Origin of the sequence: uncultured Massilia sp. (assembly GCF_913773735.1) — a bacterium.
Lineage (GTDB): Bacteria > Pseudomonadota > Gammaproteobacteria > Burkholderiales > Burkholderiaceae_D > Telluria.
Genome location: NZ_CAJYEB010000035.1, coordinates 57,185 through 254,370 on the forward strand (window position 1 = coordinate 57,185; position 197,186 = coordinate 254,370).

Sequence of the window (197,186 nt, forward strand, 5' to 3'; positions counted from 1 at the left end):
TACCAGTTGCTGCCGTCCGGGATCGCCGTGCTGGGCGGCTGGGTGAAATAGGTGGACGAGGGCGCCGCGTCGGCGAGATCGTCCGCGTGGACCGTGACGGCGGCCAGGGCCAGCGCGCAAAACATCAGAGATTTCATAGGCATCTGTACGGCTGCCGTCTGTCGCCCGGAGGACCGGACCTGGACAGCCTGTCGTTCATGGATGGTCCGCCGTGGGCGACATGCCGGCATGGCAGAGGCGACATTGTAGCCCAAAGCGGACTCGGGAGCCCGCCCGCGCGCCGGATTTTCTTCACGCCCGACCGGGAAAAAGTTTCTGCAATTGTCAACTCCGCATTAATTGTGTTTGCAATGTTGCTCGGCAGGTGCCTAGAATGCCCGCTTTGCCGACATACCGGCGTGGATGTATAAGGAAGCAGATTGACCAGGGTAGTTATCGCCGACGACCACGAATTGATCCGCGAGGGGATCAAGAAGATCGTCAGGGCCTGCGCCGACCTAAAAATCGTCGGCGAAGCCTCGGACCTGAAACAGGCCATCGCACTCGTCGCCCAGGTCCGGCCCGACGTGGCGGTGCTCGACATCAGCCTGCCGGACTACGACGGCCTGGACGGCCTGGTCGAGTTGCGTCGCCATTTCCCGTCCCTGCGCGTGGTGATGCTCAGCATGCACCCGGAAGAGCGTTACGCGCTGGGGGCGCTGCGCGCGGGCGCGCTCGCCTACGTGTCCAAGGCGCGCGCCTCGACCGAGCTGGTGGATGCGGTGCGCGCGGCGGCCGTCGGCGATGGCTGGATCGGCCCGCGCGTGAGCCGCCTGCTGGACGACGAGACCCGCCCGGTGCTGCGCGCACCGCACCACAGCCTGACGCCGCGCGAAGCGGAGATCGTCGCGCTGATCGGCGCCGGCCTGCAGATCAAGCAGGTGGCGGCCGAACTGGGCATCAGCGTCAGTTCGGTCAACACGTATCGCGGGCGCATCTTCCGCAAGATGGGGCTGTCGACGAACGCGGCGCTGATCCGCTACGCGCTGCAGCACGGGCTGGCGGGATAATTGGTACAAATTGAGTTGTTTGTGAGCAACAATGTAAAACACCGGCTGTCGTTAAATATGCGACGCCCGCCGGGCGGCGCACGGGGGGCATGGCGCTGGGAGGACGAGGCGTCGCGCTACCCCCGAGTCCGTACGGAAAGTGCCGTAAATACACATTTCCGCGACACCTAGTTGCTTTTAGAATGTTATTGCAGAGTCATTTTCGGTATCATCGTAACAAGATTCCCGGCCGGGGTCGTGCGCTGTCCCGGCTGCCGACAGACAGACCATACACGACCTGAGCAGCGCAGCGTCGCCGCGCACCGGACATCGTCGCCGGCGCGTCGGCGGCGCAGCGCGACGACGATGACGACGACGCACGACAACGCTTCGCCCGCGCGCGCGGGCACGCCCGGCCCCGCGGCGGACATCCTGGTGGTGGAGGACAGCCCCACCCAGGCACAGCACCTCGTGCGCCTGCTGGCGCGCGAGCCCGGTTTCCGCGTGCGCGTCGCGGCCGACGGCGTCGCGGCGCTGGAAGCGATGCGCGCGGCACGGCCCGACCTGGTCCTGAGCGACATCGCCATGCCGCGCATGGACGGGTATGCGCTGTGCCGGGCGATCAAGGACGATCCGCGCCTGTCCGGCGTGCCGGTGGTGCTGCTGACGCGCCTGAGCACCCTGCAGGACATCGTGCGCAGCCTGGAGGCCGGCGCCGATGCCTTCCTGCGCAAGCCCTACGAGCCGGCCGAGCTGTTCGCCCGCGTGCACCGCTTGCTGGAGCAGGGGCCCGGCAGCGGCGACGAGCGCCCGCTCGAATTCCTGGCCAGCGAGCGCCGCCGCATCTACGAGCTGCTGGTCGCCACCCACGAGGATGCGTTGCGCCTGAACGAGGAGCTGGCCGAGCAGCAGGCCGGCCTGGAGCGCCTGTGCGGCTCGCTGGCCCTGCTGGGCAGCATCGCCGGTTCGCTCAACGAGGCGCTGTCGGAAACCGCGGTGGCCGACGCCGCGCTCGGCCAGCTGCTGCAGCTGGCCGCCCTCGACGGCGCGGCGCTCAGTACCGCCGGGCCCGGCGGCGCCTTGCGCCTGGTGGCCGCGCGCGGGGACATCGACGCCGCCGCGCTGTGCCCGCAGTGCGACGGCGGCGGCAACGGCACGCCCGGCGCAGAACGCCTGATGTGCCTCCCGCTGGTGGCGGGCGAGCGCCGCCTCGGCGTGCTGCACCTGCGTTCCTGCCCCGGCGGCCTGGGCGAGGGCGAGCGGCCGCTGCTCGACAACGTCGCCAAGCAGGTCGCCCTGGCGCTCGAACGCACCCGCCTGTACGCCCAGATGGAAGCGCTGGTGGTCGAACGCACCGAGGCCCTGCGCTCGGAGCGCAACCGCCTGTCGGCCGTCGTCGAGACGGCCGGCGCCCTGGTCTTCCTGACCGATGCCGAGGGGCGCATCGTGATGTTCAACCGCGCCTGCGAGGAAACCCTGGGCTGGCGCGCCGTCGACGCGATGGGGCGGCGCTGCTGGGACGTGGTGCGCTCGGCCGGCGATCCGGCGGCCGTGCGCGACAACTTCGACGCGCTGCTCGAAAACCGCCTGGTGCAGCCGGTGGCGGGGGAATGGGTCACGCGCGACGGCCAGGTGCGTTCGATCCTGTGGAACAGCACCGTGCTGCGGCGCGCCGACGGCAGCATCGACTACGTGCTCGGCACCGGCATCGACATCACCGAATTGCGCGGCGCCGAGGAGCGCCTGCGCTACGTCAGCAATTTCGACACGCTGACCGGCCTGCCCAACCGCCAGCTGCTGCGCGACCGCCTGCGCGAGATGCAGGCCGACGCGCGCGCCACCGGCCAGCCGCTGGGTTTCCTGCTGCTGCGCTTCGGGCGCATGGCGCTGATCCGCGAGACGCTGGGACTGCGCGCCGAACAGGCGCTGCTGCAGCAGGTGGCGGGCCGCCTGAAGGAGCTGTCGGGGATCGACGCCATCGGGCGCTTTTCCGAGAACGCGTTCGCCGTGGTGGCCCTGCGCGCTGACGCCGACGCCCTGGCCGCGCTGGCGCGCCGCCTGCTCGCCGTGCTGGGCGCGCCGTACGCCTACGACCAGGAAGAGCTGCACCTCGATCCGTGCGCCGGCATCGCCGTCTATCCGAACGACGGCATGGACTTCGACGTGCTGGCCAAGGGCGCCGAGGCGGCGCTGCGCCAGGCCGCCGACGGCGTCGGCCAGCGCTACGCCTTCTACCGGCCGGAACTGAACCGCGGCGCCAACGACCGCTTCCGCCTCGAGAGCGCGCTGCGCCGGGCGCTGGAGCGCCACGAACTGGAACTGCACTACCAACCCCAGGTCGAGCTGGCCAGCGGCACCATCGTCGGCGCCGAGGCGCTGCTGCGCTGGCGCAGCCCGGAACGCGGCCTGGTCTCGCCGGCCACCTTCATCACGCTGGCCGAGGAAACGGGCCTGATCCAGGAAATCGGCGAATGGACGCTGCGCGAGACCTGCGCCCGCCTGCGCGCCTGGCAGCACGCCGGCCTGCCGGTGGTGCCGGTCTCGGTGAACCTGTCGGCGCACCAGTTCTCGGACGAGATCGTCGGCACGGTGCGCCGCATCCTCGACGAGTACGCGATCGACCCGCGCCTGCTCGAACTGGAGCTGACCGAAAGCGCGTCGATGGCCAACGCCGGCAAGACCGTGGACCTGCTGGCCCAGCTCAAGGCGATGGGCATCCACCTGGCCATCGACGATTTCGGCACCGGCTACTCGAACCTGAACTACCTGAAGCGCTTCCCGGTCGACAAGCTCAAGCTCGACCAGTCCTTCGTGCGCGACATCCTGACCGACGGCGAGGACCTGGCGATCTCGCGCGCCGTGATCGCGATGGCGCACGGGCTGCGCCTGACGGTGGTGGCGGAAGGGGTGGAAAACCGCGGCCAGCGCGACGTGCTGGCCCAGCTGGGCTGCGACCTGGTGCAGGGCTGGCACTTCAGCCGCGCGGTGCCGGCCGACGACTTCGCGCGCCTGCTGGCCGCGGGCCGGATCGATCCCGGCGAGGAGTGAGACCACGGCGCCGCCCCGGCTCGCCGGGGCGGCGGGCCGTCAGGCGCCGACGTACACGATCTTGAACGTGAACAGCGCCGCGATCACCCAGATCACCGGCTTGACCTCGCGCGCCCGGCCGGTGGTGAGCTTGAGCGCCGCATAGGTGATGAAGCCGAACGCGATGCCTTCGGCGATCGAATAGGTGAACGGGATCACCAGTGCCGTGACGGCGGCCGGAATCGCCTCGGTGGTATCGTGCCAGGCGATGTCGCCCAGGTCGCGCAGCATCAGGCAGGCCACGAACAGCAGCGCCGGCGCGGTGGCGTAGGCCGGCACCACGCCCGCCAGCGGCGCGATGAACAGGCAGGCCAGGAACAGCGCGGCCACCGTCAGCGCCGTCAGGCCGGTGCGCCCGCCGGCCTGCACCCCGGCGGCGCTTTCGACGAAGGCCGTCGTGCTCGACGTGCCCAGCGCGGCGCCCGCGACGATGGCGGTGCTGTCGGCCAGCAGCGCGCGGTTGAGCCGGTCCATCTTGCCCTCGACCAGCAACCCGGCGCGGCTGGCCACGCCCATCAGGGTGCCGGTGGCGTCGAACAGCTCGACCAGGAAGAACACCAGGACCACGTTGAGGATGCCGACCGCGAGCGCGCCCGGGATGTCCAGCTGCGCGAAGGTCGGCGCGATCGACGGCGGCGCCGACACCAGGCCCTGGAAGCTGTTCCCGCCGAAGAAGAAACTCAGCACGGTGACGGCGACGATGCCGATCAGGATGGCGCCGCGCACGCGCAGGCGGTCGAGCGTGACGGTCAGGAGGAAGCCCGCGGCCGCCATGATCGCGCCCGGCTGGTGCAGGTCGCCGGTCTTGACCAGCGTGGGCGGGTTGGCGACGACGATGCCGGCGTTCTTCAGCGCGATCAGCGCGAGGAACATGCCCAGGCCCACGGTGATGGCCACGCGCAGCGAATGCGGGATGCCGTCGACGATCATCGCGCGCAGCCCGCATGCGGAGGCCAGGATGAACAGGCAGCCGGACAGGAACACGGCGCCCAGCGCCGCCTGCCAGGGCACGCCCATGCCGAGCACGACCGCGTAGGCGAAGTAGGCGTTCAGGCCCATGCCCGGCGCCATCGCGATCGGGTAGTTGGCGTACAGGCCCATCACCGCGCTGCCGAGCGCTGCCACCAGGCAGGTCGCCACGAACACGGCGTCCTTGGGCATGCCGGCGTCGCCGAGGATCGAGGGATTGACGAAGATGATGTAGGCCATCGTCAGGAAAGTGGTCAGGCCGGCCAGCACTTCGGTGCGCACGTCGCTGCCGCTTTCCCGCAGCTTGAAGAGTCGTTCGAGCATGGGATTCGCTTGCGTGGGGAGAATGGCCGAAGCATACCATCCGCGACCCGCCACGGACGAGCGCCGCCGGGGCATAATGCATGGTTTCGGGACGCTGCGGCCGACCGCGGCAGACGACGAGATACGGGAACACACATGGCGGAACGACACAGCGCGGCAGGACCCCTCATCCATGCGGTCGGCGAATGCATGATCGAGCTGCAGCGCGCCGGCGCCGGCACGCTGGACTACCGCTTCGGCGGCGACACCCTGAACGCCGCAGTCTACATGGCGCGCCTGCTCGACCCGGCGGTGGCGCGCGTGGCCTACGTCACCGGCCTGGGCGCCGACGGCATGTCCGACGAGATGCTGGCATCCTGGGAGGCGGAGGGCATCGTCACCGACTGCGTGCTGCGGCTGCCCGAGCGCCTGCCGGGCATGTACCTGATCGAGCTCGACGACGCCGGCGAACGGCGCTTCCACTACTGGCGCCGCGACGCCGCCGCGCGCCACTGGCCGGGCGCGCACGGGGCCGCGGGCGTGCTGGCGCGGCTGGAGACGGCGCACACCGTTTACCTGTCCGGCATCAGCCTGGCCATCCTGGCGCCGGCCGACCGCGCCCGGCTGCTGGAGACGCTGGCGCGCTGCCGCGCCAACGGCGGCCTGGTGGTCTTCGACAACAACTACCGCCCGCGCCTGTGGGAAGACGCCGCCACGGCCCGCGCCGCCTACGCGGCGGCGCTGCGCTGCGCCGGCATCGCGCTGCTGACGCTGGACGACGAGGCCGCCCTGTACGGCGACGCCGCGGACGATGCCGCCGCCGCGCTCGCGCGCACCCGCGCGCTGGGCGTGCCGGAGATCGTCGTCAAGCGCGGCGCCGCGCCCTGCCTGGTGTGGCACGACGGCGTGCTGCACGCCGTGCCGGCCGCGCCGGTCGCGCGCGTCGTCGACACGACCGCGGCCGGCGATTCGTTCGGCGCGGCCTACACGGCGGCGCGCCTGTCCGGGGCGGCGCCGGAAGCGGCCGCGCGCGCCGGGCACCGGCTGGCCGCGGCCGTCATCCAGGAAAAGGGCGCCATCATCGCGCGCGAGCGCATGCCGCCCCCGCTGGCTGCGGCGGGTAATTAGGGCGAAGGGCGCCCGATTTGCTACCATGGCGCCTTGACCACTCTTTCCGATCCAGCCATGCCGAAAAACAAGCGCCCCGTCCCCCGCAAGCCTGCGAAACAGGCGGAGGAGCCGGACCACGATGCGCTCGCCCAGAACCTGGTCGACCTCGCCCTCGAGATCGCCGAGCGCGAAGACCTGGACCCGACCACCCTGGCCGCGCGCGAACAGGACCTGACGACGCTGGTGCGCCGCCTGCTGCGCCGCGGGCACGACGAGGTGCTGCACGGCGCCGTCGAGCTGGGCCTGTACACCGGACCGGAGTGCGGCCAGTACCTGCGCGAGCGGGTCGAGGAGGAGGCCGCGACCCTCCTGGTGCGCGGCGACGGCGAGGCCGAGTTCGAGATCGACGCCTTCATGATCCCGCTGTTCGTGCACAGCACGGGCGGCCTGCGGCCGGACGAGGTGTTCGCCGACGACGACGCCTACGCGGCGCTGGTCGACAGCTTCCGGGCCGGCGGCCTGGCCAGCGCCGACACGCGCATCGTGCTGGTGCGCCACCTGTACGACCTAGACAGCGTCGACCGCGTGCGCTACAGCGAGCTGCAGGACATGCTGCGCGAGGCGGCGCACGTGCTGCGTTCGCGCAAGCTGGCCGGCGCCCCGGCCATCGAAGCCAGCATGCGCCCCTGGCGCGACGCCGGCTACGCGCCCGACGAGGACGCGATGCAGCTGCGCTTCCTGCTCGGCTTCGCCCTCAAGCGCGCCGACGACCCGTTCTACCGGGTGCCCGCGGACGAGCAGGAAGCCGAGGCCTACTTCGAGGCGCGCCTGGCGCGCTACCGCGTCTGGGCCGGCACCAACGCGGCGCTGCTGCAGCGCTGCCTGGCGCGCGACCCGGCCACGCTGGACCTGAACTTCCTGTACCAGGACCTGTTCTACGGCGCCAAACGCCAGGGCCTGGCCGAGCTGGCGATGCTGGCCACGCTGGCCGACGTCAACCTGCGCCTGGACGAGCAGGAGCGCACGCCGGAGCGCATCAAGGCGGTCGTCGCCCCGGTCGAGATCGGCGACGCGGCCTGGTTGCGCATCAACCTCTATCCACTCGATGGCGGCGCGCCGCTGGCCACCGTCGACAAGCCGCTGGAGATCGGCGACGACATCGAGGGCGAGCTGGAGGACCTGTGCGACGCGCTCGGCACGCTGGGACTGGACGGCGTGCTGCTGGCGCGCGGTTTCGACGACGCCGGCGAGCCGGTCGGCGCCGAACCCTACCTTAGCACCTGAGTTCGCGTCGATGCGGGCCGCACCGGCCCGCGCACGCTTGCGCACGCAAGAACGCATGATGAGTTTTCGTAGTGTTTATGCTTGTGTGAACGTAGGACGCAACTGACAAGATCACCGTTTTTGCCGAATTTCCCCGGTCATACGGGCAGATGACGTCCGTCTTTCCGTTTCTCGATAACAAAACCATAACGAGCGCAGGTAAATCTTACGAATTTTGCATGTTACGATTATCAGGCCCGGCCGCTGCGCCGCCCTGATGCCAAGCAGGGAGGCGGGTCGATCGGCGGGGCACGAATTCAGATCAACTAGAACGCCACGAAGGCGAAAGGAACTTGAACATGCCAACCCTGATCGTGTTTTGCCACCTGCGCTGGGACTTCGTTTTCCAGCGTCCCCAGCACCTGATGACGCGCCTGGCGGAACACTACCGGATCGTTCTGGTCGAAGAGCCGATCTACCACGAAGGGCAGGCACACCTGAAGCAACGCGAGGTCGCGCCGAACATCACCGTGTGCCAGCCGCACACCGCGATCCATGCCCCGGGCTTCCACGACGACCAGCTGCCGACCCTGCAGACGCTGCTGGCCGACCTGGTGCCGGCGGGCGAGAAGCCAGTCGTCTGGTTCTACACCCCGATGGCGCTGCCGCTGCTGCAGGCATTCGAACCGTCGCTGGTCATTTACGACTGCATGGACGAACTGGCCGCCTTCAAGAACGCGCCGAAACAGCTGCTGCAGCGCGAGAGCGCGCTGCTGAACATCGCCGACCTGTGCTTCACCGGCGGCCCGAGCCTGTACGAGTCCAAGCGCGAGCGCCACGCGAACGCCCACTGCTTCTCCAGCAGCGTCGACGCCAGGCACTTCCAGCAGGCCCAGGACCGCGGCAACAGCCATCCGGACCAGGCCCACGTGGCCCGTCCGCGCCTGGGCTTCTACGGCGTGATCGACGAGCGCTTCGACACGGAGCTGATCCGCCAGGTCGCCGCCGCCCGTCCGGAATGGCAGATCGTGCTGGTCGGCCCGGTCGTCAAGATCGATCCGAAGGACCTGCCGCAGGCCGCCAACATCCACTACATGGGCCAGCGCACCTACGACGAGCTGCCGCAGTTCCTGGCCGGCTGGGACGTCTGCCTGCTGCCGTTCGCGCTGAACGAGTCGACGAAGTTCATTTCGCCGACCAAGGTGCTGGAATACATGGCGGCCGAACTGCCGTCGGTGAGCACCCCGATCACCGACGTCAAGGTGCCGTACGGCGACGTGGTCGCCATCGCCGACACGCCGGAGAAGTTCATCGCCGCCTGCGAACGCATGCTGGCCATGAACGACGAACAAACGGCCGCGCTGAAGGACCGCATGCGCCAGATCGTGGCCAACACCTCGTGGGACAAGACGGCGCAGAAGATGCACCACCTGATCCAGACCACCGCCCCGGGCAACCGTGCCGAGCACCTGCTGCACCCGTCGCAGGACAGCACCGACCTGGCCGGCGTCGATGCCGACAACGTCGATGCGCTGCCGATCGCCGCCGTCGCGGCCGCCCGCGGCGCGGGCACGGACGGCATGGCGCAGCAAGCGGCCGGCTGATCGATCCGGATCGTCCGGCCAGCGGCCGGAGCACGGCGCCCCCGCGCAGGCGGGGGCGCCGTGCGCACGTTCCGGGTCCGCCCGCGTCATGCGGCCGCCGCCAGGCCCTGCGCCGTACCGCGGTGCGCCAGCGCCGACGCCAGCAAGCCCATTCCCAGTAACAGCATGGCCAGGATCTCGTGTCCCGCCGGCCAGCGCCCCTCCCACAAGAAACCGTACAGCAGCGCGAACAGCGTCTCGAACAGCACCAGCTGGCCGACCAGCGTCAGCGGCAGCAGGCGGCTGGCGCGGTTCCACAGCGCGTTGCCGGCCACCGAGCAGAGCAGCGCCATCGTCGATACCGCCGCCACGAAGCGCAGCCAGTCGCCGCCCGCATGGCGCGCCGGGGCGAAGGCGAACGCCGGCACGGCCAGCAGCAGGGCCAGCGCACCGGTCGCCACGCCGGTCAGCAAGCTCCATTCATGGGCCGACACATGGTGCAGGCGCGCCAGCCAGCGGCTGTTGCGCACCGCGTAGACGGTCCACGAGGCCAGCGCGCCGAGCGCGCACAGGAGGCCCAGCAGCGCATCCGACGGCGCGCCGGCGCGCAGGCCGTCCAGCGCCGGCCAGCCGATGCAGGCGATCCCGCCCACGCCGCACAGCAGCGATGGCCACAGGCGCCGCAACGGCACCGCGCCATGGTCGCGCGTGCCGGCGACGGTGATCGTCACCGGCAGCAGGCCGATCACCAGCGACGCCATCGCCACGCCGCCCAGTTGCACGGCGCCGGCCAGGCACAGGTAATACAGGATGTTGCCGGTCAGGCCGAGCCACGCCAGCGCGCGCCACTCGGCCCGTCCCAGCCTGGGCGCGAGGCGGCGCCAGGAGGGGGCCAGCAGCACCGCGGCGATCGCGCCATAGGCCAGGTAGCGGCCGGCCGTCAGCTGGGCCGGCGCGAAGCCGTCCGCCAAGGCGGGCATCAGGAACACCAGTCCCCACATCGCGCCGGCCAGCACACCGGTGGCCAGGCCCCACGAGCTTGTCTTCGATATCATGCGCTTCTCCCGAAAACCCGAGTATGGGAGACACGCGCGCGCCGGTCTTGTCCCTGGCTCGCGGATTCTTGGCCAAAACGCTCGCCGGCCGCGGGGCGGGCGCCGCGCCTTCGCTCAGGCGCGCGCCGCCCGCCCGTGCCGGCGCCGGTAGTCGGCCGGCGTGACGTCCAGCGTGCGGCGCATGGCCCGGGTCAGGGCGCTCTGGTCGGAAAAGCCGGCCCACTGGGCCAGCACGGCGACCGGCTCGTTGCCGGCCACGAGGCGGTCGCACACGCGTTCCAGGCGCAGCCGCAGCAGCCAGTCGTGCGGGGTGGTGTCGAGTTCGCTGCGGAACAGCGCGTGCAGGCGGCTCGGGCTCAGGCCGGCGCGGCGCGCCATCGACGCGGTATCCCAGGGGCCGCCGGGATCGGCCTCGACGCTGGCCAGCAGCGCCGCCAGGCGCGACGGCGCGCGGACGGCATCGAGGACGAGGGTATCGAGCAGCAGCGGCGTCCAGCCGGCCAGCAGCCTGGGCGTCGCGGCCTGGCGGCCGGCCAGCATGCCCATGCATTCGACCAGCTTGCGCGCCTCCGGCCCGAGCCGCAGGAAGGCCCGCTGGTGCAGGCGCGCAGCGACGTCGGGGTCGACGGCGGCCAGGTCGAGGTCGACGATGAGGTGGCGGTTGTGCGCGTGCGCGCATTGCGCGTGCCAGGCGCGCGGCGCGACGAAGGCGGCCTGCAGCGGATCGAGGCGCGCCTCGCGGCCTTCGATCTCGAGCGTCACGCTGCCGGCCAGCGGCAGCACCAGCTGGGCGAAGTCGTGGCGGTCCGATTCGCGGACCTGGCCATAGCTGCGGACGTGCAGGGCGAGCGGTAGGGAGTGCATGCGCGGCGGTGTGCGGGACGGACGGAAAGTGTAGCACCTATACCTGCGCCCCGTCCCGCCGGGCGGGTGGCCGGTCCCCGCGCCGGGAATGGTGGCCCGCAGACATGCCCGCGGGCCGGAGGAGGCAGGGGGAACGATCAGGCCAGCGGATCGATGGCGAACGCCGGCATGCGCGCGCCGCCCTTGGCCGCCTCGAGGAACTGGTCGGACGTGACCAGCGCCTCGTTGATGGTGACGTCCATGTCGAGGTAGCGGTAGGTGCCCAGGCGGCCGACGAAGGTGACGTTCGTCTCTTCCCTGGCCAGGTTCACGTATTTTTCCAGCTGGGCCTTCTCGCGCGCCTGGCGGATCGGGTAGTAGGGGGTATCGTTTTCCTCGCACTGGCGGCTGTATTCCATGTAGCAGATGGTGCGCTCGTGCTTTTCCCAGGGCGAGAAGTGCTTGTGCTCGGTGATGCGGGTGTAGGGCTTGGCGTCGTCGCAGTAGTTGACGACGGCATTGCCCTGGTAGTCGCCGCTATCGCGGAAGACCTCGAAGTCCAGCGTGCGGTAGGGCAGGCGGCCTTCGGCGTGCTTGAACCAGGCGTCGATCGGGCCGCTGTAGAACACGTGTTCGTAGTCGCCCTTGTTGGCGGGGTCGAAGCGCGTGTTCAGGTGCACGGTGATGCCCGGCACCTTGAGGATGTTCTCGACCAGCGCCGTGTAGCCGTCGGCCGGCATGCCCTGGTACTTGTGGTTGAAGTAGTTGTCGTCGTAGTTGAAGCGCACCGGCAGGCGCTTGAGGATGCTGGCCGGCAGTTCGCTCGGCTGCAGGCCCCACTGCTTGATGGTGTAGGTCTTGAAGAACGCTTCGTACAGGTCGCGGCCGACGAAGCGCAGCGCCTGCTCCTCGAAGGTCTGCGGATTCTCGATCGACTTGTCGGCGACCGACTCCAGGAAGGCCTGGGCCTCGGCGGGACGGAAGGTCTTGCCGAAGAAGTTGTTGATGGTCAGCAGGTTGATCGGCAGGGTGAACACGCGGCCGCCGGTGATGGCCTTGACGCGGTTGACGTAGGGCTTGAACTCGGCGAAGCGGTTGACGAATTCCCAGGCGCGTTCGTTATCGGTATGGAAGATATGCGGGCCGTAGACGTGGACCATCACATTCGTTTCCGGATCGCGTTCCGAATGGCAGTTGCCGGCGATGTGGGGGCGCGCTTCGAACACCTCGACGGTGTAGCCGGCATGCGCGAGCTGGTTGGCGATGACGGCGCCCGAGAATCCGGCGCCGACGATGGCGATATGCTTTTTCATTCGTTTGTCCTGGCTGAGTGGTTGTCCCTGCCGCAGCGGCTTGGTCGGGCGACGGCATCCATTCCACGATTCGCGCCACGCCCGGCGTTTCGGTGCATTTTTCTTGTGTAAAGACGATGAGACAAGCGGCCTCGAGCGTGTGGCGAATGTGAAATTAGTGCAAAAAATATATCATCGATCCCCTTTTTTGCTCCGCACAATTGGCGGCGATGCCAGGGCGACTTTTTCTGAACGCATCACGGAAAAGAAAAACCGCCGGCCGGGGCCAGCGGTTTTCCCTCTCGGACGGCCGTCGCGGCCGGCCGCAGCGCAGGACCGGCGACGGGTCAGCGCTTGTCGTCGTTCTTGTGGCTCTGGCGGCCGGCCGCGGCGTGCTGCTCCGGCGTGCCGCCCTGCGTGCCTTTGCCCTGCTGGCTGTTGCCCAGGTCCTGGCTCTGGTTGTTGCCCAGGTTCTGGCTCTGGTTGTTGCCGCTGTTCTGGCTCTGCGCATTGCCGCCGCCATGCGACGCGCGGCCGCCTTCCGCGGCGATCTCGCGCTGCTTCTGCGGGTCCATCGAGGCGAAGCCCTGGCCGCCCTTGTTGCCGCCCTGGCCGCTCTGGCTGTTCTGGCCCTGGTTGTTCAGGTTGTCGACGTTGTTGCCCTTGTTGCCACCCTGCTGGTTGTTCGATGCCATGATCGTATCTCCTTGCTAATGGATTGACAGGCCCCCGCCGGGCCGGCTCCGCATGACGCCGGTGCGGCAGGAAGTGGGACCATGGTAAAGGCCGCCCGATGCGTCGTGCATAGGACGCACCATGGTGGTGCCGTAGGAGGATTCTTGCGACCTCTCAGTGCACGGCGGTGCCCGACGGCGGTGCACCGTCGCGCCGCGCGTGGGCAAAGCTGGCCAGCGCCGGATCGTCCAGGCGCACGATCGACATCGGATGGGCGAACGCGATCTGCTCCTGCTGGAAGCGGCGGTAGATTTCCAGGAAGATGGCCTGCTGGGCGTCCATGTGCAGCCGGTAGTCGGGGCTGCGGAAGTGATACACCACCTCGAAATTCAGCGACCATTCGCCCCACTGGAACAGGTGCGCGCGCTCGAAGTCGACGTCCGGCTTGGTCGTGATCACCTCGCGGATGATCTGCGGGATCCGGCACAGCAATTCCTCGCTCGTGCCGTAGGCGATGCGCAGCACGAAGGCGACGCGGCGCGTCTGCATGCGCTTGTGGTTGTGGATCCGGCTCTTGAGCAGCTCGCCGTTGGAAAACACCACCTGCTCCCCGCCCAGGCCGCGCAGCCGCGTGGTCTTCAGGCCGATGTGCTCGACCGAGCCCAGCACGTCGCCGACGATGATGAAGTCGCCGACCTCGAACGGCTTGTCGAGCATGATCGAGAGCGAGGCGAACAGGTCGCCCAGGATGTTCTGCGTGGCCAGCGCGACGGCAACGCCGCCGATGCCCAGGCTGGCCACCAGCGTGGTGATGTTGATCCCGAAGTTATCCAGGATCATCAGCGTGACGATCGCCCACAATACCAGGCGCGAGATGAAACACAGCACGCTGCTCGACGCGCGCCGCTCGCCGTCCGTGGTGTGGCCGAAGCGGTACTGGTCGCGCCAGGCGCGCAGGCCGGTGTCGGCCCAGATCGCGGCCTGCAGAAGCAGGGCGGCGACGCCGATGCGCATCACCACGCGTTCCTGGCGCGCCGTCAGGTCGAGGAAGGTGCTGCCGAGGTAGCAGGCGAAGGCCAGGATGAAGACCAGGTAGGTGCGCGACAGCATCGCGCCGGCGAAGTCGTCCAGCAGCACCGACGTGGGCGAGGCGCGCGCGGCCAGGCGGCGCAGCACGAGGCCGCGCAGGAACAGGATCGCCAGCGTGGCGGCCACGCCGACGCCGATGGCGACGGCCCAGTCGTCGAGGGAATTCCTGAGCAAGGTGAAGTGACGGGCTTCGGACAGGTACGGCAACCGCATCGGCAGACTCCAGGCATGGAACGATCCGGCTAGTTTGGCCGTGGCTGGCTGACCAGTGCGCACAGTTGACTTGCGGAATGATGCATCATGCATGGCCGGCCGGCGGGAGACGGGCCCGGCGCCGGGCCGCCGGCGTCAGGGCGGGGCAGGCCCGGCCCCGGGGCGCGCGGCCGTCACGCGCGCCAGCACGGCCTCGATCGCCGCCACCGTCGCCGGCTTGGTCAGGTGCTCGTCGAATCCCGCCGCCGCCGTGCGCGCGCGGTCGGCGCTGCCGCCCCAGCCCGTCAGGGCGACCAGGCGCACGTCGTTCCAGGCCGGATCGCGCCGGATCGCCTGCGCGACGTCGTAGCCGCTCATGCCCGGCATGCCGATGTCCAGGAACACCACCTGCGGGCGCAGCCCGGCCAGCATGCGCAGCGCCTGGCGGCCGTCGCCGGCGACCGGCGCCTCGTGGCCCATCAGGCCCAGCAGGGCCGACAACGTCTCGGCGGCGTCGCGGTTGTCGTCCACCACCAGCACGCGCAGGCCGGCAGCCTGCGCGTGCGCGGGCGCGCCGGCGGGCGCCGGCGCCGGTGTGGGGCCGGCCAGCGGCAGGCGCACCGTGAACACGCTGCCCAGGTTGGGGCCGGCGCTGGCCGCCGCGATCGTGCCGCCGTGCAGCTCGACCAGGCTGCGCACCAGCGACAGCCCGATGCCCAGCCCACCCGGCACGCCCTGGCCGTGGTGCTGGGCGACCTGGGTGAACATCGTGAACACGTCCTCCAGCGCGTCGGCCGGGATGCCGATGCCGTTGTCGGACACGGCGATCAGGACCTGGTCGCCGTCGCGCTCGGCCGCCAGCACGATGGCGCCGCCGCGCGGCGTGTACTTCGCCGCATTGTTCAGCAGGTTGCTGACCACCTGGGTCAGGCGCGTGGCGTCGGCATGCAGGACCAGGGGTTCGGGCGGCGGGCGCACGTCCAGGCGGTGGCGGCCGGCTTCGATGAGCGGCATGCTGGTGTCGACGGCGGCGGCCAGCACCTCGCCCAGGTCGATCCAGGCCGGCTTGAGCGCCACCTGGCCGCGCGTGATGCGGGCCACGTCGAGCAGGTCGTCGACCAGGTGCACCAGCTGGTCGAGCTGGCGGTCCATGATGTCGTGCACGCGCGCCACGGCGGCGGCGTCGGCGCCGGCACGGCGCAGCAGTTGCAGGCCGTTGCGGATCGGCGCCAGCGGATTGCGCAGCTCGTGCGCCAGCGTGGCCAGGAATTCGTTCTTGCGGCGGTCCTGCTCGGCCAGGTCGTCGGCCAGGCGGCGCAGGGTCGTCTCGGCATGGCGCCGCTGCGTGATGTCGGTAAACAGCACCACCACCTTGCGGCTGCCGGCCGGGCCCACCCGCGCCGCGTACACGTCGTACCAGCGGTTCAGCTGCGCCGCCTCGTTGACGAAATGCGCGGCCTCGCCGGTTTCGGCGACGCGGCCGTAGGTATCGAACCAGTGCTGCTCGTGCAGCGGCGCCAGGCTGCGGATGGTCTTGCCGATCACGTCGCCCAGGCCGGTCTGGCCGGCGAACGCCGGGTTGTATTCCAGGAAGCGGTAGTCGCAGGGCCGGCCGCCGGCGTCGTACAGCATCTCGATCACGCACACGCCGATGTCGAGGCTGTCGAACAGGGTGCGGTAGCGTTCCTCGCTCGCGCGCAGCAGTTCCTCGGCCTGCTTCTGGACGGTGGCGTCGACGATCACGCCGCGCATCACCGCGCGGCCATGGCTGTCCTCGCGCCTCCCGCGGCCGAGCACCCAGCGCCAACCACCGTCCGCGGTGCGCAGGCGGAAGGTGGCCGCGTACGGACTGCCGCTGGCGATCGCGTCGCGCAGCAGGGCGGTCGTGGGCGCCACGTCGTCCGGGTGCATGGCCGCCAGGAAGGCGTCCATGGGCGCGTCGGCGCCGTGTTCCGGCCCCAGCCCGTACAGTTCCAGCATGCGGGCGTCGGCCGTCACCCGGCCGCTGGCCAGGTCGAGGGTCCAGACCGCGGTGGCGGCCAGCGCGATCGTCGCCTCCAGGCGCGCGCGCGTCTCTTCCAGCGCGGCCTGCGCCCGGCGCCGCTCGGCGGCATTCGTATGGGCATCCAGGAAGAAGCGCGCCTTGGCGCGCAGGATGGCGGGCGATACCGGCGCGTGCAGCACCGCGAGCGCGCCCGCTTCATAGATCGCCTCCAGGGCGAACGGGGGAGCGGGCGGGACCCCGTGCACGAGGATCGGCGTCTCGGGCAGCAGGGCGCGCAGGCGCCGCACGCCGTCGAACAGCGCCTCGGGGTCGCCCGCGTAGCCGGCCAGGACCAGCGCGAAACCCGGCGCGCTGCCCCGGTCGCTGCGCTGGTCGATGCCCGCCATGCCGCTGGACGGCGCGGCATACGCCAGGGCTTGCGCGAGGCTGCGGGCGCGCACCAGTTCGCAGCCCAGTTCCGCCGCCACGGCGCCGATGGCGGGATCCGCCACCGGGCGCTCGCACAGCAACAGCACGCGGCCCCGTTCGTGCAGGCTCATGGATGGCGCCGCGCGCGGCGGTTCGGTGTCGGGTCGTAGGGGCGTGGAAAGGCCGCGCCGGCGGCCGAGGGCATTGTGCGCATGCGTCGTTGTCGTTATCGCTACGGGTCCGAATGTAGGTGCAGCGGGCGTGAAAGTCAATCGCGCACGCCTGCTGGGCGCCGGTACCGGCGGATTGGCGCTAGGATGCAGCGGCATGCAGACAGGAGGAGACGACATGGAGGACGACAAGCAAGGCGCACCGGAAGGGGTCATCGACGTGGCGGCCGTGATGGGCGCGCTGTACGGCGACGGCATCGTCGCCTGCCGCGGCGCGTTCGTGCCGGAATGGGTGGCGCGCCTGAAGGAAGACATCGAGATGCTGTTCCGCGAGGCGCGCGCCCGTCCGGGCGGGGCGCTCGAGCGCGGCCCGCAGCGCTACTACGTGGAGGTGCATCCGGAACGCCTGCGCGGCTTCGCCGAGCTGGCCAGCCACCCGTGGGTGGTGGCGGTGTGCCGCGCGGTGCTGGGTCCGGACTACAAGATCGTCGAGGCGGGCTTCGACATCCCGTTCCCGGGCGCGATGCACCAGCCCTGGCACCGCGACTTCGCGGCGCCGCCCGAGACGCTGGTGGGCCGGCGCCTGAACTCGCTGGCCTTCAACATCACGACCGTCGACGTGACGGAAGAGATCGGCCCCTTCGAGATCGCGCCGGGCACGCAGTGGGACGACCTGGGCGACGGCGACCCGATGTTCCCGCCCCGGGCGCTGTACCCGCGCTACGAGGCGCGCGCCCAGCGCAAGCTGCCGCAGGTCGGCGACATCTCGGCGCGCTCGGCCCTGGCGATCCACCGCGGCACCGCGAACCGCAGCACGCAATCGCGGCCCGTGTTCGTGCTGGGCGTGGATGCGCCGGACGCGCGCAACGCGGAAAAGCACGACCTGCAGGTCACGCAGGCGTACTGGGACGGCCTGCCGGACGTGGTGCGCGCGCACCTGCGCTGCCGGATCGTGCCGGCGCTCGAGACGATCGAGCAGGCGCACACGATCGAGGGGTTGAGGATGGGGCTGGACGGGTGAGGCCAGCGGCCGCGGCGCGCCGCCAGCGGCGGGCGCGCGGCCCGGGCGGCGGCAGGACTATGCCTTGCCGGGATCCTGCGGCGCCTGGCCGATGCGCCGTGCCAGGTCGGACTGCTGGTCGGCGTTGACCTCCTCGGCCACGTCGTAGCGGCCGTCGGCCGCATCGTCGGCCGGCAGCAGGCCGCCGGAGCGCTGCTCCTGGCCTGCGGGCGCGCGCTGTTCGTTGCCGTCATTCCTGGGTTGTCCGGGTGTCGCCATGGTCGTCCTCCTTGTGGTTGCGGGTGGGGCCGATTATGGCCGCGACGCCAGGGCGCGGGCGCACGCTAGCGCGCGCCGTCCTTGCGCGCGCCGCGCGCCGGCAGGTTCTTTTCCAGGATCGCCCACAGGATCAACCCGTACGCCAGCAGGCGCACCAGGTAGTGCCAGGGCGAGTCCTCGTGCTCGTCGTAGGTGAGGGCGGTAACGATGCGGTGCACGCCCTCGATGCCGAACGACAGCGCGAAATACAGGAAGAAGCGGTCGCGCGCGGAGCGCCAGAAGCGCAGGAAGAACAGGGCGATGACGATCGAACCCATGGCGATCGCGCCGGTGATCAGGTTGGCCACGCTTACTCCTTTTCGTAGATCAGGCCGTACAGCAGCAGGAGCACCGACAGCAGGGCCGTGCCCTGGCGCACCGGCATCAGGTAGACGTCCGGGAAGACCACCTTGTCCAGCACCAGGAACACGTTGTTGACCGTCAGCGCGGCGAACGAGGCGCCGCTCCAGAACAGCAGGCGGTGCCGCGTGCGCCGGTAGCTGCCCAGCAGCAGCCAGGTGCAGGCGAGCGAGGTCAGGGCGCACAGCGCGTAAATCATGGCCGCCATCAGGACTCCTTGCGCCATTTGAAGGCGTCGGCGAACTGCTGGGCCTTGCGGTCCAGCGAGGAATGGATGATCAGGGTGACTTCGACCAGGTGGGTCGCGTACAGGTCGGCGAGGCGGTCGATGCGCGCGCGCAGGCCGTCGTCGGCCGGCCGGTAGCGGAAGCCGTCGGCGTCCGGCGCGTCGCAGCGCACGGCCATGCCGGCCAGGCACAGTTCGGCCAGCAGGCCGTCGGCGGTCTTTTCGCGCACGTACAGCCGGCGCGCCAGGGCGTCCCGGCGCCAGCATTGCGCCGGATCGGCGCGCATCAGCAACAGGGCTTCCAGGAAGGGCACTGAAGGAATACTGGTCAGCACGAAGCGCCGGATGTCCTCGGGGATGGAGGGGTTGTCCATTGCTGATCTATGTTGGCACGAATACAAAAACGTCGAAGGTGCGATTCTATTACATTCCACGCAGAAATCACCTGGATTGTTCTCAACCGTGCGCGGTATGGCGATCGACGATGTGCTATCGATGAGATCCATGACGAATCGCAAGACCCGGTCGGATACAATGGCGGCCCGTTTGATCCAACCGATTCATCATGCTTCGTCAAAAACTTTCTGTCGTCCTCCTGCTCGCAGGGTTGTTCGCGCTGGGCGGCTGCCATGGCGAATCCGCCCAGCCCCAGGGGGCACCGTCCCGCGCGCAATCGCAGGCGCATGCGCAACAGCAGTCGCAACCGCGGTCGGAACAGCATGGCCGCCAGGCGGCGCCGGCGCCGCAGTCCTGCGCCGACCATTACGTCGGCGGCGATGCGCCGCAGATCGTCAACCCCAAGCTGGCGGTTGCCACCAGGGAACTCTGCTTCAACGTGTTTTCGGTGATGCACTCGGGCGTCACGCGCACGCCGCTGTGGTCCGCCGAGCACCTGGACGCGGACAACCTCGCCGCCGCCCAGGAACTCAAGCGCGACGATTCCTTCCACGCCGAGCAGCGCCTGCCGGCGGCGCAGCGCGCCGAACTGTCGGACTATGCGCGCAGCGGCTTCGACCGCGGCCACCTGGCGCCGAACGCCGACATGCCCGACCGCGCCAGCCAGCGCGACAGCTTCAGCCTGGCCAACATCGTCCCGCAGAACGGCGAGAACAACCGCAACCTGTGGGCCGGCATCGAGGGCGCCGTGCGCGGCATGGCCAAGCGCGAGGGCGAACTGTACGTCGTCACCGGTCCGGCCTTCCTCGGCACCAACCTGCAGAAGGTGGGCAACGTCCTGGTGCCGACGCACCTGTACAAACTGGTGTACAGTCCGCGCCAGAAGGCGGGCGCCGCCTGGTTCGTGGAGAACCAGCCGGACGCGAAGGCGAACGTGGTGCCCATCCCGGAACTGGAGCGCATCGTCGGCATCAACCTGCTGCCGGCCCTGAGCGACGCCGAGAAGGAGCGCGTGCTGCGCCTGCCGACCATCCGCGAGCGCAAGAAGAAGCGCGCGCGCGACTGAGTGCCCACCGACTGACCGACCCCATCGAAAGGATCCGCGATGAATGCCCACAAGAGCGCGTTTGCTCCCTACGAGAACGAAGCCGACGTCGTCCAGGTCGGCGACCTGATGCTGGAAAACCGCCTCGACCGCATTACCGTGTCGGGCGACGTCGACCTGACCGCCGACCGCCGCGGCCTGGAGGCGGCGCGGCTGCTGCACGCGCTGCTGGGCCAGGTGGTCGCCAGCCTGGAAGCGAAGGACCTGCCGGAGCGCCTGCCGCCGCCGCAGGTCACGACGGTCGACAATCCCTTCGCCTGAGCGGCGTTTCCCGCACCGCCTCCCGGCCGCGCCGTCCGTGCGCGGCCGCACCCTCGCGCCGCCGCGGCGCCCGTTTCCTGCCGTGTTTCAGTCCCGCTTAAGTCCCGATCAAGTCCCGCTTCCACCCCGCGGCATGCATGAATTGGCGTGGGTCAATGGTGCGCGGGGCGCTGCCGCTTTCGAGTAATCTTGACAACTCTAGCGTCGTGAGCGGGAGCGGCGGAACGGCATTGCATCCGCGCCATTCCATCGCCCCACACGACGTTCGCACCGCGAGACCGGCGCCGACTCCGCTCCTGCGGATCGGCGCAAGCACGGTACGAGGCGCGCCACGCTGCCGGGATCCTGCCGCAAGGCGGGGCAGCGTGGGGCGCTTCGATGAAGCCGGCGACCGCTCGTCACAATGACAGTCATTGGAGGATAGATCATGCAACATACGCTTGTAGCGGTTTTCGACAACCGGAGCGACGCCCAGAGCGCCGTCGACGAACTGCTGGCCTCGGGCTACGCGCGCACGGACGTCAACCTGTCCAGCGCCGACCCGACCGGCCAGACCAATAGCGTCACCGGCGCCAGCGAGAACGTCGAGGGTGTCCACGAGGAGGGCATCGGCGCCTCGATCAAGCATTTCTTCACCAGCCTGTTCGGCTCGGACACCGACGAGCACGCGATGCGCTACTCGGACGCCGTCACGCGCGGCCACCACGTGGTCACGCTGACCACCCATTCCGAACCGGAAGTCGAACGCGCAGCCGACATCATCGAGCGCTTCGGCCCGGTCGACATCGACGAGCGCCACGACCTGAGCGGCCCGGCCAGCACGCTGGGCGCGGCCACGCTGGGCACCGGCACGATGGCCGGCGCGATGAGCGCGAACACGGCCGGCATGCAGCAGTCGACGTCGATGTCGGCGCAGTCGGCATCGATGCAGTCGCAGTCCGGCGCCCTGGCCGGTGCCGGCGGCCTGAACCAGAGCACCGTCGACCAGCGCGCATCCACCGCGCCGGGCGCGCTGCAGAACGCCCAGTCGGCCTCGATGCAGCGCGACGAGGACGACCTGCCGTATCCTGCCAAGCAGGACCTGAACGACGACGTCCCGCGCGGCACCACCTACCAGGAAACCATGGGCTCCTCGCAGGCGACCGGCCTGGGCAGCGGCGCGCTGCAGGGCACGGCGTCGATGCAGGGCTCGAACGACATGTCGCTGGGCGGCACGGTGCAGACCGGCAATGCGCAACGCGACACCGGCATGTCGGGTTCCGGCCTGTCGGGCTCGTCGCTGTCCGGCTCCTCGTTGTCCGGTTCGATGCAGCGCGATACCGGCGCCAGCCTGTCGCGCGAACGCGTGCGCGTCTACTCGCGCCCGATGGAGAGCACGGCCGTCGATGCGGGCGGGCTGCGCACTTCCGCACTGGACGACGACGACTTCCGCAAGGACTGGGACAGCAATTATTCCAGCCTGGGCGGCAGCTACGACGATTACGCGCCGGCCTACCGCTACGGCAGCGAAGCGCGCAGCAAGTATTCGGGCCGCGACTGGGACGACGTCGAGGCCAACCTGCGCAGCGACTGGGACAGCCGCTACGGCACCGCGGGCGAGCCGTCGACCTGGGAGAAATTCAAGGCCGCCGTGCGCCGCGGCTGGGACAAGATCACCCCGGACAGCGACGACGATGCCTACCGCAGCGACTGGGACCGCAACTATTCCAGCCTGGGCGGCGCCTACGACGACTATGCGCCGGCCTACCGTTACGGCAGCGAGGCGCGCAGCAAGTACGCCGGCCGCAGCTGGGACGATGCCGAGAGCGACCTGCGCAGCGACTGGGACAGCCGCTACGCCACGTCCGGCGAACCGTCGACCTGGGAAAAGTTCAAGGCCGCCGTGCGCCATGGCTGGGACAAGATCACCCCGGACATGGACGACGACGATTACTACCGCTCGCACTGGACCAGCACCTACGGCAGCAGCGGCGACACCTACAACGCCTACCAGCCGGCCTACCGCTACGGCAACGAGATGCGCCGCGACGCCAGGTACACGGGGCGCAACTGGAACGACGTCGAGTCCGACCTGCGCACCGACTGGGACACCCGCTACGCCAGCAACGGCGTGTCGACCTGGGAGAAATTCAAGGCCGCCGTGCGTCATGGCTGGGATCGCATGACCGCCTGATCCGGCGCGTCCGGCCAGCGGCTGCATGACGAAAAACGCCGGCGCTTGCCGGCGTTTTTCATGGGGGCGCGTCGCCCGCGCACCGACCGTGACGCGTCACGGAAAGTGTCCGAGGCGCGCATCTCGTGCGCACCTCGGGGCGCGCATCATTTCGCGAAGACGGCCGCCGCCGGCGTGATCCTGACGGCGTCCGGGCGGATGCCCAGCTTCATCGCGCCGATCGCCTTGTCCTCGTCCAGCAGTTCCTGCGGCTTGGTCGCGTCATACGCGATCGGCGAGAAGGCGTCGCTGACCAGCTTGTCCTTCAGGCCCGCCGCGTCCTTGGTGATGACCACCACCGACAGGTTCTGCGCCGACAGGTGGCGCTTGATGGCCGCGTTGACGTCGGCCACGGTCAGCTTCGCCAGACCGTCGCGCATCATCGCCGTGAATTCCGGCGTGCGATACCAGCGGGCGTCGAGGGCGTAGCCCAGCTGCTGGTCCTGCGAGGCCGTCATCACGAACACGTTCTTCATCAGGTAGTCGCGGGTGGACACGAACTGGGCCTCGGTCAGCCCGTTGTCGACCAGCTTGCCCAGTTCCGCCAGCGCCACGCGCAACGCGAAGTGCGCGTTCTGCGGCGCCACCGGACGGATCCAGACTTCGAACAGCTGCGACTTGCGGCCCAGGTTCGGGCTCGGGAAGAACTGGAACATCCCGCGTGGGAACGCCTCGATGTAGGCGTAGTCGCCGTAGTTCATGCCGCGCACCTCGCGGATGCGCTGGTACAGCAAAGCGCTGGAGGCGCGGTGCTCGCCGAGCCACGTCTTGGCCAGCCACAGCGCGGCGAAGTCCGGATGCGCGCGGTTGACGGCGATCGGCAGGCCGAACGAGATCGCGGTGGCGCGGGTATTTTTCTCGACGATCTCGATTTCCAGGCCCTGCGGCATGCGGCCCTTGGGCGCGGCGACCTGCGCCAGGCCGGGGCCCGCCGGCAGTGCCGCCAGGCGCGCCTTCAGCTGGGCGACCATCGCCGGACTGGCGTCGCCGGCGATGCCGGCGTGCAGCGCGCCCTGCGTGTACGCCTGGCGGTAGAAGGCGCGCACGTCGTTCAGCGTGATCGCGTCGATGCCGGCGAGCGTGCCCAGCACCGGATGGCCGTAGGGCGTGCCGGCGAACACGTTGGCCTGCAGGCGTTCCTTGCCCAGTTCCTCCTCGTTGTTGTCCTTCAGGTCGAGCGTCAGCGCATTGCGCTGCGCATCCTTCAGGCGGCGGAAGTCGTCCTCGCGAAAGCCCGGGTCCAGCAGCTGGGGCAGGGCGATGTCGAGGAACTGGTCCCAGTTGTCGCGGTGGATGGTGCCGGTGAAGGTCGTCATCTCCTTGTCGGTCTGCTCGCCGAAGCTGCCGGCCACGGGGAACAGCGCCTTCGTGACCTCGTCGTACTTGCGCTCGACGGAGCCGGCGCGCGCGACCATCGCGGCGGTCAGCGCGGCCAGGCCTTCCTTGCCGGCCGGGTCCTGGGCCGAGCCGACGTCGAACTGCAGCTTGAAGCGCACCTGCGGCAGCGCGGTCTTCTGCACCAGCACGTCGAAGCGGGCGTCGCCGGCCTGCGGCGCCAGCTCGGCCAGGCGCGGCAGCGTCTCGATGCCGGCGGGCAGGGCGGCGTTCGACAGGGTGGTGACGACCATGCCGTCGTCGACCAGGTACTTGCGCGCGGCGGCCTGCAGGTCGGCCGGGGTCAGGCTGTCGACCAGGCGGTAGTAGCGGTTCAGGGTGCCATAGGAACGCTGGAAGTGCACGTAGGACGCCAGCGTCTGGGCGATGGCGTCGGTGTTGTCGAGCGAGCGCACCAGGCTGTACTTCTCGTTGGCCTGGGCGTCGCGCAGCACCTGCTGGCCGACCGGGGTGTCGCGCAGCTTCGCCACCGTCTCGAGGATGGCGTTGCGCACGTACAGGGCGTCCTCCGGCTTCTTGACGCGGGCGCCGATGGTGACCAGGGTCGGATCGACGCGGTTCGGGCTGGAATCGAACAGCTGGTCGACCTTCTGCTCGTCCTGCACCAGGCGCTTGTACAACGGCGAGGTACGGCCGAACGACAGCGACAGCAGCATCGACAGCGCGGCCTGGTCCTTCTGCGTGTCCGAGAACGCCGGCGCGCGGAAGGCGACGGTCACCAGCGGCAGCGTCGGCGTCGGCCAGGGGACGTGGCGGTACTGCGCGCCCTTCGGCGCCGGCTCGGCCGGCACCTTGACGTCGTAGCTGCCGCGCTTCCAGCCGCTCCAGTACTTCTCGACGAGGGCGACGGCGTGCTTCGGGTCGACGTCGCCGGCGATGATGATGGTGGTGCGCTCCGGACGGTACCAGCGGTCGAAGAACACCTTCGAATAGGCGTACTGGTTGGGCATGTCCTCGATGTCCTTGAGGAAGCCCATCGTCGTGTGCTTGTAGGTATGGGTGCCGAAGGCGGCGTCGCGCTGCACCTCGAACAGCTTCTGCATCGGGTTCGCGCTGTTCTTGTTGTACTCGCCCAGCACGGCGCGCGACTCGGTCTTGAACGCGGCCTCGGCATAATCCAGGTGCTGGAAGCGGTCGGCTTCGACCTTCAGCACCGTCTCCAGGTCCTGCTTGGCAAAGGTCGTGTAGTAATTGGTGAGGTCGTCGCTGGTGTAGGCGTTCTGGCGCGCGCCGGCCTTGGTGATGATGTCCTGGTATTTCTCGGGCGGATAGGCCTTGGTGCCGCGGAACATCATGTGCTCGAAGAAGTGCGCGAAGCCGGACTTGCCCGGCTCGACTTCATTGCGCGAACCGGTCTGGACGGGGATGGTGACCGATACCAGGTTCGGGAAGCCGGTCGGCACCACGATCACCTTCAGGCCGTTGGGCAATTGCTTCTCGGTCGCCTTGAACGGCAGGACATCCGACGACGCCTGGGCCGGCGCCGCGGTGGCCACCGGCACGGCCATCGACAGGCAGGCCAGCGCAACGAGCTTGGACAAATGGGACACGCGAACTCCTTGAAAAAGTACTAAGCGCAACAGCTTAATAGATTCCCAAGGAAAAAAACAGCATCCCAACCACCAACCCCGGGGTCAGAGCTAGGACCGCCAACGCCGGGGTCAGAGCCGGGGTCAGAGCCGGGCTCTGACCCCGGTTTGTGGCAGCGCAAATGGCTGGGTCAGGCCGGTTCGGAGAGCGGCAGGCTGATGCGGTTGCGGCCCATGTGCTTGGCGCGGTAGAGGGCGGCGTCGGCGGTGGCGACCAGTTCGCTGGCGCTGTTGTCGTGGCTGGCGATGGCCGTGGCGGCGCCGATCGATACGGTCACGTTGACGCCCGGCGCGCAGCGGTTCGGCACCTGCAGCTGCTCGACGCGCAGGCGGATGCGCTCGGCGACGCTGGCGGCGCCCTTGAGCGACTGGTTCGGCAGGATCACCGCGAATTCCTCGCCGCCGTAGCGGGCCACCAGGTCGTTGGCGCGCATCTCGCCCGCGACGGCGCCGGCGATGCGTTTCAGGCATTCGTCGCCGCCCAGGTGGCCGTTGGCGTCGTTGTAGGCCTTGAAGTTGTCGACGTCGACCATCAGCAGCGACAGCGGCTGGTGCTGGCGCAGGGCGCGCGCCCACTCGGCGTGCAGGGTGTCGTCGAAGCAGCGGCGGTTGGCCAGGCCGGTCAGGCCGTCGCGCGTGGCCAGTTGCTCGAGCGCGATCTGGGCCAGCTTTTCTTCCGTCATGTCGCGCAGCGTCTCGATCACGGCCGCCAGCCGCCCGCTGCCGTCGAAGATGGGACTGGCATCGGCCGCCAGGTAGCGGCGCCGGCCCACGCGCGGCATGTCGCACCAGGTCTCCGCCGACAGGTGGTGGACCGGACCGTGGAGCGGGTGGATGCCGCCGGTCCCGCCGCTGGCGCCGTCCTCGACCAGCATATCGGCCAGCGTGGCGCGCTGTTCCTCGTAGAAGCTGCGCCAGTGCTCGCGCGTGCCGAGCACCTCGGTGGCCGGCACGCCGGTCAGGCGCTCGCAGGCCCGGTTCCAGATCATCACGCGCGCCTGCGCATCGAGCACGAAGACCGGGATGGCCAGCATTTCCATCAGCTGGTGGGCGAGCGCGCGTTCGGAAACCGGATCGGTGCCGTGCGCCGCGAGCACGCCCGGGAGCGCATCGGTGATGTCGACGAGACTGCTGGTCATGGCCTTCCTTCGTCTATCCGTTGGTGATGTGCCGGTAAGCAATGATTGCTGACAGGAACGGATTGTGCGATACGGCCACGGGTGCGCTATTGATTTTTAGCAAGAATACTTGGCCCACCGTCACCCCGACCGGGCGTCGCAGACGGCCTGCACGACGCGGTCGACGCGGGCGCACAACAGTTCCATCCGCGCCGCCAGCACCGGGTTGTCGTGGGCGTTGCAGCGTTGTAATTCGAGCAGGTCGGCGCGGATCAGCGCCAGTTCGGCGCCGGGCTCGTCGTCGCGGCGGGCGCCGAGCCGGTCCATCAGCAGGTCGGACTCGGCCAGCGCCAGGTCCGCGTGGCTGCGCGCCTGGTGTTCGCGGCAGCGCGCCAGTTCGACGCGCGCGACCCGGTCTTCGCGCAACACCCGCCAGGCGAGCAGGCCGCACAAGCCGCCCATCCCCAGCAGGAGCGCCACCGCCAGCTGCAGGCGCGCCGGCCACGCCGGCCAGCTGCCGGCGCGCGCGAGCGGCCAGCCGGCGCCGGCCAGGGCAGCGAGGCCGGCCAGGGCGGCGCATGCCGCCAGGGTAGAGAGCAGGATGAGTCGCATGGAAGGGTCTCCCTTCGTGGCTTCCGACGTCGGATTAGGAAAAGTCCTCAACGAGAAAGTAAGACTTTCCGACTGGAACAATCTTGCTAATCATCAATGACAATGCCGATGGCGAAAACCGGCCGCTCTTCTGCTACCGTGCCGGGTCGCGCTATAATGGAAGGTTGACGAGAGGCTTAACGTGACTTACAGCATCAAAGAGATCTTCTATACCCTGCAGGGCGAGGGCGCGCACGCCGGCCGGCCGGCCGTGTTCTGCCGCTTTGCCGGCTGCAACCTGTGGACCGGCCGCGAGGAAGACCGGGCCAGCGCCACCTGCACCTTCTGCGACACCGATTTCGTCGGCACCGACGGCGAGCGCGGCGGCAAGTTCAAGGATCCGGCCAGCCTGGCCGCCGAGATCGACAGCCTGTGGCCGGCCAGCCATCCGGCCAGCAAATACGTCGTGTTCACCGGCGGCGAGCCGCTGCTGCAGCTGGACGCGCCGCTGATCGACGCCATGCACGCCGCCGGCTTCACCATCGCGATCGAGACCAACGGCACGCTGCCGGTACCGAGCGGCGTCGACTGGATCTGCGTCAGCCCGAAAATGGGTTCGAAGCTGGTCGTCGCCGGGGGCAGCGAGATCAAGGTCGTGATCCCGCAGGCGAACCAGGACCTGGCCGCCTACGAACACCTCGATTTCGCGCATTTCTACGTGCAGCCGATGGATGGCCCGCTGGCCGCGTTCAATACCAAGCTGGCCATCGATACCTGCCGCGCCAACCCGAAGTGGAAGCTCAGCCTCCAGACCCATAAACTCCTCCAGATTCCCTGAAAGGCAAGCTTCATGCTGACCATCACCCGCAAGCTCGAATTCGATGCCGGCCACCGCATCCCCGACCACAAGAGCCAGTGCCGCAACCTGCACGGCCACCGCTACACGCTGGAAATCACGCTGACCGGCGACGTCATCGACGTCGAGGGCAATTCCGACAACGGCATGATCATGGACTTTTCCGACATCAAGGCGCTGGCCAAGGAATTCCTGGTCGACGTCTGGGATCATGCCTTCCTCGTGTACGAAAAGGACGACAAGGTGCGCGAGTTCCTGTCCAGCCTGCCTGGCCACAAGACCGTCGTGATCGACCGCATCCCGACCGTGGAGAACCTGGCGCAGGTCGCCTGGAACATCCTGAAGGCGGCCTACACCGACCGCTACGGCACCGGTCTGCGCCTGCAGAAGCTGGTCCTGCACGAAACCCCGAACTGCTGGGCAGAAATCACGGATGCCTGACGAGATCGCCGCCATCCCGGCATCCCCCCCGGATCCGGTCCCGACGCCGGACCCGGTGCCGGTCCCGGCCTATTCCGACGCCGATGCCGCCTGGATGGCCCTGGCCCTGGCCGAGGCGCGCAAGGCCTGGGCCGCCGGCGAGGTGCCGGTGGGCGCCGTCGTCGTCAAGGATGGCGAAGTGGTCGCGGCCGGCTTCAACCAGCCGATCGGGCGCCACGACCCGACCGCGCACGCCGAGATCGTCGCGCTGCGCGCGGCCGCCGACAGGCTGGGCAACTACCGGCTGCCCGGCTGCGAACTGTACGTGACGCTGGAGCCCTGCGCGATGTGCTCGGGCGCGATGATGCATGCGCGCCTGGCGCGCGTCGTCTACGCGGCGCCCGATCCCAAGACCGGCGTGTGCGGCTCGATCCTCGACCTGTTCGCGCTGGAGCAATTGAATCACCATACCGAGGTGGTCGGCGGCGTCCTCGCCGACGAGGCCGCCACGATGCTGCGCGGCTTCTTCGCCGAACGCCGCGCGGCGCGCAAGAAGCCGGCCCCGCAGGACTGAGCGGGCGGGGTGCGGGGCGGCGGCCACACGTTTCCTCCCGTCGCGCCCCCGAATTGTCGAAAATGGTATGCTGGTTTCCAGCAGCCGCCCCCACGCGGCCCGGAGACTTCCTTGGACCAACCGCAACCCATCCGGCATCCCGGCCTCATCCGGTCGACCCGGTGCCGCCGCCATGCCTAGCCTGAACGCCAACGGCATCCGCATCGCCTTCGATACCGCCGGCGATCCGAAAGCCGCACCCCTGTTGCTGATTTCCGGGCTGGGCCTGCAGCTGGGCGCCTGGCCGGACGACTTCGTCGACGGCCTCGTCGACCTCGGCTTCTACGTGATCCGCTTCGACAACCGCGATTGCGGCCTGTCCACCAAGTTCGAGCAGGCCGGCACGCCCAGCCTCGGCCTGGCCTGGCTCAAGCGCCTGCTGCGCCTGCCGCTCAAGCCGCCGTACCGGCTGGAAGACATGGCCGACGACGCGCTCGGCGTGCTGTCGGCGCTGGGCATCGCGCGCGCCCACGTGGTCGGCATCTCGATGGGCGGCATGATCGCCCAGCTGGTGGCGGCCAAGTATCCGGCGCGCGTGCTGAGCCTGACGTCGATGATGTCGAGCAGCGGCCGGCGCGGCCTGCCGGGCCCGTCGCCCGCGCTGCGCCGGGCGCTGCTGCAGCATCCGCGCAGCGCGGCCGACGTCGACGCCGCCATCGAGCACGCGGTGCGGACGTTCCAGATGCTGGCCAGCCCGTCCTACCCCACGCCGGACAAGGTACTGCGGCGGCGCGTCGCGCGCGCGATGCGGCGCAACTACTGCCCGGGCGGGGTGGCGCGCCAGCTGCTGGCCGTGGCGGCCAGCGGCGACCGCACCCCGCAGCTGCAGTCGATCACGGCGCCCACGCTCGTCGTGCACGGCGCGGCCGACCCGCTGGTGCCGCTGGCCTGCGGCGTCGACACGGCCCAGGCCGTTCCCGGCGCCCGCCTCGAAGTCATCGAGGGCATGGGCCACGACCTGCCGGGCCAGCTGCTCGAACGCCTGCTCGCCTTGATCGACGCCCATGCCCACGGTAAGATGGCGCCCGACTCGACACCAAGGCTCTTCGTCAAACAGTGATCACCTCCCAACTCGGCATCGCCGTCGTGGCGCCGGGCTCCTACGCGCCCGACCCCGACGCGGTCGGGCGCGGCATCGCCCGCCTCGCTTCCCAGGGCATCCTGGTCCACAACTATTACGAACACGAACGGCGCTTCCAGCGCTTCGGCGACACCGACGCCGGCCGCCTCGCGCAGCTCGAGGCGGCGGCCGCCGACCCGGACGTGCAGGTCGTGATGGCCCTGCGCGGCGCCTACGGCATGAGCCGCCTGCTGCCGCACATCGACTTCGACCGCATGGCCGCCAGCGGCAAGATCTTCGTCGGCTTTTCCGACGTGACCGCCTTCCACATGGCCCTGTACGCGCGGACCGGGGCGCAGAGCTATGCCGGGCCGATGTTCGCCGGCGACTTCGGCGCGCCCGAGCCCGTCGCGTTCACCCTCGACGATTTCCGGCGCTGCCTGGCCGGCCCCACGCACGCGGTGGCCGGGCAGGGCGCCGGCAACCCGGCGCTGGACGTGCAGGGCACCGTCTGGGGCGGCAACCTGGCCATGGTCGTGTCGCTGCTCGGCACCCCGTACTTCCCGCAGGTCGACGGCGGCATCCTGTTCCTGGAGGACATCGCCGAACACCCGTACCGCGTCGAGCGCATGCTGCTGCAACTGCTGCAGGCCGGCGTGCTGGCGCGCCAGCGGGCGGTCGTGCTGGGCGACTTCTCCGGCTACCGGCTGGGCGCGCACGACAATGGCTACGACTTCGCACAGATGCTCGCCTACCTGCGTGCGACGCTGCCCCTGCCCGTATTGACGGGCCTGGAATTCGGCCACGTCGCGCGCCGCGTGACGATCCCGTTCGGGGCGCAGGGGCGCCTGGTGGCCGACGGTGGCGCCTGGACGCTGACGCTGTCGGCCTATCCGACGGTACGCTGGGACCCGGGCCTGGCCGGCTGAGTCCACCGCGTCGTGCGCGGGGCCACCCCTGCCGGCGCGGCGACGCAGGATCGGTCCGCTATGTCGCGCCGGGCGCAGGGTGGTAAAATGCACGGTTAATCGAAAAACCACCCAAAAGGTTTCCTACAGTGCTCAGTACAGCCAATATCACGATGCAGTTCGGCGCCAAGCCGCTGTTCGAAAACATTTCCGTCAAGTTCGGCGACGGCAACCGCTACGGCCTGATCGGCGCGAACGGTTGCGGCAAGTCGACCTTCATGAAGATCCTCGGCGGCGACCTCGAGCCGTCGGGCGGCAACGTCAGCCTCGATCCGGGCGAACGCTTGGGTAAATTGCGCCAGGACCAGTTCGCGTACGAAGACGTGCGCGTGCTCGACGTCGTCATGATGGGCCACACCGAGCTGTGGAACGCGATCGCCGAGCGCGACGCGATCTACGCCAATCCGGACGCCACCGACGAGGACTACATGAAAGCGGCCGAGCTCGAAGGCAAGGTCGCCGAGTACGACGGCTACTCGGCCGAGGCGCGCGCCGGCGAACTGCTGCTGGGCCTGGGCATCGGCACCGACCTGCACCAGGGCGTGATGAGCGCCGTGGCGCCGGGCTGGAAGCTGCGCGTGCTGCTGGCGCAGGCGCTGTTCTCGGATCCGGACATCCTGCTGCTGGACGAGCCGACCAACAACCTGGACATCCATACGATTTCCTGGCTGGCGGACATGCTGAACCAGCGCAATTCGACGATGATCATCATCTCGCACGACCGCCACTTCCTGAACTCGGTCTGCACCCACGTGGCCGACATGGACTACGGCACGCTGAAGGTCTACCCGGGCAACTACGACGACTACATGGAAGCGTCGACCCAGGCACGCAACCAGCAGCTGGCCAACAATGCCAAGGCCAAGGAAAAGGTCGCCGAACTGCAGGACTTCGTGCGCCGCTTCTCGGCCAACAAGTCCAAGGCGCGCCAGGCGACGTCGCGCGCCAAGCAGATCGAGAAGATCAAGATCGAGGAATTCAAGCCGTCCTCGCGCGCCTATCCGTTCGTGCGCTTCGAAGGCGAGAAGAAGCTGCACCGCCTGGCCGTCGAGACCGAGGGCCTGTCGAAATCGTATGACCGCACGCTGTTCAAGGACTTCTCGATCATGATCGAGGCGGGCGAGCGCGTCGCGATCATCGGTGCCAACGGCGCCGGCAAGACCACGCTGCTGCGCTCGATCGGCAGCGGTCCGATCACCGGCCTGGACGCCGACACCGGCCGCGTGAAGTGGGCCGAGAACGCCAATCCGGGCTACATGCCGCAGGATCCGACCGAGGAATTCGCCACGGATGCCAACCTCACCGACTGGATGGGCCAGTGGACCAAGGAAGGCGACGACGACCAGGCCGTGCGCTCGATCCTGGGCCGCCTGCTGTTCGGCGGCGACGAGGTCAAGAAGTCGGTGCGCGTGCTGTCCGGCGGCGAGAAGGGCCGCATGATGTATGGCAAGCTGATGCTGGGCCGCCACAACGTGCTGCTGCTCGACGAGCCGACCAACCACATGGACATGGAATCGATCGAATCGCTGAACATCGCGCTGGACAAGTACGCCGGCACGCTGATCTTCGTCTCGCACGACCGCGAGTTCGTGTCCTCGCTGGCCACGCGCATCCTCGAAGTCAAGGAAGACCGCGTCGTCGACTTCCAGGGCAATTACGAGGACTACCTGAAGAGCCAGGGCCTCGAGTAATATGTCGTGACGCGTCACGGGTGAGCCGCGGTGCGCACGGGGGTGCGCACCCTACGCATCGTTGGTCGTAGGGTGGGCACCCCGTGCCCACCATGGCGCCGTCGAAACGCGTCCTCATGGAACCATCCAACACGGGAACGAGACGCCCCATGAACACCATCGCCCCCATCAAGACTTTCGAATACGACCGCCCGGTCGGCGGCGTCTGTTCGACCGCCGAAGCCTGGGCGCGCACCCCGTCGCCGCTCGAACTGGCCGAGAAGACCGCGCTGAAGGACCGCATCCGCCGCCTGCTCAAGGAACGCGGGGCGGTGCTGGTCGCCCACTACTACGTCGACGCCGACCTGCAGGACCTGGCCGAGGAAACCGGCGGCTGCGTGTCCGACTCGCTGGAGATGGCGCGCTTCGGCCGCGACCATCCGGCGCAGACGCTGGTCGTCGCCGGCGTGCGCTTCATGGGCGAGACCGCGAAGATCCTCAGCCCCGAAAAGACGATTTTGATGCCGGACCTGGACGCGACCTGCTCGCTCGACCTGGGTTGCCCGGCCGAGGAATTCGCCGCGTTCTGCGACCAGCATCCGGACCGCACCGTGGTCGTCTACGCCAACACCAGCGCGGCCGTGAAGGCGCGCGCCGACTGGATGGTGACCTCGTCGATCGGCCTGGACATCGTCAGGGAACTGCACGCGCAGGGCAAGAAGATCCTGTGGGCGCCGGACCGCCACCTGGGCTCGTACATCCAGAAGCAGACCGGCGCCGACATGCTGCTGTGGCAGGGCTCCTGCCTCGTGCACGACGAGTTCAAGGGCATCGAGCTGGACCTGCTGCGCGCCGAGTACCCGCACGCGAAAGTGCTGGTGCACCCGGAATCGCCGGCCAACGTGGTGGAGCAGGCCGACGTGGTCGGCTCGACCACGCAGTTGATCAATGCGGCCCAGACCATGGACGCCACCCACTTCATCGTCGCCACCGACAACGGTATCCTGCACAAGATGCGCATGGCCGCGCCGGGCAAGACGCTGATCGAGGCGCCCACCGCCGGCAACAGCGCCACCTGCAAGAGCTGTGCGCACTGCCCGTGGATGGCCATGAACGGCCTGCAGAACCTGGCCGCCGTGCTGGAAGCGACGGACGGCCGCAACGCCATCCACGTCGATCCGGAAACCGGCCGCCAGGCCAGGCGCGCGATCGACCGCATGCTCGATTTCGCCGCGGCGAAAAAGGCGAAGGCGCTGCCGACCGGCGCGCTGGAGAAGGAAACCACACTGTTTAAGGGAATCGGTCCGGCATGACGACCTTGCGCAATCCATTCGCCGCAGACGGCGCCCTCGAGGAGAAGCTGCAGGCCGCGTTCGAGCAGAACATCCTGGCCGCGCTGCTGGAAGACGTCGGCAGCGGCGACCTGACCGGCAAGCTGGTGCCGGAAGGCCCGCGCGCGCGCGCCCGCGTGATCGTGCGCGAACAGGCCGTGCTGTGCGGCGCGCCCTGGTTCGAGGGCGTGATGCTGGCGATCGACCAGGACATCGAGATCGACTGGCAGTACGCCGAGGGCGACGTGATGGCCGCCGACAGCGTCGTCTGCACCATCGAGGGGTCGCCGCGTTCGCTGCTGACGGCGGAACGCTCGGCGCTGAACTTCCTGCAGCTGCTGTCGGGCGTGGCCAGCAGCACCCGCACCTACGTCGACGTGGTGGCCGGCACCAACGCGCGCATCCTCGACACCCGCAAGACGCTGCCGGGCCTGCGCCAGGCGCAGAAATACGCGGTGCGCGTGGGCGGCGGCGCCAACCAGCGCATGGCGCTGTGGGACGGCATCCTGATCAAGGAAAACCACATCGCGGCGGCCGGCGGCATCACCGCCGCGCTGCGCGCCGCGCAGGCGCTGGACGCCGGCGTGACCGTGCAGGTGGAAGTCGAATCGCTCGCCGAACTGGAAGAAGCCCTGCAGGCGGGCGCGGTCTCGGTCCTGCTCGACAACTTCGATCTCGCCATGATGCGCGAGGCGGTGCGCATCAATGCCGGCCGCGCGCTGCTGGAGGCGTCCGGCGGCATCAATATGCAGACGGTGCGTGCGATCGCCGAGACGGGCGTGGACCGGATTTCGATCGGTAGCCTGACCAAGGATGTCCGGGCGATCGATTATTCGCTGCGGATCGTCGAGTAAGTTTTTTCGTGACGCATCACGTTTCCGGCGGCGTGCGATTTGCCGTGCGGCCCGCCCACGATGGTTGAACGCGTGGACGGGGAACCCGTCCACCCTACGTCGCCATTCGCTGCGGATCGTCGGATAACCGTTTTCGTGACGCATCACGCCTCCAACGGCGCGCGATTTGCCGTGCGGCCTACCTACGATGGTTGAACGCGTGGACGGGGGACCCGTCCACCCTACGTCGCCATTCGCTGCGGACCGTCGGATAAACTTTTCGTGATGCGTCACGGGTAGGGTGGACGGCTCTGCCGTCCACGCGTCCAACGGCGTGCGAATTGCCGTGCGGCCCGCCCACGATGATTGAACGCGTGGACGGGGAACCCGTCCACCCTACGTCCCGCTCTCGCTCGCCCGCGCCAGCGCTTCCGCCTTCGGGTCGCGCAGGTGGACGGGCTCTCCCACCTGCGCCGCGATCGCATCGATGGCCGCCATGACCTTGTCCGGATGCGCGTAATGCGTCATGTGGCCGACGCCCGGCTGCAACTGCAACTCGCTGGCTGGCAGGCGCTCGTGCAGGCGTTCCGAGTTGTGGCCGAAGTCGACCACGCGGTCCTGCGTGCCCGCCACGATCGTCGCCGGCACCTTCAGTTCCGGATAGCGCCTGGCCAGCGCCGCGGCGGCCGGCACCATCAGCGCCGTCTCGGCCGCCGCCGCGCGCAGCTGGCCGGGGCGCAGCGCCATCCACGGCGACAGGGCGCGAAAGCGCGTGTCCACCGGCAGCGGCGCGAACGCCTTCCTGGTCACCGGGCGCCACAGCATGCGCCCGACCAGCGGCGACACCGTGTAGCGCAGCACGTCGCCCACGACCGGGATCGCCGGGCCGGCCAGCAGCGGCGCGTCCAGGCGCATGCTCGGATAGTAGTAGCCGGACAGGAGCACGACGCCGCGCACGAAGTCCGGCACCTCCAGCGCCATCGACAGCGCCACCAGCGTGCCCCAGGAATGGCCGACGACGATCGCCGACTCGACGCCGAGCCGCTGCAGCGCGTGGTGCAGCAGGCGCGCCTGGGCCTGCGGGGTCCAGAGCGTGCCGCGCGGGCGCTCGCTGTAGCCGAAGCCGGGCCGGTCGAAGGCGATCGTCCGGTAGTGCGCCCCGGCCTTGTCGAGCAGGCCACTGTGTTCGAAGTCGTTGGCCAGTACCCCGTTCCCGTGCAGCAGGACCAGCGCCGGGCCGCTGCCCCGTTCGATGTAGTGCAGGCGCACGCCGTCGACGGTCACGAAGCGGCCCTGCGGCGGATTGTCGGCCTCGGCCTGCCGCGTCTTGGCCCGCACGTACAGGAACGAGGCCGCCAGGCCCAGGCCGGCGCCGAGCAGGCCGGCCTGCAGGCCGGACAGGCCGGTGCGCGCGGCGGCGCCCCGCATGGTATGCATAGTGCGCTTGATGTTGGTCACAGTATTCCCCCGTCGAGTTGAAATGTTGGCGTGTCTCCGCCCGTTCTCCGTTCCCCGGACAGCAGGGCCAGCGCGAGCGGCAGGATGCGCTCGGCCGTGTCCTCGATCTTGATGTCGAGCATGTCGTCGGCGCGCGTGCGGCCGAGGTTGATCGCGGCGATCGGCTTGCCCGCCGCCTGCGCCAGGCGGCAGAAGCGAAAGCCCGAGTAGACCATCAGCGAGGAGCCCACCACCAGCAGCGCGTCGGCCCGTTCCATGCGCTCCAGCGCGATCGCCGTGCGCGCGGGCGGCACGTTATCGCCGAAGAACACGACGTCCGGCATCAGCGGACCGCCGCAACAGGTGCAGAAGGGCAGGCGAAAGCGCGCCAGTTCGGCCGGCTCGACGGCGGCGTCGCCGTCCGGCAGCGGGGTCGCGCTCGCACCCGTCATGTGCGGGTTGTCGCGTTCGAGCTGTTCCTGGATGAAGGCGCGCGGGAACAGCGCCGCGCACGCCAGGCAGACCACCCTGTGGATGTTCCCGTGCAGTTCCAGCACGGTGTGGCTGCCAGCCTGGCCGTGCAGGCCGTCGACGTTCTGCGTCAGCACCGAGCCGAGCCGCCCGATCGCCTCGATGCCGGCCAGCGCCACATGCCCCGCGTTCGGCCGCGCGCGCGCCAGCACCGGCCAGCCGACCATGCTGCGGGCCCAGTAGCGCCGCTGGACGGCTTCGGACTTGCGGAAGTCCGGCCCGTGGATCGGTGGTCGGCCGCGCCGGTTGCCGTCGCGGTCGCGGTAGTCGGGGATGCCCGAGCCGGTGGAAAGGCCGGCGCCCGTCAGGACCAGGGCGCGCGGGTGGTGATCGAGGAATGCCGCGATCGCCGCGGCATGGTCGTGGTGCATCTCTGCTTCCGCCATCGTGTCCGTCCCTTTCTGCAGGGATCGTACCATCCCCGATGCCGTCACGAAAACACGATTCCGGCCGCCATCATGGCGGCCGGGACGGGAAGCGTCAGCGCCGCCGCGGCGTCAGCACGCTGGGCAGTGCCTTGGGCAGCGTGTCCGGGTAGTCGCGCGAATAATGCAGGCCGCGGCTCTCGTGGCGCGACAGGGCGCTGCGCACGATCAGGTGCGCCACCTCGACCAGGTTGCGCAGCTCCAGCAGGTCGTTGGTGACGCGGAAGTTGCGGTAGTACTCGTCGATCTCTTCCTTGAGCAGCTTGATGCGGTGCTGGGCGCGCTCCAGGCGCTTGGTCGTGCGCACGATGCCGACGTAGTTCCACATGAAGCGGCGCAGCTCGTCCCAGTTGTGGGCGATGACGACCTCCTCGTCGGCGTTGGTGACGCGGCTCTCGTCCCAGCACGGCAGGTCCGGCACCTCGACCGCCGGCGCCGTCGCGATGAAGCCGGCGCAGGCGCGGCCCACCACCAGGCATTCCAGCAGCGAGTTGCTGGCCAGGCGGTTGGCGCCGTGCAGGCCCGTGCAGGCCGTCTCGCCCACCGCGTACAGGCCGGCGATGTCGGTGCGCCCGGCCAGGTCGGTCACCACGCCGCCGCAGGTGAAGTGCACCGCCGGCACGACCGGGATCGGCTCCTTCGTGATGTCGATGCCCAGTTCCAGGCAGCGCGCGTAGATGGTCGGGAAGTGTTCCTGGATGAAGGCCGGGCTCTGGTGGCTGATGTCCAGGTGGACGTAGTCGAGGCCGCGCTTCTTCATCTCGAAGTCGATGGCGCGCGCCACCACGTCGCGCGGCGCCAGTTCGCCGCGCTCGTCGTGGGCCGGCATGAAGCGCGTGCCGGCGGCGGCGCCGGCTTCCGGCGGCAGCACGAGCTGGCCGCCTTCGCCGCGTACCGCCTCGCTGATCAGGAAGGACTTGGCATACGGGTGGTACAGGCAGGTCGGGTGGAACTGGATGAATTCCATGTTCGACACGCGGCAGCCGGCGCGCCAGGCCATCGCGATGCCGTCGCCGGTGGCCGTGTCGGGGTTGGTCGTGTACAGGTAGACCTTGCCGGCGCCGCCGGTGGCCAGCACCGTGTGCTCGGCCGCGAAGGTCAGGACCTTGCCGCTGCGTTCGTCCTGGACGTAGAGGCCGTGGCAGCGCTGCTGGCCGGCCGGCGAGCCCTTGGGGGCGAGCTTCTTCGACGTGATCACGTCGATCGCGCTATGGTGCTCGAACAGGCTGATGTTCGGATGCGCGCGCACCTTCTGTTCCAGCGTCACCTGCACGGCGTGGCCGGTGGCGTCGGCCGCGTGGATGATGCGGCGCTGGCTGTGCCCGCCCTCGCGGGTCAGGTGGAAGCCCAGCTCGGCGCTGGCATCGCGGGTAAAGGGCACGCCCTGTTCGATCAGCCATTCGATGGCTTCGCGGCCGTGTTCGACGATGTAGCGGGTCGCCGTCTCGTCGCACAGGCCGGCGCCGGCGACGAGGGTGTCGGCGATGTGCTGGTCGTGGCTGTCGCCGGAATCGAGCACGGCGGCGATGCCGCCCTGGGCCCAGTTGCTGGCGCCGTCGAGCAGCTCGCGCTTGGAGATGATGGCGACCTTGCGCGTCTGCGCCAGGTTCAGCGCGACCGACAGCCCGGCCAGGCCGCTGCCGACGATGACTACGTCAAAATTCATGGAGGTCTCTTGGGAGCGTTGTTGGTGTTGTACGAAGAGGCATCACTATAGACCATTTGGCCTGCCGTTGCCGTCGTGGCGGCGGGGAAACCCCGGTGCGATCGTTGCGGGAGTGAAATTTCCTGTCATCCACGAGCAGATCCTGAAATAATCTTTCAGGCCCGCGGCGGCGTGGTCGAGCGGGTGCAGGACGCGCGTCAGGACTCGCGCCGCAGGCCGCCGCCGCCACGCGCCAGCGCGTCGTAGACGGCGAGGTAGTCGCGCGCCATCGCCGGCATGCTGTGGTGGGCGATGACCTGGCTGCGCGCGCGGGCGCCGTGGCGCGCGGCCATTTCCGGGATGCGGCAGTAGTCGGCGATGGCCGCGGCCAGCAGCTCGGACGCGTGGCTGGGCAGCAGGATGCCGGTGAAGCCCGAATGGACGAGTTCCGCGTTGGTCCCGGTGGCGCTCGCCACGACGGGCAGCCCGCTGGCCATCGCCTGCAGGATCGCGTTCGCGCGGTCCTCGGACGGCGCCGGCAGCACGAACAGGTCCATCGCGCGCAGCAGTTGCGGCAGGTCGGCGCGCGCGCCCGGCAGCCAGGCGCGCGCCGCGGCGCCGGCGCGGTTCAGCATCGCCTGGCATTCGGCGCGCGCCGGCCCGTCGCCGACGATCAGCAAGCGCAGCCGCGCATGGGCCGGGTGCGGCGAGGCGATCAGGCGCAGGAACGCCTCGACCAGCGCGGCGTGCCCGGAGGCGTCGTCGAGGCGGCCGGCGCTGCCGACGACGAAGGCGCCGTCCTGCATGAAGCCGTTCGGCCCCACGGCCGCCGCCGGACCGAGGCGCGGGTGGAATTGCACGCTGTCGACGCCGTTGGCGATCTGCGACACGCGCGCCGGCTCGGCGCCGATGGCCTCGATCAGCCACTGCTCCAGCCCGCTGCTGGCGGCGATGAAATGGCCGATGAACGGACGCAGCAGGCGCCGCAGCAACTGGCCGCCGGATCCGCCCTTTGCCGGCGCCGCGGCGCCGTGCTCGGCATGCACGCGCAGGCGCACGCCGGCCAGCGTGGCGACGAGCTGGGCCGGCAGGCCGCCATGGTCGCGCGTATGGATCAGGTCGGGACGCAGGGCGCGCAGCGTCCGGAACAGGCGCAGGTAGAGCAGCGGGTCGCGCCCGTCGCGCCGGTGCAGGTGGACGATCTCGACCCCCTGCGCGCGCAATGGGCCCTGCCAGGCGCCGGGGTCGCGCAGGCAGACGATGGCGTGGCGGTAGCGCTGCGGCGGCAGGTGGCGGATCAGGTCGACGAGGCCGCCGTCCGGGGCGCTGCCGTCGAGCGCATCCACCAGGTGCACCACGAGGCGCGCCGGACCGCCGGGCGCCGCGCCCGGGGAGGCCATGGCCATGTCGGCGGGATCTTGCGCACCCATGGAGCGCTCCGGTCAGGCACGCGCGCGGCCCGGACTTCCGCCTGCGGGGCGGGTGCAGCGGCGCCGGGCGGTGGCGCCGGACAGGGGCGCGGCGCGCGGCCGTGCGCGTGACGTCGGCTGCGGCCTTGCATGGCGATCGGGGTGCCTCATTGGGTGCCTCATCGGGTGCCTCATCGGGCGGCTCCTGCTGGTTCCCTGCTGGTTGGCGAATTGGCGAATGGTGCGCCCCGCCGGCCCCGCGGGCGGGGACGCGCGGGCAAGCGGGGCGCAGCGGCAATTATATTGCGCTGCAACGCAGGCTTTTCCGGGCTCCGGGACATGGTTGACGCGCCTCAAAAGCGCATCGGTACGGCGCCGCACCGACGCCACGTCGCGGATCGCGGAGGATGCAGGCTTCGATGAAGATACGAGGATTTGCCATGACCATGCACGACACGAAGAACGTCGCCGAACTGGCGGCCAAGATCAAGGACGTACGCTTTCCGATGTTTACCTGGCAGGACGCGCACGGCCACCTGCTGAGCCAGCCCATGACCAAGGAGCACGTGGACGACGACGGCGGCATCTGGTTCTTCACCTCGACCATGACGTCGCTGTGGGACTGCATCGCCCACCGTCCGCAGGTCAACCTGGCGTTCGCCGACCCGGACGACAGCCTGTTCGTGTCGGTGAGCGGCACCGCCGAGCGCGTGGTCGACCGCGAGCGCATCCGCGCGATGTGGAATACCGGCGCCCAGGCCTGGTTCCCGGCCGGCCCGGACGACGAGCACGCGGTGCTGGTGCGCGTGGATCCGCACTCGGCGGAATACTGGGATTCGAACGACAGCAAGATGGTGCGCCTGTTCGCCATGGCCAAGGCGGCCGTGACCGGGACCACGCCGGACATGGACAGCGAGCACCGCACGCTCAAGCTGTAGTAGAGTACGCTCTTCTTCCGAGGAGCGCACATGACGATGGGGCAGGGCAGGAACCGATGACGACGCCGCTGGAACTGGCGGCCAACGCCTTCACCGCCCTGGCCATCGTGCTGGCCGGCCGCAACAACGTCCATACCTGGTGGACGGGGATCGTCGGCTGCACGCTGTTCGGCCTGCTGTTCGCCGACAGCCACCTGTACGCCGACGTGGTGCTGCAGGCCGTCTTCGTCGTCACCGGCGCGCTCGGCTGGTGGAAGTGGCTGCGCGGCGACCACGGCGAACCGCTGCCGATCACCCACGCCAGCGCGTCGAACCTGCTGTGGACCGTGCCGCTCGGGCTCGCGGCCACGGCGGCCTACGGCGCGCTGCTGCATGCCTGGACCCAGGCCTACGCGCCGTTCCTGGATTCCGCCGTGCTGGTGTTTTCCATCATCGGCCAGGTGCTCATGATGCAGCGCCGGGTCGAGAGCTGGGCGTTCTGGCTGCTCGTCAACACCATCGCCGTGCCGCTGTACTTCAGCCGCGGCCTGGTCCTGACGGCCGTGCTGTACGCGGGGTTCTGGATCAATGCGATCGTCTCCTGGCTGCACTGGCGCCGGCTGGCGCAGCGCCACGCGCAGGCCGCGGCGGCGCAGGCGGATGGACTGGCCACGTCGTCCTGAGCGGCAACGTGGCGCTGCCGCCCGGGAGGCGGCGGCACAATGGTTGCATCCGGTGAACCCTCACCGCCACGACCCAGGAGATCCCATGCCACCTTCCCAGTCCACCGCCACCGGCGGGCGCCCCATCGACACGATGCGCGCCTGCATCGAGGCCTGCCAGGCCTGCGCCGTCGCCTGCGACCACTGTTCCACCGCCTGCCTGCAGGAAGACGACGTCAAGGCGATGGCCCGCTGCATCGCGCTCGACATGGACTGCGCGCAGGTCTGCCGGACGGCCGCCGCGTACATGGCGCGCGGCAGCGCGTTCGCGTCCGACCTGTGCCGCCTGTGCGCCGACGTATGCGACGCCTGCGCCGACGAGTGCGGCAAGCACCCGATGGACCATTGCCAGGCCTGCGCGCAGGCGTGCCGCCGGTGCGCGGAGGCATGCCGCGGCATGGCCGGCGCGGCCTGAACGTGCGCCGGCCGTCACCGTGGCGCCTGCCCGGTGACGGCCGGCATTCCTGGCCTACCTGTCCCGGCCTGCCTGGCCTGCCTAGCCGCGCGGCGGCGCCAGGTCGTCCGGCGTCTGGTTGCCGCCCGTCTCGGGCGTGCCCAGGCCCGTCGACCCGGGGCTGGCCTGGCGGCTGCGCGTGTCCTGGTAGCCGCGCGCGATCGCCGTGGCGTCGGTGCCGGCCGCTTCCGCGTCGTCGGCCGCCTCGCCCTGGCCCTGGCGGTTGCCGGCCCCGACGTCCTGGCGCGACGCGCCGGTGACGGGCGCGACCTCGACGTCGCGCGGCTGGGTCAGCTGCGGACCGCCGCTGCCGCCCGTTTCCGTCATCGATTCGTGCGTCGGCGTGGCATCCTCGGCGCCGCTGGTGGCGTGGCCGAGGCCGACCTGGCCGCCCTGCGTGTACTGCTTGCCCATGTGCGTCTCCTCGTCGGTTGGGGAGGGGTCAGACCGGGATGTCCGAGGTGCCGCCGCCGATGCTGCCGAATTCCTGCAGCTGGTCGAGCGACAGGCGGCGTTCGTTCAACGCCTTCAGGATCGCCTGCAACTGCTCGGGATCGGGCTGGATGTAGATGATGCGCTGCTCGATGCCGTTGTCCCAGCAGCGGGTATAGGGCACGTCGGTCTCGGCCATGATCCTGGCGTCGAAGGTGCCGTCGTCCAGTTCGCCGAACAGCGTGATCTTCGTCGTGTCGGGGTTCGTGTTCTTGACGGTGATGCTCATGCATGGTCCTTTCGTTCGACTGGTAAGCGACGCGCGGGCGGCGTGCGCGCAAGTTGAATGCGCAGTGCACCCGGATCGCGCACGCGTCGCACGCGTTCCGCCCGCCGTCCGATTGTGGCGCAGCTCCGCCGGGTCCGCCAACACGGTACGCCGGCGCAACGCCGGCGGGCGGCGCGGCCGCGGTTGCCAGGACGGCGCCGGCGCGTGTACAGTGCGCGTACCCGGCCGGCGCGGGCCCGCCGGCGGTATCCGAGGATGTCCCGACCATGCGCCTGCACGACCTGATGCGCCGCGCCCCCACCATCCGCCGCTGGCTGGCGATGCTGCTGGCCGCCGTCATCGTGCCGGCGGCCGCGGCCGTGAGCGTGCTGTTCGTGCACTCCTACCAGCGCGAGCGCGCCGCCGCCGAGCGCGCCGCGCTGGACGTCGCGCGCGCGTTGATGCAGGCGATCGACCTGGAACTGGCCAGCGCCCAGGGTGCGCTGCAGGCGCTGGCGACCTCGCCCAACCTCGATCGCGGCGACCTGCGCGCCTTCTACGGCCAGGCCGTCGACGTGCTGCATTTCCGGCCCGGCAACATCCTGGTGCTGACCGACCGCCATCTCGACCAGCTCGTCAATACCCACGTACCGTACGGCGCGCCGCTGCCGCACCACGGCAACGCGGCGCTGCTGGACAAGGTGCTGCGCAATGCGCGCCCCACCGTCTCGGACCTGTACACCGGACCGACCGTGCGGCGCCTCCTGACCAGCGTCGACGTGCCGGTGCTGCGCGACGGCCGGGTCTCCTACGTGCTGTCGATGCAATACTTCGGCGAGCGGCTGGGCACGATCCTGGAGCGCCAGCGCATCCCGCCCGACGCCACCGCCACCATCTACGACAGCGGCGCGCGCATCGTGTGGCGCAGCCGCGGCACGACGCGCGACGTCGGCCGCGGCGCCCATGCGGCGCTGGCCGCCGGCCTGCTGCTGGAGGCCGAGGGCACCGTCGACGAGGCCGACCCCGACGGCAGGCCGCTGGTCACCGTGTTCAGCCGCTCCTCGGTATCGCGCTGGGCGGTCGCGATCGAACTGCGGCGCAGCGCGCTGAACGCGGGGCTGTGGCACTCGCTGGCCTGGATCGGCGCCGGTACGCTGGCCCTGTTCGCGCTGGGCCTGGCCCTGGTGCGCGCGATCGGCGCCCGCATCGAACGCTCGATCCGCGGCCTGGTGCGCCCGGCCATCGCGCTCGGCTACGGCGCGCCGGTCGCGTTGCCGCCCTTGCACCTGCGCGAAGCCAAGGACGTCGGCCATGCGCTGGTGCAGGCCGCGGCGCTGCTGCGCGAGCGCACTGCCCAGCGCGACGCCGCCGAGCGCGCCGAGCGGCAGTTGCGCGAGTCCAGCCGCGCGATCGAGCGCAGCGAAGCGTTCCTGCGCGGCGTCTTCGAGGAAAGTCCCGACGGGGTGCTGCTGGTGGACGCCGACTGCCGCCTGACGCGCGCCAATGCCCAGGCCGAGCAGTTGTTCGGCTACCCGCACGGCGCACTGGCCGGGCTGGCGATCGATACCCTGCTGGTCGACGCCGCGCAGCAGGCCCGGCCGGTATGCGACCGCGTGCGCGCGATCGCCCGGCGCACCGGCACCGACGGCATGACGGAACTGCTCGGCCAGCGCCGCGACGGCACGCGCTTCCCGGCCGACGCCATGGTCAGCCCCCTGCGCGAGCGGGCGCTGGTGATCCTGACCGTGCGCGACATGAGCGTCAGCAAGGAACGCGAAGTGGCGCTGCGGCGCGCGCTGGACGACAAGAACATCCTGCTCAAGGAGCTCTACCACCGCGTCAAGAACAACCTACAGCTCCTGATCAGCCTGTTCAACCTGCAGGTGCGCACGCTCGATGACGGCCGGGCGCGCCGCGCCCTCGAGGACGCCGGCGGACGCGTGCGCGCGATGGCGCTGGTGCACGAGCGGCTGTACCAGTCGCGCACGCTGTCCTCGATCGCACTGGACAGCTACGTGGGCGAACTGTGCGAACAGCTTGCGGGGACGGCCTCGGCACCGCAGCGGGGCGTCGCCGTCCGGGTCGAGGCGGCGCCGGCCGAGGTCGGGCTCGACGTGGCCGCGCCGCTGGGCCTGCTGCTCAACGAGCTCGTGTGGAACTGCCTGAATCACGCGTTCCCGGACGGGCGCGGCGGCAGCGTGCGCGTCCGCCTGGAACGCGAGGACGAGGGGACGATGCGGCTGACCGTGGCCGACGACGGCGTCGGCCTGCCCGCGACGCTGGACCGAACTTCGTCGCGCACCCTCGGTCTAAAACTCATCGCCGCCCTGAGCGAGCAATTGCACGCCCGCTTCACGCTGGACAATGCGCCCGACGGCCCCGGCGCCGTCGCCACGCTGGTCTTCCCGCTATCCTTTCCGCTACCCGGCGGCCATGGTCCGGCGGCCATGCCCGGCCGGCACGCCGCCCCCAAGCCGCCATGCCCGAATGAGATGATGTCGTGACGTCACTGCCAACCGCACCCGGATCCGCCATTGCCACCACCGCCGCTGCACCGACCCTGCTCGTCGTCGAGGACGAAGCCGTGGTCGCGCTGGACCTCGAGGCGCAGCTCGTCGAGATGGGCTACCGCGTCTGCGGCTGCGTCGACAATGGCGGCGACGCCATCGCCCGCACCCGCGCGGACCGGCCCGACCTGGTCCTGATGGACATCGTGCTCAAGGGCGACATGGACGGCATCGCCGCCGCCGCCGTGATCGGCCGCGAGCTGCACGTGCCGGTCCTGTTCCTGACGGCCTACAGCGACGACCAGACCGTGGCGCGCGCCGCCGCCACCTGGCCCTACGGCTACCTGACCAAGCCGTTCCAGAACCGCGAGCTGCGCGCCGTCATCGAAGTCGCGCTGCGCAAGGCCGAGGTCGAGCGCGCCGTGCGCAATTCCGAGCGCTGGCTGGCGTCGGTGCTGCGCGGGGTCGGCGACGCCGTCATCGCCACCGATGCCCTGGGGCGCGTCGGCCTGCTCAATCCCGCCGCCGAGAAGCTGCTGGGCGACGGCGCGCTGCAGGGCCGTCCCGCCACCGAGGTCGTGCGCCTGGAGGACGCGGCCCATGGCGACCGCGTGGCGCTGTCCGCCGCCGAGGGTACCGCGCACAGCGGCAGCGCGATGCTGGTCGCGCACGATGGCATCCGCGTACCGGTCGATTTCTCCGCCGGCCCGATCTGGGACGACCGCGAGCGCCTGGCCGGTACCGCCATCGTGCTGCACGACGTGCGCGAGCGCGTGGCCGCCGAATGGCGCCTGCTGCACAGCGAGCAGCGCTTTCGCAGCGCCTTCGACCACGCGCCGCTGGGCCTGGCGCTGGTCGGGCGCGACAACCGCTTCGTGCGGGTGAACCACGCGCTGTGCCGCCTGCTGGGCGCCGATGCCGACGCGCTGGTCGGCGCCGACCAGGCCGGGTTCGGCGAGGCCGCCGACAATGCCATCGAGCGCGAATACCAGCGCGACCTGCTGCGCGGGCGCAGCGAAACGATCCAGTACGAACGGCGCTACCGCGGCCGCGACGGGCGCGTGGTGTGGGCCCTGGTATCGGCCTCGCTGATGCCGGCCAACCACGAGCCGCAGCATTTCCTGGTCCAGATCAACGACGTCACCGAGCGCAAGCAGGTCGAACAGGAGCTGGAACGGCTGGCCCACCACGACGCCCTGACCGGCGTGGCCAACCGCACGCTCTTGAACGAGGAAGTCGAGCACGAGATCGCGGTGGCGCGGCGCCAGCGCACCCGGCTGGCCGTCATCTTCATCGACCTCGATTATTTCAAGCACATCAACGACAGTTTCGGCCACGAGGCCGGCGACGCCGTGCTCAAGGAAATCGCGGCGCGCCTGACGCGCACGGTGCGCGGCATCGACCTGGTCGGGCGCATGGGCGGCGACGAATTCGTCGTGGTGCTGTGCGGCGTGGCGGACGTGCGCGACGTGCTGGCCCTCGCCGACAAGCTGCGCCAGGAATGCGCCCGGCCGGTCGCCTACGACGGCCACGCGCTGCACCTGGCCGTCAGCATGGGCGTCAGCCTGTATCCCGAGGACGGCCAGGATTTCCGCACGCTGCTGCGCTTCGCCGACAGCGCGCTGTACCATGCGAAGAGCCAGGGCCGCAACAACGTGCAGTTCTACCGTCCCGAGCTCACCGAGCGCATGGAACTGCGCACGCGCCTGGGCGCCGGCCTGCGCACGGCGCTCGAGCGCCACGAGCTGGAACTGTACTACCAGCCGATCGTCGCCATCGACGGCGACCGCCCGGCGGCCGTGGAAGCGCTGATCCGCTGGAACCACCCCGACATCGGCCTGCTGGGGCCGGACGTGTTCCTGCCGGTGCTCGAAGAAGCCGCGATGGGCGAGACGATCGGGGCCTGGACGCTGGTCGAGGCCTGCCGCCAGGCGGCGCACTGGAACGGCGCCGGGGCCGATCCGCTGCGCGTCGCCGTCAACGTCACCGCGGCGCTGTTCGGATCGGGCAAGCTGGTCGCGGCCGTCGAGGAGGCGCTGCGCCGCTCCGGCCTGCCCAGCGCGCTGCTGTGCATCGAGATCACGGAGCAGCACCAGCTGGAAGACTGCGAGGAAACCCGCATCACCCTGGCCGCCCTCAAGGCGCTGGGCGTGCTGGTGGCCATCGACGACTTCGGCACCGGCTACTCCTCGCTCAGCTACATCAGCCACCTGCGGCCGGACGAGCTGAAGATCGACAAGTCGCTGATCTCGATGGTCGACACCGATGCCGGCCGCGCCGGCCTGGTGGTGGCCGCGCTGGCGATGGCGCGCAGCCTGCACCTCAAGGTCATCTCGGAAGGCGTCGAGACCGAAGCCGAACTGGCCTTCCTGCGCGAGCACGGCTGCGACATGGCGCAGGGCTACCTGTATGCACGCCCCAGCCCGGCGGCCGAGTTCGAGGCCTGGCTGGCGGCGCGGGGCGCGGCGCGCGCCATGCCGGGACCCATGCCGGCGGGTCCGGCCTGAGATGCCGCCGACCTTGCATCCCCACGTCGCCCCCGCGCGGGCCCGGGAGATGATGACAGGATGGGAAAATGGCCTATGCAGCGCGGAGGTCGATCTGTCGTGCGGCTGCGCACGGCTACGGATGCTATCCGGGGCGGGTAGATGCTATACTGTACATAAACACAGTCATCGACCAGCATTGACCGACCCGCCATGCCGAACTTCCTCCCCATCGACCTCGGTCCCGCGTCGCCCGAACAGATCGTCACCGGGGAGAGCGCCCGCCTCGGCGTCACCATGTACCGCACCGCGGACGACCCCATCACCGAGGCCGCCACCGACATCGAGCTGGCCCGCGAATACATCGCGCATGGCGAGCTGAGCGCCAAGTCGATCCAGAACACGCAGAAGGAGCTGTACCGCTTCCTCACCTGGTGCCGCGAGGAGGCCGGCAAGACCTTGGCCCAGTTGAACGTCGCCGACCTCAACGACTACAAGGAATTCCTGCGCGATCCGCCGCCCGCATGGGTGTCGCGCACCAAGTGGCCGCGCAGCGATCCGCGCTACCGGCCGTTTTCCGGTCCGCTGTCCGACCCCAGCCGGCGCCAGGCGCTGATCGCCGTGAAGGGCCTGATGGGCTTCGCCGAGCAGACCGGCTACCTGCGCCGCAACCCGGGCGCGCTGGTGCGCAACGTCCGCACGCCCTCGGCCAGCCGGATCACCCGCTACCTGACCCAGGACGCGATCGGGCTGGCGCTGGAGACCGTGTCGGCGCGGCCGGCGGATACCCCGGCGGCGCTGCGGCGGCGCGCGCGCGACCGCTTCCTGCTGGTGGCGTTCGCCCACACCGGCGCGCGCCTGAGCGAAATCGTCGGCGCCGCCATGGGCGCCATCTATACCGAGGGCGACGGCCGCTGGTGGATCGACGTGCTCGGCAAAGGCAGCAAGCCGCGCCGCCTGCCGGTGCCGCCGGACATGCTGGAAGCCTTCCAGGCCTACCGCCAGGCGTTCGGCCTGCCGCCGCAGGCCGGCCGTACCGACCGCATGCCGCTGGTCCTGTCCAGCCGCAGTCGCGAACCCGCGCGCATCACCGACGAAGCGGCGTCCGAGGCCATCAAGGCGCTGTTCGCCGATGCCGCCGGCGCCGCCGCCGCGCGCGGCGATGCCGACACGGCCGCCACGCTGCGCCAGGCATCGGCGCATTGGCTGCGCCACAGCATGCTGACCAACCATGCCAACAACGGCGTGCAGCTCAAGACCCTGCAGGACACGGCGGGACACGCCAGCATCGCCACCACCGCCGCCTACCTGCACAAGACCGACCACGAGCGCTACGACGAAATCATTGCCTCGGTCAACGGACGCGGCATCCTGTAGCCGCCGGCATCCTTCCGCGCGGATACGTCAGTGCGGATACGTCAGTGCGCGAGCAGCAGCGGAATGCGCGCATCGGCCAGCACCGTGCGGCTGGCCCCGCCCAGGCAGATCTCGCGCAGGCGTCCATGGCCGTAGCAGCCCATCACCAGCAGGTTGCAGCCGCGCTCGGCGGCCAGGACCAGTAACTGGCGCCCCGGCGTGGCCTCGGCCGGGCGGGCGACGGCGGCGGCCGCCACGCCGTGGTGGCCGAGGTAGCCGAGCAGGTCGCCCTGCTCGCGACGGCAGCGCGGTGCGTCCATGTCGCCGGCCGTGAGCGTGGCCACCGTCACCGAACGCGCGCGCTGCAGCAGCGGGATGGCCGCGCCGGCGGCAGCGGAGGCCTCCTTGCTGCCATCCCAGGCCAGCAGCACGTGGGACGGCGCCGGGGGCGGATCGTTGTTCGGCAACACCAGCACCGGCCGGGCGCTGTTCAAGATCACGTAGTCCGGGACACGCACGGCCATGTCCGTCATCGATTCGTCGGGATCGTCCTGGCTGCAGACGACGACGTCGACGAAGCGCGCCATCGACGCCAGGCCGTCGTCGGCCTGGTCGCACACGAGGCGCGCCGCGTGACTAACGCCGGCCTCGGCGGCGATGTCCTCGAAGCGCCGCTGCGCCTCTTGCGCGTGCGCGACCAGCGGTTCGTAGTGGCTCGCGGACAGCGTTCCCGGCAGCGAATCGTAGCCGTGCGGGAACACGGCGCCGGGAATGCCGGTCATCGCGGCGCCGACCAGGTGGGCGCCGTGGGTGCGCGCCAGGCCGGCCGCATGGCGGATGCGCGCCGGCGCATGGCGGGAAAGGTCGACGTGGACGAGGATGCTCTTGAGTGTCATGGCGGCACCGCTGCGAAGGCGAGGGGCGGGCAGGCAACTCGTCCAGTTTCCGCGCCGCGCGGATCGAGGCTTTGATGAAGGTCAACCGTCACCGGACGACGCGCATGCCTGCGCAGCCCGGGCACGACATCCCGGCTCAATGCCGTCGCGCCACTTCCAGGCCCAGCAGCATCAGCGCGCCGGCGCCGGCGGCAAGGCCGAACCAGGCGGGCGGCGGCGCGGCGAACTGCAGCAGCCCGGCGGCGGCCGGCAGGTATACGGTGGCCGCCAGCACGGCCAGCGCGCCGGCCGCGATCGCCAGGAACACCGGATTGTCCACCGCCAGCGCGCCGGCCGCACCGCCGCGCTGGCGGTGCGCGAGCAGCAGGCCGAGATTGCACAACAACATGGCCGCGAAGCCCGTCGCCCGCGCCTGGGCCTCGGGCAGGGCGGACAGGGCCAGCAGGTACGTGGCGGCGACCAGCAGCGCCGCCCAGGCGCCGCGCAGCAGGGCGTGCGCCAGCGGCGCGGCGCCGAGCAGGGCTTCGCCGCGCGGCCGCGGCGGACGCCGCATCAGGTCGGATTCTTCCGGCTCGTTCTCGAAGGCCAGCGTGCAGGCCGGATCGATCACCAGTTCCAGGAACACGATGTGCAGCGGATGCAGCAGGACCGGCCAGCCCGCCAGCGGCGGCAGCAGGGCCAGCGCCGCGATCGGGACGTGCACGGCGGCGACGTAGCTCATCGACTTGCGCATGTTGCCGAAGATGCGGCGGCCCGCGCGCAGGGCCAGCACCAGGGAAGCGAAGCGATCGTCCAGCAGCGTCAGCTCGGCCGCCTCGCGCGCCACGTCCGTGCCGCGCCGCCCCATGGCGACCCCGACGTCGGCGGCGCGCAGGGCGGGCGCGTCGTTCACGCCGTCGCCCGTCATCGCCACCACCGCCCCGCGGCTTTGCAGCGCGCGCACGATGTCCAGCTTCTGGCCCGGCACGATGCGCGCGCAGACGCTGATGCCGTCCAGCCGCGCCGCCAGTTCGGCGGCGCTGCAGCGCGGGATGTCGGCGCCGGTGACGACGCCACCGGTGGCCAGGCCGGCCTGGCGCGCGATGGCGCAGGCGGTTTCCGGATGGTCCCCGGTCACCATCAGCACGCGCACCCCGGCGCGCCGGCAGTCGGCGACGGCCTCCGGGATGTCGGCGCGCAGCGGATCGGCCAGGGCCACCAGGCCCAGCAGGCGGTAGCGCAGCTGCGCCGGATCGTCCGGCAGCGGCGGGACGACCGCGCGCGTCTCGGCCACGGCCAGCACCCGCAAGCCCGCGCGCCCCATGGCCGCGGCCGCGGCGAGCGCTGCTGCGCCATCGCTTGCGGACGCAGGGGCATCGCACAGGGCGACGATCGTCTCGGGCGCGCCCTTGGCCGCGGCCACCAGCGAACCCGGCTCGCGGCGCACCCGCACCAGGGCGGGCCGGGCGGCCGTCAGGCCGTACTCGCGCACCACGGGCGCTTCCTGCGCGCCCGCCCGTTGCGGCGCAGCGGCATCGCGCAGGCGCGCCGCGGCCTCGACCAGCGCGCGGTCGACCGGGTCGACCGACGCCGGACGGCTGGCGTGCACGGCGGCCTCCAGCAGCTGCCGCAGGGGCTGGGGCAACCGCGCAAGCGTGCCGTCCTCGAGGTCGTGGGCCACGCCATCGCACCACAAGCGGCGCAGCGCCATCCGGTTCTCGGTCAGCGTGCCGGTCTTGTCGACGCACAGCACCGAGGTCGAGCCCAGGATCTCGATCGCCGCCAGCCGGCGCGTCAGGACCTGGCAGCGGGCCAGGCGCCAGGCGCCGATCGCCGGAAAGACGACCAGGATGGCCGGAAACTCGGCCGGCAGGACGGACATCGCCAGGGCGACGCCGGCCAGCAGCGCCTGCAGCCAGCCTTCGCCGCGCCACACCAGCAACAGCACCAGCAGCAGGCTGACCGCCAGCCCGAGGAAGGCGACACGGCGCGCCAGCGTGCGGGTTTCGCGCTGGAGCCGGCCCTGCGGCGGACGGATGCGCCCCAGCGCGGCGCCGATCCGTCCCAGTTGGCTGCGCGCGCCGGTCGCATGCACCCGGGCGATGCCTTCGCCCTGGACCACCAGGGTGCCCGAATACACCCAGGGCTGGCCGTCGCCGCCGGGCGCCGGCGGCGCGCCGGCCGCGCCTCCCGCCCGCTTGGCGACGGCGACCGATTCCCCCGTCAGCAAGGATTCGTCGACGGCCAGGCCGCTCGCTTCCAGCACCAGGGCGTCGGCCGGCACCCGGTCGCCCTCGGCCAGCAGCAACAGGTCGCCCCGCACCAGGCCGGAGGCCGCGATGCGCTGGCGGCGCCCGTCGCGCACGACGTCGGCGGACGGCGCGCTCAGGTCGCGCAGCGCCGCGAGGGCACGTTCGGTACGCCCCTCCTGGTACAGGGTCAGGCCCACCATCAGGAGGACCATCAGCAGCAGGAACACGCTCTCCTGCGGTTCGCCCAGCAGCAGATAGAGCAGGGCGGCGCCGACCAGCAGCAGGAACATCGGCTCGCGCGCGGCCTCGGCCAGGATGCGGGGCCAGCCGCGCCGGCTGCGGTCGGGCAGGGCGTTGGGACCGTCCGCGGCCAGCCGGCGCGCCGCCTCGTCCCCCGACAGGCCGTCATGCGGCGGGTCGGCCCCGGCGAGGCCGGCTTCGCTCATGGCGCCAGCACGTAGCTGCCGGGCGCATCGGCGATGCCCACTGCCGGCGTGGCCGGCACCAGCGGTCCGGCGCGGCGCGCGAGCCAGCTCTCCCAGGCCGGCCACCAGCTGCCTTCGCGCTGCACGGCGTCGCGCCGCCAGCTCTCCGGATCGACATAGGGCATGTCCACGCTGTGCGTGGCGATCTGGTAGCTGCGCCCGGGCGTGCCCGGCGGCGACACGACGCCGGCATTGTGCCCGCCCGACGTCAGCAGGAACGTCACTTCGGTATCCGTCAGGGGCAGGATCTTGTACACCGACCGCCAGGGTGCGACATGATCGGTCAGCGTCCCCACGGCAAAGATCGGGATGTGCACGTCGGTCAGCGACACCGGCCGCCCGTCGACCAGGTAGCGCGCGCTGGCCAGGCTGTTGCGCAGGAAAAGCTTGCGCAGGTAGTCCGAATGCATGCGGTAGGGCATGCGGGTGGCGTCGGCGTTCCACGACGCCAGGTCGTTCACGCGGTCCGGCAGGTCGAGCAGGTAGTGGCGCAGGCGCCGCGACCAGATCAGGTCGTTCGAACGGAGCAGCTGGAAGGTGCCGGCCATCTGGCGCGTGTCGAGGTAACCCTGCTGCCACATGGTGGCCTCGAGGAAGCTGACCTCGCTGTTGTCGATGAACAGCGACAGCTCGCCCGGCTCCGTGAAATCGACCTGGCCTGCCAGCAGCGTCATGCTGGCGAGCCGCTCGTCGCCGTCGCGCGCCATCGCCGCCGCCGCGATCGCCAGTAGCGTGCCGCCGAGACAGTACCCACAGGCATTCAACTGGCGCGCGCCGGTCTGCTCGACCACCTTGCCGATGGCGGCCATGACGCCGAGGCGACGGTAGTCTTCCAGCGAGAGGTCGCGGTCGTCGGCCTGCGGATTCTTCCAGGAGAGGATGTACACCGTGTGGCCGTGTTCGACGAGATAGCGCACCAGCGAGTTCTGCGGCGACAGGTCGAGGATATAGTATTTCATGATCCAGGCCGGGACGATCAGCAGCGGGGTCTCGTGCACCGACGGCGTCGCCGCGTCGTAGCGCAGCAGCTCCATCAGCCGGTTCGCCATCACGACCTTGCCGGGCGTGACGGCCACGTCGCGCCCGGGACGGCAGGCGACCGCCGGCCCGGTCCCGGTGAGCCCGTTGCGCAGGTCGGCGGCGGCGCGCAGCATGCCGTTGAACAGGTTGCGCCCGCCGCTGACGAGGGTGGCCTGCAGCACGACGGGATTGGCCGCGATGAAATTCGACGGCGCCACCGAATCGAGCAACTGCCGGGCCACGAACGTCACCACGTCCGTATGGTGCGGCGACACGCCGCGCACCCCGCTGGTGGCACGGTGCCACCACTGCTGGATCAGCAGGAAGCCCTGGCTGACCAGGTTGTACGGCCAGCCGTGCCAGGCAGGATCGGCGAAGCGCTTGTCCTGGGCCAGCGGCTGGAGCGGTTCGGCCGGGCTGCCGTGGACCGCGCTGGCGCCGTACTGCAGCCAGCGCTGCAGGCTCGCGACGGCTTGCAAGCCCAGCTCGATCTGGTTGTCGGGCGACAGCAGCAGGTGGCTGGCCCAGTCCTGCCAGGCTGCGGCGAGCGCGGCCGGCGAGACGTAGCCAGTGAGCCGCCCGAGCCAGGCGTTGAGGACGAGGTCGGCCGACGCATGCTCGACGCTGGCCTCGGGATAGGGCGTATGGCGGCCGCCTTGCCACGTGCTGCCTTCGCGGCGCTGCTCGCTTGCGGGAACCTGCTGCAACGGATAAGCCATGCTGTACTCCCTTCATTGGCGACGCGCCCGGACGCGCGCCGGTTCCCGCCCGCCGCAACCGGCGGCTCGCGGCGTCGCCCCGTGCCCGCACCGCATCCGCGCGTGTCCGCAGGCATCCATGATCGGTCCGGTCCGCCGCCTGCCGCGTCAGTGGGCGATCAGCAGCGGCACCGGCACCCGTTCCAGCAGTTCGCGCGTGACGCCGCCGAGGATCCATTCGCGGTAGCGGCTGTGTCCGTACGCGCCGGTCACCATCAGGCCGGCGCCGCCGCGCCGCGCCAGTGCCACCAGCGCCTCGCCGACGGTGCCGCGCGTGCGTTCGACCTCGACCTCGACCCGGACGCCGTGGCGCGCGAGATAGAGCGCGATGTCGGCGCCGGGTTCCTCGCCGTGCAGCTCGGACAGGATGTCGGGATTCACCAGGGCCAGCGTGACGCCGGTCGCGCGCTGCAGCAACGGGAGCGCGGCATCGATCGCGCGGATCGCCTGGATGCTGCCATCCCAGCCGACGACGACCTTGCCCGGCAGCGGCTGGTCGAGGTATCCCTGCGGCACCACCAGCACCGGGCGCGCGCCGCGCAGGGCCACGTACTCGGGCAGGCGGCGCACGCGCGGCGGCAGCAGGAGGCCGGAACTCCCGCCATCGCCGGCCGCGGGGGCGGCGTCCTGGCTGACCACGACGAGGTCGGCGTAGCGCGACTGCAGCAGCAGCGCGTAGCGGGCATCGTCCTCGACCAGGCGCGCCTCGACCGACGCGATGCCCAGGCGCGCCGCCTGCGCGCGAAAGCCGTCGAGACGCGCGGTCGCGGCGTCGCGCAGGCCACGGAAATCGGCGCCGGGATCCGGCACCGGCGCGCCGATCGAGCCGGTGAGCAGCGCATAGTCGAACCAGGTGATGCCGGTGGCGGCGCTGCCCACCAGGTGCGCCCCGTGCGCGTCGCACAGCCGCGCGGCGACGGCCAGGCGGCTTTCCTGGTCGGGGCCGCCATCGATATGGACCACGATCGTCTTGTAGTCGTGCATTGGCAATCCTTTCGTGCGCCGGGAGGCGGGAATCAGGAGTCGAGAATCGGGAATCGATATGGCTGTGACCCCGGCGGGAGTCGGACGTGCGCCCTGGATGCCGGAATGTTGGCCGCGCTCAAATGCCGCTGCACTTACGGGAATGTTCCGGCTTGGCGGTGGACCAAGCTTTCGCGGGGCGCGATTTCGCGCCTCCGTCATTTGTCATCCGTCATCCGTCACCACGGGAGGAGCGATGCACGCACTCGTTTATCGCGGGCCGGGCCGGCGCGCGCTGGAAGACAAGCCGCCGCCGGCCATCGCGCAGCCCGGCGACGCCATCGTGCGCCTGACCCGCACGACGATCTGCGGCACCGACCTGCACATCCTGAAGGGCGACGTGCCGACCTGCCAGCCCGGCACCACGCTGGGCCACGAAGGCGTCGGCATCGTCGATGCGGTGGGTAGCGCGGTCACTGGCTTCCGGCCCGGTGACCGGGTGCTCATCGCCTGCATCAGCGCATGCGGCCGCTGCGAGTATTGCCGCAGGGGCATGTATTCGCACTGCCTCGACGGGGGCTGGATCCTCGGCAACCGCATCGACGGCACCCAGGCCGGCTACGTGCGCATCCCGCATGCGGACTTCAGCCTGCACCATATTCCGGACGGCGCCGACGAGGACGCGCTGGTCATGCTGAGCGATATCCTGCCCACCGGCTACGAGTGCGGCGTCCTTAACGGCAAGGTGCAGCCGGGCAGCGCCGTGGCGGTGGTCGGTTCCGGCCCGATCGGGCTGTCGGCGCTGATGACGGCGCAGTTCTATGCGCCGGCCACCCTGGTCGCGATCGATCCGGACAGCCGCCGCCTCGAACTCGCCCTGCGGTTCGGCGCCACGCACGCGCTGGCGCCCGGACCCGACACGGCGGAGCAGGTCAGGGCGCTCACCGGCGGGCGCGGCGCCGACACGGTGATCGAGGCGGTAGGGGTCCCGGCCAGCTTCGCACTGTGCCAGGACCTCGTGGCCCCGGGCGGCAACATCGCCAACGTCGGCGTCCATGGCAGCAAGGTCGACCTGCACCTGGAACGGCTGTGGTCGCACAACATCGCCATCACGACGCGCCTCGTCGACACCGTCACCATCCCACAACTGCTGAAGGCGGTCACGGCCGGCAGGATCGACGCCGCACGCTTCGTCACGCACCGCTTTCCGCTGGAACAGATCGACGAGGCCTACCGGACCTTTGCGGCGGCGGGGGAGAGTGGCGCGGTCAAGGTCATCATCCAGGTCAGCGATTGACACGACGTGCCTGGCGTCGGCGCTGCCGCAGCTATCAGGGGCGGGGATGCACACGGTGCAAGGCAGGCGGGCCACCGATCGCCGTGGCGAGTGGAATGCGGTGCAGGGTGCTTGGGCATGGGGACCGGTGACGCGATGCGCCAGGTGCACACGGGTCGCTCGACGGGCAGGACCGATCCCGGGTGCCGGCGCCAACGCGACTGGGGAACGGCGCGAGCGCGGGTACGGCGTGTCCCGGCGGCTCATGACGGATTCATGCCGGCAATGGGATCCGGGGAGGAAGAGCCAGGTGACCGGCTGGTGGCGGTGCCGCGCACATGGCGCCTGGGGGATCATTGTCGGGGTTGCGACCAATGCATTCGCCGATATGGCGAACTCGACATTGATCGAACTCCACACTATTCGAACTCGACATTATTAAGCGTATTGTCGAGTTGAGCCGGTATGCGTACGAAGGTCCACTGCGAACAGGGAACCCTGCTGGTACAGTGGACGTATCGGCGTCGAGGTCCGGGCCAGGAACAAGACGAAGCCGTTCAATGCCATGCCGAGCCCCGCCGCACGTCCATTCGCACTCTATCAACGGTTGGGTCGCTGCGCAAGACGTGAATGCCTGCCGGAAGTGGCACCTTCGCGACGCTCGGCGGGCAGGCCTGTGCCATCGGCCAGCGATGCCCCCGCGATCCCGCCACGGCCACCGGGGACGGACATCCCGGCATGCGGCGCAGCTGGACGCGCCTTTGGCATCCCGACGCCAGCAAGCCGGCGGCTCCTTGCCGCGCACCCGATGCTTGTGGACCGGTTGCAGGTGGACCGGTTGCTGGTGGACCGGTTGAAGGACATGGGCAACGTTGGAAAGACGACCCCGCACGGCCGGCAGCGAGGATGCCACCACCGCAAGCGCCCGTAGCGCCCATGCTCGTTGCCGCAACGGCGTGCCGGCTTGCCTCCGGTCCTCGCTAACCGGCCATGCGAACGGATCGGCGCGCAATCGATCCCGTCCATCTCCGTTGGCGGACGACGAGGTCCCCACGGGCGGCGGCTCGCAGTCGAGGCCTGCGCATGCACGGCGGCGCCTGCGCGAACCCCGGACGCGCCTGTCCGAGCACGGATGCGCACTGCGATGAACACGCGTCGCGCAATGCGGCGGCGTCGCCGAGCGACTGCGTCCTGTTCCGTCGGCCGCATCCGTGTGCCGTTGCGATCCGACACGGTCCGGTGCAGGTCGGAGGAGCAGGACGGCGCACAGCCCGTCGATATCCCGTGAACCGACGTGAGCGACGATGGCCCGGGACGACGGCACCTCGGGACAGTACCGGGAATCGACGGTCGCACGGACCGCTCGGGTCCAGCCAGGACAAGCACGCGACCTGGCAGAGAAAGCGGGTAGACCGGCCTCCACGGCTGTCTACCGACCATATCCATTTACCTTATTTGACATAATATAGATTATGCGAATATTGAGTCATTGCGCCTGAGCCGTGGATTCATCCGTGACGCGTCACAGCGCTCGGACCTCAACATATGTCCATCCGCGACATAAGATCCGGTGCAAGATAAGCGGTCTTGGCGTTGTCGACTGCGATCGCGGCGTCTGCCTGAAGTGTGGTTACCGACTCCAGGGAATTCGACTGAGCTGTCCTCTGCAGGGTCGCCACCAGGTCGCCAGCTGCCGTCCGTAACTCGTCTGGATGCCGATCACTTCCCGCGACCGCGCACGCCATGCCCGCTGTACGTCAAGCTCGCGTCGACGAGGCCTCCGAATAGTCACGGCGAGCGATCTGCGATTGTCCTCCTTGCGGCCGTGCTGGATCGCCGCGAGCAGTTCGACGTTCTCGACTTCCTGCCAGCAGTTCGTCCAGTGACGGAACCGCGCTCCACGCGATTGCTGATGCCAGCGAATCGGGCACCGTGGTGTCGTGCTGCCTGCCGACCCCTCCAGCTTGCGCCGCGTGCACGCAAGCGCGTGGCCGCTTCCTTCGGGCGCCCGTCTGCGCCGCTTGGTTCGCCCTCCATCGCGAGCACATCGTCCCACCCGGTCCGCGTCGATGTCGACGGGACGCATCCGGGCATCCGGGCGTCGCGCTTTCCAAGCGTTTCCGTCGCGATAGGCGAACGGCACCGACAGCCGAGCGCACGCGGGTCTTGCGCGATGCGCGAGACAAACCGCGTGCGTTCGATGCGGAGGTGGTGTAGTCTTTTTCTTAGCCGCCCTCTTCCTACTTTCCGAAGAAAGACGGAACTAAGCCTGCCCCAGTCCGTCTTATGGTCAGTGAATCTTTCATGTGAAGAGCGAGCAGAATATGGAAACCCTGAAGGCAGGCACTCCGGCCCCGGAGTTCGAACTCAATTCCACGCCAGACCAGCGCGTCAAACTCTCGGACTTTCGCGGACAGCGCGTGATCCTCGCGTTCTATCCGGCCGACTGGAGCCCCGTCTGTGGCGACCAGCTGGCACTCTACAACGAACTGCGCGACGAGTTCGCCAAACACAACGCCGTTTGCATTGGCATTTCGGTCGACGGCGCCTGGTGCCACGCTGCCTTTCGCGAGCAGCGCGGCTACAAGCTTGCACTCTTGTCCGACTTCGAACCGAAGGGCGCCGTTGCGCGCCAGTACAAGGCGTACCGCGACAAGGACGGCGTGAGCGAACGGGCCTTGTTCGTCCTCGACGAAGAAGGCGTTGTCCGCTGGACGCACGTTTCGCCGATCGGCATCAATCCTGGTGCCGACGGTATCCTCGAAGCGCTGGAACAAATGGATGGGAGCACATCATGAGCTTGGCGAAACCGGTCGATCAAACCGACCACGTCACAGGACCGGCGGATGCGCCGGTGATGCTGGTCGAGTATGGCGATTTCCAGTGTCCGTACTGCAGGGCGGCGCACTTCTATCTGAAGAACGTGCTGGCGACGATGGGCGACGAGGTACTGTTCGTCTTCCGCCACATGCCGCTGACGCAGGTGCATCCGATGGCGCAACCGGCGGCCGAAGCGGCGGAGGCGGCAGGCGCGCAAGGCAAGTTCTGGCCCATGCACGACGCGATCTACGAGCACCAGGACGCGCTCAGCCCTGCGCTGTTGACGCGGCTCGCGCAACGCCTCGGGCTCGACATGCAGCGTTTCACCGACGACCTGCAGTCCCACCGCTTCCTGCCCAAGGTCCGGGGCGATTTCATGAGCGCCGTGCGCAGCGGCGCGGCGGGCACGCCGAGCTTCTTCATCAACGGCGAGCCGTATGAAGGCGGCTTCGACGACGAGTCGCTGATCGAGGCGCTTCGCTTCGCCGCCCGGATGCGCGGCGCACCCGCCACGCGCTCGCACCACACGCCTCGACCCAGGGCGCACTGACCGGAACCCGCCAGGCGCGGCGCCAAGGCTGCCGCGTCGTCGCCCACACCGCTCCCCGACCGGAAATTTTCACGCGCCCTGTCATTGAAAGGCACCTGCCGCTGGCTGCCCGATCGGCAACGCGCGGGCGCCATGACGTGTGCGCCAACGCCTTTCGCCGGTGCCTGACGGACGCGGGCTCGACACTGCAAAGGGCCCTGCGCCCGCATGCCCTGCTCGGCTCTTGTCCGTCGAATCCATACCGTTCACACGGAACCGGGCCGTGCGAGATTCGGCCCGCGACCATGGGCCGGATACCACCCCTACCCTTGGCCGGGTGCGCGAACGCGCAGATACATGAAGCTTCGCTTGCGTGACGACTGCCCCGGCGTCGGCATACATGTTCGCACGGGGCGACGGCACGTCAAGGCTGGATGACGATGCGGTCCTCGACCTTCCTGACGCCTGGTGCCTGCCACGCCGCACGTTCGGCCTGTTCGCGCTCGAACCACGAATGCACGGTTCCCTTCAGGACCACTTCGCCATCGCTGGCCTCGACCTGGATTCTATGTGCGTCCACCTCGGCGCTACGCAGGAACGCTGCTTCGATCTTGCGTTTGATTTCCTGAGCCGCGACCTTCGGCGCAATCTTGATCGCGTTGATCACGCCCTTGGCGCCCTTGACGCTCCGTACCGATATCTCGGCCTTTTCTTTCTGGTAGTTCCACTCCGCCTCGCCGTCCAGCGTGATCCAGCCATCCCTGACGACCACCTTGAAGTTCTGGCAGGAATAGGGAAGCTGCGATTGCAGCGCCTGCACCGCATCGCGCGCGATGTCCGGATCCGGGCGCTGGTCGATGCTCGGCAGGCGAACCTCCAGGTCGTTCGCGACGCCAACGCCCCCCTGCACCCGCTTCACATCCTTTTCGACTTCGAACTTCTGCAGATAGCTCGGGATGAATCCTGCCAGGGTGACGACGCCGTCCTTGGCGGTCACCGCAATGTTCGTCGCATCGATGTCGGGGTCCCATCGCAATTCTTCCTCGACATCCCGTTTGATTTCGTCGTCTGTTTTCATCACATCTCCACATGTTCCTTCATTCCAGAATTGGCGACGCGCTGTGTTGCTCGCCATCGTGCATGCGCCACTCAGCATGACGCCGGCGCTGCGCATGAAGAAGCAGCATCGGTAACCACAGAGGCCGCGCAAGCAATTGCTTATCTCCTTCGCATAAAGTTTGGCGTAGGTCAAAGCGCAGTCGATTTTCAATCGTGGCCCCCATCGTCCCGCCTATAGTTGGACGCACCACGGCTAACCAGGAGGGTAGCGCCATGAAACGTATACTTGCAGTCTCAGCGATGTCAGTAGTATCTCTCTGCCTTGGCGTTGCATCGGCTGCGGCTCCGGCGCAGTCCAACGCGCAAGCCCCCGCGGCACCGGTCGCCGGCAGGGCACCCCTGGGCGTCACCGTGATCGAGATGGAAGCCATCGTCGTCGGCTGGAGCGCCAAGCGCGACCTGATCGGCAAGACAGTGGTCAATGACAAGAGCGACAAGATCGGCAAGATCGACGACCTGATCATCGCGCCGAGCAAGGACGGCACGCCGGCGGCAACGTTCGCGATCGTCGGCGTGGGCGGCTTCCTGGGGATCGGGAAACGGGACGTGGCCATCCCTACCACGCAACTGAAGCTCCATCAGAAGCAGTTGACCCTGCCCGGCGCGACGAAGGAAGCGCTCAAGGCCTTGCCGCCGTTTGTCTACCAGGACAAGTAAACAGCAAACCGCACCGCCCTTTCGGCGCGGGCCGGGCCGGGGCGCGCCCGCGCCGATGGACGAGGTGAGGACATGGCAGACCTGCTGACACCGAACCGGACGGCCAAGCCGAGCGATGGCAAGGGCTACCGGCGCATGTTCGTGGAACATCGCCTGACGGTCGGCGTGTTCTTCCCGATCGAGGCGTTCTCCGGAGACCAGCCGACGATGCTCGGCCAGGAGCGCCTTGCGCGCCGCGCCGAGGCGCTCGGCTACGCCGCACTCTGGTGCCGCGACGTGCCGCTGCGCGACCCCAGCTTCGGCGACCTGGGCCAGGTGTACGACCCATGGGTGTACCTGGGTTGGATCGCGGCCCAGACCGAGGAGATCGCGCTGGCGACCGGCGCGCTCGTCCTCACCCTGCGCCATCCCCTGCATATCGCCAAGGGCGTCGCCTCGGTCGACCGGCTATCAGGCAACCGCCTGGTCCTCGGCGTGGCTTCCGGAGACCGGCCGGTCGAGTTTCCGAGCTTCGGCGTCGACTTCGAAGAGCGCTACGCCCTGTTCCGCGAGAACCTGCGCGTCGTGCGCACGGTCCTCGCCGAGGAATTCCCGCAACTCCAATCGCCCTACGGCACGCTGGATGGCAGAGCGGACCTGGTGCCCAAGCCGATCACTGCCGTGCCCATGCTCGTCACCGGGCACAGCGGGCAGTCGCTGGACTGGATCGCCAGACATGCCGACGGGTGGATCACTTACCCGCGCGGCCTGCAACGCCAGGCGGAGGTCGCGGCGCAGTGGCGGGCCGCGGTGGATGCGGCGACGCCCGGCGTCTTCAAGCCGTTCGTGCAATCGCTCTACATCGATCTGAGCGACGATCCCGACGCGGCGCCGACGGCGATCCACCTGGGCTTTCGCGCTGGCCGGCATTTCGTCCTGCGCCTGTTCGAGGCGTTGCGCTCGATCGGCGTCAACCACGTCATCCTGAACTTCAAGTACGGCGCGCGTAACGCCGGCGACGTACTCGAAGAGATCGGCCAGGAAGTCCTGCCGCGTCTGCAGGCGCATCAAGGAGATGGCGAGTAAGGCAGCCTGATGGGATCGCGCAGCCGGATGATCTGGCGCACGTCGTCGGCGTCGATCACCTCCATGCTCGCCAACCCGGCCGGCTCCTGCTCGATGTAGATGTCGCGCGGGTGCCGGATCAGGTGGTCGAGCCCCTCCAGCAGCACCTCCAGCAAGTCGTTCTTGGGATCGTAGGTGATGCCCAGCAGCGGCACCCACTTGGCTTCGGGCTGGACGCCGATATCCAGGGACGCGACCTCGATCTCGGTCTGCTTGCCCACCACGATCTTGGACATGTGGTCGAAGTACGATTGCCACACCCCTTTGTCGAGTTTGACTGTAGCCATAGGTTTACCTCCATTTGTTGCTGTTGACAGCGCTTGCTGTCGACAGAGCTGCTGTTGACGAAGCACCGGCACTGCTTACCCGGCGCGCTGTAAACCACTATCGGGCCGGAAGATTCCCGGCCATGGAACGCAGGCAAGGGTTCTCGCTTAGACCCCATTGCACGCGCCAGATTCGCTGCGCGCGCGACGGTCGACCGACCGACGTGGCGCGCGCGGCAGGCAGCGCCTGGCGCCCAATCGTGCGCCGTGCGCTCGCCGGATTCTTTGCTACTATCCGCTGGTACGCGAGGCAGGCAAGCCAAACAATCGGCGAAGCGATACGCGCAGCGAATCAGCCTGGAAGGCCGGGTGCAGGTCCACCACGAGACCACATGTACGACACCAAATATTTCGACGCCAATCGCCGTGCCACCTGGCTCGAGCTGTTCTTCGACCTGATTTTCGTGGTGACCATCGGCGACGTCACGCACGTGCTGGGCCACACGCACGCGGGGCATCTGGAACCGTTCCAGTTCTGGAAATTCGTCCTGATTTTCGTCCCGCTGTGGTGGGTCTGGGCCAGCCACACGATGTACGCCAACCGTTTCGATGCGGACGACCGCAAGCACCGGCTAGCCACCCTCGTGATCATGTTCCTGCTGATTGTCATCTCGGGCCTGATCGACCAGCGCTTCCTGACCAGCTTCGATGTCATCGTCGTCTGCTACGCCGGGTCGAAGTACATCATCGGCGCCATGTACTTCGTGTCGAAATACCGCCACAAGGAAAGCCTGGAGCTCACGACGACCGTGGGCTGGGTGATCGTCATCGGCAGCAGCATCAGCCTCGCCGCGGTCCTGTTCCCGCCGCCGCAGCGCTACGTCGTGTTTTACCTGGGAATACTGTTCGACCTGGCGGCATTCATCTTTTTCCTGCCCCGTGTCCTCCACGCGATCCCGGTGCACACGGAGCACCTGATCGAGCGCGTGGGACTTCTCACGATCATCATCCTGGGAGAGTCCGTCGCCAGCCTGTCCACGGGACTGGCCGACATCAGCTGGACCATGGAGAAGCTGCTGACGGCCGCCACCGGCTTCGTGCTGATATCGGCGATCTGGTGGGTCTACTTCAACAGTTTTCACCTGCTCACCGAGCAGAAGCTCACGACCGGCCACTCGGTCCTGTATTCGCACCTGTTCGTCTTCATCGGCCTGTCGATCCTCGCCAGCCTGATCCGGCACGCGATCCTCGACGACATGGCCGTCTTCGACTTCCGCATGCTGTCCGTGATCGGCGCCGTCTGCTTTTTCATCGGCAAGCAGTACGGCTATTTCATGGAGCGTCCCGAACTGCGCACGCGGCTGGTCGTCAATACCCTGGTCGTCTTCACCCTGTGCGGCTTCGCCGTCCTCCTGCCCCGGACCAGCTACATCCTGCTCGGCCTCACCATCGCGGTGATTTGCTATGCCGTCCTGAGCCTGACGTACCTGAACGTCCCGCCGGCAGACCATGCCCGCAACGGTAAGCGCGCGCATCCCTGAGCGGTCCTCGGCTTGCCGAGGGGACGTCATTGCGTTCACTTCGCCCGCCGCTTCACCGCGTATCCGTATTGCACCGGCCACCCAGCCCGAAAACGGCGTGGTGGTGCGCACGGACGGCAGGCCGCTGCGCTATCCGGACGGCCGGCCGGTGCTGTTCGCCGCCGACAGCATCGCGCTCTCGTCCGATGGCGCGTGGTTGTACTGGAAGCCGCTCACCGGCACGACCCTGTACCGCATCCGGACCGCGGCGCTCGAATGCGGCGGCCCGGCCGGTCATGACCTCGGCAGCCAGGTCCAGCCCTATGGCCGGGTCGGGCCCACGGACGGCCTGTGGATCGCGCGCGGTACCGACACCTTGTACGTCAGCGCCATCGAGGACAATGCCGTCAAGGCGCGCAACCTGTCCGAGGGGCCGGCCGGCGACCTGCGCACGGTGGCGCAGGACCCGCGGCTGCGCTGGCCCGACACCTTCAGCGAAGGACCGGACGGCGCGCTCTACGTGACCAGCTCGCGCATCCAGGATTCGGCCTTCTTCCGCCGCGATGCGCCGCCGGCCCTGCCGACCCGGCTGTGGCGCCTGCCGCGGCCACGCGACTGACACCCGCCCGGGGGGGCGCATCCTGATGTTCAGGAAGAGACAGGATGCGTCCCGCAACCGGCCGGCCATGCGCTCGATGAGCTCGATACGGTGAATCGTCCGACGCTCATTCCTCTCCCGGCCGCAGGAGCCGCGACGCCACCATCGCCGGCGCGCCCGGTGCCGTCCATGTTGCCGTGAACAGCGCCTCGACGAAGGGAAAGACGCTCGCGTCCCGATAGCGCCCGCACGCGTGGGCCCTGGCCTGGGACTCGCCGACGAAGGCCGGCAGCGCGCGCTCGCCAGCCTTGGCGCAGGCTTCCGGATAGTGCGTTTCCAGGTGCGCGAGCAGCCTCTTTTCCTGGGATTCCCGCGCGCCGTCCTCGAACGCGGCGAATTGCCCGGCGCGCACGATCAACATGCGCGCCTCCGTCCGAACCCGTCATGGCTTGTACTCGTCATCGTCATCGAAAGCCTCCATGTCTTCCTCTTCGATCTCCCGGTCGAACCGCTCGTCGAGTTCGACGAGCATCTGCTCGGTCTCGATGGTCTTCGGCTCGCTCTTCGTCTTCGACTCGCCTCCCGTCGTCACGCTGCGCTGGGCCGGTCGATCCCGGATCCCCAGGCTGCGCACGATCTCCTCGTCGCGGGCCGCGCGCTGGCGCTCGATCGCGTCTTCCAGGAGAAGGGTCTGCCAGGCATGCTCGGCGGGCGCATCCTTTGGGCAGGCGGTAACGACCAGGTCTTCCGGTTGCTCCTGCTCGTACGTGATCTCTTCGGCGATGTCGGCCTGGAGGCAGCAATGCCGCGTGAGCCGCCAGCGCGCCAGCTCGCGGTCCCAGTAGCCGACATAGAAAATGTGCTTGCGGACCATCGAATGCTCGATCCGCAGGACGATCGTGCCCAGCGTGCTCTCGTCCCCCGCTACCCGTCCCTGGCCCTGCTGGATCTCGTCGTGCGGCGTGATGTGATTGCGCCGGTAGACACAGCGGGTCAAGTAGAAGTTCTGCATGCGCTCGCCACCGGCCAGGGCGTCGAGCGGCTCCTGCCGGGGGTGGAGGAACTTGTCGTGGATCCCGCAGGAGATGAACGCACTAGTGGGGTCCAGGAGCTCGACGAACGCCGGCGTCGTCGAATGGTGGCTGCCGTGGTGGCTGACCTTCATGCCGCACAGATGGTCGACGCCGAAGTACCCGTCGATGGCGGCGCCCACCGCTCCCTCCAGGTCGTTCGCCGGGACGCCGGGCGCGTCGCCGCCGAGATAGTAGGAGAAGCTGCCGAAACGCAAGAGGAAGCACAGCGAGCGCGCGTTTTCCCGGTCGGCGTGCAACGGCTGCACGTATCTCCCCCCGATCACATGGCCGTTGGCGGAGATGCAGGTGAGGGTCAGGACAGGCGCATTGCCCGGGATGCCGACCTGGACCAGATTCTTCCCGATCATCCATGTGGGGCCTTTCCCTGCGCAGATCCGCCGTTTGCGGGCCGGCCCCGCGAGGAGTTCCTTCAATTCCTCCACTTCGTCGTCGAAAAGACGATCCTCCTCGAGGTCCGTCTGCGACAGGCTCGAGGTGAAGCTCGTCAGCTGGTCCACGTCCTCCGGGTCGCCCCGGTCGAAGATGAGGGTCTTCTGGCAGAGCGTCGATTCCTTGAGGAGCGCCAGGGCGCCGCGGAAGTGGTCCTTGTCGTAATGGGTGATGGCCAGGACGTCCAGGTTGACGATGCCCTGGCGCTGCATGTACGCATGGATCAGCGGCGCCTGGTTGGCATCGGCAGCGTCGATCAGCGTCGTGTGCACGATGCGGCGGCGGTCACGGACGACGATCAGCGTGGCGTCGCCCTGTCCGATGTCAAGGTGGTGGATTTCCAGCGTCAGGTTGTCGATATGCGGCGATGGCACGTTGCCCGTGTCCAGGCCGATGTCGATGTCCACGTTCTGGTCCGGCTCGAAGACCGCCGCGTCGAAGTGGTTGCCGCCGTTGATGTAGACGTTCACCGTGCGGGGGGCGTTGCCGGTCAGCTCGTGCAGGTTGGCCGCGGTGTAGAAGTCGACCGCCATCCCATAGTGCCGCCGCACGAGGCTGGCCGTGAACGCCGCATCGCCCCAGATGGTGTAGCCGAAGTATCCCGCGTGACGCAGCCAGTCCGGCAGGCGCTCCATCTTCATCGCTTCGATGTCGGCGACGCTGTATTGCATCCACACGACGAATGCCGCCAGCGGACAGCCGCCGCCGTTGCCGTGGTCCGCGCCCGGCCCGGCGTGGTGCCAGTCACGCAGCGACGTGGCCTGCGGGGTGGTGGCGTCCTGGACGACCGCCAGCGCGCCGACGTCGCTGGACGACAGGACCAGCTCGGTCAGCGTCCGCAAATCGTTGTAGGGAGGCTTGAACAGCAGCCTGGCCGCCTCGGCGGCCAGCGCGCGGCGCACGTCGCGCGCCGCAACGACGCTGTGCGGGGGGTGGCCGAGGAAGCAGGCCACCACATGGAAGAAGCAGTCGCCCGCGCCCGGGACCTTCACGACACGCTGCGCCACCGCTTCCCCTCCCTCCCCATGACAATCCACGACGCCATCGCAGGCCCCTTCCTGCCTGGCCAGGACGCCGGCACCGATCCGGATGCGTGCGGCAAGTCATGAAGCGACGTCCGTGGCAGCGACATCCTTGGCAGCGACATCCGAGCAGTCCGGGGCGCGGACGACAGCGCGGGCATGCGCCCGCATGTCGGTGCCGTCGCCGCGACCATGCCGTCGGCCAGGCCCGGCCGGGCCGCCTCCCCGGCGACATGCCGGACCTTACCCGTACGCCGCCTCCATCAACGCGCTGGCCAGCTCGCCCAGGCGGCGATGGTCGTCGCTGCCGTTGTTGAAGACGACGACGCTCATGCCGTCGTCCAGCACGCGCCGCGCCACCAGGCGGAAACCGCCGTTGGCCCCGTCTTCCCAGGCGGCTTCGCGCGCCTTGCCGGCGATCGTCTCGACCCGGGTCCGGCCGCCCAGCGCGTAATGCTGTTCCGGCATGACGACCCGCATCAGGGTAGCGCGCGAGGCCGGCGCCAGGATGTCGCCGCCGAGCACGCCGTCCATCAGGCGCAGCATGTCCGGCGCGCTGCTGTAGAAACCGCCCGCCATCGCCAGGTACGCCGGCACCGCGCTGACCCTGCGCTGCCAGGGCGGCGCCATGCCCGCGTAGGCCACGGCCATGCCCGGCACGGCGCTGGACTCGCCGTGGAAGATGCCGCTGTCGCGCAGCCCCAGCGGCTGCACCAGCCAGGCGGCGACGCAGTCGCGATAGGCGCGGCCGCTCGCGCGCTCCACGATCGCCTTCACGATCAGCCAGTTCGCGTGCGAGTAGTCCCAGGCGCTGCCGGGAGCGAAGCGCAGGTCGCCGCTGGCGTAACGGCGCACGGCCTCCATCTGGTCCAGTTCGACGAAGGCGATTTGCGGGTCGGCCTTGCGCGCCGCCGCGATCTCGTTCGGCACGCCGCTGGCGTGGCTCAGCAGGTGGCGCAGCGTCAGCCGGGCGCCGGTGTCGGCGCGGTAGTCGGGCAGGTAGTCAAGGATCGCGGCGTCAAGCGCGAGCTTGCCCAGGTCGACCAGCTTGAGCACGACCATCGCCGCGATCCACTTGGAGACGGATCCGGTCTCGAAGCGGGTTTCCAGCCGCATCGGCACGCGCTGGTCCAGGTCGGCCAGGCCCAGCGCCCTGCTGAACAGGACCTGGCCACCGCGCCCGGCCAGCACCGTGCCGTTAAAATCGGGAAAGGCGCCGAGCGCCGCGTCGAAGCGCGCCCGCGCACCGGCCGCGAAGGCGCGGGTGGCGGGCTGCAGCGCCGCGGCGGCGGCGAGGGCGAGACAGTGGCGACGGTGCATGGCTTGACGTGGCGATGGCGACCGGACGATTCTAACCACTTCGGCACCGCGGCGATATCCCGACTGTTGTCATATTGCATCTGTGCAACCCGCGCGCCGGCATGTACCATTGCTCCTCACGACGCGAACGACGACTGGAAAGGCACGCCGCATGGGCATCATCAATACCGAAGTGGAATTCACCCTGCCGATCGGCTACCGCGACGCGGACGGCACCCTGCACCGGCAGGGCGTCATGCGCCTGGCGACGGCCGGCGACGAAATCCTGCCGCTCAGGGATCACAGGGTGCAGGCCAACCCGGCCTACCTGACGATCATCGTGCTGTCGCGCGTGATCGTGCGCCTCGGCAGCCTCGACATGGTCAATACCCGGGTCATCGAGGAGCTGTTTTCCGCCGATTTCGCCTACCTGCAGGCGCTGTACAACCGCATCAACCAGGTCGATGGCGGCGACGACGGCGCGCCGGCCGACAAGGCCGTCCCGCCGCGCCGCTGAGCACGCCGTCACGCGTCCCATCACATCGATCCACCTGTCTTACCGAAAACCACCATGAACCACGCTCTCTTTCGCCGCACGTCGGCCCTCGCCCTGCTCGCCGCCGCCTGCGCCGCACCCGCCTATGCCGACAGCGTCGCCTCGTCCGCCTCCAGCGCCGGCTCGGCCTCGTCGGGCAGTATTTCCGACTCGATCGGCGGCTCCAGCAACAGTTCCAATGGCGACCGCCGCGTCGCCGCCGGCGACTACCGCGTGATCGACGTCGCGCGCGCGCCGGCCCGCGCCGACACCACCCGCATGACGCTGCGCGCCGTCGCCGATGCCGGCACCGGCCAGCTGCGCGAATTCCACGTCGACGTCCCCGATCGCGCGCTGGCCCGGCGCCAGGTCCAGGCCGGCGAGCTCGTGCACGTCAACGCGCGCGCCTACGGCTACGAATTCGCCTATGGCGACACGCGCCAGTCCTTCTTCCTGGCGCTGCAGGACGACTGGTACCGCGAACTGGGTTCGCGCAAGGTCGCCATTTGAGCCTGGCGCGGCGGGTCCTGCGCGCCGCCGCCTGCGCGCTGGCCCTCGGCCTGGGCGCCGACGCCCGGGCCGGCATCCCGGTCCTGTGCGAGCGCCACGTGGAGATCGACGCGGCCGACCAGGACCGGGCGCTGCGCTTTGCCGGCGCCATCAAGGAAGTCCTGGAACGTTCCGGCGCGACGGTCGCGCTGGCGGCGCGTGCCGGGCTCGACCTGAGCCGCTTCGGCCTGCTGTACTCGCACGCCGGCATCGCGCTGCGCGACAATCCCGACGGCCGCTGGGCCGTGCGCCAACTGTATTACGCCTGCGACGAGTCGCGCCCGCGCCTGTTCGACCAGGGCGTGGCCGGCTTCGCGCTGGGCGCCGACACGCCCGGCCGCGGCCACGTCGCGCTGGTGTTCCCCACGGCGGACGATGCGGCGGCGCTGGAGCGCGCGGCCCTCGACAAGTCCCTGGCGCTGTCCCTGCTGGGTGGACGCTACAGCGCCAACGCCTATGCCTTCGGCACGCGCTTCCAGAACTGCAACCAGTGGGTGGCGGAATTGATGGCGAGCGCCTGGGGCGGCCTCGGCGGTGCCGGCGGCGACGCGCGCGTCCGGGCGCAATCCTGGCTGCGCACGGTCGGGTATGCGACGGAACCGGTGAGGATACCGTCGCACTGGATGGTGTTCGCCGGCCAGTTCGTGCCGCTCGTGCACATCGTGGACCATCCGGTCGAGGACTTGCAGGCGCTGGCGCTGCACGTCAGCGTGCCGGACACGCTCGCGGCCCTGGTGCGCGCGCGCACGCCGCAGGCGCGGCGCGTCGAACTGTGCCATGACCGCGAGCGCATCGTCGTGCACCATGGCTGGGAGCCGCTCGGTCCGGCATGCACGCCCTTGCCGGGCGACGAGGTGATCGCGTTCGGCTCCTAGCTTGCCGTTCGCGTCACGACAAGGCGACGTGCCTACATGCTCGGCTTGTCGTCCGCGAGCGAGCCGATCGGCTTGTCGTGCTCGGCCGGTGCGCCGGCCTTCGACGCGCCGGCTTCCCCGCCGGACGCCGACCCGCTGACGCCGGACTGGCTGTTGCGCACCGTGTCGGCGGCGCTGCCGCGGCTCGTCTGCGCGGCGCCGGCGGGGCCGACGTTGCTTTCGGGCGCGGACTGGAGGAAGCCGCCGTCGCGGCCGCTGCCGGTATGGATGCCGGTCACGGCGCTGCCCTGCGCCTGCTGGCGGCTGGCCTGGCTGTCCTGCTGCCGGCTGTCCTGCTGCTTGCCTTGTCGTTCATCCTGCTGACGCTTTTCCATCGTGGCCTCCTGGCGTGATTGCTCATGCCTCGATGGTAACGTTCCTTGCGCGGCCGCCAATAGGAGGACGGAGCGGGAAGCTGTAGGTCACGGACCACGCGGCCGGCCGGCGGGATGCCCCGCGCCTGGCCGTGCCTTCAGGCAGGCACAGCCGCGCCGCGCAACACGCCCAGCACGGCGTCCAGCCGCGCCACCTCGTAGGTCGGCACGGCCTCCGACGCATTTGCCAGCCCGCCCGGATTGAACCAGCAGCTCTCGATGCCGAAGCGGTTCGCGCCGAGGATGTCGGCGTCGAGCCGGTCGCCGACGATGACGATCTCGGCCCGGGTGCAGGCGCGCGCCATCCCGACGGCGTACGCGAAGAAGCGCACGTCCGGCTTGGCGAAGCCGCAGGCTTCCGACGTGGCGACGAAGGAGACGTGGGCCTGCAGGCCCGAGCTGGCGATGCGCCGCTGCTGGATGTGCTCGACGCCGTTGGTGATGATCCCGACCTCGCCCACCGCGGCGAGCGCCGCGCACAGGGCCGGCGCGCCGTCGACCAGCACGACCGAGTGCGCCAGCGCGTCCAGGTACAGCGCGCTGGCGGCCTGCGCGTCCAGGTCCAGGCCATGGTCGGCGAAGGTCTTGCGAAACCGCTCGACCTTGAGGAAGTCCTTGCTCACGGCGCCCAGCTCGAAATGTCGCCAGAGCGCCGTATTGATGACCTGGTAATGGCCGAACAGGGCGTCGACGTCGCCCTCGACGCCCAGCGCCGCGAGGGTGCGCCGGAACGACAGGCTTTCCGACGCGCGAAAGTCCAGCAGCGTGTCGTCGAGGTCGAACAGGAAGAGTTTGTGCTTCATTTTATGCAATGGAAAATGCCCGACACTGTTGCATCCTAGCACGCCGATGCCGCTTTGCCGCAGTATTTCCGGATGGCACATATATCGCTGGGGCATAATATCCAGTTCCATCCCGCTGTCCAGCCCTTGCGCGAGTCCGTCTTGATCCCGACACCGAAAACCGTCCGTTCCGCCGCCCCGATCGTCCTCCTGTCCCTCGTCGCCTCCCTGCTGCACGGCTGCGGCGGCGACGCCGACCTGCCGCCGGCTGGCGCCACCGCGCCGCGCCTCGCGGCACAGGTCGGACAGGTCGGGCAACCCGCCGCCGGCACCGTCCGGCTCGGCGACGCGCCGACCGTCGCCGACGCGGCGCGCGCCGCGGCCGCCGCCCGGGGCACCGAGCATTCGCGCGCGGCGGACGGCGCCAGCCTGGCCATCGACACCCAGGACCGCGAAGCCGTGCGCCTGTTCTACAACCACGTCTACGTGCAACCGGCGGTGCCGATGGAATGGACCGGCGACTACGCGAGCGGCCGCGCCGGCAGCGTGGGCGCGGCCTGGCAGGCGGCGACCAGCCTGCGCCTGAACTGGTACCGGGCGATGGCCGGCGTACCGGCGGCGACCACGATCTCCCCGGTCTTCAGCGCCAAGGACCAGGAAGCGGCGTTGCTGATGAGCGTGAACGGCCAGCTGTCGCACAGTCCGCCGGCGAGCTGGAAGTTCTACACGGCCACGGCGGCGGAAGCCGCGGGGTCGTCCAACCTCGCGCTCGGGGCCACCGGCGCCCAGGCGATCGAGTCCTACATCTCGGACTACGGCGACAACAACGGCCCGGTGGGCCACCGCCGCTGGATCTTCTATCCGCAGACGCGCGTGTTCGGCAGCGGCGACGTGCCGCCCGCCCAGTCGAACGGTTCCAGCCTGTGGGGCGCGAACGCCCTGTGGGTCTTCGACGGCAACTACGGCGCGGCGCGGCCGCGCGTGCGCGACGACTTCGTGGCCTGGCCGGCGCGCGGCTATGCGCCGTATCCGGTGGTGTTCGGGCGCTGGTCGCTGTCGTATCCGGACGCCGATTTCAGCCAGGCCACGGTGAGCGTGACGCGCGACGGCGCGCCGGTCGCCGCGACGGTCGAGACCCGCAGCACCGGCTTCGGCGAGAACACCATCGTCTGGCAGGTCGCCGGCATCCCCCGCGACGGCCGCCACGCGCGCCCGGCCGCCGACGTGCGCTACCACGTCACGGTGGCGGGGACGACCGTGGCCGGCGCGGCGCGCCGCTTCGAGTACGACGTGGTGGTGTTCGATCCGGTCGTCGAAACGCCGGGCGCCGCGCGCGCGCAGGTCAGCGCCCCGGCCATGGTCGATGCCGGCGCGACCTACACCGCGCAGGTGACCCAGGTGCCGGGCGCCACCGGCTACGCCCTGCTGTCCTACCGCCGCACCCCGCTGGCGGCGCTGGCACCGTCCGACTACAGTGCGGCCGGCTGGAGCCTCGGCGCCAACGCCTCGGGCGGCACCTTCGCCTCCGGCGCCGTGCACCTGTACATGGACAATAGCGCGACGGCCAGCCCGCAGGTGGCCACGCTGAACCGCAAGCTGCTGGTCGACGCCGGCGGCGGCGCGCTGTCGCTCACGCGCGCGCTCGGCTATGCGACGCCGACGCAGGTATTCCGCGTCCAGGTGTCGAAGGACGACGGCGCCAGCTGGTCCGACGTCTACAGCGAGGCCGGCAAGGACACGCCGGTGGCGGCAGGCACGCTGTCGATGTCGCTGAACGCCTACGCCGGCCGGGTCGTGCGCCTGCGCCTGCTGGTCGAGGATACCGTCAGCCGCTACACCGGCGAAGAATCCGGCTGGACCGTGCGCGACCTCGCCTTCAGCGGCGTCAGCGAACTGGGCGACGAGCGCGTGGAGCGCAATGCGAGCGGCACGTTCGTATTGGCCGCCGGCCAGGCCGGCAACGTCGTGCTGGTGCCACGCGTCCAGTACCAGGGCCTGTACGACGGCGACGGCGGCGCACCCGCCTACGTGGCCGTGGACGGCGCCGTGCTGCACGGCCCGCGCAACTGGTACACGCTGTCCCGCGCGAACGGCGTACTGACCATCGCCGACAACGTGGGCACGGACGGCGTGCAGACGGTGCGCAATCCGTACCGGCTGGACTTCACCGACGTCTCGCTGGCGTTCGACGTGGACGGCAACGCGGGCAAGGCCTACCGCCTGTACCGCGCGGCGCTGGGCCGCCAACCCGACCTGGCGGGCCTGGGCTTCTGGATCGCCGCGCTGGACGGCGGGGTGACGCTCGACGCGATGACGGACGGCTTCGCCACCTCCGCGGAATTCCAGACGCTATATCTCGGCAAGAGCAACGAACAGCTGGTGGACGCGCTGTACCGCAACCTCCTGGGCCGTGAACCCGACCCGGCCGGCGCGGCCTTCTGGGTGCGCCAGCTGGCCAGCGGCCAGCCGCTGCGGGCGCTCCTGGTCGCCATCAGTGAAAGCGCCGAGAACCGCGAACGCACCGCCGGCGAAACGGCCCTGGGCATCCTGTTTACCCGCGCCAGGTAAGGTCCGCAACCAGCGCGGCGCGGCGGCGCCCCGTCAGGTCCGCGCTCCCATCCCGAACCCGCCCGCCGGCTCGCCCGTCAGCGCCGGCGCGGCCGGCTCGCGCTGCAGCACCAGCCGGTCCAGCAGGCCGGCCAGGATGCCGCCGAGCAGCGGCGCCAGCCAGAACGCCCACAACTGCGCCAGTGCCCAGCCGCCGACGAACAGCGCCGGCCCGGTGCTGCGCGCGGGATTCACCGACGTGTTGGTGACCGGGATGCCGACCAGGTGCACGAGCGTCAGCGCCAGCCCGATCGCCAGTCCGGAAAAGCCGACCGGCGCGCGCGCATGGGTGGCGCCCAGGATCACCAGCACGAACATGAAGGTCAGCACCGTTTCCAGCAGCAGCGCCGCGCCCAGCGCATAGCCGCCCGGCGAGTGGCTGCCGTAGCCGTTGGCGGCGAAGCCGGCCTGGGCGTCGAACTCCGGGCGCCCGCTCGCCACCAGCCAGAGCACGGCGGCGGCGGCGATCGCGCCGGCCACCTGCGCGACCACATAGGGCGCCAGGTATTTCCCCGGGAAGCGCCCGCCGGCCCACAGGCCGAACGACACGGCCGGATTGAAGTGGCCGCCGGAAAGCGGGCCGAAGGCATACGCCGCCGTCAGCAGGCTCAGGCCGAAGGCCAGCGCGACGCCGGCGAAGCCGATGCCGGTGCCGGGAAAGGTGGCGGCGAGGACGGCGCTGCCGCAGCCGCCCAGCACCAGCCAGAACGTGCCGAGGAACTCGGCGAGGAATCGCGTCGACATGGTTTGCCTCCAGTACGCCAGGGTGGATGGTCAGGGATGCGCGCGCCGTTCGCCGCGGCGCGGCTGCTGGGTGCGCGGGCCGCGCGGACGGCTGGCCGTGGCGGCCGGCGCCGCCCGGGCCGCCTGCGCCGGCACCGGCGCCGCCTGCGGCACCACCGCCGTGACGCGCGCCTGCTTCAGGCGCCAGCCGGCGCCGGAATCCGGCACTTCGGCCAGTTCGGTCTGTCCTTCGATGCGCACCGGGCGCCCGGCCACCTCGGCGCCGGCGCTGCGCCAGCGCACCAGCGCCTGCGGCGACTCCGGCCGGTCGGGCGCGATCCCGTAGATGGTGGCGCCCTCGACCACCAGCGCCGCCCCGCTTCCCGCGCCGGCGCCCGGCACGGCGATGTCCGGTCCCAGGCCCGCGCTGGTGCCGCAGGCGCAGCCCAGCGTGCCGGCCAGGTCGCCGCACAGCTGCGCAAGGCGGCTGCGCAGGCCGAGGTAGCGCTGGGCCTGCAGCCGGCCGTGGCGGTACAGCGCGGCGCGCAACCGTGGATCGCGGTCCAGCTTGGAGTTGGCGCCCAGCGCCACGCCGGCCGCCGCCTCGACGGCGCTGCCGTCCATGATGATGCGGTCGACCTGCACCTGGCGGTCGCCGCGCGCCGCGGCGGGCGTGGCGTCGCCGTTCAGCCGGACGCCGTGGCGCGCCCCGCCGCCAGCGGTGTCCGCGGCCTCGTCCATGCGGCGGTTGATCGCCTCGACGAAGCCGAGTTCCTGGTTCAGCGCCAGGTTGCCCGCCAGGGCGTTGCGCAAGTCCCAGATCTCGCCGCCGGACAAGGCGATCCGGCGCCCCGGCCCGCCGGCATGCGGCGCTTCCGCCTTGGCCTCGACGGGATTGATCTGCACGACCCAGATCTCGTCCGGCTTCTTGCTCTCGTCCAGCACGCCGGACAGGAAATTCTTGATCGGCGGGTTCTGCGAGAACAGGCCGTCCCACAACACCAGCTGGCGCGGCGCCAGGGTAGCGTCGTCCAGCGCCATCAGCTCGCGCGCCCGGAACAGCCAGGGCACGGCCGCCGAGGCCAGCACGGCGTCGAGCGAGATGCCGCCGTCCGCCGGCGCGCGCTCGGAACTGAAGGCGACGAATTCGCCCTGGTGCAGCTCGACCGCGCCGACCAGCAGGTGCGGGATGTGGCGCGTGACGCGCTGCACGGCGCGCGCCAGGCCCGCCAGGGCGGCGTGCTCGAAGCGCAGCGCGGGCGCACGCCAGCGCGCGAACGCGGCGCGCAGCAGCGCATCGTCGTCGAGGCCGATCTGGTCCATGCGCGCGGCCAGCGCGGCGGCGGCGTCCAGCCGGGCGGCGATGCGGCCCTCGATGGCGGCGCGCGCGTCGACATGCCCCTGGCGGCACGGCGCCTCCGGCGGATAGAGCGCGGCCTGCAGGTCGCTGCGCATCCAGCGCCGCACCTCCAGCGGGATGCTGGCGAATTCGCCCAGCAGGCCGACCAGCTGCCAGTCGACGCCCGGGCGCAGCAGCCCGGGCAGGTCGAAGAACGCCGGCCGCATCCACGGATTGTCGCGGCCCAGCGCGTTCGCCAGCAGCGGCCAGGCGGACGTGTTCAGCAGTTCCATCCAGGCCATCGGGAAGGCGTAGGGACTGGTCTTGATGTCCAGGCCCCAGGCGCCCGCCAGGTCGGCCATGGCGCGGCACGCCCGGTTGACCTGCCCCTCGGTCCACTTCAGCGCCGCGTTGCCGGACCAGAACGCGTCCAGGCGCCGCTCGGCGTCGCCGGCGCCCCCGGTGATGAAACCGTACCAGCCCAGCAGCGCGCTGATCGCCCCGCCCGAGGTGCCGCTGACGGCCACCAGCGCCGGCACGTCCGCGCCGGGCAGGCGCAGGTCGTCGTCGGCCTCGCGCGCCACCCGCAGGTTGTCCAGTTCGCCCAGCAGCACGGGCAGTACGCGACCCGTGTACGCGGCGTGGCTGCCGCCGCCCTGGCAGGCGATCGCGATATCCCTTACCGCCATGATGCCCCCCGTCGTCCCACGTCCCTGTCGCCGTATCCGGCATGTGCTTAGGCCCTGGCGCGGCACGCCCGGTTCCGCGGTGAGCCGGCTTGCCGGCGGTTTTTTTCCGCATGGGCCCGGGACCATCTTGCTTATTTGTAATGCGTCACGAATAATGCGTGCTCGACCATTACCGGAACCGGCATGAAGCAGACCGAAGACCAGCGCACCATCGAACTTCCCCTCGAGGCGGCGCCGAAGAAACGCGGACGCCCGAAAAAGGCCGACGCACTGAGCGACGCGGAACGCGCGCGGCGCTACCGGGCGCGCCAGAAGATGCTGCCGAAGGACGAATGGAACTACGAGCAGGTCACCGCCACCGCGCGCGCCGAGATCGCCCGCCTGCTGGCCGATGCCGGCGGCCGCCCGGCCGGCGAGGCGGAATTGATGGCGCAATGGGCCTATGGGATGTTCCTGCTGTGGGACCGGGTCACGGCGCAGTGCCAGCGCGCGGCCGACCGGCGCGAACTGCAGGCGCTGGTATCCGCCTGAGGCACGCCTGGGCCGCACCGGGCCACACAACGTACGCCATCGTCACATCCGTCAGATTTTTGCCGGAATCTGCATGTTTAGCGCGACGATCTCGGGCGCGATTTGCTTGTTTAGCTCAGCCAGGACAACTCGCGCGGCGTGGGCGCCGCGAGCTTGACACGTGTCCTTACAGCGGATATCGTTCCGCAAACATTTCCACACGGAAACAAAAAAAAGAACGACCGTACCATCGGCGCAGCGGTTGCACTACCGTGCGCCATGCCGAACTCGTCTTTAGAAAAATGCTGCAGGAAATGAATTGCCCTGCCCGGCGCCGACCCGACGCCGGACGGGGCTGTCGTCGTGCCTGGCCGGGCACGACGACGTTGATGTTTCCGGCCTGAATACTGCCGTCATCGCGGCATTTATTTGCCTTAATGACATGATGAATATCATATGAGCAATCATGTTATCCGGAAGATAAATGCAGGTCAAGCAGTTTGCGGGCTGGAAACGAAATTCGGGCAAAAGCCGATGTATCCACCATCTCGAGAGGGAGAAAACCATGCCTGAACGGCATCCAAGCAAACATCAACCCACCGGCGGCGCCCCCATACGACAGGTTCCCCTCGCCCTCGTCGCCTCCTTGTCCGCGCTGCTGGCGGCTTGCGGCCCCGGCGGCGACGCCACGTCCGGCGGCACCATGGCGCGCACCGCGGCCATGGTCACGACGGCGCAGGCCGTGCTGACCCCGGTGAACGCCGTGGCCAGCTCGGCGGAACGGGGCGACCTGTCGGCCGCGGCGGCGATCGACCACGACGACAACACGCGCTGGGGCAGCGGCTTCTCGGACGACCAGTTCCTGACGCTCGACTTCGGGGAATCGAAGCCGATCAACCGGGTCCGTATCGCCTGGGAAAACGCCCACGCCACCCAGTACCTGCTGCAGGTGTCGGACGACAACGCCCACTGGACGACGATCAGAACCGTCAACGACAGCGCCGGCGGCGTCGAGGACTTCGGCGGCCTTAACGCGCAGGGCCGCTACCTGCGCATGCAGGGCGTCAAGCGCTCGACCCAGTACGGCTACTCGATCTTCGAGATCCAGGCCTTCTCGGGCGGCGACGCGCCCCAGCAGCCTTCCCAGCCGACGCCGCCGCAGGTCGACCTGGGCAAGCCGGGCGTGACCGTCAAGCCGGTCGCCGCGTTCTCGTCGGGCGACGAGAACGGCGGCCTGGCGGCGTCGATGGCGATCGACGGCAAGCCGAACACGCGCTGGGCCAGCCGCGCCGAGGACGGCGCCTGGATCACCTTCGACTTCGGCGCCAAGACCCCTGTCGGCTACATGAAGCTGGTCTGGGAAAACGCCTACGGCAAGGAATACCTGCTGCGCACCTCGGACGACGGCCAGACCTGGTCGCAGCTGCGCTACGTCAGCGGCGCCAGGGGCGGCACCGAGGAGCTGTTCAACTTGAACGCCAACGCCCGCTACGTCCAGCTGCAGGGCGTGGCGCGCGCCACCCAGTACGGCTACTCGCTGTTCGAGGTGGAGTTCAAGACGCCGGGCAGCGACAACACGCTGGTCGGCAATGCCACCTCCGCGCTGAAGTACCCGGCCGACGGCAGCGCCCTCGCCCCGTTGCCGGCGGCGGCGAATCCGATCGAGACGCTGCAGTTCACGCTCCCGGACGGCACCCTGGTGACGCGCTTCGGCGCCCGCGCCATGGCCCGCCACGGGCGCGAGCGCGGCGAGGAATGGAACGAGGTCGGCTACGGCCCCAACGAGACCATCGACCCGGTCACCGGCCTGCCGCGCGACAACGGCCCCGGCAACTACCTGACCTTCGTGCCGCAGTACTTCAAGAACCGCACCTGGGGCATCGAGATCATCGACAACAGCCGCGTGCCGGGTGTGACCAGGCCGACGCTGACGTACAACCAGTACACCATCGTCGACTTCCTGCCGGGCCAGGTGGCGTTCTTCCGCGCCTTCGACCGCCCCGGCGTGACCGGCTACGGCTGGATGAACCCGGGCAAGCTGGTGGACGACAAGGTCACGATCTGCCCGCCGACCCCGTACCCGGCGGCCGGCCGGCTGAACACGCCGAACGGCATCAACGGCGCCTGCACGCTGCAGCACACGCAGTATCCGGGCCACGGCGGCCTGGGCGCCGACGGCCTGCCCAACGGTACCGACGTCAAGGCGCGTCCGCTGGTGGTGGGCGACGTCATCGAAGTGGCCCCGTCGATGTTCGGCACCGTCGAGGGCATGGCGGCCAAGGGCGACAACGGCGGCATCCGCTACTACGGCCCGGAATGGGTCTACGTAGTCGGCAGCGGCCTGCGCCCGTGGTACGGCGTGCAGCCGCGCCTGAACTCGGTGCCGCTGCCCGACGCGACGCTGTCCGGCGGCCAGGGATCGGTGTCCTATAACTACTCGGACAACGGCCTGTTCATGTTCCAGCAGCCGCACAACCACGCGGGCATGCAGAACATGCAGCGCTTCGTCGAGGGCCGCCGCCTGGTGCACACCAACTTCACCACCGGCGACCACAACGAGCCGGGCAACGACCGCTACCTGGCGGCCGTCGGCATGCAGGGCGGCCGCTTCAACCAGTCGGCCTGCATCGGCTGCCACGTCAACAACGGCCGCAGCCCGGCCCCGGCCGCCGTCAACCAGCGCCTGGACGCGATGGCGATCCGCGTGGCGGCGCTCGACGCCAATGGCGCGCAGGTCCCGCACCCGCTGTACGGCACCGCCGTCCAGATGAATGCGGCGGCCATCGCCGGCAATGCCCAGAACTGGGGCAACGGCGTCCGCCTGGGCAGCTTCGAGACCCGCACCGTCAAGCTGGCCGACGGCACCGCCGTCGAGCTGCGCAAGCCGGTGGTGGCCTTCGAGGGCGCGACGCCGGCGGCGGTCTCGCTGCGCTCGGCCCAGCCGATGATCGGCACCGGCCTGCTCGAAGCGGTGCCGGAAGCCGACATCCTGGCGCGCGTGCGCACCGCCCCGGACGCCGATGGCGTCAAGGGCACGGCGCAGTACGTGTACGACCCGGAGACCGGCGCCGTGCGCCTGGGCCGCTTCGGCTGGAAGGCCGGCAAGGCGACGCTGCGCCACCAGTCGGCCGAGGCGCTGCTGCTGGACATGGGCGTGACCTCGCCGATCTACCCGAACCGCGCCTGCAACAACGGCCCGGCCGCCTGCGCCGCCGGCGGCGCCCAGGCCGGCATTTCCGAGGCCGACCTGCAGTCGATCGCGAACTACCTGGCCCTGCTGGCCGTCCCGGCCCAGCGCAGCCTGGCGTCCGGCTTCCCGAAAGGCGTGGCGCCGATCGAGGAAATGGACGTCAACCCGGCCGCCGTGGCCATGGGCGCGAAGCTGTTCCAGGGCATGCGCTGCACGGCCTGCCACGTCGCCGAGATGAAGACCGGCAATGGCCACCTGTTCGCGGAACTGCGCAACCAGACCATCCGTCCGTACTCGGACCTGCTGCTGCACGAGATGGGCACGGGCCTGGCGGACCGGTTCGCCGAAGGCCAGGCCAAGGGCAGCATGTGGCGCACGTCGCCGCTGTGGGGCATCGGCTATACCGAGAAGGTGATGGGCACGGCGGGCCGCGTCGGCTACCTGCACGACGGCCGCGCGCGCAACCTGACCGAGGCGATCCTGTGGCACGGCGGCGAGGCGGAGAAGTCGCGCCAGCGCTTCGAGAACCTGTCGAAGGCGGACCGCGACGCGCTGATGGCGTTCCTGCGCTCGCTGTAAGCGCGCGGTAGCGTACAACGCCGAGGCGGCACGGTGGGCACACCGTGCCGCCTTTTTCGTGACGCGCCACGACAACGTCGCCCCGGCGCAGGCCGGGGCCCAATGCTGCGGACGTTTCCACTGCGCGTAACAATCGGGTCCCGGCCTGCGCCGGGACGACGGGACGCATCAGACCTTCGACACCACCCCGTCCTCGACGACGGTCACGCTCCCCCCGCGCAGCCACCAGAACAGCATGGCCATCATGAAGGGGCCGACGAACAGCCCCAGCACGCCGATGGTCGACACGCCGCCCAGCAAGCCGAACAGCACCGCCAGGAACGGCAGGTCGACCCGGTGCCCGATCAGCTTGGGACGGATGAACTTGTCGACCATGAACAGCTCGATGGCGCCCCAGCTGAACAGCCCGAGCGCGGCGCCGGCATGGCCCTGGCCCAGCAGCAGGATCGACACGGTGGTGAACGACAGCGGCGCGCCGCCCGGAATCAGCGCCAGGTAACCGGTGATGACGGCCAGCAGCACCGGCGCCGGCGCCCCGGCGATCGCGTAGGCCGCGCCCAGCACGATGCCTTCCAGCAGCGCGATCGAGCACAGGCCCAGCGCCGTGCCGCGCACCGACAGCGGCAGCAGGCGCCGCACGACCGGGTAATGCATCGGCATCAGGCGCATGCCGGCGCTGTCGGCGTAGCGCACGACGGCCGGGCCGTGCAGGTACAGCACGAACAGCGTCAACAGCGTCAGGAACAGGTACAGGGCATTCGCGAGGATGGTCGAGCCCCAGGCGCGCAGCGTGCCGGTCAGGTGCGGCAGGAAGTCGCCGACCGTGGTCTGGATCAGCGTGCGCAGCCCGCCCGGCACGGCCAGGTGCTGGTTCCACCACTTCAGGGCCGGCTCGGCCAGCATCTGCGGCAGGCCGACCAGCCAGCCCGGCGGCGGCACCCCGCCCTGGTTGACCTGGGCGAACATGCGCTCGATGCCGGCCAGCTCATGACCCAGCGCATTCACCAGCAGCAACGACGGTCCCACGAAGCACGCCACCAGCAGGAACAGCAGGCACGCCGCGCTGCCCATCGGCGGCCAGCCGCGTTCGAGCAGGCGCCGGTGCAGCGGCCAGGTGATCACGGCCAGCAGGCCGGCCCAGGCGAGCGCACCCAGGAAGTGTTGGAGGAGGAAGGCCAGCGCGATGGCGAACAGCACCGGCGGCAGCATGGAACGGTACGGCATGTGGATCCCGAAATGACGGCGGCAGGCAGGATTGACTTGCCGACATGAAAGAATAAACCGGGGATGCCGTATGGACAACCGCAGTTTTTGTGAGGATGACTTCGAAATTTCCTGCGCGGTGGCGATCCCGTGACGCGTCACGCCGCGCCGGGCGTGGCGGCCGGCACGGCGCCATCGGGCGCCAGGCCGGCGGGATAGGTGTAGCAGACGAAGTTCTCGCCGCGCGCGAACGCCAGCAGCGTCATGCCGGCCCGGTCGGCCAGTTGCACCGCGGCCAGCGTCGGCGCCGACATGCCGACCAGGGCGGACACGCCGGCCAGGCTAGCCTTCTGCGCCATCTCGAAGCTGACCCGGCTGGTGATGAGCAGGAAGCCGGCGCGCGGGTCGGCCTTGGCGCGCGCCATCGCGCCGATCACCTTGTCGAGGGCGTTGTGGCGGCCGACGTCCTCGCGCACGACGCGCAGCGCGCCGTCCATGCCGCACCAGGCGGCCGCGTGCGCGGCGCCGGTGCGGCGCGTCAGGTGCTGCTCGGCGCCGATGGCGGCCAGCGCGCGGCGCACGCCGGCGGCATGGAAGCCGGCCGCGGGCGGCAGCTGGGGCAAGGGACGGCAGACCTGGTCGAGGCTGTCGACGCCGCACAGGCCGCAGCCGGTGCGCCCGGCCAGCGTGCGGCGCCGCTCCTTGAGCGCCATGAAGGCGGAACTGGCGATCTCGAGCTGGACGGCGACGCCCTGCGGCCCGGTCTCGACGTCGATGCCGTAGCATTCGCCGGCATGGCCCAGGATGCCCTCGCTGAGCGAAAAGCCCAGCGCGAACTCTTCCAGGTCGGCCGGCGTGGCCATCATCACCGCATGCGATATCCCGTTATACACGAGGGCGACGGGGACCTCGTCGACGATCGTGTCCTCGACCTCGGCCGCCGACCCGCCGCGCATGCGCAGGACGCGCCGGGTCGCGGCAGTCGGCGGCAAACCGGTTTCGGGAGTACCATGCGAGGCGGGAGGGGTTGGCAGGTTCGTCAATTTTCAAAATCCCGGGCGCCGGACGGCGCCGCAGCGTGTTGTGGAAACTACGTATTTTCGGCAAAGAAGGAAACGTCGCGACAATTTTAGCATTCATCAAATAGGGACGGAGTGTTACACTCCAGGAGCAATAGTTTCCCGTTAGAAGGACATATTCATGAACCAAATGTCAAGGCGCCAGTTCCTTAAGGTAACTGGTGCAACCATCGCCGGCTCGAGCCTGGCGGTGCTTGGCTTTGCTCCGGCAACGGCCCTGGCCGAAGTCCGGCAGTACAAGCTGGCCCGCACGACCGAGACGCGCAATACCTGCCCCTACTGCTCCGTCGGTTGCGGCATCCTGATGTACGGCCTGGGCGACGGCGCCAAGAACGCGGCCGCATCGATCATCCACATCGAGGGCGACCCGGACCACCCGGTCAACCGCGGCACGCTGTGCCCGAAAGGCGCTTCGCTGGTGGACTTCATCCACAGCCCGAGCCGCCTGACGGAACCGAAGGTGCGCAAGCCCGGCAGCAACGAATGGACCCCGATTTCCTGGGACCAGGCGCTGGACCGCATCGCCAAGCTGATGAAGGAAGACCGCGACGCGAACTTCATCGAGAAGACGGAAGACGGCAAGACCGTCAACCGATGGCTGACCACCGGCATGCTGGCCGCTTCCGCGGCGAGCAACGAAGTCGGTTACCTCACGCACAAGACGATCCGCAGTCTGGGGATGCTCGCATTCGATAACCAGGCGCGTGTCTGACACGGTCCGACGGTGGCAGGTCTTGCCCCGACGTTTGGCCGTGGAGCGATGACGAATCACTGGGTCGACATCAAGAATGCCGATGTGATCCTCGTCATGGGCGGCAATGCCGCCGAAGCCCACCCCTGCGGTTTCAAATGGGTCACCGAAGCGAAGGCACATAACAAGGCCAAGCTGATCGTGGTCGATCCACGTTTTACCCGTACCGCGTCCGTCGCCGACTACTATGTCCCGACGCGTACCGGCACGGACATCGTATTCCTGGGCGCGATCGCGAACTACCTGATCACGAACGACAAGATCCAGCACGAATACGTCGCCAACTACACCGACATGTCCTTCATCGTGCGCGAGGATTTCGCGTTCGACGACGGCATCTTCTCGGGCTACGACGCCAAGGCCGGCAAGTACGCCGACAAGTCGAGCTGGAACTACGAGATGGGCGAGGACGGCTTCGCCAAGGTCGATCCGACCATGCAGCATCCGCGTTGCGTCTACCAGCTGTTCAAGGCGCACTATGCGCGCTACACGCCGGAGATGGTGCAGCGCGTGTGCGGCGTGGCGCCGGAACAGTTCCAGAAGGTCGCCGAGGCGCTGGCCTCGACCGCCTCCCCGGGACGCGCCGGCACCATCCTGTACGCGCTGGGCTGGACCCACCACTCGACCGGTGCGCAGACCCTGCGCATGGGCGCGCTGGTGCAGCTGCTGCTGGGTAACATCGGCATCGCCGGCGGCGGCATGAACGCGCTGCGCGGCCACTCGAACATCCAGGGCCTGACCGACCTCGGCCTGATGTCGAACCTGCTGCCGGGCTACATGACGCTGCCGTTCGAGGCCGAACAGGACTTCGACGGCTTCATCGCGGCGCGCGCGCCGAAGGCGCTGCGTCCGAACCAGCTGAGCTACTGGAGCAACTACAAGAAGTTCCACGTCTCGTTCATGAAGACCTGGTGGGGCGACGCCGCCAAGGCCGAGAACAACTGGGCCTTCGACTACCTGCCGAAGCTGGACAAGCCGTACGACCTGCTGCAGGCCATCGAGCTGATGCATAACGGCAAGATGACCGGCTATATCTGCCAGGGCTTCAACGTGCTGGCCTCGTCGCCGAACAAGCAGAAGACGCTGGAAGCGCTGGCCAAGCTGAAGTGGCTGGTCATCATGGATCCGCTGGAAACGGAAACGGCCGAGTTCTGGAAGCCGCACGGCGAATTCAACGCCGTCGATCCGGCCAAGATCCAGACCGAGGTGTTCAGCCTGCCGACGTCCTGCTTCGCCGAGGAACGCGGTTCGCTGGTGAGCTCCTCGCGCGTGCTGCAGTGGCACTGGCAGGGCGCCGAGCCGCCGGGCAAGGCCAAGAGCGACCTGGAAATCATGTCGGGCATCTTCCTGCGCATGAAGAAGCTGTACCAGACGGAAGGCGGCAAGTTCCCGGACCCGATCCTGAACCTGACCTGGCCGTACGCGCAACCGTACAGCCCGCAGCCGGAAGAACTCGCGATGGAGTTCAACGGCAAGGCGCTGGCCGACGTGACGGATCCGAAGGACCCGACCAAGGTGCTGGTCAAGAAGGGCGAGCAGCTGCCGAGCTTCGCGATGCTACGCGACGACGGCACGACCACGTCGGGCTGCTGGATCTTCGCCGGTTCCTGGACCCAGGCGGGCAACCAGATGGGACGCCGCGACAACAGCGACCCGACCGGCATCGGCAACACGCTGAACTGGGCCTGGGCCTGGCCGGCGAACCGCCGCGTGCTGTACAACCGCGCCTCCGCCGACACCAAGGGCAAGCCGTTCGACATCAAGCGCAAGCTGGTGGCCTGGAACGGCACCAGCTGGAGCGGTCCGGACGTCCCCGACTTCAAGCTGGACGAGGATCCGGCGAACGGCATGAACCCGTTCATCATGAATGCCGAAGGGGTGGCGCGTTTCTTCGCCCGCGGCATGATGAACGAGGGACCGTTCCCCGAGCACTACGAGCCGTTCGAGAACCCGCTGGGCTACAACCCGATGCATCCGAAGAACAAGCTGGCGACGTCGAACCCGGGCGCGCGCGTGTTCCCGGGCGACCGCGCCCAGTTCGGCACGCACGAGGAGTTCCCGGTGGTGGCGACGACCTACCGCCTGACCGAGCACTTCCACTTCTGGACCAAGCATGCCCGCCTGAACGCGATCATCCAGCCGGAGCAGTTCGTGGAAATCGGCGAGGCGCTGGCCAAGCAGATCGGCGTGTCGACCGGCCAGACCGTGAAGGTCAGCAGCAAGCGCGGCCACATCGTGGCCAAGGCGGTGGTGACCAAGCGGATCCGGGCGCTGAAAATCGAAGGCAAGGAAACCCATACCGTGGGCATTCCGCTGCACTTCGGCTTCAAGGGCCTGACCAAGCCGGGCTACCTCACCAATACCCTGACCCCGGTGGTGGGCGACGGCAACTCGCAAACGCCTGAATTCAAGTCCTTCATGGTGAAGGTCGAGAAGGCTTAAGGACGGCGGAGATATTTATATGGCACTTCAATCTTTGGATATCAAGCGGGTTTCCGCAACTACCGTCCAGCCGCCCAGCGTCCGCGCGCCCGTCGAGGGCACGGTCGCCAAGCTGATCGACGTCTCGAAATGCATCGGCTGCAAGGCCTGCCAGACGGCGTGCATGGAATGGAACGACACGCGCGACGACGTCGGCTTCAACGCCGGCGTCTACGACAACCCGCTCGACCTGTCGCCCAAGTCGTGGACCGTGATGCGCTTCACGGAGCACGAGAAGGACGACGGCAACCTCGAGTGGCTGATCCGCAAGGACGGCTGCATGCACTGCGAGGAACCGGGCTGCCTGAAGGCCTGCCCGTCGCCCGGCGCGATCGTGCAGTACACCAACGGCATCGTCGACTTCCACCAGGAGAACTGCATCGGTTGCGGCTATTGCGTGACCGGCTGCCCGTTCAACATCCCGCGCATCTCGAAGGAAGACAACCGCGCCTACAAGTGCACCCTGTGCTCGGACCGCGTGGCCGTCGGCCAGGAACCGGCCTGCGTCAAGACCTGCCCGACCGGCGCCATCGTGTTCGGCTCGAAGGAGGACATGAAGGCCCACGCGGCGGAGCGGATCGAGGACCTGAAGGAACGCGGCTACGACAAGGCCGGCCTGTACGACCCGGCCGGCGTCGGCGGCACGCACGTCATGTACGTGCTGCACCACGCCGACCGTCCGGCCCTGTACCACGACCTGGCCCGCGATCCGTCCATCAGCCCGATGGTCGGCCTGTGGAAGGGCGTCACCAAGCCGCTGGCCCTGCTGGGCATGGCGGCCGCGGCGATCGGCGGCTGGTTCCACTACACCCGTGTCGGTCCGAACGAGGTCAGCAAGGACGAGGAGGCCGAGGCATTGCACGAGGCGCGCAAGCTGAAGGGAGAACAGCATGAAGCATGATAAAGACGGTCACCCGCTCATCCAGCGTTATACGCCGAACGAGCGCAGCAACCACTGGATCACGGCGATCACGTTCGTCCTGCTGGCTTTGTCCGGCCTGGCCATGTTCCACCCGGCCATGGCCTGGCTGGCCGCGCTGTTCGGCGGCGGCCAGTGGACCCGCATCCTGCACCCGTTCTTCGGCATCGTGATGTTCGTCTCGTTCGCGATCCTGGTGGTGCGCTTCTGGGGCCACAACAAGTTCGAACCGGGCGACCGCGAGTGGCTCAGCCGTCCGGGCGACGTGCTGGCCGGCCGCGAAGAGGTGCTGCCGCCGGTGGGCAAGTACAACGCCGGCCAGAAGGTGCTGTTCTTCGTGCTGGTGATCGCGATGATCGCGCTGCTGCTGTCGGGCATCGTGATCTGGCGCGAGTACTTCTCGCACCTGTTCCCGATCGGCCTGCGCCGCTTCTCGTCACTGCTGCACGCGTTCTTCGCCTTCGTCATCATCATGGCGATCATCGTGCACATCTATGCCGGCCTGTGGGTCAAGGGCTCGGTGGGCGCGATGACGCGCGGCTTCGTCACCTACGGCTGGGCGCGCAAGCACCATCCGCGCTGGTTCCAGGCCGTGATGCGCAAGGGCGCCGACAAGGCGGGTCGCTGACACCGTCCCTGCCCCCTCACTGACACACCGAGGCGCATTGATTTACAATGGGCCGGGTTCGCCGAGGCGATCCCGGCCTTTTTTCATTCGTAGAGAACTATCTTGGTACAACGTCTGCTCCAACCTGGCGAGATCGAATCGCTCGACCACACGTCCATCCCGCGCCTGCTGCTGCCGCACCCGGCCTCCCTGTACGCCGCCCGCGCCGCGCGCCTGCGCGCGCTGGCCGCCGGCAACGTCCAGGGCATCCCGGTCGACGACGCGCTGCGCGGCTATCTGGCGCTGATGGCCTGCGTCGCCGACGCCCAGCAGGCCGTGGTGGACGCCATCGGCCGCGACGGCGTGCCGCTGCCGGACGACGCGTCGCTGCGCCTGGCGCACGACCACAACATGCCGCCGCTGCCGGCCACCGGCAGCCGCCCGGCCGCCTGGCGCGACGTGTTCGCGCGCCTGCTGGCCGCGCTGGGCGCGGCCGACGCGGCGCCGCCGCAGCTGGCCGCCGCGCTCGAGACGCTGCGCGCCACCCCGGACGCCGAGCTGGAAGGCATCGCCGACGCCATCCTGGGCAGCTTCGACGAAGGCGCCGACCCGCTGCGCGCGCCGTTCGTCGCGGCCGCGCTGCAGGTGACCTGGAGCGTCATGGCCGCGCAGCTGGACCCGGCCTGGGCCCAGCCGCTCGTCACCGGCACCCTGTGCCCGGTGTGCGGCGCGCAGCCGGTCGCCAGCGTGGTGCGCATCGGCGGCCAGTCGCAGGGCTACCGCTACCTGCACTGCAGCTGCTGCGAATCCGAATGGCACATGGTGCGCGTGAAGTGCTCGCACTGCGAAGCCAACGGCAAGATCGCCTACCAGGGCCTGGTCGGCAAGGACGCCGACCCGGTCGCGGAAAACAAGGCCGCCGCCGCCGAGGGCAAGACGCTGGCCAAGGCCAACGACCCGACCAAGGTCGCGCGCGCCGAGACCTGCGACGACTGCGGCACCTACCGCAAGATCTTCAACCAGGAACACGACTACCACGTCGAGCCCGTCGCCGACGACCTGGCCAGCATGATGCTGGACGTGCTGGTCGCCGAGGCCGGCTATGCGCGCGCCAGCGGCAATCCGCTGCTGTGGCTGAAGGAAGGCGAAGGCGCATGAGCCCGAGCATGCGCGAGATGCCGGCACCGCACGTGCGCCTGCCCGCCGTGCACCTGCTGCTGGACGACGCCGGCTGCGCGCCGCTGCTGGCGCGCCATGGCCGCGAACAGGTCGTGGCGCACCTGCGCGCCGTGCTGGACGCGCTGCGCGCGCGCCTGCTGGCCGGGCAGGCGCCCGACGTGGCGCCGGCCGCCATCCTGGCCCAGCTGGACGCGCGCCTGGCCGCCGCCAACGCCTCCAAGCTGCGCCCGGTCTACAACCTCACCGGCACCGTGCTGCATACCAACCTGGGCCGGGCGCTGCTGCCCGACGCCGCCGTGCAGGCGGTCGTCGAGGCCCTGCAGTGGCCGATGAACCTGGAATGGGACATCGAGACCGGCGCGCGCGGCGACCGCGACAACCTGGTCGAGGAACAGCTGCGCGCGCTGACCGGCGCCGAGGCCGTCACCATCGTCAACAACAACGCGGCCGCCGTGCTGCTGATGCTCAATGCGCTGGCGAGCGATCGCGAGGTGATCGTGTCGCGCGGCGAGCTGGTCGAGATCGGCGGCGCCTTCCGCATCCCGGACATCATGTCCCGCGCCGGCGCCCAGCTGCGCGAAGTGGGCACCACCAACCGCACGCACCTGAAGGACTACGCCGAGTTCGCCGGCGAGCGGACGGCGCTGCTGATGAAGGTCCACGCCAGCAACTACGCGATCACCGGTTTCACCAAGGAAGTGTCGGTGGCCGAGCTGGCGCCACTGGCGCGCGAGCGCGGCATCCCGCTGGCCGTGGACCTGGGCAGCGGCACGCTGGTCGACCTGGAACGCTGGGGCCTGCCGCACGAGACCACCGTCAGGGAAACCATCGCCGCCGGCGCCGACCTGGTCACCTTCAGCGGCGACAAGCTGCTGGGCGGCCCGCAGTGCGGCGTGATCGCTGGCCGCAAGGATCTCATCGCCGCCATCAAGAAGAACCCGCTCAAGCGCGCGCTGCGCGTCTCCAAGCTGACCCTGGCGGCGCTGGAGCCGGTGCTGAACCTGTACCGCGCGCCCGACCTGCTGCCCCAGCGCCTGACCACGCTGCGCCTGCTGACCCGACCCGCGCACGCGATGCGGGCGGCGGCCGAGGCCCTGTGCGCGCCGCTGCAGGACGCGCTGGGCGCGAGCTACGTCGTCGCCGCCGCGCCGATGGCGAGCCAGATCGGCAGCGGCGCCCTGCCGGTCGACCGCCTGCCGAGCCACGGCCTGGCGATCCGCCCGGCGCCGGGCACGCGCGGCAATCCGCTGGGCGTGCTGGAACGCCGGCTGCGCGCGCTGCCGCGCCCGGTGATCGGCCGCATCGCCGACGACACGCTGTGGCTCGACCTGCGCTGCCTGGAAGACGACCAGCGCGACGCGTTCCAGGCCCAGTTCGCGCACCTGCAAGGCGGCGGCGCGGCATGATCGTCGGTACCGCAGGACACATCGACCACGGCAAGACCACGCTGACGCGCGCGCTGACCGGCGTCGACACCGACCGCCTGAAGGAAGAAAAGGCGCGCGGCATCTCGATCGAACTCGGCTACGCCTACCTGCCGCTGGCGGACGGCGCCGTGCTGGGCGTGATCGACGTGCCGGGCCACGAGAAATTCATCCGCACGATGGCCTCCGGCGTCACCGGCATCGACGTCGCGCTGCTGGTGGTCGCCGCCGACGACGGCATCATGCCGCAGACGCTGGAACACCTGGCCATCCTCGACCTGCTGGGCGTGCGGCGCGGCGTGGTCGCGCTGACCAAGACCGACCGCGCCGAGCGCGCCCGCATCGACGCGGTGGCGGGCGCCGTCCGCGCCCTGCTGGACGGCACGCCATTGCGCGGCGCGCCCGTGTTCGAGACGGCCGCCGCCGTGCCGGGCGATCCCGGCACCGCCGCCCTGCTGGCGCACCTGCAGGATCTCGCGCGCGCACTGCCGGCGCGCCACGAAGACCGCCTGTTCCGGCTGGGCGTGGACCGCGTGTTCACGCTGTCCGGCCAGGGCACGGTGGTGACGGGCACCGCACTGGCGGGGCGCGTCGCCGTCGGCGACACGGTGACGCTGGCGCCCTCGGGCCGCCAGGCGCGCGTGCGCGCGATCCACGCCCAGAACCGCGCCGCCGGGCACGGCACGGCCGGCCAGCGCCTGGCGCTGAACCTGGCGGGGGTGGCCAAGGAAGACGTCGCACGCGGCAGCTGGGTGGTCGAACCGCGCATGGCCGCCTGCTCGGAGCGCGTCGACGCCGACGTCTCGCTGCTGGCGGACGCCGGCACGCTGAAGGCGTGGACGCCGGTGCACGTGCACCTGGGCGCGGCGCACCTGACGGCGCACGCGGTGCCGCTCGACGGCGATACCCTGCAGCCGGGCGGGCGGGCCCGCGTGCAACTGGTGTTCGACGCGCCCCTGCACGCGGTGCCGGGCGACCGCTTCGTGCTGCGCAACGCCCAGGCCACCCAGACCATCGGCGGCGGCGTCGTGCTGGACGCCTTCGGCGCCGCGCGCAAGCGCCGCAGCGCCGCGCGCCTGGCCTGGCTCGATGCGCTGGCCGCCTTCGTGGAGCACGGCGACGCTGGCGCCATCCTGGCCGCCAGCCCGGCCGGCCTGGCCGCCTCGGAGCTGGTGCGGCTGGCGCAGCGGCCGCTCGACGCGCTGCGCCTGGACGCGGACGTCGTGCGCCTGCCGCTGGCGGGCGGGGACGCGCTCCTGATCGCTCCGGCGATGCTCGCGCCGCTGCAGGCGCGCGTGCTGGCCGGCCTGGCCGACTACCACGCGCGCCATCCGGACGAAGCCGGACCGGAACTGTGGCGCCTGAAGCGCATCGTGGCGCCGGACGCGGGCGACGCCCTGTGGAGCGGCCTGACGGAACGCCTGCTGGGCGCCGGCACGATCGCGCGCACCGGTCACCACCTGCACCTGCCGGGCCACAGCGTGGCGCTGGGCGAGGCCGAGCTGCGCGCCGCCGCCCTGCTGCTGCCGGTGCTCGAAGCGGGACGCTTCGATCCGCCCTGGGTGCGCGACCTGGCGCGCGCGTTCGCGATGCCGGAGGAGGCGGTGCGCGCGCTGCTGCGCAAGCTGGCGCGCGCGGGACAGGTGAGCCAGGTCGTCCACGACCTGTTCTACCACCCGGCGCCGCTGGCGGAACTGGCGGGCATCGTCGCCACGCTGCCGGACGCGGAAGCGGCGACGTTCCGCGACGCCACCGGCCTGGGACGCAAGCGCGCCATCCAGATCCTGGAGTTTTTCGACCGCGTCGGCTATACTCGCCGCGTCCGCAACAGCCACCTGGTGCGCCCGAACGTCAGCTGGCGCTAGCGGAGGGGTCAGCGGAGGGGTCAGAGCCCGGCTCACCCGGTTAGGCTCTGGCCAGGGGTCAGAGCCCGGTTCACCCGGGTGGGCTCTGGCCAGGGGTCAGAGCCCGGTTCACCCGGGTGGGCTCTGACCCCGGTGTTCAGCCGAGACGCCAACACAACGTTGGCAAAACATGGAAGGCATTCTCATCCGGTGATGGGGCCGGGCTTCAAACCCGGTGGGGGGCGTCAGCCGCTCTCCTGTAAGTTCGACTCTTTCTGCCTTCCGCCCTCCCCCTTCACTTCTTGGCCGCCGACTGGTCCAGCGCGTGGCGCTCGACGTCGTTCATCTGCGCCTCGGACGGATCGACCTGCATGGCTTCCTTGGTCTCGTTGCCGGCCGCCGCCTTCGAGATGTCCGGATCCGGCTTGAGCTGCGCCTTCACGCCGCCGGCCGCCTCGCCCTTGGTCGCGGGCGCGTCCTTGCTGCCGTGGTGCTTGGCGCCCTTGTCGACCTTGTGCGGCTTGTTGGCCTTGGCGTCGCGCTGCCCCTTGCCGGGATGGCGCGCATCCTGCCGGTCGGCCGTGGCGGTCCGCCCCGGCGTGGCCTCGGTGCCGGGCTTGCTGTCGGCCTGCCCCTGCGGCGGGTTCGCCATGTTCGGCACCGAATGGCTCTGGGCCAGCGCCGCCGGCGCCCCCAGGGCGGCCGCCAGCATGGCGGCCGCCGCGATCGTCGTCTTGATCATGATGCTCCTCCTTATGCGCCCTTGAGCGCCTCGATGTCCTTCGGTTCCGCGACCGGCACGCCGTTGCGCTCCGCGCGGAAGCGCTTCGACATCGCGTACACGTCCCTGCGCACGCGCATGATCGAGCCCAGCGGCCGGTGCGCGGCCAGCGCGTGCCAGGGATTGAACTGCATGCCTTCGTCGATGCGCTTGGCGCGCTCTTGCGTCCAGGCCGGCTGCGGCGGCACGCGCAGGCGCGCCACCGTCACGTAGGGACTCAGGTCTTCCGGCCACTCGACCGACGCATCCTCGAGCGGCATCTTGTCGATGTCGGTGCACAGCTGCACGCGCAGCTCCCATTCGCCGCCCTGGCCGGCGAAGTGCGCGACGACGGCGTCGCGCAAGCCATCCGGGCGGTCCTTCAGGTCCACCGGCGCGTCCTTCAGCGCCACCAGTGCCGGCGCTACAGGCGCCACCTGCACCTTGGCCATGTAGGGACCGTACAGGATCGGCACCTGGCTGTAATACGTCTCGCCCAGCGGATGCGTCTCGGGATGGCCGCCCATCGCCTTGAGCGTCGCGCTTTCGCCGCCCACCGCCTCGATCGCCTTCTCGGTGCCGCGCGCGACGGCCGAGAACAGGCGCTTCAGATTCGGCGCCTTGTCGGTGGTGGCGGCCAGCAGCTTGGCGCTGCCGGCGAATTTCCTGGCCGTGGGCGCATTGAACACCGGGCCGTTCACCATCACGAAGTCCTGCGTCGCGTCGCCCTCGCTGCCCGCCACGCGCGGCCCCGCCACACCGACCACCTTCAGGCCCATGCCGCGCGGGGTCGACACGTCGTCCGGCAGGATGTCGCCCGGCGTGGTGGACAGGCGCAGCACCGCCGGATACGTGCCCGGCTGCGCGAACAGGCCCTGCGCGTAGGCCGGCGCCAGGCCGTCCAGCACCGTCAGCTCGCCCACCAGCAGGCCATGGGTCTTGGCGTGCACGCTGCGGATCGCATGGCCGGAATCCTCGAAGGTCTTCACGGAGATCTGGTGCATCGTGTCGCGCAGGTCGGCGTTGGTCTGGACTTCGTCCTCTTCCGGCACTTCGTACGCGGCCTGGTAGGGCAGCGGATGGATCGTCGTGGGGGCGTTCATGGCATGCGGTTCCTGTCCTGTTGTCGAATGCCGACCATCATGACCCCGTGCGGCGCGGCCTTCTGTGCTGCGCCGCACGCAAAATCGACAAATTTTCGGGTGTGAAATGCCGAACAGACGGCGGGGCCTCCATTGGGGAAGCTGGGGCACCCGAAGACATGGCGGAACCGATCATGAGCAAACAAGGCAATCGCAACGAACCCACGATCCCGGCCGGCGGCTGGGGTTCCCTCAAGGAAGTCGGCACCGTCCTGCTGCAGCAGCACGTGCCGCTCGAAGGCGGCGCCCTGCTGCTCAAGCAGAACAAGACGGACGGCTTCATGTGCACCAGCTGCGCCTGGGCCAAGCCGGCGCATCCGCACCCGGCCGAGTTCTGCGAGAGCGGCGCCAAGGCCACCGCCTGGGAAATCACCAGCAAGCGCGTCGATCCGGGCTTCTTCGCCCGCCACACGCTGCAGGAGCTGGAAACCTGGCACGACCACGAACTGGAGAACGCCGGCCGCCTCACCGCGCCGATGCGCTGGGACCCCGCCACCGACCGCTACGTCGAGGTGGCCTGGGACGCGGCCTTCGCCGCGATCGGCGCGCGCCTGCAGCAGATGGATCCGAAGAAGGTCGTGTTCTACAGCTCGGGCCGCGCCTCGCTGGAAACCTCGTACATGTACGCGCTGCTGGCGCGCATGTACGGCAACAACAACCTGCCCGACAGTTCCAATATGTGCCACGAGAGCACCTCGGTGGCGCTGCCGAAGTCGATCGGCGTGGCGGTCGGCACCGTGCTGCTGGAAGACTTCGAACGCACCGACTGCATCTTCTTCTTCGGCCAGAACGTGGGCGTGAACAGCCCGCGCATGCTGCACCAGCTGCAGGAAGCGCGCAAGCGCGGCGTGCCCATCGTCACCTTCAATCCGCTGCGCGAACGCGGCCTGGTCAGCTTCGTCAACCCGCAATCGCCGGGCGAGATGCTCAGCGGCCACGAGACGGCCATCAGCACCCAGTACCACCAGGTCAAGGCCGGCGGCGACACCGCGGCCATCATGGGCATCTGCAAGGCCGTGATCGCGGCCGACGACGCTGCCGTGGCGCGCGGCGGCGCGCGCGTGGTCGACGCCGCCTTCATCGCCGAGCACACCCACGGCTTCGAGGCGTTCGCCGACGCCGTGCGCGCCAGCGACTGGGACGAGATCGAGCGCGAATCCGGCCTGCCGCGCGCCCGACTGGAAGAGGCCGCGGCCGACTACATGCGGTCCAGGGCCTGCATGGCCGTCTACGGCATGGGCCTGACCCAGCACCGCAACGGCGTGCAGAACGTGCAGATGGTGGTCAACCTGCTGCTGCTGCGCGGGAACATCGGCAAGCCGGGCGCCGGCATCTGCCCGGTACGCGGCCACTCCAACGTGCAGGGCCAGCGCACTGTCGGCATCACCGAAAAGCCGGAACTGGCGCCGCTCGACAAGCTCGCGCAGCAGTACGGTTTCACGCCGCCGCGCGACAAGGGCATGAACACGGTCGAGGCCTGCGAGGCGATCCGCGCCAGGAACGTGGAAGCGCTGGTGAGCCTGGGCGGCAACCTGGTGCGCGCCGTGCCCGACCACGGGCAGATGGAGCAGCCCTGGCGCGACATCCCGCTCACCGTGCACATCGCCACCAAGCTCAATCGCAGCCACCTGGTGCATGGCCGCGAGGCCTGGCTGCTGCCCTGCCTGGGCCGCATCGAGGTCGACCGCCAGGCCGGCGGCGAGCAGGCCGTGACGGTGGAGGATTCCACCTCCTGCATGCACGGCTCGCGCGGCCGCGCCGAGCCGGCCGCCGACACGCTGCTGTCCGAGCCGGCGATCGTGGCCGGCATCGCCCGGGCGCTGCTGCCGCCGAATCCGCGCCTGGACTGGGAGGCGTGGGTGGCCGACTACGGCCGCATCCGCGACGCCATGGGCGAGACCTATCCCGAGATCTTCCACGACTTCAATGCGCGCATGTGGACGCCGGGCGGCTTCCGCAAGCCCCTGCCGGCCGCCGAGCGGGTCTGGAAGACGCCCACCGGCAAGGCCAATTTCACGGTGCCCGACGGCCTCGTGGCCGATCCGGACATGCCGGCGCCGGCCGGTTCGCTACGCCTGTTCACGGTGCGCAGCGACGGCCAGTTCAACACGACGATCTACAGCCTGGAAGACCGCTTCCGCGGCACCGCCGACCGCGACGTGCTGTTCATGGCGCGCGCCGACATGGAGGCGCGCGGCCTGGCCGACGGCGACCTGGTGACCGCCAGCACGGCGGCCGACGACGGCGTGACGCGGCGCGTGGAAAACCTGCGGGTGATCGACTACCCGGTGCCGCCGGGCTGCGTGGCCGGCTATTTCCCGGAATGCAATCCCCTGATCCCGCTGTGGCACTACGCCAAGGACAGCAAGGTCCCGGCCGCCAAGGCGATCGACATCATGATCGAAAGGACGGGCAGCACCCGCGACCCGTCGAGGATGCACTGAGATGAACGAACCAAAGTATGCGCGCACCGCCACCGGCTTCCTGATGGTGCTGACCGAGGGCGACGACCTGTTCGCCGAACTGGCGCGGCTGGCGCGGGCCGAGGACGTCCCGTCGGCCAGCCTGACGGCCTTTGGCTTCGCCGGCAGCGTCACCTTCGGCTTCTTCGATTTCGAGAGACGCGACTACGACCCGGCCACCTTCCGGGATCGCGAGATGACCGGCATCGTCGGGACGCTGGCCTGGAAGGACGGCGAGCCCTCGCTGCATGCCCACGGCGTGGGCGGCGGCAAGGATTTCTCGGTGGTCGGCGGGCACCTGCTGGCGCTCACGGTGGGGAAAGGCTCGCTGGAGGTGACGCTGACGGTGCACGGGCAGCGGCTGGAGCGCAAGGAGGATCCGGCGATCGGGGCGAAGGTGCTGCGCCTGCCGGCGCCATGAACGACGGCAACGCGGCGCCGTAAACGACGGCAACGCGGCGCCGTAAACGACGTCGCCCCGGCGCAGGCCGGGGCCCAATTACTGCACGCGTCACGGAAATGCCTGCAGGACTGGGCCCCGGCCTGCGCCGGGGCGACGAGTGTCAAGCCGCCTGCCCCTCCAGGTGGCCGCGCAGCGTCGCCAGGAAGCGCGTCTTGTCGAACAGCGTGAGCACCTCGTCCCTGCCCCCGTCGACCGGCACCTCGAGCACCTCCCCGGCGTCGCGGCGCATGTCGTCCGGGCCGTTCACGCGCAGCAGCGCGGGCGACGGGCGGCGCTGGCTGTCGGACAGCGACAGGATGCTGTCGACGCGGTCCACGATCACGCCGTAGCGCTCGGTGCCGTGGTCCAGCACCAGCACGCGGCGCTCGGCCAGGGCGGTCGCATCCAGGTCTTCCCGGGGCGGCATGCCGTACATGCGGCGCAAATCGATCACGCAGATCATCTGCTGGCGCAGTTGCATCATGCCGTGCACGCAGTCCGGCATGCCCGGCGGGCGCGTCAGCGCGCCGTCGCAGGCGACGATCTCGCGCACCTGGCCGATGTCGGTGGCCCAGCCGGTGTCCAGCGTGAACGCCAGGTAGACCTGGCGCCGGCCGTGGCGCGCGCCCTCGCGGCCGGGCGCGGCATCCAGCTCGTGCTGGTACAGGCGGCGGTGGCCGGCGCAGATCTCGGCCACCTCGGCTTCCGAAAAGAGATGCGCGTGGTCCAGGAACAGCGCGTCGCCGCGCTCGGCGTCGGGCAGCATGCCGCGGAACATGGCGGCGCGGCGCGTGCCGAGCATCGGGATCGCCAGCACGTCGCTGTCGAAATAGGCGCGGATGTCGTCGACGGCGTCGACGAGCAGCCCCAGCAGCTCACCGCCGGCGCGCACGATCATCACGCGGCGCTCGTCGGCGCGCGCGTCCGGCGCCGGCGCGCACTGCAGCAGCGCGCCCAGGTCGACCACGCCGACGGCCGTGCCGCGCAGGTCGAACCAGCCCTTGCACAGCTTGCCCAGCATGACCGACGAGCGCAGCGCGGGCACGCGGATGATTTCCTGCACCGCGTCGATGGCCATGGCGAAGGCCATGCCGCCGGCGCGGAACGACAGCGCCTTGCGGCCCTGGGCGCGGCGCAGGAAGCGCAGGCGCTCGGCGTCGCGGGCGGCGCTCTGGGCCCGCACCTGGGGCACGTTGTCGATGCGGATCAGCGCATCCGCGTCGAGCAGCTGCACCAGGCGCGCGCCCTGCTCCAGCGTCAGCGCGCCGGACAGCACGCGGGCGGCGCCCTCGCGCCAGGCCAGCGCGCTGTGCTGCTCGGGGCGCACGCGCAGCACCTCGCCGGTGGCGTCGAACACCAGGCCGACCAGCACTTCCTCGTGCTCGAGGATGGCCACGCGCTGGTCCGGGCCGGCCGCCGGCGCGTCGGGATCGAACACGCGCGCCAGGTTGATCATCGGGATCGCGCTGCCGCGCAGCGTGAAGATGCCTTCCATGCAGGCCGGCGACAGCGGCAGGCGCACGATGCGCTCGGGCATGCCGACCACTTCGCGGATGCAGGCCGCGTCCAGCGCGAACTCCTGGCCGCCCAGGTGGAAGCTGCCGTACAGGCGGGTGCCGGCGGCGCGCGCCAGGGCGTCGGCCTTGGCGGCGCGCGCGGCCTGCGCTGCGGCCAGCGCCGCACGCACGGCGTCGCCGTCGCCGCCGGCCAGGGCCGCCACGGCCTGGGTCTCGAACAGTGCCGGCGCGTTCATGCGAGCGCTCCCTCGGCGATGCCGACGCGCACCACCGACCAGGTCTGGCTGTCGCAGTCGATCGACAGGCGCCGGCCGTGGCTGCCGCCGACGTCCTCGTACTCCACGTTCAGGCCGCGCGCCGCCAGTTGCGCGTGCGCGGCGGCGATGTTGCGGCGGCCGATGGCGGCCTCGCCGCCCGGCAGGTGCAGCATGCGCGCGCCACCGGCGACCACCACCTCGACCTCGGCGTAGTGCTCGCGGCGCACGCCCAGCGCCGCCAGCAGCGCGGGCACGGCCGCGCTGACGTAGCGGGCGCCGGCGCCGCCGATGCCCACGCCGTCCGGCAGGAAGCAGTGCGCCAGCCCGCAGCGGCCGCGCGCGCGCCAGACCATGCCGATGCCGACGCAGGAGCCGAGCAAGGCCGTCAGCACCTGGTCGCCCTCGGCGACCTCGAGCTGGCCGGTCCAGACGTGGCGGGTGTGGCCGGCGTCCGGACGGGCGCGCGGCATGTGGCGCGGGCGCGCGCCATGGGACGGCGTGGCGGCGCCGAGGGCGGGCGACGGCGGCAGGGACATCGGGTGGGCGTTCATTGCGGTTCTCCTGCGATGCGGTAGACGTGGGCCTGTTCGAATTCGAACGGCGTACGGATGCGGGTGATGGATTCCTGCTCGCCCAGCACCAGGCGCGCGCCCGGGCGCATGGCGGTGCGCACCTGGGCCAGGATGCGTTCCTGGTTCTGCTCGTCGAAGTAGATCAGGACGTTGCGCAGCAGGACCAGGTCGAAGTGCTCGCGCCGGGGCGGCGGCGCCAGCAGGTTGTGGGTGGCGAAGGCGACGTGCGCGCGCACCTCCGGCGCCACGGTCCAGCGCTCCGGGCCGCCGGCCAGGTAGCGCCGGAACAGCGCCGGGCGGGTCAGCGCGAAGCGCTCCACGGTGCGGCCGCGGTAGGTGGCGCCGCGCGCGGCGTCCAGCGCCTGGCTCGAGATGTCGGTGGCGCTGATGGTGAAGCGGAAATCGGGGTGCTGGCGCTGGAATTCCAGGCACAGCATGGCCATCGAGTAGGCTTCCTCCCCGGTGGCGGCGGCCGCCGACCAGATGCGCAGCGGCGCGCCGCCGTGGCCGGCATGCCAGTCGGCCAGGAATTCGTCGTTCAGGTACCACCAGACGGCCGGCGTGCGGAAGAACGCGCTGTCGTTGGTGGTGACGGAATCGATGAACGGGCCGACCTCCGGACCGCCGCGCCGCAGGTGCGCGATGTAGTCGTCGTAGGACGCCAGGCCCAGGGCGCGCATGCGCGGCAGCAGGCGTCCCTGCAACAGGACGCGCTTGTTTTCGTTCATGGCGATGCCGGTGTGCTGGCGCACCAGCGCGATCACGGCATCGAGGTGTTCGTCGCGCAGGTCCATGCGGCCCCCGTTCAGACCGCGAAGCGGCCGACGGTGCGGTTGAGCTGCTCGGCGTTCTCGTTCAGGCCTTCGGTCGAGCGCGCGATGCTGTCGCAGGAACCGGCCGAACGCTCGGTCTCCTGGGCGATGTAGGAGATCGCCACGCTGACTTCCTTGGCCGTCAGCGACTGCTCGTTGGCGCTGGCCGAGATGTCGGCGATCGCCAGCGAGGTCTTCTGCACGCCGGCGCTGATGCGGTCGAACGCCTCGCTGGCCTGGCGCGAGATCTCGCTGCCCTGCGACACGCGGCGCACCGATTCGTTGATCAGCTTGGAGATTTCCTTGGTCGCCTGCGACGAGCGCTCGGCCAGCTTGCGCACCTCGTCGGCCACGACCGAGAAGCCCAGGCCGTGCTCGCCGGCGCGCGCCGCCTCGATGGCGGCGTTGAACGCCAGCATATTGGTCTGGCTGGCGATCTCGCCGATCACCTTGACGATCTCGCCGATGTCTTCCGACGACTGGTTGATCATGCCCATCGCCTCGATCGACTTGGCGATCGCCTTGGCGCCCAGTTCGGCTTCGTTGTGGGTGGCCTGGGCCAGCGTGTTGGCGTCGTGGGTGCTGCGCGCGATGGTCTCGATCGAGGCGGTCAGGCCGTCGACCGAGGCGTTCATCTCCTCGACGGTGGCGCCCAGCGCCTGGGCGCTGGCGGCGACGGTATTCGAGCGCTCGGCGATGGTGCGCGAGGAATCGGACAGCTTGCCGGCGGCGCCGATCACGTCGCCGATCACGGTGCGCAGGTCGCCGACCATGGCCATCACGCCGCGCGCCAGCTGGTCGAGCGGCTCGTCGCCGGACAGCGCGACGGTGCCGGTCAGGTCGCCGCGCGAGGCGCGCGCCACCAGTTCCAGCAGCATCCCCACCTTGCGGTGTTCCGCTTCGCCGCGCGCCGCCGCCGCCTGCTCCAGGCGCACCTGCTCGGTGATGTCGGTGGCGAACTTGACGACCTTTACCGGCTTGCCGTTCAGGTCGAGGATCGGGTTGTAGGTCGCCTGGATCCACACGACCTTGCCGTTGTTGCCCAGGCGCTTGTAGCGACCGCTGTCGAACTCGCCGCGGTTGAGTTTTTGCCAGAAGCGGCGGTAGGCGGCGCTGGCCGCATACTCGTCTTCGCAGAACACGCGGTGGTGCTCGCCCCACACGTCTTCCAGCGAATAGTCGAGCAGCGCGAGGAAATTCTCGTTGGCGCTGATCAGGGTGCCATCCATGTCGAACTCGACGACGGCCTGGGCCTTGCGGATCGCCTCCACCAGTCCGGCGCACTCGACGGCGCGCTGGCGCTGCTCCGTGATGTCGGTGGCGAACTTGATCACCTTGACAACGTGGCCGGCGCCATCCACGACCGGGTTGTAGGACGCGTTGATCCAGATGTCGCGGCCGCCCTTGGCCAGGCGCTTGTATTCCGCGCGCTCGACCTTGCCGGCCGCCAGATCTTCCCAGAACAGTGCGTACTCGGGCGACGCCGCCACGTCGCGCTCGACGAACATCGCATGGTGGCGGCCGACGATTTCCTCGGCGCGGTAGCCGGTCAGGTTCAGGAAATTGTCGTTGGCGCGCAGGATGATGCCGTCGAGTCCGAACTCGATGATGGCCTGGGCGCGGTCGAGGGCCGCGTACGCGGCGCGCATTTCTTGCAGGTCTGCCTGGCTTTCCGGTGGGGTCATGTCCATGGTCGGTGTCGTCGATCCGATAAAAGTGAATGTCGAGGAAGCTACCGGACCGATGATGACCTAAAAGTTTCTTAATGTAAATTCAGCAGAAACAGAAAAAGCAAAAATTCGAAAATACGTTGCTGTAGGACAACACCTACAGTAAATATAGGGGCAGCGTGCCCCTGACCCGCCATCCCGCCCCCTGCGAATTCCCGCCGCCCGGCGCCCCGTATTCTCATCTTGTCCAGCCAGCAAACCCCGCGACGGACGTGGGGTGCATACGGCTCACTCGTTTCCTCCGCACAACACTAATCACGAAATTCGAAAGTTTCTTTACAGGAACTCAGTAGAAGTGATACCTTGCGTCTGTCTCGACAAATCCAGCAAATTCGAAACCCAGGCGGCAACGCCGATTTTTCCAACGGAGAGCCAAGAATGATCAACCGTATCCTGACCACCCTGCTGCTGTGGATGCTGGCGCTGGCCGGCGGCCACGCGCTCGCGGCCGACGGCGACCAGGTCGCCGTGACGCTGCGCGCCTTCCAGGTCGTCGCCAGCGGCAAGGACGTGCGCCTCGTCCCGACGACCCAGGCCCAGCCGGGCGACGTCATCGAATACCAGGTGACCTACCAGAACGCCGGCAAGGTGGTCGCCCGGCAAGTCAAGGCGACGCTGCCGGTACCCGAAGGCGGCATGGCCTACCTGGAAGGCAGCGCCGCCCCGGCCGGCCTGCAGGCCAGCCTCGACGGCGTCACCTTCGCGGTGCCGCCCCTGAAACGCGAGGTCGTCCGCAACGGCCGGCGCCAGCAGGAAACCGTGCCTCCCACTGAATACCGCTTCCTGCGCTGGGAACTGGGCGACCTCGGCGCCGGCCAGTCCGTCACCGTGAGTTCGCGCATGCGCCTGGGCGAACCCGGCAAGCGATCCTGAACTTTTTACCCTGTTTTTACCTTGATTTGACCGAGTTTTAGCGGAAGTTGTCCGCCCCATTAACAAACAAGAAAGGAATCCGACATGAAAACCCGCCTGACCGCCATCGCTTCGCTGCTGCTCGCCACCGGCGCCGCCCATGCCGGCACCGCCGCCGGCACCCAGATCAGCAATACCGCCACCGCGACGTATACCGACTCGACGTCGACGCAGCGCACCGCCACCTCGAACACCGTGGTCACCACCGTGCAGCAGGTCGCCGCCGTGACCCTGAGCGCCGGCTCGGCCAAGACGGCCGCCGCCAATACCACGGTCAGCTACGCCCACACCGTCACCAACACCGGCAACGGCGCCGACAGCTTCACCCTGTCGGCCCAGGAAAGCGGCGCATTCACGATGGCCGGCGTGCAGTTCTTCCTCGACGCCAACGGCGACGGCATCGCCGACAACGCCACCCCGATCACCAGCACCGGCAGCCTGGCGATCGGCGGCACCTTCAAGTTCGTCGCCGTCGCCACCCTGCCGGCCGGCGCCCAGACCAACGCCCAGCACACCCTGACGGTGAACGCGACCAGCGTCTTCAACAACACCGTGAAGGCCAGCGCCGCCGACACCACGACCGTCGGCACCGGCTCGAGCGTCGACATCACCGCCAACGCCGCGGGCAACAACGCCCTGGGCCACGGCGCCGGCGCCGAAGCCTCGGCGCAGGTCACCAACACCACCGCGCCGGGCACCCCGACCCGCTTCGTGCTGTACCTGAACAACAACGGCGGCAGCGCCGACACGTTCAACCTGAGCAGCAGCCTGGACAACAACACCTTCGGCACCGGCACCCTGCCGAACGGCTGGACCGTCGTGTTCCGCGACGTCAGCGGCGCCGTCATCACCAGCAGCACCGTCGCCGCCGGCGGCAGCAACCTGGTGTACGCCGACGTGACCCCGGCCGCGGGCGCCACCGCCGGCACCACCGACGTCTACTTCCGCGCGCTGTCCCCGACCTCGAACGTGAAGGACACGATCCACGACGCCGTCACCGTGGCCATCGGTGCGACCCAGGTCACGCTGGTCAAGACCCAGGCGATCGACGCGGCGTGCGACGGCACCGCCGACACCGCCTTCAGCACCGCGCCGATCGCCAGCGCGCTGCCGGGCGCCTGCATCCGCTACCAGATCACGGCGACCAACAACGGCACCACCGACGTCACGCAAGTGCAGATCAAGGACGACATCCCGGCGAACACCACCTACTACGGCGGCACCAACCCGGTCACCGCCACGCTGGGTTCGATCCTGACGGTACTGACCGGTCCGGTCACCAACCTGACCACCTCGGCCGTCACCCTGACCCCGGGCCAGTCGACCATGATGTCGTTCGGCGTGCGCATCAACCCGTAAGCGCCGCCGCGCACCCGCCGCGTCGCCCCGATCGCCGCCCCCGCCGGCGGCGGCGGGGCGGCTTTCGTCCCTTCACCCCGTCGCCGCCATGAAAAATCCGTTCATCCGCCTGCTTCTCGCCTGCCTGCTGGCCGCGCTCGCCCCGTTCGCGTCCGCCCAGATCAGCAACACGGCCAGCGTCACCTACGCCGATCCGGCCCGGGCCGACGCGTCGCTGCGGTCGAACACGGTGACGGCGGCCGTCCCGGCCGGCGCCATGGCCGACACCATCGAGTACTTCACCGGCGCGGACTTCCGCACCCGCGCGCGCGTCACGATGACCGGCATGCAGCTCTACGTGCAGGCCACCGCCTCGGCCTGCAACGCCGATCCGATGCGCGCCGAGACGGTCGTCATCAGCATCCAGTCCAGCCGTACCGGCGATACCCAGGGCTACCCGGCCACCGAGACCGGCCCGAACACCGGCATCTTCCGCATCGCCTCCCCGGCGGCGCGCACCACGGCCCCCTCGGCGGCGGCCACGGGCGCCGACGACGGCGCGGGCGGCAAGAAAGGCACGTCCGGCGCGGGCGCCGGCGCCACCAGCCAGGAAGGCGCCGTCGCCGCGATGGCCGACGACACGCTGGTCGCCTCCGTCGCCAGCTGCGGCAAGGGCTTGGTCACCACCTCGATCCTGGTCGACCCGCGCGGCATCGTGTTCGACAGCGCCACCGGCCTGCCGCTGGCCGGCGCCCGCGTCACCCTGATCGACGTCACCGGCGCCGGCAACGGCGGCATCGCCAACGGCGCGGCCGCGGTGTTCGACGTCGACGGCACCACCCCGTATCCGAGCACCGTCGTCAGCGCCAGCGACGGCAGCTACCGCTTCCCGCTGGTCGCGCCCAGCCTGTACAAGATCCAGGTCGTGGCGCCGACCAACTACACCTTCCCGTCCAGGGTCGAGCCGGGCAAGCTCCCGTCCGACCGCGACATCCACCTGTACGGCTCGTTCGGCGGCGAGTTCACCGTCAGCGTCGAGACCGGCGCCGTCAGCATCGACCTGCCGCTCGACCCGGTCCCCGGCATGCTCTACCTCGAGAAGATGGCGTCGCGCTCGACCGCCGAGATCGCCGACTTCGTCGACTACACGATCCGCGTGCACAATAGCGGCGACCAGGACCTCGGCGGCGTGGCCGTCGACGATGCGCTGCCGGCGGGCTTCCGCTACGAGCCGGGCACGCTGCGCCTGGACGGCGCCGTCCGTCCGGATCCGTCGGGCAGCGCCGGCAGGCTGCACGCCGACGTCGGCACCGTGCCGGCCGGCGGCGTGGCCGTGCTGCGCTACCGCGTGCGGATCGGCGCCGGCGCGCTGCAGGGCGACGGCATCAACCGCGCCGTCGCCAGCAGCCGCGCGCCGCTGGCCTTGGTCAGCAGCGTGGCCGCGGCCAAGGTCAAGGTCCTGCCGGGCGTCTTCAGCGAAAAAGGCTTCATCGTCGGCAGCGTGTTCGCCGACTGCGACGGCGACGGCCTGCGCGGCCCGCGCGAACCGGGCATCGCCGGCGTGCGCGTCTGGCTCGAGGACGGCAGCTGGTCGCAGACCGACGCCGAAGGCCGCTACAGCTTCGCCGACGTGCGTCCGCGCACCCATATCGCCAAGCTCGACGGCGCCACGCTGCCGGAAGGCGCCGAGCTGCAGGGCACGTCGCAGCGCAATGCCGGCGACCCGGGCAGCCTGTTCGTCGACCTCAAGGACGGCGAGCTGGCCAAGGCCGACTTCGCCGTCGCCGGCTGCAGCGCCGACCTGCGCGGCGCCATCGCGGCGCGCCGCCAGGCCGCCCGCGCCGCCCTGGAAGCGGCCGCGCGCCTGGCCGACCAGGCCGCCACGGCCGCCGCGCAGGCGTCGGCGCGCCAGCCGGCGCCCGCCGCCGCCGTCGCCCTCGACCAGCTCGACAACACCCTCGCCTTCGTCGGCCTGGAAGACGGCGCCGTGCTGGCCCAGGCCCAGGCGAACGTGCGCGTGAAAGGCACCGCCGGTTCGACCTTCACCCTGGCGGTGAACGGCGTCGACGTGCCGGACGGCCGCATCGGCCAGCGCAATACCGTCGCCAGCCGCCAGATGCAGAGCTGGGAATACGTCGGCGTCGCCCTCCAGCCGGGCCGCAACACCCTCGAACTGCGCCAGAAGGACCAGTTCGGCAACGCCCGCGGCAGCCGCAGCATCGCCGTGATGGCGCCGGGCGCCCTGGCGCGCATCCGCCTGGAACTGGAAAACCACCGCGTCGCCGCCGACGGCCGCGCGCTGGCCCTGCTGCACGTGCGCCTGGAGGACGCGCACGGCGTGCCGGTCGCCGAGCGCACCCCGCTGACGCTGGAAGCCGCCCGCGGCGCCTGGCTGCAGGCCGACCTCGACCCGCGCGAAGCGGGCCTGCAGGCCTTCGTCGAAGGCGGCAGCGCCGACTTCGCCCTGCGCGCCCCGCTGGAAGCCGGCGACGTGGTCGTGCGCGCCGCCAGCGGCACCGTGCAGGCGCAGGCCGAGCTGTCCTTCGTGCCGGACCTGCGCCCGCTGGTCGCCGCCGGCGTGGTCGATACCGCGATCGGCCTGAACCGGGTCAAGGGCAACGTCACCGATCCGGTACGCGCGTTCGACGGCTTCGAGGACGCGCTGCGCCACGTTTCGAACGGCAACACCGAGATCGGCGGCCGCGCCGCGATGTTCGCCAAGGGCAAGGTGGCCAAGGACACGCTGCTGACCCTGTCCTACGATTCCGACAAGGTGTCCGAACAGAAGCTGTTCCGCGACCTGGATCCGAACGCCTACTACCCGGCCTATGGCGACGACGCCCAGCGCGGCTTCGACGCCCAGTCGACCAGCCGCCTGTACCTGCGCGCCGACCACGACAAGTCCTGGGTCATGTACGGCGACATCACGCCGCCGGGCGCCACGCCGGCGCGCAACCTTGGCGCCTACAACCGCGCCCTGACCGGCCTGCGCCAGCACTACGAATCGGGCAACCTGCTCGTCGACGCGTTCGCCAGCCGCGACAGCAGCCGCCAGATGGTCGAGGAAATCGCCGCCAACGGCACCTCGGGCCCCTACAACACCGGCAGCGGCGTGATGGTCATCAACAGCGAGCGCATCGAGATCGTCGTGCGCGACCGCAACCAGACCGGCGTGATCCTGTCGCGCAAGGCGCAACAGCGCTACGTCGACTACGACATCGAGCCGCTGACCGGCCGCATCCTGTTCCGCGCCCCGGTCGCCAGCCTCGACGAATTCCTCAACCCGGTGTCGGTGCGCATCAGCTACGAGATCGACCAGGGCAGCCCGCGCTTCTGGACCGCCGGCGTCGCCGCGCAATACCGCGTCGGCAAGTTCGCCGAGATCGGCGGCGCCTACGTCGACGACCGCAACCCGGCCGCCCCGTCCACGCTGGCCAGCCTGAACGCCACCGTGCGTCCGGACGACAAGACCACGGTGATCGTCGAAGGCGCCCGCATGGACAGGGCCGGCATCGACGGCAACGCCGCCCGCTTCGAGGCGGTGCGCGTGGACGGCAAGCTGGAATCGCGCGTGTTCGGCGGCCGCGCCGACCTGAACTTCGACAACCCGTCGGCGAACCTGCCGCGCGGCCGCGTCGAGGCCGGCGCCCGCCTGCGCTGGCAGGCCACCGACAAGGTCGTCGTGGCCGGCGAAGCCCTGCACACCGAAGACCTCACCAGCGGCGCGCGCCGCGACGGCGTGCAGGTCTCGGCCGGCTATGCCTTCGGCAACGGCGTGCGCGTCGAAGCCGGCGTGCGCCGCGCCCACGAAACGGCCGGCGACGCCGCCACCGTGCTGGCCCAGCCGGACCTCACCAGCGTGCGCGCCAAGGTCGCGGCCCAGGTGCCGGGCCTGCCGCAGGCCGGCGTCTACGCCGAGGCCGAGCAGGACGTGCGCGACAGCGGCCGCCGCATGCTGGCCCTCGGCGGCGACTACCGCTTCGCCGGCGGCAGCCGCGTGTACGGCCGTCACGAACTGATCAGCAGCCTGGTCTCGAACTATGCGCTGAACGACGGCCAGCAACGCAACGCCACCGTGTTCGGCATCGATACCGACTACATGAAGGATGGCCGCATGTTCTCCGAATACCGTGCCCGCGGCGCCGACCTGGGCTTCGCCGGCGCCGGCGGCCGCCAGGCCGAAGCGGCCCTCGGCCTGCGCAACCTGTGGCAGATCGCCGACGGCGTGCGCGGCAGCACCAGCGTCGAGCGCGTGCGCGTGCTGTCCGGTTCGGCCGCCAACGAAGCCGTGGCCGTCGCCGGCGCGATCGAATACAGCCGCACCCCGGCGCTGCGCGCCAACGCGCGCCTGGAACTGCGCCATGCCCAGGACAGCGACAACGTGCTGTCCACGCTGGGCCTGGCGTACCGCCTGAGCGAGACCTGGAGCTTCCTCGGCAAGAACACCCTGGCCGCCAGCCGCAGCCGCGCCACCGATGCCATGCGCGTCAACGAACTGCTGCAGAGCGGCGTGGCCTACCGGGCGCTGGAAACGCTGGGCTGGAACGGCCTGGCCAAGTACGAATACAAGCTGGAGCGCGACGACGGCCTGGCCGCCATGAAGCGCGCCGTGCATACGGTCGCCGTCAACGCCAACTGGCAGCCGACCCGCGAGACCGTGTTCTCGGCCCGCTACGCCGCCAAGCACGCGCTGGACCGCTCCGCCGGCCTGCCCAACCGCGCCATCGGCCAGCTGGCCAGTGCCCGCGTCACGCACCAGCTCGGCGCGGACTGGGACGTGGGCGTGGTCGGCCAGGTGCTCGTCAGCGGCGCGCGTCGCGCCCGCCAGTTCGGCGCCGGCATCGAGGCGGGCTACCAGCTGCGCACCAATACCTGGGTCTCGGCCGGCTACAACGTGCTGGGCTTCCGCGAGCGCGACCTGGCCGAGGGCAACGCCACCGCCAAGGGCCTGTACGTCCGCCTGCGCATGAAGTTCGACGAGCGCACGCTGGAAAACCTGCTGTCCCCGAACGCCTCCCACTAATCGAGAACAGGACCGATCGCCATGACCTTCCTGCACCCACGCTTCGCCCGCCTGCTGCTGGCCCTCGCCCTGGCACTGGCCCTGGCATTGGGCGCCGCCACCTCCGCCCACGCCGCCTGCACCACCACCGGCGCCTGCGTCACCGCCGGCCCGCGCCTGGCCAGCGTCGACACCGGCAGGAGCGCCCTGCTCAACCCGCTGCTCGGCAGCCTGCTCGGCACCCAGCTGGCGGTCAACGCCGTCGACTGGAACGCGCTGGCCCAGGGCAACGTCAAGGCGCTGGGATTCCTCAACGCCCTGCAGGCGAGCGCCAACGTGTCGTCGCCGTCGCAGGCGCTGTCGAGCAACCTGACGCTGGCGCAGGTCACCGCCGCGCTGGGCGCCGCGGCCCAGGCCGAGGCCAACGTCGGCCTGGCGAGCGCGCTGCAGGCGCTGGCCTCGCAGCTGGGCGGCGCCGGCGCCACGGTGCGCGTGGGCGACCTGCTCAAGCTCACGGCCGACGCCTCCACGCTCGGTGCGAACACGATCAATTCGCTCGACATGCTGATGGGCCTGATCCAGCTGTACAACCACCGCAACGTGCTGTTCACGCCGACCCCGGTCGGCATCTCCGGCGGCCTGCTGGGCCAGGCCGGCCTCGTGAACAACCTGTCGCTGTACGCGCAGGTGATCGAGCCGCCCGTCTATACCTGCGGCCCGACCGGCTCCTCGTTCCATTCGGCGGCGATCCGCCTGAAGCTGAAGCTCGACCTGGTGACGCTGAGCCCGTCCGTCAAGCTGCTGACCGACCTCGGCCTGAGCGCCCAGGTCGCCATCGGCAAGCTCGACGTCTACCTGGAGGTCGCCCGCGGCGGCGGCACGCTGTCGGCGGTGGACGCCGTCAGCCGCGCCGTCACCCTGCAGGTGGCCCCGGGCGTGGCCAGCGCCTACATCGGCAGCATCGCCGACGGCGTCTTCTTCAACCGCACCCGCACCCTGAGCGCCGCGGACGTCGACTACGGCCAGATCGGCACCCTGGTGCTGGCCGGCGTCAACGTCGCGATCGAAGCCAGGAGCGCCGCGATCGGCCAGGCGCCGTTCGCCACCGGCGTGACGATGTCGGGCACCTTCCCCCAGACGCGCACGGTCGGCACCAGCGCCGTGTTCGTCGCCAACCTGGCCGACACCCTGGTCGGCAACCTGGCGATCCGCACCAGCGGCATCACGGCCATCGTCGGCGTCCTGCTGTCGGACACGGTGACGGCGGCGCTCAAGACCATCATCGTCGGCGCCGTGTCGCCCGTCATCCGCCCGGTGCTGTCGGGCGTGGCCGATCCGCTGCTCAAGCTGCTCGGCATCGGCCTCGGCGAGATCGTGGTCACCGTGGAGGGCATCTGCCAGGCCTGCGACGACTTCAAGCTGACCAAGACGGTCGACAAGGCCGATGCCTCGCCCGGGACCACGCTGACCTACACGATCGCATTCCAGAATTCCGGCTCCACGACATTGAACGATCTCAAGATCGTCGACGCCACGCCGGCCTATACCACCTATGCGGCCAGCGCCTGCGGCGCCCTGCCGGCCGGCCTGACGGGCTGCACGGTCGCGGCCAAGCCCGCCGCCGGCGCCGCCGGCACGATCGAATGGCGTTTCACGGGCACGCTGGCGCCGGGCGCGACCGGCAGCGTGACGGTCAGCGTCCAGGTGCAATAAGCGTCAGCGCGGAATCGAATAAATCGATATTTTCGATAAAAACGATAGATTGGTCTGTCAATTTTTGTTACGAAAAAAGCATTGAGCAATGTGCATAACATTGTCAACATGCAGCAATGAAAGCGGCAGCATGTGATAATTCGATAGAATTTGTCCCGTCTTTACAACTCCATGAGTTTTTGAAATTATTTTTGCGAAAAGCATGAGTACGGGGGACAAAAAGTGCTTAAAATAAACATTGCGAACATAATGTAGGGAGGGGATGTGATGAAGATTGAGATTCCCTCGCCACACGGCATCGGTAACAAACACCACGCAGGAATGCGGTAAGGGATGGGAACGATCGGCATGCCCCATCTAATAATGCTTGACAGCACCAACTGACCACGTAAAATCGGAAAATATGAAATTGCAAAGCAGCCAAAACGCGCGGGAGCAAAGCTACGACGCATCGGATTTCTGCTCCACCAAGGAGGCAGCGACGATGCTCGGCGTATCGCACCGTACCGTGCAGCTGTGGGTCGAGAACGGCGTGCTGCAGGCATGGAAGACGGCGGGCGGCCACCGGCGCATCGCGCTGGCTTCGGTCAACCGGCTGGTCGACCAGCGCAGCCACGCGATCCAGGCCCCGGCCGCCGGGCAGGCGGAACACGCCGGCAGGAAAGTGCTGCTCGTCGACGACGACTCCACCATGCTGCGCCTGTACGAGCTCGAAATGGCCGGCTGGGACCTGCCGCTCGAGGTCACGAAGGCCAGCAACGGCTTCGAGGCCCTGATCCGCATCGGCGAAACCCGGCCCGACCTCCTGATCAGCGACCTCAGCATGCCGGGCATGGACGGGTTCCGGATGATCCGCACGCTGCGCACCGACCAGTCTTATGCGAACATGGCGATCATCGTGATCAGCGGCCTCGATCGCGCGACGATCAAGTCGATGGGTTTGCCCGAAGATATCCCGGTGTTTTCCAAGCCGGTGCCGTTCGCGGAACTGCACCGTGCGGTCAACCAGGTCCTTCGTCCGGCGGCTTGAGCCATTTCGTTCAGTGAAAGCTTACGTCATGCCCTTAACGAGAGACCATGCCAGGAACACCCACGAACCCAGAAGAAGTGCATCGGCTGCAAGTCCTGAAGGAGCTCAATCTCCTCGATACGCCTCCTGAAGAGCGTTTCGACCGCATCACCCGGCTGGCCCGCCGCCTGTTCGACGCCCCCATCGTCCTGCTCGCGCTGATCGATGCCGACCGCCAGTGGTTCAAGTCCCGCATCGGCATCGACCTCGCCCAGGTCGAGCGTTCGGTGTCCTTCTGCGACCACACCATCCGCCAGGACGACGTGTTCGTCGTCGAGGACACCCTCGACGACGCGCGCTTCGCCGACAATCCCTTCGTGACCGGCGAGCCGGGCGTGCGCTTCTACGCGGGCTACCCGCTGGAGACGCCGGAAGGCCTGCGCGTGGGCAGCCTGTGCGTGATCGACCGCGTGCCGCGCCGCTTCGACGAGGAACAGCGCCAGCTACTGCGCGACGTCGGCCAGATCGCCGCCGACGAAGTGGCGGCCTTCGAACTGAACTGGGCCATGCAGCGCCAGCGCGACAGCGAGGCGGGCATGCGCGCGCTGCTCGAGCACATCCCCGAGGGCGTGCTGATGCTGGACGTGCCGGGCACGATCCTGTGGGTCAATCCCGCCGCCGAGCGCATCTTCGGCGCCGGCGCCGACGCGCTGGTCGGCAGGCCCGGCCCGTCGCTGCTGGCCGACGATCCGGAACGCCTGCGCGCACAGACCGGCCTGATCAACCTCACGCCCTACGAGAGCATCGGCCGGCGCGCCGACGGCAGCCTGTTCCCGGTCGAATTCACCGTCAACCGCCTGCTGCTGAGCGGGGAAAAACGCATGGTCGCGATCGTGCGCGACATCTCGCGCCGGCGCGCGGCCGACGAGCGCAACCGCGCCACCGACGCGCGCCGCCGCAAGTACTTCGCCACCGCCACGCACGAGCTGCGCACCCCGATGGCGAGCGTGCTCGGCTTTTCCGAGCTGCTGCTCAAGCGCGACTTCGACATCGCCACCGGACGCGAGCTGGTCGAGATCATCCACCGCCAGGCCAGCCGCCTGGTCGACCTGATCAACCAGCTGCTCGACCTGGCGCGCATCGAGGCCGGCGGCAAGGACGAGCTCGACATCCGCCCGCTGGGCGTGGCCGAGCTGATCGAGCAGACCCTGGCCGGCCTGTCGGGCCTGGGCGAGGCGCACCGCATCGCGGTCGACGTCGCGCCCGACCTGCCGACGCTGGCCGGCGACGCCCAGAAGCTGCAGCAGGCGCTGACCAACATCGTCAGCAATGCCATCAAGTATTCCGATCCGGACGCGCCGATCGCCGTCGGCGCCTACCTGGCCGCGCCGGGCCCGCAGCCGGCCGTGGGGATCCGCGTGCGCGACCGCGGCATCGGCATGACGCCCGAGCAGCAGGCGCAGATCTTCGACGCGTTCTACCGCGCCGACAAGGGTTCCAGCGTGCAGGGCAGCGGCCTCGGGATGACGATCTTCAAGGAGATCGTCGACCTCCACGGCGGCACCGTCGAGCTGCGCTCCACGCCGGGCGCCGGCACCGAAGTCACGATGATCCTGCCCGCGACCGGACGGTCCCATGGATGACGCCAAAAAAATACTCGTGATCGAGGACCAGGACGACCTGCGCCTCCTGATCCGCCTGACGCTCAAGCAGCTGGGGCGCGTGGTGGCCGCCGCCGACATGGACGGCGCGCTGGCGCTGGTGGCCAGCGAACGGCCCGACCTGGTCGTGCTGGACGTCTGGCTCGGCACCGAACTGTGCGGCCTGGACATCTGCCGCATCCTGAAGGCCGATGCGAACATGGGGGGCGTCAAGGTGCTGCTGCTGTCCGCCTGCGGCCAGCAGAGCGACGTCGAAGCCGGCCTCGCCGCGGGCGCGGACCGCTACGTGGTCAAGCCGTTCAGCCCCGACCTGCTGGTGCGGACCGCGCGCGAACTGCTGGACGCCTGAACGAGGCGCGGGCGGCCCACTTTAGTAGGAAGACTCTAGACCGTCCCGCACCGGCGGGGATCCGGCAAAATCCGCAACGGCGTCGCGTTGTTGCAGTTTAGAACTATAAATTTCCCCAAAGAATTACTTTGCGCGCGCACCCAAAGCGGCGAATCCCGTAATCGTCGGTGTTTCCGCTAACGGCGACGCCCGTCCGGACCTGCGCGCGCGCGATTGCCGCCGCCCCCGCGCCGGCCGATAATGCGCACTGGTCGATCGACGGGATGCGGACAATGAAGACATGGCGGTACGTGATGGCGGCAGCGATGGCGTTGCAGACGCTCGCGCCGGCGGCGCACGCCGCGCGCGCGTCGGCCACGTTCGACGTCACGTTCCGCGTGCAGGAATCCTGCGCGATCCGCACCGCGCCGCCCGCCGACGCCGCGGCCGGCCAGGCCCGCTCCGTTCCATCGGCCCGGGATGCCGAGGTGCGCTGCCAGTACCGCACGCCCTACCAGGTGCAGGACGGCGCCGCCGCCCCGACGTCTGCGACGGCGCCGCACCGCACCGAGCCCGCGCGCGACGCCGATGCGCCGGCGGCGCTGACGGTGTGGTTCTGAGCGCCGGCGCGCAGCGTCAGAAATACAGGGTCGCGGTCACCGTATCCGTGTAGTCGCCCGGCGACGGCGTCGCCTGCGGGCTGACCCGTCCATACACCGTGATCGCCTGCGCCGCGCCGGTGCCGGTGCCGCCCAGCGGCACCCCGCCGCCGCCGCCGCCGTCGCCCCACTGGCTGCCGTCGTAGCTGCTGGACAGCTGGTAGCCGACCGTCTCCCCGGTCGCCGCATTACGCATCCGGCGCGCCCCGCCGCTGCCGTAGTTGCCGGCGCTCAACGACACCTGGTAGGGCTTGCCGGCCGTGCACAGCACGCTCATCGTGGTGCTCGCGCGCACGGCGGCGTTCAAGACCTTCGACGTGCCGAACGACAGCTGGCCGACGCTGATCTGGCAGTCGTTGACGACGGTGGCGCGGGCCTGGAACGAGAAGGCCGCGCTGCTGCCGGTCGTGCACGACGGCGTGGCCAGGCCGCCGAACGCGTACTGGATCACGCCGCGGCCGCTGAAGTCGGCCACATAGGTGGTATCGGCGCCGCCGCTGGTCGGCACCGTCCTGATCGCGCTGCCGGGAATCTTGCCGTACACCTGCCAGCTCTTGCTGCCCGAACCGATGCCCAGCAGCCCGCCGCCGCTGAAGGAGAACTGGGCCGTGCCGGGCACCGCCGCCGAACCCCAGATGGCGGCCGCCGTATAACTGCTGTCGGTGTACAGGTTGAAGGGCAGCGTCGCGCTGCCGCTGCTCATCGTGCGCCAGGCGCCGCCGGCGCCGCCCAGCGACACGCACACGGACAGCGTCGGCAGCAGCGTGTTCGGCGACAGCACGGAAAAGCTGCAGGTCACGGTCAGCGTGCCGCTGGCATAGACGTCCGTCCCGGCGATCGGGTTGACGTTGCTGAACACCACATCGGTCATTGCCGCGCCGCAGGTGTCGGCGCGCGCCGCCGGCGGCGCCAGCAGCCACAGGGCCAGCAGGAGGGGAACGAGGAAGGCTGTCGTTTTCATGGTTTTTCCTTTGGATGACATACCAGCGGGCCGATCACCGGCAGCGCGCCGCCGGCGCCGGCGCCGGGCTCCGGCGCGACGTGCACGGTGCAGGCGCGCGCGCCCTCCCCCGCCGTCAGCGTGGTGCGCGCCGTCACGCCGTCGACGAACACCACGCCGTCGTAGCCGACCACGGTCGCCGTCCCGCCGTCGACGCGCACCGGCGTCCCCACCGGCAGCGGATTGCCGTCGGCGTCGTGCAGGATGACGCTGGCGGCGGCGTAGCGTTCCAGCGCGAAGCGCGCCAGCACGCCGGACGACTGGCGCGGCACCACGGCCTGGCGCACGCTGGGCACGCGCACGTCGGCCGGAAGCGCGCTGACGTCGATGGCGATCTCGTTGCTCGTGTACGGCATCAGGTCCGGCACCAGCAGGCGCCCGGCGCCGTCGGTCCGTCCGATCACGCGGTTTTCCTGCAGCACCGGCACGTCGGCCATGCCGGTCGCCACCAGCGCGAAGCCGCGCCCGACGTGGCGCGCGGGGAGGAAGGCGCCGTCCATCGCCACCAGCGCCCCGCTGGCGTCGATGGTGGTGGCGCGCGCCGTGCCCGCGCTCTGGGTGGTCATGCCGAGCTGGCCGGCGCTGCCCAGGTACAGCAGCTGGGCCTGGTCGTAGCGCTGGTCGCCGAAGCGGCCGGCCTGCACGTTCCAGCCGAAGCCGCCGCCGAAATCCGGCGCCGACGACGCCGTCGCGGCCGCCAGGCGCTGGCCGTTCTGGCTGCCGAACGTGGCGCTGCCCGCGGCGCGCTCGCCCAGCGGGATGCTGAGCGAGGCCTGCAGGCCGCGCGCGTCCGGGCGGCGCAGGTCGCGGTAGGCGCTGACCGTCAGGTGCATGCCCCAGGCCAGGTGGCTGGACAGCGACAGCGAGACGATGCGCGCGGCCGGTTCGCCGGCCACCTTGTAGTTGATCAGGCCGAAGCCGGCGCTGCGCCCGCCCGCCAGCGCCACGCTCAGGTTCAGGCGGTCGCTGGCGCGCACCGTGGGCGCGCCGGCGCCGGCGCCCAGGTCGCCGTAGCCGGCACTGGCGCGCTGGCGCTCGGCGTCGATGGCGAAGCGGGACGCGATGTACTGGTAGCCGATGGCGGCCTGGGCGCCGCGCAGGCGCCCGGCGCTGCCGGCCAGCGACGCGCTGGCGACGCCCGCCTGGCCCAGGCGCAGCAACAGGCCGGCGCCCAGGTTGGCCAGGCCCCCGCCGGCCTCGCCATGGCCTTCCAGCGTCAGCACGTCGCTGGCGCCGTGGCGCACGGAGGCGCTGGCCACCGGCGTGGGCGCGTACGAGAACGATGCGGCGCCGTAGGCCCGGCGCGGCGCGCCCAGTGCCACGGCGTAGTCGGTCAGGCCGGTCTCGAGCAGGCGGGTGTCGACGTACAGCGGCAGCGTCGCGCTGACCACGCGGCCCAGCGCATCCTCGGTGACCACCGTGGCCTGGCCGGCGCCGTTCAGGCCGGCGATGTCGCGCAGCTGGAACGGACCGCCGCCGACGTCGGCCTGGAACTGGCGGATGCCGTTCACGTACAGGCTGACGCTGCTGGGCACGACGGCCGAGCCGCCGTAGCTGGCCACCGGATAGGTCAGCAGGTCCGGACGCAGCCCGAAGTTGCGGCGCCACTGGACGCCGCCGATGCGCAGCGAGCGCGACCAGCTCAGCGACGCGGTGATGACGTCGCCGATCTCGAGCGTGCTGAGGGTGGCGGGGTCGGCACGGGTCCAGGTCGTGTCGTAGCGGACGTAGCCGCGGTCGGTGCCGCGCAGCACGGCGGCGCCGGTCGTGCTCAGGACACCGTAGCGGTCGAACCAGCGCAGCTCCGTCACCGCGTTCAGCGCCGTGCCGACGCCGCGCTGGGCATGCAGGCTGTAGTTCAGCAGCAGGCCGCGGCCGCCGTCGGCGGCGGGCGGCGCGCTGCGCGGCAAGGCGCGCGCGCGCAGTTCCTGCGGGCGCCGCAGCGCGTCGTCGAGCCGCAGGTCGAGGCGCTGGCGGCGCTCGTCGTAGGCATAGTGCAGGCCGGGAATGCCGTCGAGGTCGAACGCGTCCTGCCCGGCCACGCCGAACAGGGCGGCGTCCAGGCCCAGCTCGGCCAAATTGGCGACGCTGCTGCGCAGGCCGCGCGGCCCCTGGACGAACGGCAGGACGGCGCCCGTCTCCTCGCCGTTGAGGCTGACTTCGAGGTAGAGCTCCACCTGGGCGGGCGGCTGGGGAATGGCGTCCGGGGCCGCGGCGGGAGCGGCGGGAGCGGCGGGCGAATCGGGGGCGGCGGACGCGGCAGGTCCCGCCGCGCCATGCGCGGCGCAGGATGCCGCCAGCAGGAGGGCCGCCATCCAGCGTGCCCGGCGCCTCGGGAATCGCATCGCCCGGACGGCTCAGTCGCCGGCCGGCGCCAGCGGGAACGTCTGCTCGCGCGTATTCACCGTGGTGACGATGCCCGACTCGCCCTCGAGGAGCGCGGCCTTGTCCTGGGCCAGCTGCCATTCGCGCGTGCGGCCGGCCAGCGCATAGCCGAGCAGGCCCTTGCTGAGTTCGACCTCCCGGCCGGACGCGGTGCGCACCCGGGTGGCGCCCAGCTGGGCGTGCAGCGTGCCGGTGTTGGTGGCGCGCAGCGCCACGCCGCCGTTCCTGCGCACCAGCGTCCAGGCCAGCGCGGGCGCGGGTACCGCGCCGCCGACGCCGGCGGCCGGGGCGACGAACACGGGCACCGAGTATTGCAGTCGGATCGCCACGCCGCTGGCGGCGTCGCCGCGCGGGATCTCGTCGATCAGGATGCGGTAGCTGCGCTCGGCGCCGTCGGCGCCGGCGGCGCCCGGCCGGCGCACCAGGCGGATGGTCTGGGTGCTGCTGGCGGCCACTTCGATGATCGGCGGGCTGGCGACGACGTCGGTGGTCGGGGTCAGGACGTCGACGCCGTCCTTCTGGTCCCAGGCGTAGACGCGCACCTGGCCGTACAGCGGCGTGTCGCCGAAGTTCTGCAGGTTGATGCCGGCCGCGGCCTGGGCCGGCTGGAAGGCGATCGAGACGGGCGAGATCTGCAGGTTGGCGGCGCCGGCCGGGCCGGCCAGCGCCAGCAGCGCCGCCAGTGCGGCGGCGCCGGGCAAGCGCGACTGGAAGGCGCAGAGACGGCGCACGGTGGCTGGCATCGGGACGCGCATGGGAACGTGCATCAGAACGAAATCGTGGCGGTGACGGTGGACTTGTAGCTGTCCGGGGCCGGCGTGGACTGGACCGGGATTTCGCCGTACACGGTCAGCGTCTGCGCGTTGCCGTTTCCAATGCCCGACACCGTGTCCGTGCCCTGGGTATTGCCCCACAGGGTGGCGCCCGGGGCCTGGTACAGGTTGAACTTGACGGTGCCGGCGTTGGCGCCGGTACCGGCCATGTACCGGGTGGTGCCGCTCGAGCCGGCGCCGGTGCCGGCGTTCAGGCCGATGTTGTACGGCGTGGTATTGGTGCAGGTGACGTTGATGGTGGAGTTGGCCGACACGGCGGCGGTGATCACGCCCTGGTTCTGGCCGAAGTCCATGCCGTTGGCGCCGATCGTGCAGTCTGCGACAATCTTCATGCTGACGTCGAACGTCGCGATCTTGCTGGCCGCTTGGGCGCTGAAGGGGGCGGCCATGGCGCCGATCAAACCCAGGACGGCGAGGGACGACTTCGATTTCAACATGCTTGATTCTCCTTATGAATGTGCGCTGGTGTCTTGCTGTGAGACAACTATCGCAAAATCCGGAAAATACTGCAAATATGAAACATCTTCCAGGGGAGACAAAGCCTCTTCCAGATGCGAAATCTCGAAAAAACCGCTAAGATCGCTGCATCGCCACAACGCTACCGCGTCAACAAGCCATGCCCCACCTCCGGCACGCCATCCGCCTGCTGCTGATCGACCCGGACGAGCCGGTGCGCACGCGCCTCGCCGGCCTGCTGCGGCGTGCCGGCTACGGCGTCACCGGCGCCGCCGGCGGCGCGCAGGGCGTGCGCCTGGCCGTGCTGGACGAGCCGCACCTGATCGTCGCCGATATCCGGTTGCCGGACATGGACGGCTATGCCTGCTGCCGCCTGCTCAAGGCGGACCCGGCGACGGCGCCGATCCCCCTGATCCTGGTCGGCGCCGACACCGGACCGCGCGAACGGGTGGCCGGGCTCACGCTGGGCGCCGTCGACTTCCTCAGCGCGCCCTACGACGACGACGAATTGCTGGCGCGCATACGCGTGCACCTGGGGCTGGTGCCGCGCGCCGCGCCGCCCGGTCCGCTTCCGGTGCCGCCGTCGATCCCGACCCCGGCGCCGGGCGACCTCGACGCGCTGGTGGTGACGGCCGCGCGCCGCCTGATCGACGCCAATCTCGCCAACCTGCCGGCGCTGGCCGACATCGCGCGCGCGGCCGGCACCTACCGCGAACGCCTGAACGCCCTGTTCCGCGCGCGCCTCGGCAGCAGCGTATTCGACTACGTGCGCGAGCGACGCCACCTGCGCGCCGAACAGTTGCTGCGGGAAACGGAGATGGACGTCAACGACATCGCCCAGCTGGTGGGCTTCCAGAACGCACGCAATTTCTCAACGGCATTCAGGGAACGCCATGGCCTGGCGCCGGTGGCGTGGCGACGGCGCGAGCGCGGCGCGGCGGGTGGCATGGACTGACGGCGCGTGGTGGCCGATCGTTCGAGTGCGGCCGAAGCGGACAGCGCGGACCTGCCTGGGCTGGACGCCAGACGGTCTTCATGTTGCGCGCTGGGCAGATCGCTCAACTGCCAGAGTTGGCGCGCCCCTGATTCCTCAGGCAAGGGTGCTGAGGACGACGCAAAGGACTCGTCCGTGGCGAACCTTGCGGCGTGCCACGACAGGCCCTAGCGCCCCGCGTCGACGAGCGGCCCCCCGTCCGGCACGCCGGCCGGCGCCGCCTGCCCGTCCGGCAGGTCGACGTGGAAGCTGGTACCGCGGCCCTCCGCGCTGGTGAACGACAGGGTGCCGCCATGCTCCTCGACGATGCCCTTGCAGATCGACAGGCCGAGACCGCTGCCGCCGGCGCTGCCGGCCTGGGCGAAGCGCTGGAAGATGCGATCCCGGAAATGCGCCGGGATGCCGCTGCCGTGGTCGACGACCGACAGGCGGATGCCGTCGCCGTGGCTGCCGCGGTGGCGCCCGATGCGCACGGCCACGCGGCTGCCTTCCGGCGCAAACTTGATCGCGTTGGACAGCAGGTTCGTCAGCACCTGCAGCAGGCGGTCCCGGTCGACCTCGGCTTCCAGGCCGGCGCAGCCCGCCAGGCATTCGCGCTCCAGGACGATGCGGCGCGGCAGGGCGAAGCCTCGCATGGCCGAGATCGCTTCCTCGACCAGCGCCGCCAGGTCTTCGCGGCGCCGGTCCAGCTGCAGGCCGCCCGCCTCGATCTTCTGGATGTCCAGCATGTCGTTGACCAGCCGCACCAGGCGCTCGCAATGGCGGTGCGCGATGTCGGCCAGTTCCTGCGCTTCCGGTTCCAGCACCGCCACCGTGCCCTGGGCCAGCAGCGACAGCGACACGCGCATCGACGTCAGCGGCGTGCGCAGTTCATGCGAGGCGGTGGCGATGAACTCGTTCTTCATCTGCTCGACCTTTTTCCTCATGGAAATGTCATGCAAGAATACGCTGAAGAACGGCCGGCTGCCGTTGGCGACCAGCCCGACGGTCATCTCGATCGGGATCTCGTTGCCGTTGCGGTCGCTGACCACGCGCTCGACGCGCTTGCCCAGCAGGCCGAGTTCGCCGCTTTCGCGGAAACGCGCCAGCGACTTCTCGACGCTGTAGCGGAAACGCTCGGGCACGGTCAGCGCCACCGGCTTGCCGAGCGCCTCGCCGCGGCTCCAGCCGAACATGGCGCGCGCCTGGGTGTTCCAGTCGACGATGCGGCCGTCGAGGTCGACGCCGATGAAGGCCTCCTGGGCCGTGTCGATGATCGTGTGGATGCGCTGCTCGTTGGCCTGCACCTGGGCCAGCGCCTCGGCCAGTTCGTTGGTGCGCGCGTCGACGCGGCGCTCGAGCGTGGTGTTCAGCTGCTCGAGCTCGACCCGCTGGCGCACCAGGTCGGACACCAGGCCGTTGAGCGAGGCCGCCAGGTCGCGCACTTCCTCGTAGCTGCTGGCGCCGCCCTCGATCGGGCGGGTGCCGCCCGCGCGCAGGTCGTGCGCCGAACGCGCCAGGCGCTTGAGCGGGCCGGTGATCCAGCGCGCCAGGATGGCGCCGGCCACGGAGAACAGCAGCGCCAGGGCGATGCCGCTGGCCAGCGCGTAGTGGCGCAGCAGCGTGATCGGGACCAGCGCGGTATCGACCTTCTGGCGCACCACGACGCTCCAGCCCAGGCCGGGATATTCGCCATAGCCCTTCGAGCGGCTGATGCCGACGAGGTACCTGGTCCCGCCGGGCCAGGTCTGCTGGCGCCAGGTGGGGCGGCGCGGGTCGCCGACGGCCAGCAGCGCGTTCGGCAGCCGCTTGCCCTGTACCTCGGCAGGGCCGAGCAGCACGACCCCGGTGGCGCTGACGATCATCGCCTCGACCTGGCGGCTCGCCTCGAGCGGGGCGATGATGGATTCCTGCACGTCGCGCGCCCAGGCCCAGGACAGGTGGGCGCCGAGCACGCCCGCGACCTGCCCGTCCGGCCCGCGGTACGGGAAGGCGACGTCGACGAAGCGCATCGGTTCGTCGCCCTCCTCCTGCAATAGCTTGGCCAACAGCAATGCCTCATGGACGTCGCCGACGTGGTGGCCGCGCATCGCCTGGCTGAACCAGGGGCGCTGCGAGACGTCGGCGCCTTCCAGCAAGCCCTTGGCGGACACCCGGACCTTGCCGTCCAGGCCGGCCAGGCCCAGCCAGCCGTAGTAGCGGTAGCTGCTCAGGACGTCGGTAAGCATGGCGCGCCGCGTCGCGAGCGGGCGGGTGTCGTCGCCGAGCTCGGCGCGCCGGGCCAGCAGCCCGACCTCGCGGAAGCGCTCGTACATGCCACGGTCCAGCTTGTCGGACGTCTGCAGCGCGAGTTCGGCCAGGCCGCGGCCGATGGTTTCCTCGACGTGCTCGGTCGCCTTGTGCTCGACCACCTTCACGATCACGAAGGTGAGCACGATCGACAACAGCGAGAACGCCAGGGCCATGTAGCCGGCCAGGCCGCGGGGCAGTGGGAGGGCGGGTTTGAAGGGCATTCGTACAAATGCATCAGGGATATTTTGCCGCAGAGTAACACAGCAAAAGTGACCCGCACAGCAGCTTGCGACGATTTGATGCATTTACGAGACAAGTTATGCCGGTGACATTTCCTGTGCCTTTTGACGCCATGGGCGCCGGCGGATGGAACGGGACGACTTGGCAAGGAGGACGCTTCGTTGAGCACCGCGACCCGCAGCCCGCAGCGTCGACGGAAGTAGCCTCACATTTTGCGTGACGCGTCACGGACTGGTAGTTCGCCGTACGGGAAGGCAGGTCGGAGCGGCGCAATCCAGGCGGTTAAACGTTTTACTACGCGATCGTAACTAGCTTGGCGAGGGCCAGTAGCGGAAAATTGCGAACGCAATGAAAATTGCCGGCAATTTGATTGGGCTCGCAAGGAAAGCCAAGTCGCCGATGACAGGCGGACAAGAATTGCCTCTTTATAATAACCAAAGGAAATTATTGCCGCAACGCCAATCGACGCCGGCTCGCCGGCGCCACCGGCCCGGTGACATAAACCATTGATATGGCTATAATTTCCGCCTTCGTTTGCCAGGAATCCGCCATGTCCCTCCTCCCCCACGAGCTCGAACTGCTGTCGCCCGCCAAAACCGCCGAGATCGGCCGCGAGGCGATCCTGCACGGCGCCGACGCCGTCTACATCGGCGGCCCGGCCTTCGGGGCGCGCCACAATGCCAGCAATACCCTGGAAGACATCGGCGCCCTGGTCGACTTCGCGCACCGCTACCGCGCGCGCATCTTCGTGACGATGAACACGATCCTCCACGACGCCGAACTGGAAACGGCGCGCAAGCAGATCTGGCAGCTGTACGAGGCCGGCGTCGACGCGCTGATCATCCAGGACATGGGCCTGCTGGAGATGGACCTGCCGCCGATCCAGCTGCACGCCAGCACCCAGTGCGACATCCGCACGGCCGAGAAGGCGAAGTTCCTGGGCCAGGTCGGCTTTTCCCAGCTGGTGCTGGCACGCGAACTGACCGTCGAGCAGATCCGCAAGATCCGCGCCGAGGTCGACACGCCGCTCGAGTACTTCGTGCACGGCGCCCTGTGCGTGGCGTTTTCCGGCCAGTGCTACATTTCGCACGCCGACACCGGCCGCAGCGCCAACCGCGGCGACTGCTCCCAGGCCTGCCGCCTGCCCTACACGCTGTCGGACGGCCAGGGCCGCGTGGTCGCCTACGAAAAACACCTGCTGTCGATGAAGGACAACGACCAGAGCCGCAACCTGGAAGCGCTGGTCGACGCTGGCATCCGCTCGTTCAAGATCGAAGGCCGCTACAAGGACATGGGCTACGTGAAGAACATCACGGCGCACTACCGCCTGCTGCTCGACGCGCTGCTGGAACGCCGTCCGGAACTGGCGCGCGCCGCCAGCGGCCGCACCGAGATCCTGTTCACGCCGGACGTCGACAAGAACTTCCACCGCGGCCATACCGACTACTTCGCCCAGGGCCGCCAGCAGACCATCGGCGCCTTCGATTCGCCGAAATACGTCGGCGTCGAACTCGGCACCATCGTCCGCCTCGGCGGCGACAACTTCGACCTGGTCACCCAGGCGCCGATGGCCAACGGCGACGGCCTGAACTACATGCACAAGCGCGAGACGGTCGGCATCCAGGCCAATACCGTGCAGAAGCTGGGCGAGGACGCCGAGGGCCAGCGCTGGCGCGTGTTCCCCAACGAGCCGCTGTCGAGCCTGCCGGGCCTGAAGGTCGGCACGGTACTCAGCCGCAACCGCGACCACCAGTGGGAAGCGGCGCTGAACAAGAAATCGGCCGAGCGCCGCGTCGTCGTCGACCTGCTGCTGGAAGACGTGGACGGCGGCCTGCGCCTGACGGTCACCGACGAGGACGGCATCGCCACCACGACCGCCGCGGCCGTCGCGCTGCAGCCGGCCCAGCAGGCCGAACAGGCGCTGGCGGGCCTGCGCACCAGCCTGGGCAAGCTCGGCAACACGATGTTCGCTGCCCGCTCGGTGACACTGCAGCTGTCGCAGCCCTGGTTCGTGCCGTCCAGCGTCATCAACGGCCTGCGCCGCGACGCCGTCGCCGCCCAGGAAGCGGCGCGCCTGGCCGCATGGCAGCGTCCGCAGCGCGCGCGCGCCGCCGAGCCCGCCCCGCAGTATCCCGACACCCAGCTCAGCTACCTGGCCAACGTCTACAACGAGAAGGCCCGGGCGTTCTACACGAAGCACGGCGTGCAGCTGATCGCGGCCGCCTACGAGGCGCACGAGGAAGCCGGCGAGGTCTCGCTGATGATCACCAAGCATTGCCTGCGCTTCTCGTTCAACCTGTGCCCGAAGCAGGCCAAGGGCGTGCAGGGGGTGCAGGGCCAGGTGCGCGCCGAGCCGATGACGCTGGTCAGCGGCGACGAGCGCTACACGCTGCGCTTCGATTGCAAGCCCTGCGAGATGCACGTCGTCGGCGCGATGAAGCCGGGCATCCTGGCCTCGCCGCCGCCGTCGGCGATTCCCTACAGCCCCTTGGTGTTCCACCGCCAGCGCCCGCGCGCCTGAGGCGCCGCCCCCCGCCGGCGGCGCGACGGCTATAATCTTGCCTGGTTGAAAATCGACGGGGCGGCGTGGCCGCGCCCGTGGTCATTTCTGGAAAGGACACGATGAAACTTCCGCACCTCCTGCCGCTCGCGCTGGCCCTGCTGGGCAGCACGGGCGTCGCGCGCGCCGACGACGCCGCCATCCTGGGCTGCCGCAAGCTGGCCGACGCCGGCGCCCGCCTCGCCTGCTACGATGCCATTCCCGCCACCGCTGCCGTCGGCGGCATCGCCGCGGCCGCGCCGGCCGCCGCCCCTGTCCCCGCCGCTGCAGCCGCCGCAGCCGCGCCGGAACAGAGTTTCGGCCTCGAGAACGTGCGCCGGCCGGAAGCGCCGAAACGCATCGAGAGCACCCTCGCCGGCGATTTCGAAGGCTGGGGTCCGAATACCCGCTTCACGCTGGCAAACGGCCAGGTGTGGAAAGTGGTCGACGGCAGCTCGGAAACGCTGCCGCGCGTCAGCAAGCCGAAGGTGCGCATCGTGCGCAACCTCTTCGGGACGATGTTCATGGAATTCGACGGGATCAACAGCTCGCCCAAGGTCCGCCGCGTCCAGTAGGTCCGTTTCACACCCCCGCCTTTTTCGCACCGTGCCGGCGCCGCCACGTGGCGCCGGACATGCCGTCCAATCCACGCAATTTCCCTCTATTTGGGCGACGATTGTCGGTGTCCCGTAGCGGACGACACGAAATCGTTACTCAAGGCATAATGTTTCAACTTTTTCAATAAAGTTACAAAATTGCCAAGTGGCTAGAGAACGCCATCGTTTTTACGTTTAGTTACAATTACCATGTTTACAGTGCCGGTCGCGCCGCGGTCTGCCTGCGCACGCGCCGCCGGCTGCCTGCCCGATGGAGGATGGATGACTCAAAAACGCCTGCTGTGCATTGCCCCCCAGTCAACGGATACGACCGCCCTGCTGGGAGAGGCGATGCATGACTGGGATATCCGCTGCGTCTCGAGCCTCGGCGAAGCCGGGCGCGAGCTGCGCGGCAACCGCTACCTGGTCGGCCTGCTGGTGCACGATCGCGAACAGCAGCGGCCGGCCGACATCGACACCTTCCTGCGCCGCCACGGCGAGATGCAGTGGGTCGGCGTGTTCAGCCGGCGCGACCTCGAATTCGCGCCCTGCCGCGACCTGGTGGTGGAACACCTGTGCGACTACCACACGCTGCCGGTCGACCCGCTGCGCCTGTCGCACACGCTGGGCCATGCGCACGGCTGGGCCATGCTGCGCCGGCCACATGCACCCACGGCCGCCGGCGACTCGCCGCTGATCGGCAACTGCGACGCCATCGTGCGCCTGCGCGCCCAGGTGGAACGCGTGGCCAAGGTGGCGGCGCCGGTGCTGATCTGGGGCGAAAGCGGCAGCGGCAAGGAACTCACGGCGCAGGCCGTGCACGCGCAGTCGGACCGGGCGCACGGCCCGTTCGTGCCGATCAACTGCGGCGCCATCGCCCCGAGCCTGATCCACTCCGAGCTGTTCGGCTACGAACGCGGCGCCTTCACCGGCGCCACGCGCGGCAAGGCCGGCCTGATCGAATCCGCCGACGGCGGCACGCTGTTCCTGGACGAGATCGGCGACCTGCCCAAGGACCTGCAGGCCAACCTGCTGCGCTTCCTGCAGGAGAAGACGATCAACCGGCTGGGCAGCACGCGCCAGATCCGCGTCGACGTGCGCGTCATCGCGGCCTCGCACGTGCAGTTGCAGCAGGCCGTCGCCGCCGGCGACTTCCGCGAGGACTTGTACTACCGCCTGGCCGTGCTGCCGGTGACGGTGCCGCCGCTGCGCGAGCGGCGCGACGACCTGGTCACCCTGGCCGAGCATTTCTTCCACATGTACGCCAACGAGAAGTCGCCGCGCCTGAAGGGCTTTTCGAACCGCGCCATCGAGGCCATCCTGGAGCACGAGTGGCCCGGCAATGTGCGCGAGCTGATCAACCGCGTGCGGCGCGCGCTGGTGATGTCGGACGGCCGCCTGATCATGCCCGAGGACCTGGGCCTGTCCTTCGGCATCGCCCTGCCCCAGGCCGCGCTGGACGACACCCGCCTGCGCACCGAGCGCCGCGCCCTGCGCGAATGCCTGGACCGCAGCGGCCAGAACGTCAGCCGCGCCGCGCGCGACCTGGGCGTGTCGCGCACGACGATGTACCGGCTGCTCAGCAAGCACGGCATGCGGTCTACCTAGAAAACCGCAAGTGCGTTCAAAGGGTTGCATGTTCTCACATGCAACCCTTTTCTCGCTATCGTTTCATGCGAAGGAATCCGTCACGCAGCTCCCCGTTGCCGCCATGCAGACGCCAACGCCTTCAATACCAGTGCCCACCGCCGCGCATTCACGCCGTTTCAGACCATCGACACACTGCGCAATACCCACTCCTTGACCGAAATGACGCTGTATGGATGGGACGTCGAAGGGGGTCGATGCATCCAGCCATCCGACGGCAGCAGCACTTGATTGTGCAGTGGCATCTATATGAACCGCCATCGCGATGCCGAAAGCAGCATGCTTTAAAAGCATGAGCAAAGGGGTTCATTTCGACCCGCAAGAACGCCTTGGCCGGAAGATCTGGAAGACATGGGGCTGATATCATCGGTGCAGTCTTGTCGAGACCAAAATGCGTTGCTTCAAGCCGCTTGGTGAATGCGTCATGGCGCATGCCTTCGACCGCCAGCTCGCAGCCTTGCATGGCCTTTCTTATGAGGAAATATGCAAAATAAATTTCCTTTGAGCCGTAAAAATTCCCTCGCTTTTTTTGCATCCGGCGTCTTGCTTTTCCTTGCTTCCAACACACGAGGGAACGCCCAGGACATCCCGGGCAACGATGCGCGACGATACAAGGATGTCTGCGACGTCATCGAAAAACAGATTCAGATGGGCGTCTCCATTATTGAAGATAAGAACAGGGGAGAAAAAGCAAAATTCATAAAGAATTTCAATGCCGCGAAAATTTACCGGCTGGAGACCAAAGACATGGCAATTGAATACATCAAAACCGATGATGGTCGCACGCTGATCAATGAGATGAACGTCAACGTGAAATGGCTGGCGCATTCCGGACAGGTCGTCGCGGCCGTGGAAAGGCAATTACACATGCATCGTCCACTTCCGAGAGAATTCCATGCCGGATGCGATGCCTATAGCATATTAGTAACAAGCAAGGATGGAGACATCGCCGGCATGGAAATGTCTTCAAATTTTACCGATTGAATGCGCGGGAGGCAGGGTGAGGCTGAACGCGGCGCGGCGCCACGCCGCGCCGGTGCCGCCCCATCCCTTCCGCCCTGTCATCCCCCATTTGGCGAAAGGCTGGAACACTCTGGCACACAGGTGTCCAGCTGCAGGGTGCGTTGGCTAACCGAGTGCGACACACCTGTACCGGGAGTGAAACACTTTTTCAATAAATTCGGTAAATCGTGCCGGATTTTCTCTGACAAGCCCGTAGGACCATCCTGACAAAGTCAACAAAAACAAGGGCTTACCGAACTCTGCAGTAGTGCTGGCACCGATCGTGCAAAGGAGATAACGTCGGCGCAACAGCCGGCCATCAACCAACCATCAAACACCCAGAGGGGAACTCGAATGAACAAGACTTTGCTCGTGACTGCCATTACGCTTGCCTTCTCGCTGAGCGCACAAGCCGACGACTCCGTCGTTGCACGCGGCGGCAGCACGGTGGAGCAGACCACCACCCGTAACACGGACAGCGGCAACAACAACAGCACCAATACTGCGAACACCACCACCAACACGAGCACCAACAACCAGGCCGACTACAGCAACAACAGCACCAACACCGCGACCAACACCGCGACCGACAACAGCAACAGCAGCAGCGGCCGTAACACCACCAACAGCAACAACACCTCGACCGCGACCAGCACCGCGACCGACAACAGCAACAGCAGCAGCGGCCGCAACACCACCAACAGCAACAACACCGCCACGACCACGACCAACTCGACGGCGACCGACAACAGCAACAGCAGCAGCGGTCGCAACACCACCAACAGCAACAACACGGCGACCACGACCACGACGGCGACGGACAACTCGAGCGGCCGCAACGTCGACAACTCGAGCGGCCGCAACACGACGACCACGACCAGCACCGACAACCGCAACAACAGCGTCAACACCAACACCGCCACCACCAACACCGACAACTCGAGCGGCCGTAACACGGACAACTCGAGCGGCCGCAACACCACCAACACCGCGACCACGGCAAGCAACAACGCCACCAACAGCAACAACACCACGTCGACCGACAACTCGAGCGGCCGCAACACCGACAACTCGAGCGGCCGTAACGTCACCACGACGACCACCTCGACCGACAACAGCGACAACTCGAGCGGCCGCAACACCACGACCACCACGTCGAACGACAACAGCCAGCGCACCGCGACGACCAACACCGACAACTCGAGCGGCCGCAACGTGGCGACCACCACCACCACGACCAGCCGCGACAACGACAACAGCACCGGCAAGAACGCCAGCTCGGGCGAATCGTCGGCATCGGGCGTGGGCACCACCGCCGCCAACAACGGCGGCCAGGCCACCTCGAACTTCTCGAACGCCTTCAACACCTCGTCGGCCATCTCGCGCAGCAACCTGACCGGCTCGGTGTCGAACAACAACATCTCGGGCATCGGCAACGCCGCCTCGAACACCGGTAACGCCAACGGCGCCGCCGGCACCGCAGGCGCCGGCGCAGCCGGTACCGGCGGCGCGGTCGCCGCCACCGCCGGCAACGGCGCAACGGCCGGCGCCTCGAACGGCGCAGCCGGCGCGGCAGGCGGCTCGGCCACCAACGGCGGCGCCACCGCCGGCGCGGCATCGGTCGGTTCGGCCAACGCCGGCGCGGGCGGCGCAGGCGGCGCAACCGGCTCGCTGGCCAGCGGTGCCGGTGCATCGGGCGGCGCAGGCGGCGCCGGTGCCATGGGCGGCGCAGCCGGCTCGACCGGCGGCTTCGGCGGCGCGGCAGCAGCGGGCGGCGCAGCCTCGGGCGGCAACGGCGGCTCCACCGGCGCCCTGTCGGGCGGTAACGGCGGCGCGACCGGCGGTTCGTACGCCGGCACCGGCGGCGCAGGCGGCACCACCGGCGCCGCGACCGGCGGCTTCGGCGGCGCAGGCGCAGCGGGCGGTGCCGGCGGTGCCGGCGCAGCCGGCGGCCTGGGCGGCGCAGGCGGCGGCGCTGGCGGCGGCGGCTCGGCAGGCAATGCCGGCGCCTCGTCGACCGGCGGCGCAGCAGGCTCGTCGAACGTCTCGGGCGGCAGCTGGGCCACCACCGGCTCGGCCACCCCGTCGATGGGCACCGACACCGGCGCCGGCGGCACCAGCGGCGGCGCAGGCTCGGGCTCGGGCGCAGCCACCGGCGGCGCAGCGACCAGCGGCACCACCACCGCATCGGCCGGCACCACCAACGGCGGCATGGGCGGCGCAGGCGGAGCGGGTGCTGCCGGCGGCATGGGCGGCGCAGGCGCAGCCGGCGCGGCCGGCGGTGCAGGCGGTTCGGGCGCGGCAGCCTCGAACACCGCCGGCGCAGGCGCGGCAGGCGGCGCAGCCACCGGCGGCACCGGCGGCGCAGCGGCTTCGCTGGCAGGCACGGCCGGGAACGGCGCCTCGAACAGCGGCGGCGCAGGCGGTGCGGGCGGTGCGGGCGCGGCAGCGACCGCCACTGCCGGCACCGGCGGCAACGGCGCAGCGGGCGGCGCAGGCGGCTCGACCGGCATGGCCCAGGCCAACGCAGGTGCGGGCGCAGCGGGCGGCGCCGCCACCACCGGTTCGGCAACGACCGGCTCGGCATCGGTCGGTGACTCGTCGGCCGGCGCCGGCGGCGCAGGCGGTGCGGGCGGCTCCTCGACCGGCGGCAACGGCGGTTCGCTGGCCTCGATCACCGCTGGCTACGGCGTCGGCGGCATGGGCGGCGACGGCATGGGCGGCAATGGCGGTTCGAACTCGGTCAACGCCGGTTCGTTCAACATGTCCAACAGCATGAGCGGCGTGGGCGCGGGCGCAGCCGGCATCACCGTGGTGAGCCAGAACAGCGGCATCTCCTCCCTGGTGCAGCAGAGCGTGAACGTCCAGAGCAACATGTCGGTGGGCCAGTAATCGCCTCGGACTGCCGCGCCTGCGGGCGCGGCAGTTTTCCGTCGTCGCAATTCAGGGGTAGAACATGCACCGTTACGTTACTCAGAAATTCGTCGTCCGCGCCTGCAGCGTCGCTGCGCTCGCGGCGCTCGCATCGGCAGCCTGGGCCGGTTCGGACGAGACCGTCGACGCCCGCACGGCGGCCGCCCGGTCCCTGTTCACGCCCGCGCATGCGATCAGCGCCGCCGCGCCCGCCGCGCAGGGGCAGCCGGGGTCGGTCCCGGCCGCGGACGCCGCTTACCTCGAGCAGCAGCGTGGTGGCACGGACACCCACAACGACATGAAGCTGGACGGCAACGTGGCGAACAACAGCGCGACCAACGTCGTCACCGGATCGAACACCATCGATTCCGGTTCGTTCGCCAACATGTCCGGGATTCCGGTGGTCATCCAGAACAGCGGCGCCAACGTCCTGATCCAGAACGCCACCATCATCAACCTGCAGTTCAAATGAAACCACGCGCACTGATCCTGCTGTGCGCACTCCTGGGCTCCGCCGCCTCGGCGGCGGACCTGTCGCTCGCCGGCAATGCCCGCTACAACGTGCCCGTGCACAGCCTGAAGGAACTCCGCTTCATTTCCACGATCCGCCAGCAGTACGACTTCAGCTGCGGCTCCGCCGCGCTGGCCACCCTGCTGAGCAATCACTACGGTTATCCGATCAGCGAGACCACCGCTTTCCAGTCGATGTGGGAACACGGCGACCGCGCCAAGATCCGCAAGGAAGGCTTTTCGCTGCTCGACATGCAGAAATACCTGGCCACCATCGGCTTCAAGTCCGACGGTTTCCGCCAGCCGCTGCAAAAACTGATCGACGCCAAGCTGCCGGCCATCGTGCTGGTGTCCGAGAAGGGCTACAACCACTTCGTCGTGGTCAAGGGGGCCGACGACGGCCGCGTCCTGATCGGCGACCCGTCCACCGGCACGCGCGCGATGACGCAGCAGCACTTCGAAGAGATCTGGCCGACGCGGCTGCTGTTCGTGATCCACGAATCGCCGACCCGGCCCCAGTTCAACCTGACGTCGGACTGGCGCGCCGCGCCGCGCGCGCCGCTGGCCGACGCCGTCAGTCGCATGGGCTTCGACCTTTCCAGCCTGCCGAAGTTCGGCCCCGGCGACTTCTAACAGGAGACAGCATGCGCCTACCCATCCGGATCGCCTGCGCCCTCGCCGGCGCCGCGATCGCCTGCCAGGGCCTGGCGGAACCGCAGGACGACCCGTTCGCCAGCGCCAACGCGGTCGCGCCGGGCGACCTCGACGCCTACCGCGGCGGCTTCACCACCGACACCGGCCTCGCCGTTTCGCTGGGCCTGGAACGCATCGTGACCATCAACGGCAACGTCGCCGACACCAGCCGCATCGACTTCGGCGACCTGGGCAGCCTGGCCGCCGGCCGCACGCACCTGTCGGCCGACGCGGCCACCCAGTTGCGCATCATCCAGAACGGCGGCGGCGCCGTCGGCGTCGATTTCGGCCCCTCCGCGCTGGGCGGGACCGTGATCCAGAACAGTCTGAACAACCAGCTCATCAATAATGCGACTATCATTAACGCCAGCGTCGAGGCGCGCGGCATGCTGCAGACGATGAACTTCCAGAACACCCTGTCGAACGCCTTGAATACCGCCGTCAGCGGACGGTGACGAACCATACGGAGAACAACAATATGCGAAGAATTCCAGCGCTGTACAGCGTGATCGGCGCAAGCGTAGCGCTCGCTTGCATCCCGGCAGGCGCCCAGTCCGGCCCCGACCTGCTGGAGCAGCTGAAAATCATGCGACAACAGCTGGAAGACCAGCGCGCACGCGTCGACGAGCTCGAGCGGCAACTGCGCGCCAGCGGCGTGAGCAACGCCGCCCCCGCCAGTGCCGGCCAGCTCGAGCGGCTGCGCGGCACCGGCCCGGCGCCGGTCCAGGCGAGCGCGCCGGCGACCACGGCCGCGCAGGCCGCCCCGCTGGACAACCTGCGCGGCGCCGGCGGCGCGCCGCAGCAGGGCCTGCCGGCGCCGGTCACCGGCAGCAGCGACACGCCGGCCCAGCAACCGGTCGTCGCCAGCCAGGGCGGCCCGGTCGGTCGCGCCCCCGAGCCCGGCCAGGGTGCGCGCACGCCCGAAGTGGCGCCGATCTTCGAGACGCCCGGCGTGCTGACCCCGCGCAACCGCCTCGTGTTCGAACCCTCGGTGCAGTACGGCTATTCGTCCAGCAACCGCGTCGCGCTGGTGGGCTATACCGTGATCCCGGCACTGCTGATCGGCCTGCTGGACGTGCGCGAAGTCAAGCGTAACACGACCACCGGCGCCGCCACCTTCCGCTACGGCGTCAGCAACCGCTTCGAGGTCGAGGGCAAGATTCCCTACGTGTACCGCAGCGACTCCACGGTCAGCCGCGAGATCTTCACCGGCACCGCCGCCGAGCGCGCGTTCGAGACCAGCGGCAAGGGCATCGGCGACATCGAACTGGGCTGGCGTTACCAGCTCAACGACGGCGGCATCGAGAAGCCCTACTACATCGCCGGCCTGCGCTTCAAGTCGCGCACTGGCCGCGACCCGTTCGAGGTCGTCACCGACTGCCAGACGCGCTGCCTGGGCCAGAACGTCACCGGTACCGGCCTGCCGCTGGACCTGCCGACCGGTTCCGGCTTCTACTCGCTGCAGCCGAGCGTGACCTGGCTGATGCCGTCCGATCCGGCGATCTTCTTCGGCACCTTCAGCTACACCCACAACTTCAAGCGCGGCAACGTCTACCGCACCGTGCTGAACGGCGAGCGCGAACTGCTGGGCGAGATCAAGCCCGGCGACGTGTTCGGCTTCAACATCGGCATGGGCCTGGCGCTGAACGAACGCGCCTCGTTCTCGATCGGCTACGACCACAGCTCGGTCGGCCGCATGAAGCAGAACGGCCAGATCATCCCCGGCTCGGTGCGCCTGCAGCTCGGCACCCTGCTGCTGGGCGGTTCCTACCGCATCAACAACAAGCGCACGCTGAACATCTCGGTGGGCGCCGGCCTGACCCGCGACACGCCGGACGTGACGCTGATGCTGCGCATGCCGTTCGCGTTCTGACGCCGTCCACGCGACCGGAAAAACAAAAGGGCCACCCTGCGGTGGCCCTTCCTGCTTGCGCCGTCCATGCGGCCATCCACGCGTCCCGCGCCGGCCGCATCGGCCCGGCCGGACGCCCTGCCCGGCCTCAGAGGTAATAGATGGCCGCCGCCAGCGCGACGATCAGGCCGACCTTGGTGGCCTTGTAGGCGGTCTTGTTCCAGGCCTTGTAGCGGCGGCGGTACTGGCCCATCACGTGGGAAATGCGGAACAGCTTGCTGACCAGGCCGATCTGGTCGCCGCTCTCGTTGGGCGAGGCCGCGGCCGTCATCATCGTGCGGCCCAGCCAGCGGTTGACGGCCTGCATCCAGCGGAAGCGCATCGGGCGCTCGACGTCGCAGAACAGGATCACGCGGTCGCTGTCGCTGGTGTTCTCGGCCCAGTGCAGGTAGGTTTCGTCGAAGATGACGCCCTGGCCGTCGCGCCAGCTGTGGCGTTCGCCGTCGACCTCGATGAAGCAGCGGTCGTCGTTCGGCGTGGCCAGGCCCAGGTGGTAGCGGATCGAGCCGGCGAACGGATCGCGGTGCAGGTTCAGCTTGGCGCCGGGCGGCAGTTCGGCGAACATCGCCGCCTTGACCGACGGGATTCCCTGCAGCAGCGCGTAGGTGCGCGGGCACAGGCGCTCGGCCGACGGGTGGCTGGCGTCGTACCACTTCAGGTAGAAGCGCTTCCAGCCGGTCTTGAAGAAGGAATTGAAGCCGGCGTCGTTGTTTTCCTCGGACGCCTTGATCTTCTTGAGCTCGATGAGCCGGAGCGCTTCCTCGCGGATGACCGGCCAGTTCTGCTGCAGCACGTCGAGCTCGGGGAATTCGCGCACGGGCAGGTACGGGGTGCTGGGCACCCGCGAGAACAGGTGCATGAAGATGTTGATTGGCGCCATGAACGACGAATGGTCGAACAGCTGGCGCCCGATCGGCAGACGGACCTTACCCCGGAAGTGGATGTGCAGGATGGAAAGGATAAGAAAACCGACGATTGCCCACTTCATTGTGCCTCCGGCGACCCGCCGCACCGCGGCAACGGTCAAATTGATCGAGGCAGAGAGGATACCATACGCGCCGCACGGCCGTATGCCGGCCGCCCCGTCGCCGGGGCCGCCGGCATGGGTGCGGCGGTTTGTCGTGCGGGCGCTACGACGCATGACGCGCCGCAGCAAAAACGCCCGTCAATGCATCGACGAGGTCACGGCATAGCCCTTCTCGGACAGCTGGCCGCCCAGGTTCTCGATCGCGTAGTCCTCGATCCGTTCGGCATGGTCGTCGACTTCGACGGCGCGGGCCTCGACTTCCCAGTCGGTGTTGGTGGCTTCTTCGGGGATGTTGCGGGTCTCGGGGACGGCGAGGTAGGAGAATTTGCCGTCGTGTTCGGCTCGGCGATAGATGTCCAGGCGCATTGTCAACTCCTTTCAAGGCATGGCTGTCGAATGAAAGCCATCAGTGGACCCACGATAGGCGAATGGACTGCGCACGTCTGTTAATCGCCGCACACTGCCGCCGTCGATCAGCGCCCGCCCAGCACGCGCGCCGGCAGCATCACGATGGCGCGCAGCAGCTCGAACACGGCCTCGATGCCGATCCCGAGCAGCCGGAACGGCAGCAACAGCAGCCACACCAGCGGATACAGGACGAGCGCCAGCAGCGCGATCGGCCAGCACAGGAACAGCAGCAACAGCCAGAGCAGGAAACCCAGCATCGTCGACTCCTCGCACATGGAACACAGGAGCCGTCAATGTAGTGCGGCGCCGGGCGCCGGGCAATGCGGATGCGACGAAAGGTCGCGCCGTGGGATGAACGGGGCGAAACGGGGGATGGGCGGTGCGGGCGGGACCCGCCGGCGCGGGGCGCCGGCGGTGGGGCGGATCGGGGTGGAGCGGCGGGTCAGGCGCAGGCCGTCTCGGCCGGCACTCGCGCGTCGTCCTCGAAGCGGGCCACGAGCTCGGCGCGCATCGTCGCTTCCAGCGACGGGATCGAACCGCCCGCGCGGTAGGCGAACGAGACCTGCACGATGTCGCCGGCCTGCACGTCCAGCGGCTGCGCCAGCGGCAGCGCCATGTAGTGGTTCAGCCAGTCGATCGTGGTGCCGCGTTCCTCGACGATCGACAGCACGTTCTTGGTGATGAAGCGCAGCGCGTTCAGGCGGCCGCCCTTCTCGACCAGGAAGCGGCCTTCCCAGGCGATGTCCATGCCGACCGGCTGGTTGAAGTCGAGGATGGCGTACACGCCGGGCGCGGCCAGCTCGGTCGTGCCGGGATGGATCACGTTGGTCGGCTGGAACTGCACGATCGGTGCATGGAAGCCTTCGAAATCGTATTCCTGCTGCAGCGGCTGGGCCGCCATGATCACGGCTTCCGGCAGGAATACCGGCAGCGGGCCGCCGAAGCGGGCCAGGTAGCGGCGCTTGAACGACTCGATCATCTCGACCTGCTTCTCGCGCAGCATGCCGACGTGGATCATCTCGCAGATCACGACGTCGACCGGTTCCGGCGGCAGGTACTGGAAGGCGTCGGCGTGGATCACGTCGACGCGGTCGCCGTTCCGGTTCAGCGCCAGGAACTTGCGCGCCTCGCGCACCATGTCCGGGTTGAACTCGACGCAATAGACCTTGGACGCCTGCTGCGCCGCGAAGAACGACAGCACGCCGGTGCCGCCGCCCAGTTCCAGCACCCTGGCGCCCGGCTTGACGGCGTAGTGGATCGCCGCCTTGAAGCTGTGCATGCGGTTTTCGTCCATCAGCATATTGTGATGGTAGTGGACCGGGATGAATTGGCCGAGGTAGCAGCTCTCGATTTCGCGTTCGTTCAGCATGTTATTCCTTGTAGTGTGCCCTGCGATCTCGCCGGCGCCGTGGTTATGTTCACGGATAAATTATCTACAGGAAATAGCTAGAACGATGCGTGGAGGTAACGGGGGTTTACGGGTCAATTCCCCGCTTCGCCCCACCACGCGATTCAACGCAGCGCCGCGGCAATGCTCCGGTGATCGGCCCGCTCGGCGATCCGGGCGGCATCCAGGCCTTCGGCGTTCTTGCGGCGCCGGTCGGCGCCCTTCCCGGCCAGGAACACGGCGCATTCCTCGCGGCCTTCGCGCGCGGCCATCATCAGGGGCGTGTAGGCGCCGCTGGCCTTGGGTGACACGGCGTCGATGCGCGCCCCGCGCTGCAGGAGCAGCCCGGCGATGCCGACGTCGCCGGCCGCCGCGGCGTAGTGCAGCGGCGTCCAGCCTTCGCGGTTCACGGCTGCGCCCTTGGCCAGCAAGGCGTCGACGGCCGGGCGGTTGCCCTTGAACGCGGCCATCATGAGGGCCGTGTTGCCGTTCATGGCGGGGGCGTCGACGCGGATGCCCGGCGCCGCCAGCAGCACGTCCAGCACCTGCATCGACCCTTCGCGCACGGCCAGCACCAGCGCCGGTTCGCCGGCGCGGCTGGTGCCGTTCGGATCGACGCCGCGCCCGAGCAGCGACTTGACGGAACGCGCATCGTCCATCTCGACGGCGCGGAAGAAATCGACGGCGTCGTCGGCAACCGCAAGGGCAGCGACGCCGGACAGTGCATAGGTCGCGCCGGCGGCCGCCAGCGTGGCGAGGAAGGTGCGGCGTGTCGTCATGTCAGCTCCTGGCGGCCTTGAACAGGTCGAAGAAATTCGCGCTGGTGCGCTCGGCCACCTCGCGCAGCGGGATGTCCTTGAGCGTGGCGATGTATTCGGCCACGTGGGCCACGTAGCCCGGCTCGTTCATCTTGCCGCGGTAGGGCACCGGCGCCAGGTAGGGCGAATCCGTCTCGACCAGGATGCGCTCCAGCGGCAGCGCCCGCGCCACCGCCTGCAGGTCCCTGGCGCTCTTGAACGTGACGATGCCCGAGAACGAGATGTAGAAGCCCATCTCGATGGCGGCCTGCGCCACCTCGAGCGACTCGGTGAAGCAGTGCATCACGCCGGCGGCGCCGCCCTGGTCGGTGCCGGCGCCCTCTTCCCGCATGATGCGGATGGTGTCGGCGCTGGCCGACCGCGTGTGGATGATCAGCGGCTTGCCCGTAGCGCGCGAGGCGCGGATGTGGGTGCGGAAGCGCTCGCGCTGCCATTCGAGGTCGCCTTCCAGGCGGAAGTAGTCCAGGCCGGTCTCGCCGATGGCGACCACCTTCGGGTGGTCGGCCAGTTGCACCAGCTGCTCCACGGTGGGCTCGGGCGTGTCCTCGTAGTCGGGATGCACGCCGACCGAGGCGTAGATGTGCGGGTACTGCTCGGCCAGTGCGAGCACGCCGGGAAAGTCGGGCAGGTCGACCGACACGCACAGCGCATGCGTGACCTTGTTCTCGGCCATTTTTGCAAGCACGTCGGGCATGCGCGCGGCCAGCTCGGGGAAATTGATGTGGCAGTGGGAATCGATGTACATGCCGGCATTGTACGCGAGGCCGGAACATGGTGGGCACGCGGTGCCCGCCACGCCCGCCCGTCAGTCCACCCGCTTGCCCAGGATGACCAGGTCGCGCTCGACCCCGTCGAGGTTGGCCACGCGCGGGAAATGCGCCCAGGTATCGAAGCCGTACTTGCGGAACAGCGCCAGGCTCGGCGCATTGTGGCCGAAGATGAAGCCCAGCAGCGTATGCACGTTCACGTTCGGCGCGAACGCCATCGCCTGTTCCAGGCAGTAACGGCCGATGCCCTTGCCGCGCCAGCGCTCGGCGATGTAGATCGACAGCTCGGCGGTGCCGGCATAGGCCGGGCGGCCGTAGAAGTTGGAGTAGGACAGCCAGCCGATCACTTCCGGCTGCGCCGACCGGTCGTCGGCGGCGTGGATCACCCACAGCGGACGGCGCTCGGGCGCGTGGTCGTGGAACCAGGCTTCGCGCGAGGCGACCGTGACCGGCTCGGTGTCGGCCGTGACCTCGCGCGAGGCGATGGTGGAATTGTAGATGTCGACGATGGCGGGCAGGTCGTCGAGGCTGGCAAGGCGGTGTACGTAGGACGGCATGGTGGAACGGCGGTGGTGGGAATGTTTTTCGTGACGCGTCACGGCGTCGGCTACAGGGTATGCGTGGCGCGCGAGGAGCGCAGCGCGGCGCCCAGGATGTCCTCGATGCGCTGGCGGGCGCGCTGGCCGGTCTCGTCGGCCGGGAAGTGCACGCCGATGCCCTGCGCCTTGTTGTTGTTGGCGCCGGCCGGCGTGATCCACGCGACCTTGCCGGCGATCGGGTACTTGTTCGGGTCGTCCATCAGCGACAGGATCAGGTAGATCTCGTCGCCGATGCGGTATGGCTTGCTGGTCGGAACGAACATGCCGCCGTTCTTGAGGAACGGCATGTAGGCCGCGTACAGCGCCGCCTTTTCCTTGATGGCGAGCGACAGCACGGACGGGCGCGGCGGCTGGGCGGCGTTCGGGTCGGTGGGCAGGCCATTCATGGGCGTTCCTTTCGGGCTCAGTTGTGGGCGCAGTTATGGGTGTCGTTGCGGGCTCCGTTGCAGGCTCGGTTGCCGGCACGGTTGCCAGTCTTCCTACGGCATTTCCTGCGGATCCTTGTGCAGCGTGGCGTCAAGCGCAGCAGGCCGCATAGTCGAGCAGCATGTCTTCGACGAACAGCTTGGGCGACAGCGGATGGTCGGCGATCGCGCGGCGTTCGTTGGCCGACTTGATCGCGCGCATCAGGCCCGCCGTCGACACGCGCCCGGCCAGCGCCGCCAGCTCGCGCCGGTAACGGGGATAATACCGGATCGTGCCGGACAGCTTGTACGAAAACACATCATACAGCCACCGTTGCTGCCAGGCGACCAGCGCCGCCAGCGGCGCCTTGCTGAGCCGCTCGGCCGCGCGCAGCGCCGTGTCGACGGCGGGCAGGGCCAGCACCTGCAGCAGCGCGTCGAGTTCCTCGCGGCTGCCCGTCTCGGCCTGGGCCAGCGCCGCCAGCGGCGCGCCGCCCTGCTCGCGCAGCCAGCCGTCGGCATCCTGCACGCCCTGCTCTTGCAGCCAGGCCAGCGCCGCGGCGTGGTCCGGCAGGGCCAGCGCGAACTTGCGGCAGCGCGACAGGATCGTCGGGAGCAGGCGGTCCAGGCTGTTCGAGGCCAGCAGGAACACCGTGCCGGGCGGCGGCTCTTCCAGCGTCTTGAGCAGCGCGTTGGACGCCGGCATGTTCAGCGCCTCGGCCGGATACAGCACCACCACGCGCAGGCCCTGGCGGTGCGTCGAGATGTTCATGAAATCGGCCAGCGCGCGCACCTGCTCGATCTTGATGTCCTTCGAGGCGGTCTTCGACTTCGCCTTCTTGTCGTCGCCACCCGCCTCGTCGCCCTCGGCCGCCGGCGCCTCGTCCTCGAGCGCCTCGGGGCGCACGCGCCGGTAGTCGGGATGGTTGCCCTGGGCGAACCAGCCGCAGGACGCGCATTCGCCGCAGGCATGCCCGTCCGGGCGCACGTTCTCGCACAGCAGCGACTGCGCGAACGCCTCGATGAAATCGGCCTTGCCGATCCCGGCCGGGCCGTGGAACAGGAGGGCGTGCGGCAGGCGCGCGCGCATGGGCTGCAGTTGCGCCCACGCCTGCTGCTGCCAAGGATAGATCTTCACAACCATTTCTCCAGTGCGGCACGGAGGTCGGCGCGGACGTCGTCGATCGACCCGGTCGAATCGATCACCACGATCCGGCCGGGACACGCGGCGGCGCGGCGCAGGTATTCGGCGCGGCAGCGCCCGAAGAAGTCCGCTTCCTCCTGCTCGAACTTGTCCAGCGTGCGGGTGGCGTCCAGGCGCGCGCGCGCCACGTCCAGCGGCACGTCGAACAGGAGGGTCAGGTCGGGCTGCAGGTGCGGGTGCACCCATGCCTCCAGCGCGTCCAGGCGCGCGCGGTCCATGCCGCGTCCGCCGCCCTGGTAGGCGAAGCTGGCGTCGGTGAAGCGGTCCGACAGCACCCAGTCGCCGCGCGCGATGGCCGGCTCGATCACCTGCGCCAGGTGCTCGCGGCGGCTGGCGAACATCAGCAGCGCCTCGGTGTCGAGGTGCATGCGCTCGTGCAGCAGCAGGTCGCGCAGCTTCTCGCCCAGCGGCGTGCCGCCCGGCTCGCGGGTCGACACCACGGTCAGGCCGGCGCCCTCGAGCAGGGCCGTGACGTAGCCGATGTGGGTCGACTTGCCGGCGCCGTCGATACCCTCGAAGGTGATGAAGCGGCCGCGCGCGGCGCTCATTTCGGCACCCCGTTCGCGGCGCCGCCGGCCGCGCCGTTGCCGCCGCGCTGGTACTGGTTGACCGCGCGATTGTGTTCGTCCAGGTTTTCCGAGAAGTGGCTGGTGCCGTCGCCGCGCGAGACGAAGTACAGCGCCTCGGTCCTGGCCGGCGCCAGCGCGGCCGCCAGCGATTCCACGCCGGGCAGCGCGATCGGGGTCGGCGGCAGGCCGGCGCGCGTGTAGGTGTTGTACGGGGTGTCGGTCTCCAGGTCCTTCTTGCGGATCTTGCCCTGGTATTTGTCGCCCATGCCGTAGATGACGGTGGGATCGGTCTGCAGCAGCATGCCGGTGCGCAGGCGGTTCACGAACACGCCGGCGATCATCCCGCGCTCGTTCTTCTTGCCGGTTTCCTTCTCGATCAGCGACGCCATGATCAGCGCCTGGTAGGGCTCCGTGTACGGCAGGCCGGTCTCGCGCTTGTCCCAGGCGGCCTTGAGCCGCTTGACCATGGCCTCGTGCGCCTGCTTGTACACATCGAGGTCGCTGGTGCCCTTGGCGAACAGATAGGTATCCGGAAAGAACAGGCCCTCGGGCGCCTTGTAGTCGCTGGTGACCTTGGCCAGCAGTTCCTGGTCCGACAGCTTCGCGGTGTCGTGCTTCAGGTTGGGCGCAGCGTCGACGACCTGGCGCATCTGGCGGAAGGTCCAGCCTTCGATGACGGTCAGCGAGTCCTGGGCGAACTCGCCGCGCACCAGCTTGCTCAGCAGGCGCTGCGGCGAGGTGGACGGGTCGAGCTCGTAGCTGCCGGCCTTGAGGCGGCCGGCCTGGCCGGTGACGCGCGCGAGCATCCCGAACAGGAAGGGATTGACGGGAACGCCCGCCGACACCATCTGCTGGGCCGCGCTGCCGACGCCGCTGCCGGAAGCGATCGCGAAGGGAATCGCCGGGCCTTCCGTCGTGATGGGCCGGCTGGCCCACCACTGGAAACCGGCGACGGCCGCGACTGACACGATCGCGCCCGTGACGATGAGTTTTTTAATCAGTGCCATGTGGAGGAGAGGTTTTGCACCGTGCCCGGCGCGATTTTGTCGACAACTCTATAATGAGGCCGTAATCATAATGCCGTTAAAGCATAAATCGGAAACAAATTCGCGGAAATATTCGTAGACCATGAATGACTGGATCGCCTCCCTGGCGCCGCTCGGCGCCCGCTTCCACCCCGACCGGGCCGACGAGATCGAGGATTTCGGCCGCGTGCTGGACGCCGCCGACCTGGCCGGGGGCTTCGTCGCCACCGTCACCGACCTCGGCCTGATCGCGGTCGCCGGCGACGATGCCGCCGGCTTCCTGCACAACCAGCTGACCAACGACGTCGAGCACCTGGGCACCGCCGAGGCGCGCCTGGCCGGCTACTGCACGCCCAAGGGCCGCCTGCAGGCCACCTTCCTGATGTGGCGCGACCGCGAAGCCATCTTCCTGCAGCTGCCGCGCGCCATCCAGGCCCCGCTGCAGAAGCGGCTGACGATGTTCGTGCTGCGCGCCAAGGCGAAGCTGCGCGACGCCACCGGAGAACCGGAGCGCGTGGCCGTGCTGGGCCTGGGCGGCGAGCGCGCCGGCGCGGCCCTGCGCGGCGCCGGCATCGAGGCGCTGCCGGCCGCGCCGTACGCGCGCGTCGAGGGCGACTTCGGCACCGTGATCCGCCTGGCCGACGCGTTCGGCGCGCCGCGCTGGCTGTGGCTGACGTCGGCCGCGACGGCCGGCGCCGCCCTGCCCGCCCTGCGCGCCACGCTGGCCCTGGGCGGCAATGCGGCCTGGCAGCTGGCCGCCATCCACGCCGGCATCCCCCAGGTGACCCAGCCCACGCAGGAACAGTTCGTGCCGCAGATGGTCAACTACGAACTCGTCGGCGGCGTGAACTTCAAGAAGGGCTGCTATCCGGGCCAGGAGATCGTCGCGCGCAGCCAGTACCTGGGCAAGCTGAAACGCCGCATGGCCCTGGCCACGCTGGACGACGCCGCCGCGCGTCCCGGCGACGAGGTGTTCGCGGCCGGCGACCCGGACCAGCCCTGCGGCATGGTCGTCAACGCCGCGCCGAACGGCGCCGGCGGGGCCGACGTGCTGGTCGAGATCAAGCTGGCCGCGCTCGACGGCGAGGTGCGCCACGGTACGGCCGGCGGCACGCTGCTGCGTTTCGCGCCGCTGCCGTATGCGCTGGACGCCCCGGACGCGCCGGGCGGGACGGCGGCGTGAGCGCGGGCCGATGGCAACCGTCATGACGGACACGACCCGCCTTCCCGGCCGCTACGACCTGTACGTCTACTACAAGGTGCGCGCCGGCGCCGCCGCGGCGCTCGCGCCGCGCGTGCGCGCGCTGCAGGCGGCGCTGGCCGGCGACCACGGCGTGGCCTGCCAGCTCAAGCGCCGGCCGGAGACCCGCGACGGCCTGCAGACCTGGATGGAAATCTATCCGGACGTCGACGACGACTTTGCCGCCGCGCTCGACGCGGCGGCGGCGCGCGCGGATCTCGCGGCCCTGATCGAAGGACCGCGCCGCGCCGAAGTGTTTATGGACCTCATACCATGTGCCTGATCGTGTTCGCATGGCGCGTGATCCCGGGCATCCCGGCGGTCGTCGTCGCCAACCGGGATGAATTCTACGACCGCCCGGCCACCCCCGCCGCGCCATGGCCGGACGCGCCGAACATCGTGGCCGGCCGCGACCTGCAGGGCGGCGGCAGCTGGATGGGCGTGACGCGCGAGGGCCCGCGCGGTCCGAAGTTCGCGGCGCTGACGAATATCCGCGCGCCGGGCGACTTCCGCGCGGACGCGCCCACGCGCGGGGCCCTGGTCGCCGACTTCCTCAAGGGCGAGCTGGACGCCCCGGCCTACCTGGCGCGCATCGCGCCGACGGCCGGCGCCTACAATGGCTTCAACCTGATCCTGGGCGACCGCGACGGCCTGTACTGGTTCTCGAACCGCGCCGGCGACGACCCGCGCAACGGCCAGCCGCTGGCACCGGGCATCTATGGCGTGTCGAACGGCTTGCTGGACGCGCCCTGGCCGAAGGTGCTGCGCACCAAGGCGGCCTTCGCCAGCCTGCTGCTGCAGGGGGCGCCCGAGGAAGCCTATTTCGAGATGCTGGCCGACACCACGCGCGCGCCGGACATGCGCCTGCCCCACACCGGCGTGCCGATCGACCTGGAACGGCAGCTGTCCGCCGTCTGCATCGAGATCCCGGGCTACGGCACGCGCACGTCCACCGTCGTCAAGCTCTACGAGCAGGGCGAACCCGAACTGCACGAGCGCATCCTCCAGCCGCACGGGGCGATGGCCACGCAGGACGCGGCGGGCTGACCGGGCCTGCTCACCAAGTCTGTTCACCACATTCCGCGAAACCCGGGCAGCGCCGCGTAGGGATCGGGCGGCGCGGCGTCGCCGTCGGCGCCCGCCGGCGCCGGCGCGGTCCCGTGCACGTGGAACCGCCCGGCGCGGATCGCGTCGAAGGCCAGCTGCGCCATCTCGGTCGGACGCAGGCCGGCCTGCGCCAGCTCGCGCTCCAGCAGCGTCCGCGCCGCCTTCTGGCTGCGGGTCGGCGGGCCATCGTTGTCGAGGTCCTGCGGGCGGTGGCGCCAGGAGCGTGCGAAATCGGTCCGCATCCGTTCCGGCAGCAGCACCGACGCGCCGATCGGCGCGCCGGCCAGGCGCAGGTCGTGGTACAGCGTCTCGGACAGCGCCACCAGGCCGCGCTCGGCCACGTTGTACGCGCCCATCGCGGGCGCCACGGCCAGCCCGGCCGTCGATGCCGTGTTGACGATGTGACCTTCGTAGGCGGGATCGCGCGCGGCGCAGGCCAGCATCAGCGGCGTGAACAGGCGCACGCCATGGATCGCGCCCCACAGGTTCACGCCCAGCACCCATTCCCAGTCGGCTTCCGTGTGTTCCCACACCAGTCCGCCGGCGACGACGCCGGCATTGTTGAACACCAGGTGCACCGCGCCGAACCGGATCATGGCGGCATCCGCCAGTTCCTCCACGTGGGCGCACTTGCGCACGTCGCAGACCATCGACAGCACCTCGGCGCCGCCCGCCTGCAGGTCCGCCGTGGCGCGCTCCAGCGCGTCGCCGTCGATGTCGCCCAGCACCAGCTTCATGCCCAGCGATGCGGCGACATTCGCCAGTTCGCGCCCCAGGCCGTCGGCCGCGCCGGTGATGACGGCGATCCGTCCCTCGAAATGCTTCATCGTGTCCTCCCTGCCCCGGCGTGCGCGGCCGGCCGTGTCAGATCTCGTAGTCCATGCACTGGCGCGCCTCGCGGATCGCGCCGATGAACGGCACCAGCGCCTTGTGCGCCGGATGCTGGGCATAGGCGTCGAGCGCCGCCCTGTCGTCGAATTCCGAATACAGCACGACGTCGTAGGTGGCTTCCAGGCCCGGCTGGGCGATCACGACTTCGAAGGCATGCATGCCCGGGACGATGCCCTTGCATGCATCGAGGCGGCGTTTCATCTCGGCGGCATTGGCGGCCCGGTCGGCGCCTTCGGCGTGATCCTTCAGTTTCCACATGACGATGTGCTTGAGCATGGTGTTCCTTGTGTTGTGCTGGATGGGAATGACGGCAGTGTACTGCCTTAGCCTATTATAAGAGCGAGGAATCGCGCGTGCGGTCGGTGCGGGGCGACCCGTGCGCCTGGTGGCTGGGGTCGGGTTGGTTGGTCTTTTTTGTCGGTTAGTTGCATAATTATTCCGTGATCCGCGCGTCGTGTCATCCGCTCGATTACGTTCCCGCGCACGCTTGACGGTTGTCGTCGGTTAGTTGCAAGATGATGCCTCGATCCGACCTCGTCACGCCGCCATGACCACACCGCCTTCGCTGTCCGCCTGGGACGCCCGCCCCGCCGAGGAATTCGCCGACTTCGTCGTCACCGCCGCCTTCGTGGAGACGTCGAGCCGCCAGCGCGGCGCCGTCTCCCTGCCGATCTCGCCGGAATCCGCCGCCGTCTACCGTTTCATGTTCGGCAAGTTCGCCGCCTGGATGCTGGAGCGCGGCCTGCGCATGTCGACGGTGTCCTCGTCCGACTTGAAGGCCTTCGTCCTGCTGTCGACCCGCGGCAAGCGCGACCTGAACAGCAAGATCGCCTACCGCTACCTGCGCCTGCTCGAACGCGTGTTCGCCTACCTGGGGCGCGATCCGAATCCGGCGCGCCAGGCCATCGTCGCCTCCGATCGCGACCTGATGACGCAGGACGCGCCGATGACGGCCCTGGATGCCGGGCAGTTGCAGCGCTTCCTGGCCGCCCTGCCCGCCGCGCGCGCCGAGGAGCGCGCTTCCGGCGCCAACTGGAAGCGCCGGCGCGACCGCGCGATGCAGGTGGTGATGGCGCTGTCCGGGCTGCGCGTGGCGGAGGCGATCGGGCTGCTGGTCGACGAGGTCGGGCGCCAGGCCGACGTCGACGGTGCCATCGAACTGTCGATCACGCCCGAGGCCAAGCACCGCACCAGCTACGAGCACAGCGTGGTGCTGCCCGCGCTCGGCGTCGCCGAACTGTTCGACTGGCTGAAGGAGCGCGCCGACCTCGGCATCCCCGGCAGCCTGGCTTTCCCCGCCAACATGGACGGCGAGCCGCTGCACAAGGCCACCGTCTACCGCCAGGTGCGCGCCACCTTCCAGCGCGCCGGCATCCCCGCCGCGCACGCCGGCGGACGCACGCTGCGCAACACCTTCGCCTTCCAGCAACTACAGCAAGGCACGCCCCAGGACGCGCTGACGACGGCGCTGGGCCTGGCGCTGGAGCGCTCGACCGAAGCCTACCGGCACGCGCGCGTCCGCCCGGCACAGGAAGACGCCGGCGACGCCCCACAGGCGCCGCCCCCCGAGACACCGTGAACTCTAGAATTCGGGGTCAGACCCCGGTTTGATCGGCGTCAAAGCGACGTGGCCGGCGCGAGGCGCGGGGCGGTCGGTGGATGGCGGGAAGTCGAGAATTCGGGGTCAGACCCCGGTTTGATCGACGTCAAAGCGACGTGGCCGGCGCAAGGCGCTGGGCGGTCGGCGGATGGCGGGAAGTCGAGAATTCGGGCTCTGACCCCGGTTTGAGGTGGCGCAGAAGTGAGTGGTTTGGCGCTTGGGTTCATGCGCTGCGGATGCGTGTTGGCTCATCCGCATGGTTGTCAGTTTCGTGTCAGCTTGGCGCAAGCATCGCGTAAGGTTGGCGGTGCAGAGTCCCTGTCATAGCCGGTGTCAATATCGGCTATTCGGAAGAAATATAACCACATCCACGGAGACTACAATGGCTATCACACCCGGCATGGCAGCGGGCGGCGGCAAATCGGTGCCGTCCAGCGCTGGAATGACGAAGGAAGAGCGCAAGGTCATCTTCGCCTCGTCGCTAGGCACCGTCTTTGAATGGTATGACTTCTACCTGTACGGCTCGCTGGCAGCCGTGATCGCCAAGCAATTCTTCATCGGCGATCCGACCACCTCCTTCATCTTCGCCCTGCTCGCGTTCGCCGCCGGCTTCATCGTGCGGCCGTTCGGCGCGCTGGTGTTTGGGCGGCTGGGCGACATGATCGGCCGCAAGTACACCTTCCTCGTCACCATCCTGATCATGGGCGGCTCGACCTTCGTCGTCGGCCTGCTGCCCGGCTACGCGTCGATCGGCATCGCCGCGCCGATCATCCTCGTCACGCTGCGCATCCTGCAGGGCCTGGCCCTGGGCGGCGAGTACGGCGGCGCCGCCACCTACGTGGCCGAGCACGCGCCGGACGGCAAGCGCGGCTTCTTCACCTCCTGGATCCAGACCACCGCCACGCTGGGCCTGTTCCTGTCGCTGCTGGTCATCCTGGGCGTGCGCAGCTCGATGGATACCGAATCCTTCGACGCCTGGGGCTGGCGCATCCCGTTCCTCGTCTCCGTGCTGCTGCTGGCCATCTCGGTGTGGATCCGCATGTCGATGAACGAGTCGCCCGCCTTCGCCAAGATGAAGGCCGAGGGCAAGACCTCGAAGGCGCCGCTGTCGGAAGCCTTCCTGACCTGGAAGAACGGCAAGATCGCCCTGCTGGCCCTGGTCGGCATCGTGATGGGCCAGGCCGTCGTCTGGTACACGGGCCAGTTCTACGCGCTGTTCTTCCTCACGCAGACGCTGAAGATCGACAACGCCACCGCCAACATCCTGCTGGCGGTCGCGCTGGCCCTGGCCACGCCCTTCTTCATCGTCTTCGGCGCGCTGTCGGACCGGATCGGCCGCAAGTACATCATCCTGGGCGGCTGCCTGGTCGCGGCGCTGAGCTACATGCCGATCTTCAAGGGCATCACCCACTACGGCAACCCGGCCCTGGAAGCCGCCATCGCCAACTCGCCGGTCGTCGTGGTCGCCGATCCGGCCTCCTGCCACTTCCAGTTCAACGCCACCGGCACCAAGAAATTCCCGTCGTCCTGCGACATCGCCACCAGCCAGCTGACGGCGGCCTCGGTCAGCTACACGCGCCAGGACGCGCCCGCCGGCACCGTCGCCAGCATCAAGGTCGGCGACAAGGTCTACCCGTCGTTCAACGCGACCATGACGCCGGACGGCCTGAACTTCGACAAGGCCAGCAAGGACCGCGAGGCCGCGCTCAAGAAAGACCTGGGCGCCGCGCTGAAGGACGCCGGCTACCCGGCCAAGGCCGACACGGCCCAGATCAACAAGCCGATGCTGGTGCTGCTGCTGTTCGTGCTGGTGCTGTTCGTGACCATGGTCTACGGCCCGGTGGCGGCGATGCTGGTCGAGATGTTCCCGACCCGCATCCGCTACACCTCGATGTCCCTGCCCTACCACATCGGCAACGGCTGGTTCGGCGGCCTGCTGCCGACCACCTCGTTCGCGCTGGTGGCGGCCAACGGCGACATCTACTACGGCCTGTGGTATCCGATCGTGATCGCGCTGGCGACCGTGGTGATCGGCACGCTGTTCGTGCGCGAGACCAAGGACAACGATATCTACGCGGCGGATTGACGGCGCGCGCCGGCCTGGCGCGCAGGGGTCGGAGCCCGCTTGCCGTTCGCGGACTCCGACCCGGCGGTCGCCGCAGCCGCGCACCAGCCGCCGCCCCTGCCCGCGACCCGCGACCCGCTGCCCACCGCCCGCCGCCCGCCGCTCACTCGACTTCCCGCACCACCCCGACCGGCCCCTCCGCGGCGCCCCAGGCCCGCATCCGCCAGGCCGCCCACGCGGTCAGCAGCGCCCCGACCACCAGCACCAGCCGCGTATCGATGAGCGTCAGCACCGCGCCGGCCGCCGCCATCAGGATGTTCGCCAGGCAGAACGTCGTCGACAGCAGTCCCATCACCGCGCCCTGGCCGTGGCCGCCGAACCGGTCCGCCGCCCAGGTCTGCACGACCGCGTTGTAGAAGGCGTGCGGCAGGCTGAAGGCCATGATGCCCACCAGGCCGATCCACAACTTGCCCACGCCCAGCGAGCCGATGGCCAGCGCCACCGCGCAGGCCAGCCAGGCCGCGCGCCGCATCGGCGCGATCCGGCTGCCGCGGCCGGCGAACAGCGCGGCGAAGGTCATCAGGCCGCACATGCCGACGTTGACCAGGGCGATGGCGCGCGTGTCGTAGCGGCCGATCTCCACCAGCCACAGCGGATAGAACTCGTAGAACGCCGTGACGCCGCAGGTGTACGCCAGCTGCACGCCGAACAGCGCGCGCAGGCCGTCGTGGCGCAGCAGGTTGAAGGCGTGGCGCTCGCGCGCCACGTGCCACCACGACGGCCCCGCCGTGCGCGGCTGGCGTTCCAGCGCGATCCACACCAGCGCGGCGCCCAGCAGCAGCGCGCCGGCCGCGATGTAGAACGGCACGCCGACCCCGAAGGCGACCGTGAAGCCGGCCAGCAGCGGACCGACCAGCCAGCCCAGGTGCAGCGCGCCGTTCAGCCAGGACATCGCGTGGTTGCGGATCGGGCCCTGCAGGCGCTCGGCCAGCATCGCGCGCACGATGGCGCTCTGGCCCTCGAGCAGCCCGGTGCCGAAGCGCGCCAGCAGGAACAGCGGATACGACCGGCTCGTCAGCGCCCAGGCCGACAGCACGTGGCCGAGCGCGGCGCCGGCCGCCGTCAGCAGCAGCAGCGGGCGGCGCCCGTAGCGGTCCGACAGCGACCCGAGCACCGCGGTGCCGAGCAGCAGGCCGACGGGATTGACCATCAGCGCCACGGCGAACAGCAGCTTGGGCGGCAGCCCCATGAACCTGGTCAGGCCGTCCGGCGCGCCCTGCACGAACAGCGGCGGCAGGATCGGATAAGGCAGCGACGCGCCGGTGGTGGACAGGAGTCCGAGCAGGCAGGCGGTCGCGATCAGCAGGGCGTTCTTGGCGTTCGACATGACAAGTTTTAGGGGCTCAGGGTGGGCAGCGCTGCCCGGCCCACGGCGATGCGCATCAAGCGTCGAACCGCTTGCCCTGCGCCGCGAGCAGCGCCAGCAGCGGCGCCGGCCGCCACGCCTCGCCATGGTAGCCGCTCGCGAAGCGCTCGATCGCCGCCAGCACGGCCGGCAGGCCCACGGTGTCGGCGTGGAACATCGGCCCGCCACGAACCAGCGGGAACCCGTAGCCGGCCAGGTACACCATGTCGATGTCCGACGCCCGCAGCGCGATCCCCTCCTCCAGGATCCGGGCGCCCTCGTTCACCAGCGCGTACACGAGCCGCTCGACGATCTCCTCGTCCGCGATCGCGCGCCGCGCGATGCCCAGGTCGGCCGAATGGCGCACCACCATCTCGTCGACCAGGGCGGACGGCTGCGGCGTACGCTCGCCCGCGCGGTAGTCGTACCAGCCGGCGCCGGTCTTCTGGCCGAAGCGGCCCAGCTCGCACAACAGGTCCGCCGTGCGCGAATACGCCATGCCGGGCTGCTGGGCGGCGCGGCGCTTGCGGATCGCCCAGCCGATGTCGTTACCGGCCAGGTCGGCCATGCGGAACGGCCCCATCGCGAACCCGAACGCCTCGATGGCGCGGTCCACCTGGGCCGGCAGCGCGCCCTCGTCGAGCAGGAAGCCGGCCTGGCGCAGGTACTGCTCGATCATGCGGTTGCCGATGAAGCCGTCGCACACGCCGGCCACCACGCCCGTCTTCCTGAGCTTTTTCGCCAGCGCCAGCGCCGTCGCCAGCACGTCCGGCGCGGTCGCCGCGCCGCGCACGATCTCCAGCAGCTTCATCACGTTGGCGGGGCTGAAGAAATGCAGGCCGATCACGTCCTGCGGCCGCGCGGTGCACGCGGCGATGCGGTCCAGGTCCAGCGTCGACGTGTTCGACGCCAGGATCGCGCCCGGCTTCATCACGGCATCGAGCCGGCGGAACACCGACGCCTTCACCTCCATGTCCTCGAACACCGCCTCGACGACGAGGTCGGCGTGGGCGATGGCGGCCAGGTCCAGCGTGCCGCCGACCAGCGCCAGGCGCTGCTCCAGCTGCGCCGCCGTGATGCGGCCCCTGGCGAGCGCGCCCTCGTAGTTCCTGCGGACGGTCGCCAGGCCCTTGTCGAGGGCCGCCTGCGCCGTCTCCACCAGCGTGACCGGGATGCCGGCGTCGGCGAAGGCCGTCGCGATGCCGGCGCCCATCGTGCCGGCGCCGACGACGGCCGCCGCCGCCACCGGGCGCACCGGCGTATCTGCCGGCAGGCCGGGGACCTTGGCGGCCGCGCGCTCGGCAAAGAAGGCGTGGCGCAGCGCCTTCGACGCGGTCGTCGTCGTCAAGTGCAGGAAGCGTTCGCGCTCGAACTTCAGGCCGTCCTCGAACGGCATCTCGACCGCGGCGGCCACGGCCTCCACGCAGGCCGGCGGCGCCGGGAACGGTCCCGCCTCCTGCGCGACCCGCGCGCGCGCGGCGGCCAGGAAGGCGGCGGGATCGGGATGCGCGACGGCCAGGTCGCGCACCTGCGGCAGCGGACGGCGCGCGGCCACCGCCTCGGCGAAGGCGACGGCCCCCGCGACCGGGTCGCTGCCGGCCGGCAGCAGCGCGTCGAACAGCGGCGTGCCGGCCAGCTTTTCGGACGGCACCGGCTTGCCCGTGACGATCATGTCCAGCGCCGTCTCCAGTCCGAGCACGCGCGGCAGGCGCTGGGTGCCGCCGGCGCCCGGCAGCAGGCCCAGCTTGACTTCCGGCAGCGCGATCTGCGCGCCCGGCAGCGCCACGCGGTAGTGCGCCCCCAGCGCCAGTTCCAGGCCGCCGCCCATGCAGACGCCGTGGATCGCGGCCACGACGGGCTTGGGCGACGCTTCCACGGCGCGGATCAGGGTGTGCAGCGTCGGTTCGGCGAGCGCCTTGGGCGAATTGAATTCGCGGATGTCGGCGCCGCCCGAGAACGCCTTGCCGGCGCCGGTGATGACGATGGCGACGACACCGTCGTCGGCGGCGGCGCGGCGCAGGCCATCGACCGCGGCGCTGCGGGTCGCGAGGCCGAGGCCGTTGACCGGCGGGTTGTTCAGCGTGATGACGGCGACGCGGTCCTGGACGTGGTAGTCGGCGCTCATGGGTCTCCTTCGTTGTCGGTGTTGTTGACGGCAGCGGCAACTATAACCGACCAGCGAACGACCGCGTCGTTCCCGCGTCACGCAGCCGGCAAGCGATGCGCCTTGAACTGCTCGCGCAGGCGGTTCTTCTGAATCTTCCCGGTCGCCCCGGTCGGCAGCGCCTCGACGAACACGACGTCGTCCGGCATCCAGAAGCGCGCCACCTTCCCCTCGAAGAAGCGCAGCAGTTCCTCGCGTCCCAGCGCCATGCCGGGGCGCCGCTGCACCAGCAGCAGCGGGCGCTCGTCCCACTTCGGGTGGGACACGCCGATGCAGGCGGCCTGCAGCACGGCGGGATGCGCCATGGCGATGTTTTCCAGGTCGATCGAGCCGATCCACTCGCCGCCGGACTTGATGACGTCCTTGCTGCGGTCGGTCACCTGCATGAAGCCGTCGGCGTCGATGGTCGCCACGTCCCCGGTCGGGAACCAGCCGTCCTGCAGGATGTCGCCGCCCTCGTCGCGAAAGTAGCGCGCGGCGATCCACGGCCCCCTGACCAGCAGGTGCCCGGCCGTGCGCCCGTCCCAGGGCAGTTCGGCGCCGACGTCGTCGACGATCTTCATGTCGACGCCGAAGATCGCGTGGCCCTGCTTGCGCAGCAGCGCGCGCTGCTCGGCGGCCGGCAGGGTACGGTGGCGCGCCAGCAGGCCGCCGGTGGTGCCCAGCGGGGACATCTCGGTCATGCCCCAGCCGTGGATCACCTGCACGCCGAGGGTATCGATCAGCGTGTCCATCAGCGCCGGCGGACAGGCGGCGCCGCCGATCACGGTGCGCCGGAACGTGGAAAAGCGCAGTCCGCGTTCCACCACGTAGTCGACCAGGCCGCGCCAGACCGTGGGCACGCCGGCCGAGAAGGTCACGCCCTCGGCCTCGAACAGGTCGTACAGCGACTTGCCGTCCAGCGCCGCCCCCGGCAGCACCAGGCGCGCCCCGGTCAGCGGCGCCGAGTACGGCAGGCCCCAGGCGTTCACGTGGAACATCGGCACCACCGGCAACACCGTGTCGAGCGCGCCGACGTTCAGCACGTTCGGCAGCGCCGAGGCGTAGGCATGCAGCACGGTCGAGCGGTGCGAGTACAGCACGCCCTTCGGGTTGCCGGTGGTGCCGGACGTGTAGCACAGCGCGGCGGCGGCGTTCTCGTCGAATACCGGCCAGGCGTCCTCCCCGGTGGCGCCGTCGAGCAGGTCTTCGTAGCACAGCAGGTTGGGGATCGCCGCGCCGTCCGGCATGTGGGCGCGGTCGGTCATGAGCACGAAGGCCCTCACCTCCGGGCAGTGCGGCGCGATCGCCTCCACCAGCGCCAGGAAGGTGATGTCGAAGCACAGGATGCGGTCCTGCGCATGGTTCACGATGTAGGCGATCTGCTCCGGGTGCAGGCGCGGGTTGATCGTGTGCAGGACGGCACCCGAGCCGGACACGGCGTAATACAGTTCCAGGTGGCGGTAGCCGTTCCACGCCAGCGTGCCGACCCGCTCGCCCATCGCGACGCCGCGCCCGGCCAGCGCCCGCGCCATCCGGCGCGCGCGCCGCTCGCAGTCGCGCCAGGTGTAGCGGTGCAGCGTGTCCTGCAGGCCGGGTTCGACGGGGCGCGACACGATCTCGGTGGCACCGTAGTGGCGCGCGGCGAACTGCAGGATGCTGGAGATCGCCAGCGGCTGGTCCATCATCTGCCCCGCGAGCGGGCTGTGCGGATAGGTCTGCATCGTGACTCCTGGCGGCGCCGGCAAGGGCGAACGGCCCAGTGTCGGCCGCCCCGGGCGACGGCGTCAACGACATTCGATGCTGCGATGCACCACCGCGCGTCGCGCGGGACGCAAAGGTTACCGAATGTAACGCGCATGGGAACGCACGCGGGCGGCGCCATAGAATCCGCGCAGCTGGGGTAGAATCCCGACATTCTTGCAACCACCACGACTGGAACGACCATCACCGCTGCCGACGACCTGCCGTTCGACAACTCCTTCGCCGGATTGCCGCCCGCCTTCTACACGCACCTGCGCCCGACGCCCATGCCCGCGCCGTACTTCGTCGCGGGCAGCGCCAGCGCGGCGGCGCTGATCGGGCTGGAACTGGCCGACCTGGCCCGTCCCGACTTCGTCGCCGCCTTCACCGGCAACCAGGTCCCCGCGCGCGCGCGGCCGCTCGCGGCGGTGTACTCGGGCCACCAGTTCGGCAACTGGGCCGGCCAGCTGGGCGACGGCCGCGCCATCCTGCTGGGCGAGATCCGCACGGCGGCCGGGCCGATGGAGCTGCAACTGAAGGGCGCCGGCATGACGCCGTATTCGCGCATGGGCGACGGCCGCGCCGTGCTGCGCTCGTCGATCCGCGAATTCCTGTGCTCGGAGGGGATGGCCGCGCTGGGCATCCCGACGACGCGCGCGCTGATGGTGACCGGTTCGCCCCAGCGCGTGATGCGCGAGAACGTCGAGACCGCCGCCGTCGTCACCCGCATGGCCCCGAGCTTCGTGCGCTTCGGTTCCTTCGAACACTGGCACTACCGCAACAAGCCCGAAGAACTGAAGATCCTCGCCGACTACGTCATCGACCAGTTTTATCCGGAACTGGCCGACGCCGAAGCGCCCTATCTCGCGCTGCTGCGCGAGGTCACGGTGCGCACGGCGCGGCTGATCGCGCACTGGCAGGCGGTCGGCTTCATGCATGGCGTGATGAATACCGACAATATGTCGATCCTGGGGCTGACGCTCGACTACGGGCCGTTCGGCTTCATGGAAGCGTTCGACGTCGACCACATCTGCAACCACACCGACCAGGGCGGCCGCTATTCCTACGGCAACCAGGTGCCGGTCGGCCACTGGAACTGCTATGCGCTGGCGAACGCCCTGCTGCCGCTGATCCGCGACACCGACGCCGCGGAAGACGCGCTCGGGGTCTACGTCGACGCCTACGGCGACACCTTCGACGCCCTGCTGCACGCCAAGCTGGGACTGGCGAGCGCCCAGGAGGGCGACCGCGCGCTGTTCGACGACATGTTCGGCCTGATGCAGCGGAACCGCGTCGACTTCACGCTGTTCTTCCGCCGCCTGGGCGAGCTGCGGCGCGACGTGCCGGACCATGCGCGCGCAGCGGCCGACGCGCCGCTGCGCGACCTGTTCCTCGACCGCGCCGCCTTCGACGCCTGGGCCGTGCGCTACCGTGCGCGCCTGGCCCGGGAGGCGGCGGGCGACGACGAACGCCGCCTTGCCATGCACAAGGTCAACCCCAAATACATCCTGCGCAACTACCTGGCGCAGGTGGCGATCGAACGGGCGCAGCAGGGCGATTTCGCGGAAGTGCAGCGCCTGCTGGCCGTGCTCGAGAAGCCGTTCGACGAACAGCCGGAGCACGCATCCTATGCGGCCCTGCCGCCGGACTGGGCATCCCACCTCGAGGTGAGCTGCTCTTCCTGATCAATCAACGAGGCAAACGAGACACCATGACCGACAAAGTGACGAAGACCGACGCCGAATGGCGCGCCCAGCTCGACCCGATGGAATACCAGGTGACCCGCCACGCGGCCACCGAGCGCGCGTTCACCGGCAAGTTCTGGGACCACCACGAGCACGGCATCTACCACTGCGTGTGCTGCGACACCCCGCTGTTCGAGTCGGACGCCAAGTTCGACTCCGGCTGCGGCTGGCCCAGCTACTTCCGCGCGCTCGACCCGGACAACGTGATCGAGAAGGTGGACCGCAGCCACGGCATGGTGCGCACCGAGATCATCTGCGCCGTCTGCGACGCCCACCTGGGCCACGTGTTCCCGGACGGCCCGCCGCCGACCGGCCTGCGCTACTGCATCAACTCGGCCGCGCTGCGCTTCGAACCGGTCTGAGGGGCGTTTCATGAAACTGTTGTTCGACCTGTTCCCGGTCATACTGTTCTTCGCCGTCTACAAGATCGGCAACGGCAACCAGGAGGCCGCGCACGCGCTCGCCATGCAATATATGGGCGGCATCATCTCCGGCGGCCAGCTGGCGCCCGCGCAGTCGCCGATCATGCTGGCGACGGCGGTCGCCATCGTCGCCACCGTGCTGCAGATCCTGTACCTGCGCGCGCGCAAGCGCCCGATCGACGGCGCGCTGTGGCTGTCGCTGGGCGTCATCGTCGTGATGGGCGGCGCCACGATCTATTTCCACGACGAGAACTTCATCAAGTGGAAGCCCACCATCCTGTACTGGGCCTTCGCGGCGGCGCTGGTGATCGCGCAGTTCGGCTTCCGCCAGAACCTGATGCGCAAGCTGATGGAAAAGCAGATCCGCCTGCCCGACGCGGTCTGGGCACGCGTGGGCATCGCCTGGATGGCGTTCTTCGCCGTCATCGGCGTGTTGAACCTGGTCATGGCCTTCGTCGTGTTCAAGGGCGACACCAGCGCCTGGGTCAACTTCAAGGTCTTCGGCATCACCGGCATCTTCTTCGTGTTCTTCCTCGTGCAGGCCATGATGCTGTCGAAACACATGCAGGAGGAAGACGCTTGAGCGCCACCATGAACCCCACCACGAACGGCACCATGAACGACCCGCGCGACACCCGCGTCGAACGCATCCGCCAGGCCCTGCAGGGCGCGCTGGCCCCCACCCTCCTCGAGGTCGGCGACGACTCGCACCTGCACGCCGGCCATGCCGGCGCGGCCTCCGGCGGGGGCCATTACAGCGTGCGAATCGTCTCCGAACGCTTCGAGGGCCAGAGGCTCGTCATGCGCCATCGCCTGGTGTATGATGCCGTGCAAGCCATGATGCATACCGACATCCACGCGCTGGCGATCACCGCCATCGCCCCGTCGGAAGCGTCGGCTTGATGGTTTTCAGCAAGGCTTAAGGAATCGCGTCCCGAACTGGTCCAGAATCGCTGCGTACTACAAGAATTAATCCAATCTTCGTCCAAGCAACCCCCCTCACAGGAAATAACATGACTTTTAAGCCAGCACGGCTGCTGCTCGCCCTGATCGCTATCGCCGCATCTCCCGCATTCGCCCAGAACCTCGCCGTGGTGAACGGCAAGGCCATCCCGTCCTCGCGCGCCGACGCCATCGTCAAGCAGGTGGTCGCCCAGGGCCAGGGGACCGACAGCCCGCAGCTGCGCGATGCCATCAAGAAGGACCTGATCGCGCGCGAAGTGATGATGCAGGAAGCCCTCAAGCAGGGCTACGACAAGAATCCGGAAGTCAAGACGGCGCTGGAAAACGCACGCCAGACCATCGTGGTCAACGCGCTGGCCCGCGACTACATCACCAAGCACCCGGTGACCGACGCCGAGATCAAGGCCGAGTACGACCGCTTCACCAAGCAGACCGGCGACAAGGAATACCACGTGCGCCACATCCTGGTGGAGAACGAGGCCGACGCCAACGCCATCATCGCCAAGATCAAGGGCGGCGCCAAGTTCGAAGACCTGGCCAAGCAATCGAAGGACACCGGCACCGCCAACAATGGCGGCGACCTCGACTGGGCTACCCCGTCGTCCTTCCCGCCGGAATTCGCGGCCGGTTTCACCAGCCTGCAAAAAGGCCAGGTCACCGACAAGCCGGTCAAGACCCAGGTCGGCTACCACGTGATCAAGCTGGACGACGTCCGCGCGGCGAAACTCCCGACCCTGGATGAGGTCAAACCGCAGATTTCGGACGCCCTGTCCCAGCAGAAACTGGCGGCCTACCAGGAAGAAATGGTCAAAAAGGCAAAGGTGCAGTAAGATGCACCATCACCGGCGGACTCGCTGCCGCCGGTCCTCGTCGCGCTGGCGACTTTTCGTGTTTTAGATAGGATCGAATAAATGATTGTGAAGCCCGCCCGCCTGTTGTTGGCCATGACCGCGATGGTAGCCCTGCCGTCGTTCGCGCAAAACGTTGCGACGGTTAACGGCAAGCCCATCCCCGCGGCCAAGGTTGACCAGGTGGTCAAGCAGGTCGTCGCACAGGGCAAGGCACCCGATTCGCCGCAACTGCGCGAAGCCATCAAGAAAGACCTGATCGGCCGCGAAGTCCTGATCCAGGAAGCCGACAAGCAAGGCATCGGCACCCGCCCGGAAGTCAAGAGCGCCATCGACAACGCACGCCAGAGCATCATCATCAACGCGATGCTGGCCGACTACGTCAAGAAGAACCCGGTCAAGGATGCCGACATCAAGGCCGAGTACGACAAGTACAAGGCGCAGATGGGCGACAAGGAATACCACGCGCGCCACATCCTGGTCGGCACCGAAGACGAAGCCAAGCAGATCATCGCCAAGCTGAAGGGCGGCGCCAAGTTCGAGGAACTGGCCAAGCAGTCGAAGGATCCGGGTTCGGCCCCGAACGGCGGCGACCTGGACTGGGCCAGCCCGGCCTCGTTCGTGCCCGAGTTCTCGAAAGCCATGACCTCGCTGCAAAAAGGCGCGATCACCGAGACCCCGGTCAAGACCCAGTTCGGCTACCACGTCATCAAGCTGGAAGACGTGCGCGCCGCGAAGATCCCGCCGCTGGAAGAAGTCAAGCAGCAGATCGCCGAGCAACTGCAGCAGCGCAAGCTGGCCGCGTTCCGCGAAAGCCTGATGGCCAAGGCCAAGATCCAGTAATCCGGCTGGCATCGACAAAGCGCTCCGCACGGGGCGCTTTTTTTTGCGCTGCCATTCCGCCCGCCAGCGCCGGCGGCCGCGCATTTGGTTCGACCACACAACTATTCATGGAGGAGACGATGTCCTTGACCCCCACCCGCGGCGCGCTTGCCGCTTCCCTCGTTTGCGCCATGGCCTGCGCGCCCGCTGCCGCCACCGCGGCCGCCGCCACGCCCCCGGCCGCCCTGCCCCTCTACGCGGGCAAGCCGCTCGCCGGCGCCAGCGTGATGTTCGGCGACTTCGACGTGCAGAAGCGCCTGGACGGCGCCGCCGGCCGCATGGCCGAGGACCCGAAGCTGCCGAACGCCGTCGTCGAGGCGCGCCGCACGGGCAAGGCCGGTCACGACGACGCGCTTGGACTGTCCTGGAAGAATGCCTGGTTCTCCACGCTGCGCCTGGAAAGCGCCCCCCTCGACCTGCGCCCCTATCTGGCCACGGGCGTCGTCGCGTTCGACCTGAAGGTCAACGAGCTGGCGCACGGCGGGCTGGCGTTCCGCCTCGAATGCGGTGCCGGCTGCGAGCGCAAGGTCTCCTACGTGGCGCCGGCGCGCGCGGCCCAGGGCAAAGGCTGGCAGCGCCTGCGCTATGCGCTGTCGTGCTTCCACCGCGCGGGCGACGACTTCGGCGCCGTCACCCGCCCGTTCGCGCTCGACGGCACCGGGGCCGGCGACGTCGAGATCGCCAACATCCGCATCGAGGCCGGCGGCAAGCCGAACGCGTCCTGCCCCGACTACCGCACCGTGTCGGTCACGCCCGAACCGCTGGGCGAATCCTGGGCGCTGGACTGGTGGATGCCGCGCCACCAGGAGAAGCTGGCCGAGCTGGCGCGTCGCAGGAAAGCCGGCGAGCAGACGCAGCTGGTCTTCCTGGGCGACTCCATCACGCACAACTGGGAAGCGCAGAACGAAGCGCTGTGGAAGGAGTTCTACGGCAAGTACAACCCGCTGAACCTGGGTTACGGCGGCGACCGTACCGAGAACCTGCTGTGGCGCCTGCAGCATGGCGAGGTGGACGGCATCGCGCCGAAAGTGGCGGTGCTGATGATCGGCACCAACAACGCCGGCCACCGCCAGGAAGAACCGGCCGTCACGTTCGCCGGCATCCGGCGCGACGTCGAGGAACTGCAGAAGCGCCTGCCGCGCACGAAGATCCTGCTGCTGGCGATCTTCCCGCGCGGCGAGCACAAGGACGACGGCCTGCGCCGCCTCAACGAACAGGTGAATGCGATGCTGCCCGGGCTGGCCGACGGCGAGAAGGTCGTGTTCCTGGACATGAACCAGGCCTTCCTGGACGCCGACGGCACGCTGTCGAAGGACATCATGCCGGACCTGCTGCACCCCAACGCCCAGGGCTACCGCATCTGGCAGCGCACGATGGAGCCGACGCTGCAGCGCATGCTGCGCTGAACCGCCGCCGGCCTCCCGCCTCAGGCCGCCGCGCCGACCTTGCGCGCGCGGCGGCGCGCGCCGCCGGCCGCCAGGATGCCCAGGCCCAGCAGCGCCAGCGACCCCGGTTCCGGCACCTGGGCGACCGTGAAGCCCTGCTGCACGCGCCCGATGGTCGCGATGCCCGCCGCGCCGGTGACGTTGATTTCCTTGGTCACGAACAGGGTGTTGTAGGTCCCGTTGAGCGCGATGTCGAACAGTTCCAGCGACGGATCCTGGGTATCGCACACGAGCACCGAGCAGGACACGAACAGGGAGCCGACCACGTTGCCGAACGCATCGCGCACCGTCTCGCGGACCGACGCGATCGACAGGCCGGCGAAGGCGCCGTCGAAGCCGAGCGAGATCGCCGAGATCCCCGTCGCCGCACTGACCTGGAACGTCAGCGTGGCGGTGTCCATGCTGGCTGGGAAGGCGAAGAAGTTGCTGGTGATGTCGATGCCGGGCAGCGCGCCGTTCGTCGCCACCTGGATCTGGTTGCAGTTGTTCGGCTGCGACAGGACGCCGGTCTTGGTGATGCTGCAGGTGAAGTTATTGAACGACAGCCCATTGGTCGTCAGCGTCGACGCCGACGTGATCGGCACCGCTGCCGCCGGCGCGGCGACGAAGACGCCTGCCGTCAGCGCCGCGACGGCGAAGCCCAGGTTGCGAATGCTCTTGCGAACGTATGCCAGTTTCATGTCTCTTCCCTTCTTGTGTGGTGAACGAATCTGGAAGGCCACCTTGCTGAATACGGCGACCGTATTTACTGCAATCGGTATTGAGCATAAACAATGCCAGCTCAACTATTTCCATTCATTTCAATCACTTGGCGCATGAGCGGCCGGAAGAGACTAATTCACTGTCAAATTTTCAGACAAACCATTATTTACCACGCATGACAACCGGCGGGACATGACGACCGCCATGCCCCGCTCCGACCGCTCAGGCGCGTGCCGTGCGGCGGCGGGCGAAGCCCAGTCCGCCGAGACCGGCCAGCGCCAGCAGGATGCTGGACGGCTCGGGCACCTGGGTGGCGGTGTAGTCGAGCAGCAAGGAGGCGCCGGTCAGCTTGAGGTCGCCGTCGACCTTCAGGCTGACCAGCAACTGGTCGTCCTGCAGCAGCTTGTCGAGGATTTCCTTGCTGGACACCGTGCCGCTGATGGTGAACGTGCCGGTCCAGTCGGTCGTCACCGTCGTGGTGTGGGTCGTGGTGTTCGAATAGTAGTAGTCGCAGAAGAAGTAGCAGTCGCTGCCGTCGTAGACGCGCTTGCTGGCGTCGCTCGTCGCGGACGTGACCGACTGCGCCGTCGCACCGCTGCCCACGAGCAAGCCCGCCAGCGACAGCTGCACGCTTTCCCGTTCGCCGGTGCGCTGGATGGTCTGGTAGATGTCGACGTCGCGACCGTAGGTGACATTGAAGATACCGCTTTCTACGTAGTAGCCGGTGGACGTCGTCCTGTCGTGCTTCGGCTGGGACGTCGTCCAGGGGTCGCTGGGGTCGTCGCGGAACGTGAACGAGTACTTCAGGCTGTTGATCGTGTAGTCCGCCGGCAGGAACGCAGTGCCGCTGAACGTGGCGTTGTAGGTGCCCGTCGACAGCGCAGTGGCGATCGAGCCGTCCAGCGCGACCGGAGCGGCGATGGCCTGGTTGGACATTGCGCACACGGCGGCCAGCACTGCAGTACCCAGCAACTTCTTCATGACTTGTCTCTCCCCAATAAGTTAAATGACAACAACTACTTTGATATTTAGCAATAGCCGTGCCAGGAACATAAGTCTTTGTTCTTATTGGAAAATTATTTTTGCAAAGAAATTATTGTAAAGAAATTCGACATTCCTAATAACAAATTATTTTTGGAACCATTCATTGATACCGCGGCAGGTTGCGCCCGGTCGGCGATCCGCCGCCGCGAGCGGTTGGGCGGGCTTGCCGCGGCAAGCACAGCGAACGCATCGGACGGCACACAAAAAAAAGCGCACCCGAAGGTGCGCTCCCGTGCATCAGGCAGGCCGGATCAACCGACCCACTTGCGCGCATTCTGGAACATGCGCGCCCACGGCGACGCCTCGCCCCAGCCGTCCGGATGCCACGACATGTTGACGGTGCGCGCGACGCGCTCGGCGTGCGGCATCATTACCGTGAAGCGGCCGTCCGGCGTGGTCACGGCGGTCAGGCCCTGCGGCGAGCCGTTCGGGTTGAACGGGTAGGCCTCCGTGGCCTGGCCGCGGTTGTCGACGTAGCGCAGCGCCTTCACGACGCTGGCGAGGTCGCCGGTCTGCGAAAAGTCGGCGTAGCCCTCGCCGTGGGCGATCGCCAGCGGCGCGTGGGTGCCGGCCAGCTCCTGGAAGAAGATCGACGGCGAGTCCAGCACCTCGACCATGCCGAAGCGCGCCTCGAACTGTTCCGACTTGTTACGGGTGAACTTCGGCCAGGCGTCGGCACCGGGGATGATCGACTTCAGGTTGCTCATCATCTGGCAGCCGTTGCAGATGCCCAGGCCGAAGGTGTCGGCGCGGCCGAAGAAGCGCGCGAACGCTTCCTTCAGCTGCGCGTTGAACAGGATGGTCTTGGCCCAGCCCTCGCCCGCGCCCAGCACGTCGCCGTAGGAGAAACCGCCCACCGCGATCACGCCGTGGAAGTCGTCCAGCTTCGCGCGGCCGGCGATCAGGTCGCTCATGTGCACGTCGACCGCCCTGAAGCCGGCCTGGTGCAGCGACCATGCCGTCTCGACGTGCGAGTTCACGCCCTGCTCGCGCAGCACGGCCACGCCCGGACGCGAGCCGGCGGCGATGAACGGCGCGGCGACGTTCACGGTGGTGTCGTGCACCAGCTTCGGCGTCATGCCCGGATCGCTCTCGTCGTCCAGGCGCGCGTACTCCTGGTCCACGCAGGCGGGGTTGTCGCGCAGGCGCGCGATGCGCCAGCTGGTCTCGCTCCACAGGCGGTGCAGTTCGCTGCGGCGCACGTGGTAGATCACCTTGGCGTCGCGGGTGAACTCGACGACGCCGCGGTCGTTGGGCTTGCCGATGATGTGGCTGCAGGCGCCCAGGCCGAAGGAACGCAGCACGTCCATCACGGCGCGCTTGTCGTCGGCCCGCACCTGGATCACGGCGCCCAGTTCCTCGTTGAACAGCGCGCGCAGCGTCATCTCGTTGCGGCGCTCGCCGACCTGGGTGGCCCAGTTCTTGGCGTCGCCGTGATCGGAGGCGTGCTCGCCCTCCATCGCCAGGATGTCGAGGTTGACCGACACGCCGGCGCGGCCGGCGAAGGCCATCTCGCACAGCGTGGCGTACAGGCCGCCGTCCGAACGATCGTGGTAGGCCAGCAGCTGGCCGGCGGCGTTGAGCTGCTGGATCGCGGCGAAGAAGGCCTTCAGGTCGGCCGGCGCGTCGACGTCCGGGGTGTCGTTGCCGAGCTGCTGGGTCACCTGCGCCAGGCTTGATGCGCCCAGGCGGTTCTTGCCGCGGCCCAGGTCGACCAGGATCAGCGCGGTATCGCCCAGGTCGGTGCGCAGCTGCGGCGTGAGGGTCCTGCGCACGTCGGTGACGGGCGCGAAGGCCGAGACGATCAGCGACACCGGCGAGACCACGGCCTTGTTCTCGCCGTCCTCGTTCCAGGTGGTGCGCATCGACAGCGAATCCTTGCCGACCGGGATCGACACGCCCAGCGCCGGGCACAGTTCCATGCCCACGGCCTTCACGGTGTCGTACAGGGCGGCGTCCTGGCCCGGCTGGCCGCAGGCGGCCATCCAGTTGGCCGACAGCTTGATGTCCGAGATATCGGCGATCGCGCTTGCCGCGATGTTCGTGATCGCCTCGCCCACGGCCATGCGGCCCGAGGCGGCGGCGTCGATGACGGCGACCGGGGTGCGTTCGCCCATCGCCATCGCCTCGCCCTTGTAGCCCTCGAAGCTCAGCGTGGTGACGGCGCAGTCGGCCACCGGCACCTGCCACGGGCCGACCATCTGGTCGCGCACGGTCATCGCGCCGACGCTGCGGTCGCCGATGGTGATCAGGAAGGACTTGTCGGCGACGGTCGGCAGCAGCAGCACGCGGCGCGCCACGTCGGCGAGGTCCAGGCCGGTCACGTCCACCGGCCGGAAGGCGTGCGCGACGTGTTCGACGTTGCGGTGCATCTTGGGCGGCTTGCCCAGCAGGACGTCCATCGGCATGTCGACCGGCGCCGTGTCGGTCAGCCCGTCGACCAGGCGCAGCTGGCGTTCCTCGGTGGCCACGCCCACGGCCGCGAACGGGCAGCGCTCGCGCTCGCAGATGGCGGCGAAGCGGGCCAGGTCGCCCGGCGCGATCGCCAGCACGTAGCGTTCCTGCGATTCGTTCGACCAGATCTCCCGGGGCGACATGCCGCTTTCTTCCAGCGGCACCTTGCGCAGGTCGAAGGTGGCGCCGCGGCCGGCGTCGTTGGTGATTTCCGGGAAGGCGTTCGACAGGCCGCCCGCGCCCACGTCGTGGATCGAGATGATCGGGTTGCCCGCGCCCAGCTGCCAGCAGGCGTTGATCACTTCCTGGGCGCGCCGTTCCATTTCCGGATTGCCGCGCTGGACCGAGTCGAAGTCCAGGTCGGCCGTGTTGGTGCCGGTGGCCATCGAGGACGCGGCCGCGCCGGCCATGCCGATGCGCATGCCCGGACCGCCCAGCTGGATCAGCAGGCTGCCGGCCGGGATGTCGTTCTTGTGGGTGTGCTCGGCGGAGATGTTGCCGATGCCGCCCGCGATCATGATCGGCTTGTGGTAACCGTACACGGTGTCGGCGCCGATCGCGGTCCGGCCCACGTTCTGCTCGTAGGTGCGGAAGTAGCCACCCAGGTTCGGACGGCCGAATTCGTTGTTGAAGGCGGCGCCGCCCAACGGGCCGTCGACCATGATCTGCAGCGCCGAAGCGATGCGCTCCGGCTTGCCGTACACCTTGTCGGCGCCGGCCTTGCCCGCGTCGCTGACGTTGGCGGCGTTTTCCCACGGCTGGACGAAGCCCGGGATCATCAGGTTCGACACGGTGAAGCCGGTCAGGCCGGCCTTCGGCTTGGCGCCGCGGCCGGTCGCGCCCTCGTCGCGGATCTCGCCGCCGGCGCCCGTGGAGGCGCCCGGGAACGGCGAGATGGCGGTCGGGTGGTTGTGCGTCTCGACCTTCATCAGCGTGTGCGTGAGCTGGCTGACGGGCTGGTATTCCTGGCTGTCCGCCTGCGGGAAGAAGCGCACGGCCTCGGCGCCTTCCATGATGGCCGAGTTGTCGCTGTAGGCGACGATCGTGCCCTTCGGCTGCAGCTGGTGGGTGTTCTTGATCATCTGGAACAGCGAGCGTTCCTGGCGGACGCCGTCGATCGTCCATTCCGCATTGAAGATCTTGTGGCGGCAGTGTTCGCTGTTGGCCTGCGCGAACATCATCAGCTCGACGTCGGTCGGGTTGCGCCGCGCCTTGCCGAACGCGTCGAACAGGTAGTCGATCTCGTCCTCGGCCAGGGCCAGGCCCATCTCCACGTTCGCGTCCACCAGCGCCTGGCGGCCGCGGCCCACCACGTCGATGGCGGCCAGCGGGCGGCCTTCGAGGTCGGTGAACAGCGCCTGCGCTTCGTCGGCGCTGCGCAGCACGGTCTCGGTCATGCGGTCATGCAGCAGGCCGGCGACGGCCTCCAGCGCGGCGCTGTCCAGCTTCTTGGGCGCCTTGATGGCGGTGCCCAGGATGCCGCTCTTGAGCACGACCTTGAAGGCCACGCCGCGCTCGATGCGGTGGACGTGGGCCATGCCGCAGTTGTGCGCGATGTCGGTGGCCTTCGAGGCCCACGGCGAGATCGTGCCCACGCGCGGGATCACGAAGAACTCCTCGGTCACGCCCTCGTACTGCGTTTCCGGCACGGGCTCGCCATAGGTGAGCATGGCGGCCAGGCGTTCGGTGTCCGCGGTGGACAGCGGCGCGCCGGTATCGATGAAGTGGTAGTAGCGAGCGGACACGGCGGCGATCGTCGGGGCGACGGCTTGCAACTGGGTCAGGAGGCGTTGGCTACGGAAGGCGGAGAGGGCGTTGGAACCCGGCAGAATCAACATGGCTTTGTCAGTCCGTCGATGCAGCGTGGCTGCGGGTGAAAGATAGCCCGGTATTATACAGCCTCGGCCCCTCCCCCCGCAGGTGTAAATCCGGGCAAGTTTGCCCGAAACGCATGCCTCCCTCCGTGCAACGTTGCCAGGGCGGCAAGTCCGGGGTATCGTAGTGGCATCATTCGCGGCAGGATCCGCGGTAACATCGGGCGCTGGGACAGGACGACGACGATGCAAGACAACACGCAACAGAATAGCCAACTGCATAGCCAGCTGACGGTGCTGGTGGTCGACCCGAATCCCGGGATCCGCGCCAACCTGCAGAACATGCTCAACCAGTCGGGGGTCTCGCGCATCGAGTCCGCCGTCAACGCCAGCACGGCCGTCAAGCAGCTCGCGCGCAAGGGATACGACATCATCCTGTGCGAGTACGATCTCGGCGGCACGGGCGCCGGCGCCGGCCAGGACGGCCAGCAGCTGCTGGAAGACCTGCGCCACCACGGGCTGATCCCGCCCTGGGCCATCTTCATCATGCTGACGTCGGAAGCGGCCTACGGCAAGGTGGTCAGCGCGGCCGAGCTCACGCCCACCGACTACGTGCTCAAGCCCTTCACGGCCGGGGTGCTCAACGAGCGCATCCGCCGCGCGCTGGCGCGCCGCGCCGCCCTGCTGCCGGTCCACCAGCTGGCGGCGGCGGGCCAGGTGCGCGAGGCGATCCGCGCCTGCGCCGACGGCGCCGCGGCCCAGCCGCGCTACGCCCAGGACTTCGTCCGCCTGCGCGCCGAACTGCACGTGTCGATCCGCGAATACGCCCAGGCCGAGGCGCTGTACCTGCAGGTGCTGGCCGCCCATCCGCTGGGCTGGGCCCGGCTCGGCCTGGCGCGCGCGCTGCGCGCCCAGGGCCGCGTCGACGACGCGGTGGCGCGCCTGCAGGAGCTGGTGGCCGACAACCCGCGCCTGATGGCGGCCTACGACCTGCTGGCGCGCTGCCTGGAGGAGCGCGGCGACGCCGCCGCGGCCCAGAAGACGCTGGAAGACGCCGTCGCCATCTCGCCGTACATGGTGCGGCGCCTGCGCAAGCTGGGCGAGATCGCCCTGGAAACCGGCGACGCGGCCGCCGCCGAGCGTTCGCTGCGCCAGGTGGTGCAGCGCTCGCGCTATTCCGAGTTCCGCAATCCCGAGGACCACGTGCGCCTGGTCGAGGCGCTGGTGCGCAAGGGCGATCCGGCCGGCGCCGCCAACGTGGTGCGCGACCTCGAGCGCTCGCTGCGCGGCACGCCGGCGGCCGACGCCTGCATCGCCATCGCCGCCTCGCTGCTGCAGGATGCCGCCGGCAACCGCGGCGGCGCCGTGCAGGAACTCCGGTCGGCGCTGGGCGCGATGCGCGCCGGCGGCGAGCTGTCCTCGTCCATGCGCATCAGCCTCGCGCAATCGCTGGTCGAGCACCGGCTCGACCAGGAGGCGTCCGACGTCATGATGGGCGCGCTGGGCGGTGCCGGTGCCGCGAGCGGCGACGGCGGCGTGTCGGCCGCGCAGGCGCTGGACGTGTTCGTCAGGGCGGGCCGGCAGGACCTGGCCGACGGCATGGGCAAGCAGTTGCGCGCCCAGGCCCAGATCCTGCTCGGCGTGGCCGACGAGAAGCGCAACATGGGCGACGTGCGCGGCGCGGTGCAGACGCTGCTGGACGCGCTGCGCATGGCGCCGAACAACCTGCAGGTGATGATCGCGGTCGCCGGCGGCGTGCTGCGCCAGATCATGGAGATGGGCTGGGACGAGGCGCTGGCGACGCTGTCTGCCGAACAGCTGGACCACATCCGCACGCTCGATCCGGCGCACCCGCGCCTGCAGGCGCTCGATGCGGAGTTCGCGGCGGCCAAGCGCAAGTACGGGATCTCGACGTAGGGGCGTACCCGGCAGGGGTCGGCGCCCGGCAGGGGTCGGAGCCCGGCAGGGGTCGGAGCCCGGCAAGGGTCGGAGCCCGGCAAGGGTCGGAGCCCGGTGTCGCGGGTGGGCTCCGACCCCGGTTTGCCGCCTGCGGCTTCGACGACCTGCCTGGCTGTGCGAACATCGGGGTCGGAGCCCAACCGGGTGAACCGGGCTCCGACCCCTAGGGGCCCTACTCCCTCCCGTACCCGCCCCCGCCCGGCGTCTCGATCACGAACATGTCGCCCGCCGCCATCTCGACCTTGCCGATGTGGCCCAGCTCCTCGACGCTGCCATCCGCGCGCACGACCAGGTTGCGCCCGGCCGCGCCCGGCGCGCCGCCGGCCATGCCGAACGGCCCGTGGAGGCGGTTGTTCGACAGGATCGCCGCCGTCATCGGTTCCAGGAAGCGCAGCTTGCGCACGCCGCCGTTGCCCCCGCGCCAGCGGCCGGCGCCGCCCGAACCGGGGCGGATCGCATAGCTTTCCAGCCGCACCGGGAAGCGGAACTCCAGGATTTCCGGATCGGTCAGGCGCGAGTTCGTCATATTGGTCTGGACGACGTCGGTTCCGTCGTGGCCCTCGCCCGCGCCCGAGCCGCCGGAGATCGTCTCGTAGTACTGGTGGCGCGCGTTGCCGAACGTGAAGTTGTTCATGGTGCCCTGGCTGGCCGCCATCGTGCCGAGCGCGCCGTACAGCGCATTGGTGATGCAGGTCGAGGTCTCGACGTTGCCCGACACCACCGAGGCCGGATAGTCGGGATTGAGCATCGACCCCGGCGGGATGATCACGCGCAGGGGCTTGAGGCACCCGGCGTTGAGCGGGATATCGTCGTCCACCAGCGTGCGGAACACGTACAGCACCGCCGCCATGCACACGGCCGACGGCGCATTGAAATTGTTCGGCAGCTGGGCGGACGTGCCGGTGAAGTCGATCTCGGCGCTGCGCGCGGCGCGGTCGACGCGGATCGCCACCTCGATGCGCGCGCCGTTGTCGAGCCGCTCGACGAAGTGCCCGTCCTGCAGCGCGCCGATCACGCGGCGCACGGCTTCCTCGGCATTGTCCTGCACGTGCCCCATGTAGGCGCGCACGACGTCCAGGCCGAAGTGATCGACCATCCGGTGCAGCTCCTCGATGCCCTTCTGGTTGGCCGCCACCTGGGCGCGCAGGTCGGCCAGGTTCTGGTCCGGATTGCGCGCCGGCCAGCGTCCCGCGCCCAGCAGCGCGCGCGCCTCGGCCTCGCGCAGCACGCCGTCGGCGCCGTCGACCAGCTTGAAGTTGTCGATCAGGACGCCCTCCTGCGCGATGTGGGCCGAGTCCGGCGGCATCGATCCCGGCGTGGTGCCGCCGATGTCGGCGTGGTGGCCGCGCGAGCCCACGTAGAACAGGATCTCGGCGCCGGCCGCGTCGAACACCGGCGAGATCACCGTGACGTCCGGCAGGTGCGTGCCGCCGTGGTAGGGGTCGTTCAGCACGACCACGTCGCCGGCCCGCAAGCGGCCGGCGTTCGCCCGCATCACGCTCTTGATGCTCTCGCCCATCGAGCCCAGGTGCACCGGCATGTGCGGGGCGTTGGCCACCAGGTTGCCGGCGGCGTCGAAGATGGCGCAGCTGAAGTCCAGGCGCTCCTTGATGTTGACCGAGTAGGCCGTGTTCTGCAGGCGCAGTCCCATCTGCTCGGCGGCCGACATGAACAGGTTGTTGAACACCTCCAGCATCACCGGATCGACGCGGGTGCCGATCGCATGGCGCACCGGCAGCGCCAGCACGCGGCGCAGCACCAAGTGGCCGTGCGCAGTCACCGTCGCCTGCCAGCCCGGCTCCACCACCGTGGTCGCATTCGCCTCGGCGACGATGGCCGGCCCGTCCAGCACGTGGCCCGGCCCGATGTCGGCGCGGCGGTACACGGCCGTGTCGCGCCAGGCTCCGTCGCAGTACATCGGCACGGTCTCGCACGCACGCGCGGCGTCCGTGCGCGGCGCAGCGGCGGGTGGCTCGGACGGTGCCTCGGCGCGGCCCAGGGCCTCCACCGACAGCGCTTCGACCACCAGCGCCTTGCCCGGCATGAGGAAGGAAAAGCGGCGGCGGTAGGCCTGCTCGAACTGCGCCCGCATGGCGTCGTGGGTGTCGAAGGCCACGACCAGTGCCGAATCGGTGCCCTCGTAGCGCAGGTGCGCGCGGCGCAGCACCTCGATGCGCGCCGGCGCCACGCCCTGCGCCAGCAGCTGGGCGCGCGCGGCCTCGGCCAGTGCGTCGAGCTCCGCGGCCAGTTCGGCGCCGGACGCCTGCTCCAGGCGCCGCTCGACCGCCTTCTCGCGCAGCGCGCCCTGGTCGGCCAGGCCCATGCCGTAGGCCGACAACACGCCGGCCAGCGCGTGGACGAACACCGTCTTCATGCCGAGCGCGTCGGCCACCAGGCAGGCGTGCTGGCCGCCGGCGCCGCCGAAGCTGGTCAGCGCATAGTCGGTGACGTCGTGGCCACGCTGCACCGAGATCTGCTTGATCGCATTGGCCATATTGCCCACGGCGATGCGCAGGAAGCCGTCGGCGACCGCCTCCGGGGCGGGCGCCGCGGCCGCTTCGGTGGCGCCGGTGCCGGTGGCGGCGCCGATGCGCGCGGCCAGGGCTGCGAAGCCGGCGCGCACGGCGTCGGCGTCGAGCGGCTCGTCGCCGTCCGGACCGAACAGCCGCGGGAAGTGGCGCGGCTGGATCTTGCCGAGCATGACGTTGCAGTCGGTGACCGTCAGCGGGCCGCCGCGGCGGTAGCTGGCCGGGCCCGGGCTGGCGCCGGCGCTGTCCGGGCCGACGCGGTAGCGGCTGCCGTCGAAATGCAGGATCGACCCGCCGCCGGCCGCCACCGTGTGGATGCTCATCATCGGCGCGCGCATGCGCACGCCCGCCACCTGGGTCTCGAAGGCGCGTTCGAACTCGCCGGCGAAGTGCGACACGTCGGTGGAGGTGCCGCCCATGTCGAAGCCGATCACGCGCTCGAAGCCGGCCAGGCGGCTGGCGCGCACCATGCCGACGATGCCGCCGGCGGGGCCGGACAGGATGCTGTCCTTGCCCTGGAAGGCATGGGCGTCGGCGAGTGCGCCGCTGGACTGCATGAACTGCAGGTGCACGCCCGGCAGGTCGCGCGCCACCTGGTCGACGTAGCGGCGCAGGATCGGCGACAGGTAGGCGTCGACCACCGTCGTGTCGCCGCGCGCCACCAGCTTCATCAGCGGACTGACTTCGTGCGACACCGACACCTGGGTGAAGCCGATCGCGCGGGCGATGCGCGCCGTCGCCGCCTCGTGCGCAGGGTGGCGGTAGCCGTGCATGAACACGATGGCCAGCGCGCGCAGGCCGGCGTCGTACGCCGCCTGCAGGTGGCGCCGCACGCCGGCCTCGTCCAGCGGCACGACCACGTCGCCGTGGGCGCCCATGCGCTCGTCCACCTCGATCGTGCGCGCGTACAGCAGTTCCGGCAGCACGATGTGGCGGGCGAACAGGCGCGGCCGGTTCTGGTAGGCGATGCGCAGCGCGTCGCCGAAGCCGCGGGTGATCGCCAACCCCGTCGGCTCGCCCTTGCGTTCCAGCAGCGCGTTGGTCGCCACCGTCGTGCCCATCTTGACGGCCTCGATGGCGCCGGCGGGGAGCGCCGCGCCCTCGGCCAGCCCGAGCAGGTGGCGGATGCCGGCCACGGCGGCGTCGCGGTACCGCTCCGGATGCTCCGACAGGAGCTTGTGGGTCACGAGTGCGCCGTCGGGGCGGCGCGCCACGATGTCGGTGAAGGTGCCGCCGCGGTCGATCCAGAACTGCCAATCCATGCGTATCCCATCCAGAAGTGAGGCAAGAAGCGTATTCTAGTCGTGCGGCGCGAAAAATTTGCGAGAATGACCGGTCCGGCGCGCGCCCCCTTCGGAGTCACCATGGATACCCTGCTCTATACCGTCGCCCAGGTCCGCGCCATCGAGCGGGCGGCGGCGGGCCGGCTCGAACCCGGCGAATTGATGCGGCGCGCCGGCGAAGCGGCGTCGGCCTATGCGCTGGAACTGCTCGGCGGCCTGCCCACCGGCATCGTGCTGGTGCTGGCCGGTCCCGGCAACAACGGCGGCGACGCGCTCGAGGTCGCCGCCAACCTGGCCAACCTCGGCGCCCGGGTGGAGGTCGTGCACCTGCCCGGCGCCGCCCCGTCGTTCGAGACGCAGCGCGCGCTGGCGCGGGCCCAGGCCAGCCGCGCGCGCTTCGTGCCGGCTTTCACGGCCGGGCGCCAGCACTGCCTCGTCGTCGACGGCCTGTTCGGCATCGGCCTGGCACGCCCGCTGGCGGGCCGGGCCCGCGCGCTGGCCGGCCAAGTGTCGGGCATGGCCTGCGCGGTGCTGGCGCTGGACGTGCCCAGCGGCCTGGACGCCGACACCGGCGCCGTCGTCGGCCCGGATGGCGTCGCCGTGCGCGCCACGCACACGATCACCTTCCTGGGCAACAAGCCGGGCCTGCACACCGGCGACGGCTGCGACCATGCCGGCCGCGTGCACGTCGACCGCCTCGGCACCGAGGGATTGCACGACGAGACCGCGCAGGCGCGCCTGAACGGCACGCCGCTGTTCGGCCCGCTGCTGGCGCCGCGCCGGCGCAATACGCACAAGGGCAGCTTCGGCGACGTGGCCGTGCTGGGCGGCGCGCGCGGCATGGCCGGCGCGGCGATGCTGGCCACGCGCGCGGCGCTCTTCGCCGGCGCCGGGCGCGTGTTCGCGGCGGCGCTGGAGCCGGGCCTGGGCGTCGATCCGCTGCAGCCGGAGATCATGGTGCGCGACGCCGCCGGCTTCGCCTTCGCCGGCCGCACGGTGGTGGCCGGGCCCGGCCTGGGCGACTCCTCGGTGGCCGCCGGCCTGCTGGCCAGGGTCATCGACACGGACGGTCCGCTGCTGCTCGACGCCGACGCGCTGAACCTGGCCGCCGCCAGCGCCGACCTGCAGCAGCGCGTGCGCGGGCGCGCCGGCCCGGTCGTCGTCACGCCGCACCCGCTGGAGGCGGCGCGCCTGCTGGGCGTCACCGCCGCCATCGTGCAGGCCGACCGCCTCGAGCATGCGCGCGAGCTGGCCGCGCGGCTGGACGCGGTGGTGATCCTGAAGGGGGCCGGCAGCGTGGTCGCGCGGCCGGATGGCGAGGTGGCGCTCAATACCACCGGCAATCCGGGCCTGGCGAGCGGCGGCACCGGCGACGTGCTGGCCGGCCTGTGCGGCGCCCTGCTCGCCCAGGGCTGGCCCGCATGGGAAGCCGCGCTGGGCGGCGCCTGGCTGCACGGCGCCGCGGCCGACCGGCTGGTGGACGGCGGCATCGGCCCGATCGGGCTGACGGCGGGCGAGCTGCCGCGGGCGATCCGCGCGGAACTGAACGCGCTGGCGCAGCAGCGCGCGTCCTGAGCGCCGTGGGTGGGCGCGTGGCCGGCCTGGCTGGCGGCCGGCGTCGCGGCTAGCCCGGCACGCCGTGGCGGTCGACCAGGCGGCCGGCCGCGATGGTGAGCGTGCGGCCGCAGCGCGCCGCCATCGCCGGATCGTGCGTGACCAGCACGAGGGTCGAGCCGCGTTCGCGGTTCAGTTCGAACATCAGCTGCGTGACGGCCTCGCCGGTGGCGGCGTCGAGGCTGCCGGTCGGCTCGTCGGCGAACAGCAGCGGCGGCTCGGTGACGAAGGCGCGCGCCAGCGCCACGCGCTGCTGCTCGCCGCCGGACAGGTACTTGGGATAGTGATGCAGGCGGCCGGACAGCCCCACCCGGCCCAGCATCGCCTGCGCCTTGGCGCGCGCCTCGCCGTCGCCGCGCAGTTCGAGCGGCAGCATCACGTTTTCCAGCGCGCTCAGGTGCGCCAGCAGCTGGAACGACTGGAACACGAAGCCCAGCTTGGCCTTGCGGAAGGCGGCGCGGCCATCCTCGTCGAGGGCGAAGATGTCGGTGCCGTCCAGCAGCACCTTGCCGGTCGACGGCGTGTCCAGGCCGGCCAGCAGGCCGAGCAGCGTCGACTTGCCGGAGCCGGAGGCGCCGACGAGGGCGAGCGTCTCGGCCGGTTGCACGGTAAAATCCACCTCGTGCAGGATGGTGAGTTCGCCGCTGGCGTCCGCCACCCGCTTCGACAGGCCGATCACGTCGATCGCCGGCCTGCGACCGCCCGCCGCGGTCGATTCGTCTTTGGAAGCCTCGGGATTATCACGCATGCTGAATCGTTTCAAGTTCAAGAAGTGGGCGTTCGCGGCCGTTGCGCTGTACGCGCTCGCCGCCGCCGGAAGTGCCTATTCTGCACCAAAAACCGTACTGGTGGTGGGCGACAGCCTGTCGGCCGAATACGGCATCGCCCGCGGCAGCGGCTGGGTGGCCCTGCTGGAGCAGCGCCTGAAGGCGCAGAAGATCGACGCCCGCGTCGTCAACGCCAGCATCAGCGGCGAGACCACCAGCGGCGGCCGCACCCGCCTGCCGGCCCTGCTGCAGCAGCACAAGCCCAGCGTCGTCGTGCTCGAACTGGGCGCCAACGATGGCCTGCGCGGCCTGCCGGTGGCCGCGGCCCAGGACAACCTGCGCACGATGATCGGCCTGGCGCAGCAGAACAAGGCCCGCGTGCTGCTGGTCGGCATGCAGATGCCGCCCAACTACGGCCGCGCCTACACCGAGCGCTTTGCCGGCATGTACCGGCAGCTGGCGACGCAGTCGAAGGTCGCCCTCGTCCCCTTCATGCTGGACGGCGTGGCCCAGGACATGAGCAATTTCCAGGCCGATCGCATGCACCCGCTGGCGAACGCCCACCCCACCATCCTCGACAACATCTGGCCGCAGCTGGCCACCCTGATCAAGCAATAATGAAATATCCTGCAGTCCTGAACTTCGAGACCATCCTGCCGACCCTCGACGACTTCGACACCATCATCGACGCGCGCAGCGAATCCGAGTTCGCACTCGACCACCTGCCCGGCGCGATCAACTGCCCGGTGCTCGACGACGCCCAGCGCATCCTGGTCGGCACCACCTACAAGCAGGTCGGCGCCTTCGAGGCCAAGAAGCTGGGCGCGCCGCTGGTCGCCGCCAATATCGCGCGCCACATCGAGACGCGCTTCGCGGACAAGCCGAAGGACTGGAAGCCGCTCGTCTACTGCTGGCGCGGCGGCAACCGCAGCGGCTCGATGGCGTTGATCTTCGCCAAGATCGGCTGGCCGGTCGTGCAGCTCGAAGGCGGCTACAAGGACTTCCGCGCCTACGTGGCGGCCGACCTGGAGCGCGCGCCGGCGCTCGACCTGCGCGTGATCTGCGGCACCACCGGCAGCGGCAAGAGCCGCCTGCTCGAGACCCTGGCGTCGATCGGCGCCCAGGTGCTCGACCTGGAGCGCCTGGCGGCGCACCGCGGCTCCGTGCTGGGCCACCTGCCGGGCGAGCCGCAGCCGTCGCAGAAGGCCTTCGAGACGGCCGTCTGGGACCGCCTGCGCCGCTTCGATCCGGCGCGGCCGGTGTTCGTGGAATCCGAGAGCAAGAAGGTCGGCAACCTGCGCGTGCCGGGCGCGCTGATGGAACGCATGCGCGCCTCGCCCTGCATCGCGCTGCAGCTGTCGCAAGCGCGGCGCGTGGCGCTGCTGGTGGAGGATTACCAGCATTTCGTGCGCGACCCGTCGGCGCTCAACGCGCAGCTGGAACACCTGGTGCAGTTGCACGGGCGCGCCCGCATCGACGCCTGGCACGCGCTGGCAACGACCGGGCGGATGGCGGAACTGGTCGACCAGCTGCTGGTGGCGCACTACGATCCGGCCTACCTGAAATCGATCGACCGCAATTTCACGCAGTACCCGCAGGCCGAGGCGCTGGAGCTGGGCGGGATCGCGCCGGAAGACTTCCTGGCGGCGGCGCGGCATTTGCATCGCGGCTGACACGATGACGCCGTAGGGTGGACGGCTATGCCGTCCACGCGTCCAGCAACGTTTGCATCGATCAGCAGGCATCACGGCGCGCCGGTGCGTCGAACGCGTGGACGGCACAGCCGTCCACCCTACGGGACTCGGGGAGCGCACCATGACCGACCACGAAAAAAAAGCCCGGCCCGCTGACGCGGCCGGGCTTTTCGCTTGGGGCGCCGGGATTACTCCGCGCGGTTGCCCAGGTCCGCCGCCTTCGCGGTCACCTTGGCCTTGGCCTTCTGCTTGAGCGCCTCGATGTAGCCGTAGGTCTCGGCGCCGCCGACGGCGCGGCCGATCTGCTCGGCTTCCTGCTTGCGGCGCGCCTGGTCCGGCTGGGCCGGCTGGGTCACCTTGGCGATGCGGTACACGCCATAGCCCTGGCCCGGCACCTCGACGCCGACGTAGGCCGGCAGCTTGCTCGTGTCGGCCTTCAGCACGGCCAGCGCGGCGGTCTCGTTGAACGGCGGCTGCTTGGTGCGCGACACGACCTTCGCCTCGCCGAAGCCGGCGACGTCGCCGCCCCTGGCGGCGGCCAGCTTGGCTTCGCCGGCCTGCCTGGCCAGGCGCAGCGCCTCTTCCTGCGCGACCGCCTGGCGGATCTGCGCGTCGACCTCGGCCAGCGGACGCTTGCTCGCCGGCTTGAACTCGACGACGCGGCCGGCCACCAGGGTGCTCGGCGCGATCTCGACGGCTTCGGTATTGCGCTTGTTCTTGATCGCGTCGCTCGAGAAGATCGCCTTCAGGAACTTGTCGTTATTCACCGGCGAGGCGCCCAGCGCCGGGTTCGGCGTGCGGGTCAGGCCGTCAGCGACCTGGATCTGGAGGCCCAGCTTGTCGGCCACCGGCTTCAGGCTGTCGGCCTGCTCGTACACGGTGTTCGAGAAGGCCTCGGCCAGCTCGGTGTACTTGGCGGACAGCTTGGTCTTCTTCAGCTCGGCCACGATCTCCGGCTTGGCTTCGTCCAGCGACTTCTGCGTGGACGGGACGATCTTGGTGACCTTGATGATGTGGTAGCCGAATTCCGAACGCACCAGGTTGCTCGTCTCGCCTTCCTTGAGCGCATAGATCGCGTCCTCGACGGGCTTGACGAACACGCCCTTCTCGACCACGCCCAGGTCGCCGCCCAGCTCGGCCGAGCCGGGATCCTGCGACTGCGCCCTGGCGACCTTCGCGAAGTCGCCCGGGTTCTTGCGCACCTCGGCCAGCGCGGCTTCGGCCTTGGCCTTGGCGGCGGCATCGTCGGCCGGCTTGGCGTCGCGCGCCACGTTGAACAGGATGTGGCTGGCGCTGCGCTTTTCCGGCGTGGTGAAGCGGGCCTTGTTCTTGTTGTAGGCGTCGGCGACCTCGGCGTCGCTCACGCTCACCTGCTTTTCCACGGCGGCCGCATCGAACACGACGTATTCGGCCTTGACGGTTTCCGGCACCTGGAAGCGCGCGCCGTTCTTCTCGTAGTAGGCCTTGACCATGTCGTCGGTGACCTTGACCTGGGCGGCGTAGGCGGCGAGCGGGAACACGATCTCCTGGACTTCGCGCTCCTGGTCGTTGATGTCGGACAGGCGGTTCGAGACGGTGCGCGGCGCGAACGCGGTCTGGCTGATCGAGCCGGCCAGCTGCTGCACGGCCATGTCGTGGCGCATGCGCGCGTCGAACATCTCCGGGGTCATGCCCTGGGCGGCCAGCGCGGCCTTGTACTGGTCCATGTCGAAGCTGCCGTCGGCCTTGCGGAAGGCCTGGATGTCCAGGATCGCCTTCTGGATCGCGGCGTCGCCCACCGTCAGGTGGCTGCGCGCGACTTCGGCGTTGATGGCGCGCTCGGCCACCAGCTGGTCGAGGATCGCCTGCTTCGATTCCGGCGTGTCGAACAGCTTCTGGTCGAACTGCGCGCCCATCATCTGGCGGGCCTGGTCGATCTGGCGGCGCTGCGCCTCTTCCCATTCCTGCTGGGTGATCTTTTTCCCGTCCACGGTCGCCACGCCATTGTCGGCGCCGCGCTCCTGGTAGCTGCTCACGCCGACGAGGACGAAGGATGGCAGGATCAGCAGCAGCAACAGGAGTTGCATGAGGCGCTGGTGCTTGCGGATAAATTCAAACATGGTCAGCCATTCAAGGTTGAAAATGCGTTATTCAAAACCCTAAAAAAAAAGGCGAACTTTCGTTCGCCTCTCTTTCAGTATCTGGCGGAGCGGACGGGGCTCGAACCCGCGACCCCCGGCGTGACAGGCCGGTATTCTAACCAACTGAACTACCGCTCCAGATTCTTGTATTTCGCAATCCGACCAATCGTCGAAACTGGCTGGCGGAGCGGACGGGGCTCGAACCCGCGACCCCCGGCGTGACAGGCCGGTATTCTAACCAACTGAACTACCGCTCCACGAAATACTGCTACTGCGCGTTGCGCCTCAGCGCAACAGAGGCATTAGTTTACTGCATCTTTCAGGGCTTTACCAGCCTTAAATTTCGGGACCTTGGCGGCCTTGATCTTGATGGCTTCCTTGGTACGCGGATCGCGGCCGGTGCGCGCGGCGCGCTCGCCCACGCTGAAGGTGCCGAAGCCGACCAGGGTCACGCTGTCGTTGTTCTTCAGGGTCGTGGTCACGGCATCGATCATCGCGTCGAGGGCGCGCGCCGCGGATGCTTTGGTCAGGTCCGCGGACTTCGCGATTTCTTCGATCAGTTCAGTTTTGTTCACTCTTTTCCCTCGTTGTGCGTTCTGGAGGCGGTCCGCCATGCTTGGGGCAAAACCGCAAGCGCGTATTAGACAAGCCGCCCACGCTTTGTGTCAAGCCGACATCCTTCTGTGCGGCAACAAGATGGCGGAATTCCCTCACCGGCCCCACAAAAACAGCGTCCCCGCGCAGGCGGGGACCCGGGGTCCGCAACGTCTCGACGACGCCGCGGATCGGGTCCCCGCCCGCGCGGGGACGCGGCAGGCTCACGCGCTCAGTGCTTGACGACGCCGCCCTGGCCTTCGGTCGCGCCCGCCGGCGCCACCGGCACCTCGGGCACCTCGGCCAGCGCCATCGGCTCGCGTTCCAGCGCCACTTCCAGCACCTTCTCGATCCAGCGCACCGGCACGATCTCGAGCTTGTTCTTGACGTTGTCCGGGATCTCGGCCAGGTCCTTCACGTTCTGCTCGGGGATCAGGACGGTCTTGATGCCGCCGCGCTGCGCCGCCAGCAGCTTTTCCTTCAGGCCGCCGATCGGCAGCACTTCGCCGCGCAGCGTGATCTCGCCCGTCATGGCGACGTCGGCACGGACCGGGATGCCGGTGAACACCGACACCAGCGCCGTCGTCAGGCCGATGCCGGCGGACGGACCGTCCTTCGGCGTGGCGCCTTCCGGAAGGTGGATGTGGATGTCGGTCTTCTCGAACACCTCGTTCTTGATGCCCAGGCGCTGGGCACGCGAACGCACCACGGTGCGCGCCGCCTCGATCGACTCCTTCATCACGTCGCCCAGCGTGCCGGTACGGATGACGGCGCCCTTGCCCGGCACCTGCACGGCCTCGATGGTCAGCAGGTCGCCGCCCACCTCGGTCCACGCCAGGCCCGCCACCTGGCCGACCTGGTTCTGCTTCTCGGCCACGCCGAAGTCGTAGCGGCGCACGCCCAGGAACTTGTCCAGGTTCTTGGCCGACACGATCACGCGCTTGTTGTCCTTCTTCAGCAGCAGCATCTTGACGACCTTGCGGCAGATCTTCGAGATCTCGCGCTCGAGCGAACGCACGCCGGCTTCGCGGGTGTAGTAGCGGATGATGTCGCGGATCGCGCCCTCTTCCACCTTGATCTCGTCTTCCCGCAGGCCGTTCGCCTTGATCTGCTTCGGCAGCAGGTAGCGCTGCGCGATGCTGGTCTTCTCGTCCTCGGTATAGCCCGACAGGCGGATCACTTCCATCCGGTCCAGCAGGGCCGGCGGGATGTTGAACGAGTTCGACGTCGCCACGAACATCACGTCCGACAGGTCGAAGTCGACTTCGACGTAGTGGTCGCTGAACGTGTGGTTCTGCGCCGGGTCCAGCACCTCGAGCAGGGCCGAGGACGGATCGCCGCGGAAGTCCGCGCCCATCTTGTCGATCTCGTCGAGCAGGAACAGGGGATTGCGCACGCCGACCTTGGTCAGCGACTGCAGCACCTTGCCCGGCATCGAGCCGATGTAGGTGCGGCGGTGGCCGCGGATCTCGGCTTCGTCACGCACGCCGCCCAGGGCCATGCGCACGTACTTGCGGCCGGTCGCGCGGGCGATCGACTCGCCCAGCGAGGTCTTGCCGACGCCCGGAGGACCGACGAAGCACAGGATCGGCGCCTTCAGCTTGTCGACGCGCTGCTGCACCGCGAGGTACTCGAGGATGCGTTCCTTGATCTTGTCGAGGCCGTAGTGGTCGGCTTCCAGCACCTGCTGGGCCTTTTCCAGGTCGATCGTGACCTTGGATTTCTTTTTCCACGGCAGGCCGACCAGCGTGTCGATGTAGTTGCGCACGACGGTGGCTTCGGCCGACATCGGCGACATCATCTTGAGCTTCTTGATCTCGCCCATGGCCTTCTCGAGGGCTTCCTTCGGCATCTTGGCGGCGACGACCTTCTTCTCGAGTTCCTCGATGTCGGCGCCGTCCTCGCCCTCGCCCAGTTCCTTCTGGATCGCCTTGACCTGCTCGTTCAGGTAGTACTCGCGCTGCGACTTTTCCATCTGGCGCTTGACGCGGCCGCGGATGCGCTTCTCGACCTGCAGGATGTCCAGTTCGCCTTCCAGCTGGCCGAGCAGGTGCTCCAGGCGCTTGGCGACGTTGAAGATCTCCAGGATCACCTGCTTCTGCTCGAGCTTGAGCGGCAGGTGGGCGGCCACGGTGTCGGCCAGGCGGCCGGCGTCGTCGATGCCGGCCAGCGACGCCAGGATCTCGGGCGGGATTTTCTTGTTCAGTTTGACGTACTGGTCGAACTGCTGGACGATCGCGCGGCGCATCGCCTCGACTTCGGAATCGTCGCCGATTTCCGAATTGATCGGGGACAGGTCGGCCACGAAATGGCTCGGACCGTCGGTGATCTGGTTGATACGGGCACGCTGCGCGCCCTCGACCAGCACCTTCACGGTGCCGTCGGGCAGCTTCAGCATTTGCAGGATCGTGGCCACGCAGCCGATCTCGTAGATGTCGGCGGCGGACGGCTCGTCCTTCGCGGCGGCCTTCTGGGCCGCGAGCATGATGCTCTTGCCCTGTTCCATCGCGGCTTCGAGTGCCTTGATCGATTTCGGGCGGCCGACGAACAGCGGTATCACCATATGCGGAAACACCACCACGTCGCGCAAAGGCAGGAGGGGCAGCGTCATTTGCTCGGTCAATTTAGAAGTTGTCATGGCATACCTTATAGAAAGCGTGTTGACGATGTTGGGAGCACACCCTCAAAACACAAGACCGGCCGGATAAAAATTTTCTATAAGAAAAATATAAACTTATTCCGAATGATGCCGATCCAACAAAACACGTCATTCAAATAAAAAAAGCCACATCGCAACACTGGTCGCGAGTGGCTTTTCGAATGAAGCCTGGTGCTTTTGTTGAGATTGATTGTACCGCCTCAACCCAACCTGACAAGCGCTTTGTTGTGTGTGCGCCCGGAAATTTTAATTTTCGCCCGCGGCTTTTGCCGCATCGCTGTAAATCAGCAAAGGTTTCGCGCCATTCGTGATCGTATTTTCATCGATCACGACTTTCACGACATTCTGCTGGCTCGGCAATTCGTACATCACGTCGAGCAGCGCATGTTCCAGGATCGAACGCAGGCCGCGCGCGCCGGTCTTGCGCGCCAGCGCCTTCTTGGCGATGGCGTGCAGGGCGGCCGGACGGATTTCCAGCTCGGCGCCTTCCATGTCGAGCAGCTTCGAATACTGCTTGATCAGCGCGTTCTTGGGCTCGACCAGGATCTGGATCAGCGCATCCTCGGTCAGCTCCGCCAGCGTGGCGACGACCGGCAGGCGGCCGACCAGTTCGGGGATCAGGCCGAACTTGATCAGGTCTTCCGGTTCCGCTTCCAGCAGCACGTCGGAAATCGAGCGCTGCGACTGGCTCTTGACGCTGGCGCCGAAGCCGATGCCCGATTTCTCGGAGCGGTCCTGGATCACCTTGGCCAGGCCGTCGAAGGCGCCGCCGCAGATGAACAGGATGTTCGTGGTATCGATCTGCACGAAATCCTGGTTCGGGTGCTTGCGGCCGCCCTGCGGCGGCACCGAGGCCATGGTGCCCTCGATGAGCTTGAGCAGCGCCTGCTGCACGCCTTCGCCCGAGACGTCGCGCGTGATCGACGGGTTGTCGGACTTGCGCGAGATCTTGTCGATCTCGTCGATGTAGACGATGCCGCGCTGCGCCTTCTCGACTTCGTAGTTGCAGCTCTGCAGCAGCTTCTGGATGATGTTCTCGACGTCCTCGCCCACGTAGCCGGCCTCGGTCAGCGTGGTGGCGTCGGCGATCACGAACGGGACGTTCAGCATGCGCGCCAGGGTCTGGGCCAGCAGGGTCTTGCCGGAACCGGTCGGACCCACGAGCAGGATATTGCTCTTGGTCAGCTCGACCTCGTCCTTCTTGCCCATGTGCTTCAGGCGCTTGTAGTGGTTGTACACGGCCACCGACAGGATGCGCTTGGCGGTCTGCTGGCCGATCACGTACTGGTCGAGCAGTTCGGCGATCTCGTGCGGCGTCGGCAGGTCGGACTTGGCACCCGCCACCGACTCGACATTCGAGGTCTCGTCGCGGATGATGTCATTGCACAGGTCGATACATTCGTCGCAGATGAATACCGACGGTCCCGCGATGAGCTTCTTCACCTCGTGCTGGCTCTTGCCGCAGAACGAGCAGTACAGGAGTTTTTCGCCGCTGGAGGATTTTTTGTCTGACATGGGGCAGGTTTCAGTTGAATTGCTATGAATATAACGCTAATACGAGGATGCAACAAGTGCGCGCACCAGGTGCGCACCACGCCATGCTACCCGATTTGAAAACAAAACGCCCGCAACGCTGTCGCGCCCGGGCGTCTTGAACCAACATCTGGTCGGATGCTTAGCCGCGGTTCGTCAACACCTTGTCGATCAAACCGTATTCCACGGACTCTTCCGCCGACATGAAACGGTCGCGGTCGGTATCCTTGTGGATCTGCTCGATGGTCTGCCCGGTATTGTCGGCCATGATGCGGGCCAGGCGTTCGCGCAGGTACAGGATTTCCTTGGCCTGGATCTCGATGTCCGACGCCATGCCCTGCGATCCGCCGGACGGCTGGTGGATCATGACACGCGAATTCGGCAGCGAGAAACGCTTGCCCTTGGCGCCGGCGGCCAGCAGGAACGCGCCCATCGACGCGGCCAGGCCGGTGCACAGGGTCGACACGTCCGGCTTGATGAAGTTCATGGTGTCGAAGATGGCCAGGCCGGCCGACACGGAACCGCCCGGGGAGTTGATGTACAGCGAGATGTCCTTGTCCGGATTCTCGCTTTCCAGGAACAGCATCTGGGCCACGATGAGGTTGGCCATCTGGTCGTTGACAGGACCGACCAGGAAGATCACGCGCTCCTTCAGCAGGCGCGAGTAGATGTCGTAGGCACGCTCGCCGCGACCGCTTTGCTCGATCACCATCGGCACGAGGCCGAGGGCTTGGGTATCCAATGCCGGATTACGATTCATACCTGTCATTTTCCTTTTAACAAGAGTTAACGGAACCCGGCGCCGCCCGGAAGCGGCCCGGGTCCCTGGGAAGCTTACGCTTGCGCGGTGCTGCCCATCAGTTCGTCAAAGGCGATGTCCTTGGTCGTCACCTTTGCCTTGCCCAGCACATAGTTAACGACGTTTTCTTCCAATACAAGAGCTTCGATCTCGCCCAGGCGACGACGGTCGCTGTAGTAGTACTTCAGGACTTCCTTCGGATCTTCGTAGCTCTGCGCGAAGTCTTCGATCTGGGCCTTGACCTGCTCCGAGGTGGCCTGCAGGTTGTTGTCGGCGACCAGCTGCGACAGGATCAGGCCCAGGCGCACGCGGCGCTCGGCCTTGGTGGCGAACAGGTCGGCCGGGAACGGCAGGCTCTTGACGTCCATGCCGCGCTGGGCCATGTCCTGGCGGGTCTGCTCGGCCAGGCGCTGCGAGTCCTGCTCGACCATGACCTTCGGCACGTCCATCTCGGTGTGCTTGACCAGGGCGTCCATCACGGCTTCCTTGTTGCGGGCCTTGATGCGGGCGCCGACTTCGCGCTCCAGGTTGACCTTGATGTCGTCGCGCATCTTCTCGACGCTGCCGTCTTCGATGCCCAGCGACTTGGCGAACTCGGCGTCGACTTCCGGCAGGTGCGCCCACTCCAGGTTCTTCAGGGTGATGGTGAACTCGGCGGTCTTACCGGCCACGTCCTTGCCATGGTAGTCTTCCGGGAACGGCAGCGGGAAGGTCTTGCTCTCGCCCACTTTCAGGCCGACGGTCGCGGCTTCGAATTCCGGCAGCATGCGGCCTTCGCCCAGCACGAACGCGTAGTCGTCGGCCTTGCCGCCGGCGAATTCGACGCCGTCGATGGTGCCGACGAAGTCGACGGTCACGCGGTCGCCGTTGGCGGCCACGGCTTCGCCGCCGTCGCCGTGCTCGCCCGCCTCACCCTTGGTGTGGTAGTGGACGCGCTGCTTGCGCAGGATGTCGATGGTCTTGTCGATCTCGGCGTCCGACACGTCGGTCTTGACGGTCTCGACTTCGATGCCTTCCAGGGCCGGCAGCGCGACTTCCGGGTACACTTCGAAGGTGGCGTCGAAGGCCAGCATGCCCTCTTCCGCTTCCTGCTTCGGTTCGATTTTCGGCATGCCGGCCACGCGCAGCTGCGCTTCGTTGGCGGCATCGTTGAACGCCTGGCCGACCTTGTCGTTCAGGACGTCGGATTCGATCTGGTAGCCGTACTGGGCGGCGACCATCTTCAGCGGCACCTTGCCCGGACGGAAGCCCGGAGCGCGTGCGGTCTTGGCCTGCTTCTTGAGGCGCTTTTCAACTTCCGTACGAACGTCGCTCAGCGGAAAAGAGATCGTCAAGCGACGCTCGAGTTTACCCAGGTTTTCGACTGCAGTTGCCATTGTAAAAATCGTCCAAAAAAATAATTATTCGTGGTGCGAGGAGGGGGACTCGAACCCCCACACCATTGCTGGCGTCAGGACCTAAACCTGGTGCGTCTACCAATTTCGCCATCCTCGCTCAGGATGCTGCATATACCACAAAAACAAAGGGCGCCCGACAGTGAAACCGGCCGCCCTGCGCTGCGAGCTTGTTTAGGGGCTACAACTTCAACACGGTATTTTACTGGATTTTCTGACACGATTGGGCGATTTTTAATCCGTGCGCGCCGCCGGAACGCGGTTTATGGCCGCGTTTGCGCCGGCTCGGCCATTTTCTCGCGCAATTTCAAGGATTTAGGAAATAACCCGAAGACGTGCGGGGATATTCGGCGCCGGCGCCCAGGCCGTGCGGGAAGGCGGCAAATGGCCATGGACTTGCCGAAGCCATATAATCCCGGCATCTCGCTCAACACACCGACTCACGAGTCACTCGCCCAGGAAAGCACACGACACCGGATGGCCGTCGACCATTACGAAAACTTCCCCGTCGCCTCGGTCCTGCTGCCGCGCCGCCTGGTCCCGGCGGTCGAGGCGATCTACGCGTTCGCGCGCAGCGCCGACGACCTGGCCGACGAAGGCGACGCCGCGCCGGCCGAGCGCCTGGCCGCGCTGCGGGCCTACGAGGCGCAACTGGACGCCATCGCCGCCGGCCGCGCGCCCGCCGACCCGATGTTCGCGCGCCTGGCCGCCGTGCTGCGGCAGTACCGGCTGCCGCAGCAGCCGCTGCGCGACCTGCTCAGCGCGTTCCGCCAGGACGTCGTCACCACCCGCTATCCCGACTTTGCGTCGCTGCGCGACTACTGCCGGCGCTCGGCCAACCCGGTCGGCCGGCTGATGCTGGGCCTGTACGACGTCGGCGACGAGGCCAGCCTGCGCGAATCCGACGCCATCTGCACGGCGCTCCAGCTGATCAACTTCTGGCAGGACGTGGGGGTGGACATCGACAAGGGCCGCATCTACCTGCCGCAGGAAGACCTGGCGCGCTTCGGCGTGAGCGAGGACGCGGTCTTGCACGGCCGTACCGGCCCGGCATGGCGCGCGCTGATGGGCTTCGAGGTCGAGCGGGCGCGCGCCCTGATGCTGCAGGGCGCGCCGCTGGCGACCCGCCTCCCGGGGCGCGTCGGCTGGGAATTGCGGCTGGTCGTGCAGGGCGGCCTGCGCATCCTGGAAGCGATCGAGCGGGTACGCTACGACGTGTTCCGGCGCCGCCCCCAGCTCAAGCGCACCGACTGGATCGCGGTCGGCTGGCGCGCCATCCGCATGTGACGCAGGCGCGGCAAAACCGCCGGGCTGTCCCGCGAGGGGCGGCATCGGCTAAGATAGCGGCCTTGTGCCCGCGAAATTTGTAATTTTTTCTATGTCCCCCGACGAATACTGCCAGCAAAAGACCGTACAAAGCGGCTCGAGTTTCTACTACAGCTTCCTGTTCCTGCCGCCCGAGCGCCGGCGCGCGATCACGGCGCTGTACGCGTTCTGCCGGGAGGTCGACGACACCGTCGACGAGACCAGCGACGGCGCCGTCGCGCGCATCAAGCTGGCGTGGTGGCGCACCGAGCTGGCCGCCATGGTCAAGGGCGCGCCGACGCATCCGGTGACGCAGGCCCTGCTGCCGCACCTGCAGGCCTACGACCTCAAGGAGGCGCACCTGCAGGCCATCGTCGACGGCATGGAGATGGACCTGGACCAGTCGCGCTACCTCGACTATCCGGGCCTGCGCAAGTACTGCTGGCACGTGGCCGGCGTGGTCGGCATCCTGTCGGCCAGCATCTTCGGCGCCAGCGATCCGAAGACGCTGGAGTACGCGGAAAAGCTGGGCCTGGCCTTCCAGCTCACCAACATCATCCGCGACGTCGGCGAGGATGCGCGCAAGGGCCGGATCTACCTGCCCGTCAACGAGCTGCAGCAGTTCGGCGTGACCGCCGCCGACATCCTGAACGCGCGCCACGGCGAGAAGTTCGAGGCGCTGATGCGCTTCCAGGCCCGGCGCGCCCAGGCGACCTACGACGAAGCCTTCGCGCTGCTGCCGAAGGCCGACCGGCGCGCCCAGCGCCCGGGCCTGATGATGGCCGCGATCTACCGCACGCTGCTCGATGAGATCGAGCGCGACGGCTACCACGTGCTCACGCAAAAGATCTCGCTGACGCCGCTGCGCAAGCTGTGGCTGGCGTGGAAGACCTATGTCCGGAACTGAGGACGGCGCCGGCCGCCGCCGCGTCGCCGTCATCGGCGGCGGCTGGGCGGGCTGCGCCGCGGCGGTCGAACTGGCCGACGCCGGCTGCGCGGTGGTGCTGTACGAGGCCGCGCGCACGCTGGGCGGGCGCGCCCGCGCCGTGCAGCTCGACGGCCGCGCGCTGGACAACGGCCAGCACATCCTGCTGGGCGCCTACCGCGACACGCTGGCGCTGCTGCGCCGCGTCGGCGTCGACCCGCGCGCGGCCTTCCTGCGCCTGCCGCTGCAGATGCGCTACCCGCCCGCCAGCGGCTTGCTGGACTTCGTCGCGCCGCGCCTGCCGGCGCCGCTGCACATGCTCGCCGCCCTGCTGCGCGCGCGCGGCCTGGCGCGCGAGGACAAGCTGGCGCTGGCGCGCTTCACCACCAGCGCGCGCTGGATGGGCTGGCAGCTCCATCGCGATTGCAGCGTGAGCGAACTGCTGCAGCGCTTCGACCAGACGCCGCGCGTGCAGCGCCTGCTGTGGGCGCCGCTGTGCATCGCCGCCCTGAACACGCCGCCCGAGCGCGCCTCCGCCAAGGTCTTCCTGGCGGTGCTGCGCGACAGCCTGGGCGCGCGCCGCGCCGCCTCCGACATGCTGTTGCCGCGCCTGCCGCTCGACGCGCTGTTCCCCGACGCCGCGCGCGCCTGGCTGGAACGGCGCGGCGCGCACGTGGCGCTGGGCAGCCGGGTCCGGGACATCGCGCGCGTCGTCATGGAGGGCGGCATCGGCGGCGACATGGACCGCGCAGGCACGGACGGCGGCGGCGGCTGGTGCGTGACCGTCAACGGCGCCGACGCGCGCTTCGATGCCGTCGTGGTGGCCACCGCACCCTGGCAGGCCGCGGCGCTGGTGCGCGCACTGCCCGGCATGGCGCCGGTGGCGCAACAGCTCGACGCCTTCGCCTACGAACCCATTTCGACCGTCTACCTGCAGTACGCCGCCGGCACGCGCCTGCCGCTGCCGTTCTGCGCCCTGCTCGACGCGCCCGCCGAAGGCCTGTGGGGCCAGTTCGCCTTCGACCGCGGCCAGCTCGACGCCGGCCAGGACGGCCTGCTGGCCGTGGTCGTCAGCGCCGCCGGCGACGCCGCGGCGCTGCCCCGGGAGGCGCTGGCGGCGGCCGTCGCCGCCCAGCTGGCGGGCGTGTTCGGCATGCCCGCCCTGGCCGCGTCCGCCTGGAGCCGCGTCGTCACGGAAAAGCGCGCGACCTTCGCCTGCGCGCCCGGCCTGCAGCGCCCCGGCAATGCGACCGGCCTCGCCGGGCTGGCGCTGGCCGGCGACTACACGGCCGGCGCGTATCCGGCGACGCTGGAGTCCGCCGTGCGCAGCGGCGTCGCGGCGGCGCGCCAGGTCGCACGCCCGGGCGCGCCGGGAAGCCCCGCATGATGCCGCCGGCGCACTCCGGGCTGTCGCGCCCCAGGGCAGCCTGGCCCGCCAAATGCGCAGTCCGTCGCACGCCGGTGGCGTCCGGCGGATGCGCGCCGTACAGTGGCAGCATCGAACAACGTGTGTACGGAAATGCAAATGAACATGGCACTGGGCTTGCGCACCCTCGCACTGCTGGCCGTCGTGGCGCTGGCCACCGCCGCGCTGGTCCACCCGCGCCTGCTGCTCGGCCCGGACGCCGCCCCGCATCCGGCCCTGAACGCGCTGCCGTCGATCGGCAGGAACTGAGCGCGGGCGGACGCTGACCATGGGCAAACTGGACTACCTCGACGCGCTCAAGCGCGCCATGCTGGGCCTGGCGCCGGACGTCCAGGCCAGGACGCTGGCCTACTACGAACAACGCTTCGTCGACGGCGCCATCGCCGGCCGCAGCGAGGCGGACGTGGCGGCCGAGCTGGACGATCCGCGCAAGATCGCGATGACCTTGCGCGCCAGCGCGCACATGAACACGCTGGCCGAGCGCAAGCATCCGGCGCGCACGCTGCGCGTGCTGGTGTCCGCCGCCGGCCTGGCGATCTTCAACCTGTTCATGATCGTGCCGGCGATCGTCTACTCGGCGCTGCTGTTCGCGCTGTACGTGTGCGCGCTGTGCTTCTACCTGGCCGGCATCGCCACCACGGCCAGCGGCCTGGCCGGCGCCAACGAGCTCGTGCTCGACTGGCCGAGCCGCCTGGCGGCGCTGGACGAGGACGGCCATGGCGAGCGCCAGACCCGCATCGTCATCGGCGACCACGGCATCAACGTGCGCCAGGACCGTCCCCGCGGCGCGGCGCGCGCTGCCGCTGCGAGCGCGGGCGCCACCGCCGACGCGCATGCCGAGGGCGACGCCGCCGACGACGAACCGGCGCGCGACTCGCGCGTGCTGCGCGGCGCCGAGGCCGTGGCCGACAGCACGCTGCGCATCAGCACCGACATGGATGCCGAATCGCGCACCACGCAGACGCTGCTGGGCATCGCCATGGTGCTAGGCGGGATCGCGCTGTGCCTGGCCGCGCTGGTGGTGACGCGCTATACCTGGGTGGGCCTGAAGCGCTACCTGCAGATGAACCGTTCGCTGCTCAAGGGCAGCTGAGGAAGCCGCATGCGTTCCCTGTTGAAGATCGGCTTCGCCCTCCTGCTGATCGCGGTCCTGCTGATCGGCGTGTCCTACAGCATGCTGCGCGCCCAGGGCATCAGCGGCCCGTCCAGCCCCGGCAGCCGCCTGGTCGCCAGCGACAAGCGGCCGTTCTCCGGCGCCATCGCGGTGGACGCCAGCGGCCCGATCAACCTGACGCTGCGCCAGGGCCCGGTGCCGGCGCTGGAAGTGCGCGGCGAGCAGCGCCTGCTGGCCAACATCGATACCTCGGTCGACGGCGACACCCTGCACATCGGCCCCCGCGGCATCCTGCTGCGCCACCGCCAGCCGATCGAGGTCACGGTGACGATGCCGTCGCTGGAGCGCCTGAGCGTGAACGGCAGCGGAGAACAGGTCGTCAGCGGCTTCGCCGGCGAACGCATCGAACTGATGCTGGGCGGATCGGGACAGGTGCGCTTCAACGGCCGCTACCGCGAGATCCAGGCCACGATCCACGGCAGCGGCGCCATGGAAGTCACGGGCGGCAACAGCGACAAGGTGCAGGCCGAGATCCTCGGCTCGGGCCAGCTGACGCTGGTGGGCGCGGCGCGCGAACTGGACGCCACGACGCGCGGCTCCGGCGAACTCGACGCCCGCCACCTGCGCGCCGACGAGGCCCGCCTGGAGCACCAGGGCTCCGGCAGCAGCGCCCTGTACGCGCGCCGCACGGCGCACGTGGAGCTGGCGGGCAGCGGCGCCGTCACCGTCTACGGCAACCCGGACGAGCGCAGCGTGACGCGGCACGGCAGCGGCGGCGTGACCTTCCAGGATTGACGGCCGCGGGCGACGTTCGCGGCCCGGACGCTCGCCTCAACCGGCGCGCCCCATCCACGCCAGCGCGCCCTGCCCGGCCGCGCGCGCGCCGGCGAAGCACGCCGTCAGCAGGTAGCCCCCGGTCGGCGCCTCCCAGTCGACCATCTCGCCCGCCACGAACACCCCCGGCAGCGCCTTGACCATGCCGGCCGCGTCGAGCGCCTCGAAGCGCACCCCGCCCGCGCTGCTGATCGCCTCGTCGATCGGACGCGGGCGGCGCAGCACCAGCGGCAGCGCCTTGATGGCGCGCGCCAGCCGCACCGGATCGGCATGGGCTTCCTTCGACAGGCATTCGTGCAGCAGGCCGGACTTCACGCCCTTGATCCCGAGGCGGCTCTGCAGGTGGCTGGCCAGCGAACGGGGGCCGCGCGGGCGCGCCACCTCGTCCCGCACCCGGCCGGCGTCGTGGTCGGGCAGCAGGTCCAGGTGGACCATGGCCTGGCCGTCGCGCGCGATGCGCTCGCGGATCGGCGCCGCCAGCGCATACACCAGGCTGCCCTCGATGCCGGTCGCGGTGACCACGAACTGGCCCTTGCGCGACCACCTGCGGCCGTCGACGTCCTCCAGCGAGAGCGCCGCCGTCGCCAGCGGCGCGCCCGCGTGGCGCGCGGCGAAGTGCGCGCTCCAGTCGGCGTCGAAGCCGCAGTTGGCCGGCACCAGCGGGGCCACGTCGACGCCGCGCTGCGCCAGCAGCGGCGCCCAGGCGCCGTCCGAGCCGAGCCGCGCCCAGCTGGCGCCGCCCAGCGCCAGCACGGTCGCATCCGCGCGCTCGACGCGCTCGCCGTCCGGCGTCGCGAACACCAGGCCGCCGTCGCGCCAGCCCAGCCAGCGGTGGCGCATGTGCAAGCGCACGCCGGCCTCGCGCAGCCGGTGCAGCCAGGCGCGCAGCAGCGGCGCGGCCTTCATGTCGGTCGGGAACACGCGTCCGGACGTGCCGACGAAGGTCTCGATGCCGAGCGCGTGGATCCAGGCGCGCACCGCGTCCGGGCCGAACCCGGCCAGCCAGGCGCCCACCTCGGCGCGGCGCGCGCCGTAGCGGCCGACGAAATCGGCATAGGGCTCCGCATGCGTGATGTTCATGCCGCCCTTGCCGGCCAGCAGGAACTTGCGCCCCACGGAGGGCATCGCATCGTACAGGTCGACCGCGACGCCGCCCGCCGCCAGGACTTCGGCCGCCATCAGGCCGGCGGGTCCGCCGCCGACGACGATGGCGCGGCGGGTGGTATCAAGGGTCGAGGTCATGGCGTTGGCTGCGGTGGATGCGAAGGACGTGCATTGTAGTCGAGAAGGCCGCTCCTTTGCGATGTAAAGGGGCCTTGACATCGGCGCCGGTCCGTCCTACGATGTAAAGCATACTTTACATTCAACCCGGGAGGACGGCATGGAACAGCGTGGACGGCATGGTCAGCATGAGCGGCGGGTGGGCAAGGCCTATACGGTCGAACTGTGGACGGCGCTCGCCGTCTACGCGGTGCTGCTGGCGGCGTCGATCCGCTTCGGCCGGCCGCTGGAAGACGGCTGGCTGCGCACCGCGGTGCTGCTGGCGCCGATGCTCGGCTTCGCGCTGATGATCCGCGCCGTGGCGCGCCACGTGGCCCGCATCGACGAATACCAGCGCCGCCGCCTGCTCGAGTCGATCGGCCTGGCCTTCGCCATCTCCGCCGCGCTCACCTTCAGCTACGGCTTCCTGGAGACGGCCGGCTTCCCGCGCCTGTCGATGTTCACGGTCTGGATCGTCATGGCCGGCAGCCTCGCCCTCGTGACCCTGTTGCGCTGCCGCCCGGGCCGATGAGGAACCGGATCCGCGAACTGCGCGGCGCGCACGGCTGGAGCCAGGCCCACCTGGCCGAGCTGCTGGACGTGTCGCGCCAGACCGTCATCGCCATCGAGTCCGGCAGGTACGACCCGAGCCTGCCGCTCGCCTTCGCCATCGCACGCCTGTTCGGACAGGCCATCGAAACCATCTTTTTCCCCGACGAGGAGACCCCATGAACGTCCGCCGCATCACCACCGCCCTGCTGTGCGCCGCCGCCATCGGCGCCGCCGGCGCCGCCGTTGCCGCCCCCGCCGCGGACGCCCCCGCGCCGAACCGCTACGCCGCCGCCATCGCGCCGGCCGAGCGCTTCGAGATCGACGGCGTGCTGGTCGAGCGCCACGGCAGCCGCGGCCGCCCGCTGATCCTGGTGCCCGGCCTGGCCAGCGGCAGCTGGGTATGGCAGGACACGATCCGCGCCTTCGCCGCCGACCACGTGCTGTACGTGCTGACGCTGCCCGGCTTCGACGGCCGCCCGCCGGCCGGCCCGGCGCCGTTCGCCGGCGCCCGCGCCGCCATCGAGAAGCTGGTCGACCAGCGCCGCCTGGACAAGCCGGTGCTGGTCGGCCACAGCCTGGGCGGCATCCTGGGCTTCGCGCTGGCCGAGGAACGCCCGCAGGCGCTGGGCGGCCTGGTCAGCATCGATGGCCTGCCGGTGTTCCCCGGCACCGAGGACAGCACGCCGCAGCAGCGCGAACAGCAGGCGGCCGCGCTGCGCGCGCGCCTGGCCGGCGTCAGGCCGGAGCACTTCGCCCAGCAGCAGCAGGGCTATATGCGCACCATCGGCGTGCTCGACATGGACAAGGCCGACGCGCTCGCGCAGTTGACGGCGCGCAGCGACCCGGCTTCGGTCGGCCGCTACACGGCGGAAGTCCTGGCGCTCGACCTGCGCCCCGGCCTGAAGGACATCGCCGTGCCGGTGCTGGTGCTGGCGCCCTACTTCGACCTCGACAGCCAGCAGCAGAACGTCAGCCAGCTGGCCAAGACCGAGTACTACAGCGCCCTGGTCGAGGGTGTGCCGAACGTGCGCGTGGCGGCGATCGCGCCGGCGCGCCACTTCGCGATGTTCGACCAACCGGAGCAGGTCAACGCGGCGATCCGGGCCTTCCTGGGCGGCCTGTAGGCAGCGCGACGGGCGCCGGCTCGTCCGACGGCCGATTTTTCGTGACGCGACCGCCCGGTCGCGTTCTACATGGCGCTGTTCGCGTTAATTGTGTTTCCTGTCCACCCGCTTGCCGAACTGGACCGCTGCCCGCAAGAGCAGCGCCGGCGTCGTCAGCCGTTTGTCGTCCAGTATCCGCTGCCAGCCCGAGTAGTCGATCAGGTAACGGCTGGCCACGCCGCGAAAGCGCAGCAGCCAGGTCTTGAAACGGCTGTGCCAGCCGTTCACGTTCTGCAGGTGGATCGCGCCGCGCGTGCGGATGCCCGCCCGCAGGTTGACCGCCTCGTG

At 69.4% G+C, this 197,186-nt stretch carries 162 protein-coding genes, 4 tRNA genes and 2 pseudogenes (1 of these 168 cut by a window edge); 89 read left to right on the top strand and 79 right to left on the bottom strand.

Annotated features, from left to right (window positions below; all coding sequences use genetic code 11):
* Positions 1–137, bottom strand: the 5' end (the start) of a protein-coding gene (locus QZ749_RS17660; RefSeq protein WP_296949447.1) for a YdiY family protein. Its footprint begins 658 nt before the window's first position; the window shows 137 of its 795 coding nt (coding positions 1–137); its start codon is at positions 135–137; its stop codon lies beyond the left edge, outside the window.
* 282 nt (positions 138–419) lie between these two features.
* Between QZ749_RS17660 and QZ749_RS17665 the strand changes: the two genes are divergently transcribed.
* Together QZ749_RS17665 and QZ749_RS17670 are read left to right on the top strand one after the other, a co-directional pair.
* Positions 420–1,049: a response regulator transcription factor gene (locus QZ749_RS17665; RefSeq protein WP_296949449.1), complete on the top strand. Its 630-nt coding sequence runs from the start codon at positions 420–422 to the stop codon at positions 1,047–1,049.
* A 345-nt stretch (positions 1,050–1,394) separates the two neighbouring features.
* Positions 1,395–4,076 (top strand): EAL domain-containing protein, encoded by a 2,682-nt coding sequence (locus tag QZ749_RS17670; protein WP_296949452.1) that lies wholly within the window; start codon positions 1,395–1,397, stop codon positions 4,074–4,076.
* A 39-nt stretch (positions 4,077–4,115) separates the two neighbouring features.
* Here QZ749_RS17670 and QZ749_RS17675 read toward each other — a convergent pair whose 3' ends face one another.
* Positions 4,116–5,408 carry an NCS2 family permease gene (locus QZ749_RS17675; RefSeq protein ID WP_296949453.1) on the bottom strand — a complete coding sequence of 431 codons (1,293 nt, stop codon included), beginning with the start codon at positions 5,406–5,408 and terminating at the stop codon, positions 4,116–4,118.
* 135 nt (positions 5,409–5,543) lie between these two features.
* Here QZ749_RS17675 and QZ749_RS17680 point away from each other — a divergent pair, with 135 nt between their 5' ends.
* The 3 genes from QZ749_RS17680 (at position 5,544) to QZ749_RS17690 (ending at position 9,364) form a co-directional block, all read left to right on the top strand.
* Positions 5,544–6,515 (top strand): sugar kinase, encoded by a 972-nt coding sequence (locus tag QZ749_RS17680; RefSeq protein WP_296949455.1) that lies wholly within the window; start codon positions 5,544–5,546, stop codon positions 6,513–6,515.
* A gap of 57 nt (positions 6,516–6,572) precedes the next feature.
* On the top strand, positions 6,573–7,781 hold the full coding sequence (locus QZ749_RS17685; RefSeq protein ID WP_296949457.1) for a hypothetical protein: 1,209 nt from the start codon (positions 6,573–6,575) through the stop codon (positions 7,779–7,781).
* A gap of 338 nt (positions 7,782–8,119) precedes the next feature.
* On the top strand, positions 8,120–9,364 hold the full coding sequence (locus QZ749_RS17690) for a glycosyltransferase family 1 protein (RefSeq protein ID WP_296949459.1): 1,245 nt from the start codon (positions 8,120–8,122) through the stop codon (positions 9,362–9,364).
* Between the two features lie 86 nt (positions 9,365–9,450).
* Here QZ749_RS17690 and QZ749_RS17695 read toward each other — a convergent pair whose 3' ends face one another.
* From QZ749_RS17695 to QZ749_RS17720, 6 genes are all read right to left on the bottom strand, one after another.
* Entirely contained in the window at positions 9,451–10,398 is a 948-nt protein-coding gene (locus QZ749_RS17695; protein ID WP_296949461.1) for a DMT family transporter, read from the bottom strand.
* Positions 10,399–10,512: 114 nt separating this feature from the next.
* Positions 10,513–11,262 (bottom strand): AraC family transcriptional regulator, encoded by a 750-nt coding sequence (locus QZ749_RS17700; protein WP_296949463.1) that lies wholly within the window; start codon positions 11,260–11,262, stop codon positions 10,513–10,515.
* Positions 11,263–11,399: 137 nt separating this feature from the next.
* Entirely contained in the window at positions 11,400–12,554 is a 1,155-nt protein-coding gene (glf, locus tag QZ749_RS17705; protein WP_373896834.1) for a UDP-galactopyranose mutase, read from the bottom strand.
* A 326-nt stretch (positions 12,555–12,880) separates the two neighbouring features.
* Complete coding sequence (locus tag QZ749_RS17710; protein ID WP_296949464.1) at positions 12,881–13,228, bottom strand: KGG domain-containing protein; 348 nt, start codon at positions 13,226–13,228, stop codon at positions 12,881–12,883.
* 154 nt (positions 13,229–13,382) lie between these two features.
* The gene (locus QZ749_RS17715) at positions 13,383–14,510 is read right to left on the bottom strand and encodes a mechanosensitive ion channel family protein (protein WP_296949466.1); all 1,128 of its coding nucleotides are present in this window, start codon (positions 14,508–14,510) and stop codon (positions 13,383–13,385) included.
* Positions 14,511–14,645: 135 nt separating this feature from the next.
* On the bottom strand, positions 14,646–17,033 hold the full coding sequence (locus QZ749_RS17720; protein WP_296949468.1) for an ATP-binding protein: 2,388 nt from the start codon (positions 17,031–17,033) through the stop codon (positions 14,646–14,648).
* Between the two features lie 196 nt (positions 17,034–17,229).
* On the opposite strand from QZ749_RS17720, the gene QZ749_RS17725 reads away from it, so the two are divergent.
* The gene (locus tag QZ749_RS17725) at positions 17,230–18,093 is read left to right on the top strand and encodes a phytanoyl-CoA dioxygenase family protein (protein WP_296949470.1); all 864 of its coding nucleotides are present in this window, start codon (positions 17,230–17,232) and stop codon (positions 18,091–18,093) included.
* A gap of 57 nt (positions 18,094–18,150) precedes the next feature.
* On the opposite strand, the gene QZ749_RS17730 is transcribed toward QZ749_RS17725, so the two are convergent.
* From QZ749_RS17730 to QZ749_RS17745, 4 genes are all read right to left on the bottom strand, one after another.
* A complete protein-coding gene (locus QZ749_RS17730; RefSeq protein ID WP_296949471.1) occupies positions 18,151–18,351 on the bottom strand; it encodes a hypothetical protein in 201 nt (66 codons plus the stop codon).
* A gap of 65 nt (positions 18,352–18,416) precedes the next feature.
* Complete coding sequence (locus QZ749_RS17735; protein ID WP_296949473.1) at positions 18,417–18,698, bottom strand: DUF5985 family protein; 282 nt, start codon at positions 18,696–18,698, stop codon at positions 18,417–18,419.
* A gap of 2 nt (positions 18,699–18,700) precedes the next feature.
* Positions 18,701–18,958, bottom strand: coding sequence for a DUF5985 family protein (locus QZ749_RS17740; protein ID WP_296949475.1), 258 nt, complete (start codon positions 18,956–18,958; stop codon positions 18,701–18,703).
* The gene (locus tag QZ749_RS17745) at positions 18,958–19,350 is read right to left on the bottom strand and encodes a hypothetical protein (protein ID WP_296949477.1); all 393 of its coding nucleotides are present in this window, start codon (positions 19,348–19,350) and stop codon (positions 18,958–18,960) included. The genes QZ749_RS17740 and QZ749_RS17745 overlap by 1 nt, the downstream gene beginning before the upstream one ends.
* Before the next feature lie 191 nt (positions 19,351–19,541).
* On the opposite strand from QZ749_RS17745, the gene QZ749_RS17750 reads away from it, so the two are divergent.
* The 3 genes from QZ749_RS17750 (at position 19,542) to QZ749_RS17760 (ending at position 22,911) form a co-directional block, all read left to right on the top strand.
* Positions 19,542–20,438: a DNA/RNA non-specific endonuclease gene (locus QZ749_RS17750; protein ID WP_296949479.1), complete on the top strand. Its 897-nt coding sequence runs from the start codon at positions 19,542–19,544 to the stop codon at positions 20,436–20,438.
* Positions 20,439–20,477: 39 nt separating this feature from the next.
* Positions 20,478–20,738, top strand: coding sequence for a hypothetical protein (locus tag QZ749_RS17755; RefSeq protein WP_296949480.1), 261 nt, complete (start codon positions 20,478–20,480; stop codon positions 20,736–20,738).
* A 427-nt stretch (positions 20,739–21,165) separates the two neighbouring features.
* Positions 21,166–22,911: a general stress protein gene (locus QZ749_RS17760; RefSeq protein ID WP_296949482.1), complete on the top strand. Its 1,746-nt coding sequence runs from the start codon at positions 21,166–21,168 to the stop codon at positions 22,909–22,911.
* Between the two features lie 146 nt (positions 22,912–23,057).
* On the opposite strand, the gene QZ749_RS17765 is transcribed toward QZ749_RS17760, so the two are convergent.
* From QZ749_RS17765 to QZ749_RS17775, 3 genes are all read right to left on the bottom strand, one after another.
* Positions 23,058–25,895, bottom strand: coding sequence for a pitrilysin family protein (locus QZ749_RS17765; protein ID WP_296949483.1), 2,838 nt, complete (start codon positions 25,893–25,895; stop codon positions 23,058–23,060).
* Between the two features lie 170 nt (positions 25,896–26,065).
* Positions 26,066–26,974 carry a sensor domain-containing diguanylate cyclase gene (locus tag QZ749_RS17770; RefSeq protein ID WP_296949724.1) on the bottom strand — a complete coding sequence of 303 codons (909 nt, stop codon included), beginning with the start codon at positions 26,972–26,974 and terminating at the stop codon, positions 26,066–26,068.
* A 219-nt stretch (positions 26,975–27,193) separates the two neighbouring features.
* On the bottom strand, positions 27,194–27,664 hold the full coding sequence (locus QZ749_RS17775) for a hypothetical protein (protein ID WP_296949484.1): 471 nt from the start codon (positions 27,662–27,664) through the stop codon (positions 27,194–27,196).
* Positions 27,665–27,845: 181 nt separating this feature from the next.
* On the opposite strand from QZ749_RS17775, the gene queE reads away from it, so the two are divergent.
* The 8 genes from queE (at position 27,846) to nadC (ending at position 35,415) form a co-directional block, all read left to right on the top strand.
* Positions 27,846–28,481, top strand: coding sequence for a 7-carboxy-7-deazaguanine synthase (queE, locus tag QZ749_RS17780; RefSeq protein WP_296949485.1), 636 nt, complete (start codon positions 27,846–27,848; stop codon positions 28,479–28,481).
* 12 nt (positions 28,482–28,493) lie between these two features.
* Positions 28,494–28,940 carry a 6-carboxytetrahydropterin synthase QueD gene (gene queD, locus QZ749_RS17785; protein ID WP_296949488.1) on the top strand — a complete coding sequence of 149 codons (447 nt, stop codon included), beginning with the start codon at positions 28,494–28,496 and terminating at the stop codon, positions 28,938–28,940.
* Positions 28,941–29,034: 94 nt separating this feature from the next.
* Positions 29,035–29,493: a tRNA adenosine(34) deaminase TadA gene (tadA, locus tag QZ749_RS17790; RefSeq protein ID WP_296949726.1), complete on the top strand. Its 459-nt coding sequence runs from the start codon at positions 29,035–29,037 to the stop codon at positions 29,491–29,493.
* 172 nt (positions 29,494–29,665) lie between these two features.
* Complete coding sequence (locus QZ749_RS17795; protein WP_296949490.1) at positions 29,666–30,592, top strand: alpha/beta fold hydrolase; 927 nt, start codon at positions 29,666–29,668, stop codon at positions 30,590–30,592.
* The gene (gene ldcA, locus QZ749_RS17800) at positions 30,589–31,521 is read left to right on the top strand and encodes a muramoyltetrapeptide carboxypeptidase (RefSeq protein ID WP_296949492.1); all 933 of its coding nucleotides are present in this window, start codon (positions 30,589–30,591) and stop codon (positions 31,519–31,521) included. The genes QZ749_RS17795 and ldcA overlap by 4 nt, the downstream gene beginning before the upstream one ends.
* Positions 31,522–31,649: 128 nt before the next feature.
* Positions 31,650–33,251 (top strand): ABC-F family ATPase, encoded by a 1,602-nt coding sequence (locus QZ749_RS17805; protein ID WP_296949494.1) that lies wholly within the window; start codon positions 31,650–31,652, stop codon positions 33,249–33,251.
* Positions 33,252–33,400: 149 nt separating this feature from the next.
* Positions 33,401–34,543, top strand: coding sequence for a quinolinate synthase NadA (nadA, locus tag QZ749_RS17810; RefSeq protein WP_296949495.1), 1,143 nt, complete (start codon positions 33,401–33,403; stop codon positions 34,541–34,543).
* Complete coding sequence (nadC, locus tag QZ749_RS17815; protein ID WP_296949496.1) at positions 34,540–35,415, top strand: carboxylating nicotinate-nucleotide diphosphorylase; 876 nt, start codon at positions 34,540–34,542, stop codon at positions 35,413–35,415. Before nadA ends, nadC begins: the two co-directional genes overlap by 4 nt.
* A gap of 375 nt (positions 35,416–35,790) precedes the next feature.
* On the opposite strand, the gene QZ749_RS17820 is transcribed toward nadC, so the two are convergent.
* From QZ749_RS17820 to QZ749_RS17835, 4 genes are all read right to left on the bottom strand, one after another.
* Positions 35,791–36,831: an alpha/beta fold hydrolase gene (locus tag QZ749_RS17820; RefSeq protein ID WP_296949498.1), complete on the bottom strand. Its 1,041-nt coding sequence runs from the start codon at positions 36,829–36,831 to the stop codon at positions 35,791–35,793.
* A 17-nt stretch (positions 36,832–36,848) separates the two neighbouring features.
* A complete protein-coding gene (locus QZ749_RS17825; RefSeq protein ID WP_373896835.1) occupies positions 36,849–37,748 on the bottom strand; it encodes an NAD-dependent protein deacetylase in 900 nt (299 codons plus the stop codon).
* A 94-nt stretch (positions 37,749–37,842) separates the two neighbouring features.
* A complete protein-coding gene (gene nadB / locus QZ749_RS17830; RefSeq protein WP_296949501.1) occupies positions 37,843–39,453 on the bottom strand; it encodes an L-aspartate oxidase in 1,611 nt (536 codons plus the stop codon).
* A 197-nt stretch (positions 39,454–39,650) separates the two neighbouring features.
* On the bottom strand, positions 39,651–40,862 hold the full coding sequence (locus QZ749_RS17835; RefSeq protein WP_296949502.1) for a glycosyltransferase: 1,212 nt from the start codon (positions 40,860–40,862) through the stop codon (positions 39,651–39,653).
* A 419-nt stretch (positions 40,863–41,281) separates the two neighbouring features.
* On the opposite strand from QZ749_RS17835, the gene QZ749_RS17840 reads away from it, so the two are divergent.
* The 3 genes from QZ749_RS17840 to QZ749_RS17850 all read left to right on the top strand — a co-directional run bounded on the left by QZ749_RS17840 (position 41,282) and on the right by QZ749_RS17850 (position 42,895).
* Positions 41,282–41,779, top strand: a complete 498-nt coding sequence (locus QZ749_RS17840; RefSeq protein WP_296949503.1) for a pyridoxamine 5'-phosphate oxidase family protein — start codon at positions 41,282–41,284, stop codon at positions 41,777–41,779.
* 56 nt (positions 41,780–41,835) lie between these two features.
* Positions 41,836–42,441: a nicotinamide riboside transporter PnuC gene (pnuC, locus tag QZ749_RS17845; protein ID WP_296949505.1), complete on the top strand. Its 606-nt coding sequence runs from the start codon at positions 41,836–41,838 to the stop codon at positions 42,439–42,441.
* Between the two features lie 85 nt (positions 42,442–42,526).
* Positions 42,527–42,895 carry a four-helix bundle copper-binding protein gene (locus QZ749_RS17850; RefSeq protein ID WP_296949507.1) on the top strand — a complete coding sequence of 123 codons (369 nt, stop codon included), beginning with the start codon at positions 42,527–42,529 and terminating at the stop codon, positions 42,893–42,895.
* 81 nt (positions 42,896–42,976) lie between these two features.
* On the opposite strand, the gene QZ749_RS17855 is transcribed toward QZ749_RS17850, so the two are convergent.
* Both QZ749_RS17855 and QZ749_RS17860 read right to left on the bottom strand, forming a co-directional pair.
* Entirely contained in the window at positions 42,977–43,348 is a 372-nt protein-coding gene (locus QZ749_RS17855; RefSeq protein WP_296949509.1) for a hypothetical protein, read from the bottom strand.
* A gap of 28 nt (positions 43,349–43,376) precedes the next feature.
* Positions 43,377–43,655: a hypothetical protein gene (locus tag QZ749_RS17860; protein ID WP_296949511.1), complete on the bottom strand. Its 279-nt coding sequence runs from the start codon at positions 43,653–43,655 to the stop codon at positions 43,377–43,379.
* Between the two features lie 266 nt (positions 43,656–43,921).
* Between QZ749_RS17860 and QZ749_RS17865 the strand changes: the two genes are divergently transcribed.
* The 3 genes from QZ749_RS17865 to QZ749_RS17875 all read left to right on the top strand — a co-directional run bounded on the left by QZ749_RS17865 (position 43,922) and on the right by QZ749_RS17875 (position 50,004).
* The gene (locus QZ749_RS17865) at positions 43,922–46,138 is read left to right on the top strand and encodes a sensor histidine kinase (RefSeq protein ID WP_296949513.1); all 2,217 of its coding nucleotides are present in this window, start codon (positions 43,922–43,924) and stop codon (positions 46,136–46,138) included.
* Positions 46,135–48,648 carry an EAL domain-containing protein gene (locus tag QZ749_RS17870; RefSeq protein WP_296949517.1) on the top strand — a complete coding sequence of 838 codons (2,514 nt, stop codon included), beginning with the start codon at positions 46,135–46,137 and terminating at the stop codon, positions 48,646–48,648. Before QZ749_RS17865 ends, QZ749_RS17870 begins: the two co-directional genes overlap by 4 nt.
* Positions 48,649–48,840: 192 nt before the next feature.
* Positions 48,841–50,004, top strand: a complete 1,164-nt coding sequence (locus QZ749_RS17875) for a tyrosine-type recombinase/integrase (protein ID WP_296949520.1) — start codon at positions 48,841–48,843, stop codon at positions 50,002–50,004.
* Between the two features lie 41 nt (positions 50,005–50,045).
* Here the strand turns inward: QZ749_RS17875 and QZ749_RS17880 are convergent, their stop codons facing one another.
* From QZ749_RS17880 to QZ749_RS17895, 4 genes are all read right to left on the bottom strand, one after another.
* Positions 50,046–50,879, bottom strand: coding sequence for a universal stress protein (locus QZ749_RS17880; protein WP_296949521.1), 834 nt, complete (start codon positions 50,877–50,879; stop codon positions 50,046–50,048).
* A gap of 136 nt (positions 50,880–51,015) precedes the next feature.
* Entirely contained in the window at positions 51,016–53,556 is a 2,541-nt protein-coding gene (locus QZ749_RS17885) for a cation-translocating P-type ATPase (protein WP_296949522.1), read from the bottom strand.
* Positions 53,553–55,334, bottom strand: coding sequence for an alpha/beta hydrolase (locus QZ749_RS17890; protein WP_296949523.1), 1,782 nt, complete (start codon positions 55,332–55,334; stop codon positions 53,553–53,555). Before QZ749_RS17890 ends, QZ749_RS17885 begins: the two co-directional genes overlap by 4 nt.
* Before the next feature lie 147 nt (positions 55,335–55,481).
* Entirely contained in the window at positions 55,482–56,357 is an 876-nt protein-coding gene (locus QZ749_RS17895; RefSeq protein ID WP_296949524.1) for a universal stress protein, read from the bottom strand.
* A 235-nt stretch (positions 56,358–56,592) separates the two neighbouring features.
* Here QZ749_RS17895 and QZ749_RS17900 point away from each other — a divergent pair, with 235 nt between their 5' ends.
* From QZ749_RS17900 to QZ749_RS17910, 3 genes are all read left to right on the top strand, one after another.
* Positions 56,593–57,633, top strand: coding sequence for a zinc-dependent alcohol dehydrogenase family protein (locus QZ749_RS17900; protein ID WP_296949526.1), 1,041 nt, complete (start codon positions 56,593–56,595; stop codon positions 57,631–57,633).
* A 2,303-nt stretch (positions 57,634–59,936) separates the two neighbouring features.
* A complete protein-coding gene (locus QZ749_RS17905; protein WP_296949527.1) occupies positions 59,937–60,410 on the top strand; it encodes a redoxin domain-containing protein in 474 nt (157 codons plus the stop codon).
* Positions 60,407–60,982, top strand: coding sequence for a thioredoxin domain-containing protein (locus tag QZ749_RS17910; protein ID WP_296949529.1), 576 nt, complete (start codon positions 60,407–60,409; stop codon positions 60,980–60,982). The genes QZ749_RS17905 and QZ749_RS17910 overlap by 4 nt, the downstream gene beginning before the upstream one ends.
* Positions 60,983–61,385: 403 nt before the next feature.
* Here QZ749_RS17910 and QZ749_RS17915 read toward each other — a convergent pair whose 3' ends face one another.
* Positions 61,386–62,039, bottom strand: coding sequence for a BON domain-containing protein (locus tag QZ749_RS17915; protein WP_296949531.1), 654 nt, complete (start codon positions 62,037–62,039; stop codon positions 61,386–61,388).
* Between the two features lie 254 nt (positions 62,040–62,293).
* On the opposite strand from QZ749_RS17915, the gene QZ749_RS17920 reads away from it, so the two are divergent.
* Together QZ749_RS17920 and QZ749_RS17925 are read left to right on the top strand one after the other, a co-directional pair.
* Positions 62,294–62,737: a PRC-barrel domain-containing protein gene (locus QZ749_RS17920; RefSeq protein ID WP_296949532.1), complete on the top strand. Its 444-nt coding sequence runs from the start codon at positions 62,294–62,296 to the stop codon at positions 62,735–62,737.
* Positions 62,738–62,809: 72 nt separating this feature from the next.
* Positions 62,810–63,802: an LLM class oxidoreductase gene (locus QZ749_RS17925; RefSeq protein ID WP_296949533.1), complete on the top strand. Its 993-nt coding sequence runs from the start codon at positions 62,810–62,812 to the stop codon at positions 63,800–63,802.
* Here QZ749_RS17925 and QZ749_RS17930 read toward each other — a convergent pair.
* Positions 63,784–64,128: a DUF5335 domain-containing protein gene (locus tag QZ749_RS17930; protein WP_296949534.1), complete on the bottom strand. Its 345-nt coding sequence runs from the start codon at positions 64,126–64,128 to the stop codon at positions 63,784–63,786. The two genes, QZ749_RS17925 and QZ749_RS17930, sit on opposite strands and share 19 nt — an antisense overlap.
* Positions 64,129–64,499: 371 nt before the next feature.
* Between QZ749_RS17930 and QZ749_RS17935 the strand changes: the two genes are divergently transcribed.
* Complete coding sequence (locus QZ749_RS17935; RefSeq protein ID WP_296949535.1) at positions 64,500–65,648, top strand: low temperature requirement protein A; 1,149 nt, start codon at positions 64,500–64,502, stop codon at positions 65,646–65,648.
* Between the two features lie 97 nt (positions 65,649–65,745).
* Positions 65,746–66,246, top strand: coding sequence for an L-dopachrome tautomerase-related protein (locus QZ749_RS17940; protein WP_296949536.1), 501 nt, complete (start codon positions 65,746–65,748; stop codon positions 66,244–66,246).
* Between the two features lie 106 nt (positions 66,247–66,352).
* Here QZ749_RS17940 and QZ749_RS17945 read toward each other — a convergent pair whose 3' ends face one another.
* The 3 genes from QZ749_RS17945 to QZ749_RS17955 all read right to left on the bottom strand — a co-directional run bounded on the left by QZ749_RS17945 (position 66,353) and on the right by QZ749_RS17955 (position 70,090).
* Complete coding sequence (locus tag QZ749_RS17945) at positions 66,353–66,646, bottom strand: hypothetical protein (RefSeq protein ID WP_296949538.1); 294 nt, start codon at positions 66,644–66,646, stop codon at positions 66,353–66,355.
* Between the two features lie 21 nt (positions 66,647–66,667).
* Complete coding sequence (locus QZ749_RS17950; protein ID WP_296949540.1) at positions 66,668–68,755, bottom strand: ComEC/Rec2 family competence protein; 2,088 nt, start codon at positions 68,753–68,755, stop codon at positions 66,668–66,670.
* 258 nt (positions 68,756–69,013) lie between these two features.
* A complete protein-coding gene (locus QZ749_RS17955) occupies positions 69,014–70,090 on the bottom strand; it encodes a serine hydrolase (RefSeq protein ID WP_296949542.1) in 1,077 nt (358 codons plus the stop codon).
* 151 nt (positions 70,091–70,241) lie between these two features.
* On the opposite strand from QZ749_RS17955, the gene QZ749_RS17960 reads away from it, so the two are divergent.
* Genes QZ749_RS17960 through QZ749_RS17970 form a run of 3 tightly spaced genes read left to right on the top strand, consistent with a single transcriptional unit; the run spans position 70,242 to position 72,028 of the window.
* Positions 70,242–70,586: a hypothetical protein gene (locus QZ749_RS17960; protein ID WP_296949543.1), complete on the top strand. Its 345-nt coding sequence runs from the start codon at positions 70,242–70,244 to the stop codon at positions 70,584–70,586.
* A gap of 54 nt (positions 70,587–70,640) precedes the next feature.
* Positions 70,641–71,114: a hypothetical protein gene (locus tag QZ749_RS17965; RefSeq protein ID WP_296949544.1), complete on the top strand. Its 474-nt coding sequence runs from the start codon at positions 70,641–70,643 to the stop codon at positions 71,112–71,114.
* Positions 71,111–72,028, top strand: a complete 918-nt coding sequence (locus QZ749_RS17970) for a DUF2145 domain-containing protein (protein WP_296949546.1) — start codon at positions 71,111–71,113, stop codon at positions 72,026–72,028. The genes QZ749_RS17965 and QZ749_RS17970 overlap by 4 nt, the downstream gene beginning before the upstream one ends.
* A gap of 32 nt (positions 72,029–72,060) precedes the next feature.
* Here the strand turns inward: QZ749_RS17970 and QZ749_RS17975 are convergent, their stop codons facing one another.
* The gene (locus tag QZ749_RS17975; RefSeq protein ID WP_296949548.1) at positions 72,061–72,402 is read right to left on the bottom strand and encodes a hypothetical protein; all 342 of its coding nucleotides are present in this window, start codon (positions 72,400–72,402) and stop codon (positions 72,061–72,063) included.
* Positions 72,403–72,539: 137 nt separating this feature from the next.
* Positions 72,540–73,244 (bottom strand): YjjG family noncanonical pyrimidine nucleotidase, encoded by a 705-nt coding sequence (locus tag QZ749_RS17980; RefSeq protein ID WP_296949550.1) that lies wholly within the window; start codon positions 73,242–73,244, stop codon positions 72,540–72,542.
* 141 nt (positions 73,245–73,385) lie between these two features.
* Between QZ749_RS17980 and QZ749_RS17985 the strand changes: the two genes are divergently transcribed.
* Positions 73,386–75,791 (top strand): DUF4214 domain-containing protein, encoded by a 2,406-nt coding sequence (locus QZ749_RS17985; RefSeq protein ID WP_296949551.1) that lies wholly within the window; start codon positions 73,386–73,388, stop codon positions 75,789–75,791.
* Between the two features lie 33 nt (positions 75,792–75,824).
* Here QZ749_RS17985 and aqpZ read toward each other — a convergent pair whose 3' ends face one another.
* Together aqpZ and QZ749_RS17995 are read right to left on the bottom strand one after the other, a co-directional pair.
* Positions 75,825–76,574, bottom strand: coding sequence for an aquaporin Z (aqpZ, locus tag QZ749_RS17990; RefSeq protein ID WP_296949552.1), 750 nt, complete (start codon positions 76,572–76,574; stop codon positions 75,825–75,827).
* A 30-nt stretch (positions 76,575–76,604) separates the two neighbouring features.
* Positions 76,605–78,581 (bottom strand): hypothetical protein, encoded by a 1,977-nt coding sequence (locus QZ749_RS17995; protein WP_296949554.1) that lies wholly within the window; start codon positions 78,579–78,581, stop codon positions 76,605–76,607.
* A gap of 183 nt (positions 78,582–78,764) precedes the next feature.
* On the opposite strand from QZ749_RS17995, the gene QZ749_RS18000 reads away from it, so the two are divergent.
* Positions 78,765–79,112 (top strand): hypothetical protein, encoded by a 348-nt coding sequence (locus QZ749_RS18000; protein WP_296949556.1) that lies wholly within the window; start codon positions 78,765–78,767, stop codon positions 79,110–79,112.
* Between the two features lie 682 nt (positions 79,113–79,794).
* Positions 79,795–82,860 (top strand): di-heme oxidoredictase family protein, encoded by a 3,066-nt coding sequence (locus QZ749_RS18005; RefSeq protein ID WP_307726670.1) that lies wholly within the window; start codon positions 79,795–79,797, stop codon positions 82,858–82,860.
* A 168-nt stretch (positions 82,861–83,028) separates the two neighbouring features.
* Here the strand turns inward: QZ749_RS18005 and QZ749_RS18010 are convergent, their stop codons facing one another.
* Both QZ749_RS18010 and fdhD read right to left on the bottom strand, forming a co-directional pair.
* Complete coding sequence (locus tag QZ749_RS18010; protein WP_296949560.1) at positions 83,029–84,084, bottom strand: AI-2E family transporter; 1,056 nt, start codon at positions 84,082–84,084, stop codon at positions 83,029–83,031.
* Positions 84,085–84,221: 137 nt separating this feature from the next.
* Positions 84,222–85,055 carry a formate dehydrogenase accessory sulfurtransferase FdhD gene (fdhD, locus tag QZ749_RS18015; RefSeq protein WP_296949563.1) on the bottom strand — a complete coding sequence of 278 codons (834 nt, stop codon included), beginning with the start codon at positions 85,053–85,055 and terminating at the stop codon, positions 84,222–84,224.
* Between the two features lie 208 nt (positions 85,056–85,263).
* Here fdhD and fdnG point away from each other — a divergent pair, with 208 nt between their 5' ends.
* The 7 genes from fdnG to QZ749_RS18050 all read left to right on the top strand — a co-directional run bounded on the left by fdnG (position 85,264) and on the right by QZ749_RS18050 (position 94,632).
* Positions 85,264–88,335, top strand: a complete 3,072-nt coding sequence (gene fdnG, locus QZ749_RS18020) for a formate dehydrogenase-N subunit alpha (RefSeq protein ID WP_296949564.1) — start codon at positions 85,264–85,266, stop codon at positions 88,333–88,335.
* Between the two features lie 19 nt (positions 88,336–88,354).
* Positions 88,355–89,275: a formate dehydrogenase subunit beta gene (gene fdxH / locus QZ749_RS18025; protein WP_296949566.1), complete on the top strand. Its 921-nt coding sequence runs from the start codon at positions 88,355–88,357 to the stop codon at positions 89,273–89,275.
* Positions 89,265–89,921: a formate dehydrogenase subunit gamma gene (locus tag QZ749_RS18030; RefSeq protein ID WP_296949568.1), complete on the top strand. Its 657-nt coding sequence runs from the start codon at positions 89,265–89,267 to the stop codon at positions 89,919–89,921. Before fdxH ends, QZ749_RS18030 begins: the two co-directional genes overlap by 11 nt.
* A gap of 102 nt (positions 89,922–90,023) precedes the next feature.
* Positions 90,024–91,058: a formate dehydrogenase accessory protein FdhE gene (gene fdhE / locus QZ749_RS18035; RefSeq protein ID WP_296949570.1), complete on the top strand. Its 1,035-nt coding sequence runs from the start codon at positions 90,024–90,026 to the stop codon at positions 91,056–91,058.
* On the top strand, positions 91,055–92,485 hold the full coding sequence (gene selA, locus QZ749_RS18040; RefSeq protein WP_296949571.1) for an L-seryl-tRNA(Sec) selenium transferase: 1,431 nt from the start codon (positions 91,055–91,057) through the stop codon (positions 92,483–92,485). The genes fdhE and selA overlap by 4 nt, the downstream gene beginning before the upstream one ends.
* The gene (gene selB, locus QZ749_RS18045; RefSeq protein ID WP_296949573.1) at positions 92,482–94,368 is read left to right on the top strand and encodes a selenocysteine-specific translation elongation factor; all 1,887 of its coding nucleotides are present in this window, start codon (positions 92,482–92,484) and stop codon (positions 94,366–94,368) included. Before selA ends, selB begins: the two co-directional genes overlap by 4 nt.
* Positions 94,369–94,539: 171 nt before the next feature.
* Positions 94,540–94,632 (top strand) — tRNA-Sec (locus tag QZ749_RS18050).
* Between the two features lie 10 nt (positions 94,633–94,642).
* On the opposite strand, the gene QZ749_RS18055 is transcribed toward QZ749_RS18050, so the two are convergent.
* Positions 94,643–95,089: a hypothetical protein gene (locus QZ749_RS18055; protein ID WP_296949576.1), complete on the bottom strand. Its 447-nt coding sequence runs from the start codon at positions 95,087–95,089 to the stop codon at positions 94,643–94,645.
* 11 nt (positions 95,090–95,100) lie between these two features.
* Positions 95,101–96,210, bottom strand: a complete 1,110-nt coding sequence (locus tag QZ749_RS18060; RefSeq protein ID WP_296949578.1) for a catalase family protein — start codon at positions 96,208–96,210, stop codon at positions 95,101–95,103.
* Positions 96,211–96,383: 173 nt separating this feature from the next.
* Between QZ749_RS18060 and QZ749_RS18065 the strand changes: the two genes are divergently transcribed.
* On the top strand, positions 96,384–98,693 hold the full coding sequence (locus QZ749_RS18065; protein WP_296949579.1) for an FdhF/YdeP family oxidoreductase: 2,310 nt from the start codon (positions 96,384–96,386) through the stop codon (positions 98,691–98,693).
* 1 nt (position 98,694) lies between these two features.
* A complete protein-coding gene (locus QZ749_RS18070; protein WP_296949581.1) occupies positions 98,695–99,132 on the top strand; it encodes a PPC domain-containing DNA-binding protein in 438 nt (145 codons plus the stop codon).
* A gap of 142 nt (positions 99,133–99,274) precedes the next feature.
* Here QZ749_RS18070 and QZ749_RS18075 read toward each other — a convergent pair whose 3' ends face one another.
* The 4 genes from QZ749_RS18075 to QZ749_RS18090 are packed head-to-tail and all read right to left on the bottom strand — an operon-like array spanning position 99,275 to position 104,002.
* The gene (locus QZ749_RS18075; RefSeq protein ID WP_296949583.1) at positions 99,275–100,906 is read right to left on the bottom strand and encodes a chemotaxis protein CheW; all 1,632 of its coding nucleotides are present in this window, start codon (positions 100,904–100,906) and stop codon (positions 99,275–99,277) included.
* A complete protein-coding gene (locus QZ749_RS18080; RefSeq protein ID WP_296949585.1) occupies positions 100,903–101,478 on the bottom strand; it encodes a chemotaxis protein CheD in 576 nt (191 codons plus the stop codon). Before QZ749_RS18080 ends, QZ749_RS18075 begins: the two co-directional genes overlap by 4 nt.
* Positions 101,475–102,293, bottom strand: coding sequence for a protein-glutamate O-methyltransferase CheR (locus QZ749_RS18085; protein ID WP_296949587.1), 819 nt, complete (start codon positions 102,291–102,293; stop codon positions 101,475–101,477). The genes QZ749_RS18080 and QZ749_RS18085 overlap by 4 nt, the downstream gene beginning before the upstream one ends.
* 11 nt (positions 102,294–102,304) lie before the next feature.
* The gene (locus tag QZ749_RS18090) at positions 102,305–104,002 is read right to left on the bottom strand and encodes a PAS domain-containing methyl-accepting chemotaxis protein (protein ID WP_296949588.1); all 1,698 of its coding nucleotides are present in this window, start codon (positions 104,000–104,002) and stop codon (positions 102,305–102,307) included.
* A gap of 417 nt (positions 104,003–104,419) precedes the next feature.
* Between QZ749_RS18090 and QZ749_RS18095 the strand changes: the two genes are divergently transcribed.
* From QZ749_RS18095 to QZ749_RS18130, 8 genes are all read left to right on the top strand, one after another.
* Positions 104,420–104,914, top strand: coding sequence for a hypothetical protein (locus tag QZ749_RS18095; RefSeq protein WP_296949589.1), 495 nt, complete (start codon positions 104,420–104,422; stop codon positions 104,912–104,914).
* Positions 104,915–104,998: 84 nt separating this feature from the next.
* Positions 104,999–106,312: a hypothetical protein gene (locus tag QZ749_RS18100; protein WP_296949591.1), complete on the top strand. Its 1,314-nt coding sequence runs from the start codon at positions 104,999–105,001 to the stop codon at positions 106,310–106,312.
* 88 nt (positions 106,313–106,400) lie between these two features.
* Positions 106,401–111,314, top strand: coding sequence for a hypothetical protein (locus tag QZ749_RS18105; RefSeq protein WP_296949592.1), 4,914 nt, complete (start codon positions 106,401–106,403; stop codon positions 111,312–111,314).
* 21 nt (positions 111,315–111,335) lie between these two features.
* The gene (locus tag QZ749_RS18110) at positions 111,336–113,006 is read left to right on the top strand and encodes a hypothetical protein (protein WP_296949593.1); all 1,671 of its coding nucleotides are present in this window, start codon (positions 111,336–111,338) and stop codon (positions 113,004–113,006) included.
* A gap of 403 nt (positions 113,007–113,409) precedes the next feature.
* Positions 113,410–114,036, top strand: coding sequence for a response regulator (locus tag QZ749_RS18115; RefSeq protein WP_296949594.1), 627 nt, complete (start codon positions 113,410–113,412; stop codon positions 114,034–114,036).
* Between the two features lie 77 nt (positions 114,037–114,113).
* Positions 114,114–115,658 (top strand): ATP-binding protein, encoded by a 1,545-nt coding sequence (locus tag QZ749_RS18120; protein WP_296949595.1) that lies wholly within the window; start codon positions 114,114–114,116, stop codon positions 115,656–115,658.
* Positions 115,651–116,025, top strand: a complete 375-nt coding sequence (locus QZ749_RS18125) for a response regulator transcription factor (RefSeq protein ID WP_296949596.1) — start codon at positions 115,651–115,653, stop codon at positions 116,023–116,025. The genes QZ749_RS18120 and QZ749_RS18125 overlap by 8 nt, the downstream gene beginning before the upstream one ends.
* 272 nt (positions 116,026–116,297) lie before the next feature.
* On the top strand, positions 116,298–116,624 hold the full coding sequence (locus tag QZ749_RS18130; RefSeq protein WP_296949597.1) for a hypothetical protein: 327 nt from the start codon (positions 116,298–116,300) through the stop codon (positions 116,622–116,624).
* Positions 116,625–116,640: 16 nt separating this feature from the next.
* Here QZ749_RS18130 and QZ749_RS18135 read toward each other — a convergent pair whose 3' ends face one another.
* Genes QZ749_RS18135 through QZ749_RS18150 form a run of 4 tightly spaced genes read right to left on the bottom strand, consistent with a single transcriptional unit; the run spans position 116,641 to position 121,270 of the window.
* Entirely contained in the window at positions 116,641–117,624 is a 984-nt protein-coding gene (locus QZ749_RS18135) for a spore coat U domain-containing protein (RefSeq protein ID WP_296949599.1), read from the bottom strand.
* Positions 117,621–119,978, bottom strand: a complete 2,358-nt coding sequence (locus QZ749_RS18140) for a fimbria/pilus outer membrane usher protein (RefSeq protein ID WP_296949601.1) — start codon at positions 119,976–119,978, stop codon at positions 117,621–117,623. Before QZ749_RS18140 ends, QZ749_RS18135 begins: the two co-directional genes overlap by 4 nt.
* Positions 119,979–120,020: 42 nt before the next feature.
* Positions 120,021–120,815: a molecular chaperone gene (locus QZ749_RS18145; RefSeq protein ID WP_296949602.1), complete on the bottom strand. Its 795-nt coding sequence runs from the start codon at positions 120,813–120,815 to the stop codon at positions 120,021–120,023.
* Positions 120,815–121,270, bottom strand: coding sequence for a spore coat U domain-containing protein (locus tag QZ749_RS18150; protein WP_296949728.1), 456 nt, complete (start codon positions 121,268–121,270; stop codon positions 120,815–120,817). Before QZ749_RS18150 ends, QZ749_RS18145 begins: the two co-directional genes overlap by 1 nt.
* Positions 121,271–121,497: 227 nt before the next feature.
* Between QZ749_RS18150 and QZ749_RS18155 the strand changes: the two genes are divergently transcribed.
* On the top strand, positions 121,498–122,292 hold the full coding sequence (locus QZ749_RS18155) for a DNA-binding response regulator (RefSeq protein WP_296949604.1): 795 nt from the start codon (positions 121,498–121,500) through the stop codon (positions 122,290–122,292).
* A gap of 206 nt (positions 122,293–122,498) precedes the next feature.
* On the opposite strand, the gene QZ749_RS18160 is transcribed toward QZ749_RS18155, so the two are convergent.
* On the bottom strand, positions 122,499–124,823 hold the full coding sequence (locus tag QZ749_RS18160; protein WP_296949606.1) for a sensor histidine kinase: 2,325 nt from the start codon (positions 124,821–124,823) through the stop codon (positions 122,499–122,501).
* 569 nt (positions 124,824–125,392) lie between these two features.
* Here QZ749_RS18160 and QZ749_RS18165 point away from each other — a divergent pair.
* The 10 genes and pseudogenes from QZ749_RS18165 (at position 125,393) to QZ749_RS18210 (ending at position 136,615) form a co-directional block, all read left to right on the top strand.
* On the top strand, positions 125,393–127,363 hold the full coding sequence (locus tag QZ749_RS18165; protein WP_296949607.1) for a U32 family peptidase: 1,971 nt from the start codon (positions 125,393–125,395) through the stop codon (positions 127,361–127,363).
* Between the two features lie 101 nt (positions 127,364–127,464).
* Positions 127,465–127,956 (top strand): hypothetical protein, encoded by a 492-nt coding sequence (locus QZ749_RS18170; RefSeq protein ID WP_296949609.1) that lies wholly within the window; start codon positions 127,465–127,467, stop codon positions 127,954–127,956.
* A 303-nt stretch (positions 127,957–128,259) separates the two neighbouring features.
* Positions 128,260–129,585 carry a sigma-54 dependent transcriptional regulator gene (locus QZ749_RS18175; protein WP_296949610.1) on the top strand — a complete coding sequence of 442 codons (1,326 nt, stop codon included), beginning with the start codon at positions 128,260–128,262 and terminating at the stop codon, positions 129,583–129,585.
* A 364-nt stretch (positions 129,586–129,949) separates the two neighbouring features.
* A pseudogene (locus tag QZ749_RS18180) lies at positions 129,950–130,084 on the top strand (IS5/IS1182 family transposase); the annotation flags it as partial.
* Between the two features lie 23 nt (positions 130,085–130,107).
* Positions 130,108–130,608 carry a hypothetical protein gene (locus tag QZ749_RS18185; protein ID WP_296949612.1) on the top strand — a complete coding sequence of 167 codons (501 nt, stop codon included), beginning with the start codon at positions 130,108–130,110 and terminating at the stop codon, positions 130,606–130,608.
* A 372-nt stretch (positions 130,609–130,980) separates the two neighbouring features.
* Positions 130,981–133,518 (top strand): hypothetical protein, encoded by a 2,538-nt coding sequence (locus QZ749_RS18190; protein ID WP_296949614.1) that lies wholly within the window; start codon positions 130,981–130,983, stop codon positions 133,516–133,518.
* A 64-nt stretch (positions 133,519–133,582) separates the two neighbouring features.
* Positions 133,583–134,011: a hypothetical protein gene (locus tag QZ749_RS18195; protein WP_296949616.1), complete on the top strand. Its 429-nt coding sequence runs from the start codon at positions 133,583–133,585 to the stop codon at positions 134,009–134,011.
* Positions 134,008–134,682, top strand: coding sequence for a C39 family peptidase (locus QZ749_RS18200; protein ID WP_296949618.1), 675 nt, complete (start codon positions 134,008–134,010; stop codon positions 134,680–134,682). Before QZ749_RS18195 ends, QZ749_RS18200 begins: the two co-directional genes overlap by 4 nt.
* An 11-nt stretch (positions 134,683–134,693) precedes the next feature.
* Positions 134,694–135,197 (top strand): hypothetical protein, encoded by a 504-nt coding sequence (locus QZ749_RS18205; RefSeq protein ID WP_296949621.1) that lies wholly within the window; start codon positions 134,694–134,696, stop codon positions 135,195–135,197.
* Positions 135,198–135,220: 23 nt separating this feature from the next.
* On the top strand, positions 135,221–136,615 hold the full coding sequence (locus QZ749_RS18210; protein WP_296949622.1) for an acetate kinase: 1,395 nt from the start codon (positions 135,221–135,223) through the stop codon (positions 136,613–136,615).
* A 127-nt stretch (positions 136,616–136,742) separates the two neighbouring features.
* Here QZ749_RS18210 and lpxO read toward each other — a convergent pair whose 3' ends face one another.
* From lpxO to mltG, 11 genes are all read right to left on the bottom strand, one after another.
* The gene (gene lpxO, locus QZ749_RS18215; protein ID WP_296949623.1) at positions 136,743–137,642 is read right to left on the bottom strand and encodes a lipid A hydroxylase LpxO; all 900 of its coding nucleotides are present in this window, start codon (positions 137,640–137,642) and stop codon (positions 136,743–136,745) included.
* 177 nt (positions 137,643–137,819) lie between these two features.
* On the bottom strand, positions 137,820–138,047 hold the full coding sequence (locus QZ749_RS18220) for a DUF6139 family protein (protein WP_296949625.1): 228 nt from the start codon (positions 138,045–138,047) through the stop codon (positions 137,820–137,822).
* 107 nt (positions 138,048–138,154) lie between these two features.
* Positions 138,155–138,346, bottom strand: coding sequence for a hypothetical protein (locus QZ749_RS18225; protein WP_296949627.1), 192 nt, complete (start codon positions 138,344–138,346; stop codon positions 138,155–138,157).
* A gap of 185 nt (positions 138,347–138,531) precedes the next feature.
* Positions 138,532–139,458, bottom strand: coding sequence for a methyltransferase domain-containing protein (locus QZ749_RS18230; RefSeq protein WP_296949629.1), 927 nt, complete (start codon positions 139,456–139,458; stop codon positions 138,532–138,534).
* Between the two features lie 143 nt (positions 139,459–139,601).
* Complete coding sequence (locus QZ749_RS18235; RefSeq protein WP_296949631.1) at positions 139,602–140,255, bottom strand: ankyrin repeat domain-containing protein; 654 nt, start codon at positions 140,253–140,255, stop codon at positions 139,602–139,604.
* Position 140,256: 1 nt separating this feature from the next.
* Positions 140,257–141,039 (bottom strand): TatD family hydrolase, encoded by a 783-nt coding sequence (locus QZ749_RS18240; RefSeq protein WP_296949632.1) that lies wholly within the window; start codon positions 141,037–141,039, stop codon positions 140,257–140,259.
* A 60-nt stretch (positions 141,040–141,099) separates the two neighbouring features.
* Entirely contained in the window at positions 141,100–141,618 is a 519-nt protein-coding gene (locus QZ749_RS18245) for a GNAT family N-acetyltransferase (RefSeq protein ID WP_296949634.1), read from the bottom strand.
* A gap of 50 nt (positions 141,619–141,668) precedes the next feature.
* Positions 141,669–142,046: a PilZ domain-containing protein gene (locus QZ749_RS18250; RefSeq protein WP_296949637.1), complete on the bottom strand. Its 378-nt coding sequence runs from the start codon at positions 142,044–142,046 to the stop codon at positions 141,669–141,671.
* Positions 142,047–142,176: 130 nt separating this feature from the next.
* Positions 142,177–143,208 (bottom strand): DNA polymerase III subunit delta', encoded by a 1,032-nt coding sequence (locus QZ749_RS18255; RefSeq protein ID WP_296949639.1) that lies wholly within the window; start codon positions 143,206–143,208, stop codon positions 142,177–142,179.
* Positions 143,199–143,816, bottom strand: coding sequence for a dTMP kinase (gene tmk, locus QZ749_RS18260; protein WP_296949640.1), 618 nt, complete (start codon positions 143,814–143,816; stop codon positions 143,199–143,201). Before tmk ends, QZ749_RS18255 begins: the two co-directional genes overlap by 10 nt.
* Entirely contained in the window at positions 143,813–144,844 is a 1,032-nt protein-coding gene (gene mltG, locus QZ749_RS18265) for an endolytic transglycosylase MltG (RefSeq protein WP_296949642.1), read from the bottom strand. Before mltG ends, tmk begins: the two co-directional genes overlap by 4 nt.
* A 121-nt stretch (positions 144,845–144,965) precedes the next feature.
* Here mltG and QZ749_RS18270 point away from each other — a divergent pair, with 121 nt between their 5' ends.
* From QZ749_RS18270 to QZ749_RS18280, 3 genes are read left to right on the top strand one after another with little or no spacing between them, the layout of a single operon-like run.
* A complete protein-coding gene (locus QZ749_RS18270; RefSeq protein ID WP_296949644.1) occupies positions 144,966–146,045 on the top strand; it encodes a folate-binding protein YgfZ in 1,080 nt (359 codons plus the stop codon).
* A gap of 22 nt (positions 146,046–146,067) precedes the next feature.
* On the top strand, positions 146,068–146,385 hold the full coding sequence (locus QZ749_RS18275) for a DUF4936 family protein (protein WP_296949646.1): 318 nt from the start codon (positions 146,068–146,070) through the stop codon (positions 146,383–146,385).
* Entirely contained in the window at positions 146,376–147,149 is a 774-nt protein-coding gene (locus QZ749_RS18280) for an NRDE family protein (protein ID WP_296949648.1), read from the top strand. The genes QZ749_RS18275 and QZ749_RS18280 overlap by 10 nt, the downstream gene beginning before the upstream one ends.
* Positions 147,150–147,172: 23 nt before the next feature.
* Here the strand turns inward: QZ749_RS18280 and QZ749_RS18285 are convergent, their stop codons facing one another.
* On the bottom strand, positions 147,173–148,036 hold the full coding sequence (locus QZ749_RS18285) for an SDR family NAD(P)-dependent oxidoreductase (RefSeq protein ID WP_296949650.1): 864 nt from the start codon (positions 148,034–148,036) through the stop codon (positions 147,173–147,175).
* A 37-nt stretch (positions 148,037–148,073) separates the two neighbouring features.
* A complete protein-coding gene (locus QZ749_RS18290; RefSeq protein ID WP_296949652.1) occupies positions 148,074–148,376 on the bottom strand; it encodes a Dabb family protein in 303 nt (100 codons plus the stop codon).
* Positions 148,377–148,647: 271 nt separating this feature from the next.
* Between QZ749_RS18290 and xerC the strand changes: the two genes are divergently transcribed.
* Entirely contained in the window at positions 148,648–149,679 is a 1,032-nt protein-coding gene (gene xerC, locus QZ749_RS18295) for a tyrosine recombinase XerC (protein WP_296949654.1), read from the top strand.
* 403 nt (positions 149,680–150,082) lie between these two features.
* Positions 150,083–151,786 carry an MFS transporter gene (locus QZ749_RS18300; RefSeq protein ID WP_296949656.1) on the top strand — a complete coding sequence of 568 codons (1,704 nt, stop codon included), beginning with the start codon at positions 150,083–150,085 and terminating at the stop codon, positions 151,784–151,786.
* A 142-nt stretch (positions 151,787–151,928) separates the two neighbouring features.
* On the opposite strand, the gene QZ749_RS18305 is transcribed toward QZ749_RS18300, so the two are convergent.
* The 3 genes from QZ749_RS18305 to QZ749_RS18315 all read right to left on the bottom strand — a co-directional run bounded on the left by QZ749_RS18305 (position 151,929) and on the right by QZ749_RS18315 (position 157,037).
* Complete coding sequence (locus QZ749_RS18305) at positions 151,929–153,152, bottom strand: MFS transporter (protein ID WP_296949658.1); 1,224 nt, start codon at positions 153,150–153,152, stop codon at positions 151,929–151,931.
* A 55-nt stretch (positions 153,153–153,207) separates the two neighbouring features.
* On the bottom strand, positions 153,208–155,295 hold the full coding sequence (locus QZ749_RS18310; RefSeq protein WP_296949660.1) for a 3-hydroxyacyl-CoA dehydrogenase NAD-binding domain-containing protein: 2,088 nt from the start codon (positions 155,293–155,295) through the stop codon (positions 153,208–153,210).
* Positions 155,296–155,372: 77 nt separating this feature from the next.
* Positions 155,373–157,037 carry a 3-(methylthio)propionyl-CoA ligase gene (locus QZ749_RS18315; protein ID WP_296949662.1) on the bottom strand — a complete coding sequence of 555 codons (1,665 nt, stop codon included), beginning with the start codon at positions 157,035–157,037 and terminating at the stop codon, positions 155,373–155,375.
* A 240-nt stretch (positions 157,038–157,277) separates the two neighbouring features.
* Here QZ749_RS18315 and QZ749_RS18320 point away from each other — a divergent pair, with 240 nt between their 5' ends.
* The 7 genes from QZ749_RS18320 to QZ749_RS18350 all read left to right on the top strand — a co-directional run bounded on the left by QZ749_RS18320 (position 157,278) and on the right by QZ749_RS18350 (position 163,322).
* Positions 157,278–158,741 (top strand): YdiU family protein, encoded by a 1,464-nt coding sequence (locus tag QZ749_RS18320; RefSeq protein ID WP_296949730.1) that lies wholly within the window; start codon positions 157,278–157,280, stop codon positions 158,739–158,741.
* Between the two features lie 26 nt (positions 158,742–158,767).
* Positions 158,768–159,163 carry a peptide-methionine (R)-S-oxide reductase MsrB gene (msrB, locus tag QZ749_RS18325; protein ID WP_296949664.1) on the top strand — a complete coding sequence of 132 codons (396 nt, stop codon included), beginning with the start codon at positions 158,768–158,770 and terminating at the stop codon, positions 159,161–159,163.
* A gap of 10 nt (positions 159,164–159,173) precedes the next feature.
* A complete protein-coding gene (locus QZ749_RS18330; RefSeq protein WP_296949665.1) occupies positions 159,174–159,806 on the top strand; it encodes a septation protein A in 633 nt (210 codons plus the stop codon).
* Positions 159,807–159,814: 8 nt separating this feature from the next.
* A complete protein-coding gene (locus QZ749_RS18335; RefSeq protein ID WP_296949667.1) occupies positions 159,815–160,126 on the top strand; it encodes a BolA family transcriptional regulator in 312 nt (103 codons plus the stop codon).
* A gap of 110 nt (positions 160,127–160,236) precedes the next feature.
* Complete coding sequence (locus QZ749_RS18340; RefSeq protein ID WP_296949669.1) at positions 160,237–161,016, top strand: peptidyl-prolyl cis-trans isomerase; 780 nt, start codon at positions 160,237–160,239, stop codon at positions 161,014–161,016.
* An 81-nt stretch (positions 161,017–161,097) separates the two neighbouring features.
* Positions 161,098–161,877: a peptidylprolyl isomerase gene (locus tag QZ749_RS18345; protein ID WP_296949671.1), complete on the top strand. Its 780-nt coding sequence runs from the start codon at positions 161,098–161,100 to the stop codon at positions 161,875–161,877.
* Between the two features lie 119 nt (positions 161,878–161,996).
* Positions 161,997–163,322, top strand: a complete 1,326-nt coding sequence (locus QZ749_RS18350) for a GDSL-type esterase/lipase family protein (protein WP_296949672.1) — start codon at positions 161,997–161,999, stop codon at positions 163,320–163,322.
* A gap of 20 nt (positions 163,323–163,342) precedes the next feature.
* Here the strand turns inward: QZ749_RS18350 and QZ749_RS18355 are convergent, their stop codons facing one another.
* The 3 genes from QZ749_RS18355 to purL form a co-directional block, all read right to left on the bottom strand.
* The gene (locus QZ749_RS18355) at positions 163,343–164,041 is read right to left on the bottom strand and encodes a PEP-CTERM sorting domain-containing protein (RefSeq protein ID WP_296949673.1); all 699 of its coding nucleotides are present in this window, start codon (positions 164,039–164,041) and stop codon (positions 163,343–163,345) included.
* Positions 164,042–164,285: 244 nt separating this feature from the next.
* A complete protein-coding gene (locus QZ749_RS18360) occupies positions 164,286–165,044 on the bottom strand; it encodes a PEP-CTERM sorting domain-containing protein (RefSeq protein WP_296949674.1) in 759 nt (252 codons plus the stop codon).
* 314 nt (positions 165,045–165,358) lie between these two features.
* The gene (gene purL, locus QZ749_RS18365; protein ID WP_296949675.1) at positions 165,359–169,399 is read right to left on the bottom strand and encodes a phosphoribosylformylglycinamidine synthase; all 4,041 of its coding nucleotides are present in this window, start codon (positions 169,397–169,399) and stop codon (positions 165,359–165,361) included.
* Between the two features lie 222 nt (positions 169,400–169,621).
* On the opposite strand from purL, the gene QZ749_RS18370 reads away from it, so the two are divergent.
* Positions 169,622–171,292: a tetratricopeptide repeat-containing response regulator gene (locus QZ749_RS18370; RefSeq protein ID WP_296949677.1), complete on the top strand. Its 1,671-nt coding sequence runs from the start codon at positions 169,622–169,624 to the stop codon at positions 171,290–171,292.
* Between the two features lie 214 nt (positions 171,293–171,506).
* Here the strand turns inward: QZ749_RS18370 and QZ749_RS18375 are convergent, their stop codons facing one another.
* Positions 171,507–175,124, bottom strand: coding sequence for a hydantoinase B/oxoprolinase family protein (locus QZ749_RS18375; RefSeq protein ID WP_296949679.1), 3,618 nt, complete (start codon positions 175,122–175,124; stop codon positions 171,507–171,509).
* A gap of 102 nt (positions 175,125–175,226) precedes the next feature.
* On the opposite strand from QZ749_RS18375, the gene QZ749_RS18380 reads away from it, so the two are divergent.
* A complete protein-coding gene (locus tag QZ749_RS18380; RefSeq protein ID WP_296949681.1) occupies positions 175,227–176,720 on the top strand; it encodes an NAD(P)H-hydrate dehydratase in 1,494 nt (497 codons plus the stop codon).
* Between the two features lie 49 nt (positions 176,721–176,769).
* On the opposite strand, the gene QZ749_RS18385 is transcribed toward QZ749_RS18380, so the two are convergent.
* On the bottom strand, positions 176,770–177,507 hold the full coding sequence (locus tag QZ749_RS18385; RefSeq protein WP_296949682.1) for an ABC transporter ATP-binding protein: 738 nt from the start codon (positions 177,505–177,507) through the stop codon (positions 176,770–176,772).
* Between QZ749_RS18385 and QZ749_RS18390 the strand changes: the two genes are divergently transcribed.
* Together QZ749_RS18390 and mnmH are read left to right on the top strand one after the other, a co-directional pair.
* Positions 177,506–178,144, top strand: a complete 639-nt coding sequence (locus QZ749_RS18390; protein ID WP_296949684.1) for an arylesterase — start codon at positions 177,506–177,508, stop codon at positions 178,142–178,144. The genes QZ749_RS18385 and QZ749_RS18390 overlap by 2 nt on opposite strands.
* Complete coding sequence (gene mnmH, locus QZ749_RS18395; RefSeq protein WP_296949686.1) at positions 178,144–179,199, top strand: tRNA 2-selenouridine(34) synthase MnmH; 1,056 nt, start codon at positions 178,144–178,146, stop codon at positions 179,197–179,199. Before QZ749_RS18390 ends, mnmH begins: the two co-directional genes overlap by 1 nt.
* Before the next feature lie 209 nt (positions 179,200–179,408).
* On the opposite strand, the gene QZ749_RS18400 is transcribed toward mnmH, so the two are convergent.
* The 9 genes from QZ749_RS18400 to QZ749_RS18440 all read right to left on the bottom strand — a co-directional run bounded on the left by QZ749_RS18400 (position 179,409) and on the right by QZ749_RS18440 (position 188,419).
* On the bottom strand, positions 179,409–181,319 hold the full coding sequence (locus QZ749_RS18400; protein ID WP_296949687.1) for a SurA N-terminal domain-containing protein: 1,911 nt from the start codon (positions 181,317–181,319) through the stop codon (positions 179,409–179,411).
* Positions 181,320–181,401: 82 nt separating this feature from the next.
* Positions 181,402–181,478: transfer RNA gene (locus tag QZ749_RS18405), tRNA-Asp, on the bottom strand.
* A 42-nt stretch (positions 181,479–181,520) separates the two neighbouring features.
* Positions 181,521–181,597, bottom strand: a tRNA-Asp gene (locus QZ749_RS18410).
* A gap of 45 nt (positions 181,598–181,642) precedes the next feature.
* A complete protein-coding gene (locus QZ749_RS18415; RefSeq protein WP_296949688.1) occupies positions 181,643–181,954 on the bottom strand; it encodes an HU family DNA-binding protein in 312 nt (103 codons plus the stop codon).
* A 212-nt stretch (positions 181,955–182,166) separates the two neighbouring features.
* On the bottom strand, positions 182,167–184,572 hold the full coding sequence (gene lon / locus QZ749_RS18420; protein WP_296949690.1) for an endopeptidase La: 2,406 nt from the start codon (positions 184,570–184,572) through the stop codon (positions 182,167–182,169).
* 267 nt (positions 184,573–184,839) lie between these two features.
* Positions 184,840–186,108 carry an ATP-dependent Clp protease ATP-binding subunit ClpX gene (gene clpX, locus QZ749_RS18425; protein ID WP_296949692.1) on the bottom strand — a complete coding sequence of 423 codons (1,269 nt, stop codon included), beginning with the start codon at positions 186,106–186,108 and terminating at the stop codon, positions 184,840–184,842.
* A gap of 160 nt (positions 186,109–186,268) precedes the next feature.
* Positions 186,269–186,886: an ATP-dependent Clp endopeptidase proteolytic subunit ClpP gene (gene clpP / locus QZ749_RS18430; protein WP_373896836.1), complete on the bottom strand. Its 618-nt coding sequence runs from the start codon at positions 186,884–186,886 to the stop codon at positions 186,269–186,271.
* Positions 186,887–186,960: 74 nt separating this feature from the next.
* Positions 186,961–188,301, bottom strand: a complete 1,341-nt coding sequence (gene tig / locus QZ749_RS18435) for a trigger factor (RefSeq protein WP_296949695.1) — start codon at positions 188,299–188,301, stop codon at positions 186,961–186,963.
* 31 nt (positions 188,302–188,332) lie between these two features.
* Positions 188,333–188,419 (bottom strand) — tRNA-Leu (locus tag QZ749_RS18440).
* Between the two features lie 377 nt (positions 188,420–188,796).
* On the opposite strand from QZ749_RS18440, the gene hpnC reads away from it, so the two are divergent.
* The 6 genes from hpnC (at position 188,797) to QZ749_RS18470 (ending at position 193,884) form a co-directional block, all read left to right on the top strand.
* Positions 188,797–189,606: a squalene synthase HpnC gene (gene hpnC, locus QZ749_RS18445; protein WP_296949697.1), complete on the top strand. Its 810-nt coding sequence runs from the start codon at positions 188,797–188,799 to the stop codon at positions 189,604–189,606.
* Between the two features lie 91 nt (positions 189,607–189,697).
* Positions 189,698–190,531 carry a presqualene diphosphate synthase HpnD gene (gene hpnD, locus QZ749_RS18450; protein ID WP_296949699.1) on the top strand — a complete coding sequence of 278 codons (834 nt, stop codon included), beginning with the start codon at positions 189,698–189,700 and terminating at the stop codon, positions 190,529–190,531.
* Positions 190,518–191,936: a hydroxysqualene dehydroxylase HpnE gene (gene hpnE, locus QZ749_RS18455; RefSeq protein ID WP_296949701.1), complete on the top strand. Its 1,419-nt coding sequence runs from the start codon at positions 190,518–190,520 to the stop codon at positions 191,934–191,936. The genes hpnD and hpnE overlap by 14 nt, the downstream gene beginning before the upstream one ends.
* Before the next feature lie 138 nt (positions 191,937–192,074).
* The gene (locus tag QZ749_RS18460; protein WP_296949703.1) at positions 192,075–192,224 is read left to right on the top strand and encodes a hypothetical protein; all 150 of its coding nucleotides are present in this window, start codon (positions 192,075–192,077) and stop codon (positions 192,222–192,224) included.
* 19 nt (positions 192,225–192,243) lie between these two features.
* Positions 192,244–193,068 carry a DUF1700 domain-containing protein gene (locus QZ749_RS18465; RefSeq protein ID WP_296949705.1) on the top strand — a complete coding sequence of 275 codons (825 nt, stop codon included), beginning with the start codon at positions 192,244–192,246 and terminating at the stop codon, positions 193,066–193,068.
* Between the two features lie 9 nt (positions 193,069–193,077).
* On the top strand, positions 193,078–193,884 hold the full coding sequence (locus QZ749_RS18470) for a head GIN domain-containing protein (RefSeq protein ID WP_296949707.1): 807 nt from the start codon (positions 193,078–193,080) through the stop codon (positions 193,882–193,884).
* A gap of 36 nt (positions 193,885–193,920) precedes the next feature.
* Here QZ749_RS18470 and QZ749_RS18475 read toward each other — a convergent pair whose 3' ends face one another.
* Positions 193,921–195,165, bottom strand: coding sequence for a TIGR03862 family flavoprotein (locus tag QZ749_RS18475; protein WP_296949709.1), 1,245 nt, complete (start codon positions 195,163–195,165; stop codon positions 193,921–193,923).
* Between the two features lie 139 nt (positions 195,166–195,304).
* On the opposite strand from QZ749_RS18475, the gene QZ749_RS18480 reads away from it, so the two are divergent.
* From QZ749_RS18480 to QZ749_RS18490, 3 genes are read left to right on the top strand one after another with little or no spacing between them, the layout of a single operon-like run.
* Positions 195,305–195,715, top strand: coding sequence for a hypothetical protein (locus QZ749_RS18480; protein WP_296949712.1), 411 nt, complete (start codon positions 195,305–195,307; stop codon positions 195,713–195,715).
* Positions 195,712–195,915, top strand: a complete 204-nt coding sequence (locus tag QZ749_RS18485) for a helix-turn-helix transcriptional regulator (RefSeq protein WP_296949713.1) — start codon at positions 195,712–195,714, stop codon at positions 195,913–195,915. The genes QZ749_RS18480 and QZ749_RS18485 overlap by 4 nt, the downstream gene beginning before the upstream one ends.
* A complete protein-coding gene (locus tag QZ749_RS18490; RefSeq protein ID WP_296949716.1) occupies positions 195,912–196,859 on the top strand; it encodes an alpha/beta fold hydrolase in 948 nt (315 codons plus the stop codon). Before QZ749_RS18485 ends, QZ749_RS18490 begins: the two co-directional genes overlap by 4 nt.
* A gap of 84 nt (positions 196,860–196,943) precedes the next feature.
* Here the strand turns inward: QZ749_RS18490 and QZ749_RS18495 are convergent.
* Positions 196,944–197,186, bottom strand: a pseudogene (locus tag QZ749_RS18495) (hypothetical protein); the annotation flags it as partial.

Bases quoted from the DNA above. Each gene is read 5' to 3' on its own strand.
- QZ749_RS18470 (WP_296949707.1), top strand. From the start codon at position 193,078: ATGCGTTCCCTGTTGAAGATCGGCTTCGCCCTCCTGCTGATCGCGGTC.
- QZ749_RS18105 (WP_296949592.1), top strand. From the start codon at position 106,401: ATGAAAAATCCGTTCATCCGCCTGCTTCTCGCCTGCCTGCTGGCCGCG.
- QZ749_RS18300 (WP_296949656.1), top strand. From the start codon at position 150,083: ATGGCTATCACACCCGGCATGGCAGCGGGCGGCGGCAAATCGGTGCCG.
- aqpZ (WP_296949552.1), bottom strand. From the start codon at position 76,574: ATGTCGACGCGATTCCTCGCCGAGTTCCTCGGCACGTTCTGGCTGGTG.
- mnmH (WP_296949686.1), top strand. From the start codon at position 178,144: ATGAAATATCCTGCAGTCCTGAACTTCGAGACCATCCTGCCGACCCTC.
- QZ749_RS17915 (WP_296949531.1), bottom strand. From the start codon at position 62,039: ATGAAAACAGACGACGAAATCAAACGGGATGTCGAGGAAGAATTGCGA.
- QZ749_RS17945 (WP_296949538.1), bottom strand. From the start codon at position 66,646: ATGTTGATCGTGCGCGCCGGGCAATTCGCCGCGTTCGAGGACGGCGCG.
- QZ749_RS18250 (WP_296949637.1), bottom strand. From the start codon at position 142,046: ATGAATGGCCTGCCCACCGACCCGAACGCCGCCCAGCCGCCGCGCCCG.
- QZ749_RS18480 (WP_296949712.1), top strand. From the start codon at position 195,305: ATGGAACAGCGTGGACGGCATGGTCAGCATGAGCGGCGGGTGGGCAAG.
- QZ749_RS17860 (WP_296949511.1), bottom strand. From the start codon at position 43,655: ATGAGCATCACCGTCAAGAACACGAACCCCGACACGACGAAGATCACG.
- QZ749_RS18360 (WP_296949674.1), bottom strand. From the start codon at position 165,044: ATGAAGAAGTTGCTGGGTACTGCAGTGCTGGCCGCCGTGTGCGCAATG.
- QZ749_RS17850 (WP_296949507.1), top strand. From the start codon at position 42,527: ATGCCACCTTCCCAGTCCACCGCCACCGGCGGGCGCCCCATCGACACG.
- QZ749_RS18370 (WP_296949677.1), top strand. From the start codon at position 169,622: ATGCAAGACAACACGCAACAGAATAGCCAACTGCATAGCCAGCTGACG.
- QZ749_RS17680 (WP_296949455.1), top strand. From the start codon at position 5,544: ATGGCGGAACGACACAGCGCGGCAGGACCCCTCATCCATGCGGTCGGC.
- QZ749_RS18400 (WP_296949687.1), bottom strand. From the start codon at position 181,319: ATGTTTGAATTTATCCGCAAGCACCAGCGCCTCATGCAACTCCTGTTG.
- QZ749_RS17710 (WP_296949464.1), bottom strand. From the start codon at position 13,228: ATGGCATCGAACAACCAGCAGGGTGGCAACAAGGGCAACAACGTCGAC.
- QZ749_RS17675 (WP_296949453.1), bottom strand. From the start codon at position 5,408: ATGCTCGAACGACTCTTCAAGCTGCGGGAAAGCGGCAGCGACGTGCGC.
- QZ749_RS18145 (WP_296949602.1), bottom strand. From the start codon at position 120,815: ATGCACGTTCCCATGCGCGTCCCGATGCCAGCCACCGTGCGCCGTCTC.
- QZ749_RS17725 (WP_296949470.1), top strand. From the start codon at position 17,230: ATGCAGACAGGAGGAGACGACATGGAGGACGACAAGCAAGGCGCACCG.
- QZ749_RS18100 (WP_296949591.1), top strand. From the start codon at position 104,999: ATGAAAACCCGCCTGACCGCCATCGCTTCGCTGCTGCTCGCCACCGGC.
- tmk (WP_296949640.1), bottom strand. From the start codon at position 143,816: ATGAGCGCCGCGCGCGGCCGCTTCATCACCTTCGAGGGTATCGACGGC.
- QZ749_RS18380 (WP_296949681.1), top strand. From the start codon at position 175,227: ATGGATACCCTGCTCTATACCGTCGCCCAGGTCCGCGCCATCGAGCGG.
- QZ749_RS17965 (WP_296949544.1), top strand. From the start codon at position 70,641: ATGAACCACGCTCTCTTTCGCCGCACGTCGGCCCTCGCCCTGCTCGCC.
- QZ749_RS18030 (WP_296949568.1), top strand. From the start codon at position 89,265: ATGAAGCATGATAAAGACGGTCACCCGCTCATCCAGCGTTATACGCCG.
- QZ749_RS17925 (WP_296949533.1), top strand. From the start codon at position 62,810: ATGGCAGACCTGCTGACACCGAACCGGACGGCCAAGCCGAGCGATGGC.
- xerC (WP_296949654.1), top strand. From the start codon at position 148,648: ATGACCACACCGCCTTCGCTGTCCGCCTGGGACGCCCGCCCCGCCGAG.
- mltG (WP_296949642.1), bottom strand. From the start codon at position 144,844: ATGGCACTGATTAAAAAACTCATCGTCACGGGCGCGATCGTGTCAGTC.
- QZ749_RS18390 (WP_296949684.1), top strand. From the start codon at position 177,506: ATGCTGAATCGTTTCAAGTTCAAGAAGTGGGCGTTCGCGGCCGTTGCG.
- QZ749_RS17910 (WP_296949529.1), top strand. From the start codon at position 60,407: ATGAGCTTGGCGAAACCGGTCGATCAAACCGACCACGTCACAGGACCG.
- QZ749_RS18170 (WP_296949609.1), top strand. From the start codon at position 127,465: ATGAAACTTCCGCACCTCCTGCCGCTCGCGCTGGCCCTGCTGGGCAGC.
- QZ749_RS18345 (WP_296949671.1), top strand. From the start codon at position 161,098: ATGATTGTGAAGCCCGCCCGCCTGTTGTTGGCCATGACCGCGATGGTA.
- QZ749_RS17885 (WP_296949522.1), bottom strand. From the start codon at position 53,556: ATGAGCGAAGCCGGCCTCGCCGGGGCCGACCCGCCGCATGACGGCCTG.
- QZ749_RS18065 (WP_296949579.1), top strand. From the start codon at position 96,384: ATGAGCAAACAAGGCAATCGCAACGAACCCACGATCCCGGCCGGCGGC.
- pnuC (WP_296949505.1), top strand. From the start codon at position 41,836: ATGACGACGCCGCTGGAACTGGCGGCCAACGCCTTCACCGCCCTGGCC.
- QZ749_RS18055 (WP_296949576.1), bottom strand. From the start codon at position 95,089: ATGATCAAGACGACGATCGCGGCGGCCGCCATGCTGGCGGCCGCCCTG.
- nadA (WP_296949495.1), top strand. From the start codon at position 33,401: ATGAACACCATCGCCCCCATCAAGACTTTCGAATACGACCGCCCGGTC.
- QZ749_RS17795 (WP_296949490.1), top strand. From the start codon at position 29,666: ATGCCTAGCCTGAACGCCAACGGCATCCGCATCGCCTTCGATACCGCC.
- QZ749_RS18200 (WP_296949618.1), top strand. From the start codon at position 134,008: ATGAAACCACGCGCACTGATCCTGCTGTGCGCACTCCTGGGCTCCGCC.
- QZ749_RS18305 (WP_296949658.1), bottom strand. From the start codon at position 153,152: ATGTCGAACGCCAAGAACGCCCTGCTGATCGCGACCGCCTGCCTGCTC.
- QZ749_RS17920 (WP_296949532.1), top strand. From the start codon at position 62,294: ATGAAACGTATACTTGCAGTCTCAGCGATGTCAGTAGTATCTCTCTGC.
- QZ749_RS17690 (WP_296949459.1), top strand. From the start codon at position 8,120: ATGCCAACCCTGATCGTGTTTTGCCACCTGCGCTGGGACTTCGTTTTC.
- QZ749_RS18155 (WP_296949604.1), top strand. From the start codon at position 121,498: ATGCCCCACCTCCGGCACGCCATCCGCCTGCTGCTGATCGACCCGGAC.
- QZ749_RS17895 (WP_296949524.1), bottom strand. From the start codon at position 56,357: ATGCACGACTACAAGACGATCGTGGTCCATATCGATGGCGGCCCCGAC.
- QZ749_RS17695 (WP_296949461.1), bottom strand. From the start codon at position 10,398: ATGATATCGAAGACAAGCTCGTGGGGCCTGGCCACCGGTGTGCTGGCC.
- QZ749_RS18195 (WP_296949616.1), top strand. From the start codon at position 133,583: ATGCACCGTTACGTTACTCAGAAATTCGTCGTCCGCGCCTGCAGCGTC.
- QZ749_RS17720 (WP_296949468.1), bottom strand. From the start codon at position 17,033: ATGAGCCTGCACGAACGGGGCCGCGTGCTGTTGCTGTGCGAGCGCCCG.
- QZ749_RS17745 (WP_296949477.1), bottom strand. From the start codon at position 19,350: ATGGACAACCCCTCCATCCCCGAGGACATCCGGCGCTTCGTGCTGACC.
- QZ749_RS18475 (WP_296949709.1), bottom strand. From the start codon at position 195,165: ATGACCTCGACCCTTGATACCACCCGCCGCGCCATCGTCGTCGGCGGC.
- hpnC (WP_296949697.1), top strand. From the start codon at position 188,797: ATGGCCGTCGACCATTACGAAAACTTCCCCGTCGCCTCGGTCCTGCTG.
- QZ749_RS18140 (WP_296949601.1), bottom strand. From the start codon at position 119,978: ATGGCGGCCCTCCTGCTGGCGGCATCCTGCGCCGCGCATGGCGCGGCG.
- queD (WP_296949488.1), top strand. From the start codon at position 28,494: ATGCTGACCATCACCCGCAAGCTCGAATTCGATGCCGGCCACCGCATC.
- hpnE (WP_296949701.1), top strand. From the start codon at position 190,518: ATGTCCGGAACTGAGGACGGCGCCGGCCGCCGCCGCGTCGCCGTCATC.
- QZ749_RS17900 (WP_296949526.1), top strand. From the start codon at position 56,593: ATGCACGCACTCGTTTATCGCGGGCCGGGCCGGCGCGCGCTGGAAGAC.
- QZ749_RS18270 (WP_296949644.1), top strand. From the start codon at position 144,966: ATGAATGACTGGATCGCCTCCCTGGCGCCGCTCGGCGCCCGCTTCCAC.
- QZ749_RS18205 (WP_296949621.1), top strand. From the start codon at position 134,694: ATGCGCCTACCCATCCGGATCGCCTGCGCCCTCGCCGGCGCCGCGATC.
- QZ749_RS18290 (WP_296949652.1), bottom strand. From the start codon at position 148,376: ATGCTCAAGCACATCGTCATGTGGAAACTGAAGGATCACGCCGAAGGC.
- QZ749_RS18165 (WP_296949607.1), top strand. From the start codon at position 125,393: ATGTCCCTCCTCCCCCACGAGCTCGAACTGCTGTCGCCCGCCAAAACC.
- QZ749_RS18150 (WP_296949728.1), bottom strand. From the start codon at position 121,270: ATGGCCGCCCCCTTCAGCGCCCAAGCGGCCAGCAAGATCGCGACGTTC.
- QZ749_RS17875 (WP_296949520.1), top strand. From the start codon at position 48,841: ATGCCGAACTTCCTCCCCATCGACCTCGGTCCCGCGTCGCCCGAACAG.
- QZ749_RS18220 (WP_296949625.1), bottom strand. From the start codon at position 138,047: ATGCGCCTGGACATCTATCGCCGAGCCGAACACGACGGCAAATTCTCC.
- QZ749_RS17755 (WP_296949480.1), top strand. From the start codon at position 20,478: ATGAATGCCCACAAGAGCGCGTTTGCTCCCTACGAGAACGAAGCCGAC.
- hpnD (WP_296949699.1), top strand. From the start codon at position 189,698: ATGTCCCCCGACGAATACTGCCAGCAAAAGACCGTACAAAGCGGCTCG.
- QZ749_RS18185 (WP_296949612.1), top strand. From the start codon at position 130,108: ATGCAAAATAAATTTCCTTTGAGCCGTAAAAATTCCCTCGCTTTTTTT.
- QZ749_RS18465 (WP_296949705.1), top strand. From the start codon at position 192,244: ATGGGCAAACTGGACTACCTCGACGCGCTCAAGCGCGCCATGCTGGGC.
- QZ749_RS17825 (WP_373896835.1), bottom strand. From the start codon at position 37,748: ATGGCGGAAGCAGAGATGCACCACGACCATGCCGCGGCGATCGCGGCA.
- QZ749_RS18175 (WP_296949610.1), top strand. From the start codon at position 128,260: ATGACTCAAAAACGCCTGCTGTGCATTGCCCCCCAGTCAACGGATACG.
- QZ749_RS18060 (WP_296949578.1), bottom strand. From the start codon at position 96,210: ATGAACGCCCCCACGACGATCCATCCGCTGCCCTACCAGGCCGCGTAC.
- tadA (WP_296949726.1), top strand. From the start codon at position 29,035: ATGGCCCTGGCCCTGGCCGAGGCGCGCAAGGCCTGGGCCGCCGGCGAG.
- QZ749_RS17865 (WP_296949513.1), top strand. From the start codon at position 43,922: ATGCGCCTGCACGACCTGATGCGCCGCGCCCCCACCATCCGCCGCTGG.
- QZ749_RS18375 (WP_296949679.1), bottom strand. From the start codon at position 175,124: ATGGATTGGCAGTTCTGGATCGACCGCGGCGGCACCTTCACCGACATC.
- QZ749_RS18210 (WP_296949622.1), top strand. From the start codon at position 135,221: ATGCGAAGAATTCCAGCGCTGTACAGCGTGATCGGCGCAAGCGTAGCG.
- tig (WP_296949695.1), bottom strand. From the start codon at position 188,301: ATGGCAACTGCAGTCGAAAACCTGGGTAAACTCGAGCGTCGCTTGACG.
- QZ749_RS18110 (WP_296949593.1), top strand. From the start codon at position 111,336: ATGACCTTCCTGCACCCACGCTTCGCCCGCCTGCTGCTGGCCCTCGCC.
- QZ749_RS17855 (WP_296949509.1), bottom strand. From the start codon at position 43,348: ATGGGCAAGCAGTACACGCAGGGCGGCCAGGTCGGCCTCGGCCACGCC.
- QZ749_RS17880 (WP_296949521.1), bottom strand. From the start codon at position 50,879: ATGACACTCAAGAGCATCCTCGTCCACGTCGACCTTTCCCGCCATGCG.
- QZ749_RS18080 (WP_296949585.1), bottom strand. From the start codon at position 101,478: ATGAACGCCCACCCGATGTCCCTGCCGCCGTCGCCCGCCCTCGGCGCC.
- QZ749_RS17770 (WP_296949724.1), bottom strand. From the start codon at position 26,974: ATGGAAATGCTGGCCATCCCGGTCTTCGTGCTCGATGCGCAGGCGCGC.
- QZ749_RS18125 (WP_296949596.1), top strand. From the start codon at position 115,651: ATGGATGACGCCAAAAAAATACTCGTGATCGAGGACCAGGACGACCTG.
- QZ749_RS17730 (WP_296949471.1), bottom strand. From the start codon at position 18,351: ATGGCGACACCCGGACAACCCAGGAATGACGGCAACGAACAGCGCGCG.
- QZ749_RS18330 (WP_296949665.1), top strand. From the start codon at position 159,174: ATGAAACTGTTGTTCGACCTGTTCCCGGTCATACTGTTCTTCGCCGTC.
- lon (WP_296949690.1), bottom strand. From the start codon at position 184,572: ATGACAACTTCTAAATTGACCGAGCAAATGACGCTGCCCCTCCTGCCT.
- QZ749_RS17960 (WP_296949543.1), top strand. From the start codon at position 70,242: ATGGGCATCATCAATACCGAAGTGGAATTCACCCTGCCGATCGGCTAC.
- selB (WP_296949573.1), top strand. From the start codon at position 92,482: ATGATCGTCGGTACCGCAGGACACATCGACCACGGCAAGACCACGCTG.
- QZ749_RS18005 (WP_307726670.1), top strand. From the start codon at position 79,795: ATGGCGCGCACCGCGGCCATGGTCACGACGGCGCAGGCCGTGCTGACC.
- QZ749_RS17955 (WP_296949542.1), bottom strand. From the start codon at position 70,090: ATGCACCGTCGCCACTGTCTCGCCCTCGCCGCCGCCGCGGCGCTGCAG.
- QZ749_RS17930 (WP_296949534.1), bottom strand. From the start codon at position 64,128: ATGGCTACAGTCAAACTCGACAAAGGGGTGTGGCAATCGTACTTCGAC.
- QZ749_RS18135 (WP_296949599.1), bottom strand. From the start codon at position 117,624: ATGAAAACGACAGCCTTCCTCGTTCCCCTCCTGCTGGCCCTGTGGCTG.
- QZ749_RS17760 (WP_296949482.1), top strand. From the start codon at position 21,166: ATGCAACATACGCTTGTAGCGGTTTTCGACAACCGGAGCGACGCCCAG.
- QZ749_RS17890 (WP_296949523.1), bottom strand. From the start codon at position 55,334: ATGGCTTATCCGTTGCAGCAGGTTCCCGCAAGCGAGCAGCGCCGCGAA.
- QZ749_RS18335 (WP_296949667.1), top strand. From the start codon at position 159,815: ATGAACCCCACCACGAACGGCACCATGAACGACCCGCGCGACACCCGC.
- QZ749_RS18490 (WP_296949716.1), top strand. From the start codon at position 195,912: ATGAACGTCCGCCGCATCACCACCGCCCTGCTGTGCGCCGCCGCCATC.
- QZ749_RS18310 (WP_296949660.1), bottom strand. From the start codon at position 155,295: ATGAGCGCCGACTACCACGTCCAGGACCGCGTCGCCGTCATCACGCTG.
- QZ749_RS17740 (WP_296949475.1), bottom strand. From the start codon at position 18,958: ATGGCGGCCATGATTTACGCGCTGTGCGCCCTGACCTCGCTCGCCTGC.
- QZ749_RS18225 (WP_296949627.1), bottom strand. From the start codon at position 138,346: ATGCTGGGTTTCCTGCTCTGGCTGTTGCTGCTGTTCCTGTGCTGGCCG.
- QZ749_RS18190 (WP_296949614.1), top strand. From the start codon at position 130,981: ATGAACAAGACTTTGCTCGTGACTGCCATTACGCTTGCCTTCTCGCTG.
- QZ749_RS18385 (WP_296949682.1), bottom strand. From the start codon at position 177,507: ATGCGTGATAATCCCGAGGCTTCCAAAGACGAATCGACCGCGGCGGGC.
- QZ749_RS18280 (WP_296949648.1), top strand. From the start codon at position 146,376: ATGTGCCTGATCGTGTTCGCATGGCGCGTGATCCCGGGCATCCCGGCG.
- QZ749_RS17820 (WP_296949498.1), bottom strand. From the start codon at position 36,831: ATGCATACCATGCGGGGCGCCGCCGCGCGCACCGGCCTGTCCGGCCTG.
- QZ749_RS17715 (WP_296949466.1), bottom strand. From the start codon at position 14,510: ATGCGGTTGCCGTACCTGTCCGAAGCCCGTCACTTCACCTTGCTCAGG.
- QZ749_RS18355 (WP_296949673.1), bottom strand. From the start codon at position 164,041: ATGAAACTGGCATACGTTCGCAAGAGCATTCGCAACCTGGGCTTCGCC.
- QZ749_RS18130 (WP_296949597.1), top strand. From the start codon at position 116,298: ATGAAGACATGGCGGTACGTGATGGCGGCAGCGATGGCGTTGCAGACG.
- QZ749_RS18085 (WP_296949587.1), bottom strand. From the start codon at position 102,293: ATGGACCTGCGCGACGAACACCTCGATGCCGTGATCGCGCTGGTGCGC.
- QZ749_RS18070 (WP_296949581.1), top strand. From the start codon at position 98,695: ATGAACGAACCAAAGTATGCGCGCACCGCCACCGGCTTCCTGATGGTG.
- selA (WP_296949571.1), top strand. From the start codon at position 91,055: ATGAGCCCGAGCATGCGCGAGATGCCGGCACCGCACGTGCGCCTGCCC.
- QZ749_RS18235 (WP_296949631.1), bottom strand. From the start codon at position 140,255: ATGACGACACGCCGCACCTTCCTCGCCACGCTGGCGGCCGCCGGCGCG.
- QZ749_RS18240 (WP_296949632.1), bottom strand. From the start codon at position 141,039: ATGTACATCGATTCCCACTGCCACATCAATTTCCCCGAGCTGGCCGCG.
- QZ749_RS17840 (WP_296949503.1), top strand. From the start codon at position 41,282: ATGACCATGCACGACACGAAGAACGTCGCCGAACTGGCGGCCAAGATC.
- QZ749_RS17835 (WP_296949502.1), bottom strand. From the start codon at position 40,862: ATGGGTGCGCAAGATCCCGCCGACATGGCCATGGCCTCCCCGGGCGCG.
- QZ749_RS17750 (WP_296949479.1), top strand. From the start codon at position 19,542: ATGCTTCGTCAAAAACTTTCTGTCGTCCTCCTGCTCGCAGGGTTGTTC.
- QZ749_RS17980 (WP_296949550.1), bottom strand. From the start codon at position 73,244: ATGAAGCACAAACTCTTCCTGTTCGACCTCGACGACACGCTGCTGGAC.
- QZ749_RS17670 (WP_296949452.1), top strand. From the start codon at position 1,395: ATGACGACGACGCACGACAACGCTTCGCCCGCGCGCGCGGGCACGCCC.
- QZ749_RS18485 (WP_296949713.1), top strand. From the start codon at position 195,712: ATGAGGAACCGGATCCGCGAACTGCGCGGCGCGCACGGCTGGAGCCAG.
- msrB (WP_296949664.1), top strand. From the start codon at position 158,768: ATGACCGACAAAGTGACGAAGACCGACGCCGAATGGCGCGCCCAGCTC.
- QZ749_RS17700 (WP_296949463.1), bottom strand. From the start codon at position 11,262: ATGCACTCCCTACCGCTCGCCCTGCACGTCCGCAGCTATGGCCAGGTC.
- nadC (WP_296949496.1), top strand. From the start codon at position 34,540: ATGACGACCTTGCGCAATCCATTCGCCGCAGACGGCGCCCTCGAGGAG.
- QZ749_RS17935 (WP_296949535.1), top strand. From the start codon at position 64,500: ATGTACGACACCAAATATTTCGACGCCAATCGCCGTGCCACCTGGCTC.
- clpX (WP_296949692.1), bottom strand. From the start codon at position 186,108: ATGTCAGACAAAAAATCCTCCAGCGGCGAAAAACTCCTGTACTGCTCG.
- QZ749_RS18315 (WP_296949662.1), bottom strand. From the start codon at position 157,037: ATGCAGACCTATCCGCACAGCCCGCTCGCGGGGCAGATGATGGACCAG.
- QZ749_RS18075 (WP_296949583.1), bottom strand. From the start codon at position 100,906: ATGAACGCGCCGGCACTGTTCGAGACCCAGGCCGTGGCGGCCCTGGCC.
- QZ749_RS18275 (WP_296949646.1), top strand. From the start codon at position 146,068: ATGACGGACACGACCCGCCTTCCCGGCCGCTACGACCTGTACGTCTAC.
- purL (WP_296949675.1), bottom strand. From the start codon at position 169,399: ATGTTGATTCTGCCGGGTTCCAACGCCCTCTCCGCCTTCCGTAGCCAA.
- QZ749_RS18160 (WP_296949606.1), bottom strand. From the start codon at position 124,823: ATGCCCTTCAAACCCGCCCTCCCACTGCCCCGCGGCCTGGCCGGCTAC.
- QZ749_RS17775 (WP_296949484.1), bottom strand. From the start codon at position 27,664: ATGCGACTCATCCTGCTCTCTACCCTGGCGGCATGCGCCGCCCTGGCC.
- QZ749_RS18415 (WP_296949688.1), bottom strand. From the start codon at position 181,954: ATGGCGGACCGCCTCCAGAACGCACAACGAGGGAAAAGAGTGAACAAA.
- QZ749_RS18285 (WP_296949650.1), bottom strand. From the start codon at position 148,036: ATGAAGCATTTCGAGGGACGGATCGCCGTCATCACCGGCGCGGCCGAC.
- QZ749_RS17975 (WP_296949548.1), bottom strand. From the start codon at position 72,402: ATGGAAAAGCGTCAGCAGGATGAACGACAAGGCAAGCAGCAGGACAGC.
- QZ749_RS18350 (WP_296949672.1), top strand. From the start codon at position 161,997: ATGTCCTTGACCCCCACCCGCGGCGCGCTTGCCGCTTCCCTCGTTTGC.
- fdxH (WP_296949566.1), top strand. From the start codon at position 88,355: ATGGCACTTCAATCTTTGGATATCAAGCGGGTTTCCGCAACTACCGTC.
- QZ749_RS18010 (WP_296949560.1), bottom strand. From the start codon at position 84,084: ATGCCGTACCGTTCCATGCTGCCGCCGGTGCTGTTCGCCATCGCGCTG.
- QZ749_RS18230 (WP_296949629.1), bottom strand. From the start codon at position 139,458: ATGCTGAACGAACGCGAAATCGAGAGCTGCTACCTCGGCCAATTCATC.
- QZ749_RS18255 (WP_296949639.1), bottom strand. From the start codon at position 143,208: ATGGTTGTGAAGATCTATCCTTGGCAGCAGCAGGCGTGGGCGCAACTG.
- QZ749_RS18245 (WP_296949634.1), bottom strand. From the start codon at position 141,618: ATGCCGTCCTACGTACACCGCCTTGCCAGCCTCGACGACCTGCCCGCC.
- QZ749_RS18340 (WP_296949669.1), top strand. From the start codon at position 160,237: ATGACTTTTAAGCCAGCACGGCTGCTGCTCGCCCTGATCGCTATCGCC.
- QZ749_RS18000 (WP_296949556.1), top strand. From the start codon at position 78,765: ATGAAGCAGACCGAAGACCAGCGCACCATCGAACTTCCCCTCGAGGCG.
- QZ749_RS17995 (WP_296949554.1), bottom strand. From the start codon at position 78,581: ATGGCGGTAAGGGATATCGCGATCGCCTGCCAGGGCGGCGGCAGCCAC.
- QZ749_RS18095 (WP_296949589.1), top strand. From the start codon at position 104,420: ATGATCAACCGTATCCTGACCACCCTGCTGCTGTGGATGCTGGCGCTG.
- QZ749_RS17905 (WP_296949527.1), top strand. From the start codon at position 59,937: ATGGAAACCCTGAAGGCAGGCACTCCGGCCCCGGAGTTCGAACTCAAT.
- nadB (WP_296949501.1), bottom strand. From the start codon at position 39,453: ATGAATTTTGACGTAGTCATCGTCGGCAGCGGCCTGGCCGGGCTGTCG.
- QZ749_RS18115 (WP_296949594.1), top strand. From the start codon at position 113,410: ATGAAATTGCAAAGCAGCCAAAACGCGCGGGAGCAAAGCTACGACGCA.
- glf (WP_373896834.1), bottom strand. From the start codon at position 12,554: ATGAAAAAGCATATCGCCATCGTCGGCGCCGGATTCTCGGGCGCCGTC.
- QZ749_RS17685 (WP_296949457.1), top strand. From the start codon at position 6,573: ATGCCGAAAAACAAGCGCCCCGTCCCCCGCAAGCCTGCGAAACAGGCG.
- clpP (WP_373896836.1), bottom strand. From the start codon at position 186,886: ATGAATCGTAATCCGGCATTGGATACCCAAGCCCTCGGCCTCGTGCCG.
- QZ749_RS18460 (WP_296949703.1), top strand. From the start codon at position 192,075: ATGAACATGGCACTGGGCTTGCGCACCCTCGCACTGCTGGCCGTCGTG.
- lpxO (WP_296949623.1), bottom strand. From the start codon at position 137,642: ATGAAGTGGGCAATCGTCGGTTTTCTTATCCTTTCCATCCTGCACATC.
- QZ749_RS18090 (WP_296949588.1), bottom strand. From the start codon at position 104,002: ATGGACATGACCCCACCGGAAAGCCAGGCAGACCTGCAAGAAATGCGC.